At 54.4% G+C, this 230,686-nt stretch carries 221 protein-coding genes, 1 pseudogene and 2 riboswitches (2 of these 224 cut by a window edge); of the genes and pseudogenes, 49 read left to right on the forward strand and 173 right to left on the reverse strand.

Translation table 11 applies throughout. From position 1 onward, the window contains the following. The 8 genes from MHI24_RS01440 to MHI24_RS01475 form a co-directional block, all read right to left on the reverse strand. Positions 1-1,239 carry the 5' portion of a response regulator gene (locus MHI24_RS01440; RefSeq protein ID WP_340023785.1) on the reverse strand. The gene continues 381 nt to the left of window position 1, outside the view, so the window shows 1,239 of its 1,620 coding nt (coding positions 1-1,239); the start codon lies at positions 1,237-1,239; its stop codon lies beyond the left edge, outside the window. Beyond that, positions 1,236-2,132 carry a sensor histidine kinase gene (locus MHI24_RS01445; RefSeq protein ID WP_340023786.1) on the reverse strand — a complete coding sequence of 299 codons (897 nt, stop codon included), beginning with the start codon at positions 2,130-2,132 and terminating at the stop codon, positions 1,236-1,238. The genes MHI24_RS01440 and MHI24_RS01445 overlap by 4 nt, the downstream gene beginning before the upstream one ends. Before the next feature lie 120 nt (positions 2,133-2,252). Next, positions 2,253-3,050: a hypothetical protein gene (locus MHI24_RS01450; RefSeq protein WP_340023787.1), complete on the reverse strand. Its 798-nt coding sequence runs from the start codon at positions 3,048-3,050 to the stop codon at positions 2,253-2,255. 30 nt (positions 3,051-3,080) lie between these two features. Next, on the reverse strand, positions 3,081-3,929 hold the full coding sequence (locus MHI24_RS01455) for a carbohydrate ABC transporter permease (RefSeq protein WP_340023788.1): 849 nt from the start codon (positions 3,927-3,929) through the stop codon (positions 3,081-3,083). 3 nt (positions 3,930-3,932) lie between these two features. Then, a complete protein-coding gene (locus MHI24_RS01460) occupies positions 3,933-4,793 on the reverse strand; it encodes a sugar ABC transporter permease (protein ID WP_340026864.1) in 861 nt (286 codons plus the stop codon). Positions 4,794-4,899: 106 nt separating this feature from the next. Then, positions 4,900-6,243, reverse strand: coding sequence for a sugar ABC transporter substrate-binding protein (locus tag MHI24_RS01465; RefSeq protein ID WP_340023789.1), 1,344 nt, complete (start codon positions 6,241-6,243; stop codon positions 4,900-4,902). A gap of 227 nt (positions 6,244-6,470) precedes the next feature. Then, on the reverse strand, positions 6,471-7,688 hold the full coding sequence (locus tag MHI24_RS01470) for an MFS transporter (RefSeq protein WP_340023790.1): 1,218 nt from the start codon (positions 7,686-7,688) through the stop codon (positions 6,471-6,473). 79 nt (positions 7,689-7,767) lie between these two features. Continuing rightward, a complete protein-coding gene (locus tag MHI24_RS01475) occupies positions 7,768-8,541 on the reverse strand; it encodes a DUF1836 domain-containing protein (protein WP_340023791.1) in 774 nt (257 codons plus the stop codon). Between the two features lie 115 nt (positions 8,542-8,656). Between MHI24_RS01475 and MHI24_RS01480 the strand changes: the two genes are divergently transcribed. Then, a complete protein-coding gene (locus MHI24_RS01480; protein WP_340023792.1) occupies positions 8,657-9,979 on the forward strand; it encodes a hemolysin family protein in 1,323 nt (440 codons plus the stop codon). A gap of 370 nt (positions 9,980-10,349) precedes the next feature. Here MHI24_RS01480 and MHI24_RS01485 read toward each other — a convergent pair whose 3' ends face one another. After that, on the reverse strand, positions 10,350-10,856 hold the full coding sequence (locus tag MHI24_RS01485; RefSeq protein WP_340023793.1) for a GNAT family N-acetyltransferase: 507 nt from the start codon (positions 10,854-10,856) through the stop codon (positions 10,350-10,352). 70 nt (positions 10,857-10,926) lie between these two features. Next, positions 10,927-11,286: a VOC family protein gene (locus tag MHI24_RS01490; RefSeq protein ID WP_340023794.1), complete on the reverse strand. Its 360-nt coding sequence runs from the start codon at positions 11,284-11,286 to the stop codon at positions 10,927-10,929. Between the two features lie 149 nt (positions 11,287-11,435). Between MHI24_RS01490 and MHI24_RS01495 the strand changes: the two genes are divergently transcribed. After that, the gene (locus MHI24_RS01495; protein ID WP_340023795.1) at positions 11,436-12,788 is read left to right on the forward strand and encodes a TrkH family potassium uptake protein; all 1,353 of its coding nucleotides are present in this window, start codon (positions 11,436-11,438) and stop codon (positions 12,786-12,788) included. 70 nt (positions 12,789-12,858) lie between these two features. On the opposite strand, the gene MHI24_RS01500 is transcribed toward MHI24_RS01495, so the two are convergent. Then, on the reverse strand, positions 12,859-13,134 hold the full coding sequence (locus tag MHI24_RS01500) for a hypothetical protein (RefSeq protein WP_340023796.1): 276 nt from the start codon (positions 13,132-13,134) through the stop codon (positions 12,859-12,861). A 167-nt stretch (positions 13,135-13,301) separates the two neighbouring features. Between MHI24_RS01500 and MHI24_RS01505 the strand changes: the two genes are divergently transcribed. From MHI24_RS01505 to MHI24_RS01515, 3 genes are all read left to right on the forward strand, one after another. Next, positions 13,302-14,540 (forward strand): aminopeptidase, encoded by a 1,239-nt coding sequence (locus MHI24_RS01505; RefSeq protein WP_340023797.1) that lies wholly within the window; start codon positions 13,302-13,304, stop codon positions 14,538-14,540. Positions 14,541-14,593: 53 nt separating this feature from the next. After that, positions 14,594-15,823 carry an aminopeptidase gene (locus tag MHI24_RS01510; RefSeq protein ID WP_340023798.1) on the forward strand — a complete coding sequence of 410 codons (1,230 nt, stop codon included), beginning with the start codon at positions 14,594-14,596 and terminating at the stop codon, positions 15,821-15,823. A 189-nt stretch (positions 15,824-16,012) separates the two neighbouring features. Then, positions 16,013-16,189, forward strand: coding sequence for a hypothetical protein (locus MHI24_RS01515; protein ID WP_340023800.1), 177 nt, complete (start codon positions 16,013-16,015; stop codon positions 16,187-16,189). A 152-nt stretch (positions 16,190-16,341) separates the two neighbouring features. Here MHI24_RS01515 and MHI24_RS01520 read toward each other — a convergent pair whose 3' ends face one another. From MHI24_RS01520 to MHI24_RS01555, 8 genes are all read right to left on the reverse strand, one after another. Continuing rightward, positions 16,342-17,034, reverse strand: coding sequence for a hypothetical protein (locus tag MHI24_RS01520; RefSeq protein ID WP_340023801.1), 693 nt, complete (start codon positions 17,032-17,034; stop codon positions 16,342-16,344). A gap of 35 nt (positions 17,035-17,069) precedes the next feature. Beyond that, the gene (locus tag MHI24_RS01525; RefSeq protein ID WP_340023802.1) at positions 17,070-17,657 is read right to left on the reverse strand and encodes a WHG domain-containing protein; all 588 of its coding nucleotides are present in this window, start codon (positions 17,655-17,657) and stop codon (positions 17,070-17,072) included. Next, entirely contained in the window at positions 17,650-18,378 is a 729-nt protein-coding gene (locus MHI24_RS01530; protein ID WP_340023803.1) for an MBL fold metallo-hydrolase, read from the reverse strand. The genes MHI24_RS01525 and MHI24_RS01530 overlap by 8 nt, the downstream gene beginning before the upstream one ends. A gap of 115 nt (positions 18,379-18,493) precedes the next feature. Further along, on the reverse strand, positions 18,494-18,976 hold the full coding sequence (locus MHI24_RS01535; protein WP_340023804.1) for a hypothetical protein: 483 nt from the start codon (positions 18,974-18,976) through the stop codon (positions 18,494-18,496). Between the two features lie 31 nt (positions 18,977-19,007). After that, entirely contained in the window at positions 19,008-19,784 is a 777-nt protein-coding gene (gene pstB, locus MHI24_RS01540) for a phosphate ABC transporter ATP-binding protein PstB (RefSeq protein ID WP_340023805.1), read from the reverse strand. Between the two features lie 47 nt (positions 19,785-19,831). Further along, entirely contained in the window at positions 19,832-20,728 is an 897-nt protein-coding gene (gene pstA, locus MHI24_RS01545; protein ID WP_340023806.1) for a phosphate ABC transporter permease PstA, read from the reverse strand. Then, positions 20,725-21,627 (reverse strand): phosphate ABC transporter permease subunit PstC, encoded by a 903-nt coding sequence (pstC, locus tag MHI24_RS01550; RefSeq protein ID WP_340023807.1) that lies wholly within the window; start codon positions 21,625-21,627, stop codon positions 20,725-20,727. Before pstC ends, pstA begins: the two co-directional genes overlap by 4 nt. A gap of 89 nt (positions 21,628-21,716) precedes the next feature. Beyond that, positions 21,717-22,667, reverse strand: a complete 951-nt coding sequence (locus tag MHI24_RS01555) for a phosphate ABC transporter substrate-binding protein PstS family protein (protein ID WP_340023808.1) — start codon at positions 22,665-22,667, stop codon at positions 21,717-21,719. Positions 22,668-22,927: 260 nt separating this feature from the next. Here MHI24_RS01555 and MHI24_RS01560 point away from each other — a divergent pair, with 260 nt between their 5' ends. Continuing rightward, the gene (locus tag MHI24_RS01560) at positions 22,928-23,815 is read left to right on the forward strand and encodes a LysR family transcriptional regulator (RefSeq protein ID WP_340023809.1); all 888 of its coding nucleotides are present in this window, start codon (positions 22,928-22,930) and stop codon (positions 23,813-23,815) included. A 378-nt stretch (positions 23,816-24,193) separates the two neighbouring features. On the opposite strand, the gene MHI24_RS01565 is transcribed toward MHI24_RS01560, so the two are convergent. The 8 genes from MHI24_RS01565 to MHI24_RS01600 all read right to left on the reverse strand — a co-directional run bounded on the left by MHI24_RS01565 (position 24,194) and on the right by MHI24_RS01600 (position 30,467). Beyond that, positions 24,194-25,051 carry a class I SAM-dependent methyltransferase gene (locus tag MHI24_RS01565; protein WP_340023810.1) on the reverse strand — a complete coding sequence of 286 codons (858 nt, stop codon included), beginning with the start codon at positions 25,049-25,051 and terminating at the stop codon, positions 24,194-24,196. A 39-nt stretch (positions 25,052-25,090) separates the two neighbouring features. Then, a complete protein-coding gene (locus tag MHI24_RS01570) occupies positions 25,091-26,005 on the reverse strand; it encodes a DMT family transporter (RefSeq protein WP_340023811.1) in 915 nt (304 codons plus the stop codon). Between the two features lie 182 nt (positions 26,006-26,187). Continuing rightward, entirely contained in the window at positions 26,188-26,994 is an 807-nt protein-coding gene (locus tag MHI24_RS01575) for a VanW family protein (RefSeq protein ID WP_340026865.1), read from the reverse strand. 72 nt (positions 26,995-27,066) lie between these two features. Next, positions 27,067-27,789, reverse strand: a complete 723-nt coding sequence (gene queE / locus MHI24_RS01580; RefSeq protein WP_340023812.1) for a 7-carboxy-7-deazaguanine synthase QueE — start codon at positions 27,787-27,789, stop codon at positions 27,067-27,069. Then, positions 27,782-28,264: a 6-carboxytetrahydropterin synthase QueD gene (queD, locus tag MHI24_RS01585; RefSeq protein ID WP_340023813.1), complete on the reverse strand. Its 483-nt coding sequence runs from the start codon at positions 28,262-28,264 to the stop codon at positions 27,782-27,784. The genes queE and queD overlap by 8 nt, the downstream gene beginning before the upstream one ends. Further along, a complete protein-coding gene (gene queC / locus MHI24_RS01590) occupies positions 28,264-28,926 on the reverse strand; it encodes a 7-cyano-7-deazaguanine synthase QueC (protein ID WP_340023814.1) in 663 nt (220 codons plus the stop codon). Before queC ends, queD begins: the two co-directional genes overlap by 1 nt. 48 nt (positions 28,927-28,974) lie before the next feature. Further along, positions 28,975-29,475: a preQ(1) synthase gene (queF, locus tag MHI24_RS01595; RefSeq protein WP_340023815.1), complete on the reverse strand. Its 501-nt coding sequence runs from the start codon at positions 29,473-29,475 to the stop codon at positions 28,975-28,977. A gap of 159 nt (positions 29,476-29,634) precedes the next feature. Further along, a riboswitch (PreQ1 riboswitch) is annotated at positions 29,635-29,678 on the reverse strand. A gap of 96 nt (positions 29,679-29,774) precedes the next feature. Continuing rightward, a complete protein-coding gene (locus MHI24_RS01600) occupies positions 29,775-30,467 on the reverse strand; it encodes a ZIP family metal transporter (RefSeq protein WP_340023816.1) in 693 nt (230 codons plus the stop codon). A gap of 141 nt (positions 30,468-30,608) precedes the next feature. Between MHI24_RS01600 and MHI24_RS01605 the strand changes: the two genes are divergently transcribed. Next, positions 30,609-30,944 (forward strand): hypothetical protein, encoded by a 336-nt coding sequence (locus MHI24_RS01605; protein WP_340023817.1) that lies wholly within the window; start codon positions 30,609-30,611, stop codon positions 30,942-30,944. 16 nt (positions 30,945-30,960) lie between these two features. On the opposite strand, the gene murB is transcribed toward MHI24_RS01605, so the two are convergent. The 17 genes from murB to MHI24_RS01690 all read right to left on the reverse strand — a co-directional run bounded on the left by murB (position 30,961) and on the right by MHI24_RS01690 (position 50,002). Beyond that, on the reverse strand, positions 30,961-31,875 hold the full coding sequence (gene murB, locus MHI24_RS01610) for a UDP-N-acetylmuramate dehydrogenase (RefSeq protein WP_340023818.1): 915 nt from the start codon (positions 31,873-31,875) through the stop codon (positions 30,961-30,963). A gap of 180 nt (positions 31,876-32,055) precedes the next feature. Beyond that, positions 32,056-32,862, reverse strand: coding sequence for an ABC transporter ATP-binding protein (locus tag MHI24_RS01615; RefSeq protein ID WP_340023819.1), 807 nt, complete (start codon positions 32,860-32,862; stop codon positions 32,056-32,058). A gap of 42 nt (positions 32,863-32,904) precedes the next feature. Further along, positions 32,905-33,939, reverse strand: coding sequence for an iron ABC transporter permease (locus MHI24_RS01620; protein ID WP_340023820.1), 1,035 nt, complete (start codon positions 33,937-33,939; stop codon positions 32,905-32,907). Continuing rightward, positions 33,936-34,997 (reverse strand): iron ABC transporter permease, encoded by a 1,062-nt coding sequence (locus tag MHI24_RS01625; protein ID WP_340023821.1) that lies wholly within the window; start codon positions 34,995-34,997, stop codon positions 33,936-33,938. Before MHI24_RS01625 ends, MHI24_RS01620 begins: the two co-directional genes overlap by 4 nt. 134 nt (positions 34,998-35,131) lie before the next feature. Beyond that, entirely contained in the window at positions 35,132-36,169 is a 1,038-nt protein-coding gene (locus MHI24_RS01630) for an ABC transporter substrate-binding protein (RefSeq protein WP_340023823.1), read from the reverse strand. A 168-nt stretch (positions 36,170-36,337) separates the two neighbouring features. Next, a complete protein-coding gene (locus MHI24_RS01635) occupies positions 36,338-38,155 on the reverse strand; it encodes an APC family permease (protein ID WP_340023824.1) in 1,818 nt (605 codons plus the stop codon). A gap of 128 nt (positions 38,156-38,283) precedes the next feature. Next, positions 38,284-38,443, reverse strand: a riboswitch (cyclic di-AMP (ydaO/yuaA leader). A 184-nt stretch (positions 38,444-38,627) separates the two neighbouring features. Continuing rightward, complete coding sequence (locus MHI24_RS01640) at positions 38,628-39,062, reverse strand: disulfide oxidoreductase (protein ID WP_340023825.1); 435 nt, start codon at positions 39,060-39,062, stop codon at positions 38,628-38,630. Then, positions 39,059-39,811: a DsbA family protein gene (locus MHI24_RS01645; RefSeq protein WP_340023826.1), complete on the reverse strand. Its 753-nt coding sequence runs from the start codon at positions 39,809-39,811 to the stop codon at positions 39,059-39,061. The genes MHI24_RS01640 and MHI24_RS01645 overlap by 4 nt, the downstream gene beginning before the upstream one ends. Before the next feature lie 92 nt (positions 39,812-39,903). Beyond that, positions 39,904-41,829: an ATP-binding protein gene (locus MHI24_RS01650; protein WP_340023827.1), complete on the reverse strand. Its 1,926-nt coding sequence runs from the start codon at positions 41,827-41,829 to the stop codon at positions 39,904-39,906. Positions 41,830-42,001: 172 nt separating this feature from the next. Next, the gene (locus MHI24_RS01655) at positions 42,002-43,318 is read right to left on the reverse strand and encodes a hemolysin family protein (protein ID WP_340023828.1); all 1,317 of its coding nucleotides are present in this window, start codon (positions 43,316-43,318) and stop codon (positions 42,002-42,004) included. A 328-nt stretch (positions 43,319-43,646) separates the two neighbouring features. Continuing rightward, on the reverse strand, positions 43,647-44,057 hold the full coding sequence (gene gerQ, locus MHI24_RS01660; protein ID WP_340026580.1) for a spore coat protein GerQ: 411 nt from the start codon (positions 44,055-44,057) through the stop codon (positions 43,647-43,649). A 154-nt stretch (positions 44,058-44,211) separates the two neighbouring features. After that, complete coding sequence (locus tag MHI24_RS01665) at positions 44,212-44,634, reverse strand: cell wall hydrolase (RefSeq protein ID WP_340023829.1); 423 nt, start codon at positions 44,632-44,634, stop codon at positions 44,212-44,214. A 169-nt stretch (positions 44,635-44,803) separates the two neighbouring features. Beyond that, on the reverse strand, positions 44,804-46,171 hold the full coding sequence (locus MHI24_RS01670; RefSeq protein ID WP_340023830.1) for a serine hydrolase: 1,368 nt from the start codon (positions 46,169-46,171) through the stop codon (positions 44,804-44,806). Positions 46,172-46,350: 179 nt separating this feature from the next. Further along, positions 46,351-46,746 (reverse strand): DUF2500 domain-containing protein, encoded by a 396-nt coding sequence (locus MHI24_RS01675; RefSeq protein WP_340023831.1) that lies wholly within the window; start codon positions 46,744-46,746, stop codon positions 46,351-46,353. 166 nt (positions 46,747-46,912) lie between these two features. Beyond that, complete coding sequence (locus tag MHI24_RS01680) at positions 46,913-47,089, reverse strand: hypothetical protein (RefSeq protein ID WP_340023832.1); 177 nt, start codon at positions 47,087-47,089, stop codon at positions 46,913-46,915. 204 nt (positions 47,090-47,293) lie between these two features. After that, the gene (locus MHI24_RS01685) at positions 47,294-48,586 is read right to left on the reverse strand and encodes a YCF48-related protein (protein WP_340023833.1); all 1,293 of its coding nucleotides are present in this window, start codon (positions 48,584-48,586) and stop codon (positions 47,294-47,296) included. 30 nt (positions 48,587-48,616) lie between these two features. Next, positions 48,617-50,002, reverse strand: coding sequence for an amino acid permease (locus tag MHI24_RS01690; RefSeq protein WP_340023834.1), 1,386 nt, complete (start codon positions 50,000-50,002; stop codon positions 48,617-48,619). Between the two features lie 203 nt (positions 50,003-50,205). On the opposite strand from MHI24_RS01690, the gene MHI24_RS01695 reads away from it, so the two are divergent. After that, on the forward strand, positions 50,206-51,129 hold the full coding sequence (locus MHI24_RS01695) for an L-lactate dehydrogenase (RefSeq protein WP_340023835.1): 924 nt from the start codon (positions 50,206-50,208) through the stop codon (positions 51,127-51,129). Positions 51,130-51,437: 308 nt separating this feature from the next. On the opposite strand, the gene MHI24_RS01700 is transcribed toward MHI24_RS01695, so the two are convergent. After that, positions 51,438-52,367, reverse strand: coding sequence for a tyrosine-type recombinase/integrase (locus MHI24_RS01700; RefSeq protein WP_340023836.1), 930 nt, complete (start codon positions 52,365-52,367; stop codon positions 51,438-51,440). Further along, the gene (locus MHI24_RS01705) at positions 52,364-53,302 is read right to left on the reverse strand and encodes a LysR family transcriptional regulator (RefSeq protein ID WP_340023837.1); all 939 of its coding nucleotides are present in this window, start codon (positions 53,300-53,302) and stop codon (positions 52,364-52,366) included. The genes MHI24_RS01700 and MHI24_RS01705 overlap by 4 nt, the downstream gene beginning before the upstream one ends. A gap of 118 nt (positions 53,303-53,420) precedes the next feature. Here MHI24_RS01705 and MHI24_RS01710 point away from each other — a divergent pair, with 118 nt between their 5' ends. After that, positions 53,421-54,701, forward strand: coding sequence for an amino acid permease (locus MHI24_RS01710; protein WP_340023838.1), 1,281 nt, complete (start codon positions 53,421-53,423; stop codon positions 54,699-54,701). A 63-nt stretch (positions 54,702-54,764) separates the two neighbouring features. Here the strand turns inward: MHI24_RS01710 and MHI24_RS01715 are convergent, their stop codons facing one another. Continuing rightward, on the reverse strand, positions 54,765-56,138 hold the full coding sequence (locus tag MHI24_RS01715) for a DUF4179 domain-containing protein (RefSeq protein WP_340023839.1): 1,374 nt from the start codon (positions 56,136-56,138) through the stop codon (positions 54,765-54,767). Further along, on the reverse strand, positions 56,135-56,671 hold the full coding sequence (locus tag MHI24_RS01720; protein ID WP_340023840.1) for a sigma-70 family RNA polymerase sigma factor: 537 nt from the start codon (positions 56,669-56,671) through the stop codon (positions 56,135-56,137). The genes MHI24_RS01715 and MHI24_RS01720 overlap by 4 nt, the downstream gene beginning before the upstream one ends. 139 nt (positions 56,672-56,810) lie before the next feature. On the opposite strand from MHI24_RS01720, the gene MHI24_RS01725 reads away from it, so the two are divergent. After that, positions 56,811-57,761 (forward strand): alpha/beta hydrolase, encoded by a 951-nt coding sequence (locus tag MHI24_RS01725; protein WP_340023841.1) that lies wholly within the window; start codon positions 56,811-56,813, stop codon positions 57,759-57,761. A 74-nt stretch (positions 57,762-57,835) separates the two neighbouring features. Here the strand turns inward: MHI24_RS01725 and MHI24_RS01730 are convergent, their stop codons facing one another. The 7 genes from MHI24_RS01730 to MHI24_RS01760 form a co-directional block, all read right to left on the reverse strand. Continuing rightward, positions 57,836-58,192, reverse strand: a complete 357-nt coding sequence (locus MHI24_RS01730; protein ID WP_340023842.1) for a hypothetical protein — start codon at positions 58,190-58,192, stop codon at positions 57,836-57,838. A gap of 89 nt (positions 58,193-58,281) precedes the next feature. After that, positions 58,282-59,508 carry an aminotransferase class I/II-fold pyridoxal phosphate-dependent enzyme gene (locus MHI24_RS01735; RefSeq protein ID WP_340023843.1) on the reverse strand — a complete coding sequence of 409 codons (1,227 nt, stop codon included), beginning with the start codon at positions 59,506-59,508 and terminating at the stop codon, positions 58,282-58,284. A 483-nt stretch (positions 59,509-59,991) separates the two neighbouring features. Beyond that, positions 59,992-60,375: a RidA family protein gene (locus MHI24_RS01740; protein WP_340023844.1), complete on the reverse strand. Its 384-nt coding sequence runs from the start codon at positions 60,373-60,375 to the stop codon at positions 59,992-59,994. A gap of 76 nt (positions 60,376-60,451) precedes the next feature. Continuing rightward, positions 60,452-61,939, reverse strand: a complete 1,488-nt coding sequence (nhaC, locus tag MHI24_RS01745) for a Na+/H+ antiporter NhaC (protein ID WP_340023845.1) — start codon at positions 61,937-61,939, stop codon at positions 60,452-60,454. Positions 61,940-61,978: 39 nt separating this feature from the next. Further along, positions 61,979-63,148, reverse strand: coding sequence for a MalY/PatB family protein (locus MHI24_RS01750; protein ID WP_340023846.1), 1,170 nt, complete (start codon positions 63,146-63,148; stop codon positions 61,979-61,981). Between the two features lie 36 nt (positions 63,149-63,184). Continuing rightward, a complete protein-coding gene (locus MHI24_RS01755) occupies positions 63,185-63,868 on the reverse strand; it encodes a PAS domain-containing protein (RefSeq protein ID WP_340023847.1) in 684 nt (227 codons plus the stop codon). 1,049 nt (positions 63,869-64,917) lie between these two features. Further along, on the reverse strand, positions 64,918-66,102 hold the full coding sequence (locus tag MHI24_RS01760; RefSeq protein ID WP_340023848.1) for a collagen-like protein: 1,185 nt from the start codon (positions 66,100-66,102) through the stop codon (positions 64,918-64,920). Positions 66,103-66,470: 368 nt separating this feature from the next. On the opposite strand from MHI24_RS01760, the gene MHI24_RS01765 reads away from it, so the two are divergent. Next, positions 66,471-66,938, forward strand: coding sequence for a hypothetical protein (locus MHI24_RS01765; protein ID WP_340023849.1), 468 nt, complete (start codon positions 66,471-66,473; stop codon positions 66,936-66,938). Positions 66,939-67,656: 718 nt separating this feature from the next. Here MHI24_RS01765 and MHI24_RS01770 read toward each other — a convergent pair. Next, positions 67,657-68,157 (reverse strand): AAA family ATPase, encoded by a 501-nt coding sequence (locus tag MHI24_RS01770; RefSeq protein ID WP_340023850.1) that lies wholly within the window; start codon positions 68,155-68,157, stop codon positions 67,657-67,659. Between the two features lie 135 nt (positions 68,158-68,292). Here MHI24_RS01770 and MHI24_RS01775 point away from each other — a divergent pair, with 135 nt between their 5' ends. Further along, positions 68,293-68,466, forward strand: a complete 174-nt coding sequence (locus MHI24_RS01775) for a hypothetical protein (protein ID WP_340023851.1) — start codon at positions 68,293-68,295, stop codon at positions 68,464-68,466. Positions 68,467-68,546: 80 nt separating this feature from the next. Here the strand turns inward: MHI24_RS01775 and MHI24_RS01780 are convergent, their stop codons facing one another. After that, positions 68,547-70,337 carry an ABC transporter substrate-binding protein gene (locus MHI24_RS01780; RefSeq protein ID WP_340023852.1) on the reverse strand — a complete coding sequence of 597 codons (1,791 nt, stop codon included), beginning with the start codon at positions 70,335-70,337 and terminating at the stop codon, positions 68,547-68,549. A gap of 151 nt (positions 70,338-70,488) precedes the next feature. On the opposite strand from MHI24_RS01780, the gene MHI24_RS01785 reads away from it, so the two are divergent. Continuing rightward, on the forward strand, positions 70,489-71,730 hold the full coding sequence (locus MHI24_RS01785) for an MFS transporter (RefSeq protein ID WP_340023853.1): 1,242 nt from the start codon (positions 70,489-70,491) through the stop codon (positions 71,728-71,730). Between the two features lie 476 nt (positions 71,731-72,206). Here the strand turns inward: MHI24_RS01785 and MHI24_RS01790 are convergent, their stop codons facing one another. The 8 genes from MHI24_RS01790 to MHI24_RS01825 all read right to left on the reverse strand — a co-directional run bounded on the left by MHI24_RS01790 (position 72,207) and on the right by MHI24_RS01825 (position 81,262). Next, entirely contained in the window at positions 72,207-73,547 is a 1,341-nt protein-coding gene (locus MHI24_RS01790) for an FAD-dependent oxidoreductase (RefSeq protein WP_340023854.1), read from the reverse strand. A gap of 45 nt (positions 73,548-73,592) precedes the next feature. Further along, positions 73,593-74,441 carry a carbohydrate ABC transporter permease gene (locus MHI24_RS01795; RefSeq protein ID WP_340023856.1) on the reverse strand — a complete coding sequence of 283 codons (849 nt, stop codon included), beginning with the start codon at positions 74,439-74,441 and terminating at the stop codon, positions 73,593-73,595. Next, positions 74,425-75,339 (reverse strand): sugar ABC transporter permease, encoded by a 915-nt coding sequence (locus tag MHI24_RS01800; protein ID WP_340023857.1) that lies wholly within the window; start codon positions 75,337-75,339, stop codon positions 74,425-74,427. The genes MHI24_RS01795 and MHI24_RS01800 overlap by 17 nt, the downstream gene beginning before the upstream one ends. Before the next feature lie 17 nt (positions 75,340-75,356). Next, positions 75,357-76,049 carry a hypothetical protein gene (locus tag MHI24_RS01805; RefSeq protein ID WP_340023858.1) on the reverse strand — a complete coding sequence of 231 codons (693 nt, stop codon included), beginning with the start codon at positions 76,047-76,049 and terminating at the stop codon, positions 75,357-75,359. Positions 76,050-76,076: 27 nt separating this feature from the next. After that, complete coding sequence (locus MHI24_RS01810; protein WP_340023859.1) at positions 76,077-77,366, reverse strand: sugar ABC transporter substrate-binding protein; 1,290 nt, start codon at positions 77,364-77,366, stop codon at positions 76,077-76,079. Between the two features lie 129 nt (positions 77,367-77,495). Next, positions 77,496-78,263 carry a response regulator gene (locus MHI24_RS01815; protein WP_340023860.1) on the reverse strand — a complete coding sequence of 256 codons (768 nt, stop codon included), beginning with the start codon at positions 78,261-78,263 and terminating at the stop codon, positions 77,496-77,498. Next, entirely contained in the window at positions 78,256-80,088 is a 1,833-nt protein-coding gene (locus tag MHI24_RS01820; RefSeq protein WP_340023861.1) for a sensor histidine kinase, read from the reverse strand. The genes MHI24_RS01815 and MHI24_RS01820 overlap by 8 nt, the downstream gene beginning before the upstream one ends. A gap of 211 nt (positions 80,089-80,299) precedes the next feature. Continuing rightward, entirely contained in the window at positions 80,300-81,262 is a 963-nt protein-coding gene (locus MHI24_RS01825) for a YafY family protein (protein ID WP_340023862.1), read from the reverse strand. 102 nt (positions 81,263-81,364) lie between these two features. Between MHI24_RS01825 and MHI24_RS01830 the strand changes: the two genes are divergently transcribed. After that, on the forward strand, positions 81,365-82,327 hold the full coding sequence (locus MHI24_RS01830; protein WP_340023863.1) for a Gfo/Idh/MocA family oxidoreductase: 963 nt from the start codon (positions 81,365-81,367) through the stop codon (positions 82,325-82,327). Positions 82,328-82,906: 579 nt separating this feature from the next. Here the strand turns inward: MHI24_RS01830 and MHI24_RS01835 are convergent. From MHI24_RS01835 to MHI24_RS01870, 8 genes are all read right to left on the reverse strand, one after another. Continuing rightward, positions 82,907-83,395, reverse strand: coding sequence for a flavodoxin domain-containing protein (locus MHI24_RS01835; RefSeq protein WP_340023864.1), 489 nt, complete (start codon positions 83,393-83,395; stop codon positions 82,907-82,909). Between the two features lie 11 nt (positions 83,396-83,406). Further along, positions 83,407-84,306, reverse strand: coding sequence for a hypothetical protein (locus tag MHI24_RS01840; RefSeq protein WP_340023865.1), 900 nt, complete (start codon positions 84,304-84,306; stop codon positions 83,407-83,409). Further along, a complete protein-coding gene (locus MHI24_RS01845) occupies positions 84,296-84,940 on the reverse strand; it encodes a TetR/AcrR family transcriptional regulator (protein WP_340023866.1) in 645 nt (214 codons plus the stop codon). Before MHI24_RS01845 ends, MHI24_RS01840 begins: the two co-directional genes overlap by 11 nt. Before the next feature lie 107 nt (positions 84,941-85,047). Continuing rightward, a complete protein-coding gene (locus tag MHI24_RS01850) occupies positions 85,048-86,151 on the reverse strand; it encodes an AbrB family transcriptional regulator (protein WP_340023867.1) in 1,104 nt (367 codons plus the stop codon). A gap of 35 nt (positions 86,152-86,186) precedes the next feature. Next, positions 86,187-86,831 (reverse strand): MBL fold metallo-hydrolase, encoded by a 645-nt coding sequence (locus MHI24_RS01855; RefSeq protein ID WP_340023868.1) that lies wholly within the window; start codon positions 86,829-86,831, stop codon positions 86,187-86,189. Positions 86,832-86,929: 98 nt separating this feature from the next. Next, entirely contained in the window at positions 86,930-87,346 is a 417-nt protein-coding gene (locus MHI24_RS01860; RefSeq protein ID WP_340023869.1) for an Rrf2 family transcriptional regulator, read from the reverse strand. An 80-nt stretch (positions 87,347-87,426) separates the two neighbouring features. Beyond that, positions 87,427-88,458, reverse strand: a complete 1,032-nt coding sequence (locus tag MHI24_RS01865) for a hypothetical protein (protein WP_340023870.1) — start codon at positions 88,456-88,458, stop codon at positions 87,427-87,429. 82 nt (positions 88,459-88,540) lie between these two features. Then, positions 88,541-89,050 carry a GNAT family N-acetyltransferase gene (locus MHI24_RS01870; protein WP_340023871.1) on the reverse strand — a complete coding sequence of 170 codons (510 nt, stop codon included), beginning with the start codon at positions 89,048-89,050 and terminating at the stop codon, positions 88,541-88,543. Positions 89,051-89,182: 132 nt separating this feature from the next. Between MHI24_RS01870 and xerS the strand changes: the two genes are divergently transcribed. The 4 genes from xerS (at position 89,183) to map (ending at position 92,702) form a co-directional block, all read left to right on the forward strand. Beyond that, positions 89,183-90,277: a tyrosine recombinase XerS gene (gene xerS / locus MHI24_RS01875; protein WP_340026581.1), complete on the forward strand. Its 1,095-nt coding sequence runs from the start codon at positions 89,183-89,185 to the stop codon at positions 90,275-90,277. Positions 90,278-90,345: 68 nt separating this feature from the next. Beyond that, the gene (locus MHI24_RS01880; RefSeq protein WP_340026582.1) at positions 90,346-91,143 is read left to right on the forward strand and encodes a pentapeptide repeat-containing protein; all 798 of its coding nucleotides are present in this window, start codon (positions 90,346-90,348) and stop codon (positions 91,141-91,143) included. A 164-nt stretch (positions 91,144-91,307) separates the two neighbouring features. Beyond that, positions 91,308-91,928: a helix-turn-helix domain-containing protein gene (locus MHI24_RS01885; protein ID WP_340023872.1), complete on the forward strand. Its 621-nt coding sequence runs from the start codon at positions 91,308-91,310 to the stop codon at positions 91,926-91,928. A gap of 24 nt (positions 91,929-91,952) precedes the next feature. Beyond that, complete coding sequence (gene map / locus MHI24_RS01890) at positions 91,953-92,702, forward strand: type I methionyl aminopeptidase (protein WP_340023873.1); 750 nt, start codon at positions 91,953-91,955, stop codon at positions 92,700-92,702. Between the two features lie 741 nt (positions 92,703-93,443). On the opposite strand, the gene glp is transcribed toward map, so the two are convergent. The 8 genes from glp to MHI24_RS01930 form a co-directional block, all read right to left on the reverse strand. After that, positions 93,444-94,736: a gephyrin-like molybdotransferase Glp gene (gene glp, locus MHI24_RS01895; RefSeq protein WP_340023874.1), complete on the reverse strand. Its 1,293-nt coding sequence runs from the start codon at positions 94,734-94,736 to the stop codon at positions 93,444-93,446. A 115-nt stretch (positions 94,737-94,851) separates the two neighbouring features. Further along, positions 94,852-95,358, reverse strand: a complete 507-nt coding sequence (locus MHI24_RS01900; RefSeq protein ID WP_340023875.1) for a DUF4178 domain-containing protein — start codon at positions 95,356-95,358, stop codon at positions 94,852-94,854. A 25-nt stretch (positions 95,359-95,383) separates the two neighbouring features. Continuing rightward, entirely contained in the window at positions 95,384-95,794 is a 411-nt protein-coding gene (locus tag MHI24_RS01905; RefSeq protein WP_340023876.1) for a DUF350 domain-containing protein, read from the reverse strand. A gap of 125 nt (positions 95,795-95,919) precedes the next feature. After that, a complete protein-coding gene (locus tag MHI24_RS01910) occupies positions 95,920-96,588 on the reverse strand; it encodes a PspA/IM30 family protein (RefSeq protein WP_340023877.1) in 669 nt (222 codons plus the stop codon). Between the two features lie 69 nt (positions 96,589-96,657). Then, positions 96,658-97,008, reverse strand: coding sequence for a hypothetical protein (locus tag MHI24_RS01915; protein ID WP_340023878.1), 351 nt, complete (start codon positions 97,006-97,008; stop codon positions 96,658-96,660). Between the two features lie 36 nt (positions 97,009-97,044). Next, positions 97,045-97,977 carry a dihydroorotate dehydrogenase gene (locus MHI24_RS01920; RefSeq protein WP_340023879.1) on the reverse strand — a complete coding sequence of 311 codons (933 nt, stop codon included), beginning with the start codon at positions 97,975-97,977 and terminating at the stop codon, positions 97,045-97,047. Beyond that, positions 97,970-98,674: a dihydroorotate dehydrogenase electron transfer subunit gene (locus MHI24_RS01925; RefSeq protein ID WP_340023880.1), complete on the reverse strand. Its 705-nt coding sequence runs from the start codon at positions 98,672-98,674 to the stop codon at positions 97,970-97,972. The genes MHI24_RS01920 and MHI24_RS01925 overlap by 8 nt, the downstream gene beginning before the upstream one ends. 86 nt (positions 98,675-98,760) lie before the next feature. Next, positions 98,761-99,801, reverse strand: coding sequence for an NADH:flavin oxidoreductase/NADH oxidase (locus tag MHI24_RS01930; protein ID WP_340023881.1), 1,041 nt, complete (start codon positions 99,799-99,801; stop codon positions 98,761-98,763). A 195-nt stretch (positions 99,802-99,996) separates the two neighbouring features. Between MHI24_RS01930 and MHI24_RS01935 the strand changes: the two genes are divergently transcribed. Next, the gene (locus tag MHI24_RS01935; protein ID WP_340023882.1) at positions 99,997-100,878 is read left to right on the forward strand and encodes a polysaccharide deacetylase family protein; all 882 of its coding nucleotides are present in this window, start codon (positions 99,997-99,999) and stop codon (positions 100,876-100,878) included. A 190-nt stretch (positions 100,879-101,068) separates the two neighbouring features. Here MHI24_RS01935 and MHI24_RS01940 read toward each other — a convergent pair whose 3' ends face one another. Then, entirely contained in the window at positions 101,069-101,749 is a 681-nt protein-coding gene (locus MHI24_RS01940) for a 3D domain-containing protein (protein ID WP_340023883.1), read from the reverse strand. Positions 101,750-102,145: 396 nt separating this feature from the next. On the opposite strand from MHI24_RS01940, the gene ppk1 reads away from it, so the two are divergent. Further along, positions 102,146-104,263, forward strand: a complete 2,118-nt coding sequence (gene ppk1 / locus MHI24_RS01945; protein WP_340026583.1) for a polyphosphate kinase 1 — start codon at positions 102,146-102,148, stop codon at positions 104,261-104,263. Here the strand turns inward: ppk1 and MHI24_RS01950 are convergent. The 4 genes and pseudogenes from MHI24_RS01950 to MHI24_RS01965 all read right to left on the reverse strand — a co-directional run bounded on the left by MHI24_RS01950 (position 104,211) and on the right by MHI24_RS01965 (position 108,288). After that, positions 104,211-105,737: a Ppx/GppA phosphatase family protein gene (locus tag MHI24_RS01950; protein ID WP_340023884.1), complete on the reverse strand. Its 1,527-nt coding sequence runs from the start codon at positions 105,735-105,737 to the stop codon at positions 104,211-104,213. The two genes, ppk1 and MHI24_RS01950, sit on opposite strands and share 53 nt — an antisense overlap. A gap of 223 nt (positions 105,738-105,960) precedes the next feature. Continuing rightward, entirely contained in the window at positions 105,961-106,683 is a 723-nt protein-coding gene (locus MHI24_RS01955) for an amino acid ABC transporter ATP-binding protein (RefSeq protein WP_340023885.1), read from the reverse strand. Beyond that, a pseudogene (locus MHI24_RS01960) lies at positions 106,670-107,326 on the reverse strand (amino acid ABC transporter permease); the annotation flags it as partial. The pseudogene MHI24_RS01960 and the gene MHI24_RS01955, both read right to left, overlap by 14 nt. Before the next feature lie 140 nt (positions 107,327-107,466). Continuing rightward, positions 107,467-108,288: a transporter substrate-binding domain-containing protein gene (locus MHI24_RS01965; protein ID WP_340023886.1), complete on the reverse strand. Its 822-nt coding sequence runs from the start codon at positions 108,286-108,288 to the stop codon at positions 107,467-107,469. A 259-nt stretch (positions 108,289-108,547) separates the two neighbouring features. On the opposite strand from MHI24_RS01965, the gene MHI24_RS01970 reads away from it, so the two are divergent. Together MHI24_RS01970 and MHI24_RS01975 are read left to right on the forward strand one after the other, a co-directional pair. Further along, complete coding sequence (locus MHI24_RS01970) at positions 108,548-110,332, forward strand: alpha-glycosidase (RefSeq protein ID WP_340023888.1); 1,785 nt, start codon at positions 108,548-108,550, stop codon at positions 110,330-110,332. Next, entirely contained in the window at positions 110,307-110,678 is a 372-nt protein-coding gene (locus MHI24_RS01975) for a nuclear transport factor 2 family protein (protein ID WP_340023889.1), read from the forward strand. The genes MHI24_RS01970 and MHI24_RS01975 overlap by 26 nt, the downstream gene beginning before the upstream one ends. 76 nt (positions 110,679-110,754) lie before the next feature. Here MHI24_RS01975 and glgA read toward each other — a convergent pair whose 3' ends face one another. Together glgA and glgB are read right to left on the reverse strand one after the other, a co-directional pair. Continuing rightward, positions 110,755-112,191, reverse strand: coding sequence for a glycogen synthase GlgA (gene glgA, locus MHI24_RS01980; RefSeq protein WP_340023890.1), 1,437 nt, complete (start codon positions 112,189-112,191; stop codon positions 110,755-110,757). Positions 112,192-112,221: 30 nt separating this feature from the next. Continuing rightward, positions 112,222-114,141: a 1,4-alpha-glucan branching protein GlgB gene (glgB, locus tag MHI24_RS01985; protein ID WP_340023891.1), complete on the reverse strand. Its 1,920-nt coding sequence runs from the start codon at positions 114,139-114,141 to the stop codon at positions 112,222-112,224. Positions 114,142-114,357: 216 nt separating this feature from the next. Between glgB and MHI24_RS01990 the strand changes: the two genes are divergently transcribed. After that, positions 114,358-115,581, forward strand: coding sequence for a glucose-1-phosphate adenylyltransferase (locus MHI24_RS01990; protein ID WP_340023892.1), 1,224 nt, complete (start codon positions 114,358-114,360; stop codon positions 115,579-115,581). Positions 115,582-115,708: 127 nt separating this feature from the next. On the opposite strand, the gene MHI24_RS01995 is transcribed toward MHI24_RS01990, so the two are convergent. The 5 genes from MHI24_RS01995 to MHI24_RS02015 form a co-directional block, all read right to left on the reverse strand. After that, a complete protein-coding gene (locus MHI24_RS01995) occupies positions 115,709-117,109 on the reverse strand; it encodes a HAMP domain-containing sensor histidine kinase (RefSeq protein WP_340023893.1) in 1,401 nt (466 codons plus the stop codon). After that, positions 117,106-117,804 carry a response regulator transcription factor gene (locus MHI24_RS02000; RefSeq protein WP_238651621.1) on the reverse strand — a complete coding sequence of 233 codons (699 nt, stop codon included), beginning with the start codon at positions 117,802-117,804 and terminating at the stop codon, positions 117,106-117,108. Before MHI24_RS02000 ends, MHI24_RS01995 begins: the two co-directional genes overlap by 4 nt. Then, positions 117,797-119,089, reverse strand: coding sequence for a hypothetical protein (locus MHI24_RS02005; RefSeq protein ID WP_340023894.1), 1,293 nt, complete (start codon positions 119,087-119,089; stop codon positions 117,797-117,799). Before MHI24_RS02005 ends, MHI24_RS02000 begins: the two co-directional genes overlap by 8 nt. 31 nt (positions 119,090-119,120) lie before the next feature. Further along, positions 119,121-119,846 (reverse strand): ATP-binding cassette domain-containing protein, encoded by a 726-nt coding sequence (locus MHI24_RS02010; RefSeq protein ID WP_340023895.1) that lies wholly within the window; start codon positions 119,844-119,846, stop codon positions 119,121-119,123. 89 nt (positions 119,847-119,935) lie between these two features. Further along, positions 119,936-121,018, reverse strand: coding sequence for an MFS transporter (locus MHI24_RS02015; protein WP_340026584.1), 1,083 nt, complete (start codon positions 121,016-121,018; stop codon positions 119,936-119,938). A gap of 235 nt (positions 121,019-121,253) precedes the next feature. Here MHI24_RS02015 and MHI24_RS02020 point away from each other — a divergent pair, with 235 nt between their 5' ends. The 3 genes from MHI24_RS02020 to MHI24_RS02030 all read left to right on the forward strand — a co-directional run bounded on the left by MHI24_RS02020 (position 121,254) and on the right by MHI24_RS02030 (position 123,780). After that, a complete protein-coding gene (locus MHI24_RS02020) occupies positions 121,254-122,171 on the forward strand; it encodes an ArsR family transcriptional regulator (protein WP_340023896.1) in 918 nt (305 codons plus the stop codon). A gap of 24 nt (positions 122,172-122,195) precedes the next feature. Continuing rightward, positions 122,196-122,948: an HAD hydrolase-like protein gene (locus MHI24_RS02025; protein ID WP_340023897.1), complete on the forward strand. Its 753-nt coding sequence runs from the start codon at positions 122,196-122,198 to the stop codon at positions 122,946-122,948. A gap of 97 nt (positions 122,949-123,045) precedes the next feature. Continuing rightward, complete coding sequence (locus MHI24_RS02030; RefSeq protein WP_340023898.1) at positions 123,046-123,780, forward strand: thioredoxin domain-containing protein; 735 nt, start codon at positions 123,046-123,048, stop codon at positions 123,778-123,780. A gap of 49 nt (positions 123,781-123,829) precedes the next feature. Here MHI24_RS02030 and MHI24_RS02035 read toward each other — a convergent pair whose 3' ends face one another. From MHI24_RS02035 to pdhA, 10 genes are all read right to left on the reverse strand, one after another. Beyond that, positions 123,830-126,085, reverse strand: coding sequence for a DNA topoisomerase 3 (locus MHI24_RS02035; RefSeq protein WP_340023899.1), 2,256 nt, complete (start codon positions 126,083-126,085; stop codon positions 123,830-123,832). A gap of 101 nt (positions 126,086-126,186) precedes the next feature. Further along, the gene (locus MHI24_RS02040; RefSeq protein WP_340023900.1) at positions 126,187-126,606 is read right to left on the reverse strand and encodes a hypothetical protein; all 420 of its coding nucleotides are present in this window, start codon (positions 126,604-126,606) and stop codon (positions 126,187-126,189) included. 16 nt (positions 126,607-126,622) lie between these two features. After that, a complete protein-coding gene (gene proS, locus MHI24_RS02045; RefSeq protein ID WP_340023901.1) occupies positions 126,623-127,873 on the reverse strand; it encodes a proline--tRNA ligase in 1,251 nt (416 codons plus the stop codon). Positions 127,874-128,328: 455 nt separating this feature from the next. Next, positions 128,329-129,816 carry a glutamate synthase subunit beta gene (locus MHI24_RS02050; protein ID WP_340023902.1) on the reverse strand — a complete coding sequence of 496 codons (1,488 nt, stop codon included), beginning with the start codon at positions 129,814-129,816 and terminating at the stop codon, positions 128,329-128,331. A gap of 228 nt (positions 129,817-130,044) precedes the next feature. Continuing rightward, entirely contained in the window at positions 130,045-130,536 is a 492-nt protein-coding gene (locus tag MHI24_RS02055) for a dihydrofolate reductase (protein WP_340023903.1), read from the reverse strand. Between the two features lie 48 nt (positions 130,537-130,584). Then, the gene (gene thyA / locus MHI24_RS02060) at positions 130,585-131,379 is read right to left on the reverse strand and encodes a thymidylate synthase (RefSeq protein WP_340023904.1); all 795 of its coding nucleotides are present in this window, start codon (positions 131,377-131,379) and stop codon (positions 130,585-130,587) included. Positions 131,380-131,554: 175 nt separating this feature from the next. Further along, on the reverse strand, positions 131,555-132,967 hold the full coding sequence (gene lpdA / locus MHI24_RS02065; protein WP_340023905.1) for a dihydrolipoyl dehydrogenase: 1,413 nt from the start codon (positions 132,965-132,967) through the stop codon (positions 131,555-131,557). Positions 132,968-132,970: 3 nt separating this feature from the next. Continuing rightward, a complete protein-coding gene (locus tag MHI24_RS02070) occupies positions 132,971-134,626 on the reverse strand; it encodes a 2-oxo acid dehydrogenase subunit E2 (protein ID WP_340023906.1) in 1,656 nt (551 codons plus the stop codon). Between the two features lie 24 nt (positions 134,627-134,650). Then, a complete protein-coding gene (locus MHI24_RS02075; protein ID WP_238651606.1) occupies positions 134,651-135,628 on the reverse strand; it encodes an alpha-ketoacid dehydrogenase subunit beta in 978 nt (325 codons plus the stop codon). Between the two features lie 15 nt (positions 135,629-135,643). Further along, entirely contained in the window at positions 135,644-136,711 is a 1,068-nt protein-coding gene (pdhA, locus tag MHI24_RS02080) for a pyruvate dehydrogenase (acetyl-transferring) E1 component subunit alpha (RefSeq protein ID WP_340023907.1), read from the reverse strand. 267 nt (positions 136,712-136,978) lie between these two features. Here pdhA and MHI24_RS02085 point away from each other — a divergent pair, with 267 nt between their 5' ends. Next, positions 136,979-137,710 (forward strand): alpha/beta hydrolase-fold protein, encoded by a 732-nt coding sequence (locus MHI24_RS02085; RefSeq protein ID WP_340023908.1) that lies wholly within the window; start codon positions 136,979-136,981, stop codon positions 137,708-137,710. Positions 137,711-137,848: 138 nt separating this feature from the next. Here the strand turns inward: MHI24_RS02085 and MHI24_RS02090 are convergent, their stop codons facing one another. Next, positions 137,849-138,322: a low molecular weight protein-tyrosine-phosphatase gene (locus tag MHI24_RS02090; protein ID WP_340026585.1), complete on the reverse strand. Its 474-nt coding sequence runs from the start codon at positions 138,320-138,322 to the stop codon at positions 137,849-137,851. A 166-nt stretch (positions 138,323-138,488) separates the two neighbouring features. Between MHI24_RS02090 and MHI24_RS02095 the strand changes: the two genes are divergently transcribed. Next, the gene (locus MHI24_RS02095; RefSeq protein ID WP_340023909.1) at positions 138,489-139,130 is read left to right on the forward strand and encodes a thiamine diphosphokinase; all 642 of its coding nucleotides are present in this window, start codon (positions 138,489-138,491) and stop codon (positions 139,128-139,130) included. Positions 139,131-139,411: 281 nt separating this feature from the next. Next, the gene (locus MHI24_RS02100) at positions 139,412-139,936 is read left to right on the forward strand and encodes a C40 family peptidase (protein ID WP_340023910.1); all 525 of its coding nucleotides are present in this window, start codon (positions 139,412-139,414) and stop codon (positions 139,934-139,936) included. 41 nt (positions 139,937-139,977) lie between these two features. Here MHI24_RS02100 and MHI24_RS02105 read toward each other — a convergent pair whose 3' ends face one another. The 17 genes from MHI24_RS02105 to MHI24_RS02185 form a co-directional block, all read right to left on the reverse strand. After that, positions 139,978-140,703: a response regulator transcription factor gene (locus MHI24_RS02105; RefSeq protein WP_340023911.1), complete on the reverse strand. Its 726-nt coding sequence runs from the start codon at positions 140,701-140,703 to the stop codon at positions 139,978-139,980. Positions 140,704-140,841: 138 nt separating this feature from the next. Beyond that, complete coding sequence (locus MHI24_RS02110) at positions 140,842-141,153, reverse strand: Dabb family protein (protein ID WP_340023912.1); 312 nt, start codon at positions 141,151-141,153, stop codon at positions 140,842-140,844. Positions 141,154-141,168: 15 nt separating this feature from the next. Further along, a complete protein-coding gene (locus MHI24_RS02115) occupies positions 141,169-142,236 on the reverse strand; it encodes a ThiF family adenylyltransferase (RefSeq protein WP_340023913.1) in 1,068 nt (355 codons plus the stop codon). Positions 142,237-142,450: 214 nt separating this feature from the next. Then, complete coding sequence (locus tag MHI24_RS02120) at positions 142,451-143,959, reverse strand: serine/threonine-protein kinase (RefSeq protein WP_340023914.1); 1,509 nt, start codon at positions 143,957-143,959, stop codon at positions 142,451-142,453. Between the two features lie 368 nt (positions 143,960-144,327). After that, positions 144,328-145,395 carry an SAM-dependent methyltransferase gene (locus MHI24_RS02125; protein ID WP_340023915.1) on the reverse strand — a complete coding sequence of 356 codons (1,068 nt, stop codon included), beginning with the start codon at positions 145,393-145,395 and terminating at the stop codon, positions 144,328-144,330. After that, the gene (locus MHI24_RS02130) at positions 145,392-146,174 is read right to left on the reverse strand and encodes an ATP-binding cassette domain-containing protein (RefSeq protein WP_340023916.1); all 783 of its coding nucleotides are present in this window, start codon (positions 146,172-146,174) and stop codon (positions 145,392-145,394) included. Before MHI24_RS02130 ends, MHI24_RS02125 begins: the two co-directional genes overlap by 4 nt. Beyond that, positions 146,174-146,497, reverse strand: coding sequence for a thioredoxin family protein (locus MHI24_RS02135; protein WP_340023917.1), 324 nt, complete (start codon positions 146,495-146,497; stop codon positions 146,174-146,176). Before MHI24_RS02135 ends, MHI24_RS02130 begins: the two co-directional genes overlap by 1 nt. Beyond that, entirely contained in the window at positions 146,494-147,342 is an 849-nt protein-coding gene (locus MHI24_RS02140) for a deoxyribonuclease IV (protein ID WP_340023918.1), read from the reverse strand. Before MHI24_RS02140 ends, MHI24_RS02135 begins: the two co-directional genes overlap by 4 nt. Continuing rightward, complete coding sequence (locus tag MHI24_RS02145; protein ID WP_340023919.1) at positions 147,332-148,147, reverse strand: DNA-formamidopyrimidine glycosylase family protein; 816 nt, start codon at positions 148,145-148,147, stop codon at positions 147,332-147,334. The genes MHI24_RS02140 and MHI24_RS02145 overlap by 11 nt, the downstream gene beginning before the upstream one ends. Positions 148,148-148,195: 48 nt before the next feature. Beyond that, the gene (locus tag MHI24_RS02150; RefSeq protein ID WP_340023920.1) at positions 148,196-148,984 is read right to left on the reverse strand and encodes a TIGR01457 family HAD-type hydrolase; all 789 of its coding nucleotides are present in this window, start codon (positions 148,982-148,984) and stop codon (positions 148,196-148,198) included. A 293-nt stretch (positions 148,985-149,277) separates the two neighbouring features. After that, positions 149,278-150,228, reverse strand: coding sequence for a ribonuclease Z (gene rnz, locus MHI24_RS02155; protein ID WP_340023921.1), 951 nt, complete (start codon positions 150,226-150,228; stop codon positions 149,278-149,280). Between the two features lie 241 nt (positions 150,229-150,469). After that, positions 150,470-153,907, reverse strand: coding sequence for a methionine synthase (metH, locus tag MHI24_RS02160; RefSeq protein ID WP_340023923.1), 3,438 nt, complete (start codon positions 153,905-153,907; stop codon positions 150,470-150,472). A gap of 106 nt (positions 153,908-154,013) precedes the next feature. After that, the gene (locus tag MHI24_RS02165; protein WP_340023924.1) at positions 154,014-154,385 is read right to left on the reverse strand and encodes a FixH family protein; all 372 of its coding nucleotides are present in this window, start codon (positions 154,383-154,385) and stop codon (positions 154,014-154,016) included. A 251-nt stretch (positions 154,386-154,636) separates the two neighbouring features. After that, positions 154,637-155,422, reverse strand: coding sequence for an HAD-IA family hydrolase (locus MHI24_RS02170; protein WP_340023925.1), 786 nt, complete (start codon positions 155,420-155,422; stop codon positions 154,637-154,639). A 34-nt stretch (positions 155,423-155,456) separates the two neighbouring features. Continuing rightward, entirely contained in the window at positions 155,457-155,984 is a 528-nt protein-coding gene (locus tag MHI24_RS02175; RefSeq protein ID WP_340023926.1) for a hypothetical protein, read from the reverse strand. A gap of 48 nt (positions 155,985-156,032) precedes the next feature. Then, positions 156,033-156,242: a DUF896 domain-containing protein gene (locus MHI24_RS02180; protein WP_340023927.1), complete on the reverse strand. Its 210-nt coding sequence runs from the start codon at positions 156,240-156,242 to the stop codon at positions 156,033-156,035. Positions 156,243-156,351: 109 nt separating this feature from the next. After that, positions 156,352-156,762: a LysM peptidoglycan-binding domain-containing protein gene (locus MHI24_RS02185; protein WP_340023928.1), complete on the reverse strand. Its 411-nt coding sequence runs from the start codon at positions 156,760-156,762 to the stop codon at positions 156,352-156,354. A 196-nt stretch (positions 156,763-156,958) separates the two neighbouring features. Here MHI24_RS02185 and lexA point away from each other — a divergent pair, with 196 nt between their 5' ends. Continuing rightward, positions 156,959-157,585, forward strand: coding sequence for a transcriptional repressor LexA (lexA, locus tag MHI24_RS02190; RefSeq protein WP_238651585.1), 627 nt, complete (start codon positions 156,959-156,961; stop codon positions 157,583-157,585). 180 nt (positions 157,586-157,765) lie between these two features. Beyond that, positions 157,766-158,104 (forward strand): L,D-transpeptidase, encoded by a 339-nt coding sequence (locus tag MHI24_RS02195; RefSeq protein WP_340023929.1) that lies wholly within the window; start codon positions 157,766-157,768, stop codon positions 158,102-158,104. 150 nt (positions 158,105-158,254) lie between these two features. Here the strand turns inward: MHI24_RS02195 and MHI24_RS02200 are convergent, their stop codons facing one another. The 3 genes from MHI24_RS02200 to MHI24_RS02210 form a co-directional block, all read right to left on the reverse strand. Then, positions 158,255-158,461, reverse strand: a complete 207-nt coding sequence (locus MHI24_RS02200) for a hypothetical protein (RefSeq protein WP_340023930.1) — start codon at positions 158,459-158,461, stop codon at positions 158,255-158,257. A gap of 80 nt (positions 158,462-158,541) precedes the next feature. Next, the gene (locus MHI24_RS02205; protein WP_340023931.1) at positions 158,542-158,763 is read right to left on the reverse strand and encodes a hypothetical protein; all 222 of its coding nucleotides are present in this window, start codon (positions 158,761-158,763) and stop codon (positions 158,542-158,544) included. A gap of 91 nt (positions 158,764-158,854) precedes the next feature. Next, the gene (locus MHI24_RS02210; RefSeq protein WP_340023932.1) at positions 158,855-159,226 is read right to left on the reverse strand and encodes a hypothetical protein; all 372 of its coding nucleotides are present in this window, start codon (positions 159,224-159,226) and stop codon (positions 158,855-158,857) included. A gap of 205 nt (positions 159,227-159,431) precedes the next feature. Between MHI24_RS02210 and MHI24_RS02215 the strand changes: the two genes are divergently transcribed. From MHI24_RS02215 to MHI24_RS02230, 4 genes are all read left to right on the forward strand, one after another. Further along, complete coding sequence (locus MHI24_RS02215) at positions 159,432-160,238, forward strand: HipA family kinase (RefSeq protein ID WP_340023933.1); 807 nt, start codon at positions 159,432-159,434, stop codon at positions 160,236-160,238. Positions 160,239-160,241: 3 nt separating this feature from the next. Then, a complete protein-coding gene (locus MHI24_RS02220) occupies positions 160,242-160,820 on the forward strand; it encodes a serine/threonine protein kinase (RefSeq protein WP_340023934.1) in 579 nt (192 codons plus the stop codon). A gap of 170 nt (positions 160,821-160,990) precedes the next feature. Continuing rightward, positions 160,991-161,980 (forward strand): HD domain-containing protein, encoded by a 990-nt coding sequence (locus MHI24_RS02225; protein WP_340023935.1) that lies wholly within the window; start codon positions 160,991-160,993, stop codon positions 161,978-161,980. A 171-nt stretch (positions 161,981-162,151) separates the two neighbouring features. Continuing rightward, positions 162,152-162,739 (forward strand): GNAT family protein, encoded by a 588-nt coding sequence (locus MHI24_RS02230; RefSeq protein WP_340023936.1) that lies wholly within the window; start codon positions 162,152-162,154, stop codon positions 162,737-162,739. A 311-nt stretch (positions 162,740-163,050) separates the two neighbouring features. Here the strand turns inward: MHI24_RS02230 and glnA are convergent, their stop codons facing one another. The 3 genes from glnA to MHI24_RS02245 all read right to left on the reverse strand — a co-directional run bounded on the left by glnA (position 163,051) and on the right by MHI24_RS02245 (position 165,612). Next, on the reverse strand, positions 163,051-164,379 hold the full coding sequence (gene glnA, locus MHI24_RS02235) for a type I glutamate--ammonia ligase (protein WP_340023937.1): 1,329 nt from the start codon (positions 164,377-164,379) through the stop codon (positions 163,051-163,053). A 29-nt stretch (positions 164,380-164,408) separates the two neighbouring features. Further along, positions 164,409-164,819 (reverse strand): MerR family transcriptional regulator, encoded by a 411-nt coding sequence (locus MHI24_RS02240; RefSeq protein WP_019910684.1) that lies wholly within the window; start codon positions 164,817-164,819, stop codon positions 164,409-164,411. A gap of 259 nt (positions 164,820-165,078) precedes the next feature. Next, the gene (locus MHI24_RS02245) at positions 165,079-165,612 is read right to left on the reverse strand and encodes an ATP-binding protein (RefSeq protein ID WP_340023938.1); all 534 of its coding nucleotides are present in this window, start codon (positions 165,610-165,612) and stop codon (positions 165,079-165,081) included. Between the two features lie 92 nt (positions 165,613-165,704). On the opposite strand from MHI24_RS02245, the gene MHI24_RS02250 reads away from it, so the two are divergent. After that, positions 165,705-165,893, forward strand: a complete 189-nt coding sequence (locus MHI24_RS02250) for a hypothetical protein (RefSeq protein WP_340023939.1) — start codon at positions 165,705-165,707, stop codon at positions 165,891-165,893. 87 nt (positions 165,894-165,980) lie between these two features. Here MHI24_RS02250 and MHI24_RS02255 read toward each other — a convergent pair whose 3' ends face one another. The 20 genes from MHI24_RS02255 to MHI24_RS02350 all read right to left on the reverse strand — a co-directional run bounded on the left by MHI24_RS02255 (position 165,981) and on the right by MHI24_RS02350 (position 191,122). Beyond that, complete coding sequence (locus MHI24_RS02255) at positions 165,981-167,234, reverse strand: methionine gamma-lyase family protein (protein ID WP_340023940.1); 1,254 nt, start codon at positions 167,232-167,234, stop codon at positions 165,981-165,983. A 160-nt stretch (positions 167,235-167,394) separates the two neighbouring features. Next, positions 167,395-168,684 carry a GTPase HflX gene (hflX, locus tag MHI24_RS02260; RefSeq protein ID WP_340023941.1) on the reverse strand — a complete coding sequence of 430 codons (1,290 nt, stop codon included), beginning with the start codon at positions 168,682-168,684 and terminating at the stop codon, positions 167,395-167,397. Positions 168,685-168,725: 41 nt separating this feature from the next. Further along, the gene (locus MHI24_RS02265) at positions 168,726-169,700 is read right to left on the reverse strand and encodes an AAA family ATPase (RefSeq protein ID WP_340023942.1); all 975 of its coding nucleotides are present in this window, start codon (positions 169,698-169,700) and stop codon (positions 168,726-168,728) included. Positions 169,701-169,790: 90 nt separating this feature from the next. After that, entirely contained in the window at positions 169,791-170,447 is a 657-nt protein-coding gene (locus MHI24_RS02270; protein ID WP_340023943.1) for a YdcF family protein, read from the reverse strand. A gap of 2 nt (positions 170,448-170,449) precedes the next feature. Continuing rightward, the gene (locus MHI24_RS02275; protein ID WP_340023944.1) at positions 170,450-171,004 is read right to left on the reverse strand and encodes a DUF402 domain-containing protein; all 555 of its coding nucleotides are present in this window, start codon (positions 171,002-171,004) and stop codon (positions 170,450-170,452) included. 219 nt (positions 171,005-171,223) lie between these two features. Further along, the gene (locus MHI24_RS02280; RefSeq protein WP_340023945.1) at positions 171,224-173,914 is read right to left on the reverse strand and encodes a PBP1A family penicillin-binding protein; all 2,691 of its coding nucleotides are present in this window, start codon (positions 173,912-173,914) and stop codon (positions 171,224-171,226) included. A 139-nt stretch (positions 173,915-174,053) separates the two neighbouring features. Further along, positions 174,054-174,293 (reverse strand): RNA chaperone Hfq, encoded by a 240-nt coding sequence (hfq, locus tag MHI24_RS02285; RefSeq protein ID WP_340023946.1) that lies wholly within the window; start codon positions 174,291-174,293, stop codon positions 174,054-174,056. A gap of 19 nt (positions 174,294-174,312) precedes the next feature. After that, positions 174,313-175,293 (reverse strand): tRNA (adenosine(37)-N6)-dimethylallyltransferase MiaA, encoded by a 981-nt coding sequence (gene miaA, locus MHI24_RS02290; protein ID WP_340023947.1) that lies wholly within the window; start codon positions 175,291-175,293, stop codon positions 174,313-174,315. Continuing rightward, positions 175,277-176,062 carry a class I SAM-dependent methyltransferase gene (locus MHI24_RS02295; protein WP_340023948.1) on the reverse strand — a complete coding sequence of 262 codons (786 nt, stop codon included), beginning with the start codon at positions 176,060-176,062 and terminating at the stop codon, positions 175,277-175,279. The genes miaA and MHI24_RS02295 overlap by 17 nt, the downstream gene beginning before the upstream one ends. A 42-nt stretch (positions 176,063-176,104) precedes the next feature. Beyond that, a complete protein-coding gene (gene mutL / locus MHI24_RS02300) occupies positions 176,105-178,126 on the reverse strand; it encodes a DNA mismatch repair endonuclease MutL (RefSeq protein ID WP_340023949.1) in 2,022 nt (673 codons plus the stop codon). A 65-nt stretch (positions 178,127-178,191) separates the two neighbouring features. Then, entirely contained in the window at positions 178,192-180,984 is a 2,793-nt protein-coding gene (gene mutS, locus MHI24_RS02305) for a DNA mismatch repair protein MutS (RefSeq protein ID WP_340023950.1), read from the reverse strand. Between the two features lie 628 nt (positions 180,985-181,612). After that, on the reverse strand, positions 181,613-181,990 hold the full coding sequence (locus tag MHI24_RS02310) for an STAS/SEC14 domain-containing protein (RefSeq protein ID WP_340023951.1): 378 nt from the start codon (positions 181,988-181,990) through the stop codon (positions 181,613-181,615). A 176-nt stretch (positions 181,991-182,166) separates the two neighbouring features. Continuing rightward, positions 182,167-183,795, reverse strand: coding sequence for a hypothetical protein (locus tag MHI24_RS02315; protein WP_340023952.1), 1,629 nt, complete (start codon positions 183,793-183,795; stop codon positions 182,167-182,169). Between the two features lie 697 nt (positions 183,796-184,492). Beyond that, a complete protein-coding gene (locus tag MHI24_RS02320; protein WP_340023953.1) occupies positions 184,493-185,050 on the reverse strand; it encodes an outer spore coat protein CotE in 558 nt (185 codons plus the stop codon). A gap of 242 nt (positions 185,051-185,292) precedes the next feature. Next, positions 185,293-186,315, reverse strand: a complete 1,023-nt coding sequence (locus MHI24_RS02325; RefSeq protein WP_340023954.1) for an HD-GYP domain-containing protein — start codon at positions 186,313-186,315, stop codon at positions 185,293-185,295. A 221-nt stretch (positions 186,316-186,536) separates the two neighbouring features. After that, positions 186,537-187,529, reverse strand: a complete 993-nt coding sequence (locus MHI24_RS02330; protein ID WP_340023955.1) for an aromatic acid exporter family protein — start codon at positions 187,527-187,529, stop codon at positions 186,537-186,539. A gap of 88 nt (positions 187,530-187,617) precedes the next feature. Further along, positions 187,618-188,451 carry an ABC transporter permease gene (locus MHI24_RS02335; RefSeq protein WP_340023956.1) on the reverse strand — a complete coding sequence of 278 codons (834 nt, stop codon included), beginning with the start codon at positions 188,449-188,451 and terminating at the stop codon, positions 187,618-187,620. Continuing rightward, positions 188,448-189,227: an ABC transporter ATP-binding protein gene (locus MHI24_RS02340; RefSeq protein WP_340023957.1), complete on the reverse strand. Its 780-nt coding sequence runs from the start codon at positions 189,225-189,227 to the stop codon at positions 188,448-188,450. The genes MHI24_RS02335 and MHI24_RS02340 overlap by 4 nt, the downstream gene beginning before the upstream one ends. 61 nt (positions 189,228-189,288) lie before the next feature. Further along, complete coding sequence (locus tag MHI24_RS02345) at positions 189,289-190,296, reverse strand: ABC transporter substrate-binding protein (RefSeq protein WP_340023958.1); 1,008 nt, start codon at positions 190,294-190,296, stop codon at positions 189,289-189,291. 151 nt (positions 190,297-190,447) lie between these two features. Next, entirely contained in the window at positions 190,448-191,122 is a 675-nt protein-coding gene (locus tag MHI24_RS02350; RefSeq protein ID WP_340023959.1) for a hypothetical protein, read from the reverse strand. Positions 191,123-191,303: 181 nt separating this feature from the next. Between MHI24_RS02350 and MHI24_RS02355 the strand changes: the two genes are divergently transcribed. Then, positions 191,304-191,543 (forward strand): hypothetical protein, encoded by a 240-nt coding sequence (locus MHI24_RS02355; RefSeq protein WP_238651556.1) that lies wholly within the window; start codon positions 191,304-191,306, stop codon positions 191,541-191,543. 84 nt (positions 191,544-191,627) lie between these two features. On the opposite strand, the gene MHI24_RS02360 is transcribed toward MHI24_RS02355, so the two are convergent. Then, positions 191,628-191,765: a hypothetical protein gene (locus MHI24_RS02360; RefSeq protein WP_340023960.1), complete on the reverse strand. Its 138-nt coding sequence runs from the start codon at positions 191,763-191,765 to the stop codon at positions 191,628-191,630. A gap of 292 nt (positions 191,766-192,057) precedes the next feature. Between MHI24_RS02360 and MHI24_RS02365 the strand changes: the two genes are divergently transcribed. Then, positions 192,058-192,684 carry an FMN-dependent NADH-azoreductase gene (locus MHI24_RS02365; RefSeq protein ID WP_340023962.1) on the forward strand — a complete coding sequence of 209 codons (627 nt, stop codon included), beginning with the start codon at positions 192,058-192,060 and terminating at the stop codon, positions 192,682-192,684. 212 nt (positions 192,685-192,896) lie between these two features. Here MHI24_RS02365 and rsgA read toward each other — a convergent pair whose 3' ends face one another. The 4 genes from rsgA to MHI24_RS02385 all read right to left on the reverse strand — a co-directional run bounded on the left by rsgA (position 192,897) and on the right by MHI24_RS02385 (position 196,436). Continuing rightward, positions 192,897-193,991 (reverse strand): ribosome small subunit-dependent GTPase A, encoded by a 1,095-nt coding sequence (rsgA, locus tag MHI24_RS02370; protein WP_340023963.1) that lies wholly within the window; start codon positions 193,989-193,991, stop codon positions 192,897-192,899. A 441-nt stretch (positions 193,992-194,432) separates the two neighbouring features. Beyond that, positions 194,433-195,104, reverse strand: coding sequence for an HAD family hydrolase (locus MHI24_RS02375; RefSeq protein ID WP_340023964.1), 672 nt, complete (start codon positions 195,102-195,104; stop codon positions 194,433-194,435). A gap of 155 nt (positions 195,105-195,259) precedes the next feature. Next, positions 195,260-195,718: a DUF3939 domain-containing protein gene (locus MHI24_RS02380; RefSeq protein ID WP_340023965.1), complete on the reverse strand. Its 459-nt coding sequence runs from the start codon at positions 195,716-195,718 to the stop codon at positions 195,260-195,262. A 121-nt stretch (positions 195,719-195,839) separates the two neighbouring features. Continuing rightward, the gene (locus MHI24_RS02385; RefSeq protein ID WP_340023966.1) at positions 195,840-196,436 is read right to left on the reverse strand and encodes a metalloregulator ArsR/SmtB family transcription factor; all 597 of its coding nucleotides are present in this window, start codon (positions 196,434-196,436) and stop codon (positions 195,840-195,842) included. Positions 196,437-196,611: 175 nt separating this feature from the next. On the opposite strand from MHI24_RS02385, the gene MHI24_RS02390 reads away from it, so the two are divergent. Together MHI24_RS02390 and MHI24_RS02395 are read left to right on the forward strand one after the other, a co-directional pair. After that, the gene (locus tag MHI24_RS02390) at positions 196,612-197,595 is read left to right on the forward strand and encodes a YpdA family putative bacillithiol disulfide reductase (protein ID WP_340023967.1); all 984 of its coding nucleotides are present in this window, start codon (positions 196,612-196,614) and stop codon (positions 197,593-197,595) included. Positions 197,596-197,615: 20 nt separating this feature from the next. Beyond that, complete coding sequence (locus MHI24_RS02395; RefSeq protein ID WP_340023968.1) at positions 197,616-198,059, forward strand: DUF441 domain-containing protein; 444 nt, start codon at positions 197,616-197,618, stop codon at positions 198,057-198,059. A 110-nt stretch (positions 198,060-198,169) separates the two neighbouring features. On the opposite strand, the gene MHI24_RS02400 is transcribed toward MHI24_RS02395, so the two are convergent. Next, positions 198,170-199,918 carry an ABC transporter ATP-binding protein gene (locus MHI24_RS02400; protein WP_340023969.1) on the reverse strand — a complete coding sequence of 583 codons (1,749 nt, stop codon included), beginning with the start codon at positions 199,916-199,918 and terminating at the stop codon, positions 198,170-198,172. 118 nt (positions 199,919-200,036) lie between these two features. Here MHI24_RS02400 and MHI24_RS02405 point away from each other — a divergent pair, with 118 nt between their 5' ends. Then, positions 200,037-200,552, forward strand: coding sequence for an ADP-heptose synthase (locus tag MHI24_RS02405; protein ID WP_340023970.1), 516 nt, complete (start codon positions 200,037-200,039; stop codon positions 200,550-200,552). Positions 200,553-200,668: 116 nt separating this feature from the next. Here the strand turns inward: MHI24_RS02405 and MHI24_RS02410 are convergent, their stop codons facing one another. Beyond that, a complete protein-coding gene (locus tag MHI24_RS02410; RefSeq protein WP_340023971.1) occupies positions 200,669-200,971 on the reverse strand; it encodes a HesB/YadR/YfhF family protein in 303 nt (100 codons plus the stop codon). Between the two features lie 543 nt (positions 200,972-201,514). On the opposite strand from MHI24_RS02410, the gene MHI24_RS02415 reads away from it, so the two are divergent. The 3 genes from MHI24_RS02415 to MHI24_RS02425 all read left to right on the forward strand — a co-directional run bounded on the left by MHI24_RS02415 (position 201,515) and on the right by MHI24_RS02425 (position 206,809). Further along, positions 201,515-203,263 (forward strand): ABC transporter transmembrane domain-containing protein, encoded by a 1,749-nt coding sequence (locus tag MHI24_RS02415; RefSeq protein ID WP_340023972.1) that lies wholly within the window; start codon positions 201,515-201,517, stop codon positions 203,261-203,263. Positions 203,264-203,285: 22 nt separating this feature from the next. After that, positions 203,286-205,379 (forward strand): ABC transporter ATP-binding protein, encoded by a 2,094-nt coding sequence (locus MHI24_RS02420; RefSeq protein ID WP_340023973.1) that lies wholly within the window; start codon positions 203,286-203,288, stop codon positions 205,377-205,379. A gap of 137 nt (positions 205,380-205,516) precedes the next feature. Continuing rightward, complete coding sequence (locus MHI24_RS02425) at positions 205,517-206,809, forward strand: crosslink repair DNA glycosylase YcaQ family protein (protein WP_340023974.1); 1,293 nt, start codon at positions 205,517-205,519, stop codon at positions 206,807-206,809. Between the two features lie 78 nt (positions 206,810-206,887). Here the strand turns inward: MHI24_RS02425 and MHI24_RS02430 are convergent, their stop codons facing one another. From MHI24_RS02430 to MHI24_RS02450, 5 genes are all read right to left on the reverse strand, one after another. Then, positions 206,888-207,352: a hypothetical protein gene (locus tag MHI24_RS02430; RefSeq protein WP_340023975.1), complete on the reverse strand. Its 465-nt coding sequence runs from the start codon at positions 207,350-207,352 to the stop codon at positions 206,888-206,890. A 40-nt stretch (positions 207,353-207,392) separates the two neighbouring features. Beyond that, complete coding sequence (locus MHI24_RS02435) at positions 207,393-208,103, reverse strand: hypothetical protein (protein WP_340023976.1); 711 nt, start codon at positions 208,101-208,103, stop codon at positions 207,393-207,395. Beyond that, positions 208,100-209,032, reverse strand: a complete 933-nt coding sequence (locus tag MHI24_RS02440; RefSeq protein WP_340023977.1) for an ABC transporter ATP-binding protein — start codon at positions 209,030-209,032, stop codon at positions 208,100-208,102. Before MHI24_RS02440 ends, MHI24_RS02435 begins: the two co-directional genes overlap by 4 nt. Positions 209,033-209,200: 168 nt before the next feature. Continuing rightward, the gene (locus MHI24_RS02445) at positions 209,201-209,548 is read right to left on the reverse strand and encodes a four-helix bundle copper-binding protein (RefSeq protein ID WP_340023978.1); all 348 of its coding nucleotides are present in this window, start codon (positions 209,546-209,548) and stop codon (positions 209,201-209,203) included. Positions 209,549-209,643: 95 nt separating this feature from the next. After that, complete coding sequence (locus tag MHI24_RS02450; protein ID WP_340023979.1) at positions 209,644-210,651, reverse strand: GTP-binding protein; 1,008 nt, start codon at positions 210,649-210,651, stop codon at positions 209,644-209,646. 167 nt (positions 210,652-210,818) lie between these two features. On the opposite strand from MHI24_RS02450, the gene MHI24_RS02455 reads away from it, so the two are divergent. Both MHI24_RS02455 and MHI24_RS02460 read left to right on the forward strand, forming a co-directional pair. After that, positions 210,819-211,340 (forward strand): MogA/MoaB family molybdenum cofactor biosynthesis protein, encoded by a 522-nt coding sequence (locus tag MHI24_RS02455; RefSeq protein WP_340023980.1) that lies wholly within the window; start codon positions 210,819-210,821, stop codon positions 211,338-211,340. Between the two features lie 107 nt (positions 211,341-211,447). Beyond that, positions 211,448-211,666 carry a hypothetical protein gene (locus MHI24_RS02460; protein ID WP_340023981.1) on the forward strand — a complete coding sequence of 73 codons (219 nt, stop codon included), beginning with the start codon at positions 211,448-211,450 and terminating at the stop codon, positions 211,664-211,666. 87 nt (positions 211,667-211,753) lie between these two features. Here MHI24_RS02460 and MHI24_RS02465 read toward each other — a convergent pair whose 3' ends face one another. The 5 genes from MHI24_RS02465 to MHI24_RS02485 form a co-directional block, all read right to left on the reverse strand. Then, on the reverse strand, positions 211,754-212,353 hold the full coding sequence (locus tag MHI24_RS02465; RefSeq protein ID WP_340023982.1) for a DUF1349 domain-containing protein: 600 nt from the start codon (positions 212,351-212,353) through the stop codon (positions 211,754-211,756). Continuing rightward, entirely contained in the window at positions 212,353-213,564 is a 1,212-nt protein-coding gene (locus MHI24_RS02470; protein ID WP_340023983.1) for an MFS transporter, read from the reverse strand. Before MHI24_RS02470 ends, MHI24_RS02465 begins: the two co-directional genes overlap by 1 nt. Before the next feature lie 11 nt (positions 213,565-213,575). Continuing rightward, entirely contained in the window at positions 213,576-214,601 is a 1,026-nt protein-coding gene (locus MHI24_RS02475; protein ID WP_340023984.1) for an ROK family transcriptional regulator, read from the reverse strand. 381 nt (positions 214,602-214,982) lie between these two features. Continuing rightward, on the reverse strand, positions 214,983-217,289 hold the full coding sequence (locus tag MHI24_RS02480; RefSeq protein WP_340023985.1) for a thiamine pyrophosphate-dependent enzyme: 2,307 nt from the start codon (positions 217,287-217,289) through the stop codon (positions 214,983-214,985). Between the two features lie 23 nt (positions 217,290-217,312). Continuing rightward, complete coding sequence (locus tag MHI24_RS02485; RefSeq protein ID WP_340023986.1) at positions 217,313-218,323, reverse strand: 2-oxoacid:acceptor oxidoreductase family protein; 1,011 nt, start codon at positions 218,321-218,323, stop codon at positions 217,313-217,315. A 468-nt stretch (positions 218,324-218,791) separates the two neighbouring features. Here MHI24_RS02485 and MHI24_RS02490 point away from each other — a divergent pair, with 468 nt between their 5' ends. Then, on the forward strand, positions 218,792-219,181 hold the full coding sequence (locus MHI24_RS02490) for a hypothetical protein (protein WP_340023987.1): 390 nt from the start codon (positions 218,792-218,794) through the stop codon (positions 219,179-219,181). Positions 219,182-219,257: 76 nt separating this feature from the next. Here the strand turns inward: MHI24_RS02490 and MHI24_RS02495 are convergent, their stop codons facing one another. The 6 genes from MHI24_RS02495 to miaB all read right to left on the reverse strand — a co-directional run bounded on the left by MHI24_RS02495 (position 219,258) and on the right by miaB (position 225,889). Next, positions 219,258-220,487, reverse strand: coding sequence for a glycosyl hydrolase family 8 (locus MHI24_RS02495; RefSeq protein ID WP_340023988.1), 1,230 nt, complete (start codon positions 220,485-220,487; stop codon positions 219,258-219,260). Between the two features lie 392 nt (positions 220,488-220,879). Then, complete coding sequence (locus MHI24_RS02500; protein WP_340023989.1) at positions 220,880-222,355, reverse strand: nicotinate phosphoribosyltransferase; 1,476 nt, start codon at positions 222,353-222,355, stop codon at positions 220,880-220,882. A 67-nt stretch (positions 222,356-222,422) separates the two neighbouring features. Beyond that, positions 222,423-222,968, reverse strand: a complete 546-nt coding sequence (locus MHI24_RS02505; RefSeq protein ID WP_340023990.1) for an isochorismatase family cysteine hydrolase — start codon at positions 222,966-222,968, stop codon at positions 222,423-222,425. Between the two features lie 44 nt (positions 222,969-223,012). Beyond that, a complete protein-coding gene (locus tag MHI24_RS02510; RefSeq protein WP_340023991.1) occupies positions 223,013-223,783 on the reverse strand; it encodes an NUDIX domain-containing protein in 771 nt (256 codons plus the stop codon). A 78-nt stretch (positions 223,784-223,861) separates the two neighbouring features. Next, positions 223,862-224,314: a YlbF family regulator gene (locus MHI24_RS02515; RefSeq protein ID WP_340023992.1), complete on the reverse strand. Its 453-nt coding sequence runs from the start codon at positions 224,312-224,314 to the stop codon at positions 223,862-223,864. A gap of 24 nt (positions 224,315-224,338) precedes the next feature. Beyond that, positions 224,339-225,889 carry a tRNA (N6-isopentenyl adenosine(37)-C2)-methylthiotransferase MiaB gene (miaB, locus tag MHI24_RS02520; RefSeq protein WP_340023993.1) on the reverse strand — a complete coding sequence of 517 codons (1,551 nt, stop codon included), beginning with the start codon at positions 225,887-225,889 and terminating at the stop codon, positions 224,339-224,341. A gap of 176 nt (positions 225,890-226,065) precedes the next feature. Between miaB and MHI24_RS02525 the strand changes: the two genes are divergently transcribed. Next, complete coding sequence (locus tag MHI24_RS02525; RefSeq protein ID WP_340023994.1) at positions 226,066-226,848, forward strand: MerR family transcriptional regulator; 783 nt, start codon at positions 226,066-226,068, stop codon at positions 226,846-226,848. Then, positions 226,845-227,321, forward strand: a complete 477-nt coding sequence (locus tag MHI24_RS02530) for a hypothetical protein (protein WP_340023995.1) — start codon at positions 226,845-226,847, stop codon at positions 227,319-227,321. The genes MHI24_RS02525 and MHI24_RS02530 overlap by 4 nt, the downstream gene beginning before the upstream one ends. Before the next feature lie 154 nt (positions 227,322-227,475). On the opposite strand, the gene MHI24_RS02535 is transcribed toward MHI24_RS02530, so the two are convergent. From MHI24_RS02535 to rhaA, 3 genes are all read right to left on the reverse strand, one after another. Then, a complete protein-coding gene (locus tag MHI24_RS02535) occupies positions 227,476-228,570 on the reverse strand; it encodes an NADH:flavin oxidoreductase (RefSeq protein WP_340023996.1) in 1,095 nt (364 codons plus the stop codon). Between the two features lie 104 nt (positions 228,571-228,674). Next, positions 228,675-229,520 (reverse strand): rhamnulose-1-phosphate aldolase, encoded by an 846-nt coding sequence (gene rhaD, locus MHI24_RS02540; RefSeq protein ID WP_340023997.1) that lies wholly within the window; start codon positions 229,518-229,520, stop codon positions 228,675-228,677. Positions 229,521-229,533: 13 nt separating this feature from the next. Beyond that, positions 229,534-230,686, reverse strand: the 3' portion of a protein-coding gene (gene rhaA / locus MHI24_RS02545) for an L-rhamnose isomerase (RefSeq protein WP_340023998.1). Its footprint extends 104 nt past the window's final position; the window shows 1,153 of its 1,257 coding nt (coding positions 105-1,257); the start codon falls outside the window, past its right edge; its stop codon occupies positions 229,534-229,536.

A 230,686-nucleotide genomic window follows, 5' to 3' on the forward strand; every position in this document is an offset into this window, starting at 1 on the left:
CAGACTTCTGCCGTTGTAATAGCCCGACACCGCCTGAAGAAATTCGGCCATGCTCATCGGTGGAGTCCGGCCCGGGCAACAGGCATTCCAATAATACATCAGCGCAGTGAACAGCCCGACACATACCGTCTGTATATCCTGGAGATGCTGCAGCTCATCCTGCCGGAGCCTGCCGTAGATGATCTCCCAGGTCTCCCATATTTTTGGCGTCTCCTTGCGCAGCAGCACCTCATTCCACTCCTGAAGCAGCCGGGAATAATCCTCCAGAGTCCACAGGTTGTCAGCTCTGCACGGTTCATAAGCATAGATGGGGCTGGTCTCCTGAAATTCTGCAGCGGCCAGCGCCTCTCTGCTCTCCAGATAAGCATCGATCAGCTCATGGATGGCCGCTTTGACGGAACCGATGCCGGCATAGGCCTGAAGCTGAACGTAATTCCGAATTTTATCCATCATCTCCTGCACCGCCTCCTTCAGAACCGGGATCAGCTCTCCCGCTTCACGGTCCAGCAGCAGCACCACCAGCAGATCGTCGGAATAGTCCAGCACATGACCCTGCACCGAAGGATGTCCGGCCAGCTTGTGCTGGAGCGTCTCCCTGCAGATATTGCCGGCTCCGAAGCGCAGCAGCTGCCATTCGCGTTCCTTCAGCTTATGCAGCGGCAACGGGCGGTTAAGCTGGATGCTGGCTGCGGCCAGCCGCTGCGGATGTGTGATTTGAAGGTAACCGAGCCGTTCCTCGGAGCATTCATCCGCGCTGTAGCGTGTGGTCAGCAGCTCCAGCAGCAGACGTTCCCGCAGAAAAGGAAGCGTGCGGCCGATCTCCTGCTTGTAGCGCTCCTCCAGCTGTTTTTGCTGCTCGCCGGCTTCCAGCTCCAGCAGCACCGCACGGAGTACCGCTTCGATCTCCTGGACCCGGGCCGGCTTCAGCAGGAAATGGCTCACCCCCCAGCGCATCGCCTGGCGGGCATTCTCGAATTCCTCGTACCCGCTCAATATAATGATTGGCAGCTCCGGCGACAGCTCCCGCAGTGCCTCCGTAAGCTCCAATCCGCTCATCCCCGGCATATAGACATCGGTCATCACCAGATCGGGGGTACCCTTGCGGAACAGCTCCAGCGCCTCACTGCCGTTGACTGCCGCTCCGGCTATGGTCAGGCCAAGCTTCTCCCAGCCCACATGTCTCGTAAGGGCTTTCAGAATGTGCGGGTCGTCATCCACCAGCAGAATGGACCTGCTCATATCTGATCCCGCAGCAGCCGTTCCAGCTGCGCTTCCGTCTCGATGACCGGCAGCGTAATCATAGCAGCCACCCCTTTCTCCGGCCGGTTGGCCAGGTATAGTCCGTAAGGCTCCCCGCAATACAGCTGAATGCGGCTCATCACATTGCGGATGCCGATTCCGCCGGCCTGCTCTATCGACCAGTCCTCCGCCAAGCCACGGCCGTTATCCAGCACCCTGATCTGCAGGTAAGGCGGGCCGCCTTGAGGCTTGACCTCGCGGACCTCCAAATGAATCTCCAGGGGGCCGGAGCCAGTCTCGCAGCTGCCGTGAATAATGGAATTCTCAATCAGCGGCTGGAGAATCACCTTCGGAATGAAATAACTCCGTACCGCCGGGTCCGGGATGGACTCTGTATACGCTATGGCTATAGGCAGCCGTTCCCGCTGGATGCTGACATAACACCGGGCGTGCTCCAGCTCATCGCGCAGGCGGATCAGCATCCGGCCGCCGCTGAGGCCGATCCGCAGCATTTTGCCGAGCTGGGTAATCATGTAGCTGATATCCTCGGCGTCGTAATCCATCGCCTTCCAGTGAATCATATCCAGCGTGTTGTAGAGGAAATGCGGCTTGATCTGGGCCTCCAGCAGACCGGCCTGGGCCTCCCGCTTGGCCGCGCTCGCTTCGCGCTCACGCTGCATCAGCTCCTGCAGCCGGTGAACCATATGATTGAAGCCGTAAGACATCTGCGTGTATTCCTCTGTCAGCGATTCGCTCATATGGGCCCGGAAATCTCCGCGCTCCAGCTTCCGCATCTCCTGGATCAGCCTTCGCACCGGACGAATCATGCTCCGGATGAAGAAGTACGCAAGCAGCGCCGACAGGAGCAGGCTTAACAGGCCGATCCCGATCACCTGCCTTGTCCGCCTTGCGGACCTCCTGCAGCAGCGAGCGGGTCGGGATCACCTGGACCAGACGCCAAGAGATTGTGCTGGGCTTTGAGAACAGAACGAGATAGGTCTGCCCGTCCTTTTTCAGCAACTCGTGCCCTCATTGCCTTCGTACGTGTGCTGGTTCAGCCACTTTGCCTCCAGAACAGCCTTGTCCGCAGTGCTTTTCTCATTATTGACCAGCAGCAGGAGGTTGCCTGTGGTATCCACCAGATGAATCTGGCCGTCCAGTACGGCCGGAATATCCTTGAATTGCTTCAGGATATCGTCTGCGGTCAGCCGGATATAGAGATACCCGACCGTTTTGCCTTCATTACTGAACAAATGCTGGATATGCCCGATCAGGTAAGGCCCGTTGTCTGCGCCGCTGCTGTCCAGCGGAACCCAGAGCGCGTCCGCCTGCTTCAGCCGGGGATACCAGCTCTCGCTGCGGAGCGAGGTGACCGGAAAGACAAGATCTGTGGAGCTCAGCGGCACCTCATTGAACAGATCACTGTAAATCTCAATCGAGCTTACCCCTTCGTTCAGCACCAGCGAATGCTGGAGAATCTCTGTAATCTCCCGCTTTCTGGAGATCATCTCGTATTTGGAGGCAGGCACAGACTCCAGTCCCTCAATGACGTCCTTGTTGGCGGCAATGGAATAAGCGGTCCCCGACACATTGGTCATGAAATCGAAGCCGCGCTTCGTGCTTTCATTCAGCAGGGCCAGCCGGGTGCTGCTGATCTCGCTGAAGGTGACGGAAGAGAAGGTCCGGTAGGCCAGCAGCACAATGAAGCCGAGTAGCATCAGATTGAAGAAAATAATACTGGCCGCCATCAGCGTGGAGAGCTTACTCCTCCTGATCCGCAGCAGCCATCTGCCTAGCATCCTTTTTTGCATCTGCCTCATCCCTATGCTTTTCCACAGATTCTATCCCTTCAAGCCGGATGTCGCAATTCCCTCGACAAAATACTTCTGCAAAGTGATAAAGAGAATAAAGCACGGCACCAGCGACAATACCGACATGGCAAACATCGGTCCCCAATCCGACTGGGAGCTGGAATCAAGGAACAGGCGCAGCCCAAGCGGCACGGTATATTTACTGATATCGCTAAGGAAGATCAGCTGGCTGAAGAAATCATCCCACGTCCACATGAAGGTAAAAATCATCGTCGTGATCAGCGCAGGCAGCGCCAGAGGAACAATAATCCGGCTGAATATTTGCACCGGCCCGCAGCCGTCGATCGTTGCCGCTTCGTCCAGCTCCTTCGGCAAACCGCGGATGAACTGGACGGTCAGGAAGATGAAGAAACCATCCGTCGCCATCCACTTCGGCACAATCAGCGGCGCAAAGGTGTTCACCCAGCCGAGATGATTAAACAGGATGTACCGGGGAATCAGGGTCACATGCTGCGGCAGCATAATGGTCATCAGCATCAGCGCGAAGAAGACCGCCTTGAACCGGAAATGAAGCCGCGCGAACGCATAAGCCGCCATCGAACAGGTAATGACGTTGCCGAGCACCGCCCCCAGAGAGACCAGAGCGGAGTTCAGCAGGAAACGGGCGAAGGAGCTGCCCTGGAACCCGAACCAGCCGGTTACATAATTATGGAAATTCCACTGCCGCGGCCAGAACCAGATTTCCGAGAAAATCATATTTGCCGGCTTGAACGAGCTGCCAACCATCCACAGCACCGGGTACAGCATGACGAAGGCGATCAGACAGATGATGACATGCTTAAGCAAAAGGGTACTTCTGGATGAACTTCCAGTATCCATAGCTTACTTCCCCCCGTCTTCATAGTGAACCCATAGCTTGCTGCTGCCGAACAGCAGGAGGGTAAATATTCCGATCAGCAGCACCAGCACCCAGGCCATCGCCGAGGCATAGCCCATCTGAAAGAAGGAGAACCCTTTTTTATACAGATATAGAGAATACATCAGGGTGGAGTTCACCGGTCCCCCGCTGCCGTTGCTGACAATAAACGCCTGCGTGAATGACTGGAAGGCTGTAATCGTCTGCATAATCACATTGAAAAAGATGACCGGAGACAATACCGGCAGCGTAATATGCAGAAACTGGCCGATTTTACCTGCACCATCCACTGAAGACGCATCATAATACTCCGGCGGTACCTGCTTCAGCCCGGACAGAAAGATAATCATAGATGAACCGAATTGCCACACCGCCAGCAGGATTAACGAATACAGAGAGTATTTCGGGTTGGACACCCAATCGGGCGCTTGGATTCCCGCCATGGCCAGCAGCTGGTTCAGCAGTCCGTCGCCGCCCAGCATCTTACGCCACAGCATAGCAATAGCCACACTTCCGCCAAGCAGCGTCGGGATGTAATAGACCGTCCGGTAAATGCCAAGGCCGCGGATGCCTTTGTTGAGCAGCAGCGCGACCGCCAAGGCAAACATCAGCTTCAGCGGCACCGACACGAACACGAAGATAAAGGTCACCTTGAGCGATTGGATAAACAACGGATCGGCGGTAAGCATGACTCTGAAATTGTCCAGCCCGATCCACCGGGAGCTCTCCAGAATGCTGTAATCGGTAAAAGAAAAATAGAGTGAGGCGGCCATCGGCCCCAGTGTCAGACATATCAGCCCCAGCAGCCAGGGCGACAGAAACAGCATGGCGGTCGCGTTCTGATTGCGTAGCAGCCTTACGCCGCGCCGCTTCGTCCCTGCCGGGCTTTGTACCGTAACCAGATCTGAACTCAATAGTTTCCCCCCGCTCCCTTTATTTGGCTTTGTCCAGTATGGCATTAGAGCCTGAGATGAACTGCCCGCTGATCTGCTCGATACTGCCCTGGCCGAAAGCGATCTGTTCGCTCGCGCTCTTGAAGTTCTTATCGATCTCTGAGAAGCCCTGCGGGTACGGCGGGTCGATATCGCTGGAATGCTTGGAGACTACATCGATAAAATCAAACACCAACTTCTCCTCGGCGGTCAGCGACGGCTTCAGCTGCTCCCGGACGGCGGAATTGACCGGCACGCCCCGTTCAGCACCCAGGATTGCGGTGCCTTCCGGATCATTGACCATGAAATCGATCAGCTTCGCTACCTCCTTGGGATATTTGGTCTTGGCATTGCCGGAGATGAACTGGCCGGGCTTCAGATATTCGCCGATGGCCTGCTCCCCCTCCAGATGGGGAATGACCTGCATTTTCAGCTTCTGGCTCTGATCCTTCAGGACATTCTGGTAGGTCATCAGCTGGTTGGACCAGGTGAAGTCAAGTGCGGACTGGCCGACGGAGAGCGGCCGCGTCTCCAGGGCATTCGTCATGGCCGCCGTCATCTCTGCGGTTGTAGCGCCTCCGCTGTCGCGCAGCCCCTGCCAGTACTTGAACCATTCATGGAGAATCTCGCTCGTGACACCGAGCTTATCCCCTTCGAATAATCCGGTTCCGTGCTGGCGCACGAATACCTCGAAGATGTTGGTGGTTCCCGAGATATCCGGTGTCCCGTAGTAGCCGCCGCCTTTTTTATCGGCGATGGTATTGGCCATGTCTGCGAAGTCCATCCAGGTCCAGGACTCCTGCGGCTCAGCAATCCCCAGCTCCTGCAATACGGAAGCATTATAGATAACGCCGGGCGCATTCACTCCAAGGGTTATGGCATATAATTTGCCGTCAATGCTGCCGGCCGAGATCATGCTTTGGTCATGGTCCTCAGTACGCAGCGTTCCATCCTGGGTATAGGGCGTAAGGTCAAGCAATGTGCCGCGTTTGGCGTAATCGGACAGGAACGCATAATCCATCTGAATAATATCCGGCGCATTGGAGCCTGCCACCTGGGTGGACAGCTTATCGAAGTAGCCGTCCCAGCCGGAATATTCCGGCTTAATCGTAATCCCCGGGTTCTTCTCCTCAAAACGTTTAATCATCTTGGCGGTCAGATCATGGCGGGTCTGTGATCCCCACCAGGTCATGCGCAGCTCGATTGCAGGCGTCTCATTTGCTGTCCCGGAGGCAGCCTTGGCCCCCTCCCCCGCATTCGTTCCACTGGATGAGCATGCAGCCGTCGTCATCAGCAATGCTGCACTTAGCAGCAGCGTAACCCCTCGTCTTCCCTTGATTCTCATCTGTTGCCTCCTCGAATTTATTCCGGCATGTCCCTCGGCTCCAATTGCTACGGTACATGTCCGGGCAGTGTTCATTCCAATAAGTAAGCGGTTACATTAATGATTATACGGACCGCTCTGTGTAGGGTAAATCCAGAAAAGTAAGGGGTTATATCAAATAAGTAAGACAAAAAGCCAGCCGGAATTCTCCGGCTGGCCAGATTGTTGCAAGCTTCTTCGTTATGCCTCTACTCCAGCTCCAGCCCCTTCGTTTCCTTGCCCAGGAACAGCACCGCGAGCGCGCCGATCACAATCGTCACGAAGAATAGCATGAAGATCGTGCTGATTCCGACCGCTTTGCCGACCATCAGTCCGACCAGGGTTGGAGCGATAATGCCCCCGATCCGGCCAAATGAAGTCGCCAGCCCCGCTCCGGTAGACCGGATGGAGGTCGGATACAGCTCAGGCGTATAAGCGTACATGCCGCCCCAGGCGCCCAGATTGAAGAAGGACAGGCAGATCCCGGCGGCCATCAGCATCCCTTCGGTGGTGGCATTCCCGAACCAGGCCGCGCTGGCCGCAGTCAGCAGCAGATAGATGACCAGCACGAACTTGCGGCCGTATTTCTCGATGAAATAAGCGGCGGTGAAGTAACCGGGGAGCTGGGCGAGTGTCATGATCAGCACATACTCGAAGCTTTTGACCAGACTGAAGCCCTTCAGCACCATGACGGTCGGCAGCCACAGGAACATGCCATAATACGAGAACACCACGGTGAACCACAGCACCCACAGCATGATCGTGGAACGGCGGTGCTCTGCCGACCAGACTGCCGCCACACGCTTCTGTAGAGACACCGGAGGAGCCTTCTTGATCTCCGCGAACTTCGGCGAGTCATCAATCGCCCTGCGCAGATAGAGCGCATAGAGCGCCGGAACTGCACCGATGGCAAAGGCCACCCGCCAGCCGTAATCCGGAATTACGAAAAAAGCGATCAGCGCCGACAGAATCCAGCCCAGCGCCCAGAAGCTCTCCAGCAGCACAACTGCCCTGCCCCGCTCCTTGGCCGGCATACTCTCCGACACCAGCGTTGAGGCTACCGGCAGCTCCCCGCCCAGCCCAAAGCCGGCAATGAAGCGCAGCGCACATAATATGATATACCCTGTGGCGAAGGCCGACAGGCCGCTGGCAATGGAGAAGATGAGCAGCGTCCATAAGAGTACAGACTTACGGCCGAAGCGGTCGGCCAGAATACCGGCGCAAGCCGCGCCCACAGCCATCCCCACCGAATTAATACTGGTTAAATAACCGATCTTCTCCGGCCCGAGCGACCATTCCTTGGCCAGTGCCGCCACTACAAAAGAGATCATCCCTACATCCATCGCGTCGAACATCCAGCTGAGACCTGCACTGAAGAGCAGCTTCCTCTGCTTCCGGTTCTGCAGCAGCGACATTTGTTTAAACATTCCTAAGGCCCCTCTCCGATTCCCGCTGAATTCCTCATCTGAAGACTAGTTCTTCTTACACATTCTAGAATCGGACGGTTCAAAAATCAAGGAATAACACCGCATTGAAATATTGCCGGGCCATCGCCTGAAAATAACACGTCTGCACCGAGATCGCCGCGATCAGCAGCATATTCTGCACCGCATCCCGCTGCGGCCTGGTCAGGTGGCTAAGCCGCTTCATCATGCGTTCCATCGCCGCTCTGATCCCGCTGTCCGATTTCCACTGGAACTCCTTCGGATTCCCGGACGGGGGCTTTGCCGCTGCCTGGGCCGCCATCGGGGCCCGGGTCTTGATCTCCTCGAACAGCTCGGCATAACCGTGGTACAGCTGTGCAGGCTCAACCAGATCATCGTCATCCCGCTCAGGCACCAGGAACAGCACGCGGAAAAGCTGGCGGATGCTCTCGAAATCGAGGGCAGCCTTGAGATCGTCAATAATAAACAGCATCGCTGCCTGATTAATGGAGTACTTTTTGCCTTCGCGCGGCGAGCCGAGATACTCCTTGAAATCCCGTTTGACCCAATTCTGCATAGCCGTCACAGATAATGTGGAATACTCAATCAGACTGCCGAGGGAGGCAATCTCGCCTAGCGACAGGCCTTTGACGGCGCCGCCTTTGATCAGCTTCTGCAGAATCGGGGGAATGTCGGTTGACAGAAACGCCGGCAGGCTCGTCCCCTCCCGCACCTCGTCCCGGTGGAACTTGGTCCAGGCCTCCTGCAGAATATGGAGCGGCCTCTGCTCCGAGTGTGGGCTTAGAGACAGTAATAGTCCAGACATTTCTATCCGGCTTAGTGTAAAAGCTTCCATAGATGGCAACCCTCCACCATTTGATATTTCACTGAAAAGTTCGTACAATAGGTTCATATGAACTCATAATATGAGTATAACCTATTTTAGGGACGAAAGGGATGGTAAAGATTATATGGGTATAGGACTTAGTTTGACGCTCGTGGCAATTTTGATTATTTTAACGGCATTTTTTGTAGCGACGGAGTTTGCAGTAGTGAGATTGCGGGGCAGCCAGGTCAGCCAGATGGTGCTGGACGGCAAGAAGAATGCACTGGCGGTACAGCGGGTAGCCGCTAACCTGGACGGATATCTGTCCGCCTGCCAGCTCGGTATCACCATTACTGCACTCGGGATCGGGGCCTTGGCTGAGCCTGCCTTTGAGCAGCTCATCATCCCGCTGTTTGATCTCTTTGGTATTGCGCACAGCGTCAGCGAACCCATAGCATTCGGAGTGGCCTTCATCATTGCCACCTTCCTGCATGTCGTGGTGGGTGAGCTTGCACCGAAGACCGCCGCTATTAATATTCCGGAGAAAATTGGTCAATTTACCGCACCGCTGATTATTTGGTTCTACAGAATATTGTACCCTTTGATTTGGTTCATGAATGGTTCCGCCAACCTGCTCGTCCGTATGTTCGGCATGAAGCCTGCCAGTGAACACGGCGACGCCCACAGCGAAGACGAGATCCGCCTGATCCTGTCCGAGAGCTATGAGAGCGGCAAAATCAACAAAGCGGAGTATGGTTATGTTAACCGTATTTTCACCTTTGATGAGATGCTGGCCAAGGAAATTATGGTGCCCCGCACCGATATGGTCTGCCTGTTCACCGATCATTCGCTGCAGGAGAATATCGCAATCATCCGCAAGGAGCAGTATACGCGATTCCCTGTTGCAGACGGCAGCAAAGATAATATCGTTGGTATGATCAACACCAAGCAGCTCTACCTGCAATATGACAACAACCCGGATTTCGATTTCAAAAGCCTGATCCAGCCTCTGCTGACTGTATCGGAGGTCACACCGGTGAAGACTCTGCTGACCCGTATGCAGAAGGAAGGCGTGCATATCGCCCTGCTGCTCGATGAATACGGCGGCACCTCCGGCCTGATTACAATTGAGGACATTCTGGAAGAGATCGTCGGCGAGATCCGTGACGAATTCGACGAGGATGAACGCAAGAATGTAGAGAAGCTGAGCGAGAACCATTACCTGTTCGACGGCAATGTGTCTCTGCTGGAGGTCAAAGAGGTCACAGGCCTGGATCTCCACGATGAGGAAGTCACCACCATCGGCGGATGGCTCTACAGTCACTTGGAAGAACCGGCTGTCGGCAAAAGCATGCTCTACGAGCATACCACGCTCACAGTGCGTGAGATGAACCGCCACCGCATCCGCCGGGTCGAGATCAAGATTGATCTTCCGGCCTTAGAGGATACTGCAGTTCACAGCGAGTAAGGTGTGTAGATAAGCTGTAATAAATAAGGCGCTTCCCTGGAGGTAATGGGGAGCGCCTTACTTTGTTCTTGTATAGGAAATTATAGTTTCCTACTACAGTGGAAACCGAATAAAATTGGCTGGTACAGCGCCTATAGACCAAATGTATGTGAAAAACAATATACATTGTGCCGCAAACGGGCATATGGACTAAATGTATGTGAAAAACAGCATACATTGTGTTCGCAAACAGGAACACGGTCTGAATGTATGTAAAAAACAACATACATTGTGCTGCAAGCGGGCAATTGGACCACATGTATGTGAAAAACAGCATATATTGTGTTCGCGCGAATTCGTTAAAATGATTCTTCCCCTATATTTAATGCAATTAACTATATATTTTGCCCATATAGTATTCGTCCACCCATTCCCCATCCACCAGCAGCGACTTTGGCTTCGTGCCTTCAATAGCAAAGCCCTGCTTCGTATACAAAGAGACGGCTGCTTCATTATGCCGCATCACAGTAAGCTCCAGACGCACCATGCCGCATTGCCTCGCCCACTGATCCATCTCCCTGAACAACGCGCCTCCGATTCCCATGCCCTGATACCGCTTCAGAATGCCGGTCACGATATAAGCGCTGTGTCTGTTGCGGCTGAAGCTCCCTCCTTCGGCAGACAGGTATCCCACAAGCTCGCCGTCTGCTTCCGCTCCCAAAATAAGCGAGTTCTCCGCTTGGCCTAAGCCTCTAATCATGTCTTCCACCTGCAGAATACTGCTCTGTCTCTCGCCCGGGGACAGCAGCATATATGAGGTTTCCCGGTCAAGACGGTGCTGGAGATTCAATAGTGCAGCAGCATCCTCCTGAACCAGTTCCCTCAATGTAACGTTCATTTCAATTTCCTCCTGCAATTCATAGAAATATATAATTAATGCAATTAATTATAACAATTAACCTTATTAACTAGATGATGGCGCGGCAAATCATCAGCACATTCCCGTCCGGGTCTTTGAAGTTGAACCAGTGGTCATGCTCAATATCGGTCAGAATCTCAGCACCGCTGGCTTTGACATAGTCGTAGGCAGCATCGATATCCTCTGTGAGCAGATGAAAAGATGGCACCTTCAGCACGGCCTCGGCTGTGAATATTTTGCTGTCCAGCACAATGCCCGGTCCCTGCATCGGCACCTCATACAGATGCCCGAACAATACTTCACCGTCATTCGGCAGTCCAAGCAGGCTGCAATACCAGCTTCTGGACCTCTCAATATCACTGACCGGAATGAAGACAGCGCCAACCTGATTGCGTATCGGACTTGTCACAGCTAAGATAGCCTCCTCTATATAGATGCAAGTATGGGATAAGGTCTGTAACCATTTCGATACAATCTGCCAATTTCCTGCCTGTTTGGTGACGGGATTATAAGATATGCTATAATCTTGTCAGATCCTATCCCATTGTCAGGAGAAGAATGAACTTGGCTAACCTATTCTTTGGGCATCTCCGGCTGACGCCGCCCAAAATCCTATCACTCGGCTTCATCCTGCTGATCGCGACCGGAACCCTGCTCTTGTCCTTGCCTGCCGCTTCCACCGGCGCAAGCATCTCGTTCATTGATGCGCTGTTCATGGCAACCTCAGCGACCTGTGTGACCGGCCTTGCGGTCATCGACACGGGCACCCAGCTCTCCACCTTCGGGCAGATAGTGCTGCTGGTGCTGTTCCAGTTCGGGGGCCTCGGCTTTGTTACGATGGCCACACTGATTACGCTGGTGCTGAACAAGCGGATCTCCCTGAAGGAACGCCTGCTGATGCAGGAGTCGATGAACCAGAACTCCATGCAGGGGATCGTGAAGCTGATCCGCCGTGTTCTGATCTATTCACTCGTGATCCAGCTTAGCGGGGCTCTGCTGCTGGCTGCGAGATTCTTGGCGGATATGCCTGCCGGCAAAGCCATATATTACGGACTGTTCCATAGTATATCCATCTTCAATAATGCGGGCTTCGACCTGTTCGGCGATGTGCACGGGCCGTTCAGCGGTCTGACCCGATATGTCGAAGACCCCATCGTGAATATTACCTCGATGCTGCTGATTTTTCTCGGCGGGATCGGCTTCATCGTATTGTCAGATGTCATCGACTACCCGAAGCGCAAGCGGCTGACGCTCCACTCTAAGGTCGTGCTGTCCACTTCAGCTGCACTGATCCTGATCGGGGCTGCCGTCTTCTTCTGGCTGGAGCTGAACTCTACCCTGAAGCCGCTTCATGCCGGAGGCAAGATCATGGCCTCCTTCCTGCAGGCCATTACGCCCCGCTCCGGCGGCGTGACGACTATTGAGATTCCGCTGCTGCGGGAATCCACCCAATTCCTGATGATCCTGCTGATGTTCATCGGGGCCGCTCCCGGCTCCACCGGCGGCGGAATCAAGATTACCACCTTCGCGATTCTGGTCAGCACCGCCTACGCCAAGCTCCGGGGCAAGGAGGATATCGTCATGTTCCGCCACCGTATCTCGAAGGAGAATGTCTACAGGGCAATTACGATGACCCTGCTGTCGCTGATGCTGGTCGTCATCTCTACTATGCTGCTGTCCGTGACGGAGAGCGCTGACTTCCTCAGCGTACTGTTCGAGGCGGTCTCGGCCTTCGGCACCTCCGGGATCACCATGGGCCTGACCACCGAGCTGACAACCATCGGCAAGGTGCTGGTCATCATTCTGATGTTCGTAGGCCGGACAGGCCCGCTTACCCTGGCCTATGCCCTCAAGCCGAAGAACAGCAAGGAGCTGTACCGTTATCCTGAAGGCAACATCACCATCGGCTAAGGATATCACAGCAAAAAAGCGATCCCGCACTGCCAGCAGCCTGGCGTTACGGGGTCGCTTTTAATTTCAATTACTCTTCGGGTAACTCTTGAGTATCCAGTGCCGCATCGAGCAGCTGATTGTACAGCTCATCATCCTGCTCCAGCAGCGCATCGATCTCCAGGAACTGCTCCTCACTCCCCGGCTCGCCGGCGAAGCTCAGGCTGTAATCCCATTCGGTGCCGCGGGTGCTGAAGAACGTGATCTCGTAAGGGGAACGGTGCTTGTCCACTGTAAACACGGTTCTTCCCACGTAACTTTGATCCTCCGCACGCTTTAATTCGGCTTTGATGATTTCTAGATTCATCCTCTTTCCTTCCTTTCATCGGATCATGCCCACACCATCCAGTATAACATTGATATGTAAGCAATTCCTTTACTTTAGCGCTTTAATTGACTTTTTTCATCCGGCGGTTAATAATTTAGTACAATGCTTATATAGAGCTAAAATTATGGTACTGGAGGAATTTGCAAATGACGGAAACAGAGTATCAATCCAAGCTGGACAAATACGCGGATTTGGCTGTTCAAATCGGTGTAAATGTTCAGCCTGGCCAAATTCTGGTCGTGAACGCCCCAATCACTGCGGCTGAATTCGTCCATCTGATTACAGCCAAAGCTTATGCCATCGGCGCCAGCCAGGTCAAGGTGAACTGGAGTGACGAATTCGTGACCCGCCAGCAGTTTGAACATGCTGCGCCGGAAGTATTCACCAAGCCACCAACCTGGTTTGCAGGCGAAATGACCGAGCTGGCCGAGAACGGCGCTGCCTTCCTGTCGGTCATCGCCGAGAATCCCGATGCACTCAAAGGCATCGATCCTGAGCGGATTGCTAACTTCCAGAAGACCCGGGGCGCTGCACTGACGAAATACCGCGAATTGCAAATGTCCGACAAGGTAAGCTGGAGCATTGTAGCCATCCCCTCCCAGCCATGGGCGGACAAGGTCTTTCCTGAGCTGCCTGCCGATGAGCGCGTCGACAAGCTGTGGGAAGCTATTTTCCATACCGTCCGGCTGGACCGCGAAGATCCTGTAGCTGCCTGGCAGGAGCATCTGGACACGCTTGAACAGAAAGCCGATGTTCTGAATTCCAAGAAATACCACAGCCTGCATTACATAGCACCCGGAACCGACCTGACCATTGAGCTGCCTGAAGGTCATGTCTGGGCACAGGGCGACAGCATCAATGCGCAAGGCCACTCTTTTGTCGCCAATATGCCTACCGAGGAAGTGTTCACCGCTCCGAAGAAGACCGGCGTGAACGGAACGGTAAGAAGCACGAAGCCGCTCAGCTACGGCGGGAATATTATTGACGGCTTCTCTATTACCTTTGAACAGGGCAAGATTACCAGTGTAACTGCCGAACAGGGCCAGGAAGCACTCGAATATCTGATCAGCCTGGATGAAGGCGCCAAGTACCTGGGCGAAGTCGCCCTTGTACCGCATCAATCCCCAATTTCCGAATCGGGTATCCTCTATTTCAACACCCTGTTTGACGAGAATGCCTCCAACCATCTGGCGATTGGTACAGCCTATGCCTTCTGCCTGGAAGGCGGCAAGGAGATGAATCAGGAGGAGCTGACCGCCCGCGGCCTCAATAACAGTGTAACCCATGTCGACTTCATGATCGGCTCCGGGGAGATGGATATTTACGGTATCACGGCTGACGGTACACGTGAGCCCGTATTCCTGAAGGGCAACTGGGCATTCTGAGGCCCTTGTGGACCTATTCTGCCTTTCAATAGATAATGAATGGAGCTGAACTCATGTTGGATTTCACACAAAAGCTGGAGAATTACGCGCTGCTCGCTGTTAAGATCGGCGTAAATATTCAACCCGGACAGACCCTCGTGGTCAACGCGGACATCGTCGCAGCAGAACTGGTACGCCTGATTGTACGCCAGGCCTATGAAGCAGGAGCCAAGCTCGTCAAGGTGAACTATTCCGATGAATTCGTCACCCGGACCCGTTATGATCTCGCGCCTTCCGAGAGCTTCTTGGAGCCGCCGAAGTGGCAGGCGGATGAGCTGGAGGATCTTGCCCGCAGCGGCGCGGCATTCCTGACGATTATCTCGGCCGATCCCGACCTTCTGAACGGCGTCGATCCCACCCGGATCACCAACCATCAGAAAACAGCCGGCCAGGCCATGGCCCCATACCGCGAGATGCTGATGTCCAACCATGTCAGCTGGAGCGGCCTGGCCTTCCCTTCCCCTTCCTGGGCCGCCAAAGTGTTCCCGGATGCCGCACCCGAACAGCAGATTGACCTGCTGTGGGACGCCATCTTCAAGGCTGTCCGCGCGGATCAGGAGAATCCTGTGGAAGCCTGGAGCAACCATCTGGCCGGCCTGAAATCGCGCTGCGAGCAGCTCAATGCGAAGAAATACCGCAAGCTGCATTACACGGCTCCGGGCACCGATCTGACGCTCGAACTGCCGGAAGGCCATATCTGGTGTCAGGCTGGCGCAGTCAACAGCCGCGGCATGTCCTTCCTGGCGAACATTCCGACCGAGGAAGTGTTCACCGCTCCGCTGAAGACCGGTGCAAACGGTACGGTCCGCAGCACGAAACCGCTCAGCTATGGCGGCAACATTATTGACCGCTTCACGCTGACCTTGGAGAACGGTAAAGTCACGGACTTTACCGCAGAAGTCGGCCAGGAAGCGCTGGCCTCCCTGCTGGCTATGGACGAAGGGGCTGCCTACTTCGGCGAAGTGGCGCTGGTGCCGTATCACTCTCCAATCTCGGAGAGCGGCATTCTCTATTACACCACACTTTATGATGAGAATGCTTCGTGCCACCTTGCTCTTGGCGCTGCCTATGCCTTCACCCTGGAGGACGGCATCAATATGACCAAGGAGCAGCTGGCCGAGCGCGGCATGAACCAGAGTCTCACTCATGTAGACTTCATGATGGGCTCCCCGGAGATGAATATCGACGGAATTACCGACGACGGCTCCATTGACCCGATCTTCCGGAATGGAGATTGGGCGTAGACTGCGTTTCATTTGGATAAAAGGCCCCGCGATGCTCAGCTATGAGCGCGCGGGGTCTTTTTGTTGTCTATGAAGTGCTTTTCGCCCAAATTGCAAGTTTGTTCAAAGTTAATTCACAATATTGTTGAAATTAGTTCACAAATATGTCACAATACAATTAAGGATAGCATTTACAAGGAGGGAATTCAGATGAGAGATTCTTTGAATCATGAAGAGACAGAGCAGACTGAACAAGAACGTCTGGACGTCCAGGCCCCCAAAGACTTAAGTATCGTTGCTTCCGACGCCATCAAATACACGGCTTATATTATGCTTCTGTTCGGGTTCTTGTATTTCCTGATTGCCTACCTCGGCCCCATGCTATAATGCAATACATTAATAGTATCCGCTTCTGCGTAAGCGCTTACGGCTGATCTGCTCCTGCGGGAAGATGGATGAGCCGTTTTTGTATTGCCATAACCGGTCACCAAAACGGCAGCCCCCGTTAAGCTTGAGGACTGCCGTTCTTCGTTTATTTTTTATTTCCAGCCAAGGACCTTGCTGATCCAGGCAGTGGCCTCCGGTGTCCAGGCCTCTTCCATCCTCGCGCGCAACCAGGCGGTCGCCTCATCCCGCGTTCCTTCGAAGGGCGGAATTCCCGCCTCCCGCATCCAGTGCTCTATCGTTTCATAGGAGGTGCTATTCCAGCCGTTTGGCTCCCCGTCGGCATTCAGCCGCTGCTTGACTCCCGAGATCACAATGTCGAGTGATCCTTGCAGCTCCGTTAGAGCATTGTCAAAAGCAGTCTTCTTCTCCTTCGCCTTCATCTCTGCCACCGTGCGCAGCTTACGCGTCTCGATGCCTTCCTCCGCCCGGATAATCTCCAGCAGGGTCAGCGCTTCTCTTGAAGCCAGACCGCTGGCATACCGTTCCTCCAGGGACCGCCGGTGTCCGGCCGCCGCCACATAGGCCGGTAGCCATTCGCGTGATACGAGTACGGCTTTTTTCTTAATAAATTTACCGTATCCGGCTAAGCCTTCCCCGGGAAATCTGACCCGCCATCCCCAAGGGTCGAGCTCTGTATCAGTATGCCAGTTCTCCTTCAGAGTTAGTCCGTTCACCGAAGGATGCCCGGGTATCAGGTCCGCCAGCGGAACGATGCCCAGTCTCTCCACCACCTCTGCCATCTGCTCAAAGGTAGTCACGCTCTCTAGTTTATCTGCTCTGCCCACTTGGCCTAGCCTCCTCATCACTCTGGCTTGTACACTTAGTTAAGCTTATCATAAGTGTCTGATCCCATACAGCGGATTCCCGCAATATAGGTGTTAATCAGCCGGGTAAGCGTGACATTCAGGTCCAGCGGCATTCCAAATCCGCCTTGATGATCCAGGGTGGACAATCCGTGCAAGATACTCCGTAATCCACGGACAGCATGAAGATTTCCTTCCTCGTCCAATCCGAAACCGGATATCACATGGATGACCAGCGACAGAATCTTGTCGCTGGCTGCTTCCAGAGCGGTGTTGCCTTGTTCCGGAGCTTTTAGCGTGGTTTGATATAGCCCCGGGTGGGCTCTGGTAAATCCGATGTAAGCCTTACTCATGGCATGGACCGCTGCCGCTCCGCTCAGCCCCTTCGTCGCCTCCGATATGACCTTATACAACTGCTCCTGGCCATAAATAGCGAGCAGGGTACGCAGCCCCGAGAGTCCGTTAATATGATTATAGAGCGACGGAGAACGGACACCCAGCTTCGCAGCTAATGCAGCCAGCGTCACTTCTTCAATCCCGTATTCGTCCGCCAGCTCTGCCGCAGCCAGCACCAGCGTGTGTGTATCCAGCCCTGCTCTAGCCATGCACCGTCCCTCCTCCCTTGACCAGCACTTCCGCCTCAGCAGCCGCGCGCTTCATAGCTGCTACCGGGTCCCGCAGCAGATCCCCGTGTCCTACCCCCAGCAAGGTTGGGTCAAGCTCAATCAGCTTATACGCGCTGGCCAGCGCCTGCTCCACATTCCAGGTAGCCATCGCCGGAAAAGGGAACCAGGGCACCTTCTTGCCGGACACCGCTGTAGCCCGGAACGTCTGGAAGGCATCCCCCGCAACTACAGCTCCGCTGCGTTGATCCCGGAACGACATCGAACCCGGCGTATGCCCGGGCGTACTAACAGCAACAAGTGATCCGATACGGTCACCTTCATGCAGCAGTACATCGGGTCTCGTTAAGATCTTAGACGGCACACTGCCCTTAACCGGAGCCTGCGGCTCACCGGGTCTTAGCGAACGGTCACCGGCAAGCAGCGAAGCATCCCGCTCCGAGATGTAGACCTTCGCCTGTGGAAGATGCTGCTTCAAGGCATCCAGCGCCCCGACATGATCCATATGACCATGCGTCAGCACGATCCGGGTAAGCGGCTTCTGAAGCTTGGCCGCCTGGCGCAGAATTCCTTTCGTACTATAGGACATTCCCGCATCTATAAGTGTAAGCTCCTGCTCTTCTTCGATTAAATAACAATTCACCGGAAACACACTCGGCAGCCACGTCAGCTGAAACAAATTGCCTTCCTGAGTCACTCTCATTCGTTCTCCCCCTAAAAACTAACCTTATTAGTTTAAATATAAACTAATAAGGTTAGTTTTGCAAGAGGTATTAAAAAAGACCCAGGGCAACATCTGCCCGGGTCTGTATTCACATTCACATCAGTTTCTTAATCTCATCAAGTGGCAGTTCAACGGCTTTGGATACCGCCTCGGGAGAAAATCCGTGGAGCAACAATTTACGGATAATCTCCACCTGGCCTTCTTCTTTGCCTTTCTCAATACCCTCTTCATAACCCCAACGCTTCCAAGCTGGCATAAGCTCCATAATTGCTTCTCCCTCCTCCGGATAGTGATCGATTAATTCTCTTAAAATTTCTTCATCCTGTGCCCGGTCCGGCTTGAAGTACAGGTCCGCTACTGACATAATCAATGCCAACCTGCCTTGATCCAGCCGCGTCCTCAGCTTCATGAACATCCGCAGGAATTCCCGGCGCACCTCTCTCGCTTCTCTTGTAGTATACCCCTTCTTCGCCAATAACGCAGCAGCCACCGCATTATCCGAATCGATGAACCGACGACAATTCTGCTTGCGCAGCTCCACCTTAAGAAACTGGAACCAAAAAAACACCACCCGCAATGGGTGGTGCCTCTCCTCTAATATATATGCGTCACCCAAACCGGCCCATAATGTATTCCTGGGTCATTTGGTTCTCCGGGTTGCTGAAGACCTTCTCGGTCTTGTCGTATTCCACCAGCGAGCCTAAGTAGAAATACGCTGTGTAATCCGAGATACGCGCTGCCTGCTGCATGTTGTGGGTGACGATGACGATGCGCAGCTCCTCCTTCAGCTCCTTAATCAGCTCCTCTACCTTGCCGGTCGATACCGGGTCCAGGGCTGAGGCCGGCTCATCCAGCAGCAGAATCTGCGGATTGACCGAGAGCGCCCGGGCGATGCACAGCCGCTGCTGCTGTCCGCCGGACAGGGCCAGTGCCGAGTCCTTCAGACGGTCTTTGACCTCATCCCACAGGGCGGCGCGGCGCAGGCTGCTCTCTACAATCTCATCCAGCGCCTGCTTGCCCTTGATGCCATGGTACTTGGGACCGAAGGCGATATTGTCATAGATCGATTTATAAAAAGGGTTCGGCTTCTGCCAGACCATGCCGATTTTCTGGCGCAGCTTAATCACATCGGTTCCGGGCGCATTGATGTCCACTCCGTCAATCCAGATGCTCCCTTTGGTGGTCGAGCCGGAAATATCATCATTCATCCGGTTAAGTGACCGGAGGAAGGTGGACTTCCCGCAGCCCGAGGGCCCGATCAGCGCGGTTACCGTATTCTGGGCGAACGGCAGGCTAATCCCCTTCACCGCCTCATAGGTTCCATAGAATATACTCAGGTCCTCCGTTTGAAACGACTCACGTACTGCTGGCTCCGCGATTCCCATCTTAATTCCTCCTACAGGCTCTTTTTGTAATGCGGCTTGTCAAATCCTTAGCTCATCCGCTTGGAGGCGGTCAGCTTCTTGTAGATGAATCTGCCGAAGTAACGGGCAGCCAGATTGAAGATCAGCACTGTCAGTACCAGTACGGCCGAAGCTCCGGCAGCAATCTGTACCGCATCCGGCGCCAGGCCTTCACTGTTAACCTTCCAGATATGCACCGCCAGTGTCTCTGCCGGACGGAACGGGTTGAGCGGCGATGAAGGGCTCAGCGGGTTCCAGTTGCTGAAGTCCAGCCGCGGGCTGCTCATCCCCGCAGTGAACATCAGCGCGGCGGCTTCCCCGAAGACGCGTCCGGCCGACAGGATCGTACCCGTGATAATAGTCGGAAGCGCGACCGGGAATAGTACACTGGTTACGATTTTCCATTTGGACAAGCCAAGGGCGAACCCTGCTTCCTTCTGCTGCTTGGGCACCGTGCGGAAAGCCTGCTCCGTGATACGCACCATCAGCGGCAAATTGAACACCGTCAGCGCCAGTGCGCCGGAGATCAGGGAGAAGCCGAGATTGAAGGTGTTGACGATCAGCAGGAGGCCGAACAGACCGACAATAATCGACGGGAAGGACGACAGCACCTCCACGATCAGCCGGATGAAATTGGTCAGCTTGCCGGGACGGGCATATTCCGCCATGAATATCCCTGCGCCCAGACCGAGCGGCACTGTAATGATCAAGGTCAGCACCAGCAGGAACAGCGAGTTGAACAGCTGCGGCCCCACGCCCCCGCCTGCGCGGATCTTCTGCGGCGCTGAGGTCAGGAAGTCCCAGCTGATATGGTTAAAGCCGCGGATCAGAATATACCCCAAGAGGCCTATAAGCACAGCTACAATCAGTAATGCGAAGGTTACAATAACAACAGTGGCTATTTTGTCAGCAGTTCTCGGCTTCAAATTTTATTTCTCCTTTCGAGCATTCTGACCAGCAGGACGAAGATAAAGGTCATCAGCATCAGAACCAGCGCCATACTCCACAGCGCATTGTTCTGCGGTGAACCCATCGTTGTATTCCCCATGCCCAGCGTAATTACACTGGTAAGTGTAGACGCGGACTCGAACAGGGAATGAGGCACAAACGGTGCGTTACCGATAACCATCTGTACTGCCAATGCTTCACCGAATGCACGGGCCATGCCAAGGACCACCCCGGTCATAATCGCCGGAAAGGTAGTCGGGAGAATCACCCGGGAGATCGTCTGCCAGCGGGTGGCACCGAGCGCGAAGGAGGATTCCTTCAGGTTCTGCGGCAGCGATGCAAGCGCGTCTGCAGCCACGCTGGTGATCGTCGGAAGAATCATGACCGACAGCACTAGCGCGCCTGCAGCCACCCCGATGCCCTGGCCGGGCAGCGTATCCCGCAGGAATGGAACAATGACGCTTAAGCCTACGAATCCGTAGACAACGGACGGGATGCCTGACAGCAGCTCGATGACCGGCTGCAGCAGCTTTTTACCCCAGCCTGGGACAATCTCTGTCATGAACAGTGCCGCGCAAATGCTCAGCGGGCTGGCGATAAGCGCTGCGAGCAGGGTGACCAGGAAGGACCCCGAGATGAACGGTAAGGCTCCATAGGACGGCGTCTCCGCTTCGGGTGACCACCTTGTGCCCAACAGGAATTCAGATATTTTCACTTCACCGCTCACGAAGTTGGCAATGCCTTTGGAGGCTACGAAATAAACCATGGAAATAATGATGACAATGAGCAGCAGCACGCAAAAGGACATATAAATACGTCCGATTAAATTTTCTATATGATGTTTTTCCAGCCGCTTGTTTGTTGGTTGTCCCCTCAAGAATGCTCCCTCTTTCTAAAGTGAAAAGAGAGGCAGAAGGTATCCGCCTCTAATCACATTAAAGTTCTGATTCATCAACCCTGTGTGAATTATTTAGGAGTTACAGTGCCTGCAACATCGCGCGATACCTGCATTTTGGAAGCCGGGATGTAGCCAAGCTCCACAACGTCGCCGGTCTGTACTTCATCGGTCATGAAGTAGTCCAGGAAGGCTTTTACCGTCCCATTCGGTTCACCGTTTGTGTACATGTGCTCGTAAGCCCATACCGGATACTTACCGGCGACTACGTTGTCAACAGAAGGCTCTACGCCGTCATAGTTGAGGGTCTTTACAGTATCATCCAGGTAAGACAGCGCCAGATAACCGATGGCTCCCGGAGTTTCGCCGATCATTTTCTTAACCGTACCGGAGGAATCCTCCTGGATTGAGCCCTTCAGGTCCTCAGTCTTGGTGCCCAGAGCGAAGCTCTCGAAGGTAGCGCGTGTTCCGGAGCTTGCCGGACGGTTGATGATCTGGATGGCCTGGTCAGCGCCGCCAACGTCTTTCCAGTTCGTGATTTTACCGGTGAAAATATCAACCAGCTGCTGCTTCGTCAGACTGTCCACGCCTGCTGCCGGGTTGCTTACTGCTGCAATCGCAACAACCGCCACCTGATGATCCTTCAGCTCAGCCGCTTTTGCTGCATCCTTCAGCTTCTCTTCGGCGAATACGTCGGAGTTCCCGATGTCAACCTGCTTCTCCGAGACCTGAGTCAGCCCGGTTCCGCTGCCGCCGCCTTGGACCTGAATGTCCACGCCGCTGTTGGTTTCCATGAATTTCTCGGCGACCTGCTCAACGAGCGGCTGAAGTGCTGTGGAGCCCGATGCCAGGATCGATCCGCTTAAGTTAGCACCGCTGCTGGCTTCTGTGTTTGTTGCAGCCGGTGTGTTTCCTCCGTTATTGGATGCTGCCTTGTTTCCCCCGTTGTTACCGCCACATGCTGAAAGTGCTACTACGCCCGTAAGCGCCAAAGCCATGAGCCACGTTTTTCTGAATTGCATTGTTTGTTTTCCTCCTAAAGGTTTTGTGAGTGTGTGCCATGTTCCATCTGCTTCGTACAAAACGCACTCGGGAAGCATTATTGCTTATCTATCAGCGTCTCTTCTGACTCTTCTTATTCTAGGACCCGTTCGTTAGATAAAAGTACAGAGTTTGTAAAACGAAAGATAAAAGTTATAATATAAATTGTATGGAGGTATAGATAATTTCTATATTCAAACAACAATCGCCAGCAAATCGCCGCGCACCCGGAGGAATTTTCATGAACCTTGTAAAGCTGCAAATCCTGGTCCTGATCGAAAAATATAAAAAAGTAACGGATGTCGCCGCAGAGATGGGCCTGAAGCAGCCCACGGTATCCTTTCATATGAAAAGCCTGGAAAGCGAGCTGGGCGCTTCCCTGTTCCAGTACCGGAGCGGCCGTGTGCTGCTGACGGATGCCGGACGCGCCTTGCACCAGTATGCTGTCCGCATGGTATCCCTGGCTGCCGAAGCAGAGCGTGCGGTCAAGCAGTTTACTTCCCTGGCTTCGGGCAATCTGGAGCTTGCTGCCAGCAGCATACCCGGTAATTATCTTGTGCCCAAACTGCTGTCCCGATTCATGCAGCAGCATGAAGGGATCAATGTCTACTTATCCGTGCTGCCGGATGAGACCATTCGCGAGCGCCTGCGCAGCCGGGAGATTCAACTGGCGGTACTGCATAGCGCAGAGGGCCAGGACGATTCCTTCCAGACACAGGTGATCTCGGCGGATGAGATGGTGCTGGCTTTTACGCCTGACCACCCGTTTGCCGGTATGGAGCAGCTTACGGTGGAAGCGGTAGCGCGGGAGCCTTGGGTGCAGCATGAGGCCGCCTCCTTCCTACGGGGGGCCGCAGATCAGTGGGCACAGCTCAATAACGTGAGGGTATGGAACCATGCGGTGCTGGGCTCACCCGAGGCCGTCAAAAGCATGCTGTGTGCAGGCGGTGCAGTCGGAGTATACTCTATGGCAGGGATTGCAGCCGAGGCCGCGACAGGTCGTCTAGCCTATGCGAAGCTGCCGGGAATTCAACCCGGGGATGGGGCATTCGTGCTGGCCTGGCGGAAGGATTACACGCTGTCCCCGTTGCAGAAGGCGTTTGCTCAGATGGCGGGGACGTCCGGGTGAAGAACTCCCCCCTAACAGGTGGCTGATGCTGGTGCTAATGCTCATATAACCTGCCCGCCTACCTCCGCCGTCGCCCAATGTAATCGGTTTTTCGATTACATTCGGCCCACGCACCCTCACGCAGCCAATTGTGATCGGTTTTTCGTTTTCATTTGACCCACGCGCCCATGCAACGCCAAATGTGATCGGTTTTTCGATTACATTGGGCTCACACGCCCATACAGCGCCGAATGTGATCGGTTTTTCGACTATATCCGGCCCCCCACTCCTGTTCAATATGTTCGGTTTCTCGCATACGTTTGCTCCAATTTCCTAAAAAAACGGTATCCCCAGGCGCACTGGCTGCGCTCTTTGGAGATACCGTTTATATGTTTAAGTCTATTCCGGTGAGACAGCGACCAATGTGAAGGTCTTGGGGATGCCCTTATCGTATACGTCGGACGACAGGTTCGGCTCCTCAACGAGCTGCTGAATGACCAGCCCGCTGGCCGCAGCAGCGGTAACGATCTCGCCGAGTGTCCAGCGCCGCCAATAGACAGCATTCGGTTTGGCAGCTTCTGCGGTTGAGCCTCCGTCCGGCATGTACTTGGAATAAGATACCTGCTTCTCTTCAAGCGCGGTATCGAAATAATCTCCGCTTACCTTGTGCTTGCGCACCTTGGCCGTGGAGCCTTTGGAGGAGATCAGCTTGGTCGTCACCGGATGGAAATCGCGCAGGACGAACGTCCCGCCCGGTGCCAGCAGACGCCGGGCCACAGCCATGAACCTGCTCAGGTCCGTGAAGTAATGGACGATCCCCATCTCCGCAAAAACCAGCTCATAGGTGCTGTCCGGGAGCACCTCCGGCAATGCCAGCACATCCGATACGATATATTCCAGCGGCACACCGGCAGCCTGTGCCAGCTCGCGGGCATACCGGGCATTGGCCTCCGAGAAATCCGCTACGGTGACTTCCGCCCCAAGCAGGGCGAGCGCCACGGCCTTCATGCCGTTAGAGCCCATCAGATTGATAATCCGGCGTCCCTTCACTTCCCCGAAATAGGCATTCAGCGGGAACAGCTTCCCGGCGGGGTCTTTAGCCAGCTTCCCGGCTGCTTCGGCAGGCGTGCCGAACCGGCGGGTCCAGGCTGCATAGGTATCCTCGTTCCACAGCTCTTCACTGATCGGAGCCCCCTGACGGTCCGGATAGCCAGGTTGTTCCCCGCCTTCCGGCTGATTGTAATCATGCTCATTCATTGCTGTTGTTCTCCCTTTACTTTATATATGGTAGTCATACTATGACGCACTGGGCAGCGCTTCCTCCAGCTCCAGCGTCTTCTTGCGCCCTGAATACAGATACACGCCAAGTCCGGCCAGGACAAGCACGCCGCCCGCCCACTGTAACCCGCTGAGATGCTCGCCCAGCAGAAGGAAAGCGAGAATACTTGCGCCCACCGGCTCACCCAGAATATTCATGGACACGGTAGTCGCGGATACATATTGCAGCAGCCAGTTAAACAGAATGTGGCCGAAGACCGTCGGCACTACCGCCAGCAGGACGAAGATGCCCCATTCGCGGGCCGGATAGGCGAAGAACGCTGTCCCAGTGATCAGATTGTACACGGCGAAGACAAGGGCGGCAGAGACAAAAACAATCAGGCTGTACAGATAAGAAGGCATACGTACCACCAGCCGCTGGCCCAGCAGGAGATGTCCGGCCACCGCTATGGTCCCGCCGACCGACAGCAGGTCTCCCTTCAGATTATCGGCCGACAGCCCGATGTCCCCCCAGCCGATAAAGACCACGCCGAAGATGGCAACCGCCATCCCGAGCATCGCAAGAAAACTGTTGCGCTCTTTAAACAGGATGTACGCACCGATCATAATGAATAACGGCTCCAGCGCCATAATCATCGTTGAGCTGGCTACTGAGGTGTAGCGAAGCGAGCCCATCCAGAGCAGAAAATGCAGAGCCAGCAGCGCACCCGAGGCTACCAGCAGCAGCCAGTCCTTCAGCCGGAGCTGCGCGGCTGCGCCGGTGTATGGCCGGGCGAACGGCAGCATCAGCAGCGAGGTGAACAGCAGCCGGTACATGCCCTGCACCGATACGGGGGCGGCGGACCACTTAATGAAGATCGAGGAGAACGAGATTGCCACAATGCCGATGACCATCAGCAGAGGAACGGGAACAGGCGGTTTACTGGTACTCATAATAAGAATGCCCCTTCGTATGTTGTAAGACTCATTATGTTAATTTAACGCAAATTGCCGAAAAAAGCAGCCCTTTTCATAATATTCTCCTCCCGCAGCAAAAAGGCATAGAATCCGTCCCCAGACGGGTCCTATGCCCTTACATGAACTTGTATGTCCGCCGCAGAAGTCAGCAGCCGGAATTACCCATGCAGCAGCGGAGAATACATCATCAGCGCGTGATTCTCTGCCACCGCCTCATCTCCCGCCAGCTCCCCGGTATGGGTCAGCACCCTGCGGCGGATCGCATTGCGGCGGATGTACCCGCCCCACGGCTCCAGACTGATACGGTGTCCATCCTCATAGACCTCATACTGATAGAGCTGCTGACCGTCACAGCGCCATTCTCCGTGCAGATGAGTCTCGTCCAGTGACAGCTTAAGCTGGTAGACTTGCTCCGTATCATTTCGGATCTGCAGATCCAGATAGTTATACGCGCAGGTGGCACCACTGCCGAACGGCTGGGTCCGCTGCTCATCGGGGAACACATCATAGCTGTGCCGGTGCCGTTCAGTTACGGTCAGCGGGGTATGCAGCGTCATCCAGTAGATCAGATTGGATAACTGGCATAATCCGCCGCCGGTTCCCGAGCGGAACCCGCCGTAATGCAGAACCATCCCGTCCAGATACCCCTTCCGGCGGGTCGGCTTGCCGATTGTGCGCCAATAGGAGAAAGTCTCACCCGGCCGGATGAGCAGTCCGTCAAGCTTCGCTACGGCCAGCTTCAGATTTGTGATTTTGTTATATTGAAGCTGCATATCGACATTGCGCAATTTGCGCAGAAGCGGGGTCGCGTGACTGGCGGCCTCATAGGACAACGGCTGGGACAGATGCTCCCGGGCGAGCTTTTCCCGTGACATCATCCATTTCCAGTATCTTCTCCAGGTAAAATAACGCTTGCCGGCAAACAGCCTCAGCCTGGAGCGGCGGATCGGCTTCATGGCATTCATCGTCTGATTCATTGCAAGATGTCCTCCTGTATCAGAATCTATTAATGACGATTATACCAGATTGGCAGAAAATTACTTCCCCCGCTTGTTATGCCAGACCAAGGCGTGAAGCTGCGGCAGCACCCGGGCCCGGTTCATCTGCGGGTCAGCAATCACCAGTTGGAACAGCCACTCCAGCCTGCTTAACAGCCGGCCCGAGATGTCGCCCTCCTCGGTCACGTTGTCATTCCCCGGCTGCAGGAACAGCGGAACCCCGGGATACCTGAAATGCACCTTGCGGGCATACTCATAATCCGCCTGATCGAAGACGACCACCTTCAAGCTATGGTTAGCCCTGCCATTCATATGCACTCTATCTATAATCTCATCCAGCTTGCCCCAGTCGGTATTCATCCCGGAGCTGGGCGGCTTGGGGCTAATCGTCAGCACATCCACCTCGCCCAACCACTCCTGCCAGCGGCTGCCCTGCGTCTCAATAGCCGCCTGGATACCGCGTTCGTGCAGCAGGCGGATGAATTCACCCATCGCTTCCCCGATCAGTGCCGGGTTCCCGCCGGAAATCGTAACACAATCGAAATTCTCCCCAGCCAGTTCAAGCAATCCGGAGAGCACCTCCTGCGGCGTAAGCATCGTCACCTTATCCTTGGCCGAGCCGTCCCAGGTGAAGGCAGAATCACACCAGGAACAGCGGTAATCACAGCCGTAGGTGCGGACGAACATTGTTTTGACGCCGATGACTGCCCCTTCGCCCTGGATCGTCGGTCCGAACATTTCGATAACCGGAATTCTACTCATAGTCGCAGCCTCCGTACAGGCGGTAGGCCGGCCCCTCCTGCGGGATATCCGCAGCCAGCACCTCAGCCCACGAGGTCGGCGTTTCCCACAGCTTCACGGAATACACCGGCAGCGAAGCCTGCTTCAGCTCATAGGCAATGTAAGCTGACATATTCTCTGCGGTTGTGCGGAAGGACAGCATCGCCACCTTGGAGCGGGTCGCCAGCAGCGTCTCCAGCACAGGCTCATTGCCCATCGCCAGGAAGGCGTGATCCAGACGGTCCACCACCGCCTCCTGCACCGCCTGCTTGATATCGCTGAAATCTATCACGAACCCCTCATCCGACTCGCCTTCTGCGGCGGACGGAATACCCTTCAGCACCACTTCAAGCTTATAGGTGTGCCCGTGCAGATTACTGCACTTGCCTTTGTGCCCGATCAGCTGGTGGGCGGCGTCGAAGGTGAAGATTTTGCAGACAGTCACTTCGCCCTGCATTACACCCCCGCCTTTCGCCGCTCCGCCTCATACTGCTCCAGCCCCCGCTGACGAAGGAGACAGGCCGGGCAGGTTCCGCAGCCGCTGCCGGTAATCCCGTTGTAGCAGGTTAAGGTCCGCTCCCGGACATAGTCGAACTGGCCCAGCTCATCGGCGAGCTTCCAGGTTTCCTTCTTATCCAGCCACATCAGCGGGGTATGAATCACGAATTCATAGTCCATCGACAGATTAAGCGTGACATTCAGGGACTTGATGAAGACATCCCGGCAGTCCGGGTATCCGCTGAAGTCCGTCTGGCAGACCCCCGTAATGATGTTGGCGTATCCGAGCTGCTTGGCCAGAATGGCTGCGAACGACAGGAACAGCAGGTTCCGCCCGTCCACGAACGTGCTCGGCAGCTCCTCCCCTTCCCCTGGAGTAATCGCAATATCCTCGCGCGTCAAGGCGTTCGGAGCCAGCTGGTTCAGCAGGCCCAGATCGAGAATATGCTGCTTCACGCCGAAGTCGGCAGCAATTTCCTTGGCTACCTCAATCTCTGCCGCATGGCGCTGGTTATAATTGAAGGTCACGGCCTGAACCTCCTCGAACTGCTGCAATGCCCAGGCCAGGCAGGTTGTGCTGTCTTGGCCGCCGCTGAAGACGACCAGTGCTTGTCTATTCATCTATAATCTCCTCCTTATACTCTGTGAGCGTGTCTTGCCGGATTCCGATTAACGGTTATCCACTTTCTCGGGATACAGGTCATGATTCATCAGCCGGTGTTCGGCCATAGCCTCATACTTGGTTCCCGGACGCCCCCAGTTGCAGTAAGGATCAATCGAGATGCCGCCGCGCGGCGTGAACTTGCCCCAGACCTCAATATAACGGGGCTCCATCAATGCGATCAGATCATTCATAATAATGTTGACACAGTCCTCATGGAAATCTCCATGATTGCGGAAGCTGAACAGATAGAGCTTCAGTGACTTGGATTCTACCATCTTGATATCAGGAATATACGAGATGTACATCACCCCGAAATCCGGCTGGCCGGTCACAGGACACAGGCTGGTGAACTCCGGGCAATTGAACTTGACGAAGTAATCACGCCCGGGATGCTTGTTATCGAACGCCTCCAGAATCTGCGGATCATAACCGAACTTGTACTGTGTGCCTTGGTTGCCCAGCAGGGTAACCTCCTGCATTTCCTCTTTCAATCTGCCTTCTGACATGACAAAAAACCCCTCTCTTTTCCCTAGGCCCCTGGCCTGAATTGGAAAGAAGAACGAGATTCCCGTAAACCTGGCTCTACGAAGTTGAGACACGCCGGGCACGCCAAAACAGAGGTACAGGCTGCTGCCGTACGTCTCCGTTATATGGAATTACCTGAAGCGGTCTTAGTTTTTTATAGAGGGAGTTTGCGAACCTCTCCTGCGCGCGGCGCAGATTCCTTCTTTGTGCTTATAATGATGCTTAGGATGCTAATGGTGCGTCTTGAACTATATCATGATTGCAGCAGCCTTGACAACCCTCACAGCTGATCCAGAATTAGCGAGCACATCAGCCCCATGGCTGCGATGAAGCCGGTGAGCGGCCCGCTGTCCTTATAAGCCTCCGGCATCATGCTGGAGGAGACCATGGCAATAATCCCGCCTCCGGCAAAAGAAGCGATCAACGCCTTGGTGAATCCGCCCGCGTGATCCATGAACAGATAGCCTGATCCTGAAGCGATGGTGGAGATCACCAGTACCCCCAGCCACAGCAGCATAATTTTACTTTTGCCATAGCCGTCCTCCTTCAGTCCGGCCGTACTTGACAGCCCTTCGGGAATATTGCTGATGAAGATCGCAATCACCAGCAGCACGCTGACACCTTGTCCGGCAATCAGGCTCGCGCCAATCATAATGGACTCAGGAATAGCATCCAGAACGGTTCCGGCAAAAATAGCCAGCCCGCCGCCCTTCTCCTCTTTGCGTGAAATCAGCCAGTCGAACACCGTGAACACCAGCGCGCCGGCAGTAAAGCCGATGATCGTCGGGATCAGCCCGCCGTCCGTTGCCGAGTCCTCCAAGAGTTCATAAGCCGCCGCACCGATCAGCACCCCGGTCCCGAAAGCCATGACGAAGCCGGTCAGCTTGGCCGGAATCCGCAGGAATAAGGCCAGCAGGGCACCGATCAGAACGGCAGACCCGGACACTGCCCCCCATAACAATGCGTTCCACATTTCATTCACCTTCTCAGCGGATGTTGACGTACAGAAGTAGTTTACACAGGAATCATCAGACGCAAACACTTGGATTCATTTGCACAGAAAGGGGTAACTTAAAATTAACAATCATACCTTAACTGAAGGATGGGATCATCAATGGAACCAAATGTAGAGAAGCTTATGGAATGGCTGAATGCGCACAAGGAAGCGACCCTTGTTATTCAGAAGCAAGAGCTGGAGGATCTGGATACAGTACATTTCACGGTAGAGACTGTAGACTACCGCAATGCTGAGGATGTCATCGATGATTATCTGGACAGCGCCGTAATTCTGCGCGGCTCGGGCAGCACAATGAACGATGACGCTGAACTGGTACCCCTGCCGCAGCCGGGATATGAGATTGCCGTAGCCGGACTGAAGCTCCATAACGTGGCTGAAGACCAGGTAGACCTGCAGACCGACCGGGCAAAATATACGCTGTCCTTATCCTGACTATAGCGGGAATTAACTATAATTCTTCCCCGAGGATCTCGACTTCCGTCTCCAGCTCCACATCGAATTGTTGCTTCACAGCCGAGCGCACATGCTGAATCAGTCCGATATAATCGCTGGCGGTCGCATTGTCGGCGTTGATAATGAACCCGGCGTGCTTGCGGGACACCTCTGCTCCGCCGATGCGGGTTCCCTGAAGTCCGCTCTCCTGAATCAGCTGGCCGGCATACCGGCCTGGAGGCCGCTTGAATACACTTCCGCAGGAAGGATACTCCAGCGGCTGCTTCGATTCGCGCAGGTAGGTCAGCTCATCCATCTTCGCTCTTATAGCCGCCGGATCGCCCGGGAGCAGCGCGAATCGGGCTTCCAGGACAATATAATGTCCGCTGGCAAAGACACTTTTGCGGTAACCCCATTCAAACTGGTCGCCCTGAAGGGTAAGGAGCTGCCCGTCCGGATCGATGACCAGCGCACTGTGCAGCACGTCCTTTACTTCTCCGCCATACGCCCCGGCATTCATATAGAGTGCTCCGCCTACCGTTCCCGGAATGCCGCAGGCGAATTCAAGGCCCGTCAGCCCCTGCTCCAGCGCATAGCCGGAGACCTCGATAATCTTCGCCCCGCACTGTGCATACAGCAATCCGTCCCGGATGCCCATTCCGGTAAGGTCTGAGGTCTGCAATACAATCCCGCGGATGCCGCCGTCGCGGATAATCACATTCGAGCCGTTGCCAAGCACCGTCAGCGGAATCTGATGCTTGTGGGCATAAGCAGAGATGCTCTGAATTTCTTCATATGTAACAGGAGCCGCCCAAATATCCGCTTCCCCGCCCATACGGGTATAGACCAGATCCTTAAGCGCCTCATGGCGTTTCAATGAGCCGGCAGTGATGAGCGGCTGCAGCTCTTCATATATGTGATCAATATTCATTGTTCATGCTCCTAACTTCATATGGATGAGGATTGCGGGCCTCTACAGGCCGTAAGCTTACGCTTGCGCAACCACAACTTTAACAACGAACAGGCTCCGTTGTCAATGACAATGACAGGAGCCGATGGTTTACATCCATATTATTCCACGATGCTTCTGATTATACCCATACCGGCGGGACTAGAGCCCGGCTGCCTTGTAGGCCGCAAGCTCATAGGGCAGACACAGCGGCACCCCTGTCCGCGGATCGGGTACAATGTCCGCCTCAATGCCGAACACCTCACGCAGCACGATGGGAGTCATAACCTCCTGCGGGGAGCCCTCACTAATGACCTTACCGGACTTAATGGCTACCATGTGATGCGCATAGCGTGAGGCATGGTTCAGGTCGTGGACCACCATGATTACGGTCCGTCCTTCTGAGGCATTCAGCTGCTGCAGCAGTTGAAGCACCTCCAGCTGATGGGCCATATCGAGGAAGGTCGTCGGTTCATCGAGGAACAGAATATCCGTCTGCTGGGCCAGCGCCATTGCAATCCAGGCCCGCTGCCGCTGTCCGCCGGAGAGCCGGTCAATCGGCCGGTCGCGGAATTCGTTCATCCCCGTTAAGGTGATCGCCTCTGCGATAATGCTGCGGTCCTCCGGTGTCAGGCTCCCGAATCCCTTCTGATGCGGATACCGGCCATAGCTTACCAGCTCGGAGACGGTCAAGCCGTCCGGTGCAGTAGGGTTCTGCGGCAGAATCGCCAGTTGGCGGGCCACCTCTTTGGTGGACAGCTGGTGAATGGACTTCCCGTCCAGCATGACGCTTCCGCTCTTCGGCTTCATAATCCGCGCCATCGTCTTGAGAATCGTTGATTTTCCCGAACCATTCGCCCCGACAAGGGCGGTGATTTTACCGGTGGGCAGTGCCAGATTCAATTCCTTCACAATCATGGCCTCCGCATATCCAATGCTTAGCTGGTCTGTATTTAAACGTTCTGACATGGTGTACACTCCTTAGTATTTTGATTTTATAAATAACTGTTGTCAGGCCTTCGATTTTGCCAAAAGAAATAAAAAGTACGGGGCTCCGATGATCGCTACCACGATACCTGTTGGTACTTCAGCAGGCTGCAATACCGAGCGCCCGATAGTGTCTGCCGCAAGCAGCAGTAAGGCTCCAATCAGGGCAGCAGCCGGAAGCATGATCTGATGGCGCGGGCCGACCAGCCTGCGGGCCAGATGCGGTGCGATCAGTCCGACAAAGCCAATGCTTCCGCTTACCGACACGCAGGCTCCCGCAAGCGCAACAGCTGCCGCCAGCAGCCACCGCCGTTCCTGTTCGAGCGGCAAGCCCAGTCCTTTGGAGATCTCATCCCCCAGGTTCAGCACATTGAGCACCCGGGCTTTGTAGAACGCGAAGGGCAGCAGAATCAAGATCCAGGGAAGCAAAGCCAGTACAAACCGCCAGTCTCCGCCCCAGATTTTGCCGGCCAGCCAGATGGCTACGAACTGATAATTCTGCGGGTCCAGTCTTAACGACAAAATAAGCTGAAAAGCATTAATTCCGGCGCTCACGACAATCCCGATCAGAATCATCCGCGTCGGCGAGAGCCCTTCCTCACTCCTGTAAGACAGGAAATAGATCAGTGTTGCGGTAAGCGAAGCCCCGGCCAGCGCCAGCAGCGGCAGCACGAAGATGGGGGCTGCTGTAGTAGCCGGCACGAAGGAGATAAAGATCAGTACGGCGAATCCGGCTCCGGCATTGATCCCCAGGGTGGAAGGCTCGGCAAGCGCATTCCGCGACAAGCCTTGCAGAATAGACCCGGATACCGCAAAGCCTGCACCGATCAGCAGGGAGATCACAATCCGCGGCAGCCGGAAATCAAACAGGATCAGCTGCTGCTGCTTGGTGCCGTTGCCGGACAGAGTATGTAGAACTTCGAGCGGTGATAACCGCATAAATCCGGTATTCATACTGACCAGGAACAGAATGAAGATAAGTACGGCAAGTAAGGTTAGAATACTGATATCTCTGGAACGGCGTTGTTTTGCCGGGAGGATTGACAGGGTCCTGTTCATTGCAGCTCCCCCTTGCGTTTGCTGGCCAGATAGATGAAGAACGGTACACCGAATACGGCAATCAAGGCACCTATCGGTGTTTCATAAGGCGCATTAATCATTCTGGCCGCAATGTCGGCAACCAGGACCAGAATACTGCCAAGGACCGCGGAGCAGGGAATAATCCAGCGGTAATCTACCCCGACGAGATAACGCGTAATATGAGGAACCATTAATCCGACAAAAGCGATCGGACCGACCGTGGACACCGCCGCTCCTGCGAGGATGACCACGATAATCATCCCTGCAGCCTGTACTAGACGGGTGCGCTGGCCGAGGCCTGCGGCGACATCCCGCCCCAGACTCAATAGCGTAATCGAGCGCGATAGCATCAGCGAACCGATGAGGGCTGCCGCGACCCAAGGAAATATAATCTGCAGTTGCTTCCAGCTCGCTCCGCCAACCCCGCCGGCCATCCAGAATGCGATATCCTGGGAGAGGCTGAACAGAATGGCGATGCCCTGGCTGACCGCCAGCAGCAAGGCGCTTACTGCCGCACCGGCCAGAGTAAGCCGGAGCGGAGTCAGACCGCTGTGAGAGAGTGAACCGATTCCGAACACCAGCAGCGAGGCCACAGCCGCTCCAATGAAGCAGTACATCATGATGTACGTGAAGGATAACGAAGGTGCGAAGGCAAAGGCCAGGGCCAAGCCGACGCCCGCCCCGGCATTAAGCCCGAGCAGTCCGGAATCCGCCAGCGGATTGCGGGTCATACCCTGCATAATTGCCCCGGCCACAGCAAAGCATGCGCCCACCAGTGCTCCAGCGGCAGCCCGGGGAATACGCAGCTCCCGGATGACCTGATGCTGCGGCAGCTCCGGATTGAACCGGAAGACTGCCTCCCATACGGTAGCCAGCCGGATATCCGCTGCGCCAACCGATACAGATATCATCAGTCCGAAGAGAATCGCCGCTATTCCCAGCACGAGAATCGCTGCTGCGGCAGCCGGCCGCGAGCGGACACGTGTGTTTCCTTCATCAGAAGGAGCTTTCAGAGCAGAATCTGTGGATGAAGCCATTACCCGTCTCCTTATTATAGATGATTATGATTCTCATTATCGCAAAGATATGGATATTGTTCAACATTTAAAAGAGGCAGGCTCCTATATCCTGAGGATATAAAAGCCTGCACAATGCTCCGCAGATAAAGAACTTATTTTACAAAGCTGCTCAGAATATCATCGATGGTCTTGGAATTGGCTATAGGACCGCTGTACAGCCAGCTGGTATCTTTGCCGAACTCGTGAACATTCCCTGCCTTGACGGCCGGAATCCCCTTCCAGACAGCCCCCTCCGTAATCTCAGCTCCGTCTGCCTTGTCACTGTTCACCAGAATGATATGCTCAGCAGTCAGCTCAGACAATTTCTCAAGTGAAATCGGGTTCCACGGTGCTCTGGACTCCTCAGGAATCTCAGTCACCAGATTCGGAAGCTTCACTCCAAGATCGCCATACAATACCGCACCGCTGCTGCGGGTCTCATCTACGATGAAGAAGTTCTTTGACACCAACCATAGAACAGCTACTGAATCATCACCGATAGCAGCAGAGACGGCAGCTTTGGCGGAAGCAGCTTTCTGATCATAGTCTGCAATGACCTTCTCAGCTTCCGGAGTCTTGTTCAGCAGCTCACCGATCTTGAGCAAGGCTGCTCGCCAGTCACCGCTGACTTCATCGCCAAGTACATAGGTTGGTGCGATTTTGTTCAACTGGTCATAGAGACCGTTCTGAACTGTGCCTTCCGACTGGACGATGTGGAAATCCGGCGTGAAGCTGGTGACTGCTTCCAGCGGCAGATCATAGCTGATCGGCGGAACATCCTTAAGCTCAGCAGCGAGGTATTTCTGAGTACCATTCTTAGTAGACCATTGGGCAACCGGAGTCACGCCAAGCGCTACAAGATAATCCTCCAGATAAGAAGCAATGACGCGCTGAGGATTAGCGGGAACAGTCACCTGATGACCCATGGCATCCGTTACGGTCTTCTCCACAGCGGGTGCGGCAGTTGCTGCAGGTGCCGCTGAAGCCTCCGCAGCAGCTTCCATTGTTGCCGCAGGTGCGGTGGCTGCTGCATCGTTACTGCCTGCATTGCCATTATTATTTCCGCAAGCGGACAGCAGCAGTGTTGTGGTCATCAGTCCGGCCACCGCCAGCTTCACACTTCCTGATCCTTGCAGGTTGAACGAAAACATTGAGTACCCCTCCTGTTGTATGTTCCCCTCATGAATGGCAAAAGTCCTGTTACCTTTACCTTGTCTATACTGATGATATTGATTCTCATTCTCTCTGTCAACTATAAAAACGAAAAACAGCCGCCTCCGCACCACGCAGAGACAGCCGTCTTCATCGAATCTTCTATATTATTTGTGCAAATGGAAAGGTACAGTCGCAATAACTATATCCTTCTGATTCATCAGATAAGAGCGGATGAACAAGCTGGTCTGATTATGCAGCACCGCCTGCCACCAGTGCTTGGTCACGAATTGCGGAATGAGAACGGTAATATGGTCTGTAGCAGCGGTCTTCCACTCCACGGTATCGATAAACTTCACCAGCGGGCGGATGATGCTGCGGTACCGGGAGCGCAGCACGATCAGGCGCACGCCCGGGTTCCACTCCTCCCACTTCTGCTCCATCTTATGAATCTCTTCCTCATCGAAGCCTACATATACTGCAACCACATTATCCGTCAGCGACTTGGCATAACTGATCGAATGCAGTACGGCCCGGGTAACCCCGGCCACCGGCACGACCACAGTACTTCCCTTAATGCAGGGCTTGTCGGTAGCCGGACAGATCCGCAGCTGGTCGGCAATGTTCATATAATGGCGGTGAATCCGGTGGAACACGAAGATCACGACCGGCAGGAAGATGAAGGCCATCCAGACGCTGGAGAACTTGGTGATGATGAAGATCAGCGTAATCGTTAACGTGGTCAGCATCCCGACCGTATTCACGGCGAACTTGCTCTGCCAGCCTTGCGGCTTCGTCCGGTACCACTGGACCATCATCCCCAGCTGTGACAGGGTGAACGGAATGAATACCCCGACCGCATATAACGGAATCAGGCCTTCTGTATTCCCGTGAAACGCAGCTACCAGCAACGCGGACATAATGCCGAGGAAAATAATCCCGTTGGAGAAGCCCAGCCGGTCGCCGCGCACCATGAAGGCATGAGGCAGATATTTGTCTTTGGCGAACATGAATGCCAGCAGCGGAAAGGCGGAATAGGCTGTATTGGCCGCCAGGAACAGGATCACCGCCGTAATTCCCTGAATGAAGAAGTATAACCCGCCGCGGCCGAACGTGGACTCGGCAATCTGCGAGACCACTGTCGCCTTCTCATCCGGTACAATCCCGTACCAGTAGGCCAGCAGCGTAATTCCGGTGAACATAATGCCGAGAATCAGGCCCATCAGCATCAGCGTTTTTGCTGCATTTTTCTCCGCAGGGGCCTTGAAGTTAGGAATGGCATTGGAGACCGCCTCCACCCCGGTGAGCGCAGAACAGCCGGAGCTGAACGCCTTCAGCAGCAGGAACATGCTCACGTTCGAGACGGCCGAGCCAATCTCGGGAACGCTGGCATGGGTGCCGCCGGTCATGTATTTGAAGACCCCTGAGATAATCAGGACAAAGATCGAGACTACGAACAGATAGACCGGGATGGCGATGAAGGACGCCGATTCGGTTACCCCGCGCAGGTTGATAATCGTTAAGAGCAGAATAACGGATACCGCAATAAGTACACTATGACCATGCAGGCTCGGAAAAGCGGAGGTAATCGCATCCGTACCCGCCGAGGCACTTACCGCCACCGTCAGGATGTAATCGACCAGCAGCGAGCCTCCGGCCAGGAGGCCGGTATGAACCCCGAGGTTGCTTTTGGCGACAATATAGGCCCCCCCGCCCTGTGGATAAGCGAAGATCGTCTGCCGGTAAGACAGAATCAGAATGGCCAGCAGGCCCAATACGGCTAATGCAATTGGCAGGGAATACCAGATCGCGGTAAATCCGGCGGCGACCAGTACGATTAAGATTTGTTCTGTTCCGTAGGCTACCGACGAGAGCGCATCAGAAGACAGGACAGCCAGTGCTTTCACCTTGGATAACTTTTCATGATCGAGTTCGTTCGACTTCATCGGACGCCCGATCAATAGTCGTTTTACCTTGCTTACCATTGTAGTAACAGTTCCTCTCTTGGTTGAGTTGAATCGGGGTTCCGTGCGCTGTTTTCATAAGTGGATTTCATAAATGCAGGCACCAAAATAAGCATACGGAAATGATCCGCATGCCTAAGAGTGCATGGTCATTATCCCACTGTTGCTTACGAGGTTAGCTGGCGGATTCGGGCTGTGGCAGCCCTACGGTTACAGGTCCTGAAACCCGCTCCCGATTCACCCCTTTTGGCCAAGGCCAAAGTGTGGTTCCCCCGTTCTTCCTTCCGGAAAATTCAGCGCGTATTCAACTTCTCACAAGGACTAATATTAAGCTACAATGCCCCTTCCGTAAAGCGGTGAAACAAATGAAAAAAGAATGAAAAGCATCCAAAACCACCAAATCAATGATCCGGTAAGTCTAGATCTTTCATTCTCTTTCATTATCCCTTTAAGACGTGATTTTACAGGGTTTGTGAAGATATTTGTGCAGCACTTATTCTGCCGTTTCCTCTTCGCGGCCAGTCCATAGCAGAACAGCAATTAATGCAAATGCGATGAGGGCCAGCAGAGGGACGGTGATGAACCCGAACCAGTTCAGATAATCCTTGTTGCACGGGACGCCGATGGTGCAGGGAATCACCTTGCTGAGTGCAGGAATCTTCTGCTCGGCGTAATGATAGATGGAAATACTGCCGCCGATCAGACTGAGGGGAAGCACGTACGGAATGATCCGCTTGTCCGCCCGGTAGGTCGCGATCCCCAGCAGGAACAGCTGCGGGTACATGAAGATCCGCTGGAACCAGCAGAGCTTGCAGGGCTCATAGTGCAGCACCTCACTGAGATACAGGCTTCCCGCTACAGCCACTACACAGACGAACCAGGCCAGATAGAGACAATTGCGGCGGCAGAAGGCGGAGAAGCCGGTCATGGGGTTGCCGCAGCTCCCGCTGCTTCCTGAATCCGTGCATCAATCTCTTCCATATTAAACGGCTCCTTCACCTTGACTCCATTCACGAACAATGAAGGTGTATTCGTTACCCCGGAATCCGTTCCTAACTGAATATCCCGGTCGAGCTCCTTCTCATAGGTGCGTTCGTCAATATCCTTGCGGAGGACATCGTAATCTACCGGCAGCTCCAGCTGCTTGGCAAGACTCACCATGTAGTCAGGAGTGGCCCATTCCTTATCCTCGGCACCCTGATTCGCGTAGATGGCATCGAAGTATTTCCAGAAGGCCTCCTGGTTCTGGTGATAGACCGACAGCGCAGCGAGTGAGGCGGTACGGGAGTCAGGGCCGATAAAGGCCAGATTCACGAAGTAAAAGGACGCCTTATTCTGCTCCACATACTGCTGAACGATCTGCGGCTTAATCACTCCAGTGAACTGGGCACATGCCGGACACTTATAATCGCCGAACTCCACGATCTTCACCGGAGCATCCTCCTTGCCGAGCCGCATCATCTCGCTGTAATTAAACGAAATCGGAGCAGCATTGGAATCTGAGTCCGTGTCTTTGGAGGCGAGCAGATATAATCCGACAAAAATAATGATGACAATAGCTATCGTGCTCACGATCACAATTCTCGTCTTCTGCTTCTGCTGCTCCAGCTCTGCCCTGCGCTTGTCCTGCTTGCTCATTTGGGGAACCGTGACTTTATTCTTTTTCGTTTTGCTCAAAGAGAGTTCCTTTCCGTCCTCTGGACTAAGGTGATTAAAGTTCAGTTACTTTTCATTAGTATATAATTAAACCTCTGCTGTTGGCAAACCCATTATCCGGCTTCTGTGGCCCCGGACGAGGAGGCTCCGTCATCCCCTCTGTGGCTTCCAAAGAACACTTCTGGGGAATGCTCCAGCGACTGCAGTACAATCCGGACGATGAACCGGGTGCCGCCGCCTTCTGCCGGCTCCGCCCAGATCTCACCCTGCATCAGATCGACCAGCTTCTTGCAAATTGCCAGCCCCAGGCCTGTGCCGGGGTATTTGCGGTTGTGCGAGCCGTCCACCTGAGTGAACGATTGAAAGAGCAGCTTCAGCTTATCCGGCGCAATGCCGATCCCGGTATCACGCACCGTGAACTGGAGCGCCTGCGCACTCCCGCGGATGCCGTAGGATTCCGCTTTGACCGTAACAGAGCCGGAGGGAGTGAATTTCACGGCATTGCCGACCAGATTAATCAGAATCTGGCGGATTCTTGCCTTGTCTCCGGCATAATGGTCAGGCAGCCCCTCTTCAATCTCCAGATGAAGCGATACCGGCTTGTCTTTGGTACTGACCACGAACAGATCTACACATTCCTGCAGCAGTACCTTCAGCTGGAAGGGCTCCTTCGCAAGCGTCAGCCCCTCCGCCTCCAGGCGGGAGATATCCAGAATGTCGCTCATCACATGCAGCAGCGCATGGCTGCTTGTACTCTGCAGCTGCAGCAGCTCCAGCAGCCCCGGGTCCGTCAGCTCATCGGACAGCAGCTGGTTGATGCCGATAATTCCGTTCAGCGGGGTACGGATTTCGTGGCTCATGGTGGCCAGAAACTCGCTTTTCATCGTAACCGCACTCTCTGCGGCATCCCGGGCCTGAATCAGCTCCTGCTGATACTTCATCAGGGCGGTGATATCCTCGGCTACGATATAGACCAGCTGATCGGCATGATGCTGCAAGGGAAAGACGGTCACGCTGCAGACCATCTGCTCGCCGCCCTTGGTACGGATCTTCAGCTCCAGCTTGGACGACTGGCCGCGCGATGCACGAAGCACAGCCTCCCTGACTGCGTTCTCGTCCCGGTCACTGTATAAGATGTGTTTATAATCCCCCAGTTCCTCTCTTCCATACCCTGTCAAGCTGCGCAAGGAAGGATTGGCACTGATGATCTTCTTGCGGGCCGGGTCGATACACATCACCATATCCGGGCTATGCTCGAACAAGGCGGTATACCGCTGCTCATGAAATGCTGCCGACTGGATGATCCGCTGGCGGTCTCTATATAGAAGTCCGAGGACCACCGACACAATGAACAGAAAGGCTCCTCCCAGGATCAAGCCTAATACTGAATCCTTCAGCAGCGGAGTCTGCCCGGTGTAGAGAAGCGATTCATCAGCCTTGAAGACGAACCCGGCCATGGCTACATAATGGATGCCGGCGAACGAACCGGTCAGCGTGAACACCAGCAGCAGCTTTTTGACACTGAACATGTTATAGGAATTCTCCAGCCATTTAGGATCATAAGACGCAGTAACGACCGGAATAATCAGGGCGAACAGCACCGCCAGAATGAGCGAGAACGCTCCCTGCTCATAGCTGGCAGCCATCCGCATCGACCAGATGCCGCTGAAATGCATGATCAGAATGCCGCTGCTGAACAGAAGACCGCCCAGCCCCAGATAAGTCCGGCTGCGGGTCCGGGGATTATTAAGCATCACCAGCAGCATATAAGAAGCGGCCACAGGAATAATCAGGGAGAACGCCAGCAGGAGCAGATCATAAGACACTGCAACGTCCATATGCATGGCGCGCATTCCGAGAAAATGCATACTCCACAAGCCTGTGCCGAGCACTGCGGATATCAGTAGAATATAACGGGACCCCCGCCGGCCGCGGAGCATCCGTTCTGTCAGGTCCAGAGCGGTGAAGCAGGTCAAGAATGCAACGACCACGGAACAAAGGACAAGCAGATCATTGTACGTATTCAGTGTATGCTCCAAGCGCTCCCGCCCCTTTCCGTAGTCTGATGTAAGGTTCTCTTTTACACTTCCTTACCCGCCGCTTATCCTCCCGAATCGCTAAATCCCGCTTTTAGGCAGGAAGATTCTGTAAGAAACAGGGGCAGCAAAAAAGCACAGCGCCAACCTGGCGCCATGCTTGCAAAATGTAGTGTTATGCTCCGGCTTCCTCGGTCAGAAACTGCACCTTCAGCAGCTTGATCCGCGAAATCCGCTTATTGTCTGTTTCTTCTACAACAAACAGATGATTGTCGAACTCGACCGTCTGCCCCTTCTGCGGGGGATTGACCTCCAGCTTGGAATACAGCCAGCCGCCTATCGTATCGTAGTCATCGGTCTCCATATGAATGCCAAGCTTGTCGTTGATCTCCTCAATCAGCATCAGGCCGTCTACGGAGTACTCATCCTCCCCCAGCTGCTCGATTCCGGGGCGCTCTTCGTCGAACTCATCCTGAATCTCGCCGACGATCTCTTCCATAATGTCCTCCAGCGTTACCATCCCTGAAGTGCCGCCATATTCGTCAATGAGAATGGCAATCTGGGTCTTGGCACGCTGCATCACCTTAAGCAGACTGCTGATCTGAATGGATTCCGGTACGGTCAGGATAGGACGGATCAGCTCGTTATACCTCGGCGCCTGGTCACGGATCATATCCTTGATGTGGATGAAGCCGAGAATATGATCCTTGTCGCCGTCGCAGACAGGATAACGTGTTCTCATGCCGTCAAAGGCAATCTCCAGGTTCTCCTCCGTCGTCAGATGCGTGTTCAGACAGATCATTTCGGTACGCGGAATCATTATCTCCCTGGCCATGGTATCAGCAAATTCAAAGATATTGTCCACCAGGGCCATCTCCGTATTATCAATGAGGCCGCTCTTGTTGCTCTCCTGCATCAGAATGCGGATCTCTTCCTCAGTATGGGCCGTTGCCAGTTCCGAAGCCGGCGTCAGACGGAAGATCCGCAGCAGGCCGCGCGCTAATCCGTTAACTACCCAGATGAAGGGATACATGATACGGTAGAACACATTCATCGGTCCGGCCGTCAGCAGGAGCACTGCCTCCGCCTTATTCACGGCAATCGTCTTCGGAGCAAGCTCACCAAGCACGATGTGAAGAACGGTGATGAACATGAAGGCAATAATCAGGGAGATGACGAACACTGTGGTCTCGCCAAAGCCCAGGCCGGTAATCAGCGGTCCGACAATCGTGGCCACGGCCGGTTCTCCCAGCCAGCCCAGCGCCAGGGAAGCCAGTGTGATTCCCAGCTGGCACGCCGACAGGAAGCCATCCAGATTATGCACGATATAACCTGCCGCCGGTGCTCTCTTGCTGCCTTCCTCGATCAGCGACTCAATGCGCCCGATGCGCACCTTCACCATCGCATACTCAACCGAAACAAAAAAACCGTTAAGCAGCACAAGCAAAATAATAAGTCCTACATGTAATATACCGGGTAAAGGGTCGCTCAAATTATACTCCTATCCGCCGCAGTCTGTGCGGACGGATAGGCCCACCTCCTTCGTTTACACAAAATGTTAGACTGGATCTTACCGCCAGCTATTCCTTTCCGGATCAATTTCCCAAGTTCCTCAGCTCCTGACTGAATCACGAATTATAAATAATACTTTCATTATATAAATATATTAGGTGAAACAGCAACCATGCGTGTCCCCTCGAAAAATACAGCATATGTAAGTACGCAAGCATAAGAAACGGCTGACCGCCTTAAACAAAGGGGGACAGCCGTTTTTGGGCGATTCCATGGATAAACGGCGAAATATGCAGGATATGGGGCGTTTAGCCCTTTCGTCCGCCTACCGGATTTCCGATAACTCCGGGATACTGATACACCAGCGGCTCATCAAAGGTGGCATAGTCGAAGTTCACCATCAAGAGTACAATCCGCTGTCCGGTTGCGCGGTCGCTGATGATGATGTGGTCGCGTCCGGCCGCTTCCAGCACGCCTGTATAGACTTTGGCATTCCAGTCCTTGTTGTTCTCATAGGTGAAGTAGAAGGTGCCTACTTTGCCGAGATTGAGGCGGAAAATGTTCTCGACGTATGACTGTTCGTATGCCGGAGCGGCTGTAGAGACTACCATGCCACCTGGCGTCATCGGGCTGCCGCTGCTCACCTGCGGCGGTACCGCGCTCATTGAGCCCATAGTACCCATGGTGCCCATGCCTGGCATCATGCCCATTTTACCCATATTTCCGATATGTCCCATGTTATTCATGTTATTCATATTATTCATGTTGTTCATGGTGTCAGCAGGGTTGCTCCCCATCATATACGCTGCGGGGCGGTACGGTTGAGTGATCATGATCCAATTTCCCTCCTAATTGTAAGTAAAGGTGTTTCTTCTAATATACTGCCGGACAATCTCCCTGTGTCGGGGTGAAGAAGCAATGCGCCTTGAAGCGGCCGGTGTTCTGCTGATTGTACCAGGTCGCCGGGCAATCCCCGACCGGCCGGAAGAACCACAGCGCATTCGAGGCCGGCCAAGTCCGTTCCCCGTTAATCGCACGTCTGGCCAGCCGGATATCGGCTTCCCGGGCCCGCTGATAGAAGTAGCTCTTCTGCGGCGCCTCGAATCCCCCAGGGCTCTGATACACCATGTCATTCACACTGCGGATGTTGTTGAAATCCAGACAGTTGCCCAGAATCCGGTTCACACCGACATTTCCCACCATGAGCATCCCCAGATCCCCATCCTCTTCAGCCTCTGCCCGCATCAGCCTGGCAAGCACCCTTACATCCTCCGAGTTTGCTTTGATGACGGCCACGCGTTCTCCTCCTTACCTTTTTTTCATTGGCAGTCATGGAACCTAGCCAACTTCGCAAGCCTGCGCCCTGTTTCCTGCACGCTGTATTGTATGTGCATCCGCCCAAGTGGTGACAGTCCCCGCCCAAATTTATCCATGGTGTTATTCGTCAGCAGCACTCCATTAGGGTTCAGGTCTCACGATCGGCCCGTTCCATCTCACCATTGCTGCCAAAGTATAAAGACTGAACTCTTCCGTTCTCTTCCCTCACAAATTCCACTTCTACTAAGTCCTCACTAAAGAAAAAACGGGTGTCGGTCATGGGATACATTGTGAGAGTCATACCGTTATTGAATCGCATATAAAGCCGTTCGTGTTCCACAAATACATCAGCGATTATAACTTGCCCCCCCAATTCATTGTTAAACCGGTACCTCCCAGTATAATGCTTGTACACAGAGGGATCGATTTCAGCGATAATTCTCTCTGCCGAGGGCAGCGGAGGCTCGTAATCCTCACCGCACAGGATATGCTCCATCGCACCAACTACTTGCTGGATATACTGAAGGTCTTTGTCGGTGTTTAACAAAACAATGAGCGTCATGTCTTGATCAATATAACGTTTCATGAGGGTAGCATAGCCTGGCCATCCTCCATTATGGCTTACGACGCGCCCCATTCCCTCTTTTGTCTCAATAATCCATCCCAATCCATACTCGCAGGGTTCATCGCTGTCCAACCGTACTGGTGTAAACAACTCATCACGTAATGAAGCAACCAGGAAATCATCCCTGTACAGAGCCCGGTCTAATTTCAGAAGATCATCCAGAGTACTATTGACTGTGCCGTCCCCCTGAATTCCGTCTAAATACCTTACATAATCCAGTTCCTTCAGAGTATCAGGTAGTACAAAAGCCGCATCGTCAAAGGAATAAACAAAACCATAGGCGTAGCCGGGAATCTCCTCTTCTTCAATGCGCCGGTTGTATACTCTCGTATGGTTCATTTCTAAGGGTATGAAGAGTTGCTCCTTTAAAAAAACAGCAAAGGTCTGTCCGGAAATTAGTTCAATTAATAGAGCCAGGATTACATACCCTGTATTGCAGTACATCCATCTAGTGTTAGACGGGAATAATAACTTAGGCTTATACTGAATCAACATGTTTAACACGTCTTGATTCGTGGCGATGGCAGAACGGTCCCAATGCTTAGCAAACAATTCCATGTAATCCGGCAGCCCGGATGTATGCCCCAGCAAATGCCGTATTGTAATATCCGAATAAGGAAAATCGGGAATCCAGGCCGTCACCAAATCATCAAGTTCAACCTTACCGCTCTGATGCAGGAATACAATCCCTAAGGCTGTTATAGGCTTCGAAAGTGAAGCCAGCTCAAATACAGAGTCCACAGTAAGCTTTCGGCCGTTTCGAAAGTCCGCCAGTCCGATACTCTCCTTCAGCAACACTTCTCCTTGATCTGCGATTAAAAATGCACCGTTAATAGCATTCTGCTCACGAATAGATGTCAAAAAAGCCTCCAAATGCTCGCGCTTATTCATTATCAAGTTCCCCCTACATTGAGAATCATTATTATACGAGTCAACGAATTAATAAGTTTCATTAAACTGCTTGTTCGCTTGTCTGAGCGTTATCAGTTTAATTTGACAGCTATAAAAATACCCCACCTCCATAATGGAGCCGGGGTACATGCAACTTAATCAGGATGCCGATGATCTGGCTACTCCGCCGTAGAATAATGATGAGGGCGCCGCTGGAAGCCGCGGTACCGCGTGCCCTGGTAGGTCAGCAGCCCCCGGTCGCCCTCTGCACTGAGGCCATATTCCTGGCCGTCTACCTTGAACTCCCTCCGCACCCCATCCTCTGCCTCATACGTCAGATAATAGGTCGTGCTGGTCCGGCTGGAGAGATTGTCTTCCTGCGACTGCTGCTGGCGCACCTCGGTCCGCTTGCTTACAATGCGGGCGGGAATGGACTGCAGGGGGGCGTTATTGTTACGGCTCCACTGCAGCAGTCCCTTGCCAGCCGACACAGCAATGATCCCCAGGACCAGCACAAGAAAGACCGGCAGCACCGTTCCGGTAAAATCGAACATCCAGGACGGATCACTTCCCATAGGTCTCTTCCCCCTTTTTCCCAAGTATTGACTTCCCTGCCTCGGCAGGTGTCACTAATGTATATGCCTCTTGACTGCGAGACAGTATACATACTAAAAAGACCATTCAGGTTCCGGTTGTACGGAGGCCTAAATGGTCTTCTCTGCTGCCTGCGGAGCGGTTAGATTACGCATGTACAAGGTCTAACAATTGTTTGGTTTCATTAGCTTCTTCCGGCAGCATACCGTTGTCTGCCCAGCAGGCTCTGCATTGCTCTTCAGTCTGGCACAGGTGGGCGTCTTCGCAGTTATAGCACAATTGCAGCAGGTTTCTGGTCATATAATCCGTTTCAAAAGTTGTCATTTTAATCTCTCCTATTCGGGATGAAAGTTTGTGAAAAAATGAACTTGTTTTCTATGTGTTAAATATATCACAGGATTCAAAGTTTGTCATGTGATTTTTTTCACATTTTTAAAGAAAATTTTAAATAAGATTTTTTCTTATTAAAAAGAGACTGCCTGCATAAACAGACAGCCTCCCTTGGCTATATTACTACATTAACTGCAACTACATGACCCGCCAGCTTTCCCCGCCGCTGGTGGTCTGCAGCAGGATCGACTTGCGCTCCTCTTCCTTGGCAATCAGCAGCCAGCCCACATCCTTGGTGATGAACTGAAGCTTCACAATCTCAGGGTATTCCAGAAGCTTGGACTGCAGCACGCTGCTTGGAGGAAGCGCCGTCCAGCTCTGCCCCTGATTCACCGTCTTATACAGTATGTTGCCTTCGAGCGACCAGCCGACCTGGGAGTTCAGAAAGTCCGGGGTCATATGCCGGTTCACGCCGGATTGGGCCGGCCGTCCGAACTGGACGAACTTCCAGTTCTCTCCCCCGTTGGCGGTAAAATAACCGTTGTAGGTCATGCTGCCTTCCTTATCCTTCTGGCACCCGACCGGCATCCATCCCCCGGTGGCATCCCCCCCGAAGAATTCGGGAACCCCGGTAACCACCCGGTCACAACCGGCAAAGCTGTCATTGACGAGAAACTCGGGTCCGGCTACCCAGCTTGCGCCGCCGTCCCGGGTCATGAAGATCTTGGGCAAGGCTCCGGTCTGCAGAGTTACAAAACCGCGCTCCGCATTATTGAAGATCATACCGGTTGTCACACCGGCAAGCGGAATCGAGGTGTTCGGCAGATTCGGATTATACTGCTCGTTCTGCATGACCTGATTCCAGGTTGCTCCGCCATCCTTGGTTGCGTACAGCGCTTTGTTCTCTTTGGTGCCGCTGCCCCCCCATCGGGTCATCAGCCAGCCGTCCGAGCGTGAGCTGAAATAGATGGAGGCCAGCTGATTGGAATCCGGGAATGCAGAGATCTGCCAGGTATGGCCCCCGTCCCTGGTGCGCAGCACCACAGTTTCGGTGCTCCCGAACGAGCTTCTGATAATCCAGCCGTTGCCGGGATCGGTGAAGAAGATCTCTTTGCCGTACACCGGATTGGTCAGAAACTGCACATTGGTGGCCGGGGATATATTCGCCCAGGTCTTGCCGTTGTCCAGCGTCATATACATGCGCAGCTCGTTCCGGGTAACCCCCCAGGCCAGCCCTGCAGAAGAATTGAGCAGTCTGAAATCGGTAAGCCGGGTCTGAATCTGGTATTTCGGCGCAACCTCGTTCGTTACATTCTTGTTGTCAGGGGTGATGACTGTGATCATCTGCCCTTCCTCCGGTGTCTCAGTCGGCTGCGGAGGAAGCGTAGCTTCCGGCGGAGGGGACGATGAACATGCTGAGAGAACAAACAGCGCCATAAGCAGCATCAACACCGTCCACAATACCTTGGATCCTGTTGCTTTGAATGACAATGCTTTTCTCTCCTCTTCTTCGTTAATTCCTTATTTCTTCGTATTCAGATTGCTTCGCTTATACCCGTATAACGAATAGATGAACAGCCCGATGGCCACCCAGATCACGAAGCCGATCCAGGTCTCCCGTCCCAGGCTGTACATCAGGTAGCCGCAGATTGCGGCACTGAGGAGCGGAATGAGCGGAACCCAAGGAACCTGGAAGCCTCTTCTGAGATCAGTTTTCGTCCGGCGGAGCGTAATGACGCCAAGCGAGACGACCAGGAAGGCAAACAACGTTCCGATGCTGGTCAGGTTCGCCAGCCGGTCCAGCGGGACGAAGCCGGTCAGCACAGCAATAATGCTGCCTACCATCCAGGTGCTGCGCACCGGGGTATGCGTCTTGGGGCTGACCTTGGACAAGCTCTGCGGCAGAAGACCGTCACGCGAGATGGCGAACAGCAGCCGGGTCTGACCGAACAGCATGACCAGCAGAACCGTAGTCATCCCTGCGATCGCTCCAACCGAGATTAAACCCGCGATCATATTCTGGTCTACGAACCGCAGCGCGTACGAGACTGGATCACTGACGTTCAGGCTCTGATACGGCACAATTCCCGTCAGCACCAGGGAGACGGCTATATACAGCACGGTACATATGGCAAGCGATGAGATGATCCCGATCGGCAGGTCGCGCTGCGGGCGCTTCACTTCCTCGGCGGCCGTCGAGAGAGCATCGAATCCGATATAAGCAAAGAACACGGTGGCCGCTCCGTTCATGACACCATGAAATCCAAACGGCAGAAAAGGCGTCCAGTTCTCCGGCTTCACATAGAAAATCCCGGTGAAGATAAACAGCAGCACCACGGAAATCTTGATCGCTACCATCACTGTGTTGAAGCGGGCGGTCTCCTTGACTCCCCGTGTCAGCAGGTAGGAGATCAGCAGAATAATGATGACGGCCGGTAAGTTAATAAAGGTTCCCTTCTCCGCATTATACGCTCCAGACAAAGCTGTGGGCAAATGGATGCCGAAGCCTTCCAGCAAGCCCTGGAAATAACCGGACCAGCCGCTGCTGACTGCGGCAGCCGCAACCCCGTATTCCAGCACAAGATCCCAGCCCAGCACCCAGGCCAGCAATTCACCGAAAGCCACATAGCTGTAAGCATAAGCGCTGCCGGATACAGGCAGGGTGGACGCAAATTCAGAATAACACAGTGCGGAGAGCACACAGGCAATGCCGGCAATGATAAAGGACAGAATAAGTCCGGGACCGGCATGCTCCGCAGCCGCCACACCTGTCATAACAAAGATCCCGGTGCCGATAATGGCCCCGACTCCGAGCATGGTCAAATCAAGTGCGCCGAGGGTCTTGCTAAGCTTCTCCGCTCCTGCATTCTGGGGAATGGCCAGCGGTTTTTTGCGGAATAAATCCATACTTCAGTTCGCTCCTGTCAAATGGTTGAGTAGACAACATAAATACCTTTGTTAGCTTGTCCATTTTGGGGTAATGGATTAAATGCGGACAGCTTGAAAACACTATCCCTAGAGATTATGATGGATAAGATTGGACCGCAAGTGGAACGGCTCTGCCTTCCTGATCACCCAAATAAATTACAAATGCTGGAGGAGATTCAACCATGGCCCCATTTAAGCCCAATCGTGTCGTAGTGATCGGCACCGGCGCAGTCGGAACGACAACCGCCTACACACTGCTGCTGCGCAAACGGATGCCCGAGCTTGTACTGATCGATGTCAATCATCAGAAGGCGCTTGGCGAAGCGCTGGATATGAATCATGGCTTGCCCTTTGTGGGAGGCGTCAAGCTGTGGGCAGGTACCTATGAGGATTGCCGCGAAGCCGACATCATTATCGTCACAGCCGGAGCCTCACAGAAGCCCGGTGAGACCCGTATCGACCTGCTCCGCAAGAACATCTCGATCTTCAAAGACATTATCCAGAAAATTACGAAATTCAATCATCATGCCATCCTGCTGATTGCTACCAACCCGGTCGATATTCTGGCCTATGCCACCCTGAAGATCAGCGGCTTCGACCGCAGACGGGTCATCGGGTCCGGGACGGTGCTCGACAGCGCCCGCTTCCGTTATCTGATCGGTAAGCATAAGGAGATCGACCCCCGCAGCATCCATGGACAGATCATCGGGGAGCACGGCGATTCCGAGCTGCCGGTCTGGAGCCTGGCCAATGTCGCAGGCATTGATCTCGGCTTCGATGAAGCCGAGCGCAAGGAGATCTTCGAGGACACGAAGAATGCAGCATACGAGATCATCGATGCCAAAGGTTCTACCTCCTACGCCATCGCCCTGGCCCTGGACCGGATTGTAGCCTCCATCCTGAACAATGAAGGCTCTGTGCTGAATGTATCCACACTCCTGAACAACTATAACGGCGTATCCGATGTATTCCTCGGCGCACCGTGTGTCGTTGACCGCACCGGCGTCCGCGAGGTGCTGGATCTTCCGCTCAGTCCGGAAGAGCAGAGCCTCTTCCAGCAGTCAGCTGACAAGCTCAAGAGCGAGATTGCCAAGCTGGAGCTCTAGGAGCTCTAATTGCCCGGCATGGACAGACCAGCCGCCAATCTATTCAGATTGGCGGCTACCAGTGCTGCTCACGAACATGCTCCCTTCAATCAGCCGCGAAGACGCGTTAACCGATTGAAGCAAAAATCGGCAAATCCCCCACATGGTTCCTGCATTTATCCTGCATTTTTCGTCGTGATTTTGGCCCTTACCCATGTTAGCAATTCATAAGGTGGTTGTCATCATCAAAATGCACACACGGCACAATTTATGTAGAGGTTATGAACAAAAGTTCATAGTTGAAAAGGGGGGCGGACAGACAAAACCTGTTATACGTTGCCGCCGCCCTGGTCCGTGAAGCTAATCTGCAATCTCGACATCGCTTCTTCCTTCTCCCGGCTGGTTATATGTGTGTAGACAGTAGTCGTCTGTATAGATGAGTGGCCCAGCAGCTCCTGAACGGTCCGCAGGTCCGCTCCCTTGCGCAGCAGCATGGTGGCGAAGGAATGCCGCAGCTTATGGCTCGAATAGGCACGCTGCTGGGACGGCGGGACCTCACGCTGGAAGCGGCTGAAGGTATCCGCAGCGATGCCCTGGATTCCGCGGATTGACAGCCTGCGGCCTTTCTGTGAGATGAACATCGCTTCCTCCTTACTGCGCCAAGGCGTCAGCCGGTCGGCCAGCGCCTGGTCCAGATAAGGGGCAATATCCTCCGGGACCGGAACATTCCGCCATTTCCGCCCTTTACCGAAGACCCGCAGGGTGCGTCTGTCTATATTATAATCACTCAGATTCAGGGTATGGACCTCCCCCACCCGCAGTCCCATATAAGACATCAGCAGGAAGACCGCCAGGTTGCGGCTCCGGTATTTGCCGTCCACTGCTGACAGGAAGCGCTGCAGCTCCGCCTCCTCCAGATAGACCGGCTCCCGGTTCTTCTCGGTCCGGGACTTCTTGATTCCGGCGGCCGGATTATGGGCGAGCAGCTCCAGCTCGGTTAATGCCTTGAACAGGCAGCTTACCGAAGCATGCTTGCGGTTACGGGTGGCATCGCTTACCCCGCGTTCGCGGACCGAGGTCAGGTAAGATACCACATGCAGCTTCTTGACACTCGCCAGCTCTTTTCCGTTCAGGCTCGCCAGGAACTCCCGGGCATCCGCGAGGTAAGATTTCCGGGTATACGCAGTATATCCGGCGTCCTTCATCCAGATGACAAAAGCCTCCAGCTCTTCTTCATAATTCTGCTCCAGCTCATTCATCCCTGTATAACCCCCTCTCCCTCAGCCCCTCTTAAGTCCGCCGATCTCCATAGCGCTGCGTGTTGCTCTATGGTTCTGAGAAACTCGCTGAGCGCAGGTGACTGCCACTTCTTGTTGTGATAGACGACCTGGGTCGCCACCCGCTGTGACTGGTCATCCCAGTTCAGAAGCGCCAGCTTGCCTTCCGCCAGCTCCCGCTGCGCCGTAATCAGCGGAAGGAAGGAGATGCCAAGCCCGGCAATGACGCACTGCTTAATGGCCTCGATGCTCCAGAACTCCAGATTGGGATCAGGAAATACACCATGGCTGTTCAGATGTCGTTCAAACAAGGTGCGGTAGGTGCAGCCGCTCTCCGTATGCAGGATCGTTACATTCTTAAGATCAGGCGGGGTTACCTCTGCCAGCTCCCGCAGCGGGTGATCCAGCGGTGCCACCAGCGCCATCGCTTCATGGATCAGTGTGGTTGAGTACAGATCCTTATACTCTGTCTCCGGCTGCAGCAGAAAAGCGAGGTCCAGCTCCCCGGAGCGTACGAACTCCGTCAGCTCCCAGCAGGCGCCCGGCTTCAGCATAATCTGCACCTGCGGATAGCGGCTGCGGAAGTCTTTGATAATTCCGGGAAGCCGGAAGGCGGCCAGCGACTCTGGCGCGCCAATCCGCAGCGAGCCGGCAATCTCCGTCTCTGACCGGAGCGCTTTCTCCGCCATGGTGTGGATGCTTTGAATTTCCTGGGCGTACGGCAGCAGACGGCGGCCGGCATCGGTCAGGATGATTTTTTTGCCGATCCGGTCGAACAGCGGCTGCTTAAGCTCTGCTTCAAGCGCCTGGATCTGGGCTGTAATGCTGGACTGGGCGTAATCGAGCTTCTGGGCCGCGCGGGTGAAGCTGCCGGTCTCCACGACTACCAGAAAGGTGAACAGATGCTTGGACTCCATAGCGCTCTCCTTCCATCCATCGGAATAGCAGATGGATATTATAGAATAATTCCGTTTTTCCAATGGATCTATTATCTGATACTCTAGGATCAAATACAAGGAAAGCAGGATTATTCTTATGAAAGACAAACTATCATTACAGCGCAATATCGGGATGCCTCAGGCCATTGCCCTTTATATCGGTGCTGTATTGGGTTCAGGAGTATTGATCGTTCCCGGTCTGGCAGCCGAAATGGCCGGCCCGGCCTCCCTGCTGGCCTGGGGCTTCATGTCACTGCTGATTCTCCCGCTGGCCCTGTCGATGGGGCTGCTCTCTGCGAAGTTTCCGAATGCCGGAGGGGTCTCGCATTTCGTAACCCTGGCCTTCGGCCCGAGGGCCGGGGCACTGGTCGGCTGGTTCTTTCTGATGTCCGTTCCGATTGGCGCTCCTGTGGCCGCCCTGACCGGAGCCGGATACATGACCGCGGCCATGGGCTGGGGCAACCCGGCAAGAATCGCCCTCGCCGCAGGCATGCTGGTCACCGGACTGGTCACCAACTGGCTGGGCATGAAGGTTGCCGGCAAGGTGCAGATCGCCGTAGTTATAGCTATTGTTGCGGTTCTGGTCTTCTCGTTTGCCGCTGCACTGCCTGGGATGGAACGCGCTCACTTTACCCCCTTTGCCCCTCATGGCTGGATCAGTGTCGGTCAGGCCGCCGCGATTCTCTTCTGGTGCTTCATCGGCTGGGAGGCTGTGTCGCATCTGTCTGAAGAATTCAAGGACCCGCAGCGTGCTGCGGTCAAGGGTGTGAGTATTGCCGCCGTCATTGTCGGCGTTCTCTATTTCCTGTCGGCGCTGGCCACAGTCGGCACGCAGAGCTATCTGCACGGCGGGGCGGACGCTTCCCTGCTCTGGATCATCAGCCAGCCGCTGGGTGCATGGGGCGGCTTCATCGCCGGACTGACCGGGCTGTTCATCTGTACGGCCACGATTATTGCCTATGCCGGCGCTGCCTCTAGGGTAGCCTATGCCCTGGCCCGGCAGGGAAATGCGCCAAAATGGATGGGCCGCCTGTCCCGGCGTTATCAGACTCCCGTTGGGGCAATCAGCTTCCTGACCGGATGCTTCACCCTGGTGTTATCGCTCTATGGAAGCGGTCTGGTCTCCATCACCACGCTGATCACCTTTCCCAACGCCACCTTCATTCTCACTTATATCGGGGGCTGCGCTGCCGGTATCCGCCTGCTGCGCGGCAGCCGCCGGGGAGTCACGATCAGCTGGATTTCTTTTGCCGCCACGGTATGCGTATTTCCGTTCACCGGCTGGGCGATTCTGTACCCGCTGGTAATTACGGTAATCTTTGCCGGAGTGGTCTATCTGAGGGATGGAGCGAAAAGCCGGGGAATAATAGAACAGTAACTTCACTGCTATCGATAAATAGGCCGAACCCGTCTATACTGGAGAGTTCGGCCTATTTAACAGTTATTTGTTCCACTGAAGAGGGATACGAAGACGGAACTGCTGTGTATCCTTCGTATAAGAGAAGGAATTAGCCACAATTTCGAGCTGATCGGATGGCTGTACCGGCGGAAAAATCAGCTTAAAGGCTAATTTATCCCGGCTAATGCGCACCGGCTGTCCTTTGGGGAAGATCGCTTGCCCCTCTTTTTCCTTCAATCTTACCGGAGTATTCTGGCTCATGAACTGACTGGCCTCATAGTACACCACGGTCTGTTTCTCCTCATAATCAACAGAAGTAACCTTTACCGTTCCTCCTTCATCTCCCTGCAATATTATAGGGAAAGATCCATTCAGGCGCTGACGGTCCTCCGATTGCTTCGCTTCTCCATTTTTCGGGGGTTCGGTAACGATCAGGGTCATATATGCCGGCTTAGGATTGAACGCTGTCAGCGGTGAGAAGTTGAAATAATAGTAGTCATTAGTTGCTCCTCCACCCTGTTCCGAATACAAGGTTCCAATATCATCTTCAAGCATCACGTTCAGCATCTCACGGGGATACTGATTCCGCACAATCACCTGTGTATTAACCGGACCAAGAATCAGCTTCTCCAGCGTATATAATGAATTCTTGTAGGTAAAATTCAGATCCTTCGGATACACCGTAGAGGTCAGTGCCTCACTCTTACTTGCATCCAGCGGGATAGTGAGATCCCAATTTCCTTTGGTAACACCGATTGCACTAATGGTCATATCCAGCGTTAACTGACCGGGCAGGTCCTTATCTCCAAAAGATTGCCTGGTGGTCCCTATAAAAGTGTGGTCTCCTGTAATCGTGAAATCGTGTGTGGAAATAGACTGCGGTTCATGTCCCCTCAGATTGAGGCTATAGTAGACTTCCGCGTCCTGGTCTGTAATCGGCGGTGACGATTCCGGATAAGTCACCTCGTAATTAAGCACCAGTTGAATACCGTCATAATACACCTCTGCCATCTCAAAAGTAATTCCTTGATCCGAAGCCTTTATACCAACAGGACTGCTAAGCTGCTTCTGCTCAATGACTTTGAAATTCGCCGTGTACACATCTTTCGCGTACAAATAATCGAAGAACGGAATGACACGCAGTGCTTCAGCAACCGGGGGCGAGATGAATCCAATCCCCGTGATTGATCCGGCAGTAACAGCCAGCGCAGCTGTGGCACCGATGATCCACTTTTTAAACAGTGAGAACTGGCGGTTATCTCTTCTCCCTTCCGCAATCCCTTCAGTATGTAGTCTCCATAATTCATCAAAATGAACAGAAGAAGGCATACTGTGTATCATATGTTCAGCTTCCTTCTGTAATTGTGCGGATAATCCGCCCGATTCTGCATCCAGTCTGTCCTTAGATGTTGTCACTTGATTCCCTCCTTCATCATCACCAAAGCCGGGTCAAGCTCGCCGCAGTCTCTCAGCTTGTTCAGCGCCGCATGTAATCTGGACTTGCAGGTCCCCAGCGGAATGCCAAGCACCTCGGCGGTCTCGGGCAGCGACAGTCCGGCATAGTAGTGTAGAGTGACCACTTCCCGCAGCTTCGCTGACAGGTTGCTGACGGCACTCCATAGTTCCAGCTGATTCTCGCTGTGCAGGGCAAAGCTCTCTGCCGAATGCTCCGCGCCCTTCTCCGGGACCCCGGCAACCAATCTCATCCAGGTGAATCGGCGCAGATGATTGCGGGCCATATTGATGGCAATCCGGTACAGCCATGGCCTCAGCGGCCTGGAGGAATCATACAAATGGTATTTGGCAAAAGCACGCAGAAACGTCTCCTGGGTAATATCGTCGGCCAGCGCCCGCTGCTTGGTCATCATAAGGGCAATACCATAAATGTAGGAGGAGTGGGCTTCAAACATATCTTTGGCTTGCTGCTCTGTGATGGGATAATCCTTCACGCTCTCTTCCTCCCCTTTCTTACTGGATATACGCTTTGACCCGGGCGATCCGTTCGATTTACGTTTCAGACAAGTGTATGGCGGTTATGGATGAAGGAGAGCTTGACCTCAATCAGATCGAAGAAGGAGCGTGTGATTCATGCCAGAACATAAGAAAATTGTTCTTGAACCAGCAGCACAGAAATTCGCCGACGACAACGCTAAGCCTCCCTTTCTGCCCGATCTGGGTCCGGAAAAAGGCCGTGAAACGGTGAATACCGTCCAGTCCGGCGACATTACGAAGCCCGAAGCGGAGCTTCAGGATCTGACCGTCTCAGGCGGCCCCGGCGGCGAAGTGAAGATCCGCATTGTCCGTCCGCCCGGCACCTCCGGTACTCCCCTGCCGGTCATTCTCTATATTCATGGAGCAGGCTGGGTCTTCGGCAACAGCCACACCCATGACCGACTGATCCGTGAGCTGGCAGTTGGCGCTGGAGCGGCGGCGGTATTCCCTGAATACAGCCTGTCCCCCGAAGCCAAATACCCTACAGCCATTGAAGAAATCTATGCCGTGCTGGAATGGATTGCTGCAGAAGGCTCCGTCCATCGTCTGGATGCCTCCAGACTGAGTGTAGCCGGAGACAGCGTCGGCGGCAACATGACCGCTGCCATCACCCTGATGGCCAAAGAACGCAGCGGTCCGGCCATCTCCAAGCAGTTGCTTTTCTATCCGGTAACAGACGCTTCCTTCGACACAGAATCCTATCATCAGTTCGCGGAAGGCTATTTCCTCCAGCGCGAGGGAATGAAATGGTTCTGGGATCAATATACCACCGATCCTGACGAGCGGGCCCAGATTACGGCCTCTCCGCTGCGGGCCAGTCTGGACCAGCTTAGCGGTCTGCCGGAGGCCCTGATTATTACCGGGGAAGCCGATGTTCTTCGGGATGAAGGCGAGGCCTATGCGAACAAGCTACGCGAAGCCGGAGTCCCTGTCACAGCTGTGCGGTTCCAGGGCATCATCCACGACTTCGTGATGCTGAATGCCCTGGCAGATACTAACGCCAACAAAGGAGCTTTACTGCTGGCCACCGCCTGGCTGAAGCAATAATCTCCTGCGGCATAATAAGGAAGCCCGTAACGGAGCATCACTCCGCTGCGGGCTTCTTTTCGTGGATAACCTTTTTATTTACGCTGGGAGTAGAACTCCACCGCCTTAAGCAGCATATCCTTGAGTGAACCGAAGGAGGTCGTCTTCGATACATGCTCATCGAGCTGATCCGTCGGGAGCGACTTCATTTCCTCTGCCGAGCCGGCAGTGAAGCCTCCTTGTTGCAGCAGGTCCTTCAAGGATTCGAACGGAGTGAACTTTTGCAGAAAGGGACTCGACAGCAATTGATCCAGCGGCAGCTTCTCCAGCAGTTGATCAAGAGGCAGCTTGTCCAGCGGTAATTTCTGCAGCAGCTCTCCTACTCCGCCTTCTTTGAGGGAGCCGACTAATCCTTGCAATTTATCGCCCAATCCTCCAATGTTAAATCCCATAAGGTCAACCTCCTGAATAGCTGTAGTTGTTCCTTATTACCCCGAATTCCGTTAAACGAATTATATTAGTTAACATAATATTGATTATGTTAACTTATCGTACCTGAACGCAGGAACTCTCCGATTCTCCGGGCAGCTTCCAGGAGCTGCTCTTCCTCCTCTACCAGCGCAATCCGCACATACCCTTCCCCCTGGCTGCCAAAAGCATCTCCCGGAATGACCGCCACCCCGGCGCTCAGCAGCAGATCATGCGCGAAACGGCGCGATCTTCCAGCTTCTCTCTTAGCACCGTAGGCTTCCGGCAGTTTTGCCCAAATAAACATAGTGGCTTCCGGCGCGGGCACCGTCCACCCTTCCCGCTTAAGGGCCTCCACCAAAAGATTCCGCCGCCGCTCATACAGCTTAGCAACGCCGTGGTCTGGCCCGGAGACTATAGCCTGCTCCAGCGCCACAACCGCCGCTTCCTGAACCGGCTCAAAGACGCCGTAATCCACATTGCTCTTCAGTTCCCGCAGCGCTCCAACCGCCTGGGCATTGCCGGTCAGGAAGCCGATGCGGCAGCCGGCCATGTTAAAGCTTTTGGAGAAGGAATGAAATTCAACGGCAGTATCCCGCGCGCCCGGTATCTGAAGAATGCTGATCGGCCGGTACCCATCGAAGCCCATCTCGGAATAAGCCAGATCATGGACAACCAGCACCTCCCATTTGCGGGCAAGCTCCACAAGCCGCTCCATGTAAGCCAGATCGACCGTAACCGAAACCGGATTCCCGGGAAAACTGAGCAGAATGAAAGAAGCTTCGCGCCAGACCTCATCGGGAATACTCTCCAGATCAGGCCGGAACGCATTCTCCTCCAAAAGCGGCAGCGGCCAGCCCCTGACGCCTGCCAGTGCCAACGCCCCTGAATAGATGGGATAACCGGGGTCCGGCACAATCGCCAGATCGCCCGGATTGCAGACCGCAAGCGCCAGATGCGCCAGCCCGTCCTGCGAGCCCATTAGTGACACGATTTCCTCTTCGGGATCTACTTCTGCACCGAAACGCCACTGCATCCATTTAGCCGCCTGATTCCGAAACGCTGCACTGCCCTTGGATGACGGATAAGCGTAGCTGTCTTCCCGCAGCACTGCATCACTTAATGCCTGACGAATCTCGGGCAGAGGCGCCCGGTCGGGACTCCCGATTCCAAGATCGATAACTTCCAGTCCCGATTGCCGGGCCTCGGCCTTCCACGCGGCCACCTCCGCGAAGATCGATGATCCGAGATGAGACAGCTTATCTGATCTCCATTTATGCTGCTTGCTGCTATGTATCAATTGGACTCCCTCCAGCATATCTTTTTTCAATAGTATAGCATGGGCTCCGGTGTCTGAAGTGAAGAAAGAACAGGTTCATCCTGGTGATGGATATTAGTTCCATTAATCTTATATTATTCTACCAAATAGCCCCTATTTAAGATGGCAAACTGTACGAGAAGTCATATAAAAATCGGTCTGAAGTGAAACCGCGTATAATTTATGTTATACGCTGTTTTTATTTGCCTTCTTATTAAAAAAGGTCTCCGAAATAACGCTTGCCTTAAAGAGCTCTTTAAGGTACAGGATAAGGAAGAAGCCGCCTATTCCGTCTGAAAATAACCCATAAGGAGTGATCCGGCCAGTGACATTCACAATCAAAGAAATAGCTGGAGGAAAATGCTGCCGCGGCGGATATCCCTCTCCTAAAGGAAGACCTCGACCTCAACTGGCTAAAGCCATAATAAAAAAGCCCCCGGTTTCCCGGAGGCTCATCGGTATTGGTTATTTTACCGCGATCACTTCAATCTCCACAAGTCCGCCTTTCGGCAGCTTCGCAACCTCAACTGCGCTACGTGCCGGATAAGGGTCCGCAAAGAAAGTGGCATAGACTTCATTAACCATTTGGAAATCACCCATGTCCTTTAGAAATACCGTCGTTTTCACTACATGCTCCATGGCATAATCTGCCGCTTCCAAAATTGCCTTCACATTAGTTAGCGATTGCTTCGCCTGCTCCGATACAGAATCCGGAAACTCTCCTGCAGCATTCATTCCAAGCTGCCCGGAAGTAATAATCATATTCCCAAATTGTACAGCCTGTGAGTAAGGACCGATAGCACCTGGAGCGTTTGAAGTTGCAATTGTTTTTCTCTCTTGTTTTACCATAAAAATTCTCTCCCTTTATCCACGCATTAATATGCTTTTTTTCTGTTTTCACAAGCGAGGGGTGTGATCCTCCCTCTTATAATGTTTTAGCTGCTTTTGCATCATCATATTCCTCGAGCATTTCCTGCTGCTGCTCCGGAGTCAGCTTGGTGATACCAAAGCCTGTAAAACCCCATATGATCGCAAAGATAATACCTGTCCAGCAGAGAACTGCCCAAGGCAAATATGACAGAGTTGCGACGCCAAGCGTACCAGCCATATAAGCCCCTGCTGCGGTCCACGGCAAGATCGGTTCAATAATGGTAGCGGAGTCCTCAATGGTTCTACCCAGGTTCTTCGGATGCAGTCCGCGGCGAATGTAAGCCTCTCGCAGCATTTCACCAGGCATCAGGATCGATACCTGCCCATTACTCGTTACCCCGATCATAGTCAGACCGGTAGCAATTGTTACCAAAATCAGCGATCCTGTCGAATGTACAAATTTAAGAATATTACCTACAATCAATTCCAGAGACTTCGTCAGCGATATTACACCAGCAAATGTAATGGCACAGAAACAGATCAACAATGTACCCATCATTGAGTTCATACCACCGCGATTCAGAAGGCGAGGAATATCCGGAATCACAGCAGCTGCATCGAAGCCTTGAATGTGAACCATAGCTACATCGAAGCCGTTAATGACGGAAGCAATTACATCATACAGTGCAAACCCTTGAAAGATCATACCGTTCGCCATCGCTACAAAAGAGGAGATTAACATAACCGGGATTGTAGGCTTCTTGCGAATCGACCCATACAATACGATCAGTACCGGAAGCAGTAATAGTAAATTCCAGTTGAACACTGAACTTAAAGTATCCATAATCATAACAACCTTCTCAGGAATAGCCACATCCGAGCCACCGCTATTAAAACCAGTGATCAAGAAGACCGCTCCAGCCACGATAAATGATGGGACCGTGGTATATAGCAAATGACCTATATGTTCATACAAGTTAACTCCTGTTGATAGCGCGGCTAAGTTTGTTGTATCTGATAAAGGGGACAGTTTGTCTCCAAAATATGCCCCTGCTACGACTGCACCTGCAACAGCAGCTAGATTCGCATCAAGGCCAGCTCCTACCCCCATAAATGCTATGCCGATCGTACCTGCTGATCCCCAGGAGGTTCCTGTACATAAGGAGACAATGGAAGTGACAATGAATGCCGTAATCAGCAAAAATTGCGGATTAATAATATCAAGTCCGTAATAGATCATCATCGGTATCGTACCGCCGATCATCCAGGCGCCAATCATAAAACCGACAGTAATCAGGATCAAGATAGCCGGCATGGTCTTAGCGATCTTTTGTGCGATTGAATTCATAATGTCGTCATAGTTGTGACCAAGCTTAATAGCGATGATTCCGGCAACCACTGTGGATATAATGATTAGCGGCTCAGGTGGCAATTCGAATAGAACATATCCTATACATAACATTAAAACCATAGTAACAATCGGCAATAAAGCTAAAAACAGAGTAGGTTGCTTAACCGTCTTTTCCTTATTTGGCACAGCCATTGTAAGGTTCCCCCTATCGATGATGTAAGAAGTTATCCGCTACTTTAAAGGGTAATTGCTGGCCATTCGCTCAAAAGCCTCTTGCAATAGTGCCCTGGGAGCACCGAGATTCAGGCGAATAAATCCTTCGCCATCCACGCCAAAGGACGAACCAAAACTGACGCTAACCCGGCTCTTTTTTTGAATCCATTCCAATAAATCGCTTTCATTCCTGCTAAGAGCCGTACAATCTACCCACATAAGGTAGGTTCCTTCTGCTTTCACGATTTTCAGTTCAGGCATATGCTCAGCAAAAAAATCTTCCGTAAATGAAATATTGTCCGTAATATAAGATCGAAGCTTGTTGAGCCAATCATCACACTCCGTATAAGCCTCTTCCAAAGCAGGGATGGAAAAAAAAGTAGGATTATGAATACCAGCTTGTCGTAACCCAAGTTTAAATCGCTCTCTTAACTGCATATTGGGGATCACAATATTAGCGATTTCAAGACTTGCTAAGTTAAAGGTTTTACCTGGCGAAGTGCAAATAATGGAACGCTCCGCAATCTGCTCTGATAATTTCGCGATAATTGTATGCTCATGTCCTTCATGAATAAAATCAGCATGAATATCATCCGATACGAGCAGTGCATCATAACGAATACAGAGCTCGGCTATACGTTCCAATTCCGCTTTTGTCCATACACGCCCTGTCGGATTATGTGGAGAGATTAACAGAACAATCTTGACCCCTGCACTCATTTGGCGCTCCATATCATCAAAGTCGATTTGATATCGTCCATCTCTAAGCAGCAGTCGGCTTTCCACTAGTTTTCTGTGATTAATCTCAACAGCATTGGCGATAGGTTGATATGCCGGAGTATGTATCAAAATCCGGTCACCAGGTTCTGTGAATCTTTCGATTATAATCGATACGGCCTGTACAATACGCGGGCAGAACACAATCCATTCTTGAGGCACATCCCATCTGTAAGCTTTATCAAGCCAATGCTGTACGACCTTATAATACGGAGGGAACGCATCTGTATATCCGTAGATTCCGTGCCGCGCCATCTCGCTCACCTTATTCACGACTTGAGGAGGCGCTTGGATATCCATATCCGCAACAGAGAGAACGATCATATCGTCCCCCAAACTGTTCACAACCCCGTCCCACTTCGCGCTATTGGTACCTACTCTGCTAATCACTTGATCAAAGTTATAGCTCATGTATCTCACCTTCTTGTTTTCCATCTGGATTTCTGTTTATTTCAGCTTTTGTAAATAGCGATATACCGTAGGTTCAGATATTGATAAAGAAGTTGCAACCTGGGAAACGCCGCCTTTCAGTAAGAAAACTCCAAGCTCGTTTAATTCGCGGACAACTTCAATCTTCTCCTGCGATGACAAACGTTCCGGCGAAATTTTTAATTTGCCAATAACCGAAGTTATCATATGCTGCAGCAGATCATCTGCATTTCCCTGCAGATACTCCGTTGTTTGCTTTTCTTCCTTCGACTTTTCAACAGCAGCAACAGGCATTACATACGGGTTAGTTCCTCCTTGTAAAATATGTTGAACCCATTCAGCCGCTACTTCCATATGAGTAACGTCTATATTCAGGCAGAGCAGACCAACCAGCTTATTCTGATCATTCTTTATATAGTAGGTAGACGATCGGAAACTCTGATCGAATTTGCCTGACGCTTTATAGTTGGCTATATACTGTTCCTCATGATAAGCTTCCGATTTGAGAATTTTCAAAACAAGGTCAGTGGATGCATCACCTACTTCACGTCCGCTAATATAACCGTTCTCAATAAAAACAATTGAGTGCTCCGGATCACTGATATCATGTACAACAACTTCACATTTAGGTCCTATAATTGCCGCAATAAATGAAGCGATCGGAAAAAATCTCTCAAGATACTGCCAATTCTCACTCCTCATCAATTTGAATCCCCCTCTCTCATTCAACAATGTTTTTTTATTTTTTAAATAATAAATTATTATCTTGATAAGAGATTATCACAACTATAAAACGATTTCAACTTTTTTTGTAAATGATCTTCGTTTAAATAAAAAAGCCGCTAAAATAGCGACTTCAATGGGAATATGTTCTTCTCCCTCGACAGCGGGCTTGGGGATATCAACTCGATAGCACCGCACATGCTGGCTGCCACAGTAACTCCCTTCCATGGACGAGCTCATCGAATTAATGGATCATTGCGCTGGCCCAAGACAAAGATAGCTAAAAGCATAACCCCCGAACATATCCATTCGAAAATTATGCTTCTTTCCATATGGCTAAGCATCATCTTAATATAATCAATCCAAGATAAATTTGCGGTCATGTCCTTACCATAGCTTAATGTTTAATTTCAATATGTCAAAAAAGTAACGTCTAACATGTTTAAACTCCATATCAACTGAAACGAGTACCACTCATGTTTCTTACTCCTGCCGTTGCGCTCGTAAGGTTTGTAGTTGTTGTAAATTGCAAGAGCTAGGAATGAAACCTTATTGTAGCTCCAGCATCACCCCATTTGGTGTACTTCAACTGGCTAATACCCCCATTTTCCGTCGTGAACAGGATAATATCACAATCGAAGCTCCAGTCATCTTCCACAACCACTAAGATCTGCATAACATAATCAATTTTCACCATCTGACCTTCTATAATAGGGGTCCTACATTGGACTTAATCGAGTTCGTTGCTGTCAATGCAAGATTCTGAAACGTTGGCCGACTGTCAACAAACAGCGATGAAACTGCCGGAGCTGCTGTCGCTCCGGTTGCCTGTGGCTCCTAACGGACATCCACAGCCTTCATATTACGTATACTATTTATTCGATTTCCCTTATACTCTTTAAGCTGTAATGAGGTACGCCTGCTTATTTTCTATTTAGTTTCCAGGTTTATTACTTACTTTATCGAGCTATACCGAATTGTGACAGTAAGGATACTTTTTCCCTTGTTGAAACTACTAAAGGCTCATACTATTCAACAATTCTGGTTAAGCGTAATTCTGTATTGACGGATATTGCCTGAATAATTTGACTCATATCCACTTCCACATTAGCATTAAACGGAACTAATCTTATTTGATCACCAGCACTCAATTGACTGAACGCGAATATGACAGCGGTTTGATCAGGAATTACTGCCGTTGTGGAGATAGTAATCCAGGTCCTAGGAGGAGGAATATTGGGTAGGTTTTGGATTCGAAAGTTGCTGCTAGAGCTGCCAGCGGCCACTCTTAACCTTGCATCAATCAAGTAATATCCCGCTTGATTAACGGTTACAACATTATCTGTCAAAGTAAAAGAACCAGGAATGTTTTGTGATATATTAATGAGCGGTATTGGCGTATTCATTGTAATCACTGAAGGAGGATCTGTGTCTGCTGATGTTCTTGTGAACAAGCCAACAAGCATACTTTGCGTCGGTCCGGTGGCCCCCGTTGGACCAGTCGGGCCCGCATCCCCCGTGGCTCCTGTCGCCCCCGTTTCGCCTGTAGCTCCTGTCACTCCGGTTTCGCCTGTGGCTCCTGTTGCCCCGGTCTCGCCTGTAGCTCCTGTCGCTCCCGTTCCGCCTGTGGCTCCTGTTGCTCCCGTTTCGCCTGTGGCTCCTGTCGCTCCGGTTTCGCCTGTGGCTCCTGTTGCCCCGGTCTCGCCTGCGGGTCCTGTTGTTCCGGTTATACCTGTGGGTCCTGTTGCTCCGGTTTCGCCTGCGGGTCCTGTTGTTCCGGTTATACCTGTGGGTCCTGTTGCTCCGGTTTCGCCTGTGGCTCCTGTTGCTCCCATTTCGCCTGGAGTATTATTTCCAGCTCCTATAAGTTCACTCGACACCAGACGATGTGCAGTCACCAGCTCTCCATTCTGATCTCTTCCCCATACCGAAATTTTGGCGTCTGCCACAGCAGCATCACCCAATAAAAAATTAAACTCAACTGCATCAAAATTCGCATCATAATCTTTCGTTATCATTTGATTAGGCAAAACACTAAATAACTCTTCAACATATAATGTGCGGACGTCCGATAAATGATATCCTTGAACCCAAATATGATATACATCGGTTAAATTATGATTGACCATTCTTACGGTGATTCTCTGGGTAGACCGCAAACCACTTTCTGCAACAATAGAATTTTCGATTGGCCCCGTTGATAAAACTGCCATACTAGATGCCTCCTTTCCTCAGCTCCTGTCGGTGAATTGAGCTCATCTAATATGAATATGCATCATACTAGAAATCGTGAAATACAAGTTGCCCGTTTAAGTTCAAGAATGGGTTGAATGACCGTGTCCTGACTTCTCCTACACAAGACCATGTTGATAAAACATCTGAAGTCGAGAGCCAGATCATGGTTCTGCTCCCTGTAAAATAAAAAAGCCGCTAAAATAGCGACCTCAATGGGATTATGTTCTTGTCCCATGACCCCGTACCATCCGTGTAAAGCTGCGGTGGAAACTGGTTAAGTCCGTTCGTCTGTGATGCCATCATAATCATTGAAACACCAATCATCATTAGAATATGAACACTGATTATGAAGATAACTGTCGAACTCAGACTTACCGTTGAGAACATCCATAGTGCAATAGAAACCAAAACAAAACCTGGTAGGACGATCCATTTCGGTCCGAATTTATCAAACAATTTCCCAACAACCGGAGCTAGAACACCGTTTAATGCACTCGCTGGTAATAGAATTAAACCTGTCCTAAGCGTTGAAAAAGCCAAGGCTGTTTGCAAATACATCGGAAGAACAGGCATTGTAGATAGAATGATCATAAAGCACAGACCGACCAATAGTGATCCAATGGCAAACATTGGGTGCTTAAAAACACGCAAATCAAGTAGCGGTTTTGTCATTTTCAACTGGCGAATAGGTCCAACATTAGAAATGTTTTGTAATCCTTCTTGGTTGTTTCAAAATCCGTACCTGTTAATGCTGAAGCTTGAAAAGTTCCACTCCTCTATTTCTCTCATGTTTTTATATAGACCTCCTATATAATTTAGACAGACAATGATTAATAATCATTGTCTTGGATCTATCCATTTATGATTGGAAAATCGCAGGAACATGACTGGCTGCTCGGCGAATTGCTCTTGAACTGCCCTCGACTACCGACATAATAGCCCCTTCAATTATTCGGAGATACCAAGATCATCAAATCAGAGAGAACGATTAAAATATCCCAATCATTAGCTAATGATTTAAAGTATCACCTAGATTGGAAAAAACAGAATAAAGGGGGTTTTAGGGAAACGATATCATCTCGACCTTGATCTAGTGTTATGCAGAGAAGACGGTAAATATATGCCGAAATCATCCTTGTTCAATGCTATCTCTCGGATACTAGACCGAAGCGACCTCCCCTCCCTCCCCATTCATTCACTCCGACATACCTGTGCTGTTACTTGAGGCTGGAGCAAATATGAAATTCGTACAAGAGCAATTAGGCCACGGCAGCATTCAAATTACGTCGGATGTATATGCTCACATTTCTTCTAAAATCCAGAAAAACAACATGGGCAAGTTTGAAGTATTCACTAAAGGTATTCTTCAAAATTAAAATTTTTATGGGCATTTTGTGGGAACTCTCGTATTATTTGAATTTATAATGCTTTGCCTACAAAAAGAAAAACCCTCACGCCAGGTGGCGCAGGGGATTCGGGGATTAGTACAACGTGATATATTGTTCGCGTTCCCATTGGTGGACTTGTGTGCGTTACAAGTTCCCCTCAACAATCATATGGAGGAACTCTTTTATGATGAGATCGATCTCCTTGCCGTTCGTATTCAGTTTTTTCGTATTCATTTCTTTGTAATTCTCTAACCGTTTGATGCTATTTTCAATTTGACTCTCGCTTCTCGCATCCTGACGCATACGCTTTACCAAATTTTCTTCAGAACACATTAACGTAACTTTTATTAGTTGATATTCCTTTCCTATTAACCCTGCAAGAATTTCATCTAATATACTTTCCTTATGAATCACCCAAGAGAAGAAGACATACTCAAACATCGAATTTTCAAGGTACTGATTTAGTATATAATGGATGTTATTCATTACCATCAATTTGTTTTCTTCCGTAACATTCCACGGGTTCATTTGCCAGCACCAATCACCATCAAGCCATACTGAATTTTGTAATTCTTTGTATACCTCACTGACAATTGTACTTTTTCCGACTCCCATAGTCCCATTTACGATCACGAGCTTTTTCATAATACCCTCCCCTGAATGATTATTTGGCTGTCTAAAATAGAATACCTAAAACAAATTCTCTAGACTACATTACTTCGAATCCCCGCTGCCACCCGGGCATAGGATAGATTATTACAGACGAAAGTGGGAATACACATGTCCAAAAACAAACGCGGTAAAGCCCTCTGGCGCATGCCTTCCAGGGCAAGAGGCACCTGTCCGGTCTGCGGCAGTACCCGGATTAAACTGCTTTATTTGGGTAAGGATCCGGCGGGAAAGCAGCTTGCCGTCTGCAAGAAATGTGACGGCAAGCAGCAAAAAGCGGTATGAGTCAGGCTTAGGCGCCAACTGTACAACATGCAAAGAAACGGCTTGCCCTTCCTCTTAGGAGAGCAGCCGTTTCTTTGTACCTACTGAAATTCCGGTTTCACCCACAGCTTGGAGATATCCAGGAATCCGAAGGCTCCGACCTCAAGCCCGAACAGGCTCTGGCTAAATTGCGCCTGCTTGTTCATATGACAGCCGTATAGCACCCAACAGTTCGCGCGCAGCTTGTCTTCTGCCAGATTCAGCAGCTCTGCTCTCTCCCCCTCCGTTAGCCGGCTGAAAGGCGCCAATATCTCAGCTAATGCTAACTTCTGGCTGTCCAGCAGCAGATCATGCAGATAATTGGATTCGTTGTGGAAGTAATTAATCATTCCCCATTGCCAGTCGTCCTCAAGCACTTCTTCGCAGATGAAGAGATCCGCATGGTCAATCAGCTCTGGCAGATCATATTCGGTTACCGGATACAGCTCAAGCTTCAGTCCAATCTTCCTGCTGCGTTCCAGCAGCCATAGAGCCTCATCTTGCTCCTCTTTGCGGGTGCGGTAAGCCAGCTTCACCTCTTCCCCCCGGTATCCGCCTGCCTGCAGCAGCGCCTTGGCCTCCTCCAAAAGAGGTTCTGTGAACAGATGCCCGCTGCTCCGCCAGGGAAGGAAGCTGTCTGCCGGCAGACTCCGGCTCCCTCCCAGCTCCCGGATCAGGGCAAGCGGGCTATAGAGGATTCTCAGCGCCTGACGGATAGCCAGCTGATGATGCACCCCTGCTCTTCTGAAGTTGAACAAAATGTAGCGGCAGCCGAGCGAAGGATATTCAATGCTGTGGCCTTGAACCTCCTCCGCAGCGGTAAGCCCCCCTTGCCCTTGGCCAGTGCTGGCATCCTTAAGCTGGTACTGGCGGACGCTTGAGGCTAAGTGCGGCAAATACCAGATCTCGACCCGGTCCAGCAACGGACGGATTCCATAGTAGAAATCAAATGCGCCAAGCACCAGCACATCTGAGCTCAGATCGAGCACTTGATAAGGCCCTGTTCCGACCGGATGCTGTGAGAAATCGGCATCATAAGGCAGAATAGACATATAGATCGAGCTGAACAGATGGAGGAAGAATAGATTAGGCTGCCGGAGATCGAAGCGGATGCGGTAATCACTTTCCAGCTCCACATGTGCAATGTCCTTGAAGTGACAGGCCGCAGGACTCCCAAAGTTAATTAGACGCTGCAAGGTCTCTTTAACATCCCGTGAGGTCATCATCCGGCCATGGTGGAATCTTACGCCTTTGCGCAGATAGAACAGATAACTGGTGCGGCTCTCGTTGTACTCCCACGTATGGGCAAGCCCCGGCTGAAATACTCTGCTCTGCGCATCATAGGTAATTAATGTGCTGCAAATGTGTCCAAGCAGATACGTCTCGAATGCCGTATACACGGTCGCCGGGTCCAGCTTCTCCATTGAGCGGTTACGGGAGATGCGCAGTACCTCCTGGCCGGATGCCGAGTCCGGCTCACTCCGCAGGCCCATCTGCTTATCAAGCACCGCCAGCAGGCGATCCTTCAGCGGCTCACTCACTGGATATTCAGCCATCAGTTGGGTGGCGCTTTTCATATTACCTTTGCTGACCATATCCTGAAACAGCTCCTCCAGCACCTCATCCCGTCCGCGCAGTAAAGTTAGCTGTGAATAGTTACCTCTTCCTCTGCCGGGAACCCATTCGATCAGGGCTTGTTCCTCCAGCCTGCGCAGGATGAACTTCACATTGCGCGGAGTGCAGCATAGGATGCCGGTCAATTGCTCAATCGTTACCGGAATCGGCTGCTGGATTGAATAACTCTGGGCCAGCGCCGCAGCCAGACAGAGATAATGTGTGCTGCTGGTGTCCATATCTCGTTGCTCCTTTGTAAAGGTGAAAAGTCTCGGGTGAATCTTACACTTTTATTTCCCCCTTTGATCTATACAATTATACCTAATAGTCCGGCAACAAGCATTAACGCCGTTAACCAAATTCAACATCTGCTAGGAGACTCTGACGACTATGAAACAACATCTGCGGCACATTCATCCACTGGCCTGGACCATCATCATCGGGACGATGTTCGGGCGGCTCGTAACTTCGATGAGCATTCCTTTTCTATCCATTTATCTGACTCAGGTACTTGGCGCTTCCGCCACTCAGACCGGATTCACGGTAGCTGTCAGCTCGCTGGCCGGGGTGCTAATCAGCTTCTACGGCGGTTATATCTCTGATATCATTGGGCGCAGAATTGTGATGCTGGTGTCGGTCTTCGGCTGGGCATGCGTATTCTTCGGCTTCTCGGCAGCGCAGCATATCTGGGTCTTCTTCCTGGTGAACACGCTGAACGGGCTGTGCCGGGCTGTATTTGAACCGACCTCGCGGGCGCTGCTATCGGATATTACGCCTCCAGATCAGAAGCTGCTGGTCTTCAATCTGCGGTATGCAGCGGTGAACCTGGGTGTAGTGTTCGGCCCGATTATCGGCCTCCAGCTCGGCTCTGCCAAGTCCACCTTCCCGTTCCTGATCGCAGGAGTGGTCTATGTGGCCTATGGTATTGTATTGTTCCTGCAATTCTCGGTTCACCGTGCCAGCCTGCCGGTCCATGGAGAGGCCCGGACGCCAAAGCTGCTTGAAGCGCTCGCTACGACCGGCCGGGACAAAGTCTTTCTGCCCGTGCTGCTGGGAACGATCTTCTGCGTACTGGGCTACGGCCACTTCAGTTCTACCCTGGCGCAGTATCTGGCGATGAATACGCATTTCAGTAATGGAGGCAAGGTCTTCTCCTACATGCTGTCGCTCAATGCTGTGACAGTGCTGGTTGTGCAATACCCGCTTGTGCGTATATTCAGCCGCTTTCAGCCGCTCGTTCCGCTGATTCTAGGCAACGCCTGTGTCGCGCTTAGTCTGCTATTGTTCGGCCTGCCCGGCGGAGTCCCGCTGCTGATGTTCGGCGTCGTGCTCTTCACTGTCGGAGAGGTCCTGCTCTTCACTATGATGGATATGCTGATCGACCGGATTGCCAAGCCGGAATGGAAAGGTACCTATTTCGGCACGATCGGCTTCAACAACCTCGGCAACGTCATGGCGCCGATCCTGGGCGGGCTGCTGCTCGACCAGTTCGGGGCCGGAAATGGCCCTGCTGTGTTCGTACCGCTGGCGTTGACCACGGCGTTTGGTCTGCCATTCCTGATTACTGCGCATAAAAGACTCCGCATCCGCGAGGCCGCTGAAGCCAATGTGACCCGGCAGGTTGGCGCTTGAGACGTTAAAACACATGAATACCCCCAGACCTGCTGTAAGCTGGTTTGGGGTATTTTATTTGCGCTTATAATTGTCTTCAATTTATATAATCGTGATTTGTTAACATAATATTTTTTATGTCACCGAAGAAACGAATAATACATTCCACTAGCAGCACCTACTATCACACCAATATATTGTATTCACTTTTTCGCATACATTCGGCCAACCAACCCTCACCCAGCGCATTGTATTCGGTTTTTCACATACATTCGGACCATGCGCCATCACAGAGCCTAATGTGTTCGGTTTTCCGAATACATTCAGACCATTCCCCTTCACAGAGACCAATCTGTTCGGTTTTTCGCATACCTTCGGTCTGTGTCCCGGGAAACGGGGGATACTCCTGCTCCTCGTGGTTCACCTACCACCCCGTTCAGCAAAAAACAGGCAACACACACCATAACTAACGATACGTGTTGCCCGCCTTCACTTCTCTATAACACAACCCCATCCCGCTTCAGCTGCTTTTGCAGCTGCGGGATATCGAGCGCCTGCGGCTTCACTCCTGCCGCCGCTGCGAGTGCAGCCGCCGTTCCGGCCGCCTGGCCCGTGGCCATGCAGCTTGGCGTCAGCCGGGTCGTGGCCAGCGCTTCGTGCGAGGTCGAGATACATCTGCCTGCTGCCAGCAGATTCGGCACATTGGCGGAGAGCAAGCAGCCGTACGGGATGTCGTAAGCGCCGTCTCCGGCGATGAAGGAGGCTGTGACCCCCTTGCCGGACGGATCATGAATGTCGATCGGGTAGCCGCTGCGGGCAATGACATCACTGAACCTCCGGCCTTCCACAACATCCTCCTTAGTCAGCAGGTAATAGCCTTTAATCCGCCGCGATTCGCGGATGCCGATCTGTGGCGCAACCGCTGAGATCGAGGCCCGTTCAAAGCCCGGAACGTCGCGTTTCAGGAACTCGGCCATGAGCAACACCTGCTTGCGGCCCTCCTGCTCCGCCAAGGTCAGATCCTCTGCACTCGTTGCGTCCAGCCCCTGGACGCGGGTGCAGTTGATCAGTGCCTCATCGTCTGCCGGTCCGGCAAAGAACAAAACCTGATCGCGGTTAATCGGCACCTCCGCCCGCTTCCATTGCGAGTAGAATCCGCTTACCCCTGTAAGCGGCAGGTCGGGCAGCTCGGCGATCGGCGTTTTGCTGTAGAACTCTTCGGGATGGCTGATCATATAAGCTTTGACCTTGTGCAAATCGACGCCGCGCATTCTGAACTTCATCGTCATCGGCTGGGAACGGTTATCCCCCTCCCGCCCTTGCAGCGTTTCAGCCCCGGACAGCTTGGCTACATCGGCGTCTCCGCTGCAATCCACGAAGATGCGCCCCGTTACAGGCGTACGCCCCGATTTGTTAGTCACCACTACATGTTCAATCACGCCATCACTCGTCTTCACCTCGTCCACAAAGCTGTGCAGCAGCAGCTTCACCCCGGCTTCGCGCAGCATATCTGCCGCCACTACTTGATAAATCTCAGGATGGTAAGGCGTCAGTGTATGCACAAATCCGACCGTATCCCGCAGGTGGCCCGGCGAACCGCCGCTGGCCTGCAGCCGGTCTACGATTTCTTGGGCGATCCCTTTAATCACCTGCTCCCCGCTATCCGTATGAAAGGTCATCCACGGATAGACCATCGCTGCGGTGGACATCCCGCCCACGAACCCGTACCGCTCGATGAGCACCGTCTGTGCCCCCAGCCGTCCGGCAGCAATGGCCGCCGTGATGCCCGCGGGTCCGCCGCCCACGACAACTACATCCGCCTGAATTGCAGGATTCATATCATCTACTCCCTTTCGATATGTGCTACTCCTTCTCGGTGTGTTCTATTCCTTCAGACCCGTCATTGCCACGCCCTCAATGAACCGCTTCTGCGCCAGGAAGAAGACAATCAGCAGCGGCACGGTTGCCATGACGGTGGCACTCATCAGGTAATGCCAAGCCGTACCCACTTCATCTGTAAACAGCGATAATCCAAGCGGTAAGGTCATCAGCTCCCGTGTATTAATGAAAATAAGCGGGTCGAAGAACTCATTCCAGATGGTTACGAACGTGAAAATCGTCAGTGTCGCCATGCCGGGACGGGCAATCGGCAGCATAATCCGCCAGTAGATGCGGAACCGGTTGCAGCCGTCGATCATCGCCGCCTCCTCAAGCTCGGTGGGTACGGTAATGAAGAATTGCCGCATTACGAAGATGCCGAACACCCCGCTTGCACCGAAGATCGGCAGCAAAATCAGCGGCAAATGCGTGTCAATCCAGCCCAGATCGCGCATGAACAGGAACATCGGGATAGCCGTTACTTCATGCGGGATCATCATGGCGCTGAGCAGCACCAGGAACACGGCATTTCTGCCTGTAAAGGGGATTTTGGCAAACGCATAACCGGCCAGCGAAGCGAAAAACACCGTTCCCGCCACGACGATAAACGAGATATAGACGCTGTTGAAATAGAAGCGGTGAAACGGGATCAGCGTAAATACATCCACATAGTTCTGAAACCGGAACACCGGCGGAATCAGCTGCGGCGGGTAGGTGAAAATATCCTGCGGCTGTTTGAAGGATGTGGACAGCATCCACAGGAACGGAACGAGCATAATCAGCGATATCACTGTTAACGCGGCATACACTCCTGCTGCTGACCACTTTCGGCTGGGCTTAAGCGTCGCTTTCATTGAATACCCACCTCTTTCGCAGCTGCCACTGCAGCAGAGTCAAGATCAACACGACAAAGAACAACACAAATGCCAGCGCCGAAGCGTAGCCCATCTGAAACAGCTTGAACGCTTTCTCCCAAATGTAATAGACCAGCACCTTGGTGCTGTTGCTCGGCCCGCCCTGGGTCATGACATAGATCTGCCCGAACACCTTCAGCGAGCCGATCACGGTCATCACAACGGTCAGAAATACGGTGGGCGTAATCATTGGCAGAGTCACGTTGAAAAAGGTTTTGGTCTTCCCCGCACCATCCAGCTCAGCCGCCTCGTAAAGCGAACGCGAGACCTGCTGGATGGCAGCGATGAACAATACCATGTTCAGCCCCACGTTCTTCAGCACGCTCGTCACAATGACGGCCGGCATCGCCAGCCTCTCGTCATACAGCCAGGCAGCCCCTTTAATGTTGAACATCATCAAGAGCTGATTGATCAGCCCGGAATCGGTGGCGAACATGTACTTCCAGACGATGGACCATACAATCAGCGAAGTCATCACGGGAACGAAAATAGCGGTACGGAAGATGCCGATGCCCTTCAGGCTTCTCGATAACAGCAGCGCCAGCATCAGAGCCAGCACAATGTTAAACGGCACCAGCCCCAGCGTGAAATACGCCGTGTTGCCGAAGACCTTCCAGAACAGCGGATCTCCCGCAATTGCTTTATAATTATCCAGACCGACAAACCGGTGCCCGCCAAGCAGCGGCCAGTCATTTAAGCTCATATAGAGCGCTTTGCCCATCGGAAATAGCAATAACAACGTGAATCCGAGCAGCATGGGCGATATAAAAAGCCATCCGGTTACCTGTGCCTCACGGGCAAGCGGACCTCTCCTATGTGTATTAACCTTTCTGTTCATGCCGGAATTCACCGCCTCTAGCTCAATCTGTCTATCGCACCACGGAACGCGCTAACCGCGCGCCGCAGCTCATCTTCTGTCTTGCCCGTCACCACTGCCCCAAGCATGATCGCTTTCACTCCGGCACGCTGCAAGGAAGGGACATCTCCCGCCACCAGCTTGCGCTGGGACGGTACCAGCACGGGAAGACCGGAATAGTCGGCCAGATACCGGTATTTCAGCAGGTCCGCGAGGCTTAGGCCCGTACCGTATTCACTGCCAGGCACAATGGACGCTTCAAGCGCCGTAATTCCGAATTGCGCCCCTGCCTGAACCTGACTGAGATCATAGCTCTCGTTAATGGCAAAGGTCCGGTCTAGTCCGTGATCCTCCAGCATAAACGGCGGCAGATGATGGGCATATATCGAATAAAAGTCGAACCCGAGCGGACCAAGCTGCCGAATGTCTTCTTCCGCTACCCCCTCCAGACTGCCGGAGGGGACTACGCCAAACGGACCGTCAAAGGCAGCACGGATCTGTCCGAAAACATCTGCATAGCTGCCGAGCGGACCAAATTGATTGCCGCTGGCCCGGTGGCCGACATTAAAGTGAACCTTTAACGCATCTGCGCCTTCCTCAAGTGCCGCCTTAGCGAGTCTCACATCATTGGCAGGCAGACTCACGAACAAGGACAAGCCGTTTTGCGCCAGTGTCTGTTTCAATTTCCCCATATCATTTGCTCCTCCCAGCCCGGAATCTTATTTCAGAATCGCCTCGACATCGCTCTGCATTTGCGCCAGGTTGTCCTTGGCGGACGCTGATTGGCCGAACAGGCGGTCAAAGCCTTGCAGCACCGCATTGTCGATATCCTGCCAGCGGATGTGACCCGGAATGATGCGCGCCTTCGGCATTTCATCGATAACGGCTTGCACGATATGCTCGGCCGGCGGGTTGTTCGGCTGATTCAGGAACGCATCGGAATTCAGCACTGATGTACGCGGCGGTACGAAATAAGTAGAAGTTGCCTCAATGCCCTCCTGGCTGGCGAACAGCTTCAGCAGCTTTTTGGCTTCCTCCGGGTGCTTGCTGTCCTTGAACAGCGTATAGCCCGCCTGGCCCAGCATCGGAACACTGCCTGCGGAGCCGGACGGCATCGGCGCAATACTCCATTCAAATCCCTTGATTTCACGCGCTTTGGAGACATAGCTGTAGTTATCAAAGAACATGCCCAGATTCCCGGCATCGAAGCTGATCTGCTCGCCTGCCTTGGGGTGGGATTCGTCCTCGAACATCATCCGCTCCAGCAGCTCCATCGTTTCCACGCCATATTGGTCATTCCAGGTAAATGCAGTCAGATCCTCATTAAACGGGCCGCTGCCATACGACCAGGAGTAAGAGGACAGTATGGCCCAGGTCTTCCAGTCACGGAAGAAATTCGCGCCGTACACCCGGCCCCCGGCATCTTTGACCGAGATCGCTTTGGCGGAATCCTCAAAGGCCTTCCAGGTCCATTTTCCTTGAGCGGCCAGCGTATTGGGGTCTGACAGACCGGCCTTGTCGAACAGCGTCTTGTTGTAGAACATGACCACCGGCGGAGTCGAGAACGGCAGGCCCAGCAATTGATCCCCGTCCCGGAACAAATCAAGCGTGCTCGGAATGTAATCGTCCAGCTTGAAGGAGGCATCGTCCTGGAAGGAGGAGACGTCCGCCAGAATGCCGTTGGCCTTGAACTGCGGAATCATCCGCTCCGAGACCCAGGCGATATCGGGAAGTGATTTCCCGGCAGCCAGTACCGATATTTTCTGCTGATAGTCAGTAAAGGGAACGGAATCCATAGTCACCTTAATCCCCGGGTTATCTGCTTCAAATTGCTCGATCAGCTTGTTGTACACATCCATATGCCCTTGATTGCCCCACATCAGAAACTTCAATTCGACCTCTTCCTGCTTCCCGGAACTCTCTGCATTTCCGCTGGCTTCGGGCTTGGCACAGCCTGCCGTCAAGCCCAGCAGCAAGGCGGAGAGAAGCACTGCTCCTGCTTTTTTCATGAATATCCCCCTTTGACATGTTAGTTTTAATGACTCTTCAAGTATACAGGAGACAAATCTGACGGATAAATCACCCAGAATACAGGAAAGGTTCGTTTTGTTTATGATTTATGTTAGATTAATTAACGTTTATTCCTGAGGATTGAATTGATTGCGGTATTCCCCCGCCGTCATCCCGGTCTGCTGCTTGAACACCAGCATGAAGTGCTTCGGGCTCTGATGGCCGGATAGCCGGGCGACATCATAAATCTTCAGCTGTGTATGGCTGAGCAGCCATTTCGCGCGTTCCATCCGGGAATCCGTCACATAGTCCGAATAATTACAGCCCGCCTCCCCCTTAAAAAGCTGGCTTAGATACGTAGCGTTCAGATTGACATGTGAAGCTACCGTCTGCAGACGCAAATCTCCGTCAATATGCAGTCTGACATATTCTTTAACATCCCGTATGATCTTGCGTGTATCGCCTCCGCCTTCAAGCTGAAGCGGTTCGGGCGTCTGTTCCAGGGAAGACAGGCCATGGCGCTTATCAAGCAGCAGCCGTGCTTTTTCCAGTACACTTACCAGTTCATGACGTTCCACCGGCTTCAGCAGATAATGGAGAACGCCGTATTCAATGGCTTTTTGCGCATATTCAAATTCGCCGTATCCGCTCACAATAATGACCAGCAGCCCGGGATACATCGACTTCACCTTCCCGGCGAGCATCAGTCCGTCCATTTCCTTCATCCGGATATCGGTAATCATCACGTCCGGCAGCTCGGACTTTAAGTACAGGAGCGCTTCCCGTCCGCCCGGCATTTCTGCCGTCACCTCAAAAAAAGGTGCCGACCGGCTAATCAGCTCACGCATCCCCTGTCTGATCACGATTTCATCCTCTACCAGCAGCACCTTATACATCCTCTTCTCCCCCTGATTCCGGTATCGTTATCATAATGGTCACGGCGAGCCCTTGCCCCGGACTTCCGTCAACCGTGAGGCTCCCGCCTTCCCCGTACAGCAGCTTGATCCGCTGGCCGATATTCCGCAGCCCGAGACTGTCTTCGTCACTGCGTCTGAGCGATTCCATGGAGGGGTCTTGTTCAATCTCCCGGTTCAGCGCCGCAAGCTCCTTTTCCTCCAATCCATTTCCGTCATCGCGAACCGTAATCAATAGCTCATTGTCAAAACGCAGCGCCGACACCCAGATCGTACCGCCTTCCTCGCGCCCGGCCAGGCCGTGGTCGATGGCATTCTCCACCAGCGGCTGAATGGTAAGCTTCGGAATATGCAAATGCAGTACTTCCTCTTCAATCTCGTTATGAACGGTAAGCTTGCCGCCATAGCGGATCTGCTGGATTCGGATATAGGAGTCCACGAACGCGATTTCCTCCCCCAGCGAGACGAGCCGGCCGGCCTTGTCAATTGTATAGCGAAGCAGCTTGCCCAGTGCGGATACCATATCGGATACCTCATCATGCCTGCGCTGGACGGCCATCATATTGATCGATTCCAGCGTGTTGTAGATGAAATGCGGGTTGATCTGGCTCTGCAGGGCAGACAGCTCAGCCTCCTTTTCCCGGAGACGGGTAACCAGCACCTCATGAAACAGACGGTTGATTTCGTCCATCATCTTGTTGAATCCGCGCCCGAGCTGCCCGAATTCATCTCCTCCCAGCGGACTGATCCGCTTGTTGAAATCGCCCCGCTCCACCCTCAGCATATTGCTCTTCAGCTCCACCAGCGGAAGGGTGATCCGGTACGATACCATATAAGCCAATAGCAGCACCGTTACTAGACAAAAGAGGGCCAGCCATAACGTAAAAATCATCAACGCACGCGACTCCTTCTGAATGACTCCAATCGGGGTCAAACCGATGACCGACAAGCCCGAATACGGCGACTTATGGCTGACAAACAGATAATCCGTCCCTCCCAGCCTTTCCCGCTCCCCGCTATGCAGCTCCTTGATCCGCCCGGAGTCAATCAGCCCGCCGTAAGCCGAAGGCCCGTCATCCGCCTTCCGCTCATACAGCAGCCGCTGCTCTCCATCGATAATAATCAGGCTCGTGGATTGCTCAATCTTCAGCTTGGAGAAAACAGAGCCGAAGGCCTCCTGCTTGACATCGATAAGCATATATCCCAAGCGCCTCAGTGTTATCGGTTCTTTGATCACCCTGGCTATCGAGATATACAAGGAAGGATCGGTCCCGGCATAATAAGACGGATGATGGGGAGGAAGAATGATCCATTCGCCGTCCGAGCCCTCCAGGTTGCTGAACCATTCATCGCCTCTGGCATCCCATGATGTGTTGACGGCCAGCGGTTCCACGTTAGAGAACAGAGTGCCGCTGTTGCTCAGCAGATGAATGCCCCGGATTTCCGGGCGGTCGTACGCCTGTGCCGAGGTGTATAGCTTCATTTTCTGATAATCGTCGGACAGCGCCCATCTTCCTGAGCCCATCGAACCATCGTACTTCGCCAGAATGGACAACACCTGCTCATCATACAGAGGCATCAGCGACAACCGCTCCATATCCTTCAGCAGCCGGTCCAGATTGGCATTGACCTGTCCGGCGATATCCACCGTGAATTGCCTGGTCTTAACGTTCAGGGTGGATGAGAAATGACGGTACGTCACCATCCCCTGCACACTTAACGGAAGCAGCGTCAGCATAGTGAACAGGAGCAGCAGCCTGGTGCGCATTTTACTGCTTCTCAAACGGACGGTCAGCCGCTTCAGCATCTCAAGTCCTCCTTTTGTTATGTAAGCTGACATCAAACCTGTGTACAGTTTATCGTATAACGGTCTGCGAATGAATTCTATCCTCTCTTTTTTGGAAAAGGTACGGAACCACAAAGTCAATAAACCCCAGACCTGCCGGAAAGCCGGGGTTGGGGTTTAGCCTCTTCACTCTTTGAGCCTTGATTAGTTAACATAATATTAATTATGTCACTCATTTACTGTTATACAATTGATTCCACATCTGTACCTGTTTGCTGACGTACTCTCTCAGCTCCGGCGGCCCCACAATTTCAGCTTGAACCAATAGCGGCAGCACCTTCGCACAGGCCGAGCTATAATCATACATATTCACAGTAACCAGCCGGGAGACTCCCTCCGGTTCGATGTTCATTACCTCCAGCCTCTGCAGCATCTCCTCGTTCGCAATGTGCATACGGAGAATCACAGGGTAGAACTCCCGCACCCTGCTGGTATGAACGAAGGCTTGCTCCGCTTGACTCCAGTAGGCCTGGAGGGAGAACTGCTCAGGAATTACACAAGTCTCGTCCAACACCGTTACAGCGGTAAACCGCTCACACTTGAATGTACGGACCTCCTCTGCCCGCTCACAATAGGCCGCCAGATACCACTCGCCCTGCTTTATGATCAGCCCATAAGGATGCAGCTTCCGTAGCGAGGTCTCCCCGTTTACCTTGCGGTACTCCGCCATCAGCATTTTCCCCCTCCATACCGCCGTGCGAAGCGCCTCAAGATACGGCACCACCGGCTGTGTGTTCCACCAAGGGGCAGCATCGAACAGGAAACGGCTTAACGCCGTGCGGATGTCCTCCTGATAGGGAGCGGGCAAGCTGGCCTCCAGCTTCAATAGTGCATTTTGCAGAAGCAGACTTGTCCCTTCTGATCCGCCCGCAGGCATTCCTCTTCCCGTCAAAAAAAGCTGCACCACCTCTTCCCCATGCAGCCGCCGCAGATTCACCGTGTACCCTTCCATCAGCGCAATCCCGCCGTTTGGCCCGGTGGTGGCAACCAGTGGAATGCCTGATTCCGCCAGAACATCAATGTCCCTGTAGATCGAACGGACGGAGGTTTCCAGCGCTTCGGCCAGCTCTTTGGCCTTTATTTTGCCCCGGGATTCAACCAGTAACAGGATCGCAATCAATCGGTGCAGCCTCATCACATGCCTCCTAACCTTTTTACCAGACCAAATATTCTTGCCACTCTGTTGTCAACAATGACGCATTATGATGAATGTATCAAATCTAAGGAGCTGCTGTAAATGAATATTGGCGTATTGGGAACAAGGTTTGGGGCGTATCACGCCTCGCTTTTGAAGCAGATGGAGTTTGTTGACCGGATTGTGGTGTTCGGGAGGAATGAAGCCAAGCTGCGGAAGCTGAGGGAAGAGCTGGGGGTTGAGGTGACAACGGTGGTACAGGACATCATGTCTGACCCCGGGATTGACGTAGTGGATATCTGTCTGCCGTCTGCGCTTCATACCGCTTATGCACTGGAAGCCCTGGACCGGGGAAAAGATGTCTTCTGCGAGACCCCGGCTGTACTGGGACCGGAGGATGGACATAGACTGCTTCAGGCGGAACAGCGGACCGGCCGCAGAATTCTCGTCAACCAATTCATCAAGTTCGATTATGCCTATGAATACCTGGAGCAGGCGGTACGCGAGGAGACCTGCGGGAAGCTGCTGCATCTGAATATGCGCCGGGAGACCGCTCCGCTGTGGGGAGATCTCGGCCTTACGGCCATCGCCGCCAATCTGATGATTCATGAGCTGGATGTCATCGCCTGGCTGATGGATTCACCTGTACCTGCTTCGGTCTGGGGAACCTCCGGGAGCAAGGAGGGGCAGGCGCTGGTCCTGGCCTCCTTCCTCCAGCCTGAGTGGAGCGCACAGCTCACCGTATCTTCGCAGATGCCGGGGAGTTATCCTTTTACTATCGGGTATGAAGCCTACTTCGAGCAGGGGAAGCTGGAGTTTCGCGAGTGCAGTGGTGCAAATGGGGAGATCCAGGCCAGTCTTACCGGTTATACCTCCGAGGGACAGATGGCGATTCCACTGATTCCGAGTGATCCCTATGCCAAAAGCCTGCGCCATGCTCTCCTGAGTCTGCGGGACGGGACGGATTCCAGTTTGTCGCTGCGACAGGCGCTGAAGTCTCTAAACATGGCCTTTCAGTTAACGGATATGCTCACAGCGGGCACGGCCACCGGGGGCGAGAAATAGTTGGATTTACTCCACCTACTGATGTAATAACCGCTCCTTATGGGGCAACAGTTGGAAAAATGGCACTTCTTCAGGCGCATTCCCGGCAAATTCGTAATATCGCCTTCAGTAGATGCTGTTTTTCCAATTACTTCAGTAAATCCATCGAAAACCGGTAAAACAAGATACAATTTTCCACGTATTTCTATCACCAAAACCGCTTCGTACGCATTCCTCATGCCTGGTGCGTAGCCTGCCCGGCAGGTTGACATCGATGATTTGTTTTGGCAAGGGTTTGCCTCTCTTTTTCCGTTTGTTAGTTACAAAGTTCAGGTGAAGGTTTGCAGTTAGTAGTAGTGATTAGGGTGAGAGTTTTTTTGTTTTTACTATTATGAATTTTTCATATGTTGAAATATTGTAATTAAAGATTTGAGATTGGTGTATTTTCGTTTTTGGTACGCTTTCGTTATCGACTATTAGTTAACATAATATATATTATGTCTCTAATTATTTAATCTTCCCTTTGGCTTAACGTTGTCGCTTCAAAGCACTGCTGCTACACTTCGTTCCATCTCCGCTAACCTTCGTCCCCCCTTCACCTCACTCTCCTGCCGACATCGCGAACGCGAAGCGCTCCAGCTTATCCTGGGACAGGCCGCTTCCCGTCTTGTGCCCTTTGCCTTTGACCATCCGCAGCACCCATTTGTCGAGCAGAGAGATCCGGTCCGGGTAGATCTCATCCCCCATCACTTCCTTGGCCAGCGCTTTATTGTAGATGATCTCGGGATAAGCCTGCTTCAGCTCCTGCTCCCCCTTCTCCCCTGACATTCCTGCGCAGATGAACAGTCCCAGCCTTTTTTTGAGGAGCTCCTGTTTGTGCTTGGCCGTAAAAACGGCCATCTCCTTGCGGATTCTGCCATAGTAGATGGAACCGCCCAGAATTACAGTATCATAGGCAGCAAGCTCCGGTACCTTGGCGTACCGCAGATTCACCACCTCCGCCCCATCGAGCCTGGATTGCAGCTGCATCGCTGCTTTTTCGGTACATCCATATTTGCCGGCATAGAGAATCAATATCCGATTACTCATTAGCTCCGCCTCTATTCTATAGGTAATGGGCCACCAGGCCGTCCGGATTCCTGCGTGTTACGCAGTACAAGGATGAGACAACCGATGACCAGCAGATTGAACACCGGGAACAAGATCAGCTCAGCCATGGAGACATGGACTCCCGCTCTCAGCATTCCAATAATCATGGAGGAGATGGAGGTCAGCAGGGTTGCGGTTTTCACCAGGACAACAGCAGCCAGAAGATACCCGAAGGACTGTCTGCGGATAAGCAATACCCCGGTAAGGACCATGACCGGTAGCAAAACGGCTAAGTCCATGGCCTGAATCACCAATGTGCTGTAATGCTCAAGCCCTTCAGGCATAGCTCCCTGCTGCCAGGCTCCGGCAATCCGGCCCAGCCATAACATAATAATCAGGAAGGCAATCAGCAGCAGAATGAAACCGATGCTTCTGGCCGGAAGCTGCGTGCTGAACGATACCCCGTCCCGCTCCAGTGAGCGAAAAACAAGGATAAAAGCAAACAACCCTGCCGAGAACAACATCACATAAACTAGGAACAGATTATTATACATAGCCATGAAAGAGTAAGATCCGTACGTATACGTGAAGTATCCGAGCATCCCGGCAAGCAGCAGACGCCCTCTGCTCCGTCCCCTGAGGCTCATAAGCAGTGATATAAGCAGCAAAGGAACGCCAACGAACAGCGTAACACCATCCTGGGCAATCGCCTGCGAAGCCGCTGACAAAGAGTCATCCTTATAGATTCCGCTGCCGTACAATTCAATCTGTTCCCCCCGGATGGAGGTATAGACTGGAGCCTTCCCTTCAATTTCAGCCCTGCTGCCGGAGAACAGCCCGGCTGCGGAAGCAACAATGCTGAGAGCTATGACAATCAACGTTAAAAAGCTTATGGATCGTCTATGCTTCATTCTGATCCTCCTGTCCCCGGGCAATATGCACCATAGCTTCAATATGCCGGGCAATCAGCGCTTCCCTCTGCGCCTCCGGGAGATCCTTCTCCACTGTCAGCCTCAGAATCAGCCCAAAGGCCGCGCTCCAGATGACTTGGGCAGTCAGCTCAATCTCCTGCTCACTGCGGGACTCCATTGCTTTGAACTCCCTGAGGGTGCTGCATAGCATACTGATTGCATTGCGTTCCATTGCCGCGCCTTGGTGCAATACCGCCGTGTGACTCAGTACAGCCGGTGAATCGTTCAGCATCACAGTCCGGTAGGGAGAACCTTCCGCAGTGGTCATCCGGAAATACTGGGCCAGCGAGCGTCTCAAACGGTCTTCGGCAGATTCTTCCTCCGGCAGCGGCTCCGGTCCGGTAACCAGCCCGACCATGAACTCGGCGTAGCCCTGCTGGAGGAGCTGCTCTACAATATCGTCCTTCCCCTCAAAATAGTGATAAACACTTCCCGCTGAGTAATCCATACGTTCGGCTATTTTGCGGATCGACAGCTGCTGAATGCCTTTCTCCTTGACGATTTCTGCAGCTGTGGCCAGAATCAGATTCCGCATCGCTTCACGTTCCTGCGCTTTTCGCTGTTCCTTGCTCATAATTTCCAGGCACCTCCAATGGTGTAACGGCCGTTCATTGAACACTGTATTATTTTTGAACACTGTTCAATGAAAATTATAAGGGTCTGGAGGGGTTTGGGGTGTGATTATTGATACATTCTAGCCCCTTTTTTCCTGCGGAATATCATCTTAAACAATGGCGGAACGGCAAAGAAGATGAAAAATGTCCGAAACAGCTGATATCCCGCTACGGTCGGCAGGTCCGCACCTGTCTCATGGGCAATCAGGCTCATCTGGTCCATCCCTCCGGGTGCAAGACTAAGCAGCGCCGTTGCGGCTGTCACATGCTCCAGAGCTGTGAATAGCAGACTGAAGCCGTAGGCTCCGGCGATCAGAATCACCCCGCTGCCTACAGCCAGCGACAGGGTCAGCAGCTTATGCTCCAGCTTGCGCGGGTCAAGCAGCAGTCCGACATAAACTCCGATCATCAGCTGCGCAGCATTAATCAGGGTACCTGGAAGCACCGGTCCTTGAAGGCCGCTTAGCTGCAGAATGGCGGTAATGATAGCGGGGCCGAGAAGATAGGCGGTGGGAAAATTGATTTTCTGCCCGGCGATTGCGCAAGAGATACAAGCTGCACCGTAATAAAGGATATTGGGGAACAGCCCACCCCATCCGGCGGAAGCTCCCTGCGGCAATGGCATTGCCCCGCCCCCGTCCAGGTGGCTTGCAAATAGCGGGCTGTAGATCAGCAGCGGAATACAGATAATGATCATCATCAGCCGGATCACCTGAATGACCGTTACCACCGTAAGATTCACATCCTCCGACTCCTCCGCCAGCAGAAGCATTTGCGTCAATCCGCCGGGAATGCTCCCGAGCAGTATAGTCTTATAATTGGTTCCGGATAATCTGGATACTGCAAATGCCACACCAGCGCAAAATAGCAGCAGCAGCATCGTCATAAGCAGCATATAAGGGAGTTGGCCGGCGATTTGGCTTAGTGCGGACGCCGTCAGAGACAGGCCGATGGTATAGCCTACAATAATCATTCCGGTATTCCGAATCTGCGGAGGCCAGCTATACAATGGTTTCCACAGGTTTGAACCGATCAGGACTGCAATCATCGGACCAAGCAGCCAGGGCAGCGGCAGATGCAGTAATGTGAACATTCCCCCGCCAGCAAGTGCCGTAATCAGGGTGCAGAGCATCGTTTTTGCCTGATGAGAATTTTCTGTAAGTAATGACATTTTAACTTCCCCTTTTCCAGCCCGTCTCAGCTTCGTTAGTATTGCAGTGTGTACACGCCCTGCCGGCCGTCAAGTGTCTCACGGGTGATCACCAGATCATCCACTGCCCGAACAGGCTGACCCGCAGTCTTCAAGAAGGATGATACTCCCGCAAAAAAGAAAAGGCCAGCCACCCCCAGCGCCTTCGTCCGGTAATGCATGGGAATCGCAATGGCCGGCTGAAGCTGCTTCATTACAGCCGCTGCTCCGGCGCCGTCCAGAGTTACCCTGCCGCCGACCGGAATCATCAGCACATCAATCTTTCCGATCTGCTCCAATTGTTCTTTCGAGAGGGTGTGACCGAGATCCCCGGCATGACAGATCCGCAGTCCGTCCACAGTGAAGACGAAGACGGTATTTGTTCCTTTTTTGGCGCCTTGGACGTTATCGTGGTAGGTGGAGATCCCCTCAATCTCAATGCCTTTCACATGGAAGTGCCCGGGCGTATCAATCAATTCGTAGCTCCCTTCCGCGACGTGAATCTGACTGTGATCCTTATGGTTGTGGGTAACTGCCACGATATCCGCTCTGATACTCGGCATCCGGTACCCAAGGAACCGCCCGTAAGGATCAATCAGGATAACCGTCCCCTGCTCCGTCACAAGCTGAAAAGCTGAATGTCCGAACCAGTGAATTCTCATATACATTCCTCCAAAGTATAATGTTTTATTTAACTGTGCAAAAATATGCACATTTAAAATCAAAAAAATGCAAATAAACGGCCACTTGCACGTTGCCGTTATTCTGTCTGCCGCTGCTCTACTAAATCAGCAAGGGTATAGGATTTCAGTACATGCTCGACTTGAGCACGGATATCCGTCATGATCCGGTCAAAGGACTGCCGCACCTTATGCCCGAACAGATGATTGCCGGTCGTATCCAGCATTCCGTCAAGCATGGGAATATCATCGTGCAGGGACAGATAGACCTCTGCCAGAGTAATCTCACCAGGATAACAGGCCAGGCTATAGCCCCCTCCCCGCCCCTGGCGGACTTTAATATAACCGGCTTCTGTCAGCCGTGATAGGATCTTGCGCAGCGCCGTCGGCTCACAGTGAATCTGTTCGGCGATCTCCGCACTGGAGTATTGACCGGGTACTGTAGCGAGCACGACCAGCGCCTGCAATCCATAACCAAACCGTTTGAGCTCTGCCATGAGATCTAGTGGCTCCTTCGCTGCTATTAATGTGCAAATCATAGCACAATTATCAGGAGACCGCCATCTTTTTCGCCCGGTTAATCGATATTGGCAATTTTCCATTCTCCCTGCTTGTTCTTCAGCAAGGAAATTTCGTAGGTTCCATCTGTAATATAGCCCTCCGAAGTCATGCGGGTGAAGCTGATGTAGAAGCCTGCCCGCTGGGTTCCTTCGATGGGAATTCCAGCCAGGGTCAACTCATCGAACCGGTAGCTGTTCTTCTCATCCAGCAGGAATTGCAACGCATCGTCAAGCATCGGAGTTATCATCGTGGCTGCGAACTTCTCCTTATCGCGCGCGGACCAGGCTTCAATACAGGCCAATGTCTCCCGCAGCGCCTGCTTGTTACCCGGGTTATTCCCCACATCCGGGGCCTTAAAGAATATTCCCGGCTGGATCGGCGGCGGCTTCACGAAGGATTCAACATTACTAACCATGGATATGAACAGCGGCAGCAATGCTTCCGCTTGCTGTTCCAGCATATGAATCTCGGCCCGGTAAGTATCTTTCTTGGCTTTGAAGATAAACACTTCTATCCGCTGGTCATCTTCACGCTTGCTCCCGGCGTACTCCTTGTACTTCAGCAGCTCCGGGTCCGAGCCGGGTTGAAGCTCATTCTTTCCTGCTGCACCCTTGGCGGGGTCAAGCTTAACGAAAGTAATATAATTCCGCTTGTCCGCTGTCCCCCAGGCGGTTCTTCCATCCTGTTCGTAGCGGACCATGGATTCTGGCAGAAACACTCCTAGCGGTAAGTTCTGATCTGCCGAGAAGGCCGTGTGGATATAGACTCCATCCACCTCATATTCTATCCCGCTCTCCGAATAGTCCCGGAGCTCGGGAATCAGCTTGACCGACCTCGCTGCCGGACTTGCTGTTGCAGTTGGCGGGAGAGCCGCCGTTGCAGGAGCTGTAGTTGAATCTGCGGCGGCCGTAGCCGCTATGGACGGCTGACCTGCGGTTCGCTCGGGCAGACTGGCTGCGCCCTGCCTCGCCTCATCGCTGCAGCCTGTGCTCAGCGTCAATGTAAGAACGATCCAGGCCGCTCCCCATAAGCTTGTATGCTTGGACACAATCATCACCTCAGTTACCAGACGCTGGTAACAGGCGAAAGTTGCGCTGAAGACTGGCCGGAATTGGCTAATTGGAGCGGGATTATTTTTTAACCCTATTAGTATTTAATGTGCTGAAGTATTGGCTGGGATTGCCTTGCCGGGCGTTGAACCGCTCCTGGAAATCACCGCCGGTATAGGCTCCGATGACCCGGTGCCAGAAGTCCCGCGCAGGGGTATTCGCCCGGATCTGCGACACCTTCCAGTTGCCGGGGAACATGTCGAACAGCCGGTGGGCCGCCCAGGTTCCTACGCCGCTGCGGCGGTATTTTTGCAGCACAAAAAACTCCGTCATATAGAACTCCCCCTCCGGGTCGCGCAGCAGACGGTCCACCAGGGCAAAGCCGGCAATATTATCGTCAACAGTGAACAGGTAGGGGAACTTATTCTTGCCGCTGTTCCAGTAAGCCTCCAAGCCGGGATAGGACGGGAACAGCCCGTTACGGCCCACCTCCAGCTCAAGGTATCGGGTGAAGTCATACAAATAGAACTGCATCAAACTGCTAATCACTTGCTTCTGCTCTTTAGGAACCAGCTCGATTCCAAGTTCCATCAAGGTTCACCTCTGCCGTTTTCGTTTACTTCACATCATATAACTTTGTCACATCAGGAGCAAGGTCTGCCCAAAACATGATAAAATAGAAAGACAGCCCTCTGCCGGCAAACTACAAAGAAGGTGAGAACGATCAGTATTCAAAAAGCTGCGGACCGCAAGCACCTGGATCAGCGGCTGCCGCAGATGCCGTGGTTCGTGCAGCAGTTCATTGATTATAAACGCCCGGACCTGTCTCCTTCCACCCTGCTGGAGTATATCCGCGATTATGAGTCTTTTTTCGGCTGGCTACGGGGTGAAGGTCTGTCCGCAGCAGCCAGCAACGCTGAGATTACCCTGCTGGAGCTGGAGACGCTGCATATGGACAGCATTGTCGGCTACCGCCTGTATCTGACCACCCGGGCCGAGAATGCCAATTCACGCGTGACGGTCTCCCGGAAGCTGTCTGCGCTGCGCTCGCTGTTCCATTACTTAAGCCAGATCGCCGAGGACGAGAATTTCTACCCGCTGCTGAAGCGCAATATTATGGCCAAGGTGGAGATCAAACGGATTCATAAGCCGAAGGACACCGCCGCCAAGCTCAAGGGCAAAATTCTGGAGGATGAGGAGCTGCTGGAATTCGTGGGCTACATCTATGAAGGATATGGCACCGATGTGGAGGCTAACAAGCAGGCTCATTACTCCTGGCAGCTCAACCGGGAACGGGATGCCTGCATCGCCAGTCTGATCCTGAACTCCGGCCTGCGCGTATCTGAAGTGGTCAACCTCAACGTGGATGATCTGGACCTGAACAACAAGCTGCTCTATGTCTTCCGCAAGGGGCATAACGACGAGACCTTCAAGACCCCCGTGTATTTCCGCGAGCAATCGAAGGATGATCTCAGCCTGTATCTCAGCCTCCGCCAGAGCAGGTACAAGACACCGAAACGGGAAAAAGCGCTCTTCATCGCCCTGCGCAACGGCAGCAACGAAGGCAAACGGATGACCAAACGGGCGATCCAGGAGATGATCATCAAATATGCCAAACGGTTCGGCAAGCCGTACCTGACGGTGCATAAGCTGCGGCATTCTTTTGCCACTGACTATTATCTGCAGAATGATATTTACCGCACCAAGGAGCAGCTGGGCCATGCCTCAACTGAAACAACCGAAATTTATGCCCATCTTACCGATAAAACGATGTCTGAGGCGATCGAACGGCGGCTGGAGAATGAATCTTCGACCTGAATTAGAACTGAATAATGTTATGGAGGTATTTTGCTTTGATCCAGCATCAAGAGCTTCATTCCGATTGTATGAGCTGCTTTGGCCTGTGCTGCGCCGCTCTCCCTTTCGCGGCTTCCTCCGACTTCGCGATCGATAAAAATGCCGGACAGCCCTGCCCTAATCTGCGTGCGGATTTCCGCTGCGGCATTCACACCGGGCTGAGGGAACGCGGCTTCCGCGGCTGCACGGTGTACGACTGCTTCGGGGCCGGCCAGAAGGTCTCCAGGCTGACCTATAACGGGCGGGACTGGCGGCAGGCCCCCGAAACCGCCGGGCAGATGTTTGAGGTCTTCCTGGTCATGCGCCAGCTTCATGAGCTGCTGTGGTATCTGCTGGAGGCCCTCTCCTTCCCGGGCACTGAGGAGTTGCAGGAGCCGCTAATGCGCATGGTGGAGCAGACGCAGGAGCTGACCTTTCTCCGCCCTGAGCAACTGCTCCAGCTTGAGGTGCATGTTCACCGGGCGGAGGTCAATGAGCTGCTGCTGCGGGCCAGTGAACAGACCCGTGAGGCTCGCCGCGCACAGCTGCGGCCTGCGCCCAAGCGCCAGAAGAACTACGGCCGGGGCGCAGACCTAATAGGCGCCAAGCTGCGCGGCGCGGATCTCCGTTGCCTCAGCCTGCGCGGGGCGTATCTGATCGCCGCCGATCTCAGCGGTGCGGACCTGCGCCATGCCGATCTGATCGGCGCAGACTTCCGCGACACGAATCTGAGCGGTGCGGATCTGCGGGGCAGCCTCTTCCTTACCCAGGCGCAGCTCCAGGCCGCCAAGGGCAATTCGGCCACCCGGCTGCCGGAGGGTCTTACACATCCTGAACATTGGCTATAGCGGCAAGCCGCTATTAGACAAGCCACCCGGGGAGAGTCATCTCCCAGGTGGCTTTGTTTGTGCTGGGCATCTTATGCGTTCTGGACAAATTCCTTGTTATTTAACAGCCAATGTTTTATATTGACATTACAGCAGGTCAAAAATAAATGAGGTGAACGGACGGAATGACTCCCCGCACGAAGGAACAAAACGAGGAAATCCGGCTGCGGCGTCTGGCGCAAATCCGGATGGCTGCGGCCGATGTATTCTTAACAAAAGGCCCGCTGCTGGAGATCCGGGATGTGGCTGTTGAGGCCGGTCTCGGCTATGGCACGGTGTATCATTATTACAGCAATAAAGGGGATTTGCTGCATGATCTGTTATGGGACGCGCTGGGCCGGGCCGGGGTATGGCTGAAAAACGGGCCGGGACAGGCGATCCGCCCGGGGCCGCCGGATGGTGCGTCTCTAGGGATTCTGCTGCTGCAACTCTGGGCAGAGGATCACGCCGTGTATCTGCTCTATAAGCAGGCCGCCGAGGGCTTCCCGACGCTGCCTGAAGCGCGGTCCTCCCCGCTCTCGGCTGCGTATCGCCAGGAGCTGCTCACTCCGCTGACTGCGGTACTGGGCAGGAGTGCTGCGGCAGATGAAGCGGTTGAGGCTCGCGCAGATGCAACTCCATCGCCGGCCCGGCTCCAGCAGACGGAATGGCTGCTGGCCGCCCTTGCCGGCTGCGCTTCACTGCCCTTGCACCGCGGACAGCTGGCTGAAGAAGCCCTGGAGATTGTCCGGGTCCTGAATCTGTAGAAACTATAAGGAGCGTTTACATCCATGATTATTCTGAAATCAGCCAGAGAAATTGAAGAGATGCGGCTGGCAGGGCAGATTGTTGCCGACTGCTACCGGGAGGTATCCAGGCTGATTCAGCCGGGAATTAGCACCATGGAGATCAATGATTTCGTGGCCAGACATATTACCAAGCTGGGCGGCAAGCAGTTTACCAAAGGCTACAACGGGTTCCCTGCCGAGACCTGCATCTCGATTAACGATGTGGTGGCCCATGGCATCCCATCGAAGAGCAGGATTGTGATGGACGGCGATCTGCTGAAGCTGGATATCGTTGCCGAATACGGCGGCTGGTTCGGGGATTCGTGCGTGAGCTATGCGGTCGGCCGGATCACGCCGGAGGCGCAGCGGTTAATGCAGGTGACCAAGGAGTGCCTGGACCTCGGAATCGCTAAGGCCGTTCCCGGAGCCCGGCTGGGCGATGTCACCTCAGCCATCCAGCAACATGCGGAAGCTCACGGCTATTCGGTCGTGCGCGATTTGCTTGGGCATGGCATCGGCCGCAGCCTACATGAGGAGCCCAGCTACGAGCATGTCGGCACCGCCGGCAAAGGCGTCCGCCTCAAAGAAGGCATGGTCTTCACCATCGAGCCGATGATCAATGAAGGCACTTACCGGATCACGATAGACGATGACGAATGGACGGCCAGAACGGCAGACGGTAAGCTCTCAGCGCAATACGAGCATACGATTGCGGTCACCGCTGACGGTCCGCTGATTTTAACGGCACAATAACAATAGCCCCCTCCTGTCTCTTATTGAGAGCACTGGAGGGGGTTGCTTTGTAACCGGGTGTTGTGCTGCTAAGTCGAGCTGATGCGCTGCCGGGTGGTCATTTGGTGCTGTTGCTGGAGGCGGCAGGGTAACTTTGTGCTTCATTATTGTGAATTTTTCATATGATGAAATTACAGAATGATGGCGTTGTGGTTGAAGGTTGCTGGTGCTTCGTGCCGCGCCATTCGACTTTCGCGCCTCAGCCGCACCCGATGTGGTCGGTTTTTCGATTACGTTTGGCCCGCGCGCCTCCGCCATGCCTAATGTGGTCGGTTTTTCGATTACGTTTGGCCCACGCGCCTCCGCCATGCCTAATGTGGTCGGTTTTTCGATTACATTTGGCCCGCGCGCCTCCGCCAGGCCTAATGTAGTCGGTTTTTCGATTACATTAGGCCTACGCGCCTCCGCCATGCCTAATGTGGTCGGTTTTTCGATTACAATTTGGCCCGCGCGCCTTCAGCGAGCCAATTGTATGCTGTTTTCCGCATACGTTTGGCTCCCGCACCTCGTGCCCGACCATTGTGTCCGGTTTTTAGCATACATCCCGCTCACGCGCCCCATTCCTGCTCATTGTGTGCGGTTTTTAGTATACATTCCGTCCACGCGCCTCGCCCCAACCCAATGTATTCGCTTTTTCGCATATATCCCGCCTATAAGCAGCAATGAGCCTCAAGAATCTGCCGGAGGCGGGCTACTGCTCTGTCACCCCCTAAGCTCCCCGGGAAGCTTAAGCACCTGGACCATGTCCCCTGCCCGGAAGGGTTCGCTGTCCGGCGGAATTACGATCAGGGCATCGCTGTCTTTGATCGTCACCGTCACGGAGGACTCGTCAACAGTGGCAGGATGAGCAAAGAGCCGTCCTTCCCTGATCTCCAGCCGGGCCCGAACATAGCGGGTGAAGCTGTTCGTGCGAGTATAATCTGCCCCTAAGTGAGCGGTCCATTCCGGTAATTCCGGCTGGTCCGTGCCCTGCATCATGCCGATCACCGGACGGGCGAACAGCTGAAATCCGACGAAGCACGCTCCCGGATTACCGGACAGGGCCAGCAGAATCGTCCCGCCGCGCACCGCTGCCGAGGTAACGCTGCCGGGGCGCATGGCGATTTTGTTGAACAGCATCTCTCCGCTCCGCTCGCGGATGAGGTCGCCCATAATGTCATAATCTCCGACAGAGACGCCCCCTGTTGTAATTACCAGATCGCAGCTCTCCAGCGCCATCTGCACCTTGCTGCGGGCCAGCTCCAGATCATCAACGATCGCACCCAGCATCACCGGCTCTCCGCCTGCCTCGCGGATGAGCGCCTCCAGCATGGGAGAATTACTGTTGCGGATTCTCCCCGGCACCAGCGGCTCGTCCACCTCCAGCAGCTCCGAGCCGGTCGCGAACACCGCGACCTTTGGTCTACGCCGCACAGGCACCTCCGCCACCCCAAGCGCAGCCAGTACCGCAATGTCGCCGGGCCCAATGATTCGGCCTTCAGGAAGAACAGGATCACCTGTGCTTAACTCTAACCCGCGGGGGGTAATATGCTGTCCCGGTGCTGCCGGTTTGCGTATCCCCACATATTGGATCCCCTCCCTGGTCCGGCTCTCCGTGGCCTCCAGCATAACTACCGTGTCGGCTCCTTCCGGCAACTGTGCACCCGTCATAATCCGCGCAGCCGTTCCTGATGTAACCGCTCTGGAGGCCACAGCCCCGCAAGGGATCACATCGGCAACCTCCAGCCACACCGGGCTATGGTCATCAGCCTCAGACAGATCGGCCGCGATCACGGCATAACCGTCCATCGCCGAACGGTCGAACGCCGGAAAAGGATGCGGCGCCTGAACAGCACAGGCCAGAATCCGTCCGCTGCTGGCATTCAACGGCACCTCTTCGGTCGCAAGCAGCTTCGCGTAGGGCTTAAGCAGCGCCTGTGCCTCTGCCACCTGAAGCACTGTGCGTTGAAATTTGCCGCCGGTATATTCCTTGTTCTCATTCTCCTGGTTAGCCATTTGTCTGATTCCTCCTTCGGTAAGGTATAACAAAAGAGATGCACGGGCCTGAACCCAGGACCATGCATCCCTTCCTTACTCAACCTTCAATTGTCTGCAAACATATTCCTTCTGCTTAAGACGCACGGATGACCCGGACATCCGCTGAAATGACAGCTTCTCCTTCATAGAGCATGAACCGGCCGTTCTGCCATTCCACCCGGAGCAGTCGGGAGTCATCCGACTGGTATTGCCAGACATGCTGCTCCCCGCCGTTCATGTAAGGCGTCTGGCCGGTGACCGCCGCATATCCTTCATATTCTTCCTCCAGATAGAACATCCGGTCATCCAGCTCCAGCGTTGCCGGTACCTCGGAAGGACTGTCCAGCCGCCCGTCGATCGGATGGTACAGCCTGTATTGCAGCTCCTCACGCTCTTCGATATACAGATAGGCGATCCGGCTGCCGTCCCGCAGAGTCAGCACAGCGGCATTTCGGCCGCTGGTTTTGGTCCGTCCGGTCACCTCATAGGTGACCAGCGATACCTCACAGATGTCTCCGGGAGCCAGATCTAACATGCTCTTAGGCGCCGCCGGTGCTGCCGGCTTCGAGAAGAGACTGCCGATTCTTTTGAACAGACCCAAGTGCCACCACTCCTCCTTAACTCTCTTATCCACGTATAAATGCAGCGATTATTAATGCTCCTGTCACATGCAGTGAGCCTGCCATCAGGCCGTAGCCCACCTTGCCCAGCTGTGTGCCATGGTCCAGTTCAAGCTTGCCCCACTTGGCCATCAGCTGCTCCACACTCTTCTCCAGCACAAATAACAGGATAAAAGATACAACAGAGACGATCAATGCGGTCCCGAGCCGGTTCGCCGCCGCTATGGATGCCGACAGGATATAAGCCTGTGACAGCAGCTTCATGACCAGCCGGGTCGTCACGGCCATATTGCCTGCCTTCAGCTCCTCCATATCATTATAACGGGTAAACTGTGAATCCACGAGCATCAGCACACACAGCAGCACCGCGCCGCTGACCGTCCACACTACCATGGACACCAGGGTATCGAAATCCATTGCTTCAGCCCCCGCGTTCATATTTCCTTAATCAGGATGACAAACATAAAGCGAAGGGGAAACTGTTCGTTCTGTCTCCCCTTCGCCTGTGGACAACCACCAGAAGTCCGGCTTATGCCAATATGTTATTGTTTCTCGTATTGCTTCATCAGGGCTGCCAGTTCATCCTCTACCGCCTGGTCCTTGCCCAGCTTCTCAAACTCATCGTCCAGTGAACGGTTGCCCGAGCTCATCTCGTTGCTGGCCTCAGCTTGGGCTTCGGCCTGGAGCATCTTGTCCTCCATCCGCTTCAGACCAGCGGTAGCCGAATCGGTGCTGAATCCGCTCATCGCCTTGTTGATTTCGGTCTGGGCCTTCGCCGCATTGTAACGGGCCACGAGCGTCTCCCGCTTGTTCTTCATCTGGTTCAGCTGCTTACGCATCTCTTCCAGCTTGCCGCGGAGATTATCGGCCGAAGCCTTGTTCTGGTCGAAGCTGGCTTTGTATTCTACAAGCTTAGCCTCAGCCGACTTCTTCTCTTCCAGTGCGCGGCGCGCCAGATCGGCGTTACCGGCCTGTGCGGCAGCATGGGCCTGCTGGTTACGCTTGTTCACCAGAGCTTCCTGTTCTTCGTATAGCTGCTTGAACTTCTTCTCAATGGCGATCTGCGCGGCTACCGCTTTCTCGGCGTCCTCCAGATCCTCTGTCATATCACGGATGTACTGGTCGGTCATCTTGACCGGATCCTCCGCTTTATCGATAATCGCATTAATATTTGACATGGTCAGGTCACGCAATCTTTTGAAGATAGACATGGTTCATTCCTCCAAAATAAAAGTTAGTTGCTCATTTGGTATCTTTTACGCAGAGAGAAGAAATTCGTTTCAAAAAAATGTTCGCGTCTTCTGCAATAAATATTGCTCCACTTTGCGGTCCACAATATTTACGGCTTCTCTGATGCCCTCGCGGCTCAGGTTGTCGTAATGAATGCCCATTACTACCGTGACGGTCCGGTTCAGCGCAGCCGCAGCCTTCAACGCAATGGCTTCACTGATCGTATGCTCCTTATGATGGGGGACGGCGGAGGTCATGACCCGGGCTGTATCCCCGTCCATGTAAGCCGTGCTTGCCGCACCGATGTGGCGGACTCCTCCGGTAATCAGCAGCAGCAGGTCCCGGCCCACCTCCACCTCGGTCAGCTTAATGTCATCAGGATGCGGCTGATCCATTGTCATGATAGAATTCCCCCTCCCCCATATATTAACCATTATCTACACAATACCACGGATTTCATCCAGTGAGGAGATATTCTCTTCCGCCATCAGCTGCTGCAGCTCTTCGACCAGCGTGTGGCCCGCCCGCAGATTCATGAAGTTGTAGGTTCCCACCTGAATTACAGTAGCTCCGGCCATAATGAATTCTATGATATCCGTCGCGGAAGTGATTCCGCCCATCCCGATAACCGGAATGGTAACCCGTTTGGACACCTGATGCACCATGCGCAGGGCTACCGGCTTGATGGCCGGTCCCGACAAACCGGCGTAGAGATTGTTGAACACGCTGCTGCGGCGGCGGATATCGATCTTCATGCCTGAGATGGTGTTGATCAGCGAGACGGCATCTGCGCCCTCAGCCTCACACATGACAGCCATCTCCGCGATATCCTCCGCATTCGGCGACAGCTTGACGGCCAGCGGCAGGGAGGTCGCCGCCCGGACTGCCCGGACCACCTCCTGCGCAGCCGGTGTCTTCACGCCGAAGGCGATGCCGCCCTCCTTCACATTCGGGCAGGAGATGTTCAGCTCGATCATGTCCACCGCAGGCTTGCCCGCAAGCCCGCGGGTATCCGCATCGCGCTGGATCAGCTCCGCTCCCAGTACATAATCCGCCAGTGTGTTGCCGCCCAGGTTCACGATCCGCGCGGTGTCCAGTGTCTCCCAGTAAGGCAGCTCCTTGGCCAGGAAGGCCTCGACCCCCGGATTCTCCAGCCCTACACTGTTCAGCATACCGGAAGCTGTCTCATAGACGCGAATACCGGGGTTCCCGGCTTTGGCGTGGAGGGTCAGGCCCTTGCCGGAGATTCCGCCAAGAGCCGATACATCATAGAGTCTGCCGTACTCACGGCCGAAGCCGAACGTCCCCGAAGCCATCACAATCGGATTCTTGAAGGATACACTGGCGATTACAGCTGAGGTATTAATCATGGAACAGCACCTCCTCTGCCAGGAAGACTGGACCATCTGCGCAAGCTTTGCGCTGTCCGTCCTTGCAGGATACACTGCAGACCAGACAGGCGCCGATTCCGCAGGCCATGCGGTTCTCCAGCGACAAATACACGTCAGGACGCTTGCCCGAAGCAGCGGCGGCAATCCCTTTGAGCTGTGCAGCCTTCAGCATCGGATGCGGGCCGCACACAAAGATATGATCATAAGCGGTGAAATCGACACTGTCCAGAATCAGCCCGCCTACATCAACGGTCAGTCCGGCAGCATAGGGGCGGAAGGCTTCGGTGCGGTAAGACTCCCGGCTGAAGCCGAGATAAATATCGCTGTCCGGAAGCTCCTGAGCGCAGTAATAGAGCGGAGCAATACCGATTCCGCCGCCTACCAGCGCCACCCGGCCCTCCACCTTCGGGAAGCCGGAGCCGAATGGCCCTTCCAGCTCCAGACTGTCGCCCGGGTTCAGCCCGGCCAGAATCTCCGTGCCTTCCCCTACTACGTGATACAAGAAATCCACACCGCTGTCATTCACCTGATGGATGCTGAGCGGTCTGGACAGCAGCGGATAGGCTCCCCATGCCCGCAGCATGTAGAACTGCCCCATCTCCCCGCCGTTACCGCCTTCCACTACAAGGTGGTAGACTCCATCCGCCAGCCGCTCATTACTAATCACCGTCGCCACGTTATCAAGCTCCTTCAAATTTTATCTTATTAACCATGCCTTAGAAGGAGCTTAAAATCTGTGACATTCTTCACAATTAGGGCCTTCTATTTCTTGTTCCAGACTCCGCGCTCGTAAGGCTTCGGTATATCAGCCGGATCAATTCCGCCTAGCGCCTCCGCCGCATGAAGCACCCAGTACGGATCACTGAGCATGCCTCTGCCTACAGCCACAAGCTCAGCCTTCGCTTCCGTAATAACTGCCTGCGCGTCCTCATACGATTCCAAACGCCCTACTGCAATAACAGGAACCTGCAGTCCGCTGCGTATGTACTCCGCAAGCTCCACCTGATACCCCGGTCCGGCTCCCGGCCCGCCATTTGATCCGATCGGGCCCTCTCCGCCGGACGAGACATGGAACATATCTACGCCAGCCGCCTGGTAGCGGCGGCAGAATTCAAGCGCATACGCTTCATCATATCCGCCATCCACATATTCACGGGCGGAGACTCTCATCAGCAGCGGCATTTCAGCCGGCAGCACCTCCCGCACCGCCTTCACCACCTGCTCGCCGAACAGAATAGGATCACGGCCGTACTCATCATCCCTCACATTAGAGAGAGGCGAATGGAACTGGTGGATCAGGTAGCCATGCGCCCCGTGAAGTTCGACGGTATCGAAACCGGCTTCTACCGCACGGCGGGCTGCCTCCCTGTAGGACGTCACCAGTCCGGCGATCTCCTCCCGGGTCAGCGCCCTGGGCGTGGCGTAAGTCTCATCGAACGGGATGGCCGAAGGGGCCACCGGGGGCTTGGCATCAACAGCCTTACGGCCGGCGTGTCCGAGCTGGATGGCAATTGCGGCACCATAGGCATGAACGGCGTCGGTGATCCGCTTGAACGGGGTGATTTGTGCGTCATCCCAGATTCCGGTGTCCCTGTCCGTAATCCGACCCTCCGGGTGGACTCCGCTCATCTCTACAATAATGAAGCCAGTACCGCCGACAGCCCGGCTGACATAATGCACGTGATGCCAGTCGGTTGGAATACCGTCCTGCTTCTCCACCGCATACTGGCACATGGGCGGCATGACCACACGGTTCTTCAGCGTAAGAGCCTTCAACTCATAAGGGGTAAACAAATCGGTCATTCTGGTCTCCATCCTTTCCGTTATTTTGATTGGCGGGTAGTTGCCCGTACGGTTAAGTATACAACGATTTATAGGTGTGAGACATCTCCGAATCGCCGGGCTGACCGGCAAACAGCATAAATTTACAGTGCCTTGGAAATAACAACCCTTATCATGCAAAATAACCGGAATCGCGGATACAGGAGGCGTACCTTAATGAAGCAATTAACCTTCCGCCGAATCTTACTCTTAATCACCCTCATCTCCCTGGCCCTGCCCTGCTCCCCGCCCGCTGCCGGATTAGTCTACGCTTCTGCAGCACCGGCCGTGACGCCGTTGTCACCTCCAGGGGAATCCCCCGCAGAAGAACAGGCGGTTCCTGCCGGCTCCTCGGCGGCCCAATCTTCTGCGGCCAAGCATAAACGTCATCCAGGCAGCAAAGGGCTCTCCCTCAGCCAGCTGCTGCACAAATACCCGGACACAATCAAGACGCAGGGGCCCCGGAGGAAAATGGTCGCACTGACCTTCGATGATGTGCCTGATCCGCGCTTTACGCCGCAGCTTCTGGATGTCCTGCGCAAATATAAGGTCAAAGCCACCTTCTTCGTGGTCGGCAGCCGTGCGGAGAAGCACCCGGCGCTGGTCGCCCGGATGATCCGGGAAGGCCATGCCGTCGGCAATCACTCTTATAATCATCCACAGTTCACCAAGCTGAGTGTAAATCAGTTCCGCACCCAGATTATCCGGACAGAGAATATAATTCAGCTTCTGGCCGGATACAAGCCAAGATTGATCCGCCCGCCTTACGGCGACATCAATGAGCAGCAGCTGAAGTGGGCGAAAGCGCACGGCTACAAGCTGGTGAACTGGAATGTGGATTCCCTGGACTGGAGAGGACTGTCCAAAGCCCAGGTGAAGCATAATATCCTCTCCAGGGCGGGCAGAGGAGCCATCATCCTCCAGCATGGCGGCGGCGGCCGGGGCAGCAATCTTCAGGGCACCCTGCAGGCGCTCCCGGACATCATCCGCACGATCCGCAGCAAGGGCTATAGCTTCGTTACCGTCCCGCAGATGCTCCAGGTCAGCAAGGGCAAATGATTGTGTAGCTAATTCTACAAGTGGAAACGACTTTGCCGTCCTTTTAAAGGACGGTTCCGTTTCAGCGAGAAATAGAAGGATAGGTTATCGTGTGAAACATATAAATTCATATATTTCAAAAAAAGAAACAAAATCCGGCGTTCTGCCGGTTTTGTTTCCTGAAGGAATGGTGCAATATGCGGTTATTGGTTTATTGAATAATATACAATTGTACATACTGGTAGCCGAAATCGGCTACAAAGCTCTGGCTGCCCGGAATAAAGATATCGATCCGGTTGCCCTTGATGGCACTGCCCATATCCGATGCTGTCGCCAGGAAGGCCTGCTTCGGCAGTCCGGGATGGGTGTAGCCGGTAACAAGCACCTTCGTACCAAGCGGAATGACACTAGGATCAACAGCGATAGTCCCCAATTTAAGCGCATTGCCGAAATAATCGACGGCCCCCCATTTCCCATTCTCACTCGCTGCCGAGGAATAGGCGGATGCCTTCACCTGCAGCACCTTGGCATAATTGAATTCCTTGCCCCAGGCTTGAACGGTATTGGTAGCAGATTGTACGCTGAAGGCCGGGAGGTCCTGCGCCTCTGCGGCAGCGGGAGCAGCCTCGGCATTTGCCACTGCGACCGTCTTGGCCTGAACATCGCCGGGGATTGTGAACTTCAGTCCCGGATAGATGTTATTGGCCGGAATTTGCGGATTCGCATTCATAAGCTCTTCTACGCTGATGCCATAATGATTGGATAGAGTATAATAAGTAGTAGTCTCTCCAGCGATATGTACGCTGTCAGCTTGAACGGGAGCGGCCTGGAGCATGGCGCCGAGTCCCAGTGCAGCCGCCAGGGCTGTAATGGCTCTGAATCTGATGGTCATGAATAGCCTCCTTCATTAGTGGGCGCCGGGATCAGCTCAAGCATCCCTTCGGCGGCGCCAAGATAACGCTGGACCTATCATTGCTTGGGTTTCAGGTCTCTGTAACGCTAAATGCTGCGGTCTGTAAACTAACAGTTATGAATATATCACAAGTTTGTAACCTTTGGCTATGCTTTTGTTACCACTTGGAAATATTTTATGCATTTTCGGCTGTTTTTCCGACCATAAATATTACATAATGTTAATCATTCGGGAAGTCCCGAATGCGGGCAGACAGTTTTTTTGTGTTCAGCGCGAAAATTTAACACAGATTTAACATTTCTCCCCCGGGCAAATAGTAGAATAATAGAATATGAACACCACAACAGACATTGAAGCAAATTTGGAGGGTCCACGATCGTGAATGCAGATGAGAAAAAAAACAATCATATCAGTCCTGCAACAGCCTATCTTAACCGCGACCTGAGCTGGATTGAGTTCAACCGCCGGGTGCTTGGCGAGGCCCAGGACCCCGAGAACCCGCTGATGGAGCGGGCCAAATTCCTGGCTATCGTCTCCAGCAACCTGGATGAGTTCATCAGCGTCCGGGTTGCCGGCATTCAGGATCAGATCCGGGCAGGCTATACCAAAAAGGATTTCACCGGCTACACCCCCTCCGGCCTGTACAAGCGCCTGATCAAGCGTGTAGGCAAAATTGTCACCGACCAGTACCGCACTTTTAAGGATATTCAACGTAATCTCCACAAAGAGGGCATCGTGTTCGTCGATTATGAGGATCTGACCCCGGCCCAGGAGCAATCCATTGAAGAATATTACCGTGATATTATCTTTCCGGTTCTTACTCCGATGGCTGTTGACCAGAGCCGTCCGTTCCCGCTGGTGCACAGCCAATTCATCTACCTGGCGGTTGTACTGACGCGCAAGAACAGCCAGGAGGAGGAGCCTTATTTCGCCATTCTGCAGATTCCGTCCAATCTGCCGCGCTGCATTCCGCTGCCGCACCGGTCGAACAGCAAGAAGCGGCAGTTCGTCTTCATTGAAGATGTGATCCGCCATCATATCCGCACCCTGTTCAGCGGTTATGACCCTGTAGCGGTCAACGAATTCCGGCTGACGCGCAATTCCGACCTGACGATTGATGAAGAAGGCGCGGAGGATCTGCTGGAGGAGATTGAGAAGGAGCTGCGCAAGCGGCGGCGCGGAGTGCCTGCCCGGCTGGAGGTGCAGAAGGGCATTCACCCTTATGCGCTGGAGCAGCTTCAGGCTGAATTCGAGCTGGAGGATTTCGTATTTGAGATCGAGGGCCCGCTGGATCTCGGCTTCCTGCGGGGCTTTGTCGGCAGCCTGAAGGGCTTCAGCTATCTGCATTACGTTCCGGTTGAACCGATGTATCCGGCAGAGTTCGAGGAGAATGAGGATTTCTTCGAGGTGCTGAGCGAGCGTGATGTGCTGGTCTATCACCCTTATGAATCCTTTGATGCTATGACCGACTTCATTATCCAGGCCTCTGAGGATGAACAGGTCATGGCGATTAAGATGACCCTGTACCGGGTCAGCGGCAATTCCCCGCTGATCACCGCGCTCGCCCACGCTGCCGAATCCGGCAAGCAGGTTACGGTTGTCGTGGAGCTGAAGGCCCGCTTCGATGAAGAACGCAATATTGCCTGGGCGCGCAAGCTGGAGCAGGCGGGCTGCCATGTCGTCTATGGCCTGGTCGGCCTCAAAACCCATGCCAAGGTCACGCTGATTGTGCGCCAGGAAGGCCCGGAGCTGCGCCGGTATGTGCATGTGGGCACAGGGAATTACAATGACAGCACAGCCAAGGCTTACACGGACCTCAGCCTGTTCACGGCCAACCACGACATCGGCCTGGACGCCTCGGAGCTGTTCAACCAGATGACAGGCTATTCAGCCAATCACAACTGGAATTCCTTCATCGTAGCGCCGACCAATATGAGCCTCTCTCTGCAGAAGCTGATTCTCCGTGAAGCGGAGCATGCCGCTGCCGGAAGACCTGCGCGGATTATTGCTAAGATGAACTCGCTGTCCAACCAGGAGGTCATTGACTATCTGTACAGCGCAGCCCAGACCGGGGTATCCATAGACCTTATCGTCAGAGGCGTCTGCTGCCTGCGTCCCGGAATTGAAGGCCTCAGCGAGCGGATTACCGTCCGCAGCATTGTGGACCGCTTCCTGGAGCATTCGCGCATCTATTACTTCGAGAACGGCGGGAACCCGGAGGTCTACCTGTCGAGCGCCGACTGGATGACCCGCAACCTGACCCGGCGGATTGAGCTGATGTGCCCGGTGAAGGACAACGTGATCCGGGGGCAGATCGTCAAGATTCTGGAGCTGTCCCTGATGGACAATGTGAAGTCCAGCTTCCTGCAGCCCAACGGATATTATGAACGCGCAGACGACAAAAAGGCCCCGCTAAGGAGCCAGTTCGCCGCTATGGAGGTTACCCGCTGGAAGGGTAGCCGAGCTTTACCTTCACCGACCAAGCATTCCTGAACGCTTTGAGTGCATTCTCAATGTCCTCCAGGCCGATCAGCACCGCTCCGCCCTGCAGCTCCAGATCAAGCGTATGATTGTGCAGACGGGCCTTCAGACCGCTGACCACACCGATCTCGGTGCTGTCCAGGGCGATGCTTAACTGCACCAGTGTGCCCAGCTTATGAACCCACTCCTCGTCGGAAGCCAGCAAAATGTCCTTATGAATCTGGGACAATTTCTGCTTCCGGCTTTTGGTGCTGTACGAGGCAATGAAGGCGCTAAGAATAAGCTGCCGGTGCGTCAGCCCGCGGATCGGGGAATTCATCAGCCAGTAATGCGTATGCCGCTTGGACTGGTAATAGTTAATATTGGAGCCGGTCCGGTGCAGCATCACGGCGACATAGATCAGCTTCTCCTGCTCCGCCCGGTCCCCCTCCGGCCCGAATGCGCCCAGCAGGCTCCGCGCCAGCTTATGGATATGCTCCAGATGGCGCTTCGATGTGCGGATGTCAAAGCGGATAATGGTGTCCAGACTGTACTCCAGCGCACTGTCCCGCACCGGCTGCTCCGGGTTGAGCAGATCATGCAGCATCCCCTCACGCAGGCCCTCTCCGCTGATCAGTGCCTGGCTGGCCCCGATGTAATGGTAGACCGTATGAAAAATAATCAGCCCGGATACGATGATATCCGCCCGGCTCTTCGACAGTCCGTCCAGATCCTTGCGCTTCTCATACGGGGTCGCAGGTAGAACCTCCATAAACCGCTCGATGGTCTCCCCCTCCAGCACGTACCCATGAGAATTAGGCAGGGAATAATCCCGGCTCTTCTGGTCGAGCTTGCCCAGTGAACGCAGCGTACCGCCAAGCCCGTAGAGCGGCAGGCCTGTCCCCGTTGTCAGCCAGTCATGCTCCACCAGCCTGCCGGTTACGTACAGCTGCAGCTTGCGGATCTGCTCCGCGTTCCAGTTGCCGCTCTGGCTGAACATCAGATTGGTGTTGACCGCCCCGAACGGAAAGGAGATGCTGTGCTGATGCCGCCGCCCGCGGAACAGGGTAATCTCCGTACTGCCGCCCCCGATGTCAATGACGAAGCCATCCTGAACGTCGAACGCATTGATCACCCCGAGGAAGCCGAAATAAGCCTCCTGATGCCCGCTGACCACTTCGATCCGGACAGACGAAGCCTCGGACAGGTAGCTGATAATCTCCGCCGAGTTCGCGGCATTGCGGATGGCCGCGGTGGCCCCGGCGCGGATCTGCTCCACCCCGAATTCATCACATATCTGCTTGAACTGGCGGAGGACAGGGACTACCGTGTCCATATCCTTTTGTTCGAGTCTGCCTTCTTTCGTAATCTTCTCGCTCAGACGGGCAGAGTATTTGCATTCCTTGATGATTTTGTAGCCGCCGGCAGGTGTCGTATCATAGATTACCAGCCGGATGGAGTTGGAGCCAATATCGATAATGCCGATCCGGCGCAGATCCTCTCTCATCTCTGTGCACTCCTTTTCTAGTAGACTGATCATTTGTATACTATATCACCCATTCTGGGCTCAGCCAAAATAAAATAACCCCATAATGTGGGATTATGGAGCCAGAAAAGCAAAACACCCCCACAAAGTGAAGCTTTAGCGTAGGCGATGACTCAGGTACTTTGCGGGGACCCCAAAACAAACAGCCGCTGAAGCAGGCTTCAGCGGCTATTGCAGCGCAATCTTACAGCACCTTGCTCAGGAAATCACGGGTACGGGCATGCTTCGGATTGCCGAAAACCTCGGCAGGCGAGCCCTGCTCCACAATGACTCCGCCGTCCATGAACAGAATACGGTCGCCGACTTCACGGGCGAAGCCCATCTCGTGCGTCACAATGACCATGGTCATGCCGCCCAAGGCCAGCTGCTTCATGACCTCCAGCACCTCCCCGACCATCTCGGGATCGAGCGCCGAGGTCGGCTCATCGAACAGCATCACATGCGGCTGCATGGCCAGCGCCCGGGCAATCGCGATCCGCTGCTTCTGGCCGCCGGAGAGCTGAGCCGGATAGGCATCCCGCTTATCCTCCAGACCAACCGTACGCAGCAGCTCCAGCGCAATCTTCTCTGCTTCCGAGGACTGCTGCTTGCGTACCTTAATTGGAGCGAGCATGATGTTCTGCAGCACGGATTTGTGCGGGAACAGGTTGAACTGCTGGAATACCATACCCATTTTCTCACGGGTCACGTTAATATCATGCTTCTTCGCGGTAATGGATGCTCCCTCGAACTTGATCTCGCCGCCGGTGGGCTGCTCCAGCAGATTCAGGCAGCGCAGCAGGGTGCTTTTGCCCGATCCGCTGGGACCGATGACAACCACAACCTCGCCCTTGTGAATGTTCAGATCAATGCCCTTCAGAATCTCCAGCTTGCCGAAGCTCTTGCGCAGGTTCTTAACCTCGATCATCGGTATTCAGCCTCCGTTCCAATATGCCCAGCAGCTTCGATAAGGTGAAGGTCAGTACGAAATACATGACAGCAATCACCACCAGCGGACTGAGTCCTTCATAAGTAATCGTGGTGATCGTTCTGGCCTCAAACAGCAGATCGGCAACACCGATCATCGAAACGATGGACGACTCCTTGATAATCGTAATGAATTCGTTCCCGATTGCCGGGAGTACGTTCTTCAGCGCCTGCGGCAGAATGATGTAGCGCATGGTCATCCCCTGCTTCATGCCAAGCGAACGCGCCGCCTCCATCTGTCCGCGGTCCACCCCTTGAATCCCGGCGCGGAAGATCTCCGCCAGATAGGCCGAGCTGTTAATCGTAAGCGTGATTGCACCCGACTGGATCGGGGTCAGGGAGATGCCGAACTCCGGCAAGCCGTAATGGATCAGGAACAGCTGCACCAGCATCGGCGTCCCGCGTAAGAATTCCACCCAGGCGGTGGCGATGAAGCGCAGAATTCTCCACTTCGACATCCGCAGCAGCGAGATCACAATCCCCAGCACGAAGCCGAAGAATACCCCCATCACGGCAAGCAGCAGGGTATACTGCAGACCGGATAAGAAGAAATTACGGTATTCATAAGCGATATCAAATACACTCATTAACTACTACCCTCCTCTACTCAAAAAAATAGAAAACAGCGGATCACCGCCATTTTCCCAAAAAAGAAACCAGCTCCCGCAGTTGCCTGCGGGCCTGTGTCCATTCTGCTAACCGGTTGGTTCTGTGATGCCGCGTCTTATTTGCTCTCGGCCAGCTCGCTGGCTGCCGTTACGAACTCATCGATCTTGCCTTCGCTGTTCAGGCGGCTAAGCGTCTTATTCACTTGATCCAGCAGCTCGTTATTGCCCTTCTTCACGCCGATAACATAGCCGTCATCTTCCACTTCAGGCTTGGCATCGGTAATGACCAGGCCTTTGACGTTCTTGACGAAGGACTTGGCAACCGGCCCTTCCATAATAGAAGCGTCAACGCGGTTGGACTGCAGCTGCAGGACGATCTCGGAGATTTTGCTGAGGGAAGTGAGCTTTGCGCCTTCAATGCCCTTGGCGATATCTTCCTGGATCGAACCGGTCTGAATGCCGATCTTGGCCCCCTTCAGCGAGTCCATCGTTGCGAATTTGTCTTTGTCCGCTTCACGGACCACTACGGCCTGCTCAGCCTTGTAGTAAATCTCGGACAACCCGACGGCTTCCGCACGTTCCGGTGTCGGGCTAAGGCCCGAGATCACCATGTCAATCCGTCCGCTGGACAGCTCATTCAGCAGAGAGTCGAACGGAAGATCCTTGATCTCCAGCTCCTGGCCCAGATCAGCGGCGATCTCCTTGGCAATCTCAATGTCGAAGCCGACAATCGTATCCTGGCCGTCCACCATCTTGTGGAATTCATATGGCGGGAAATCCGCGCTTGTGCCCATGATCAGCTTCTTAGCTGCTGGCGCATTGGTGGCCGCGGCATCGCCGCTGGCAGCTGTGTTGTTCTTATCGTTATTGGAGCCGCATCCGGCCAGTAGTCCCGCTGCCAGCAGCAGCCCCATCGAAAGTTTAGCCCATTTGTTCATTAGTTTCTTTCTCTCCTGTTCATATTATGTTCTGTTTCTGTTCGTCCCTTTGACCGACTTATTATAAATCACATCGTATGAATATGCAAAGACGAATTTGTGACAAATCCTGTTAATGCCAAACCTCCTTTTGCACATCCTATGAAAAGAGGTATATAATACTATCTACTATAGATTATCCCCATATCCCGCCGGAACCATCCACAGATTGCCTATAGCGGAATTCCGCAAAATCACCCAACTTACAGGAGGTGCTGTCATGCTGCTGGAAGCGATGTACCATGTTCCCCGTGACAAATGGGCTTACGCCTACGATGCCCAGACGATCCATCTGCGGGTGCGCACCAAGCGTGATGATGTGGACTATGTTGTTGCCCTCACCGGCGACAAATATGATTGGCAGCATACCGCTTATGACATTGTTATGGAAAAGGCTGCCTCCGACGATAAATTCGACTACTGGGAAGCGGCAGTCCGGCCGAAATACAAGCGCCTCAGCTATACTTTCCGGGTCAGCAAGGGAATGGAAACCGTGTATCTGCTGGATAACGGCATCCGCTCCGAGTGTCCGCTCCCGCCCAATCATTACTACGAATTCCCTTACATCCACGGAATTGACCTGTTCAAGGTCCCGGCCTGGGCCAAGGAAGCGGTATTCTACCAGATTATGACCGAGCGGTTCGCGAATGGCGACTCCTCGCTCAACCCTGAAGGTACTGAGCCCTGGGGCGGAGTGCCGAAGCTGGATAATTTCTTCGGAGGCGATCTTCAGGGGGTGCTGGACCATCTGGAGGATCTGCAAGACCTCGGCATCAACGCGATCTACTTCACTCCCCTGTTCGTCTCCCCCTCCAACCATAAATATGACATCGTGGATTACAAAAGAGTCGACCCGCATTTCGGCGATAATGATCTGCTCAAAAAGGTCGTCGAGGAATGCCACAGACGCGGTATCCGCGTCATGCTGGACGCCGTTTTCAACCATTGCAGCGATCAATTCCCTCCGTTTCAGGATGTGCTGGAGAAGGGCGAATACTCGGTCTACCGCGACTGGTTCCACATGAATTCGTCATATCCGGCCGGGGTGGTTGACGGCATTCCCACTTATGATACGTTCGGCTTCTATGGAAATATGCCAAAATTTAACACTGCCAACCATGAAGTCAAGTCCTATTTGCTGGAGGTGGCCGAATACTGGATTAAGGAGATCAAGGTGGACGGCTGGCGGCTGGATGTGGCCAATGAGGTGGATCATCACTTCTGGCGCGATTTCCGCAAGGTGGTCAAGGCGGCGAACCCGGATGCGTACATCGTCGGAGAGGTGTGGAGCGACTCCCTGACCTGGCTGCTCGGCGATCAGTTCGATTCGGTGATGAACTACCCGTTCTCGGGAACGGTGCTGGAATTCTTCAACGGCGGAATGGACGGCATCACCTTCGGCCAGCGGATCGGCGGCCTGCTTATGCGGTATCCGCAGCAGACAAATGAGGTGGTCTTCAATCTGCTCGGCAGCCACGACACACCGCGCCTGCTGACCGTACTGGGGGAAGACAAGCGAAAATTGAAGCTGGCCGTAGTCTTCCTGTTCACCTTCATGGGCACCCCCTGCATCTATTACGGGGATGAGATCGGCCTGACCGGCCATGAGGACCCGGACTGCCGCAAATGCATGGAATGGGATGAAGCGAAGCAGGACCGCGAGCTGTATGACTTTTACCGGATGATGATTGCGCTGCGTAAGGATCATAATGCGCTGCGGGAAGGCCGCTTCCGCATTCTCCGGGCCTGTGAGAACGACCCTTGCATCGTATATGAACGTGCGGATGAGCGGATTCACTTCACCGTCTGGATGAATAATTCGCCGCAACCCTGCACGCTCAGCCACCCGATGGAGACCAGCGACTGGCTGGATGCGCTGACCGGTGAAGCGGTCATCCCTGAACAGGGAATGATGAACGTTGCGCTGGAGCCTTACGGTTACCGGATTCTATACCGTCATATTGTAGAGGAGAGAGCTTATGAAGGAACGGGAACAGAGAATTGAACAATACTTCAACTCCTGGATTAACAAGGAAATTTCCACTCTAAGAACCATCTTCGCCCCAGACATTCTATACTCCGAAAGCTATGGACCTGAATATCACGGCATAGCCATCGTGGAGCAGTGGTTTAAGGATTGGACTTCACGGGGTACGGTACTGCAATGGACGATCAAGCAATTCATCCATCAGGGCAATATGACAGTGGTCGAATGGTACTTCAAGTACGAGCATGATGGGACGGCCGATGCTTTTGACGGTGTATCCCTGATCGAATTCAATGCGGAGAACCTGATTGTTAGTCTAAAAGAATTTCAGTCGAAGCTCCCGCATTACTATCCCTATACTTGACGTTACTTTCACAATATACAGCAAACAGGCATTCCACCCATCATCAGATCGGGGAATGCCTGTTTCGTATGCAGCGTTACTCTGCGGCGTTAGCTGTAATTTTGTTGTAAATGTCGATATACTGCTGTGCGGATACATTCCAGCTGTAGTCGCCGGAGAAAGCGTTTTTGGTTACTTTTTTCCAGTGCTCCGGCTTGTGGTAGAACGATACGGCGCGGCGGAGCGTATGCATCATATCATGGGCGTTGTAGTCCTTGAACGTGAAGCCGTTGCCCTCGCCGGTAAATTCGTTATAGGCCTTAACGGTATCGTTCAGCCCGCCGGTCTCCCGGACCACCGGAATGCTGCCGTAACGCAGCGCCAATAGCTGGCTGATGCCGCAGGGCTCGAACTTGGACGGCATCAGGAAGATGTCGCTTGCGGCGTAGATTTTGCGGGATAAGGCATCATTGAACAGAATCTGCGAGCTCAGCTTAGTCGGGTAACGCCATTGCGCCTCACGGAACCAGCGCTCGTAAGTCTCATCCCCGGTGCCGAGCAGGACAAACTGAATGTCATCGTAATACAGGATTTCGTCCAACACGCGGGTGAGCAGATCCAGCCCTTTGGAGTCGACCAGCCGTGTAACCATAGCTACCATTGGAACGTAAGGTGCCACCGGCAGACCAAGCTCCTGCTGAAGACCCAGCTTGTTCTCGGCTTTTTTGGCCAGATTGGAGCGGTACTTGGTGAAAATAGACGGGTCATTCGACGGATTATAGCTCTTGGTGTCAATTCCGTTCACAATGCCGCTCAGCGACTCTGAGCGTGAAGCCAGCAGCCCATCCAGGCCATAGCCGTAATACGGGGTGCGGATCTCGTCGGCATAGGTCGGGCTGACGGTTGTCACATGGTCACTGTAGACAATCCCGCCCTTCATGTAATTGATGTTGCCATAATACTCGACGCCAAGGAAATAGCTGTCGTCCAGACCGAGCAGCTCACCAAGCACCTCATACGGGAAGACGCCCTGATACAGGAGATTATGTATCGTGAACACCGTACGCATCTCACTGTAGAACGGATTATGGCGGTAATGCGCCTGCAGCAGGAGCGGAATGACCGCCGCGTGCCAGTCATGGCAATGCACCACATCCGGCTGGAACGAAATCGCCGGCAGGCATTCCAGTACCGCCCGGTTGAAGAAGGCGAACCGTTCGCCGTCATCCATATAGCCGTAAATGCCGTCACGCCCGAAGTAATATTCATTATCGATGAAGTATACCGGTATGCCGTCGAGTACGATGCGTTCAATTCCGCAATACTGGTTGCGCCAGCCTACCGGCACCTCCGTCACAGCGATATGCTCCATCTGGGATACATACTTTTCTTTGATTCCCTTGTACTTGGGCAGAATGACCCGGACATCGACTCCGGCGGCTTTGAGCGCCTTCGGCAGTGCGCCGATGACATCCGCCAGCCCGCCTGTTTTGATGAACGGATCGCCCTCCGCTGCGGCAAACAAGACTTTCATACCGTTGTCCCCCTTCAATAAATAATTGATTTATTTCACGGACTTGCGTCCCGACTTCTTAAGCACTATGAAGCCAAGCGGCGGCAGGGTGAGCTCCACGCTGTTCTCCTGGTTATGCCACGGTGTCTTTGTGCTCTTAACCGGTCCGTTATGGATACCTGAGCCGCCGTACTCCACGCTCTCTGAGCTGAACAGCTCCTCGTATGTGCCCGGGCGCGGCACACCGATCCGGTAGTCCCGGCGCTCCACCGGCTGGAAGTTAATTAGGATGAGCAGCGTATCGACCGGCCGCTTCCCGCGGCGGATATAGGATACCACACTCTGGCCGCTGTCATCGGCATCAATCCACTGGTAGCCCTCCATGTCATGATCCAGCTCCCACAGGGCTTTCTCACTGAGGTACAGCTTGTTGAGCGCAGCCGTATAGGCCAGCATCCGCCGGTGGCTCTCATAATCCAGCAGCAGCCAGTCCAGCTGCTCCTGATCCTTCCACTCGATGAATTGCCCGAACTCTCCTCCCATGAACAGCAGCTTTTTACCCGGATGACTGATCTGGTACCCGAGCAGCACCCGCAGACCGGCAAATTTCTGCTCGTAGGACCCCGGCATTTTGTCAAGCAGGGACTTCTTACCGTGAACGACCTCATCATGGGACAGCGGCAGCGTATAATTCTCGGAATAGGCATAGCAGATCGGGAAGGTCAACAGATTATGATGGTAAGGGCGTGCCCCGAAATCATGTTCTATGTAGCCCAAGGTGTCATTCATCCAGCCCATATTCCATTTGTAATTGAAGCCCAGGCCCCCTTCATGCACCGGTGCGGTTACGCCCGGCCAGGCGCTGGATTCCTCAGCCATCATCAGCGCTCTAGGATAATACTGGAAGACTGTCTGGTTGAGCTGCTGAATGAAGCGGATGGCTTCCAGATTCTCCAGCCCGCCGTTCTTATTGGTTCTGAACTGGTGATGCTCCTTCTCGAAATCCAGCCGCAGCATACTGGTCACCGCATCGACCCTCATGCCGTCGATATGGAATTTCTCGAACCAGAACAGAGCGTTGGAGATCAGAAACGATGAAATCTCCGGCTTACTGAAATCGAACGACAACGTGCCCCAGCCCGGCTTCTCGGCCAGCATCGGGTCGGCATACTCATACAGCGGCGAGCCGTCGAACATTCGGAGGCCGTGGGCATCCTTGGCGAAATGGGCCGGTACCCAATCAAGAATCACACCGATGCCGGCCTGATGAAGCTGGTCGATCAGGTACATCAGCTCCTTCGGCTCCCCGAAGCGGCTGGTTGCCGCATAATAGCCTGTTCCCTGGTATCCCCAGGACAGATCGTAAGGATGCTCCGCGAGCGGCATGAACTCCACATGGGTATAGTTCATTTCAGTCAGATAAGGGATCAGCAGGCTGCTTATTTCTCTATAGGTATAGAGTTCGCCGTCTTCCTTCTGCCGCCAGGTGCCCAGGTGCATCTCATAGATGTTAACCGGGGACTGGTACGGCCCTCTGCTCTTGCGGCGCCACGCCGCGTCTCCCCACCGGTATCCATCGAGATCCGCTACAACGGATGCGGTGGCCGGACGTACTTCTGCCTGAAAGGCATAGGGGTCTGCTTTGAGGAAGCTTGTACCATCTGCCCCTATAATCCTGTATTTGTAAAAAGTTCCCGGCTGAATGCCCGGAAAAAAACGACTCCAAATTCCCGAATCGGGTATCTTATATAACGTGTCAAGATCCGTTGTTCCATCCCAGCTGTTATGATCACCAGCCAGTCCTACATATGCCGCATGAGGAGCCCACACGGTAAAGCGAACGCCCTCCTGCCCTTCCTGGACGGCAATATGCGCGCCAAGCATCGTATAGCTGCGATAATTCGTGCCCTCATGGAACAGATAAATATCTTCAGCGGACGGGAGGTTAATTGTTTTTGCAGATTCGGCCAAATCATCACCACCTTAGGATATAGGATGCACCTATTACATTACCCGAATCCGGGGCGTTTGAAAATGATTTTGAGAACAAAATGGGCAGTTTCAAAATAAAGAAAATGATTATGTAATTTTTTCAGATATACAGCAATATAATTCCCCTATGTCGTTTCAAGCGCCCGCCTAGCGTGTATATTACAAGCATTGACAAAAAAATGGGAGGGATAACAAATGAGTAAGAAAGAATGTATTGCTATGCTCCTGGCAGGAGGCGAAGGCCGCAGACTGGCCCCCCTCACTTCCAGCATGGCTAAGCCTGCAGTCCCTTTCGGCGGACAGTACAGAATTATTGATTTTCCCCTGAGCAATTGTGTGAATTCCAAGATCGATACGATCGGTGTATTGACCCAGTATGAAGCAGAATCCCTGCATCAGCATATCGGTGAAGGCGAGCCGTGGGGCCTGCATAGCCGCAGTGATCGGGGTGTGAAGCTGCTTCCTTCAGGAGTGGACGGCAGAGACAGTTATACAGGAACCGCAGATGCGATCTATAAGAATATTGAATATATTGACAGTCAGAATCCGGAGCATGTGCTCATTCTCTCCGGCGATCATATTTATCATATGGACTACCGCAAAATGCTCGATTACCACATCGGCAAATCAGCGAAAGCCACGATCTCCGTCATGGAGGTCCCTTGGGACGAAGCGAGCCGCTTCGGCGTGATGAACGTGGATGCTGATTTCAAAATTTCCGAATTCGCCGAGAAGCCTAAGGTACCGCAAAGCAACCTGGCTTCCATGGGCATCTATCTGTTCGAGTGGGCGTACCTCAAAGACCATTTGCTGCGCGATGCTGCGAACCCCGAGTCCGCTCATGACTTCGGCAAGGATGTTATTCCTTCCATGCTGGATGCGAATGACGAGCTGTTCGCTTACCGCTTCGAAGGCTACTGGAGAGATGTCGGCACCGTTGACAGCTTATGGGAAGCCCATATGGATCTGCTGCAGGTCGAAGACGGCTTCAAGCTCGACAACTCCCGCTGGCCGATGTACAGCCGGGCTCCGCGCACGAAGCTGGCTGCCATCCGGCCCCGGGTTCAGACCCCTCCGGATGATTGCCTGATCCATGAGACCTGCGCACTTGAAGGCAGCCTGCAGCGCTCCGTCATCTTCGGCAGCGTTGAGGTCGGCAGACAGAGCCGGATCAAGCAGAGCGTGGTAATGCCGGGTGCGCGCATCGGGCGCGGCGTGCTGATTGAGAATGCGATTATCGGTGAAGGTGCGGTCATCAAGGACGGCGCGGTCATTAAAGGCAGTGCAGACAACATCGTAGTTGTCGGCCCGCATGAGATCGTAGCTGCCAAGCCGCTGATCCGTACCCAGCCTTCCCGGCTGCTTCAGGAGGTCTATGAGAAGACCGGCCGCCTGCGGGCAGAAGGAATGCCTTCCTGACCGAACGGACTATAGCGTTAAAGGATAAGTTATCGTGTGCAACATATAAATTCTATATTTTAAAAAAGGGATACAGCCTCGTCCATCCGGACTGTGCTGTATCCCTTTTGTCTATTTCGGAAGCTGGTTAAGCCTTCGTCTCCGGCGAATCGTCCAGCGGAAGAATGACCGTAACCTGCGTCCCTTTGCCCAGCTCACTGTCCAACTCCAGCTTGCCGTGATGCAGCTCGACAATCTGCTGGGAGATAGCCAGTCCCAGCCCGGTACCGCCATTAAGCGAATCCACCTGGAAGAAGCGGTCCCGTACTCTGGAGAGATGGTCTGGACTAATCCCGATGCCGCTGTCACGGACAACCACCGCCATCTCGGTATCCGACAGGCGCTCTGCGAGCAGAACAATACTGGAATCCTCCGGCGAGAACTTCACAGCATTATCCACCAGGTTGAGGAATACCTGCTTCAGGCGGTTCGCATCTCCCTTAGTGAATAGGGTCTCCTCACATTCCAGCAGCAGACGAATCCGCTTCTTCTCGGCCTTGGCCCAGATATTCAGCAGGGTCTCCTGGAGCAGCACCTTAATATCTACGCGCCCCAAGGAGAGCTTCATTTCGTTCTGCTGCAGCTTGGAGAAGTCGAGAATCTCCTCCACCAGTCCGATCAGCCGGTCGCTCTCCCTCGAGATAATGCCCACACCGAGCTTCGTCTCCTCAGGATCATAGCCCCCGGAGACCAGCGTCTCACTCCATCCCTTAATGCTGGTCAGCGGGGTGCGCAGCTCATGGGAGATTGAGGAGATGAAATCATCCTTGATCTGGTTGCTGCGGACAATCTCCTCTGCCATATAGTTCAGCGTAGAGGCCAGCTCCCCGATCTCGTATTTGTAATTCCCTTTGATACGGGTCGTGAACTTGCCCCTGGCCATCTGGGCCGATACTGCCGTAATAATGTTCAGCGGCCGCACAATAGAATTGGCAAGCCCGAAGCTGAGCACGAGCACAATGGACAATACCGCCACCATGATGCCGATGGATACCAGTGTCAGATTAACCAGATCGGCATTAATTCCCTCCATGGAGGTCACATACCGCAGAATATACGTATCATGAGCGTTAATCTGCACCATTTTGGAGACGGCCATCACGCTCTCATTGGTGCCGGCCTGGCGGCCAACCCAGCGCCCGATACTGCCGCCGACAGCCTCGGGAACATCACTTGTCGTAATCGTCCGGTCCGGCTGGAAGCCGGTGGAACTGGTTAGAATGTCTCCCTTGAGGGTCAGAATCTCAAGCTCGGTATTTTCCAGATTGAAGTACTTCAGCATTCCCTGCAGTTGGTTCCCCGACGGCTCATTCGAGAACTTCGCAAAGTTCTCGGCCACACTGATATAGGTTGTTATCTTGCTGTAGATGCTGTCATAATAATACGTGCGGATCGCCAGCAAAATAATCGTCTCAACGAGGAGAAGCGCCACAAAGACTACGAGAATATAGTGCAGTACAATCTGTCTGCGCATCCCCTTCTTGATCATTGGGCTTGGCCCTTCCATTTATATCCGTGACCCCATACGGTCTGCAGGTATTCCGGCTCGGACGGATTATTCTCGATCTTCTGGCGCAGGCGGCGGATATTCACATCAACAATCTTGGGATCGCCCATATATTCCTTGCCCCACACATGGTCGAGCAGCGAGTCACGGCTGAGCGGCGTATTCTCCTTCTCCAGGAAGAACTGCACCAGCGAGAACTCCGTGGGCGTCAGCTCAATCGCCTCCCCGCTCCGCTTGAATTGCTTGGAGATCAGATCCAGCGTGAACGGTCCCGAATGGAAGGATACCTTGGCCGCCTGCTCGCGGTGAACATTCACCCGGCGCAGCAGCGACTGGATCCGGGCAATCAGCTCGGTTGGGCTGAACGGCTTGCTGACATGATCATCCGCTCCTACCGACAGGGCATAGACCTTATCCTGCTCCTGAACCTTGGCCGTGAGGAAAATAATCCCCAGCCGCTCATTGGTCTCGCGGATGCGTCTGCACACTTCAAAGCCGTCGATGCCGGGAACCATGACGTCCAGCAGGGCGATATCAATATCATGGATGGTTGTCAGCTTATGCAGCGCCTCATTGCCGTCTGCCGCCTCCAGCACTTCAAAACCGTTGCGTTTGAGATTAATGACAATAAAACTGCGGATGGATTCTTCATCCTCCAGTATCAGTACCTTACTCATCGATTCCCTTCCTTTCAATAGAGGATTTGATTCGTCCATCCTCTTCTGCGATGGTATTCTGTTCCAGTTCCCCCCGGTATCCGATCATCTTGTCCAAATCACGGCCGAGCAGCTTCCAGCCGGAATTCTTCACCCGGTCCCACTCCGCTGCTGAGAAGAACGAGACCTCGGCAACGGTCTCCCCGGTATCCGACATAATAAACTTGAGCGATTTATTCAGCACGGACTTGGTGTCTACAGTTACGCGCTGCTGCCATTCGGGAGCAAAATTAATGGTGAACCGGTCCAGCGGATCATTATACAGTTGGGTGCTGAAGGTCAGCCCCTCTTTGCCGTCCCATTTATAATAAGAGTTGAAGTAAGGAATCGTCTCAGGGTCGAAATACTCCCAGCCTTTGGGCGGAACCAGCAGGCCAATCTCGATAATGCCGTCCTGATCGATATCCTCGCTGACAATTTTCCGGTCTTTGAACGTCCGGTCATTCCCCGAAACGGCAACGCGCAGCTTGTTATTCTCCATTACCACAAGGGTAGTATAGGCGGAATGGGAGTCAACTGCAGAATCCAAGACTATACCTTCTTTGTTCGCAGCTACTTTTCCTGAGACAATATTGTAATAACTGCTGAAATACGGGTCCAGATTATCAAGCTCATCCAGCACCTTGAAGCTGTCCTTATACTGGTAAGTAGTTAAGGTTGCGAATTCATTGCGTCTAAAGTAAACAAGGGTTATATCCGGAATCCCGTCCTCGTTTAGATCATCGATGATGTATTCTGTGTACGGCTTGGTCAGAATCTCCTCCAGTGCCCCGCCGGAATAGCTGTAGACCACCATGCCCTTCTCTTCGCCGCGGGAGTAACCGGCCACAATATTCAGCTTGCCGTCGCCTGTCACATCCTTCAGCTCGACAGAATCCAGATTCATGCCGTCACCGTCGAAGACGAGCTTCTTCACCCAGGCATCCTTCTGCTTCTCCAGGATCATGCCGTGGATAACCACAGCCTCGTTCTCCGTCCTATAGAAGACCAGAGTCTCCATGATGCCGTCCTTGTCCAGATCCTCTGTAAAAATCGAGCTGTCATCATCATTGGTCGGACGGATCAGCGTGCCATCCATCGCCTTCAGCGAGGAATTGATCGCTGCCATCAGCGATGCCTTGTCGGCGGGCAGCTGCGGCACCCTCATCTGGGAGACCGGATCACTGAGGAAGGTACAGCCCGACAGGGCCAGCAGCGACAGAACGGCAACAGCCAATCCTCCGAGTAACCGTATATTAAGCTTCATGAACCTCTCCTTACTGAACGCCCGGCCCGGTTCACAGGTGCAGCCGCTCCTGCGAGGTCAGGCGGCGTCCCTTGACATCATGCTTGATTCTTCCATCCTCCAGTACCCACAGCCTAGTGGCGAACCGTTCGGCCAGCTCGATCGGCAGCACGGTCAGAACGATCAGGCCGGTCTCCTTGCATAATCCACGCAGGGTCTCCAGCACGTTCTCCGCACTCTTCGGGTCCAGGCCGGTGACCGGCTCATCGGCGAGAATGACCTTCGCGCCGTGAACGAGCGCGCGGGCAATCGCCACCCGCTGGCGCTCGCCGCCGCTGAGCTGGCCGGCCTTCAGCTTCGCCTTGTCCAGCAGGCCGAGCAGCTCCAGCTGGTCCATGGCGCCCATATAATCATCGGAGCGGACCATGCCCGTAACCATCCGCCACAGCGGTGTCTGTGCCGCTTGTCCGATCAGCACATTCTTCAGTGCGGTCCGGTTCGGATTCAGCTCCGCGTTCTGCTCCAGATAGGCCCATTCCCGGCTGATCTTGCGTTTGCCGGTGAAGGGGCTCTTCATAATATCGCTGCCGTCTACCCGGAAGTTCCCCCGGTCCCACTTCTCCCGCAGGGCCAGGCACTTCAGAAGTGTCGATTTGCCGCTTCCGCTCGCTCCGAGCAGGGCCACAAATTCCCCGGGCTCCAATTGAAAACTGATATCCTGTAATACCGGTGCTTTATCTTCCCCGACCGCTTTGGCCAAATGTTCAACTGTAATCATAGGTCAGCCTCTCCTGTCTTCGACTATACTCTATAGTGTACTCTGAAAGCGGGATCAAATTCCATGCGAGCACTCGTTCTTATCTTACCTCAAATCGTCTTCCGTGGCGAGAATAATAACCCGGCCAGTCCGAACAGAATATACAGACCGCCCATTACGGCAAAGACACTTCCGCCCCAGCCGAACTGCAGCAGCAGGCCGCCGATGCCAGGGCCCGCAATACTGCCAAGGCTATAATGGAAAGAAGACACAACATTGGCTGCGGGCAGCAGGTTGCGCGGCAGGATATCAGCGGCATAGCTCAGGCCAAGCGAGAAAAACGAGCCGACCAGTCCCCCGGACACCATCAGCAGCACCAGCGTCAGCCAGAAATGGCCGCCCGCCAGCGGCAGCAGCACGAAGGCCAGGCCGCCGCCTGTCCCAGCGCTGATCAGGATGGCCTTGCGGCCGTAGCGGTCGCTCCAGATGCCGAGCGGCAGCTGGAGCAATAGACCCCCGATGCCCGCGAACGGCAGCAGCGCGGCAATCTGGTCGGCGCTGAAGCCGGTGCGCAGACCATACACCGGGAAGCTGCTGTTGAGGCTGGCTTCCATATAGCCGTACAGCAGCGCCGGAATCAGCGCATACCAGGCAAGCCGGTAGCTGCGGGCGAACCGGCTCGCCTGCCCTTCGCTGTGGTCCATCGCTTCCGGGCGGGAATCCGGCAGCTTCCAGCCGACCAGGAGCAGCGCCAGCACGAACAGCAGCGCGGTGATCAGGAACGGGGCGGCCTGTCCGAACCGCAGCAGGCTGATGCCCAGCGGCCCCAGGCTGAAGCCGAGGCCATAGGACATCCCGTAGAGCGAGAGATTCCGCCCCCGGTGCTCCGCCGGTGTCATCAGCAGCACCCAGAGCTGGGCGGCGTAGTTCACGGCAGAGTCGCCGATGCCGACCAAGAGGCGCAGCACGAACCAGATTTTGACGCCGGGCAGCAGCGGGAACAGCACCAGAGAGGCCAGCACCAGCGCGAGGCCTGCGGCCATCAGCTTCTTGAAGCCGATAGCGCCCAGCACCCGTTCGGCAACCAGGGTCATGGCGAAGGAGCCTACATAGAGCGCGGCTGCATTCAGCCCGTTCAGCGAAGAGGAGATTCCCTGCTGCTCCAGCAGAATCGACAGGACCGGCAGCAGCATTCCCTGGCTCAGTCCGGCGAGAATAATGACAGTAATTAAGATTAGATAGTTCGTTCTGCCGCTGTCCTTCAGCGGCCTAGTACTTGTAAGTGGCACGAATACATCCTCCTGTGTACAGCTGCGGTGAACAGAATCCTTACGTCCATAGGCAAACACGGAACATTATAGTGGACAACCTTCTTCAAAACAAGAGATAATATATAGAAGTGACTGATTGATGGAGGTGACCGGCCTGATGAAATATGAACTCGAAATTGATGTTTCCCCTGTATATGAACTGCTCGACAGCTTCATGTTATATGTGACCAAGAAATGGACCTCCAACCTGGAGATCGGCACCGACTGGATCCGGGAGGTGGACGGCCGCTTCACCCCGCAGCAGCTGGCTGCATTAAGGCAGGCGGCCGAATGGCCTTTTGACGATTACGATGTGCTCTATGCCTGGGCCTACAGCCGGGGGGAAGCGTCCAAGGTGACACAGTTCCTGAATGAGCTGGAAGTCTCCTCCCTGGAGGAATGCCTGGCGCGGACCGAGCCTTTTTTCCATAACTTCTCTGCTGAAGAATGCGCCCGGATTAAGCACGGATATACACCGCTGCTGCGGTTATGGTATGAGCACTATTTCCGCCATGTGGAGCATACTATTCTGCCGCTACTGATCGAAGACGCCTCGGAGAAAAAGATACTGGAGAGCAAAATGGACATGGTCCCGCTGATTGAATATGCCTCTGGAGGCATTGTCATCGAGGACATTCCGGAACTTAAAACCATTGTCCTGCTGCCGACGGTCCATAACCGTCCGATCAATACCTACTGCTTCTACAAGCATATGATGCTGGTACAATATCCGGTGGATGTCCCCTCAGAGAATGAGGAAGAGCCGCCGATGGTACTGCTCCGCCTGACCCAGGCGCTCTCTGACCCGACCCGGCTGAAGCTGCTGCGCTTCGTGGCGGGCGAGCCGAAGTCGCTGTGGGACATGCAGTCTGAGCTGAACCAGTCCCGGGAGATGCTGATGCACCATCTGCTCAGTCTGCGCGTCGCAGGGCTGCTGCGGGTGCATCTGCGCGGTGAAGGCACCGAACGCTACAGCATCCGGCCGGACGGGGCCTCCGAGCTCCAGATGTTCCTGGAGTCCTACATCCGCATCTAACGACTAACTATAGGAGTGAGCCTCATGAAATACTTGCCGCAACAAATCATCTTCGATCTGGACGACACACTGGTGCACTGCAATAAATATTTCGATCTCATTCTGGGGCGCTATTTCGAGCTTATGAACGGCTGGTTCAGCGCTTACGGCCCCTCGATGAGTGAATTCCGCAGCAAGCAGGTTGAAATCGACGTGGAGACCGTCAGCACCAGCGGGCTGGCCAGTGATAATTTCCCGAAATCCCTGATTGCTACCTACCGCTACTTCTGCGGCAAATATAACCGTAAGCCTGACGCTCTTGAAGAGCAGCAGCTGATGAAGCTGGGCATGAGCGTGTATGACCAGGAGGTCGAAGCCTATCCCGGGATGGTCGAGACGCTCGATACACTGAAGCAGGACGGGCATTCCCTCTACCTGTATACCGGCGGCGATGACGCCATCCAGCAGCGCAAAATCGCCCAGATGAAGCTGGACGAATACTTCGATGACCGGATCTATATCCGCCAGCACAAAAATGTGGAATCTCTGGAGCAGATTCTGAATACTTACCATTTCGACCGGAGCATCACCTGGATGATCGGCAACTCCCTGCGGACCGATGTGCTTCCCGCCCTGACGGCCGGCATCAACAGCATCTATCTGAAGCAGCAGAACGAATGGCTCTACAATCTGGTTGAGCTTCAGCGCGAAATGCAGCAGTCGGTCATGACCATCTCCGCCATTAACGAGGTTCCTCCGGTCATCCGCATGGCCGCCCTGCGCGAGCATCACGGCTGAGCAGCCGGAGCAGTGTTGTTACAAATGGCATAGGCAGCCTGCCGCGGTATGTTTATACTATTGGAGTAGATTTCCATATCGCGCAGGAGGCTCCTTCATGAACAAACCCAAGCAATCCGGAAATACCAAGGGGAACGGGCGGCTGCTCCCTATGCTGCTTGCCGTCATTGTTGTACTGCTGACCCTGATTCTGGTCTTCGTTCTGACCGGCAGCAAGTCCTCAGGCACGGCTGAGCTGGACAACCTTCCGAATTACACCGATGTGAAAGGCAAGATTGTAGTGGACGGGCTGAAATACGAGAAGCAGCCGCGTCTGGGCAGCGATGAGGCCAAGGTGAAGGTGATTGAATTCGCCGATTTCAAATGCCCGGCCTGCAAAAACTGGACAGACACCTATCTGGATACCTTCATTAAGGATTATGTAGACACCGGCAGAGCCCAGCTCTATTTCATGAATTTCGCCTTCATTGACCGGGATTCCTATCTCGCGGCCAGTGCCGGAGAAGCTATCTACAGACAGAGCAACGAGAAGTTCTGGGAATACCTGCACAAGCTCTACGCCAATCAGGGCGATGAGAGCAAGATCTGGGCCACCCAGAAGTTCATCCTCGGATTCGTGAAGGACAATATTGACGGCATTGACTACGAACAATTCAAGCAGGATCTGAAGAATCACACATATATGTACGATGTTAAGGAAGACTTCAAGATCGCCGGCGCCTACGGCGTGAACGGTACACCGAAGTTCATGGTGAACGGCGTGCTGCTGCCGGATTCCTCATATGAGGGACTAAGCGCCGCAATTGAAGCAGCCTTAAGCGCTGCACCATGATTGGACGAAGCGCCCCGCCGGGAAGAACCTGGCGGGGCGCTTCGTTATGTTACTCCACTGCGAGCTGGCCGGTGTCCGGGTTCTCCAGCACCAGCTTGCCTTCATACGGCTCGCCGTCCGCCCCGGTCAGCTTCAGCTTGCCGGTCCGGCCCTTCTCAATCAGGGCCTTCACCTGGGAATCGGTAAGCGTCCGGCCGTGGTTCTCCTTCCAGATAACGAAGGCGCAACCCTCCTTATAATGGGAGCAGCCGTAGCCCTTGCGGCCCATGAAGATCATGCCGCCGCAGCCCGGGCGCGGGCAGCTGCCGATGATCTTCGGCCCATCCGATGCGGCCGGTGCACTGCGCTTGCGTGAAGCTGCCCGCTTATCGGCGGCGGCCTGGCGCTCGCCCGTCTTGCGCGGTGCAGCCGCCGCGCTCCGTCCCTTGCCCCCGCTGCCCTTCGCCGGGGTGTCCCCCTCGAAGGAGGTTTTGGCTGCCCGTGACTGGACGCGGACCTTATCCACAATCATGGAGGCGAACCGCTTCACGTTCTCCATGAACTGGCCGTCCGCTGCAGTGCCGCGCGCGATTTCGTTCAGGCGGCGCTCCCACTGCCCGGTCATCTCCGGGGAGGTCAGCAGCTCCACACCGGCTCCGCGGATCAGCTCAATCGCCGTCCGGCCCTTTTGGGTGATGGCGATTTTTTTACCCTGCATCTCCACATAGCCGACATTCTTCAGCCGCTCAATCGTGGCCGCACGTGTCGCCGGAGTGCCCAGCCCCGAGTCCTTCATGGCATCGCGCAGCTCCTCATCCTCAATCTGCTTGCCCGCGCTCTCCATCGCCTTCAGCAGGGTTCCTTCCGTATAATGCTTAGGAGGCTGGGTATCCTTCTCCTTCACGACGGCATCGCTGCAGAGAACATCACCGCCGGCATCAATCGAGAACGGCTCATTGACCTCCAGCTCCTCTTCTTCCTCGTCCTCCTTGCCCTTGCCTTTGGCCTTGGGCTTGTCCTTCTTCTGGTCCGCGTAGATTACCTTCCAGCCGAGGCTGAGCAGCTCCTTGACGGTTGTCTTGAACTTCTCCTCCTCCACCTCGGTAATTACCGTATGTACCTTGTATTCGGCAGCTGGATAGAACTGGGCGAGGAAGCGGCGGACGATCAGGTCAAACAGCTTGGCTTCGTCTGTGCTCAGCCCGTTCGCTTTGCGCCCTGTCGGCAGAATGGCATGGTGATCCTCTACCTTGGACGGATTGCAGATGAACTTATTGCCGGTATGAACCAGGCTGCGGTTCGCCCCCTTGACCCATTCGTCATACTGCGTCCCCTGCAGGGACGACAGCGTCTTGTGCATCTGGGGAATGTTCTGCTCCGTGACATAGTTGGAGTTGGTACGCGGGTATGAGATCACCTTATGCTTCTCGTAGAGCGCCTGGGCGAGATCGAGCGTTTTTTTGGCCGAGAAGGCGTATTTCCCGTTCGCTTCACGCTGCAGCAGCGTCAAATCGTACAGCTTGTTCGGATATTCCTTAGTCTCTTTCACCTCATAGCTGCCAATTCTCGCCGGCTTGCCCTTGACCTTATTCGCAAGCGCCTCAGCCTTGGCAGAATCCGTTAACCGGTCCCCCTGCCACATGCCCTTGTAGGTCAGCTCTTTCTGGGTGAAATGGCCCTCCACCTCAAAGAACTTCAGCGATGAGAACGCCTCAATCGTCTTCTGCCGGTCATAGATCAGCGCAAGAACCGGGGTCTGAACCCGGCCTACAGAGAGCAGAACATTATGTCTGGTGGTAAAAGCGCGCGACCCGTTCATCCCGATCAGCCAGTCGGCTTCACTGCGGGCTCTGGCCGCTTTGGTCAGATTCTCGTATTCCGAGCCGTCCTTCAGCTCCTGGAAGCCCTTGCGGATCGTCTCCGGCGTCAGGTCGGAGATCCACAGCCGCTTCACCGGCTGGCTCAGCTTCAAATGGCGCTGGATCAGCGAGAAAATATGCTGGCCCTCCCGCCCGGCATCGCAGGAATTGACCAGCAGATCGCTGCGCTTCGCCAGCTCGCCGATCACCTTGAGCTGATCCAGCGTACGTGCATTCGGCACCAGCTTGAACTGCTCCGGGATAATCGGCAGATCGTTGATGTTCCATTTCTTGTATTTGGCATCATAGGCTTCCGGCTCGGCCAGGCCGATCAGATGGCCGATGGCCCAGGTGATGATGTACTGCTCCCCTTCCAGATAGGATCGGTAATTTTTGGCCTTCGGTTCTATTGCGGCGGCGATATTCCGCCCCATGTCCGGTTTCTCCGCAATAATGAGTGTCTTCAAAAATAATCGCTCCTTACCCTTGGTTACATGAAAAATATGTCCAGTATTCTATTATACCATTTTCCCGGCCGGAAGAGGACTTTGCATATGAACCCGGGGATCTACGGGCGGAAAATTACCATCAGCACAATCAGCACCAGCGTCAGCAGGCCGAACAGCTCCAGCACATCTTCCCGGGACCAATGTCTGCGGAAGAAGACGATTGCCGGCTGGGCCAGCGCCGCCCCCATATACAGGATGTTCAGCAGCAGGCCAAAGGCCAGTACCGAGAACACCGGGGTATCAGACTGCGTCGCTCCGGTAATGGTAACAAGTATTATGACCGCTGTCACCAGATAGAGCAGACACCGGAAAAAGATAATCCACGGCCCGGTCTTCGCCGGGCGGGGCTCTGGCGGAGCCTCCTTCTCCCTCTCCCTCCTCTGTTCCTCCAGCAGACGCCGGATTTCATCGGGATGCTCCTTCCTCATCTGCTGCATCCGCCTGAAGTTCTCCACCCGGCGGCTTAAGCGTCGCAACATGCTGTTTCCTCCTCTCTTAAGCTCTAAATCGGCTCACCCGCCGTACAGCCTCTTCCAGCTCAATCACTTCCTTGCTGCCCGACCGGCGGTCCAGGTATTCCAGCTTCTGCTCAGCAGCCTGCTTGCCAGCCACTAGAACAACCGGAATGCCAAGCAGGCCGGCATCCTTGAATTTCACTCCCGCACGCTCATCGCGGTCATCCAGCAGGGTATCGATGCCTAGAGCGCTCAGCTGTGTGTATAAAGCCTCGGCCAGCTCCCGCTGAGCTTCTTCCTTGACCGACATCACCAGGATATGCACGTTGTACGGAGCAATCGCCTCCGGCCAGATCAGGCCCTGCTCATCCTGGTTCTGCTCGGCCACCGCAGACAGCAGCCGGGAAATGCCGATTCCATAGCAGCCCATGACCACCGGCTGGCTGCGTCCGGCGGCATCGAGATAGCTCGCGCCCAGCTTCTCGCTGTACACCGTGCCAAGCTCGAAGACATGGCCCACCTCAATGCCCTGGCAGCGTTCAAGGGAGCCTGCTCCGCACTGCGGGCAGGCCTCTGCTTCAGCCACCTCCAGGTTCGCAGCATATCCGCAGTGCGGGCAGATTAGCAGCGTATCTTCACCAGCCTCACACAGCGCCATGAACTCATGATTGCGCCCTTTGCCGCCGATCGCTCCCGCATCGGCCAGCACAGCCTTATACGTCAGGCCGCAACGGCTGAAGATCCGCTCATAAGCCTGGTACATCCGTTCATAAGCCTGGCCGAGCCCCTCCCAGCCTGTGTCGAACGAATACGCATCCTTCATCAGGAACTCCCTGCCCCGCAGCAGCCCTGAACGCGGCCGGCGTTCATCGCGGAATTTCGTCTGAATCTGGAACACGGTGACCGGAAGTCTGCGGTAGGTGCTGATCTCGCCCCGTACGAGCGCCGTCACCACCTCTTCATGTGTCGGCCCCAGCACGAACTCCCGTTCATGACGGTCCTTAAGCTTCATCAGCTCTTTGCCGTAGACGTCATAACGTGCGGACTCTTGCCAGAGCTCGGCAGGCTGCAGCGAAGGCATCAGCACCTCCTGGGCACCGGAGCCTTCCATTTCCTGGCGGACCATCATCTCCAGCTTGCGCAGGACCCGCCGCCCGAGGGGCATATAAGTATATACCCCGGCAGCCACCTGACGGATATATCCGGCGCGGAGCAACAGCTGGTGACTCCTTGTTTCAGCTTCCGCAGGAGCTTCGCGGAGCGTGGTGACGAACAGTTGACTTTGGCGCATACCGATCGACCTCTTTCTTCAGACTAAGTGTATTCAGCTTCATGATTCCGCAATGCATACAACGCCAAAAAGACACATCCGTCAGGGACGAATGTGCCGTGTTACCACCCTGTTTCAACCGCCCGGCCCTAAGGCCTTGCAGTTCTCTAATCCGAAATAACGGCCGGAGCCGGCAAGCTTAGAATAATGGCATACTGCTTACTAAGCTGCAGCTTTCAAGGCAGGGTATGCTCCATCCGCACTTGAGGGACCTTTCAGCCGGTGAATCCCCTCTCTGTTCCGGCAGTTACAGGAAACATAGATCCTTGGTCAACACTATTGACGTTATAAATATTGATTCCTAATCTATCCGATATTTGGGCGTTCGTCAAGTAGCTTCCACACAAAAAGCCGCTACACCAGCAATTGCCGGGTAACGGCTTCCTTGATACTGATGCAGAAGTTCCTTATGCTTCTTAAGGCAGCACAGTGGTTCCCATCAGGTATTTGTCTACTTCACGCGCGGCTTCACGGCCCTCGTTAATGGCCCAGACAACCAGGCTCTGTCCGCGGCGCATATCGCCGGCGGCGAATACTTTATCCACATTCGTATTGTATTTGCCGTAACGGGCTTTCACATTGGTGCGGCGGTCCGTCTCCAGCTTCAGCTCCTGAATGAGGTCCTGTTCCGGCCCGTCGAAGCCGATGGCAATCAGCGCAAGCTGGGCCGGGAATACTGCTTCGGTTCCCGGAACCGGCTGGTAGATCTTCCGCCCGGTCTCATCGACCATGCGGCGGATCTGCACCGTGTGCACTTCCTTAAGGTTGCCTGCTTCATCGCCGACGAACTTCGTGGTCATAATCGAGAACTCCCGCGGATCTTCACCGAATACAGCCTTCGCCTCCTGCTGGGCATAATCAAGCGTATAGACATTCGGGAATTGCGGCCACGGGTTGGCAATCGGATCACGCGTCAGCGGCGCTTTGTCATGTGTGCCGAACTGCGTGATGCTGCTGCATCCGTGGCGCAGTGCGGTCGCCACACAGTCGGAGCCGGTGTCGCCCCCGCCCAGCACGACAACATCCTTGCCTGCTGCTGACACATATTTGCCGTCCTCAAGCCCGGAATTCAGATAGCTGGAGATCGTTCCGGTCAGGTAATCCATAGCGTACATGACCCCGTTCAGGTCACTGCCTTCCACATTGAAGCGCCGGGCTTTGGTCGCTCCGCCGCACAGGACAACGGCATCGTATTCATCTACGAGCTGCTGGGCCGGAATGTCTTTGCCGATCTCGGTATTCACCACGAACTCGACGCCTTCTGCCGCCAGCAGATCCACCCGGCGCTGTACCACACGTTTGTCCAGCTTCATGGTCGGAATGCCGTACATCAGCAGTCCGCCGATGCGGTCGCTGCGCTCGAATACCGTTACAGTGTGCCCTGCCTTGTTGAGCTGCGCTGCCGCAGCCAGGCCTGCCGGACCTGACCCAACAATAGCCACCCGCTTGCCGGTACGCTTCTCAGGCGGGCTCGGAACAACCCAGCCCTCTTCAAAGCCCTTGTCCACAATCGCCAGCTCAATCGTCTTAATCGTCACAGGCTGTCCAATCAGACCGACGGTACAGGAGCCTTCGCATGGCGCCGGACAGATACTGCCGGTGAATTCCGGGAAATTGTTGGTCTTGTGCAGCCGTTCCAGTGCTTCCCGCCACAACCCGCGGTAGACCAGATTGTTCCACTCGGGAATCAGGTTATGCACAGGGCAGCCGGACGTACCTCCGCTCATATCCACGCCTGTGTGGCAATAAGGTGTGCCGCAATCCATGCAGCGGGCACCCTGGGTGCGAAGCTCCTCTTCAGACAGATGCTCGTGGAATTCTTCCCAGTCCTTTACGCGCTGCTCGGGTGCCCGGTCTCCTGGGAGCTGGCGCTTATACTCCATAAATCCAGTAGGTGTAGACATATTTACGTTTCCCCCATCCGTTCTCTTCGTGTTGATGTATAGTACACTATTGCATACCCGCGGCATAATTCAATAAGGATACAGCGCGATGAAGGTTCTGCATATTTTATACTAACTAACATTTCTAATTTTAATTATAGTAGCATTCAATACTTTTGCACGGTAATGGATTAATCTGCTGATTATTTGTACTATTTCACATCTGATGTCAGAGAAAACGCTTCATTGTCAGCCCTTACGTTCATATACATAGAAACGGTAATCATAAGGATTCTGCTCATTCTTCAGCCCCGGCGTATTGGAAACTTCCTTCCACTGGCTCCAGTCCACCTCCGGGAAAATGGTATCCCCCTCGACCTCAGCTTCGATCCGCGTAACACGCAGCTTATCCGCATAGGGCAGCATGAGACTGTAGATCTCAGCGCCGCCGATCACCATCAGCTCATCCTCCTTGCGGCCTTCTGCGAGCGCCTCTTCCAGCGTATGCACCACCTCAGCGCCTTCAGGCGCGAAGCTGCGGTCCCGGGTCAGAATCAGGCTGGTACGGCCCTTCAGCGGCTTGCTGCCGAGGGATTCCCAGGTTTTGCGCCCCATCAGCATTCTTTTGCCCAGCGTCTCCGCCTTGAAATAGGCAAAATCCAGCGGCAAATGCCAAGGGATATCATTATTGTTGCCGATGACCCTGTTCGAGGACATGGCCCAGATCATGGTTATGCTCATCTACCCGCCTCCTTCTTCAAGCTGTCATACATCCGCATTAAGAATGCTCTATATCGCTACCGGTGCCTTGATCCCCGGATGATGTACGTAATCAGTGAATTCGAAATCCTCAAAGGTGTAATCAAAGATGCTGTCAGGCTTGCGGCGGATGACCAGCTTCGGCAGCGCATACGGCTCCCTGGCCAGCTGTGTAGCCACCTGCTCCAGATGATTGGTGTAGATATGCACATCTCCGCCCGACCAGATGAATTCTCCTACCTCCAGGCCCGTCTGCTGGGCGACCATATGGGTGAGCAGCGCATAGCTGGCAATGTTAAAAGGAAGCCCCAGGAACGTGTCCACAGAACGCATCGTCAGCATACAGGACAGCTTGCCGTCCGCCACATAGAACTGGAATACAAAATGGCAAGGCGGAAGCTTCATCTCCTCAATCTCGCCTACATTCCACGCACTGACGATATGACGGCGGGAATCCGGGTTGTTCCGGATCGAGTCGATCACATTCGCAATCTGGTCAATATGACGTCCGTCCTTGGCCTCCCAGGCCCGCCACTGCGAACCGTAGACAGGTCCCAGCTCACCGTTCTCATCCGCCCATTCGTCCCAGATTGAGACCCCGTTCTCCTTCAGATAGGAGGTGTTGGTATCCCCCTTGAGGAACCATAACAGCTCATGCACCACCGACTTCAGATGAATGCGCTTGGTGGTTACCAGCGGGAAGCCCTTCGTGAGATCGAAGCGAAGCTGCCGTCCGAATACCGATATGGTGCCCGTGCCGGTCCGGTCGCTCTTCGCTGTGCCGTTATCCAATATATCCTGTAATAGATCCAAGTAATTACGCAAGTTGTATCGCACCCCACTCTCTTTTTCTTATACCAGTTTACCATGAGCTGACCACGCTTGTAATTCCCTTTGTATAAATTCAGATTCCTTGCGGCTAAAAAAAGGATGTTCCCCGCCATTCTACATGGCTCAGGAAACATCCTCTTGAATTATTGCGGAAATAGCTTCGCAGCTATTATCTGATTACATGAATCGGGTGGCCTTCTACCAGCTCAGCCGCTTCCATAACGATCTCACCGAGAGTCGGGTGTGCATGGATGGTCAGAGCGATATCCTCAAGGGTTGCACCCATCTCAATTGCCAGCCCCAGCTCAGCAATCAGGTTAGAAGCCTCGATGCCGACGATTTGCGCGCCCAGCACCTGATTGTTGTCGCTCTTCGCTACAATCTTGATGAAGCCTTCAGGCGCATTCAGGGAGACGGCACGGCCGTTGCCTGCGAACGGGAATTTACCGGCTTTCACGGCATAGCCCTTCTCTTTGGCTTCTTTCTCAGTCAGGCCTACGCTGGAGCATTCAGGATCAGTGAATACGACAGCCGGCATAACTTTGTAATCAACGACCGACTTGTGTCCGGCGATAGCTTCGGCAGCAATCTTGCCTTCATACGAAGCTTTGTGCGCCAGAGCCAGGCCAGGCACGATGTCGCCGATCGCGTAGATGTTAGGAATGTTGGTGCGTCCCTGATGGTCAACCTTGACCAGACCGCGTTCGTCCAGCTCAACGCCGATCAGATCCAGGCCAAGCTCACCGTCAGTGTTCGGACGGCGGCCTACGGTTACCAGCAGGTATTCCGCAGTTATTTCCTTGGATTCGCCGCCAACGGAGTACTTCACAGTAACTTCCTTGTCGTTCTGCACAGCGGATTCCGCTTTGGCATTCGTTACAATCTCAATGCCGGTCTTCGCCATGTTCTTGGCTACCAGACGGGTCATATCCTTGTCGAAGCCAGGCAGAACAGTGTCCAGACCTTCAATGATCGTAACTTTGGTGCCGAATTTGGAGTACATCTGGCCCAGCTCGGCGCCGATGTAGCCGCCGCCGATAACGATCATGCTCTTCGGAATTTCAGGCAGATCCAGCGCTTCGGTGGAGGACAGAATACGTCCGCCGAACGGGAACGGCTTCAGCTCAATCGGGCGGGAGCCTGTCGCGATGATGCAGTTGTTGAACTTGTAGCGCGGGGATTCATGGTCATTGAACAGACGGGCTTCGTTTGCACTAATGAACATCGCTTCACCGCTGAATACTTCAATCTTGTTGCCCTTCATCAGGCTGGTTACGCCGGAAGTCATCTTCTTGACTACGCCGTTCTTGAAGGCCTGGGTCTTGGCCCAGTCCACCTTCACGTTCTCGGCAGTTACGCCGAATACCTCGCCGTGCTGGGCAGCCTCATATTGATGAGCTGCGGAGATCAGCGCCTTGGAAGGGATACAGCCGCGGTTCAGACACACGCCGCCGAGTTCCGATTTATCTACAATGATGACCTTTTGGCCGAGCTGGGCGGCACGGATTGCCGCCACATACCCGCCGGGACCTGCACCAATTACCAATGTGTCGATTTCAATTGAAGCGTCTCCGACTACCATTAATTACACCTCCATAACTAACATATCAGGATTTGCAAGCAGGGTCTTAATGTAATTCATGAAGTTCTGTGCTGTTGCTCCGTCGATAATACGGTGGTCAAAGCTCAGAGACAGGGCCATTACAGGCGCAGACACGATTTCACCGTTCTTAACTACCGGCTTCTCAGTGATCCGTCCGGTTCCCAGAATCGCAACCTCAGGGAAGTTGATAATCGGGGTGAAGAACATGCCGCCGGCCGAACCGATGTTGCTGATCGAGATGGTGCTGCCTTTCATTTCATGCGGTGCCAGCTTGCCGTCACGTCCGCGCACAGCCAGATCCGAGATCGCGCTGGCGATCATCCAGATGCTCTTGCGGTCGGCATCTTTGATCACAGGAACGATCAGACCGTTGTCTGTATCAGTAGCGATACCGATGTTGTAGTACTTCTTGTAGACAATCTCATTCGCAGCTTCGTCAATCATGGCGTTAAGCGCCGGGAACTGGCGGGAAGCGGCAACGAGTGCCTTCACGATGAACGGAAGGTAAGTGACCTTCACGCCTTTCTTCTCGGCTACAGGCTTCATCCGGGCGCGGAAGGCTACCAGCTCGGTAACATCCACTTCGTCCATGATGGTAACATGCGGCGCGGTGTAAGCCGATTTCACCATTGCATTGGCGATGGCCTTGCGGATACCCTTGAACGGTACACGCTCTTCTTCCAGGTTCGCATTGCCGGAAGCTGCCGGTGCTGCGGCTTCTTTGGCCTTCGCTTGCGGTGCAGCTGCTGCCGCCGGTGCCGCTGCTGCAGGAGCTGCCGCTGCCGGTGCTGCTGATCCGCCCTTCAGGAAGGCTTCCACATCTTCAAGGGTAATCTTGCCGTTCTTGCCGGAGCCGTTCACCTTGGAGATGTCTACGCCCTTATCACGGGCGAACTTGCGGACGCTTGGCGTAGCCAGCACTTCGCGGTCAGGAGCCGGAACAGCTGCTGCGGCCGGTGCTGCGGCCTGGGAAGGAGCTGCGCCCTGCGCGCCGGAGGCTTCAGCATGGCCGCCTTCCTGATGCGGAACATCGCCTTCAGCGGCAATAACTGCTACAACCTCGCCCACGCGGCAGACCTGGCCATCTTTGGCGAACACTTCAACTACTGTACCATTGACCGGGGAAGGAACTTCCACTACAGCCTTATCGTTCTGAACTTCCATGATGATATCATCGTCAGTGATCTTGTCGCCGACCTTGATGTGCATCTTGATGATTTCCCCTTCGTGCAGGCCTTCGCCCAGCTCAGGGAATTTGTATTCAAAGTTCGATGCTCCGCCGCTGGCCGGTGCGCTGGTTGCCGGTGAAGAGGTTGTCTCTGCTCCGCCCTTGGCTGCGTCAGCTTCCTGGGAAGCATGCTCTGCCGGATGGCCGCCCTCCTGCTCAGGAATATCGCCTTCTGCATCAATAATAGCTACCACTTCGCCTACGCGGCAGACCTGGCCGTCCTTGGTGAAGACTTCAAGCACAGTGCCGTTGACCGGACAAGGCACTTCCACTACAGCCTTGTCGTTCTGAACTTCCATTACGATATCGTCATCGGTTACCTTGTCGCCGGCTTTGATATGCATTTTGATAATTTCGCCTTCATGCAGACCTTCGCCCAGCTCAGGGAACCGGTACTCAAATTTTGCCACCTTGATAACCTCCCGAGTGTAAGTTTAGAATTCCATAACTTTCTTAACAGCTGCAATAACACGTGCTGGTGTAGGAATCCAGGTATCTTCGATTTGTGCAAACGGATATACAGTATCAGGACCGGCTACACGGAGCACAGGCGCCTCCAGGTGCAGCAGTGCTTTTTCGTTAATCTGGGCAATAACCTCAGCGGCTACGCCGGAGCTCTTCTGTGCTTCCTGAACCACGATGGCACGGTTGGTCTTCTTAATTGAAGCTACAATTGTGTCGATATCGATCGGGCTTACGGTGCGCAGGTCAATAATTTCAGCCTTGATGCCTTCTTTTTCGAGCTGTTCAGCGGCTTTGGTGGCAGTATGTACCATCAGGCCGTAAGCGATGATCGATACATCGGAACCTTCGCGCACTACATTCGCTTTACCCAGCTCAACGGTATATTCACCTTCAGGAACCTCTGCACGGAAAGCATGATACAGGTTGAGGTGCTCCATGAAGAATACAGGGTCATTATCGCGGATCGAGGCGATCAGCAGTCCCTTGGCATCGTATGGATTGGAAGGAATAACAACCTTGATCCCCGGGCTCTGGGCAATCAAACCTTCCAGAGAGTCGGTATGCAGTTCAGCAGCCTTAACGCCGCCGCCGAATGGTGTACGGAATACTACAGGAGCGTTATATTTGCCCCCGGAACGCCAGCGCAGACGCGCTGCCTGGATAACAATCTGATCAAGTGCTTCAAAGATGAAGCCGACAAACTGGATTTCGGCAATCGGGCGGAAGCCTTGTACACCCAGACCGAAGGCCAGACCGCCGATTGCGGATTCTGCCAGCGGGGTATCGAAGACACGCTCTTCGCCAAATTCCTTCTGCAGGCCTTCCGTTACACGGAAGACACCGCCAACATTACCAACATCCTCCCCGAAGATAAGGACATTAGGGTCACGAGTCAGTTCAACGCGCATCGCGTCACGAATTGCTTCTTTCATATTCATCTGTGCCATTGCCTGATATCCCCCTTATTCAAAATCGGCTTTTTGCTCTTCAAGATGTTTCGGAGTTACCTCGAACATGCTGTCGATCAAGCCGGGAATGGTCATTTTTTCGGTCTGTTCTGCCTTCTTAATCTGCTCGTTGACAGTAGCCTTCGCTTCTTCTCTCACGCGCAGAGTGTCCTCTTCGGTCCAGAGGCCTTTCTTCTCCAGGTACTTGGCAAGACGGGCAATAGGGTCCTTCTCGTTCCATTGTCCTTCTTCTTCCTTCGTACGGTACTTGCTGGCGTCATCGGAGAGGGAGTGCGGACGGAAACGGTAGGTTACCGCTTCGATCAGCGTTGCACCTTCGCCTTTGCGTGCCCGTTCAGCAGCCTGCTGAACCGCGGAGATTACAGCGAACACGTCCATACCGTCAACCTTGATCCCAGGGATGCCTGCGGCAACTGCCTTGTGGGCGATGGACTTGGCAGCAGTCTGCTTGGCGAACGGAGTCGTGATCGCATAGCCGTTATTCTGAACGAAGAAAATCACCGGCAGCTTGTATACTCCCGCATAGTTCAAGCCTTCGTAGAAGTCGCCTTCCGAGGAACCGCCGTCACCGGTATAGGTGATAGCAACGTTCGGCTGCTTCTTCAATTTGAAGCCCATAGCAATACCGGTTGCGTGGAGGATCTGCGCACCGATGATAATCTGAGGCATCAGCACATTGACGCCGTCAGGAATCTGTCCGCCATGCTGATGTCCGCGGGAATACAGAAATGCCTGATATAATGGAAGTCCGTGCCAGACGAGCTGCGGAATATCGCGGTAGCCCGGGCATACGAAATCTTCTTTTTGCAGAGCGAACTCACTGCCGATCATTGTTGCTTCCTGCCCGGATACCGGAGCATAGAAACCGAGACGGCCCTGGCGGCCAAGGTTAACTGCGCGGTCATCCCAAGTACGGGTAAATACCATACGGTACATGATTTCTTTCAGTTGGTCATCAGACAGCTTAGGCATCATATCCTTATTGATAATTTCTCCATCCGGGGAAAGTACCGAAAGGGCCTCAACGTCCTCTGTATACACTTCATAAGGAACTCTGGTCATTATCTTCACCTCAATAAAAAAATTTGAATATCAGTGGTCTCTGTTATAGAATTATTATACACCTGTTGTATCTGTTTCGTCAAAGAAATACGCATAAAATTTATGCTTCCATAAATTTTGTATGTATAACAGGGTATTATAAATTATATAACAGATTGCAGGAAATTGATCAAGTAAATGATATTTCCCACATTTACCGCTTGGGTAATATTAACGCAACACTACGTCTTATGCAAAAAATCCGACATGAAAGGTGACGATCCGACAATGAATGAGCCTGTTTTTCTGAAACGAACAATCGTGAAACAAACCCTCTGGAGCGAGCATCTGCAGGAAGAGCGCAAGCTGCGCATCTATCTCCCGCCCGGCTATAATGAAGTTCTCAGCTATCCGGTCGTCTACTGCCAGGACGGTGAAGAATTCTTCAACTTCGGACGGATTGCCACACTGGCCGGCCAGCTGATTCTGGAGCAGGATGTGGAGCCTTTCATTATAGTAGGCGTTGAAGTGAACGTTGCTGTCCGCACCGCAGAATATGCTCCATTTGGCAGCCGCTTCCGGCAGTACCTGTCATGCTTCGCCGAAGAGATTATTCCCTTCATTGAACATAATTATCCGGTTCGGCGCACTCCCGGGGAGCGGATTATTGCCGGAGACTCCCTCGGCGGCAGTGTCTCCCTTCATCTCGCCCTGGCCTATCCCGGATTATTCAGCCGGGTGCTCAGCCTGTCGGGCGCTTACTATCCCGAGACCCGCGAGCTGCTGGCCAAGGAAGACGATCTCTCCTGGCTGCAGATCAACATGGTAGTCGGCCTGCAGGAGAGAGAATACAAGACGGACACCGGCGTCTACGATTTCGTAGAGATGAACCGGCTTACCAGAGATATGCTGGAATCCCGGGGAGCTACCGTCTCCTACCGTGAGAAGGACGGACAGCATCTTTGGGGATTTTGGCAAAAAGAGCTCCCGGAATCATTACTCTATTTCTTCAACTCTTGAAACAGCGAATACCCCCTCAAAAGTGAACATCTTACGAACTTATGTATGTCCCCGGAGTGTGCGCGCTTTCATTAGCGTATGGCTCAGCGGTGCCGGTCCTTAAGAGCTAAGGACGGCAACCGTTGCGGGCGGGCAATTCTAGGCCTGCTGGAGCTTGTCCTTAATGATCTGCTCCAGCAGCACATCACAACCGGCATCGATCAGCTCATAGACCTGTTCAAAGTTTCCGGTGAAATACGGGTCCGGCACCTCGCGGAGCTCCGCCTCCGGCAGCAGATCCATGAAGAACAGCAGCTCGGAGTGCTCGCCTCCGGGAATCTTGCGGACATTATCGCCGTTGGACTTGTCCATGCAGATAATATATTGGAATTTCTCAAAATCATCACCGCTCACCAGACGGGCTTTCATGTTCTCATAGCTGATTCCGTGCAGATCGAGAATCCGTCTGGTTCCTTCATGCGGCGGATTGCCGATATGCCAGTCTCCGGTTCCGGCAGAATCCACGCTAATCTGATCCGCCAACTGGCGCTCAGACACCTTATGGCGCAGTACCGCCTCCGCCATCGGCGAACGGCAGATATTCCCCAGACACACAAATAACACGTTTACGATCTCTCTCACCCCCTGATCTGGTACAATAATCACTGCACCGGGTTTGTGCGGCGATGCGCACTGTCTTTATTTTAGCGTCCGTGGGGCAATTGTACAACTTCAGAAACTGCTATATACTGTTCAGGGTGATAACACTTCATTGCAATGAACAAGGAGGGAGAATATCTTGCCAGCAGGGCGTGTCGTTATTGTAGCGGGCGGTAAGGTGACAGCGGAATGCCTGCGTTATTTAGATGAAAAAGATTATATTATCGGCGCTGACCGGGGAGCGCTGTTCCTGATTGAGCACGGCTTCAGGCCCGCTCTGGCTGTAGGCGATTTCGATTCCGTCCCTGAGGAAGCCTTAGAGCGGATTCAGGCCGGAAGCAACGAGACCATCAGCTGTGATCCGGTGAACAAAGACCTGACCGACAGTGAGCTGGCGCTTGATTACGCGCTGGGCCTCCAGCCGCAGTCTATTGTAATGATAGGTGTGACCGGCACCCGTATGGACCAGACTCTGGCCAGCATCCAGATGATGACCCGGGCGCTGCAGCGGCAGGTGGCCTGCTCGATCATCGATCCCAACAATTATATTACGCTTACCGGCTCACAGGCTGTGGTCGAGCAGCGCGGCTACACCTATGTCTCTCTGCTGCCCCTCACTCCCGAGGTTACCGGCATCACACTTAAGGGCTTCCAGTATCCCCTGGATCACGCCACCCTGAAGCTGGGCCAGTCGCTGGCCGTGAGCAATGTGCTTATAGAGAGCAGCGGAACCGTCACGATTGAGAGCGGACTGCTGTTAATTATTCAGAGCAAGGACTAAGTACATAGAGTTTTGGAGACAGCGCTGTAACTTTTGATTCAAATCGAATAAACCGGGAATCCCTTAGAGCAGCAAGGGTTTTCCGGTTTTTTTCATTTCGCTGGAGTGATAAATATTAATTTTTTGTAACTTTTAATGAGATTTTAATAAAACGCTTACAATGTAGTCCCTGCCTGCATTTGAGAGGTCTGTTCCATATTTTAGGGATGTTGTAACCTGCTATACTACGAATCAGAGAACGAAACTACTAAACTAGTAATTACAACTTTGGAGGTAACAACATGAATAAGCATCCTTGGGTTAAACGGGCCCTTACTATCGGTTTGTGCACATCAATCGGCTTCGGCGCACTTCTGGCCACCGGAGCAGGAACCGCTCCAGCGGCTGCCGCAGCGGTATCGGCCGACTCGGTCTCCGCTTCAGCGAAAGGATCGAGCATCATCAGCTTCGGCAAAAAGTACCTGGGCACACGTTACAAGTTCGGCGCTTCGACTTCAACTACACGTTATTTCGACTGCTCGTCGTTTACACAATATATCTTCAAAAAATACGGCGTAGATCTGCCACGCACCTCTGTCGCCCAATCCAAAGTCGGTTCCTACGTCAGCAAAGCGAACCTGCGGGTCGGTGATTTGTTGTTCTTCTCCAGCGGCAGCCGGGCGAACGGCAAGAACGTAACCCATGTCGCAGTGTATGCCGGAAATGGCAAAATTCTTCACACCTACGGATCACCTGGTGTTACGATTTCGGATCTGAATTCCGGCAACTGGAAAAGAACTTACCTGAAGGCAAGACGCGTACTCTAGTCAAGCCTATCAGCCGGGGAGCAGCATTATAGCGGCCTTCTTTATGAAGACCCGCTCTCCGGTACCCGTAGTACATACCCTGCCCCACGTACGGTATGAATCAGCTTCGTCCGGCGGCCCTTGTCCACCTTCGAGCGGATGTGGCGGATATATACATCCACCACATTGGTATCCGGATGAAAATGATAGCCCCAGACCTGCCGCAGAATCTCGTCCCGGGGGCAGACTTCACCCTGATTCACCACGAGATAATGCAGCAGGTCGAACTCCTTCGGGGTCATCCTCACCTCTGCTCCGTCGCGGCTGACCTGCCGGCGGCCGGGATCAAGGACCAGTCCGTCCACTTTGAGCAGAGTGGCCGTATCCCGCCTGCGGCCCGTAAGCTTCAGCAGATTCACGACCCGGCAACTGAATTCACCGGTATGTACCGGCCGCTCCATGCACTCATTGCCCCCCGATTCAAAAGCCGTAACCGCTGCTTCCCCCCGCGCCTCGGATGGTCCGGTTATAACCATCACCGGCAGCCTCATCCCACCCTTCCGGGCAGCTGCGACTTCCTCCCAGCCCGCCCACCCTCCGGGATCATCCAGCTCCGCAACCAGCAGCACAGGTTCACCGCTTGACAGCACGAAGCGAAGACTCTCCGGGTCTTCGCTTCGTGCTGTTGTCATGCCGAGACTGCGGAGCGCCTCCTCCAGCCCGGCACGGCTAGCTTCCCGGTCCTCTGTATCCGGGACCGGCGCGTACCATGCAATCAATTCATTCACAAGCCCTGTCTCCCTCGATCAGCCTTGCACCGGCTGTGCCGCCGCAGATACAGGATAGAATTCCCCCACAGCAAAGAGACCATTCGGAGGAACGGTCTCTTTGCTGAACCTATTCTTGTGAATTAAGCATTCCGGAGCTTATACAGCAGCATTCACGAAATCGATCTCCTGGAAGGCCGCCACCTCGGTCTCCCAGCGCTCAGCCACAAATGCCTGATGATCAGGGTGAGCATTATATGCATCATAAGCGGCCTGATCTGCGAATTCCATCGAGAAAGCGTACCGGAAATCACATTTGCTGCTGACCTGATCCAGCACCTCAAAGTTGTCCACACCCGGAATAACGCTTAGAATTCTGGCCCCGTCCCGCAGAAAGCTCTGGGTCTCCTCTGAATCCGGTGCCGATTTCAGCGTGAACACCGCCATATGCCTGATGGTTCCATTATTCATTCGTATCTCCTCCATTTATCCGAAATACCGGTGATAGAAGCTGCGGGCAGCCGCTACATCACTGGTTCCATGTATCAATGCCCTGCCATCCGCAAATACGACCATACGGTACGGCTCTTCGGTATAGGACACCAGATAAGGGTTGCTCTCCACCTTGCCGCTGTTCAGTCCCGCTAGCCGTGCGGCGGTCTCCGGCAGATTAAGGTTCCGCTTGCCGGCCGGGCGGATTTGCACCGTATCCCTGCCGCACAGCACATCGCTGCGTTCCGTATTCGCCGCTGTCAGATAAGGATAGAGCGGATGATCTCCGCAGGAAGGGCAATCTATTCTTTTCGCTGACTTCACCCCGATCTCCTGCTGCTCGTTGCGCCAGACATCGAAGGTCAGCAGCCGGCCCCGCAGGTTCTCCCTGTATCCGCCGAGCAGCTTAAGCGCCTCAGCCGTAGCGTTGGCTGTGACCAGCTGCACTGCCTGCGGCAGAATACCGGCGATATCACAGGTGTCCCCGCCCATAGGTACCGTACCAAGCAAGCAGTTCAGACAAGGAGTCTCGCCGGGCAGGATCGTATATGTAAGCCCGTAGCTGCCGACACAGGCGCCGTAGATCCATGGGATTCCGTGCTTCTGGGCCAGATCATTCATAATGAGCCGGGTATCGAAATTATCCGTTCCGTCCATGATGAGATCCACCCCCGGCAGCAGGCTCTCCAGCTCCTCCGCCCGCCCATCCAGCACATGGGCTTCAATCTCAATCTCCGAATTAACCTCTGCCAGTCTGATGCGGGCCGCAGCTGCCTTCGGCATCCGCTGGAGGGCATCCGCTTCCGTATATAACTGCTGCCGCTGCAGATTGCTCCACTCCACATAATCGCGGTCCACCAGAATCAGCCGCCCTACCCCGCAGCGGGCCAGGGTCTCAGCGATTCCTGTTCCCAGCGCGCCCATGCCCACGATCAGCACACATGACTTAGCCAGCCCCTGCTGCCCTGCGGCTCCAAACGGCGTGAAGCGCACTTGTCTTGAATATCTGCCATCTCTTCCGGCGGACGAAGCCGGCGCCGGCATACGATTGTCAGGACCCATCTCTGACCAGCCCTCCTATATAAGTCTATTACCCCAATGTTGTGTCCGGCCGTAACCGATCCTCCCCATCCCGGCTCCTGAAGCTGCGCCCGATATGGGATTTCGCTCCATTGTAGCATACCTGCAGCAGACACAGGAAGTCCATAAGCCAGCCCTTTCCAGTAAAACAGCCGATTAAACGGGTCTATCAGGTCTGTCATAGAGTTGGACCATGCTACCTGCGCTTCACAGTAAGCCGCAGGCCGGTTTCCAGGCCCAGCAGACTGCAAAGCGTATGAGCCAGCTTCCCTTTGCGCACGCAAGGGTCCGGCTGATACGGCAGGCAGTACACGCCGGCTACTCCCAGTGCCGATGCCAGCAGTCCGGCGGCCTGCTCTCCGGCCAGCGGCAGGCCAACCCGCCACTGCGGCCCGGGAACAAGCTGCCTGCGGCGCAGCCAGTGCAGCGTTTCTTCCAGCCGCCAGTCCGCGCCTGAGGCAACGAGCAGCGGTACATCGCTGCCCGTGAATAGAGGCAGCGCCCCTTCGAAGCTGCCTGTTCCCAGATCCAGGACGACGAAGGCATAGTTCTGATCCGGCCGCAGCGGAAGCCCATCAGCGGATGAAAGCTTCCAGAAGTCCACCTCATTCCAGGTAAACGGAAGGTACGGTGTTCCCAGCCTGCCCCCCGGTTCAGCAGCATCCGCCATTCCCTTCATGCGGTTAAATACCTCCGAGTCCGGGTTGCAGTCCACCCAAGCAGTCAATCCTGCCCGGGACAGGCAGCTGGCGGCCGCCAGCGAAGTATGCGTAACCCCAAGTCCGGGGGATACGCCAAGCACAGCAATTACCGTTGGGGCGGGCAGACTCTTAGAGTGCACCGGCTGCCCGCCAGGACGCCGACGTGCTTGATACGGGGCGGCAACTCCTGCAGCACGGTGCGGTTCCAGTAGCCGGAGGGCTTCTCTCACCTCCTCCGCGCTGGCGTACCGCTCCTCCGGATGCTGCCGCAGCAGCCGCCGGATAACGGGAATCAGCCGGTCTGGAAGCTGCCCCCGCAGCTTGTTCTCCAGCCCCGGCTGCCAGGCGCTGAATTGGCCGCCCGAGGCCATATACAGCAGCAGTGCGCCCAGACCGTACAAATCGGACTGCGGGCTGCTCTGCCCGCCTCCATATTGCTCGGGCGCGGCGAAGCCGGCTGTTCCCAGCTTCTCTGTATCCGCGACGCTTCCGCTTCTCAGCCGCCGCGCGATGCCGAAGTCAATCACCTTCAATTCATGCTCCCCGGTCAGCATGATGTTGGACGGCTTCAGGTCCCGGTAGATAATCGGCGGCTGATGGCTGTGCAAGTATTCCAGCACCTCCAGCAGCTGCCGGGCATAACTGACCATTCTCCCGCCGGGCATGGCGTATGGCTGCTCGGCCATGTATTGTTGTAGCGTGATTCCTTCGATATATTCCATCACCAGGTAGCTGTAGCCGTCCGGGTCCGACGGAAAGAAATCCGCGATCTGCGGCAGCAGAGAGTGCCGCAGCGTGCTTAACAGCTCCGCTTCCGCCAGGATGGCTCCTGCCCCCGCCTGCCCTTCGAGGATTACGCTCTCTTTTACCGCCCGCAAGACCCCCGGAAGCCGCAAGTCCTCCGCCAGGTAGACCCGGCTCATTCCGCCTCTTCCGAGCAATCCCCTGATGGCATAGCGCCCTCCAAGGACTTGTCCTACCTCTAATTTTGCTGCAAATTCCATTTCGTTGTCCTCCTCATAAATGCCCTGTATTGTTGTAAGTACGCCCTAAACAACCCCCCCATAGCCTCGTACCTGCCCAGTATGTTCGGTTTTTCGATTACATTTGGCCCGCACGCCGCATTCAATCCAATTGTGTTCGGTTTTCCGATTACATTCGGCCCCCCACGCGGCACCCAGTCCAATTGTGGTCGGTTTTTCGATTACATTCGGCCCCCGCGCCACACCCAGTCCAATTGTGTTTGGTTTTTCGCCTACATTTGCTCATCGCCCCCTCGTACCTGCCAACAAAAAAAAGCACACCATAACCCGCCCTGTACCGGCCTTAAGCCGGCGGTGCAGATTATGGGATGCTTTCCCTTGGATTGATATTAATATTTAATCATATAAAGTGTGATTTCATCACGGTTGTGGAACAGCTGCTTCGCGCGCTGAATCTGCATCCGCTCTCCCTCGAACATAGCGATAATCTCCTTGATCACCGCCATCGGCTTCTTGTGCATCAGCTTGACCGTCACCACCGCCGTCCCGCCCGGAGACAGGCTGTACAGCAGCCCTGTGACCAGCTTGGCCATCAGCTTGGGGCTCCAGCTCATATCGCAGACCAGCAGATCGAATTCATTCTCGCGGAATTTGACCTCACCCGCATTCTTACGCAGAATCTTGAGCCCCGGATGGCTGCGCAGCGATTCATGCATCAGCGCAGGATCAACGGCGGTAACCTTCAGGCCCCGTTCCAGCAGGAACGAGGTCCAGCCGCCGGGCGAGGCGCCGATATCCAGCGCATTCCTGAAGCTGCTGAACGGAATGCCGAACTCCTTCTCCGCCTCCATCAGCTTGAACTTAGCCCGCGAGATCTGCCCGTCCTCCTTACGGAAGCGGATCATCCCGCCGTTCCAGCTGGACAGATTGTCCTCCGGCCGGGAGATGCCGGCATAGAGGGCTTCACCGTCAGCATAGACGGAGATGACCCGGGCCGGGTCCTGGACAGTGAACTCGGCGTCCAGGCTCTCCAGCCGGGCCTGCAGCCACTCGCGCAGCTCTCCGGGGCTGTCCTCCCAGAAGGAGCTTGTCCCTTTGCGGACCTGCAGTGACACCCTCTCCCCTTCCAGCTCCGGGCGGCGGCTCAGGTAGACCGCCAGCCGCTCCAGCGCAGGAAGACCGCCTGTATCCTGGAAGTCCACCGGCTGAATATGGCGCAGGAAGACCGGCGGATGCAGCCCCAGCTTACGCGAGACCTCCTGCGGCTCCGCCTCAAGGGTAGCCAGGAAGACCTCACCCGGCAGCAGGAGGGTGCTCTTCACCGCTCCGAACAGGCGGCGCAGCTCCTCCTGGGCATAAGGGGCGAAGCCGTGATTCGCCGTGCAGATGTATCTTGAGGTGATTCTGTCTTGCGAAGGAGCGTCCTGCTCCGGTATTGCTTCTGTGAAATCGTTCAAATCGATGAGCCTCCAGGTCTTATTTTAATCCAGGGACGTCCATGCTCCCATTCAACAGCTACAGGAACCCCGAAGGTGTCCATCAGCCCCTCCTGTGTCAGCACCGCTTCCTTGGGGCCGGCTCCCGCCAGCTTCCCGCCGCGGATCAGCGCCACATGGGTGAAGAGCGGGACGATTTCCTCTACGTGATGCGTGACATACACCACCGCCACCTTCTGCTCTCCCAGCTTGTTGATCTCGTGCAGCATCTTCTCCCGCTCATAGAGATCAAGACCGGCACAAGGCTCGTCCATAATCAGCAGCTTAGGTGAGGCGATCAGGCAGCGGGCAAGCATTGCTTTTTTGCGTTCCCCCTGGGAGAGCGACCCGAACGGATGATACGCCTGCCCGCCGAGATTCATTCCCTCCAGCAGCTCCAGCGCCCGCTCCTTCACGCTTTCCGGAATCGTCTGATAGAATCGCAGGAACGCATAAGCGCCTGTCGCCACAACCTCCCATACCGGATCGTTCAGCGAGAGCTTCTCCATCAGGGACGGCCCGATATAACCAATCTCCTTGCGCACCTCACGCAGATCACACTGACCGTATTTGTAGCCCAGCACCTCAACCGAACCCTTGCTCGGAAAAAGATAGCCGGTCATCATCTCCAGCAATGTCGTTTTGCCGGAGCCGTTGCGTCCGAGAATCACCCAGTTCTCCCCCGGCTTCATCTCAAGCGAGACATCGTCAAGAATCTGGGTCTGCTCCCTGCGGAGCGACAGATGTTGTAAAGATATCATTATGAGTTCACTCCTCTTATAAAAGCCAGCACACGTTCCACCGAGCCGATAGAATACAGGATGTTCGGTTCGGCGCTGCGGTCCGAAGGCACGGCCAGCAGAGCCGGGACACTGGAGATCTTCAAGCTCTGCACCAGCTGCGGCAGCAGATTCACATTGCCTTCGGCAATTCGCAGGTCTGGCGGCAAAAGATGCTCCGCCACCTCCAGCATCCTCCGCGCAGCCTTGCAGGTTCCGCACAGCGGCGTATACAGAAACACGACGAGCGGCTCTCCCGGCTGCGCCAGCAGCGCGAGCAGCTCAGTCTGGTTCATCTCTTTCATTCGTCACCCCCGAACCAGCCGCGTACAGCAGTAATCTCGTCCCTATGTATGCCGTCCGGGCCTTTCTCTGTTTCCATGACAACCACCTTGTGCCGCAGGGGCCCCTGGGTCAGAAGCTCCCTGAGCGCCGGTGCCCCGATGCATCCATGACCTATCCCGGCATGACGGTCCCGCCGCGAGCCGTACGGGTACAAGGAATCATTCAAATGCACAGCCGTCAGTTCAGTCCAATATCCCAGCCGCTCTCCGCGCTCCAGCAGCTCCCCCGTCCGCTCCGGATTCCAGGTCCCGGATGCGAAGGCGTGGCAGGTATCGAAGCAGAAGCCGATTTTCCCGGGGTAACGGCTGAGTTCACGGACCTTGACCAGCTCCTCCAGCGTCATCCCCTCCTGCCCGTGGTTGCCCGCCATATTCTCGATCAGCAGCTTACAGCGGCCTTCCCAGCCGGTAAGCGTGTCGTTGATACATTGTATAATATTTTGATACCCCTGCAGGGGCTCCATTCCGGCAAAATGCCCGAAATGCACCACAATACCCGCCGATCCGCAGGCTTCGGCAATCTCCAGATCATTGCGCAGCGAGGCAACCATCCCTTCCCGCTCCCCGGGGCCGGCCGCCAAGTTCGTCGGATACGGGGTGTGGGCGATGGAAGCCATCCCTTGTTCACGGCAATAATCCGCACAGCTCTGCGCATCGCGGTAGTCTACCGGCTTCAGCTTCAGACTGCGCGGATTCTTCGGGAAATACTGAAAGCATGCCGCCCCGCTCTCCCTGGCAGACCGGGCGGCCTGCCCGTATCCGCCGCGAATGCTGACATGCGCCCCTATGAAGGGGCTATGCGTCATGCTGGCAATCCGGGCAATAGAACACCTTGCGCCCGGACAGCTCCGTTTTCACGATGGTTCCCCCGCCGCGCAGGCAAGGCTCGCCCTCACGGTCATATACCTTGCACGCATCGTTATAAGCCCCGGTTACCGTATCGCCTGTCATGAACGGCATTTCCATGTAACCGCCGATGTCGGTCGCCTCCGTCAGCACCTTGCGCACACTGTCATAGAGCCTGGACACCGCCTCCGGTGTCAGGTTCTGCACCGGTGTTGACGGAAGCAATCTTGCCTCATAGGCGATCTCGTCAGCGTAGCAATTGCCGATGCCGGCCATCACATGCTGATTGACCAGCAGGCTCTTCAGCGCTCCGCGCCGTCCCTTCAGCAGTCCGGCGAACCGTTCTGCGGTCATCCGCCGGTCCAGCAGCTCCGGCCCAAGCTTGCCCATGGCCGCCTCGCTCTCCTTAACCGACAAGAGATGCAGATATCCCAGACGCAGCCCCATGAAGTAGAGGATATGCTCACCGAAGGCCAGCTCTACCTGGGTGGTCCGGTCCGGACGCTCCGCTTCCGTACCGTAGAACAGAAGTCCGCCCAGCATCAGATGCAGCAGCAGCCGTCTGCCGTCATGAAGATGGAAGAGGATATGCTTGGCGCGACGCTCCACGAACACGATCCGTGCGCCAACCAGAGCGTTTACGAAATCTGCAGCTTCCATATTGATAGTCTTAGCCCGGTTCACGGTTACTCCCGTAATCGGTACATTTATAATGTGCTGGCTCAGCAGCTTCCTGTAATTCTCCATTTCCGGCAATTCCGGCATAGTGTCATCGTCCCTTCAAGATTCATAAAAATGCTCATACCTCTGTCATTATACACCGAGCAGTGTCATTAGTTCAGCTAAATCAGCACAAATCTCATCAGGCTTGACCCCGGTCAGCTCCTGATAGTGCTCCAGGTTCTCCCGGGTGGTGAGTCCCGTCAGCACCAGCACCGTCTTACAGCCGGCATTGGCCCCTGCCGCAATGTCTGTGCGCATGTTGTCGCCGACCATCACCGCCTCCTCCGGCTTAATGCCCAGCAGAGAGGCGGCATAGGTGACCAGATGAGTCTCCGGCTTCCCGATGACAACGGGCTGGACGCCGCTGGCTGCTTCAATGGCAGCACCGATCGTTCCGGCACCGGGCATCACCCCGTCATCCGAAGGCAGCATCAGATCGGGATTGGTCAATACGAACCCCGCCCCCTCCCTGATCCAGCGGGAAGCACGGGCAAGCGCTTCATATGTAAAAGAGCGGTCAATTCCCTGCACAACATATTGCGGATTCTCCGTAACCACCTTTAATCCTGCCTCTGTGCAGGCCTGCACCAGACCCTCTTCTCCAAGTATCGCCACAGATGCCCCCGGAGATTCCCCGGCAATATAACGGGCGGCTGCCAGCGATGAGGTACAGACCTCCTCCGCTCTCGCTTCGATGCCCATAGCACGCAAATGCGCGGCAACCCCCTCCGGCGTCCGCGAGGAGTTATTCGTAACGAACAGGAACGGGAGCTCCGCCTGGCGAAGTGCCTCTATCAGCTTCTCGGCTCCTTCAATCTTATGCCGTCCATGGTACAGCGTTCCATCCAGATCGATTAACAAGCCCTTGATATTCTCCATAACTCCCCCTTGCAGATCAGCAAATATTATTTTATGTCATTTATCATTAATGCTATGAATCAAATTCCGAAGCTCTGGAACGTTTCCCGGGAAAGCGCGCTGCTGCAAGCTTCACGCCCCTCCAGCGCCGTTCCAAGACGCTTCCATTCGGCATTTTCTCCAGCCCTTCGTTCCTGTAACCCTTCGGTTTTAATTAAAATTTAACATTCTTCGTCGAACGGTAGCGAACCGGTGCAGGGGCAGGCTTTTTTTGGCACAGCCCTGTCATTTCCTGCGCTTTCCCGGAAAATAATTTATTGCCCCGGGGAATTTCCCGGGCTTCTCCGGTAGACCGGGAAGGTACAGAATTCCTCTGCCAGCAGCGTGTCCGGGAAGATTGCCTGCGCCTCCTGAAGGAGCGGAGCCAGTTCTTCCATAGAGGTGTAACGGGAGCTGAAGTGGGTCAGCAGCAGCTCACGCGCCCCTGCGTCCCTTGCCAGCTCGGCTGCCTGCCGCGCGGTGCTGTGATGATATTGATACGCCATATCCGCCAGATCATGAGCGAACGTGGCCTCATGAATGATCAGATCCGCGTCCTGTGACAGCGGCAGCGCCCCCGGCGTAGGCCTCGTATCCCCGAGAATCACCACCACGCGTCCGCGTTTGGGTGCATGAACGACCTCTGCCGCCCGGATCACAATGCCGTCGTCGGTGGTGATATCCTCACCCTTTTTCAATCTGCCGTACAGCGGTCCGGGCTTCAGCCCGTAGCTTTTCAGCAGCTCAGCATTCAGATTGCCCGGGCTGTCCTTCTCCGTAATCCGGTAGCCGTAGCTGTGGATCCGGTGCTCCAGCAGCCCCGCCTCCACCTTGAAGGTCTCATCTTCGTAGATCAGCCCGCCGCTGTGCTCCACAATCTCCAGCTTATAGGGAATCCGGGACTGGCTGACGGACAGGGAGATTTCCAGATACGCCTTAAGCCCAGGCGGCCCGTATACCGTAAGCGGTGCAGTCCCGCCCTGATAGCCCCGGCTGGAGATCAGCCCCGGCAGGCCGAACAGGTGGTCACCGTGCAGATGCGTAATGAACAGCTTCTCCAGCTTGCCCAGCCGCAGCGGTGAACGGAGAACCTGGTGCTGCGTGCCTTCCCCGCAATCGAACATCCAGAAGGTGCGCCGTTCTTCAAGCAGCCTCAGCGCAACCGAGGTGACATTACGCTGCAGCGTAGGCACCCCGGCATTTGTTCCCAAGAAATAGATTTCCATTGATGTCCCCCTCCTCTCTTCGATTCTTAGCCGCATCATATCACTTCATGTTATCTTGCCATTTCTTATGAAAAGAATTCTACTCTGTTTTGGCTGCAAAAGCATCTTTTTGTCCAAATGGAAACGGATTTGCCGCGAAACAGGTTCATTCTTATATTTCCAGCAAAAAACCTCCCGCTGCCGGGAGGTTCCGAAAAGACGAGGCACAGCCCCTTCTGGCCGGTGCAGACTTGCAGAGTGCTTAAGCCTTCTCCACGTTGAAATACTGGGCTTCCGGGTGGGCGAAGACCATCGCCGATACCGAAGCCTCCGGCTCCATCATGAAGCCGTCCGTCAGGTGAACGCCGATATCTTCCGGCGACATGAGCTTGAACAGTGGACCCTGGTCCTCCAGGTCCGGGCAGGCCGGATAGCCGAAGGATACCCGGATGCCCTGATAACGCGCTCCGTGCCGCTGCTTCATCGTCATCTCGGCCGGGTCAGGGAAGCCCCAGGTATCACGCATCATATGATGGACACGTTCAGCCAGGCCTTCCGCGACCTCCAGCGCCACCGCCTGCACAGCGTGGGAACGGAGATAATCGCCTTTATCCTTAAGCTCGGACGACAATTCACGAACCCCGTGGCCTGCGGTCACCACCAGGAACCCGACATAATCCATAATTCCGCTGTCGACCGGCTTCAGGAAGTCAGCCAGGCAGAGATAAGGCTCGACATTCTGCCGCGGGAAGGTGAAGGTATGCAGCACCTGAGTGTGATCCTGCGGATCATAGATCAGGATGTCATTCCCTCTCGACTGCGCCGGGAAGAAACGGTACATGGCATGCGGAGTAATCGTGCCCTCCAGCATCGCCTGGTGCAGGATATCATCCACCGTCTCCTTCAGCTCAAGCGTACGCGGGTCACCCGCTGCGAGCTGTGCCTCTACGGAGCCGCGCAGCCCCAGATGATGGCCGAGCAGCATCTGCATGTTCACGTACGGAATGATATGGCCGAGCGGATAATTGCGCAGGACATGACGCTCCGTATCCGGCGGAATAAACACTGGCGCATCTGCGGAGATCTTGGAGCGGACCGCGCGGGTCAGTTCGGGAAGCGGCTGCTGGGGAGCGACAGCGACCGCAGCTTCAGCCTCCTGGCGGACCTCCTCCTCGATCTTCACCCGCTCCAGCGGATTCATCAGCCGGTTGGCAATATCCAGGCCGTCCATCGCATCCTTGGCGTATAATACAAGTCCGTCATATTCCGGGCGGATCCGGGTCTTGGTGAACTTACGCGTCAATGCCGCACCGCCGACCAGAATCGGCACATCAATGCCCGCAGAGCGCAGATCCTGCGCCGTCAGTACCATCTGCTGGGCGGACTTCACCAGCAGGCCGGACAAGCCAATCGCATCGGCCTTCTCTTGGCGGAAGGCCTCGATAATGCTCTCCGGGGGAACCTTGATCCCGAGATTAATGATCTCATAACCGTTGTTGGAGAGAATGATCTCCACCAGGTTTTTGCCGATATCATGCACATCGCCCTTAACGGTTGCGAGCATAATCCGCCCCTTCACCGAGGTCTCATCCTTCTGCATGAACTGCTCCAGGTGGCTGACAGAGGCCTTCATCACTTCAGCGCTTTGCAGCACCTCAGCGACAATCAGCTCATTATTATTGAACAGCCTGCCCACCTCGGACATGCCGGCCATCAGCGGCCCGTTGATGATGTCCAGCGGAGCCGCTGATTTCAGCGCTTCATCCAGATCCGGAATCAGCCCTTCCTTGGTTCCTTCCACCACATAGGAGGCAAGGCGCTCATCCAGCGACAGATTAGAGATCTTCTCCTTCTTCTCAACCTTCTTGCCGCGGAAGGCCGCAACGAACGCAGACAACGTATCATCATTGGTGTTGTAGATCAGCTGTTCCGCCAGCTTGCGTTCTTCTTCAGGAATCGAGGCATACCGCTCCACCTTCTCGGTATTCACAATCGCATAGTCCAGCCCCGCCTTCGTACACTCATAGAGGAACACGGAGTTCAGCACCTCACGGCCGGCTTCCGGCAGCCCGAAGGAGACATTGCTGATCCCCAGAATCGTATGCACAGCAGGCATAGCTTCCTTGATCAGACGGATGCCATCGATCGTCTCCTTGGCGGAGCCGATATACTGTTCATCCCCTGTTCCTACCGGGAAGACAAGGGTATCGAAGATCAGGTCTTCCGGTGCCAGGCCATACTTGTTAACCAGCAGGTCATACGAACGCTTGGCGACCTCCAGCTTATCCTTGGCCAGAATGGCTTGGCCGGTCTCGTCAATCGTACCGACGACAATCGCCGCGCCGTATTTGTGAATCAGCGGGGTGACATGCTCGAATTTCTCCTCGCCGTCTTCAAGATTAATGGAGTTAATAATCGCTTTGCCCTGGCAATACTGCAAGGCAAGGTCAATGACCTTCGGATCGGTAGTATCAATCATCAAAGGGACCTTGACCTTCTTCACCACCAGCTCCAGGAAGCGCTTCATGTCCTCCGTCTCATCGCGGTCCGGGTCCTGTACGCAGACGTCGATGACCTGCGCCCCGCTCTTCACCTGGGCACGGGCAATCTCCGAGGCTTCCTCATATTTCCCTTCAACGATCAGCCGCTTGAACTTCCGGGAGCCAAGCACATTGGTCCGCTCACCGACCATGTACGGACGGTTCTCGCTCTCCACATACACTGGCTCAATCCCGGAGAGCGCCGGCGGATGCTGGCCGGTAAGCTTACGCGGCGGATAAGCCGCCATCACCTCAGCCATCGCCCGGATATGCTCCGGCGTAGTTCCGCAGCAGCCCCCGGCAATATTCAGCCAGCCCTTCTCGGCGAAGCCGCCCAGCTTGCGGGCCAGCGAATCCGGGGATTCGTGATAATGCCCGTTCTCATCGGGTAGCCCGGCATTCGGATAACAGCTGACCGCAGACGAAGAGATCGCTGCCAGTGAGCGGATATGGTCACGCATGAACTCCGGACCGGTCGCACAATTAAGGCCGACAGAGATCGGCTTCAGATGCTCCAGTGAGATATAGAAGGCCTCAATGTTCTGTCCGGCCAGCGTGGTTCCCATTGGCTCAATGGTTCCCGAGATCATTACCGGCAGGGTAATCCCGCTCTTCTCAAAAGCCTTGCGGATACCGATGCTGCCGGCCTTCACGTTCAGTGTGTCCTGGGAGGTCTCCAGCAGCAGCGCATCGACCTTGCCGTCAATCAGCGCCACTGCCTGCTCCTCATAGCTGTCAACAAGCTCCTGGAACGTAACCCCTCCGGTAACGGATAGCGTTTTGGTGGTCGGACCCATAGCGCCAACCACATAACGCGGACGCTCCGGCGTATCGTACTTGTCCGCCGCATTGCGGGCCAGCCTGGCCGCCTCCAGGTTAATCTCCCGGGCACGCTCAGGAATATCATATTCGGCAAGCACCACAGAGGTAGCGCCGAAGGTATTGGTCTCAATCAGGTCAGCCCCGGCTTCCAGATATTTCTCATGAATATCCTGAATGACATCCGGCCGGGTAAGCACCAGCATTTCATTACATCCGTCCAGCGCTTCTCCGCCGAAGTCAGCACCGGTAAGCGGCACCTGCTGAATCATGGTTCCCATAGCTCCATCCAGAATCAATATGCGCTGCTGCAAGCTCTCAGCAAGTGTTTGTTTGGCCACGTTCAATCCCCCTAGTGAAACATTAGAGTTAGTTTAGCAGAATAAAGGGATTTGCGAAAGCCTTCCTTTCCACCCTGCATTATCTGTATTGCATACTTGCCTGCGGTTAGGGCTGGACCACCAGTTCCTTGCTGGGCATGGAATGCTGCGTCCTGGCTGTCACGTGGGAGGTCACCGTGAATGTGCCGGCCTCTTCAAAAGTATTCTCCCCGACATAGGCTCCCTCTCCAGCGCTTGTCCCTTCAATTTCAATCTTCTTGCTCTTGTCCGCCGCATCTGTAATTTCAAACATGACTTCCTTCGCGTCATCCACCGGCTTCCCTTCTTGGGTCACAACCGCCTTGAAGCTAACCTTGCTGCCCGCGGCAACCTCTTCCGGGCTCCAGCTAAGCTCCACCTTGATCGGCTGCATCGAGGACCCCGCAGCAGACATATTCATGTCACCATGTTCATCCTTCGAGCATCCTGTCAGTGTCATTCCCATTATCAATCCTATAAGTCCTCTGCGTAACCATAGCTTCCTCATCTGAAGTCCTCCCGGCTCATCAATAGATTCTTCCCCATGCTTACAATGAAAGTCAGATTGCTTTGTTCCTATTATACACATTATATTCATTTTGTCAGAAAGAAGCTTGATAAACTCTGATTTCCCATGAGAATAATCATATACAAGAGGAATACAACAAAAAAACCGATATCCTCGCGGGACACCGGCTCTCTCTGTTTCTATTATAGGGAGTGTACAAGCGGCAAAAGCTCTGTCAGATGGCTAATCTGGTAATCCGGAGTAATCTCCGGGTCAGCAGCCTTGCCGTTCCGGTTAATCCAGACCGTAGTCAGCCCCGCGCCAAGCCCGCCGAGAATATCCGTGGTCAGCTTGTCTCCAACCATGATTCCTTCTTCAGGGGCGATATCCAGGAGCCCAAGCGCATGCTCGAAGATTCCCTTGTCCGGCTTCCCTCTGCCGAAGCTTCCCGAAATGACAATGTGGTCAAAATAGGGAGTCAGCTCAGGCACACCGTCAAGCTTCTCCTGCTGGAGTGCCGGGCAGCCGTTCGTCAGCAGCAGCAGCTTCACCTTGCCGCGCAGCTCGTCCAGCACCTTAAGCGTCTCTTCATATATATAAGGACGGCTGCGGCGCTCAGCAGCGAACTTGTCCGCCAGGCGGGAAGCCAGCGCTTCATCCTCCACCCCGAGCGCGGCCAGTCCCCGGCGCCAGGATTCGGTACGGTAGACCGGGGCCAGCTGTTCAAGCTGGCGGAATTCCGGCTGCTCTCCGGCAGTGAAGTTAGCCCACAGTGCCTCATACGGATTAATGCCGATCAGCTTCGTGAACGGATAGGTCTCATACGATTCATAGAGCTCACGCGCTTCCCTGCGGACAGCAGCCTCCAGCGCCTGCGGATCAACAGCATCTCCGGCAGCCTCGCAAGTGTAGCGGAAGGCTTCCTCCACACTCCGGTCATCCCACAGCAGTGTATCGTCAAGGTCAAATAGTACGGCGGTAATCGGCATTTCGTTCTCCCACTCCCTATGCTGGTCTGTTATCCTATTCGTGCACTACTTCAATATTGTTGTTCTTAGCGAACTGCTCCAGATGTTCTCCCATTGCAGCGGTGTCATAACGGTTGATCAGTCTGGAGAAAATCCACTGCTTGCGCTTCCCCTTATATTTGATGGCAACCATACCACGGGACAGCGTAATCTTCTCGATCTCTGCCGCAGACAGGAAGCGTTCACGGTTGAACTTGATGGTAGACAGGCGGGCGCGTTCAATCTTAAGGAACGGACGGCGGAAGAAGAGCAGCGCGGCAAGCAGGAAATACAGCACTACCCCCAGCCAATTGGCCAGAATTCCGCTGCCTTGGGCCTCATCTATCGAGCCTACTACCCAGAACATTATGCCGAGCAGAACAAGCACGAACGGAAATACGATATTGCGCCCTTTGAATAGCTCGAAGCTCTTGGCCGCAGCCTTAGAGCCTGTAGCATAGATGGACTCTTTCCCTTGCTTCTTTCGTTGCTGGTTAACCTGTTTCGTGTTGCGTTGAACCATTCTTTCCCAAGAACGGGACATGTCAGTTCCCCCTAGTCATCCTGTATTCATCTATGAAAAGACACCGGACTAATGCTTCAGCCCGTAATTGCCTTCTTCATCCTCCGGTTTATCGACAATCTCAATTGTCTCAAGCTGGGCGCGGAAGTTCTTCCGGATGTTGCCCAGATAGATCTCGCGGAGCTTGGCGCGTTCCGCCAGTTCTTCCTCATTCAGGCCGCCGTTCTTCGCCTTGCGTGCTAATTCATTGATGCGTGCGACCACTTCGTCAATATTCAATACGAACCCCTCCCTTTAAATTCATTCTAACTTTGCCATGAGAAAAAGAGCTTGTCAAGGTCTTCCCCCTGAAAGCTCTTAAGGTCTGTCACAAGTCTTCTTCATTCTGTCAGTATTCCGGCACAGTCAGTACATCTCCGGCCTTAATTCTGCTGCCCTCCAGGCCGTTGCTCTTCATAATTCCTTCTATATATACAGCGGTTCTCATATCCTCGGGCTTATTCTTCAACGCAATACTCCATAAGGTATCGCCCGGTTCCACCACAACCCGCTTCTCCTGCTTCAGCACCGGAACAGAACCGGCGAAGACATTACCCACTACCGTAAATCCGGAGATAACGAGCAGCAGCACCAGCGCAACCTTCATGAAGCCGATCTGGCGGAACAGGGATGAGAACATAGCCAGCCTCTGAAGTCTCCGCTTCTCAATCATCATCTGAATACGGGCAGAATTACGCTCTGGAGCCGCTACCTTGTTATCATCTTTATATATGCTTTGGTATGTACTGTATTTTAGCATTGAAATCATCCTCCAAACACTTGTTCTTACTTTCGCCAATAATATAACACGAACATGTGTTTTGATCAATACTTTTCTCGAACATTCGTTCTGTTTATTTTCGGAGATATATTTTCCTCTTTTTAGAACTTATGTTTGTACGAACGGCAGTTCTATGTTATAATTTTCCCAAACATACTATATGGGGTTGATTCCGATGTCCAAGATTTCAAGTCGTCAGCTGGCGATCCTGGAATTTATACGTAACGAAGTCCGCAGCAAAGGTTATCCTCCGTCTGTCCGTGAGATTGGCGAAGCTGTCGGACTGGCCTCCAGTTCTACAGTACACGGTCATCTGGACCGGCTGGAGAAGAAAGGCCTGATCCGGCGCGACCCTACGAAGCCCCGTGCGATTGAATTGCTGGGCCAGGAGGATTCAGAGAATGTGCACCAATTCGTCCAGACCGTTACACGCATCCCGGTTGTAGGCAAGGTTACCGCCGGTGTTCCTATTACCGCTACAGAGAATATTGAAGACTACTTCCCGCTGCCGACTCATTATGTAGGCGATAACAAGGTATTCATGCTGTCCGTATTCGGCGACAGTATGGTGGATGCCGGGATTATGAACGGCGATTACGTTATCGTCCGCCAGCAGCAGACTGCCGACAACGGCGACATCGTTGTTGCCATGACTGAAGAAGATGAAGCTACGGTCAAGACCTTCTATAAGGAACGCGACCACATCCGGCTGCAGCCGGAGAACCCGGCTTACGAGCCTCTCCGCCTTAACCGCGTGACCATACTGGGCAGAGTCATCGGATTGTTCCGCGATATTCATTAATCTCCCCCTCCAAGAACAGGCTGCTTTCGCATCATGCGGAAGCAGCCTGTTCTCTGTTTATGAATATGCCAAAAACACCAATAGCGAACATTTGTTCTGTTACGGCGTTTTTGGCATATTTTCTGTGAACCTCTCTATTCCTCCGCACATATCCTGATTACAAAAGGAGTGCTGATCCCTATGCCCAATTACCGTATCATTGTAGACCTCTCGCAGCGGATGCTCTATCTGCTCGACAATGATGTTGTCACCCGGGGCTTCCCGGTCGGCATCGGCAAGATGCTGACGGTCTCGCCGGTCGGCGAATACACTATTATTAACAAGCAGCCTAATCCGGGCGGACCCTTCGGCGCGTTCTGGATGGGACTGTCCAAGCCGCATTATGGCATTCACGGCACCAATGACCCGGCTTCGATCGGACATATGGTCTCCCATGGCTGTATCCGCATGTATAACGCAGATGTCCTGGCTCTGGCTGCGCTAGTCCCGGTCGGCACCCGGGTCACCATCAGGGAGTAAGCCCCCGGCAGATTACCTGCGCCGAATTTGGCCGGTATGAGTCCAGCCGCCGCCGACACAAAAACCCTTCTGACGCCGGATACGCCACAAGGGTTCTTTGTCTCGGTATACATTAGACTGGAATGGATGCTATGGACTAAAGCACGCTTCTCAACAGACGGAGCGCCTTGTATTTAAGCGAATGGCTTCACGGATAGACGCTCTGGCAGCCAGCAGCTCTCTTCTGGCCCGAGAACCTCTGGGGACTCTGCGCAGATTCTCGTTGATTTCTTCCAGTCTCTCCAGCAGGATGGCCCGCTGTGCAATCAGGACATTAATGGCTCTGCGAATCCGGTTACATTCTCTTTGGGTTATCATTACACCTCTTCTACGTTTCATAGTATAAGAGATACGATAAGCCGCTCCGAAAACTGTGTGACCCGGCATTAACTTTACACTTACTTGTTATTCAGCTGCACCCGGAACTCGTATTCGTCCCGTCTATAGGTCATGCCAGCCAGCAGAATATACTCCGGCGTCCATTTCTGCACAGGTCCGGCATAATCAGCGATGACATGCGGTTTGCCGTCCTCCAGCTGAATCACATAGACTTGAACCTGAGCCAGCGCAGCAGCGAATAAGTCAGCATCACTGGACAGTACTTTATAAGCCGTATCCAACTTCGTTCCTCCTTGTTCCACACCCGTAATTAAAGATTCCGCTAGAATCTATTCAATTATACCGGGTTCTGGAACAATATGTAAACCATATTTACAGCTTGACAAAGATGATTTTGAACAACCCAATATACTTCTTGGCCGCCTCGCCATCCCCGGTAAAAAATCTCGTATTCTTAAGGTCCGGCACGCTGAAAACAGAGAAGAAGATGTAGTTATCCCTCTTCGTCAACGACTCAACGACAGGCTGGGCCACCAGCTTGGTGATTCCGTCGCCGATCTCCTGGCCAATCGTATTCTCCAGATTTTTCACCGCATATTCACTGAACTCTTCCTTCCCCGGATTGGTAACCGCCAACACCACCAGAATAAGTATCAGTATCAGTATCAGGACCAGAAACGATTTACCGCCCGATCTCCTGCGGACTCTCCGAGCCGGACCGGACGCATCATAACGCGGATTCATTCTTTTCCCCCTCGGCTAAATAATATAAGTCATCTCTTGAAGCATGCCCCCAGCGGATTCATTCAGGACAAGCATTAGCACTATGACAACCTTCTTATAATCCCCTCCTATGCCTGCCGCGAGGATTCTTCCGCTTAATGATATTATCCCTCTACCCATACCAATAATTTTACATTGAATACTTTATTTTGTAGAGGTGATTCCAGTGATCCGTGGAGAGAAGTATTTTAAGCCTATTCAATCAGGATTCAGCCGCCCACACTTAATCTTATGCACAGACGGGCAGTTTTACATTCTAAAATTAAGATCTAATCCTCAAGGAAATATGGTTTTGGTCAATGAGATTATTAGTTACCGGTTAGCCTTATTGCTGGATCTCCCAGTACCTAAAGGAGAAGTAATTCTCTTGGAAGAGCACTTCATCTCACAAACTCCACAGCTCCAAACGGCGAATGCTCAAGCAGGCCTGCATTTCGGAAGTTTATTTATTCCGGATTCAGTCAATTTAACACATGGAACTGATCTTTCCCGGGTTGATAATATTGTGAAAGCAGCTGATATAATCTTATTTGATTATTGGGTGAACAATAATGACCGGCATTTATTCAACGGTGCAAGTACCAACCTTTTAGTGACTAACTCTGGAACACCGCATTTATGGATGATCGACCAGGCCAACATCTTGAACGGCCCGCATTGGGATGAGCATTCCATCATAGCTCATCAGCCTTATATTTCTACATATTGGGGTGAAGTCTACCAGAAATTTGTACCTTATCTTGATCAAGAATTTCCCTTTAAGAACTCGCTACCTAACTATGAGAATCTGAATAGCTCTGTCTTAACGGAGGTTGTATCCGATTTACCGCAAGAATGGGGATTCCCGGCACAATCGGGTCATGCGCTTGTCAATTATCTGTTATCCAGATTAACTCTGTTACCTCGCGCAATTGAAGCGGTTCATATTCATTTTCCGGTTTGGAACTATTATTTCCGTCAAACGGAGGTGTAACTGATGGATGACTTCACCGCTATCCAAGTTTATCCTGGAATTCAACAGGCAGGCGTAAATTATCAGGTAGCTTTTTACAATCCTACTTCCCTCCCTTTCATTGGCGCGGGTGCGCAAGGAGCTGTTTTTCTATTAGATCCCAGCAAATGCATAAAAATCTATGCTCTGCCTGATGATGCAAAAAAGGAGGCCGATGTACTTAGACACGTTGGCTCCTCGACATTCTTTCCAAAATTATATGGTTCCGGCTTCAATTATAATGTGATGCAATTCATACAGGGCTTGGGATTAGATGGGTATTTACATCACTATTGCTTTGACGATACTCTTGCTAACAAAATAATTGCTTTGCTTGACGAGATGAAACGCTTGGGTTTGACACGGATTGACGCCGCATTGAGACACATTATTGTTACTCCTTCACAGTCACTGATAGTCATCGATCATGTGCACTCGCTGCATACGCACTCCCCTAAACCTCATCTCCTTCTTGCTGAACTCAAGAATCTAAACTTAATGTCATGTTTCATGGAGTACGTTAGGGTTCATAGACCTGATCTTTATGAGTATTGGAGCGTATAGCATTCAACTTCCTGCAAAAAGAATCATCCCGGGAGATAAAACTTAACAAATTTGGGAATTTCCCTTATATTATTACGTGAGGGCTTTGCCCAATCTTTCCCTTCAGCTTTAGAAGTGAATTTATAAGCGGTAAGAATAATAATCTATGAAATCCCAGGAGGTAACATTGCATGGATTTTCGCTTAAGACTTGATGGTGCTTTGAACGAAATTTACGAACCTCTGTGGAAGCTACGGATTCCGCTCTCTGATGCTGAAAAAGCATTGCTCAGAAGCAAGAAGGTGCGGCGGCTTCATTTTATCCGGCATGGCGGAGCTTCTTTCATTAATACCCACCATACCTATAGCCGCTTGCAACATACGTTAGGTGTATTTGCGCTTACGGCCCATTTTGAGCCGGACAACCGTACGTTGCGGGCAGCAGCATTGCTGCATGATATCGGACATGCGCCTTTTAGTCATACACTAGAATCCCTTCCAGAAGTGGATCATCACGAATGGACCAGGGAAGCTTTATTTTCTGAGGAGATTGTTGACATCCTGTCTCATTCGGATATTTGCGCTACAGATGTCATGGACTATATAGATGGTTCAAAGCGGAGCATCTTGAGGAACAAGGACGGGGTTCTTCATGCAGATCATTTGGACTCCTTGGTCAGAAGTGCATTTATCGGTGGTTATCTGACTATTACTACTGATGAACTTTTTGAAGCGATGAGCTATAGTAATGGAAGTCTTCAGTTCACATTGGAAGCTGGCAAGCGTGTCACCGGGCTCATATGGGAAGAGGCCCACATGCAAGCTTCCCTGGCTAACATCGGCGTAAACGCGATCATGAGGAAACTGGCTGGCCGCTTAGTACATAAAAATGAGCTTGAAACAGCTAAGCTGCCGCTCATGACGGATACGCATATCGAGCAGTTACTTCTTAATAATCCGGACACACAGGTTGAGTATGAAAAGCTGCTTATGGAATCATGGCGGATTCGCGTGTCCCGGAATAAGCCTGCTTTTCCAGCGGAAACAGCCGTTTTGAACAAACTCTATCTCGCGATGCCGCTCGTCCAAGGCGTTATGATTACTGAATATTCACCAGACTATCTAGCTACGATTGACCAACTAAAACAGCTTCTAGGCACGTATTACGTTTGGTGGGAGTAGACGCCTTAAAATAAACATACTTCGGAATAACTTATATAATTAATTGTCTTAGATCTACACCATCTAAGTATTGTCATCATGTTAAGATTACTTAGAATCAAAAAGTACCCCCAAAATATATATTTCATACGATAAACTTATAGAGTCGCGATATTATTTGGAGGTGTACTTATGCGAAATATAGATTATACAAACTATTATTGGCAAGATGATGAAATTAGATTGCGCTCAATAGAGGCCGAGGATTGGGAAAGTATATATTTAACTGCATTTGATACCCCTGCCCGTCGTTTTCTGGAATGTACCATTGAATTGCCGCCTACTATCTCGGGTGCGAAGAAATTCATCGAAGAGAATGTTGAATTTAAATCCACTAATGGCCGAATCATGTTTACTATTGAAAATATAAACGGTGAAACGGTAGGTGGTATTAATTTAAACAGCATTGACGAGAGGAATGGTACTTTCAGCATAGGTATTGTAATTGATCACCCCTATCGAGGTAAGGGCTACGGCACCAGGGCAGTGCATTTGCTCTTAAAATATGCATTTTTCGAGCGTAGACTTAATAAATTCAATGACTATGTTCTGGACGGAAACGAGGCATCGGCTGCTATGCTAAGAAAAGTAGGGTGCGTTCAAGAAGGAGTCCGACGTCAAATCTTCTATATCAATGGTAGTTATCATGATTGTATGTTGTTTGGTTTAACAAAGGATGAATATAGGGATCTTCTTCATAAGGGCCACCAAAATAACTAATCATGCATTAACCTATCAGAGACATTCAGTTCAATTTTTTCTTGTATGTCTTCACCACAATCTGACTTAACTCTTCGCGGCCGCCAAATGTATTCGGTATTCCGCATACATTCCACCCACACACACATAAAGAGCACTTATCCACGGTCAGCAGATATCAATCATCATACAAGTGGAAACGGCTTTGCTGTCCTTTTAAAGGACGGTTCCGTTTCAGCGAGAAATAGAAGGATAAGTTATCGTGTGAAACAAATAAATTCTTATATTTCAAAAAAGCCCCCAGCGCTCAAAGCGCCAGGGGCTGCTGTATCCTAGTAAAGCGTCATGTACTGATCTCTCTCCCACTCGTGAACCTGGGTGCGGTAGATGTCCCATTCGATCTCTTTCAGCTCGTAGAAGTGGGCCAGGGCGTGTTCGCCAAGGGCTTCGGTGATGACATGGCTGCGGATCATTTCGTTCAGGGCTTCCTTCAGATCGGCCGGCAGGCTCGGGATGCCTTCTTCGATGCGCTCTTCCTCAGACATCACATAGATGTTGCGGTCGATTGGAGCCGGAAGCTCCAGCTGGCGCTTGATGCCGTCCAGACCTGCCTTCAACATTACAGCCAGTGCCAGGTAAGGGTTAGCTGCAGGGTCCGGGTTACGAACCTCTACGCGGGTGCTGAGCCCTCTGGAAGCCGGAATGCGGATCATCGGGCTGCGGTTGCTTGCAGACCAGGCTACATAGCAAGGTGCTTCATAACCAGGAACCAGACGCTTGTAGGAGTTAACGGTCGGGTTCGTGATCGCTGCAAAAGCACGTGCGTGCTTCAGAATTCCAGCCATGTAATAACGGGCGGTCTTGCTGAGACCCAGGGTATCGCTCTCATCATAGAACACGTTCTCATTGCCCTTGAACAGGGATTGGTGAGCGTGCATCCCGGAGCCGTTCATACCAAATAGAGGCTTAGGCATGAAGGTAGCATGCAGGCCATGATGGCGGGCAACCGTCTTCACGACCAGCTTGAAGGTCTGAATCTGATCCGCTGCCTTGATGGCATCGGCATATTTGAAGTCGATCTCATGCTGGCCGGAAGCCACTTCATGGTGGGAGGCTTCAATTTCAAAGCCCATTTCCTCCAGTGTCAGCACGATCTCACGGCGGCAGTTCTCACCAAGGTCCATAGGGGCAAGGTCAAAGTATCCGCCCTGGTCATTCAGTTCTGTTGTCGGATTGCCCTTCTCGTCAGTTCTGAACAGGAAGAATTCCGGCTCCGGTCCAACGTTCATAGCAGTGAAGCCCATTTCTTCCGCTTCCTGCAGACAGCGCTTCAGGATGCCGCGCGGGTCTCCGGCAAACGGCGTGCCGTCCGGCATGTATACATCACAGATCAGGCGCGCTACACGGCTGTCTGTTACCCAAGGGAAGATCACCCAGGTGCTCAGGTCCGGGTACAGATACATGTCGGATTCTTCGATACGGACATAACCTTCGATGGAAGATCCGTCGAACATCATTTTGTTATCAAGCGCCTTCTCCAGCTGGCTTACAGGAATCTCAACGTTCTTGATCGTTCCAAGCAAATCGGTAAATTGCAGGCGAATAAACCGGACGTTCTCATCCTTGGCAATACGCAGAATATCCTCTTTCGAATAGCTCACTTTACCCTCTCCCTTTCAAAAGCTCTATATTATTTATTAAAAAACCGGGATAGCTCACCTTGAATTAGAGACACTTGTCCCGGTCTTTTACCGGAAACCAGCTCCTGCTTCAGCAGACGGTGAAGCTGTGAATCAGACAATTCCCTACGGCGCACCTCAGTGTCAGGGGTAATGACCGTAGCTTCCTCCGATTCCTTCGAGACAGGATTCATCACCTGCTTGATGCCGGCAATATTGACGCCCTTCTCAATCAGCGCCTTAATCTCAAGCAACCGTTCGACATCATTAAAGGAGAACAAACGCTGGTTACCGGATGTACGTGCGGGTACGATCAGGCTGTGCTGCTCATAATAACGAATTTGTCTGGCCGATAGATCAGTTAACTTCATTACGATTCCAATAGGGAATAATGCCATATTTCTGCGGATTTCATCACCCATGACTCATCCAACCTTCCAATGATCTTTTTCTCATCTCATTGTACATTTCCTTATATGGCGTGTCAATGGTGTGTAAGTTTTTCTTACAAGATTTATTTACGCCACCGGAAATTAAGAGAATTAAGGGCCAGATTCATAGGCTTCAGCTTCCCGCAGTATATCACACAGACCATTCCTCACGCAAAAATACAGGCAGTTGCAAAACCAGCGGCAAGCCACTATTCCGCAACACAGCCGCAATATCCCGCTTTATGTCATATTATGCTTCAATAAGCCATTCTCCTTCTCCATCCGGCGTCTCAAACCCGTTCAGGAAACGGGTCAGAATCTCTTCGGTAATGGTGAATGCCGCATTAGCATCAAACCGTTCGCTGCGGATGCGAAGCCTCCGGCGCAGCTCTTCCGGCTCTACCTTCAGGTGGACCAGGACCCACTGTCCGCCATGCTGCTCAATCAGCTGTTTGTATTCGTCACGCCGGCGAAGCTGCCAGAAGCTGAAATCCACCACGACATGACGCTTCGCTGCAAGCAGCTCCATAAGCTCCTTCCGCAGCTTGCGTTCCGACTGCTCTTTGAAGGATTCATAAGCCTCTTCCGGGTAATCCAGGCCATACCGGCCATGTGTACTCCAGATGTCCTCATCGATGGACAGCCGGACGAATCCTTCCCGCTCCAGCTTGAGTGCAAAGGTCGTCTTGCCCGATCCCGCTACACCGCACATCATGACAACCAGCGGTGCTTGCTCCGAACGCTTGATCTCTATCAATGCTTCAACAGCTTCTGCTTCGTGCATGGAAGTCTCCTCCTATAAGCTCCGAATACCGAAACGCTTCCACCGGTAATTTCGTATTGGTGATTATAACAATAACGAACGGGGTGAGTCTTATGGATAATAATAATCTGGTATGCAAGACATGCGGACACAGTCATTTTGCCAAAGGAAAGCTGGAAGGCTACGCCGCAGTAAGACCCGTAGACAAATTCTTCTCTTTCGGCTCGGCTCTCACCTTAACCTTCTGCAAACGCTGCGGCGAAGTGGCTTCCATGAAGGTCACAGATCCACAGAAATTCTGATACGGTACCAAGCCGGGCGAGGAGCTGATATTCAAAAAAACAACCGTACAATCATCAGCATGTTGTACGGTTATATTACGTGATAGCCTACAGCAGCTTACGCTCCCTCATGCTCTGCAGAGCCATTAGCACGCCGTATTTCACATGGGAGTAGGTTAACCCTCCCTGCATGTAACCGATGTAAGGCGCGCGGATAGGCGCGTCTGCAGATAGCTCCAGGCTGCCTCCCTGGATGAATGTTCCGGCTGCCATGATGACCGGATGCTCATACCCCGGCATGTCCCACGGCTCCGGCACAACATGGCTGTCTACAGCCGCTGCGCGCTGAATGCCCTGTACGAAGGCGATCAGATGCTCAGCACTGTCAAAAGCCACCGCCTGGATCAGATCCGTCCGCGGCTCATTCCAGGCAGGCTTGGTGGTGAAGCCGCAGCGCTGGAATACAGCTGAAGCGAAGATGCTGCCCTTCACAGCTTGTCCAACCGTATGCGGGGCCATGAACAGCCCCTGATACAGGCCGCGTGTCGTGCCCAGCATGGCGCCCACCTCGCCGCCGATCCCCGGCGCGGTCAGGCGGTAAGCGGCCAGCTCCACCAGATCTGCCCGGCCGCAGATATAGCCCCCGGTCTCGGCGATGCCGCCGCCCGGATTCTTGATCAGCGAACCGGCGATCAGGTCAGCGCCTACCTGAGGCGGCTCCAGCGTCTCGGTGAACTCCCCGTAACAGTTATCTACGAATACGATGACATCCGCCTTGATGGCTTTTACTCTCGCCACCATCTCCCCGATCTCTGCCACCGTAAAAGAAGAACGCCAGTCATAGCCCCTTGACCGCTGAATGCCGATCACCTTGGTCTTGTCATTAATCGCTGCTGCGACCGCATCCCAGTCGATCTTGCCGTCAGCGGTCAATGCAGTCTCGCGGTAGCCGATTCCGTAATCCGCCAGGGAGCCTGTCCTGTCCCCCGGCTTGCCGATGACCTTGTGCAGCGTATCGTAGGGACGCCCTGTTATGTACAGCAGCTCATCTCCGGGTCTCAGTACTCCGAAGAGCGCTGTGGATATCGTATGTGTGCCTGAAGCGAAATGCGGGCGCACCAGCGCAGCTTCGCCGCCGAACACCTCGGCATAGACCAGATCCAGCACCTCACGCCCTCTATCGTTATAGGCATAGCCCGTGGACCCGGCAAAATGAAAATCGCTGACATGCTGGCGCTGAAACGCCTCTATGACCTTCCACTGGTTATGATCCACGATCCGGTCCAGCGCCTTCACGGCCGCTTCGATTTCATGCTCTGCAGCTTCCGCCGCCTGTAATAAATCCTCTGCAAATCCTGCCATGTCCCCTTGATCTCTCCTACTCTTCTTTATAATCTGAGCCTGCCACTTGCCTCAGGGCTATCTGACCCGCCGCCGCAACAAACCCCGCAGCGCAGATGCGGTGCGGGGGACGCAGAACACAGATCTTCAATCCATCCTGCTCAAGCGGCAACAGACAGTCTTACTTCTGTTCCGCGAATTCAGCCAGCTTGTAGCTCCATTTGGCATAATCTTCTTTGTTCACACGGACGGTATAGAGCACATCGTTCTCCTCATAATCCTGCTCCATGACATCGCCGACACGGTAGAGCAGCGAAGTCAGGTCTCCGCGGTCTGCCGGAATGCGGAATACCAGCGTGTCCCCGGCCAGCCCGTCTTCAATCGTGCTGGTAATCCGCGACAGGTCATCCTCATTGAATGCGCTGATCTTCAGGAAGCCATCTCCTGCAGGCAGCATCTCCAGCTGCTCCGGCTGGCACAGATCCTTCTTGTTGAACAAGACGATCTGCGGCTTGCCGGCCGCGCCCAGGTCCTGGAGAATCGCCTGGACGACCTCCATCTGCTCCTCCCGCATCGGGGAGGAGGCATCCACCACATGCAGCACCAGATTGGCTTCATTCACTTCCTCCAGCGTAGCGCGGAAGGAGGCAACCAGATCATGGGGCAGGTTCTGGATGAATCCGACCGTGTCGGTGAGAACCACATCTTTGCCCCCAGGCAGCTGCAGCACCCGCGAAGTCGGGTCGAGTGTAGCGAATAGCTGATTCTCAATATATACATCGGCATCGGTTAGCTGCTTCAGCAGCGTGGACTTGCCTGCATTGGTGTAGCCGACCAGGGCAACCTGGACCGCGCCGCTCTTACGGCGGCGTTCCCGGTGCAGCTCCCGGGTCTTGACGACCTCATCCAGCTGGCGCTTCAGCTCGGAGATACGGTCACGGATATGCCGGCGGTCCGTCTCCAGCTTGCTCTCCCCCGGGCCTCTGGTACCGATCCCCCCGCCGAGCCGGGACAGGTTCTTACCGTGCCCGGACAGACGCGGAAGCAGATAAGAGAGCTGGGCCAGCTCCACCTGGATGATCCCCTCGCGTGTCTTGGCCCGTCCGGCAAAAATATCCAGGATCAGCTGGGTACGGTCAATAATCTTCAGATCCAGCGCCTCTTCCAGGTTGCGCACCTGCGCCCCGGACAGCTCCTGGTCGAAGATCGCAGTGTTCGCGCCAAGACCGTCCGCGGCCATTCTCAGCTCCTCGACCTTGCCTTTCCCGATGAACCATTTGGAATCCGGGGTTTCTTTATTCTGCCTGAGCACATCAAGCACCTCGACCCCGGCCGTCTCCGCGAGCTGCACCAGCTCCTGCAGTGACAGCTCGGGATCGATGCCCGTGCGTTTGATTTTGTCCGTAACCAGACTGACAAGAATCGCCCGGTCCTTAGCTTCTGTCTCTGTGTCATGTGTTGTGCTTGCCATTCACTCTATGCTCCTTGTCTCTGTTCTTCATCTCATGCCGGCTACCCCTTGAAATCCTCCGTCCGCAGCGTCATCAGCTCCTGCTTGCCGGGACTTGAGCTCTCATACTGGTTCAGCAGGCGCACAGCCTGGGCACGTACAGCCTTCTCAATGCTGTTGCGTACAAACCTGGCGTTGCTGAAGGCGTGAAGACTCTCTGTTTTTTCGTTAAGCAATTGCTGCTTGAGTCTGAGTATGGCCTGCGGCATCAGAATATAATCACGGTCCTTGGCCATCAGCTCGGCAATCTGCAGCAGCTGGTCTATCGTATAATCGGGGAATTCAACCTGAATCGGGAACCGCGAAGGCAGACCGGGATTGCTCATCAGAAAATAATCAATCTCGCCGGAATACCCGGCAAGAATCAGGACAAACTGGCTGCGGTGGTCCTCCATAGACTTCACCAGCGTATCGATGGCTTCCTTGCCGAAGTCCTTGTCTCCGCCGCGGGCCAGGCTGTAAGCCTCGTCGATGAACAGAATGCCGCCGAGCGCTTTTTTGACGAGATCCCGTGTCTTCTGGGCGGTATGTCCAATATATTCCCCTACCAGGTCGGCGCGCTCGACTTCAATAAGATGTCCTTTGCTGAGGACGCCCATGCGCTGGAACAGCTTCGCCACTATGCGTGCAACGGTGGTTTTGCCTGTGCCCGGATTGCCCTTGAACACCATATGGTAGGCCTGGCCTCCGCTGGCAAGTCCCGCTTCACTGCGCATCTGGGCCACCTGCAGCAGGGCATAGATCTCGAATACCAGCTCCTTGATGTTATCCAGACCTACGAGTGCATCCAGCTCCCGGCTCAGCTCCTGAAACAGGCCGCTGTGGGTGCCGGCTCTCGGGGGGGCCGCACTGCCTGCGTTCTCTGCCGGCAAGCCTGACACCGGCGCCGGAGCCGGATGGTTCAGCACAATATTAATCTGTCTGGACGGTCTGCGTTCCTCACGTCCGCTGCTTGCCGCCGCTACATGTCCGTTCACCTAGTTCACCTCATTATACAGGTCTGACTTGCTCTAACCAGTCTATTCCGGTATATAAGGGGTTATTAGCAGTTTCGGAAATTAGCAGAATTATAAGCTCAGCTGCTGGAATTTCCATTTGGTGTAGGCCAGAATCTCGCGGCTCTTATACTTCAGCATCGACATGACCTTGGACTCCGTAACGCCGAGCTGCGGGCTGCTGTACCCAAGCTCACGCGCAATCTCCAGGGCACGGCGGCCGTGGAAGTCATGCGTTATAATCACTGCGGTGGACCAGCCGTTCTGCTGCATCACGGACTTGCTGAACAGCAGATTCTCATAGGTGCTGGTAGATTGGTCTTCAAGCGCGATCACATTCTCCGGCACTCCCTTGGCTACCAGATACCGCTTCATGCCTTCAGCTTCCGTGTACTTATAATCCGGCTGGTCCAGCCCTCCGGAGACAACGAAATGGCTGAACGCACCCGAATGGTACAGCTCCAGCCCGTAATCCAGCCGCTCCTTCAGTCCGGGACTCGGTTCATCTCCCCACATCGACATGCCGAGAATGACACCTGCGTCCGCCTTCACCATCGGTGCAGTGGTTTCAGCGCTGTTAATCCGGTTAAAGACGACTGCACACCAGAGGAGTCCGGCTGCAATTAATACTGCAAGACCCGCCAGCAGTACCCGCTTGCGGCGGTGCCCCCGCTTCCGGGAGACTTTGCGGATCGGGGAAGATCCCCGGTGATACACATACCATTCCATGATTATTTCCTCCTGAATTCTCCGTGATGAAACAATTCGGCACGATGCTTCAGCGAGAGGGCGAAATAGGGAAAGGCATGGGCGTCTATCGTTCGCAGAATTGCACTTGCTGTGGACCAGGCCAGATTATAATCACCATCGGTGATATCCTCCCGCTCCCGCGCTTCCTCCAGTTCATCCTCGTCCAGCAGAAACACTTCACCGTTCCACAGGACTACTACATCGAGATACAGGTCATCGAACCAGGGAACGCCCTGATCGGTCACGCCCTGCACCTTGCAGGTGTCAATGTACCACTGCACGATGTTCTGCCGTTCATCAAACATGGCCGTAACAATATAGTGGCTGTCCTTGGGAAAATACTGCAGCCATGAATAGCCTTTGTCCGCAATGCGGTATGTATGCCTGCCGTAGCTCTTCCACAGCGGCTCCTTCAGCCCGTATATCGTGTAGAGCGTGATATACCCGCTGAATTCCCGGGTCTCCACATAGCGGCAGGCAAAGTGGCGGCGCGTAATCCGGCGCCAGTTGGCCCGGTCTCCGAATTTACGTTTCATATGATTAACCCTCTTCTGATAATAGTGCCTTCAGCTTAACACATTTCGCAGACACACTCAAAAAGAACTATAGCGGAATATTCCGCAAGGCCGCAGGCAAAGAACGTCCAGGCCAGCCGCAACAGGAAAAAACCCGCCAGCCGGGAGCTCTGCTCATCGCAGAATTCTACAGGCTGGCGGGGTTATCATTGCAAGCAGCAGACTTCAGAAGACTGCACCTTACTGCGGTGTGCCAACGCCTTCGACGAAGCCGCTGCTTGGATCACCGGCCGGGTCTGTGACAGCGCCCGGATCAGGGTTCGTTCCGGGATCAGCGGTCGCTTCCGGCGGCGGTGTGGACTGTGGCGGCGGTGTCACCTCAGGCTGCGCTGTTGCTGGACCTCCGCCATTACCGTTCCCGTTACCGTTGCCATTGCCATTACCGTTGCCATTACCGTTGCCGTTACCATTACCGTGGTTGCCCGGACCGTTATTGCCCGGACCATTATTACCCGGCCCGTTGTTCCCTGGTCCGTTGCCTTGGCCGTTATTGCCCGGACCGTTATCCCCGGGATTCTCCCCGTTATCTCCGTTGCCGGGATTGTCAATGTTCCCAGGATCATCGGTCGGCAGGTTCGGATCGATCGTCGGCTCCGGCTCCGGTGTCTGGAGTTCATCCTGTACGGACACCGTGACGGTCTCCGAAGGCTCGCTCTCCTGGCCCAGCTCCTGGTAATAGGCGGTCACATAATATTCATAGGACAGTCCCGGCATCGCACTGATGTCGCCAATGGTGGACGCCATCGTGCTCAATAGCTGGGTGAAGTCCGCTTCCGAGGATTCCCGGCGGTATATGCGGTATTCTACACCGCTGTCCGCAGCAGGAGTCCAGCTCATGTTGACCGTCATGGTGTTCGGATCGTAAGCGGCCTGGAAGCCTGCTACCGCAGACACCGCTTCAGGAGTCGGGGTAGCCTCCGGTTCTTCTGCTCCTTTCGGAACAGGGAACTGCTTGGCAGGAACGCCTTCCAGCGCCTTCTCCATCACCTTGCCCCAGAAGGCCGCGGCCAGCGGGCTGCTGTTCTTCAGCAGATGGGTCTTGCTCGGCTTGTCATAGCCCATCCAGACCGCCGCCGTCCATTCCGGCGTATAGCCGACGAACCAGACGTCACGGTTGGAGCTGATGCCCTTGTATCCACTCTGTGTCGTACCGGTCTTGCCGGCAACCGGACGGTTGATTTTGGCCCGCTTCCCTGTGCCGTCCTGTACGACACGCTGCATCATCTCGGTCATCTGATACGCTGTCTGCTCGCTCATCACGCGTTCCGGCTTGGTGTTCGCCTTGTAGACGGTCTTGTCGTCGCTGTCGGCAATTGACTTGATGGAATACGCCTGGCGCAGCTCGCCGCCATTGGCGAACGCGCTGTAGGCCTGGGCCATCTCCATCGTATTAGTCCCCTTGCTCATACCGCCAAGGGCCAGCGACAGATTCTTGTCTTCATCCTTCAGATCAATCCCCAGCTTCTTGGCGAACTGGAAGCCGGTATTTACGCCAATCTCATTCAGCAGCCAGACCGCCGGAATATTCTCCGACTTCGTCAGCGCATCGCTCATGCTGATTGATCGCGAATATCCGTGCAGGTTGTTCGGACAGTAGGTGCCGAAGCACTGCTTCTCATTGCTCAGCGTGGAATCCATCGTGAACTTGCCGGATTCCAGCGCCGGCGCATAGGATACCAGCGGCTTGAAGGCGGAACCCGGGGAGCGGCGGCTGCCTTCGATGCGGCTGTAGCCTTTTTTCTCATAATTGCGTCCGCCGAGCAGCGCCACGATGCTGCCGTTCTCCTGGTTGATAATCGTCATGGAGCCCTGCACCAGCTCATCGTCTACGCTTTTCTCGAAGTTATCGCTGTCGGCAAAAGCATCTTCAACGGTCTCCTGGGCATGCTTATCCATTGTAGTGTAAATCTTGTATCCGCCGATGTTCAGATCGTCCTCGGTCAGTCCGAATCTGTCTTCGGCTTCGTCAATCGCATAATCAATGAACGCCTGGTAACGCTGCTTCTTCTCCGGCGGCTTGTAGTTGTAATCTACCGCCTTCGCCTCGTCCATCTGCTCCTTGGTAATCAGCTTCTGATCATACATGAGCTGAAGCACTACGCCGCGGCGTTCCTTGGACAGCTCGGGATTGCGCAGCGGATTATAGCGGGACGGCCCCTTTGGCATTGCAGCCAGGGTCGCCATTTCCCACAGCTTAAGGTCATTTAGATTACTTTTGCCAAAATAACGGATTGATGCCGCCTTGATCCCATAGATTGTACCCCCGAACGGAATCCGGTTCAGGTACATCGTGATAATCTGCTCTTTGGATTCTGTCTTCTCCAACGCCACTGCAATCGATACCTCGGTTGCTTTACGGAAGAACGTCTTGTCACGGTTCAGGAAGATATTCTTTGCCAGCTGCTGGGTAATCGTACTGCCGCCTTCTACCATACTCCGGGCCGCAATATCCTTGACCGCCGCGCGTCCGATGGACCAGAGGTCCACCCCGTTATGCTCGAAGAACCGTTTATCCTCGGTGGCTACGAATGCTTTAATCAGCATCTGGGGAATATCCTCGTATTCCACCGGATCGCTTTTCTCCAAGGCCAGCTCGCCGATCAGGTTCCGGTTCCGGTCAAATATCTGCGTCGGCGGATTCACCGTCAGCTTATCCCTGTTCTCCTCCAGCAGCTTCTGGCCGTTCAGCATAATGAACAGATAGCCGCCCAGCGCACAGAAAATAGCCAGGGCCACGGAGAAAAACAGGCTCCACAGCACACGCTTTTTGGTTAAGAATCTCTTCTTCTTCTTGGGCTTTGGTTTGGACGGCGGCTGGCTGCCTCTGTTTCTGTTGCCTCCGCCGCTCCTGGTTAGTTGGTCTCTCGACATGCTGCCTCCTGACTCCCTTAACGGAAAAAACATGAATGATGTTCACGAATGAAAAGAACAACCCTCGCAGGTTGCTCTCTCGCACTCTCTATTCAAACGATTTATAAGCAAAAAGGTTTCGCTTCAAGACTGGAAAATCTTAAACCTCGTTCGTGTTGTCCTGCATCAGCGACACACTGCGCTGCGGGGTAAAGGTGGAAATCGCGTGCTTGTACACCATCTGCTGGCGCCCGTCACTGTCGATGACAATGGTAAAGTTGTCAAAGGCCTTGATGATGCCCCGGATCTGAAAGCCGTTGGTCAAATATACTGTAGCAGGGATATTCTCTTTGCGCAGCTGGTTCAAGAACGTATCTTGAATGTTAATGGACTTGTTCATATGACGTACCCCCAATGGTTCAATTAGATTGTTCAGAAGTATATTCAAGACCTGAGAGAAACTTTCCTGCTATTATAGCACGTATTTTTTCAAAATTCTCAGAAAAGTTTCCGCTCTCCAGTACGTCAACCCACTGAATCTCCTTCATGTGTCGAAACCATGACAACTGCCGCTTGGCGAAACGGCGGGTATCGCGCTTCAGCAGCACCACAGCTTCGGCAAGCGTAGTCTCTCCTTCCAGATAGGCGGCAATCTCCTTATAGCCCAGGCCCTGCATCGAGACCAGGCTCCTGCCGTAGCCCTTCTCCAGCAGCCCCTGCACCTCGGCGACAAGCCCCTCCGCCAGCATCTGGTCGATTCGGTCTTCAATACGTTTATATAGTATTTGCCGGTCCATTGTCAAACCGATGAGGCATAAATCATATGGCGACTCCTTCTTCTGGACGGCCAGCGAGTCGGATAACGGAACATTCGTCTGGTGGTGAATCTCCAGCGCGCGGATGATTCTTCGCCGGTCATTGGGGTGCAGCCGCTCTGCGCTGACCGGGTCCACTGCCGCGAGGCGGGCATGCAGGGCTTCTGCCCCATGCGCTTCGGCGTATGCCTCCTGCTCGCTGCGGAATGCCTCATCAGCGACGGCCTCCGAGAAGCGGAAGCCGTAGCACAGGGATTCAATATAGAGGCCCGTTCCGCCCACAATAAAAGGCAGCTTGCCCCTGCCGCTGATCTCTTCGATCAGCCGGGCGCCCTGCTCCTGGAATTCGGCTACGGAATACGCCTCGTGCGGATTATGAATATCAATCAGATGATGCGGAATGCCGTTCATCTCTGCCGGAGGGATCTTCGCCGTCCCGATATCCATCCCCCGGTAGACCTGCATGGAATCCCCGGAGATAATCTCCGCCCCCAGGGCTTCGGCCAGCTCCAGGCTGAGTCGGGTCTTGCCGACCGCTGTCGGACCCAGCAGCACCAGCACCTTGCGTCTAGTCTCTGTTGTCAATGGTAATCACCCCGTACGATGTTTTGGCGCTGGATCTCAGCAGCTCTGTGAAGCCCAGGCGGGCGAATTCTCCGCTCAGCGCCTTCTCCTTCAGCAGCACGGTTTTGCGCGCCACCCGGCAAGCTTCAGCTACGCTGGCGGCCGAGAGCGCGGCGGGATTGGCGAATTGCCGCAGCGGCGAGATCGCCGCCGAGCCGGTCAGCGGTACCCGGAACATCGGGTCGAAATAGACGATATCGACACTGTTATCCGGCTGCGCCCGCAGGTAATCCAGATGGTCGCCATGCTGCACATCAATGCGGCGCAGCGCCTCATTCACCTTCGTCTGGCCGGAGACATAGGTCGCCATTCCCTCCAGCAGCAGCGCGTACAGCGGGAGGGAACTCTCCAGCGCCGTCACCCGGGAATGCTCACCGCCGGCGACGGCAAACAGCAGCGCGTCTCCCCCCAGGCCTGCCGTGCAGTCCAGCACACTGTCTCCGCGCTGCATTCCGGCTGCCTCAATCATCGGGTCGGCTTCTCCGCGAATGATCCGCTTCGCCCGCACGAAGCCCATGCTGGGATGAAACTCCATGTCAGGCATCCCTGGCGTCATGAGCCGGACCGCCTCCTGCAGCACAACCAGAATCTCTCCGTCTCCGGCATGCTCCGCAAGCTTCGTGATGGAGAATCTGGCCCGCGGGATATAAGCGCAGCCGGTGCGCTCGGCCAGCCGCTTCGCCCGGCCTGTCACTTCAGGTATCGGGTCAAAGCCCGTTGTTATAATCATGTTGCCTCCGATCTTGCTCTTGTCAAATATACAATATAACCTCTACATCACGCGCTTAAACAGCTTCTCCAGATCATACGCCGAGAAGGAGACGACGATTGGACGGCCGTGCGGACAGGTATAAGGCTGACGGCAGGCAGCGAGCCTGCTGAGCAGCGACTCTACCTCCAGCTCCGTCAGCTTCTGGTTCGCCTTGATCGAAGCCTTGCAGGAGCAGAGGATGGAGGATTTCTCGCGCAGCTTGGCCAGGTCAATGGACCGTTCGCTTAAGACCCACTCGGCCATCTCCTCGACAACCGCCTTCTCATCGCCTTCCGGGAACCAGTACGGCAGCGAACGGACCAGGAAGGTCTGACCGCCGAAATGCTCCAGAACAACCCCGGCCTGCTCGAACCAGTGCAGCCGCTCGCTGAGCTGTTTGCTCTCCGAAGGGGTGAACTCCAGCGTAATCGGGATCAGCAGCTCCTGCGAGGCATCCTCAGGCTTGCCGAACTTCTCATAATAGAATTCGTAATTCACCCGCTCATGCGCAGCATGCTGGTCGATCAGATACAGACCGCTGTCGTTCTGGGCGATAATATACGTTCCGTGATGCTGCCCGATATAATTCAGCTCCGGGAACTGCGGCAATCCGGATTCGGTATGCTCCGCCGGAGCATACAGCTCCCCGGCACCCGGCTGCGGACGGTAGCTCCCCTGCGGGCGGACGGGCGGCGGACCTTGAGTCCCGCTCCGGTATGGAGCCGGGGGAGCATTCCCGCCGCTATAGGCTGCCGCCGACTCTCTGGCCTGCGGCTGCGCCGGGGAATAGCTGCCGGCCGAAGCAGAAGCGGCCGGGCTTGTGCTGCCCGGGAACGGAGCCTGGCTCCAATCCCCCCTGCCGGGCGGGTTCAGACGACTGGCAGCAGATTGGCCGGGCGCTCCCGGGCCGGAGCTGAGCTGGCCCGGCAATTCTGCTCTTGTATCCTGCTGCCCCGCACCCGGAGCAGTGCCTCTAGGGAAGGCGAACTGCTCCTGTATGAAGGAGCTGCTGTTCTTGCCGCCAATGATCTCCTTGGTCGGACGCGGAATCAGGGTCTGCCCCATCAGCAGCGCACGGAGCTGCTGCTCAACGAAGGCATACAGCTCTGCTTCCTTGCTGAAGCGGACCTCCAGCTTGGCCGGATGCACGTTAACATCGACCAGCGACGGATGCATGTCCAGCTCCAGAACCAGCAGCGGATAGCGGTTAATCGGCAGCAGGGTATGGTACGCGCGCATGATCGCTGCGTTCAGACCGTTGCTGCGGATATACCGTCCGCCGACAATCGTTGTCACCGCATTGCGGTTCGAGCGGGTCCATTCCGGACGGCTGATATAGCCGGACAGCTTGTAATCCGGGTCCTCTGCGGCAACCGGCAGCATCGCCTTGGCGGCAGAGGTGCCGTACACGGCGGCAATAACCTGCAGCAGATCACCGTTGCCCAGCGTGCGCAGCAGCTGGTTGCTGTTATGATGCAGGGTGAAGGAGATATCCGGGTGGGCCAGCGCCATCCGGTACATCGCGTCCGAGATATGGCCCAGCTCGGTCTGGATGCTCTTCATATACTTCAGCCTTGCCGGTGTATTGTAGAATAATTCCGAGACGGTAACATCGCTCCCCCGGCCGGAGGGCGAATCCTCATTCTGAATAAGCTTGCCGCCTTCGATGACAAGCCGCCTGCCCTTGCCGTCCTCCCCGCTTGCGGTCAGCAGCGCCAGCTTGGAGACCGCCGCGATACTGGGCAGCGCCTCGCCACGGAAGCCGAGGCTGGTGATCTGGAACAGATCGCGGCCGTTCATAATTTTGCTGGTGGCGTGGCGGTAGAAGGCCGTCTCGCAATCCTCCGGCTCGATGCCGGAGCCGTTATCCTTCACGCGGATGCTCTGGAGGCCGCCCTCTTCCGCGGACACCTCAATGCGCGTGCTTCCGGCATCAATCGCATTCTCCACCAGCTCCTTCACAACGGAAGCCGGGCGCTCCACCACCTCACCGGCAGCAATCTGGTTGGCAATATGCTCGTCCAGCACATGGATTCTGGCCATATTCGTTCACCTCGCCTGATATAGAATGGAATAATGGAAAATTTCAAAACATTACCGGCTGTGGCCTACAGGTCCCGTGCCTTCAGCTTCAGCTCGTTCAGCAGGCCCATCGCCTGCAGCGGCGTCATGTTCATCAGATCCGCGTCCTGAACGGCTGCAACCAGTTCCTTGAGCAGCGGATTCTCCCGGGCCGGAGCTGATGCCGCCCCGCCCTTGCCCTTCTTACGCGGCTCTTCCTCGCCAAAAATAGAAAGCTGCACAACCTCATTGTCCTCTTCCTCGGCCAAAGTTGCAAGGGAAGCGGCTGCCTCCTGCTGGCCGGCAGTCAATGAAACGGCTGCGGAGCCATTAAGAGGAAGCGCTGAAGCATCCGAAGATACACCACTGGCTGCCGGAATTTCCCGGAGGACCGGACCGGAAGCCTCTCTTCCCCCCGTGCCGTAGTTCAGCTGTGCGCTGCCCGGAGGGACGGCCTGTTCAATGCTCTGCAGCAGGCCGTAAGCCCGGTCAATAATGCCTTCCGGCAGCCCGGCCAGCCGCGCACAGTAGATGCCGTAGCTGCTGTCCGCAGCACCCGGCACCAGCTTGCGCAGGAAGTTGACCTTATCCCCGCTCTCCTGAACCGCCATCGAATAGTTCCGCAGGCCCTTAAGGCTCTGCTCCAGATGAGCCAGCTCATGAAAATGCGTCGAGACCAGTGCCTTACAGGCAATGGTATCATGCACATATTCGATCACCGCCTGCGCGATAGCCATCCCCTCGCTGGTCGAGGTTCCCCGGCCCAGCTCGTCGATGATGATCAGGCTGCGGGCGGTGGCTTTCTCCGTCATGACCTGGATGTCGGCCATCTCCACCATGAACGTGCTCTGACCGCCGATCAGGTCATCCGCCGCGCCGATCCGCGTGAAGATGCGGTCGATCAGCGGAACCTCGGCGCTGTCCGCCGGGACGAAGCAGCCGATCTGGGCCATGATGCAGATGAGCGCCACCTGGCGCATATAGGTGCTTTTACCGGCCATATTCGGTCCTGTAATCAGGAGGATATTGCCTTCATCCCTGCTCAGCGTGCTGCCGTTGGCAATGAAAGCGGAGTCCTTCAGCACGGCCTCCACAACCGGATGGCGTCCGCCTTCAAGCCGCAGGTCATAGCTGTCAGACAGCTTCGGCTTGACGAAGCGCTGCTCGGCGCTCACGGCGGCCAGCCCTTGATACACATCGATCTCCGCCACCTTCTCAGCCAGCGCCTGCAGACGCGGAACCTGGCTGCTGATCTGCTCGCGAAGCTCGATAAACAAGCTGTATTCCAGATCGGTCATTTTGTCCTGGGCCTCCAGGATCAGCGCTTCCTTCTCCTTCAGCTCCGGGGTCACATAACGCTCGGCGTTCGCCAGCGTCTGCTTGCGCTCGTACCGTCCTTCCGGCAGTGACGACAGGTTGGAGCGGGTTACTTCTATATAATATCCGAAGATTTTGTTGTACCCGATCTTCAGCGACTTGATTCCGGTCACCTGGCGCTCCTTCGCTTCCAGCTCGGCAATCCAGCGCTTGCCGCTGCTGCTCGCCTCCCGCAGCTCATCGAGCCGCTTATGGAAGCCTGCGCGGATAATCCCCCCGTCACGGACAGACACCGGCGGATCTTCAACGATCGCCGCCTCGATGTCCTCCCGCAGCTCTGCGCATTCATCCATTGACGCGCCGATCTCCCTTAACGTAGCGGATCCAGAGGACAGGCACATCTCCTTCAGCACAGGGATCTGGGCCAGCGACAGCTTCAGCGCATTCATATCCCGGCCGTTCGCGCTGCCGAAGGCAATGCGTCCGACCAGACGCTCCAGGTCGTAGATTTCCTTCAGCGCCCCGCGCAGATCCTCGCGGACAATGAACTGGTTATACAGATAATCGACCGCCTCCAGGCGGCGCTCAATCGGCGCGCGCTGCAAAAGCGGCTTATCGATCCGGCGGCGCAGCAGGCGTCCGCCCATCGAGGTCTCGGTGCGGTCGAGCAGCCAGAGCAGTGAGCCTTTCTTAGAACGTTCCCGTACAGTCTCGGTCAGCTCCAGATTCCGCCGGGTGAACGGATCAAGAATCATGTAGTTGCCCGGCTCATAAGGAGAGATCTGCGTGAGCTGCCCGAGTGACCGGCGCTGGGTCTCGCTGAGATAGGAGATCAGCAGCGCCAGAGCGCGGCCGCGCTCCTTCTCCAGCCGGACCCAGGCCGCTTCGCCGAACTGGCGGCGGGCCAGCCCTTCCTCCAGCTTGTCCCACGGCGTGTAGACCACCGGCTTGGCCAGTATGGAAGCTTCGCTGCGCAGCAGCTCCAGCAGGCCCGGGTCGCCCATAATCTCGGCAGGCTCATAGACCCCGATCTCATCGCGCAGCCACTCTTCATTGCCCGGCACAGAGGTGACATACAGCTCCCCTGTCGTCAAATCGCAGGCGGCCAGCGCCATCATCCCGTCCTCTTCGGTGACGCAGACGAGATAGTTGTTGCTTTTGTCCGTAATGCTCTTGCCATCCATGACTGTACCGGGGGTTATCACCCGGACAATATCGCGGCGGACCATCCCTTTGGTGACTGCGGGATCATCAAGCTGCTCGCAGATGGCGACCTTGTAGCCTTTTTCAATCAGGCGCTGTATGTATCCTTCCGCGGCATGATAAGGCACCCCGCACATCGGAATCTTCTCTCCTACACCGCCGTCGCGGCCCGTTAACGTAATCTCCAGCTCTTTGGACGCCAGCAGCGCATCCTCAAAGAACATCTCATAGAAATCGCCCAGCCGAAAGAAAAGGAAAGCGTCCTTGGCCCCTTCCTTCACTTTCAGATACTGCTGAATCATCGGCGTATAATTTGCCATCGTCTACCTCCATGCCTACTTCATACTGTTCTCTATTATAGCAGAAACTTCACCGGTAACGTTACCCGCTAGACTCAGGGGCTTCTGCTAAAAGCTGGTGCGGGCGGGAAAGAGGGGGTGCTGGGTGAGTGCTGGGTGAGTGCTGGGTGAGTGCTGGGTGAGTGCTGGGTGAGTGCTGGGTGAGTGCTGGGTGAGTGCTGGGTGAGCGCTGGGAGGACGGTTGGAGGGGATTTGCCGGTAAAAAAGCATTTTATCTGGGAGGTACAGGAAATAAATTGTTGATGGGGTGACTAAGCTCAGGGGAGCACATGGGGTGTGGTGGTGGAGGCGCGTGGGGTGAGATTGTGTTCGGTTTTTCGATTACATTTGGTCCACACGCCGCCGTTGAGCCGAATGGATACTGTTTTTAGCATACATCTGGTCCGCTCGCCCACACACAGGCCCATTGTATACTGTTTTCCGCATACATTTGGTCCACGTGCCTCTGCAGCGCCGAATGTGTTCGGTTTTTCGATTATATTTTGGTCCACGCGCCTCCGCAGCGCCGAATGTGATCGGTTTTTCAATTACATTTTGGGCACGTGCCTCGCACAGCAGTTGATTGTGTGCACACGATTCAATCAAAGTGTTAAATCGGATAATCACTTAGCCAGGTCAACGCCTGTTCATAATCATCGAAAAATTTCACAGATTCCTTGGTATTTGTCTGCTGTAGATGCTTCAGGATCTCCCCTTCTTCCAGAAGAAACGCAATGGCCTTGCTGTAATTCAGAATGGACTCATTGAAGAACTTATCTTTCCATGCTTTTTGCACCGAAAAATGATCCGGCACGTATCCTTGGCGGTCCACCAGCAGCTTGAACTTCCGGCCCCCGGATATAAATTGCTCACATACCTGCCCGAAGCCGTCAAACCATTCATTTACTTCCTCTAATCCAATCCTGCCAGTTAAACGGGTTACAATTACATCGCCTGCAACGGTTGTGCTGATATTCGGATTAGTCAATTCATAATCATTCCTCTCAATGACAATTATGTAAGTTACAGTCCCATGAAATCAATAAGAAATATATTTCGAGGGTGTCAGAGAGGATAATTCATTATGGCATTCAGCTAAAAAACAGCCGCCTGCACAGGCTCCTCCGCTTAAGCGGCAGCGGAGCGTGAGCGGCGGCGGTCTGGTTAAGAAGGGGGCAGCGCCCCGGAGACGGACGGGGCGCTGCCCAGCCAAGAGCCGCGGATATCCCGCGACTCATCCCAGGTCCGCTGTGCGGCGATGGCACGCAGCAGCGGACCGATCCAACGGGCGGCCTCCGCGTAGCCGCCCAGCCCGCGCAGCTGCGCCTCCAGGGGAGGCCAGGCTGCGCGCAGCGGGGTTTTGTCGCCGTTGTAATAGGCGGCATGAAGATCCTCCCGGTCGAGCGGGCGCAGCGGCAGGTCTTCATAATGGCTCACGATCAGGTGAGCCAGGGCGACCGCGCCTTTGGCGATGACCGGGGAGACCAGGAAGCTCGGCAGGGTCCGGTACTCGAAGCCGCCATGCGGCTGGAGGCGGAAATCGCCGAGCACGCCATAGCGGGGACGGCGGGCCGCAGCCCGGACGTCCTCCAGCAAAAACATCGGCAGCGCGAGATAATTGTCGAGCGCGCGCAGGAGCGGCGCACACAGCGTCACGCCGCTGAAGTGCAGGTGGCCGCCGAGGGCCCAGCCCCGCAGCGGCATGCCTCCCGCCCGCCAGCCCAGCGAGCGGTCGGCAATGAGCCGGTCCGCCTCGCGCGCGGCGGACATCAGCTGCGCCAGCAGCGCCCGCGGGTTCCCGCGCGGCGCGGGGCGCAGCTCCGCTACCGGGAACACGCCGCGCGTTCCCGGGGGTCCGGCATCGCAGCCCGCGATGCCGTCCGTGGGCAGGTGCCGCGACGCCGGCACGACGCGGCCCGTGGATTCCCGGAGCAGCAGGAACTCCGGGTCCATCCCCATCAGCAGCCCGGGACGTCCGGGCTGCTCAAGGCCCAGCCGCCGGTCCAGCTCAGCGGAAGCGGAACGGTACGGCTCAGGCAGCGGCGCGCCAGGTTCGGGCATCAGCGGAGTGATGCCCGTCACCGCATACCGCCGCCCGCCCATGGCCCGCAGCTCCACCTCGCCGCTGTCCAGCCCCAGGCTGTAGAGCGCCCGCACCGCCGTTGTCTGGAGCACTCCAGCCGCCCCCCGCACCTCTCTCCTGGACTCACCTACCTCCTCATTTTCATGCCCACCGTGCCTGTCTGCACTTCTCTCCTCACGCTCATTTCCATCCCCACTATGCCCGCCGGCACTTCTTACCTCGCGTCCATTTCCATCCCCACTGTGCCCGCCGGCACTTCTTTCCTCTTGCTCATTTCCATCCCCACTATGCCTGCCAGCACTTCTTTCCTCGCGCTCATATTCATACCCACCGTGCCCGTTGCCACTTCTTTCTTCACGTCCATTTCCCGCCTGCTCTCCAGTATGCTCATGGCTAGTCCCATACTCTATCCTTCCATTTGCGTCTGCACCATTCCATAACCTTCCAGCACCCCGGAGCACACTCCCCATAGCGGCACCTGCGCCGAGAGGGTGGCATTCCAGCACTGCCAAGTTGAAGATAATGACCCGGTAATGCTGTTTGTAGCTTACGGGGTCTTGTCCATGAATATATGTACGGCTCTCTCCAGTTTCCTTACGTTTGGCCTGCCGGGTTAGTGCACCGGGGTCAACCTCAATCCCGCAGCGCCGGAGCCTGCCTTCTACCTGAACCGGTGCCAGCCCCCGGAATATATGAAGCCCCTCGTTCATGCCTTGGCCTCCGTCCATCAATATATGTTCAAGCCGCGTCCAGTGCCAACTACCTTTCCGAACGCACCTAAGCAGTCACCATACAATCCTCCCAGAGCAAGCCGATTACCCACACCCGCTATACCTCTTCTTGCCCATAATTTCCTTGGCTCATATCCGTCGCGTTCAAATCTACAACGTCCCTTTCTTCACCTCTTACCCATACTACCCGGCACATTATAGTACACAACTAACCCTCATACTCTCCTCCAGCCCTTATCCGTCACATTCAAGTGCATAAATACCCCTCATTCCCGCTCAAACCCACATTTCGCACAATAGCATTAATACCCTTCATTCCCTCTTTTCATCTACATCCGCCACGTTCAAGTGCACGATTACACCTCATTCTCTTCCATCCACGCCCGCCGGGGAGTGAGAGAAACGGGTGACCGCGGCCGCGGGCTGGTTAATAATTGGAAATCCGGCAGCGGAGTGCAGCACAATGGCTGATAGCTGCGGGGAGACCCATTGTTCTCCCGTCAGCCCCAGTTACACACATCCTTTATTGAGCCTGCCAGCCTCCCCATCCCATCACTGAATAAATATTTCCCCCTTTTTCAAAAAAAAGAGGGCATTCGCCCTCTTCGCCGCTGCCCTCTCTACATATAATGGATCATAACCCGCACAGTGACAGCGGCAAGCGGCGCTTTGCATCCTACAACTCATCATCCAGGGCGTCAGGGTCCAGATCATCGTAATCAAAGCTTTCACCTTCGAAATCATAATCCTTGTCTTCCGGATCATCGCTCTGATCGCTGACATACACGCGGACCTTGGTCTCAGCCACCAGCTCCGCCTCGAACTCGCGTTCCACCCGCAGCGTCACGCTGCCGCCGCCCGGCGATACCCCGGCTTCCACGCAATTAGGTTCCTGCGTTGCCTCCGCAGAGACCTGCGCAGTGGAAGCGCGGTGTCTCGGATCGAGATACGACAATGGAATCAGCTCCACATAGGAGACAGTTTCCTTGGCGACCTCGGTCTGTTTGTTTTTGTCGTAAGAGTACCAGATGTTCACATCGTAGGTACCGATTACTTCGATTCCGTTCCCGGCGGCAACCGCTTCGTACTGGTGGTTAATAATCCATGCCCCCAGAATACTCGTCGGATGATGTGGCGGAGTCACGGTATGAGTTGCTGTAGAGAACTTACGACCTTTGCCGCAAACTGCCTTCGTAATGATCTCCCTTGTTTGACGTTTATGGCTTAATGACATCTTTGAACCTCCTCCATACAATCATTCACTATCAAGTGTATGCACGTTCTGGGCATTTGTTGATTGTTAGAGTAGAAATAAATTTGGGTAAGCCCCCGGAGGCCGTTTATTCATTCCTCTGGTTCATTTTATTGCCGGAATCCCCTTGTTATGAGTGCCCCGCCCGGAAAATAAAAGCAGCGGCCCCGCCCAAGGGAACCGCTGCTTTCCTGTTATATAAGGCCTCCATCATATTAAAGCGCCTACTGCGGCAGCACCCGGACCACTCCGAGCTGGCGGTTGCGGCTCAGGTCAATGAAGTCTTCTCCGATGTTCACCAGCGGCCGCAGCGGATCATGGGCCAGAATCATGATGATCTTGCCGATCCGTCCGTCCGTGAGCAATACATCGTTGCCGATCATCGATTGCATCAGCTTGTGGATGAACACGCTGCAAATATACGGGTCCAGCTTGCCGTAGACATTGTCATCCATCTGTCTCAGCACCTCATAGAGTGGTGCGGCGGTGCGGTAGAAGCGGTCAGAGGTCATCGCATGGAACACATCCGCGACCGCGACGATTTTGCTGAAGTCGGTAATCCGGTGCCCCATCACGCCAAAAGGATATCCGCTGCCGTCCATCCGCTCATGATGCTGCAGAGCCACCAGCGCCTGCATATGTGTCGTGCCCGGCGTGTCCCGGATCATCTCATAGCCGAGCGTGGTATGCTTCTTCATCATTTCATATTCTTCATCGTCCAGCGGGCCGGGCTTGGTCAGAATCTCATCGGGGATCATCACCTTGCCGATGTCGTGAAGCGTGGCTGCGGTTGTCAGCATGCTCAGCTCCTCCGGCTTCAGCTTCAGCCATTTGCCCAGCAGGGTAGAGATAATCCCCACCGCGACATTGTGCCGGTATGTATAATCATCCTTCGTTTGCAATGCTGCCAGTATGCCATAGAAATCATTCTTCTCGCTGACCTGCTGGATGAACGGAATCACTTCATTGCGGATTTCCAGCATCGGCAGCCTCTTGGTCTTGGTGTAACGCAGCTGCTCGAAAATGCTCTCCATCGCCGCCGTACACTCATCCACTGCCAGCTGATAGAAGGCGGCGCTGTCCAGCTGCAGCACATCCTGGGGGGTAAGAACGATCTTGTGCTGGGTGATGAGGCGGATATGCTCGCTGCTCAGCAGCGTCAGCGCCGGGAGCACAAATACGCCGCTGTGATTGAAGAGGTTGGCTGCAAGCTGTTTTCCGATATATTGTTCATTGCTGTGGTTCATATTTCTTCACCTGCCAGTGCAGTGGCCCACCGGAGTGAACCCCGCTGTAATGGAAAGCTTCGCGGCATGAGCTGCGCCGTCTAATAGAACTATGAAATAAGTGCTGGAGCACGGAGCACCCGGGCATAACGGAACAGGCACGCTCACTTTTTGTGCTTATATTTCTTATCGTTATTTTACACCGGAATGTGAATACCTACCGGATAGGCTATCCGACCTTTTCACACTTCATTGCCTTTGGCAGGCAGCTTGTCCTTGACCGGACGCCCTTCCACCGGACTCTTGTAGCGCTTCGCAATCTTAAGATACAGCGCCAGCTCCCGGCACAGCTGAAGTATCGCCGAGCGGATCTCGAATTCCTCGCGTGAATCCGGCAGCTCCATCTCCTGGAATTCCTGCTCCAGGCTCTGCAGCAGCCGCTCAGTCCGGCCGGTATACTCCTCTGCCAGCACATCCCCGCTAAGCTGGTCGAACAGCTCAGCCACCATATCCCCGTGCGGAAGCTGGCGGTAGACCTGGGAGAGGAGCTGCATCATGTTCTGGATCGACTCCAGTTGCTCCTTACGCATATAGAAGTAGACGTTCCAGGCTTCATCCGGGTGAATCACATGGTTCTCCATTTCCCGCGCTGCGGCATTCAGCCCCTTCTGCACCGCCTCCCCCGCGCCGATCAGCTCCTTCCCGTCCCACAGGTAACCCGGATCACGCAGCGTGCGCGCCATTTGCCTGAAGATGACCGAAAAGTAGCCGTCCACCTCCTTGCGGATGCCGGCCATCTTGTCGCCCGCGGGCGGCATATAGATGAAGTTCACGAGACCGGCCGAGCCGAGTCCGACCGCCAGCAGCTCAACCTGCTGCAGTATAATATGTACCGTGAGTTCAGCTTGTCCGAATACGCGGAATACAATAACCGAGCTGGTAACGATTCCTTCCTTGAAGCCGGAGCGGACGATCAGCGGGAAGCCGAACAGTACATACAGTCCGAGCACCCAATAATGAAAACCCAGAAGGTAGAACAGAATACAACCCAAAAAGAGCCCTACCAAAGAGGCAAAAAAGCGTGCCGTAATGGTACGTAGACTCCTTTTGCGGGTGGTTTCCACCCCGAGAATAGCCAGCAGTCCCGCGCTTTGCGCATTCGGAATGCCTGCGGCGGCTGCCAGCAGAATGGACAGCAGAGTTGCAGCCGCCGTTTTGATAATACGAAATCCCATGTGAATACCTCTCCTACAGCTTCATAATTCAGATAAAGATATAGTCATGGTACAAGATTTTGCCAATAGACACAATATTACATGATTCTTACCGTCTCGACAGCAGCACCTTCTCCACATACACTACGAGCTGATACATTGCGGTTGCCACCGCAGCGATGATAAGCAGACTGGACATCACCAGGGTGAAGTTGAATACCTGAAAGCCGTAGATAATCAAATACCCAAGCCCCGATTTGGCCACCAGAAACTCCCCGACAATGACCCCGACCCAGGACATCCCGACATTCACCTTCAGGGTGGAGACTACTGTGGGGAAGGAAGCGGGGAGGATGACCTTGCTGAATTCCTGGCTTTTGGATGCGCCGAAGGACCGGACCACCTTCACCAGATTAGGGTCCACGCTGCAAAAGCTGTTATATACGACCAGCGTCGTAATAATCACTGTGATCGATAACGTAGTGACGACAATCGCGGTGAAGCCTGCTCCGAACATCACAATGAAGATCGGTCCCAGGGCGACCTTGGGCATGCTGTTGAAGACGACCATATAAGGATCAAGGACTGCGGACAGAAAAGGCGACCACCAGATGATGACCGCAAGCAGCGTGCCGAGCAAGGTGCCCAGAACGAATCCTACCGCCGTCTCCCCCACAGTGATGCCCAGATGGGGCCACAGACTGCCGCTGGCCATGTCCTCCCAGATTTGCCGGAAGACCTTCGTCGGATAGCTGAACAGCAGCTCGTCGATCCAGCCGAGTCTGGCGCCCGCTTCCCAGAGCACAAAGAACAGCACCAGCAGGCTGCTTCGGACAATCAGGACCTGGCTCCGGCGGCGGCGCTTCTGCTTCCGGTAGTCGTCATGCTTCTGCTTCAGCCAATGGGCACGGGAGTCCGCTTGCGCAGGCGCTTCTGTACTCACATCTCATCCCTCCCCGCCAGCTCCATTTCCTTCCATATCTCATGAAAAAGCTCCGCGAATCCCGGCAGATCACGCGCATACAGCGGCGGGGTGCTCCGGATCGCTTCCGGCACCTCAAACACCTTGCGGATTCTGCCGGGATTCCGCTGCAGCAGAATGACCCGGCTGCTGACGGCAATCGCCTCAGACAGGTCATGGGTCACCAGAATCGCCGTTGTTCCCCTGCGCAGCAAGGTCTCGGAGACGAGATCCTCCAGCTGAAGCTTGATCTGGTAATCCAACGCGGAGAACGGTTCATCCAGCAGCAGCAGCCCGGGATCAGTCGCCAGGGTCCGGACCAGGGCCACACGCTGGCGCATGCCTCCCGAGAACTGGGCCGGATATGCCTGCTCTTTGCCTTCAAGCCCCATATCGGCGAGCAGCTGCAGCGTCTGGGCGCGTGAGCTCCCGGTCAGCCTGCCGGTCAGCTCCAGCCCGAGCAGCACATTATCCTGGATGGTCCTCCAGGGAAACAGATAGTCCTGCTGGAGCATATAGCCTACCTCCGGTGAAGGTCCCGTGACCGGACGGCCGCTGAGCAGCACTTCGCCGCGTGACGGCTGCAGCAGCCCTGCGATGATCGACAGTATCGTCGTTTTGCCGCAGCCGCTCGGACCAACCAGGCTGATGAATTCGCCCGCTCCGACAGTGAGATTCAGATCCTCAATCGCAAGATTAGCCTCGCCGTCTCCCAGATAGGCGTGTGTGATTTCCTTCAACTCCACTACTGGAAGCATATTGGCCCTCCTATAAGTTCTTTGTTGACGGATTGTGTAGTATAGCTGACGCCGGACTTGCCTACTTCACGCTGCTCTCTGCCTGCTGCGCAAAGCTGTTATCAACGATGGTGCCTGCCGGAATCCGTTCCTTGAGTTCACCCGCGTAGTCGATTACATCCAGCAGATTGTTCCATTCCTTGTCATCGATTACCGGGTTCACCGCATAGGTATCCTGTTCCTTGTAGCGGCTGATGGCAGAGACCACAATGCTCCGGTCCGTCTTGTCAAAATACGGCATCACCGCATCAGCAATCTCCTCGGCGCTATGAGCCTTCACCCAGAGCTGGGCCCGCTGGATTGCATTCGTGAATTTCTGTACCGTCTCTTTGTTCTTGCCGATATAGCTCTGCTTCGCCATAAATACGGTATACGGCAGATAACCGCTCTCCACCCCGAAGGAAGCCACCACCTGACCCCGGCCTTCCTTCTCGAAGATTGAAGCCTGCGGCTCAAAAAGCTGCACATAGTCCCCGGTTCCGGAAGCAAAAGCGCCGGCAATGTTTGCAAAGTCAATATTCTGGATCAGCTTGATATCCTTCGCGGTGTCGATCCCCTTATTCTTCAGGGTAAAAGCGCCGGCCATTTGCGGCATTCCCCCTTGTCTCTGTCCGAGGAAGGTTGACCCTTTGACTTTGTCCCATGTGAAGTGGTTATCCGGCGTACGTGCGAACAGGAAGGTTCCGTCCCGCTGGGTAAGCTGGGCGAAATTGATGACCGGATCATCCGCCCCCTGCTGGTACACGTAAATCGAGGTTTCCGAGCCGACCAGAGCTACATCGATGGCACCGGAGAGCAGTGCAGTCATCGTTTTGTCCCCGCCGGGTATCGTCTGCAGCTCCACATCCAGCCCTTCGTCCTTGAAGAAGCCCTGCGACAAGGCCACATACTCGGGCGCATAGAACACGGAACGGGTTACTTCGCCGATCTTCACCTTGACGGCAGCCGAGCTCCCGCCGCAACCGGCAATGACCGACAGACTCAAAAGTATGATCAGGAACGGCAATAACAGCTTAAGCTTGTATTTCATGCGATCTTCTCCTTTCTTTCCGGGTCTTCCGCCCTTGCTCTAAGCATATGCGGGAGCCTATAGAAAGGTTAAAGAGCCGTATCGCATCCTAAATCCATAAAAAAAGCCAGTCTTCTCAAAGGAAGGCTGACATAGTCTGTCTGGCCGGGAGCTAATCTCCCATATTAAACGGTGAGTCATGAAGCAGCCATTCGCCAAAGGCATGGCACAGCTCCGCCCGGGTGAGCGGGAAGGCAATGATATAATCGTCTCCGGGTTCACAGCTGCTGCGCAGCAGCCAGCCGCCGGTCTCCGCTTCGATGTACGAGGCCTGCTGAAGATTCCAGTCTCCGCCTTCCCGTGAACATAAACGCAGCTCTCCTGAAGCCGTCTGCGCCTTCAGCGTTCCGGCCAGCCGGGCAGCGCTGTCAGGATCGCCGGTCTCCGCGCCCAGGCATTCGGCCAGCACACATAAGGTCCAGCCTTCCGCCCGTTCCCGGATCTCCTCGAACCGCCGTCTGGACAGAAAGAGTGCCGGAACAGACAACGTCCGGGCCTGCGGCTGGCCCAGGCAGTTGAACAGATATTCGCAGGCCCCCTTCGTCTCCTCAGACAGTTTCAGTTCATAGCCGAAGGCGTCCTCAGCCTGCACTCCCGTAATGATCGTCCGGTCCTCCAGAACCTGCATACAGACATCCTGAAGGACATCGCCCTCATCGAACCTCAGCCTGCAGATCCGCAAGGCGCCGGGGGCTGCCCGAATCAGACTGTCAATCTTGTGCCGCCCGGCTGCGCCCGGGAACAGAAAAGCCGCCAAACAGGCCACATCCTGATTATTCACATTCATAATCCCTTCCTTTATCGCTGAATCCATGTTTTTATATATTTTATATAAATAAGCAGCTGCAGGTAAGTAGTGAACCTATGAAAGTTACAATCTTTATGTTATCATAAGCTAATTTTAAGGTAAAATTAAGAAAGAGAGGGTAAGATCATTAGCATGAAATACTTTTAGCGAGGTGATTTCGATGACAATGCTTATCACATTTCAAAACAAGCGTGTACCTGTATATTTCACAACCGAAAACAAACAGCCGACCCAAAAAGTACTTCGACTGCTAAACAGCACACTGGAGCTTAAAATCCAAAAGGGAAAAAACGCCCTGCAGAAATGTCTGAATTCTCTAATCAGTATTGAAATCAAAGGCTCAGAAGCTATATTGCACAGTTACAGTGAAAATGATACATTGGCATTATCCCTCTACTAAACAGAGGGATTTTTTTTGAGCTTAAAAAAGCACACACCTGCCGGGCAGGGAGTGCTTTGTTTATAAGGGCTAAGGCAGGCGCCGTCAGCCGATCCGCAGATTCTGTTTCTCTTGCTTTTCCGCCTTCTGAATTCGCAATTTGAACAACTTCACCAGGTTAAGCCGGGTATGCTCTTCGTGACAGTTGTCCAGTTTCTTGATGATGAACCGGTCAATGGACATGTCAATCGCTCCTTTGAATGGGGGCTCTATCCTTATATTTCCTATATAACCGGGGTGCAGATTCCCTAAACCCGTCCCTTCAGCAGCCAAAATCCCATGTCGAAATAAGCCGACTACATATAGACAGCGAATCTGCAAATGAAACGGAGCAACCGAAGATATAGTAGGAATGCAAAAACAAGGCTTTTTCTGTCGCAAAAAAATTTTTATCCGCCGGGATATTTACAAACAAAAAACTAAATGCTATATTATCGATAGTTAATATTAAATATATACCTAAGGAGAAATCATAATGTCGAATGTACTGTTTATCAAAGCAAATAACCGCCCTGCCGAGCAGGCTGTAAGTGTTCAGCTCTACAACGAATTCCTGGCAAGCTACAAGGAGACTCATCCGCAGGATCAGATTACCGAGCTTGATCTGTTCGCTGAACAATTGCCTTACTACGATAACACACTGATTACCGGTGTTTACAAGGCTGCTCAGGGCTTCGAAGCCACTCCTGAAGAAGCTGCAGGCGCCGCACTGGTGAAGAAATACCTCGACCAGTTCCTGGCTGCTGACAAGGTTGTATTTGCCTTCCCGCTGTGGAACATGACCGTTCCGGCTGTACTGCACACTTACATCGACTACCTGAACCAGGCCGGTACTACCTTCAAGTATACCGCTGAAGGTCCGGTAGGACTGCTGACCGGCAAGAAGGCAGCTGTGCTGAATGCAAGAGGCGGCGTATACTCCGAAGGCCCGGCAGCAAGCGCTGAGATGGCTGTTAACTTCATCCTGGGCAACCTGAACTTCTGGGGCTTCAAAGAGATCACACAGGTCATCATCGAAGGACACAACCAGAACCCTGATAAATCCGCTGACATTATCGCATCCGGCCTGCAGCTGGCGAAGACAGCAGCAGCATCGTTCTAAGACAGGCGCGTTAAACGTCCGGTTCTTCCCTTACAGACCGTACCTTTATCAGCTATCCGTCATGACTTGAACCGGACTTTTATTCACATATAGCTTCCCGCAGAAGTTCCCTCCGGGCACCTGCCTGGAAGCAGCACGTTAAGGCCCCGCAGCTATCATAGCTGCGGGGCCTTAACTTTATAGTCAGAATGATGCGGATATTTCCTCTCCGCTCAATACTCCTCCAGCACCCGCTGCCAGCTGCTCCCCTTAGCCCGGGGCGGCTTAGCCTTGGTTGCTGCGGCCATCGTCTTGCGCTTCTGCTTCGCTTCCTTGCTGTTCTGGTATTGCAGCTCCTTCTGCGTCTTGCGGTAGCTCAGCAGCCGCTTCTCCTCCAGCTCTCCGCTGGCCAAGGCGGCCAGCACGGCACAGCCCTCCTCACGGGTATGGCTGCAATCGCTGAAGCGGCAGTCTGCGGCAAGCGTGCTGATCTCTCCGAATGCGAGCTCCAGCCCGCCGTCATCCTCCCACAGCTGCAGCTCGCGCATCCCCGGCGTATCGATGATGATGCCGCCGTCCGGGAGGGCGAACAGCTCACGGTGTGTCGTCGTATGACGTCCGCGGCTGTCCCCTTCCCGGACCTCCTGGGTCAATTGCAGCTCCCGGCCGCTGAGCCAGTTGACCATCGTCGATTTGCCGCACCCGGACGAGCCGGTCAGGGCTACCGTCTGGCCGCTGCCGAGATAAGGCAGCAGCGCTTCCCGGCCTTCTCCTTGCACAGCGCTGACCGCATGGACAGGAACTCCGGGCGCGGTCCGCTCCATCTCGGCGATTTTCACATCGGCATCTGTGCAGAGATCTGCCTTGGTCAGCAGGATTACCGGGTTCGCCCCGCTGTTCCAGGCCATGATGAGATACCGCTCCATCCGCCGCACATTGAAATCGTCATTCAGTGCGCTGACCAGAAACAGAGTGTCCACATTGGACGCTACGAGCTGCTCCTCCTGGTTCGGACCCGGCACCTTGCGCGAGATGACGCTGCGGCGGGGCAGCACGGCATGAATCACGCCATGGGCTCCGCCGTCCTGCACAGCCAGGACCACCCAGTCCCCTACCGCCGGATATTCGCCGGACCCGGTCAGCGAGTGGCGCAGCTTGCCTGACAGCTCACTCCACATCTCTCCGCTTCCGCTGATCACCCGGTATTTGCTGCCGAAATCACCTGAGATTCTGCCGGGCACCAGCTCCCGGCCGGCATCCAGCTGCTTCAGCTTCTCTGTCCATTTACTCTTCCATTCTTCGTTCCAGCCATATTGTTCAATAATCATCCAATTCCTCCTGAATCGTTATTATCCGTCTAATTTTCATGACTCCTACTGTATCTCCCCGGGCAGTTATCGCTCTAACTCCACACAAAAACGCCGGAAACCAATGGTTCCGGCGGCAGTCTCAGCAAGCCCAGGCACGCGCTCCAACCGGAGAACGCAGCCTGTAGCCTGCCTGGTGCGGTGCTATTCTGCACACACCAAAAAAGCCGCCGGAACCGATACGGTTCCCGGCGGCTCTAGATCGCTAATCAGAGCTTACCTGCGGTGCTGGACAAGCTTACTCCACAGCACCCGTTCCCGGAAGACACGTATCCACAACAGTTGCAACCACCACAACAAAGCTTGTATGAACTGTCATATTACATCGTCTCCTTCCGAGTAGAATATGCTGTAATAATAATCATAGCTGCGGCTGTTTGTCAACAGCCCGCCTCAAATTCATTAAATCATCCGCTGCAGCTCATCCAGCTCATCAATGGCTGCAACCGGCTCAGCCTTAAGCGAAGCATCCCAGGCATGGTTGCGCTTCAGCCAGATGGTTCTCATACCAGCCCGGGCCGCCCCCTCGATATCATTCACCGGATGGTCGCCGATGAACAAGGTCTTGTCTGCAGGCGTCCCGAGGCGTTCCAGGGCTAACTGGTAGATGCCGGGGGCCGGCTTCCAGATGCCCACTTCGCCGGAGATCACTATGGTGCGGAAGTAGCCGCGCAGCCCGAGCAGGTCGATTTTGCCATATTGGATGTCCCTGCTGCCGTTAGTGACCAGCCCGAGCGGATACCCGCGTTGCTTACAGTACTCCAGTGTCTCCACCGCATGCTTCATGATCGCCCCGTGACGGATATATGTCTCATCGTAATACTCGCGGATCTCTGCCGCTGACAACGCCTTCTCCCAGGGAAGCACCCCGCTCAGCTCGGCGAAGAAACCGTCCTTATCGCGATAACCGTCCGCATCCCGGACGATCATATCCTCCACTACCTGTGCGGCCTGCTCCTCACTCAGATGGCTTAAGAACTCCCCGACAAACGCCCTGCTGAAGCTGCGGAAGGTCTGGTCCCGGTCCATCAGTGTGTTGTCCAGATCAAACAGCAAGCCTTGTACCTCTCTCATGCTTACATCCCCCTATGTAATCAACTCTGCCAGTCTAGCATCAGAGATTCATTGTACTACGTCCGGGGGAACGAAGAAAAGGCTATTCCGCTTCAGAGACATAACCGCCTCCTTGTACAGAATAGCCTGTATATTCAGAATAAGCTCAGCGCACATTAGGATTCAAAATGCTCCGGGCGATGCGTCAGCATCATTTCCTCGTCGGTAATATAGAGCGGAAACGGCGGGGTCTCCTTCAGATAACGCTCCGTGGCCAGCAGGCGGTAATGCACCTCCGGCAGCCAGGCATCCTCAAGCAGCGGCAGCTTGCCGGTGTCACTGATATAATGATCTACCGCCGACTGGACCATATCCAGATAATACGGAACCAGCTTGTCAGCCTCTTCAAAAATCTCAAATGTCTCGCTCGACATATAGAACTTCTGCTCCGGAACGCCGCCCAGATACCGCTTGAGCCGGCTCAGATCAATGCTTTTATCTTCCTGAATCAGAACTGTGCGGTTAATTGGAGCGGGCATATCTTCTTCAAATTGCCTCACAGCCTGCTTGATCTGCGGCAATGTAACGACAGGGGCTACGGGTGATTTATTTTTTTTGGCACGTTTGAATAGCATACTGAAAAACTCCTTTCCTAAGGATCTGTCAGATAACGCTTACAATTACATTTTATTCGTTATTCTAACAATTAATCAGCAGTTTCATACTTGTCACAAAAAATCCCCATTAATTAGATCATTATTTGACATTTTCCCAGTGAGTCCACAACTCTGGCGGGTTCAGCTCATAGCGGTCGTTCTCGCGGTACATGAACTGATGCATGATGAACTCACGGCGGATCGTAGCGTAGTCCTCGTGAAACGGCTTGATGAATTCGTTGATTTCTTTCTCGGAATAGACAACCCCGGGCTCCAGCTTCTCCACCATGTATTGCAGGGCAATCAGCTTCTTCTTGTATTGTGAGGGAATCTGCCGCAGGCGGCCGTCTTTGGCAAAAAAATTGCGGAGCACGGATTCCTTCAGACTGTGTTCAGGCGACTGCTCTTCCATCTCTTCCACCCCCTTGGCAAAAATAAATTTCAGTGAGGCCTCTGAGCCTGCCTGAATAAACTCGGGATTCAGCTTGAAATATACAATGTTCTTGTCCCGGCGCTCTGAAATCAGTGCGGCCTCGCGCAGCTTGGCAGCATGATGGGTCACCGTGGGCTGGGACAGATTCAGCTTCTCGGCCAGTGCATGGCCGTGCAGCTCGCCTCTGGACAAGAGGAGCAGCATCTTCATCCGGGTCGGATCGGACAAGGCCTTGTGATAGGCGACGATTTTGTCTAATTGCAAACGGACCACACTCCAGTAAATAATCCAAAACATTAATGTTAGATATATATCTAATTATATACCCATATCAGGCATTCTGCAACCGTCATTTGCCGGTATCCGCCGGGCAATGGCAAAAAAATAAAATATAATGTACCATTTACTGAATAGACTACTAACCTGGGAGGACATAGTGATGAAAGACGTTATTATTATCGGCGCCGGCCCCTGCGGGCTGTCGGCCGCCATTGAATGCCAGCGCCAGGGGCTGTCCAGCCTGATTATCGAGAAGAACTTCATTGTGCACTCCATTTATCTGTATCCGACGAATATGCAGTTTTTCAGCACCGCCCCGCTGCTTGAGATCGGGGATGTGCCCTTTACCTCCCCGAACGATAAGCCATACCGTCATGAAGCGCTTGTCTATTACCGCCGGGCCGCCGCGCAGCATCAGCTGGATATCGCTTCATATGAAGAGGCGTTGTCCGTAGAGCCTCAGGAGGATGGAACCTTCCTGATACATACGGTCAATAAGCGCGGCGAGGAGCAGACCCGCAGCGCCAGGAATGTGGTCATCTCGACCGGCTACTTCGACCAGCCGAATCTGATCGGCATTCCCGGCGAGGAGCTGCCCAAGGTGACCCATTATTTTGGCGAGGCCCATCCTTATACCGGAATGAAGGTCACCGTCATAGGCGGCAGCAATTCAGCGGTGGATGCTGCTCTAGAGCTGATCAGGGTTGGCGCGAAGGTGGATATGGTCTACCGGGGCAGCAGCATCTCGGACAATATCAAGCCCTGGGTGCGTCCGGTCTTCGAGAGTATGGTGCAGAAGGGCAGCATCACCCTGCATCTGGAATCCCGCGTGACCGGGATCACCCCGGCCTCTGTGACCGTTACTGCCGGCAGCGGGGAGACCCGCGAGCTTGACAATGACTTCGTCCTCGCCATGACCGGCTTCCGTCCCAGCAGAGCCTTGCTGTCCTCCGCCGGTGTACTCATGGATGACTCGCTGGATAAGCCGGCCTTCAATCCCTCGACGATGGAGAGCAATATTCCCGGCATCTATGTGGCAGGGGTTATCGCTTCGGGCCGCAATGCCAACGAGGTATTCATCGAGAGCGGACGCGGGCACGGCAAGCTGATTGCTGACCATATTGTAGGCAGACAGCTGAAATAGAGAAGGAGAGTCCCTCACTTATGGATATGACCTCATTACTGCTGCTCGGTCTGGCGGCACTCGGAATTATCAGCAGCAATTCACCGGTCACCATCGCGATGGTGGTGCTGCTGCTGATCCGGGTGCTGGGGCTGCAGCAGGCTTTTCCGTGGCTGGAGAAATACGGGCTGACCGCCGGTGTGATCATCCTGACCATCGGGGTCATGACGCCGCTTGCCAGCGGCAAAATCTCCCTGCAGACGATAGGCCAATCGTTCCTGCACTGGAAGTCGCTGGCCGCCATCGGCGTCGGTATGCTTGTCGCTTACCTGGGCGGACGCGGGGCCGCCCTGATGGGCAGCCAGCCGACCATTGTCGCCGGACTGCTCATCGGAACCGTCCTGGGGGTCGCCCTGTTCAAGGGCGTACCGGTCGGCCCGCTGATTGCCGCCGGCATTCTGTCGCTGCTGATCGGCCGGATGTAGGCAGATGCCTCCTACTAGCCAGACCAAACAGGCTGCAAGCCACCTCCGGGTGAGCTTTGCAGCCTGTTTTATTTTGCCTATACGGGTTCTGACCAGGGGCCGTTCGGTTCCTAAGCATTCAGATGCTGCACATTGAACAGCCGTGCATAGCTTCCGGCAAGCGCCATCAGCTCCTCATGGGTTCCGCGCTCGGTGATCTCCCCGTTCTCCATTACAATAATCTGGTCCGCATGGGTGATCGTGGACAGCCGGTGGGCCACAATTAATGTGGTCCGCTCACTGGAGAGCGCCTGCAGTGCCTGCTGGATCAGATGCTCGGACTCCAGGTCGAGCGCTGAAGTCGCCTCGTCCAGAATCAGCACCTTGGGGTCCTTCAGGAAGACGCGGGCGATCGCCACTCTCTGCTTCTGTCCCCCGGACAGCTTCACCCCGCGTTCCCCGACCTCGGTATCATAGCCCTCCGGCAGCTGCATGATGAAGTCATGCGCGTTCGCGGACTTCGCTGCCGCTATGATCTCTTCTTCCCCGGCACCGGGATTACCGAACAGAATGTTGTCGCGGACCGAGCCGCTGAACAGGAAGTTATCCTGCAGCACCATCCCCACGGTCTGCCGCAGGCTCTCCTGAGTCAGCTCCCGCACATCCCGGCCGTCCAGACGCAGGCTGCCTTCGCTGATGTCATAGAAGCGCGGGATCAGGCTGATCAGCGAGGACTTCCCGCCTCCGCTCATTCCGACCAGCGCCACCGTCTGTCCCGGAGCAATGCTGAGGTCAATATTACGCAGCACCCATTCGTGCTCCTCCCCGTATTTGAACCACACCTTACGGAATTCAATCTCCCCGGCAGCATCCCGCAGCGGCTCCGCTCCAGGCGCATCAACAATATCATACGGCTCGTTCAGCAGCTCCAGGACACGTTCAAGCGAAGCGGAGGCCTGGGTCAGCACGGTCGAGGAATTGATCAGACGGCGCAGCGGTGCATACATGCGGTCCAGGTAGCCGAAGAAGGCTACGAAGGTCCCGAGGGTCAGATGGCCCTGGATGACCTGATAGCCCCCGTAACCGATAACAAGCAGCGGCGCAATATCGGTCAAGGTATTGATAATCGCGAAGGTGAAGGCGTTCCAGCGGGTCTGAGCCATCGCTTTTTGCAGGAATCTGCCGTTGATGTCCTCGAACTGCCGCTGGTCTACACGCTCCATCGTGAAGCTGCGGATCACCGCAATCCCCTGAATCCGCTCATGCAGATAGCCTTGAATGACGGCAAGCGCCTGGGACCGGTCCTTGGTCAGCACCTTAAGCCGTTTGTAGAGCGTGTTCACAGCGATGCCGTAGAGCGGCAGAACCGCAACTGCTACCAGCGTCAGCATGGGATTGAGATAGAGCATGAACCCCAGCGCGAACAGCAGCGTGAACATATCCAGCCAGACGTTCATCATGCCCACTTCCACCAGGTTCTTCGACTGCTCCACATCGTTAATGAACCGGGAGATGGCCTCGCCCACCTTCGTATTCTGGTAATAGCGCAGGGAGAGCCGCTGCAGATGGGCGTAGAGCCGGTTGCGCATATCGAATAACACCTTGCTGGTAATCAGCTGGGCGAAGTATTGGCGGTAATATTCCACGGGGCCGCGGATCAGCACGAACAGCACGAGTGAGCCGCCCAGTACCATCATCAGCTTCGATATCCGCTCTGCGACCGGCAATGCGGGATTGCCCAGCAGCTCATCGACCACGTACTTCAGAATCATCGGCAGCGTCAGCGGAATGCTGAACTTGACCATCCCGATGATCAGGGTAAGGATAATCCACTTCAGGTAGGGCCTTACGAAAGTAAAATATGATTTCCATGACTTCACAGCTCTTCAGGTCCTTTCCAATTCGTTCTTTAACAGGGCACAGTTGACATTTGCGCGCTGCAATGTTTTGATATTTTTATTAGCAAGGAGTGCAGTACCGAAATTCAGGAGGATAATGATGCCCAGACAATTTGTGACGGAAGCCGTCATGATGGCGATTTACGGCCAGCTTCTTAACCCGCGAAGCCCTGTAGAATATATAGTGCCTTACACCACGATCATGGAGCTGTACGAGCTGCGGGACAGCAATGAGCCGGTGATGAGCCAGGCGGATGATGATAAGCATGTCAGACTCAGAATCCGTGAGCTGATTGACTATTTCGAGGAACCGCTGAATGCCAAGAAGATCAACCGCTGCCTGAATATTCCCTGGGCCAAGAGCTCCGGCATTCTGCTGGGCAGCCAGGCGCAGCTAACAATTATCAACAGCGTGGATAACGCCTCCTACGGGGAAGCCTTCGATCCGATTGAGACCGAGCTGCTGCTTGCATCCCAGCGCGAGAAGGTGCCGATTCTGACCGACCAGTTCGAGCTGATTCAGCGCATTATCGAAGGCGGCGTCCCCGTCCAGGTGTATGACATTGACGATTTCGAGTTCGCGATGGAGGAAGAGACCTTCCGCAGCTCACCCTGATGCCCCGGCCCGCCCGGTGATTCTCTCTGATCTCATGCAGAAGCCCTTGCCGTCCGGCAAGGGCTTCCTTGGCTTCCCGGTCCGTACCGGAGCTGCCGCGTTTCTATTGGCTGCTCTCAGGTTACCGGAACCGGCTCATACCGGTATTCGATATCATCCTCAGCTTCCGAATAGACAATGGCCAGGTTGTACCCCTCCAGATACCACAGGTCCTGCTCTTCCATATAGAAAATAAGGCTGTCCTGCTCGAACGCTGCGGCGGGACGTCCAGGCTGCTCTGTTGCAATGCCCAGCGAGAAGCCGGGATGCAGGCCGCCGCCGGAGCTGTACCGGGGAAATAAACGGATATGGGCCCCGTCCCCGAGGCTAAGCTCCCTCTTGAACCAGGCTGCCGCCTGCGGACTAATCAATATGTTCATCTCTATACCCTCCTCCCCTATCTCTCCATCATACCCAAAAAACATCAGTTTACCAAATCCCCTGATTCAGAACGGCATCCGGTTTGTATATCATAAGCGATATTCGCCGTTTGTTCAAAAATACATTTGACATTTCTCAAACGGTGATGATAAACTCTAGAACATAACGAAACGTCTTCAATTAATTACCAAAATCAAGAAAGGGTGATCTCGGTGTTTAACATTGAATTGGTGCATTTCCCCATGGATACTGACAGCAAGTTTCAATTGAATACCGAAGCAGCCCGAGCAGTGGAGAATTGCTGAGAATCATGCGTGTTCCGCGTACCGTATGAGTCCCAGTCCGGATTTATCTCTTCCATGTCTCTGTGCTGCCTACAGCACCGTGGACATGATCGTCGCAATTACAGGCGTATCATCCGTTTATGGATGGTACGCTTTTTTGTGTGCTGTATTAGAGTAACCCGCTCCTGTAACCATTGAATCTGTTCCGTTAATCAAGCCGGCCAACATTATTCCACACACGAAAGGAAGGGATTTCCCTTGTTCTCTGTACTCCGCGATCTCGGCTGGTTCTTCCGCCGGGAAAAAAGGCGCTACACCATAGGCCTTATTCTGCTAATTGTAGTAGGCGTGCTGGAGCTTCTGCCTCCGCGCCTGCTGGGCAACGCCATTGACGACATCGTCAGCGGCTCCATCACCACAGGTTCCCTTATGAAGTACATCGGTATGATCGTGATATTTCTGCTGACGATTTACTGGATCACCTACATATGGATGCACAAGCTGTTTGGAGGCTCCAACCTGGTCGAGCGCCTGCTGCGCTCGCGCTTCATGAATCACCTGATGACCATGACTCCCGCCTTCTTCGAGCGCAACCGGACGGGCGATCTGATGGCCCGGGCCACGAATGATATCCGTGCGGTCGCGGTCACTGTAGGCTTCGGGATGCTGACCCTGGTTGATTCGACCGTCTATCTCACCGTCGTGCTGTTCGCCATGGGCTTCCTGGTCAGCTGGAAGCTGACGCTGGCTGCCGTTATCCCGCTTCCGCTGATTGCGATAGCGATGGTGTTCTACGGCAAAGCTATTCATGACCGGTACAGCCTGGCCCAGGATGCCTTCGGCGACATGAACGACCAGGTGCTGGAATCGGTCTCCGGTATCCGGGTCATCCGGGCGTATGTGCAGGAACGTCTCGATGAGAAGCGCTTCTCTGACATTACTGAGGATGTATACCGCAAGAATATGGCGGTAGCGCGGGTCGATGCCTTCTTCGAGCCGACCATCCGCTTCTGCGTAGGTCTCAGCTATATCATTGCGCTGACCTACGGCATCTATCTGGTGTTCCGCAACCAGATCACACTGGGAGACCTGGTCTCCTTCAATATGTATCTCGGCATGATCGTCTGGCCGATGTTCGCCATCGGCGAGCTGATCAATATCATGCAGCGCGGCGGCGCTTCGCTGGAGCGGATCGACGAGACGCTGAATGCCAAGCCGGATGTCAAGGATGTGCCTCATCCGGTGAAGGTCGCTAATCCGGCTTCGATCGAACTGAAGGATGTGACCTTCCGGTATCCAACCTCAACCGTCGACAATCTGAGCGGTGTCAGCTTCTCCCTCTCCCAGGGCCAGACGCTGGGCGTGGTCGGACGGACCGGCAGCGGCAAATCAACGCTGCTGAAGCAATTGCTTCATGAATACCCTACGGGCACCGGCGAGATCCTGATCTCAGGTGTGCCGATTACCCAGATTGCCCTGGATCAGCTGCACAGCTGGATGGGCTATGTGCCGCAGGAGCAGATTCTGTTCTCCAAGTCGGTGCGCGAGAATATCCAGTTCGGCCGCTCCGGGGCCAGCGATGAGCGGATCATGCAGGCGATTACTGCTGCCGCCTTCCAGAATGACCTTGGCACCCTGTCTGACGGGCTCGATACGATGGTCGGCGAACGCGGCGTCTCCCTCTCCGGGGGGCAGAAGCAGCGGGTATCGATCTCCAGAGCCTTCATTGCCGATCCTGATATCCTGATTCTGGATGATGCGCTGTCCGCCGTGGATGCACGGACGGAAGCGAAGATCATCGAGAATATCCGCGAAGAGCGCAGCGGCAAAACCACGCTCATCTCCACCCACCGCCTCTCGGCAATTGAACACGCGGATCTGATCGTCGTGCTCGACGGCGGACATATTACCGAGCGGGGTACCCACCAGGAGCTGCTGGAGCTAAACGGCTGGTACCGCGAGCAGTTCGACCGCCAGCAGGTGGAGAATAACCTGACGAATGAATAACAACCAACAGGAGGTGTCACCGTTGACACAGAGCACCGGCAAACGTCTGCTGCAATATGCACTGACCGCCAAAAAGACCTTCATCGCAGCCCTGCTGCTCCTCACGATCGGGGTAGCGGCCGAGCTGGCCGGGCCGTTCATCGCCAAGAGCATGATTGACAACCATCTGCTGGCGATTGAGAAGCCCTACTTCCAGACGGCTTCGCCCAAGGATGCTGCTGAATATAATAACACTTACTACAAGCGCGGTGACCGGTTCGCCGCTGATGAAGCCAAGGGACAGGAGGTCCGCCTTCTCCAGGTGGGCCGGAGCTTCTACTTCATCAATGAGGCCGTAACGCAGGCCGAAGGCGAGCGAAGCTTCGCGGACGGGAGCGTCCAGGTCAAATACGGCGACCAGATTGCCGTCTATCCGGCGGTGAAGTTGTCGGCGGGCGAGCTGTTTGCTTTTTACCAGCCGGAGCTTCCCGGAATCTATGAACTGGTGGGCCTGTATGCCCTGTTCCTGGTCATCTCGATCATTGCCGAGTTCGGCAAAACCTACTGGCTCCAGTCCTCTGCCAACCAGGTTATCCGCAAGCTGAGAACCGATGTATACGCTCATATCCAGCGTCTGCCGGTGCATTTCTTCGATAATCTGCCGGCGGGCAAGGTCGTCTCCCGGGTCACCAACGATACGGAAGCGGTCAAGGATCTGTTCATTGCGGTGTTGTCCAACTTCGCTACTGGGATTATCAACATCACCGGTGTCTATGTCGCCCTGTTCCTGCTTGATGTGAAGCTGGGGCTGGTGAGCTTGTTCATCGTGCCGGTCATTATAATCTGGATTGTGCTGTACCGCAAAATCGCGACCAAATACAACACGATTATCCGCTCGCGGCTAAGTGAGATTAATGCGATTATCAATGAATCCATTCAGGGGATGTCCATTATCCGCATCTTCCGCCGCCAGAAGCAGAGCAGTGCCGAGTTTGAACAGCTGAATGACGATTATCTGAAATACCAGAACAAAATGCTGAATCTGAACGCCTTCACCTCGCACAATCTGGTGAACTCGCTGCGTAACCTCTCCTTCGTGCTGGTGCTGTGGTATTTCGGCTTCGGCAGCATGAACGGCTCCACCTTCGTTTCTCTGGGTGTCCTGTACGCCTTCGTCGATGTGCTGGGCCGGATGTTCCAGCCGATTACAGGTATGGTTAACCAACTGGCGAATCTGGACAGCTCCATGGTCTCAGCCGGCCGGGTATTCACGCTGATGGATGAGCCGGGCGAGCCGGTCACTGACGGCTCCATGCCGCGCTATAAGGGCAATGTCGTATTTAAGGATGTCTCCTTCGCTTACAAAAAGGACTTCGTCCTGCGCGACATCTCCTTCGAGGCGCGTCCGGGCGAGACGGTGGCCCTGGTCGGTCATACCGGCTCCGGCAAAAGCTCGATCATCAACCTGCTGTTCCGGTTCTATGATCCGCAAAAAGGAAGCATTACGATCGACGGCCAGGAGGTTACCGGCCTGCCCAAGCAGTGGCTGCGCAGCCATATGGGCATCGTGCTCCAGGACCCTTATCTCTTCACCGGAACGATTGCTTCCAATGTCAGCCTCGGTGACGAGCGGATCTCCCGCGAACGGGTAGAACGGGCGCTGCGCGAGGTAGGGGCCGACAAATTACTGTCCCATCTGCCGCAGGGCTTCGATGAGCCGGTGATTGAGAAGGGCAGCACCCTGTCCGCCGGACAGCGGCAGCTGATCTCCTTCGCCAGAGCACTCGCCTTCGATCCGGCGATCCTGATTCTGGATGAGGCGACCTCCAACATCGATACCGAGACGGAGAGCGTTATCCAGCAGGCACTGGAGGTGCTGAAGAAGGGCCGGACCACCTTCATCATTGCCCACCGTCTGTCGACGATCCGCAGCGCCGACCAGATCCTGGTCCTCCATCGCGGCCAGATTGTTGAACGCGGCAGCCATGATGAGCTGATGGCGCTAGGCGGAAGATACTTCCGTATGTACCAGCTCCAGCTTGGTGCAGGCGCCGGTGAACCGGCTGCAGAACCGGCAGCAGGTAATTCCTCTGCTGATACTGCCGCAGCCGGACTGCGCCCTTCCCTGGAGGTATAATTCCAGGCTAACCGTAAAGCCGCTGATGCTCTGCCCCCTGAAGCTGCTTAAGCCTCAGGGGGTTTCTTGTGCTTGAACTCAGAACATTTGTTCTGTATAATGGTAGGCAATACATAATATTGGATGAGGTGATAGCGGTGATAACCTACAAGCTCAGCAAGCGGCAGGCGCGGCTCTTCCTGCTGCGCCATCAGCGGCTGGTGGCGGACGGAGGAACCGGAGGCAAGCAGGGCATTTATGATTATGTGCGCCATGTGGGCTGCATACAGTACGACCCGCTCAGCATTGCCGGTCATAATCATGAGCTTGTATTGCAGGCCCGCATCCCGGACTTTGTGCCGGCGATGGCGAATGAGCTGCTCTACCAGGACCGGCTGCTGCTTGACGGCTGGGACAAGAATATGTCCATCTACTGTACAGAGGACTGGCCATACTTCCAGCGGCGCCGGGAAGCGGCAGCCAGACACCGCCACAACGAGGCCATGGCAGCCATGGTTGCCCATGTCCGCGAGGAGCTGGAAGCGCGCGGGCCGCTCTCTTCGCTGGACCTGGAGAGCCGGGAGAAGATCGACTGGGCCTGGGCTCCGGCCCGGCTCTCCCGGGCGGCTATGGAGAGCATGTACTTCTGGGGGGAGCTGTCCATCCATCACCGGGTGCATACGCGGCGGTATTATGACTATACCGCGAAGCTGCTTCCCGCTGAGCTCCTCAGCGCAAGCGATCCCAATGCGACCCTGGAGGAGCATTATGACTGGTATGTGCTGCGCCGGGTCGGCAGCATCGGCCTGCAATGGAACCGGGCCGGCGACGGCTGGCTCGGCATCGCCGGGCTGAAGAGCAAGGAGCGGACAGCCTCCATCCAGCGCCTGCTGCAGGACGATCTGCTCCGGGAGGTGCAGGTCGAAGGAATCAAGCTCCCGCTCTATGTCCGTACAGCGGATACCCCCGTGCTGGAGGCGGTGCTGCAGGAGGATTACGGCCATTTACCGGAATCTGCTGCTGATGTGCAGCCTCAGTCGGCATCTGGCGTTACCCCCTTCGCCGCGCTGCTGGCTCCGCTTGACAACCTGCTGTGGGACCGGGAGCTGATCCGCCAGTTGTTCGGCTTCCACTACCGCTGGGAGGTCTACAAGCCGGTGCTGGAACGGGAATACGGCTATTATGTGCTTCCTCTGCTCTACGGTGACCGCTTCATCGCCCGGCTGGAGCCGGTGATGAATAAGAAGACCGGTATTCTCGACATCATCCGCTGGTGGTGGGAGCCGGGGGAAGCCCTGGACCGGGGAATGCTTCCTGCACTTCTGCAAGCCTTCACGGCGCTGATGCGCTCCACCGGCGCTACCGGCATCCGCTTCGCCCCTGATCTTGTCCGGGACTGCGGATTGCAGGAGCTTGAGGCTGGACTGCCTGCGCCGCTGCCTGTGCAATAACATGAAGAGACCCGCTCGAACGCAGCCTTGTTGGTGCGTAAGAGCGGGTCTCTTTTGCAGATAAGGAGATAAGGCCGTTTAACGAAGCTGCTCTTCTTCCAGTCCCAGCTTACTGTACATTTCGGTGCAGTAGCCTTGCAGCTTAATCTCCAGCCGGCTGGCCTTGTTCTTGAAGCGTTTCAATTCACGGATCATATGAGCCCTTCCGGCCGGTGTGAAGGTCTCCTGAATCCGCTCCTTGAAGTAATCATGAACAATATGGTTGCGCTCCTTCCACACGGCCTGCAGCTGGACCGTCTCTTCCTCAGAGAATGGGAAGTGATGCTGGATTTCTTTGATGAGCTGGCCGAGTGAATTGCTAAGCTTGCGTTGATACAACTCTGCGATTTCGGCGTCTGTCGGCGTTCTGCCCTGCGACAGCTTCGTCAGCAGCAGCAGATTCGTCAATTGCTGCTCCAGCGCCTGGCAATAATAGACGGCCAGCCCGAAATAAGCAAATAGCTCTTTGGATTGTTCACTCTCCGGTATTTGTGTATCCTTCATCGTTCCTCCCCGTTCTTGATCTGGTTATTTGTCGTAGAGCTTAATTGGTTTTGTTATAATCCATTCGGCCGCAGCGGTACAGATAGTAAGCGGCCAGCAGGCATATGTACGCGAGCGCGTGGCTATAAGCAGCAAGCACCGGCCACACCGTCAGTGCATCGGCATTCATCAGCTTATCCATGACCGGATATACGGGCGGCAGGAGCACTTGAACCAGCGGTTCTGGAACAATCTCCGCCACTTTGCCGGCGCTTACCGACAAGATGAGGACAATTAGCAGCAATCCGGCAGCATAGCTCCTTCTCGGCACCCAGGAGGATTGCAGGTACAGGGAGATGGTGATCCCTAATATCCCCAGAAGAACATGGCCTGTGTAAGCAAGCAATATCCGCTGAAGCCCTGCGGATTCATTGAAGCTTCCGGTCACAACCGGATACAGGACAATGGCCAGAGCCAGCAGCAGGACTAGCAGAATTAGGGTAAGAATAGCACCAAGGCTGTACCGCCGGGCACTGCGCAGCTGAACGATGGCCACCTGCTTCTGCACGGCATGTTCATGGTTCAGGAAGCTGAGGCCCAGCCAGGCAGAACCTATGTATACAATGACAGCCGTGGCGGAGTAGCTGCTCATCACCGGATTAGGCTTGTAGGAATAGAGAATGAGGACCGCAATAATCATCCCGGCGACCGGGCCGAAGTACCGCTGGGAGACACTGTAACTCCTTAAAAAGTAACCAATTAGCCCTCTCATCTGCTCTCACTTCCGTTCCGCTTCTTCGGGTCCATCCACTCTGTAAGATCACTCAGACCTCCGAGCGGCTTCACCTCAGCTATGGAACCGCCTGCGGCAAGAATCTGCTGCAGGCAGATATCTGACATCTGCTGATCTACGGTCAGCCCTATACTGGCGGTCCCTGCGCGGTCCGGCGCAGGTTGCATTGTTAACACTCCGGGCAACACCTTGACCGCCTGCTGTGCTTCTTCCGGCAGCCCGGTGCAGACGATATGCATCACAGGAGCACTCCGCAGATTCTCCGGTCCGCGAATTGTACGGATGACCTGCCCCTCCTGCAGCACCAGCACCTCATCACCCAGCGCCTCAATGATCTGCGGCTCGTGAACGGAGAAGACCAGTGCCGTACCCTCCTGCTTCAGCTCCTGCAGGAGTGTGATAAGTGTATCCTGTGCCGGCAGATCCAGGCCGGACATCGGTTCGTCCAGCAGCAGAAGCTGCGGCCGGATCAGCACGCCCTGAATCAGATTGACCTTCTGCAGCATTCCCTTAGAGTAGCCCTCCATCGGGCGGCTGCGGAAGGCCTCCAGACCGAAGCGCTGCAGCAGCCCGCTTACCCTGGACCGGACCTCCCCCTCCGGGAGTCCGGCGATGCGGCCCATGGCGTGCAGATAATCCTCTGCCGTCAGCTTCAGGCCGGGAAAAGCTTCCGGCGCATAACCGGCGGTGATCCCCTTACTATGCCAATTAAGCTCTCCGGAGGACAGCTTCAGCAGTCCGGCGAGTATGGAGAGCAGTGTGCTTTTGCCGGAGCCGTTGCGGCCGATCAGGGCTGTTGCCGAGCCGGGGTGAACCGTCATAGAGACGTCATTCAGAACCGGGCGGCCTCCATACCTCTTGCTGCCCCTGATTATTGTGAGTAATGGTGATGTGTTCGTAACTTCCAAGCCCCCTTCAACTCCTATTGGTAAGATTCGCCGGAACGCCCCTGTTCTCCTTTTTGCAGATGACGATTCTTTCCTTACATACCAAAAAACCAGAAGCGTGCGAGATTCCGCAGCCGCTCTGGTTCATGTACATATCGTATTCAGAAGATGGAAGTGCTTCAGCCCGGATCAGGCATACACTTCAACGGCTTCGCTGACTAATCTGCAGGCCATCGCCGCATTGCGGCAGGCATCAATACAATCCTGGCAGTGGGTATGTTCATGTCTGCTGCTCGCATCCGCACAGCGGTCGCAGATTTCAGCGCATAAGCGGAGGATTTCCGCCACGAACGGGCTTCTGCGGGTCATGGCCTGGACTGCGAAGGAGCAGATGTCTGCACATTCCCGGTCCAGCTGGATGCTCTCCCTCAGATCGGCAAGATTATATTCTTTCAGGCTTGAGACATAGCTATAGTTACAGGCATCCATACATTTGAGACAAGCATCAATGCATTCCTGATATTGAATTCGGGTCATAGCCTTACTACCTCCTGCAATTATTATAGGGTATGCCTATGTATTAACCTGCAAGATTAGGAGCGAACCAGCCGTGAGAAGCAGGCGTAATCCGGTTAAAGCTTTCTCCGCACGACGGCCGGTCTTGCCGGAAGCCGCCCTTCCAGCCGCAGCAGTCCTGTACGCAGGTTGCTGGCGGAGAAATGCTCCCCGATAAATACAGCGACATCCGGCACTTCCCCCTGGGGCGTAATCTTCATGAAATCCGCCTCCCGGTAGGCATACTGGAACAGGAAGCGGCTGGACGTATCATTGAAGGTCACAATCCCCTTAGCCCGGTATACATCACGCGGCAGCTCCTTGACGAACGTCTCGAATTCCTCGCTGTTCACCGGCTGCTCGAAATAGTGGGTATATGCCATCACATGATCATGGGAAGCGTGCACCGCCCCTTCCGCGCTACCGCTTCCACTGTCCGCAGCCTCACCGTCCGTCCGCTCTTCCCGGTGGACGCTTCCGAGGTTGCCCAGCAGCAGGCCAGGCTCCAGTTCACAGCGAACCGCCGGCAGAATCTCTGCATAAGTGTTCCACTTGCGCAGCACCTCTGCAATCTCGGTGCTCTCCTCTGCACTAATCCGGTCCGTCTTGTTCAGGATCAGCACCGAAGCGCAGCGGATCTGCTCCTGCATCAGCCGGTAGGTTGCTCCCTGCTGGGAACGGTACAGCTCCAGGAGATGGGCGCCATCAACGACGGTAATCAGCCCTTTGAGCTCCACCTGTAAGTACAGCGAGGCCTCTGTAACCGCATCGACAATCTCCAGCGGATTGGCTGCGCCGGTGGCTTCAATGACGATCACATCCGGCGATTCCTTCTTGACCAGTGTCATCAGTTCAGTGCTGAGATCCCCGCGGCTGGTGCAGCAGATACAGCCGCCCAGCATCTCGGCCATCGGTACAGACTGCTCCACCAGCAGACCGTCCAGATTCACCTCGCCCAGCTCATTCATAATGACAGCCGGCCGGAGGCCCTGCCCGTTCCAATGATCCAGCAGACGCTGCAGTAAGGTGGTCTTGCCGCTGCCGAGGAAGCCTGACAAAATATAGACGGGTAATGACTGTTTCAAATACTCTCTCTCCCTGTGTCAATCGTGTATGGTAGCGAGTGTACTACAACGGCCGTCTCTGTGCAAGGTGCAGCTGCCGGCGGATGCTTAAATGCGCGGTGTCCCCCAGCTTGTCTTCGCCCTCTTCTTCCCCTATCATGGGGATAGAATCTATCCAGAAGGAGCTGGTGCGTATGTCATCCGTTGAAGAACACAGGAGCGGGGCCCCGGAGTCCGTTGCTTGTTATGTTATAACCGTGTCTGATACCCGGACCGAAGATACGGATACCGGAGGACCGCTGATCCAGAAGCTGCTGGAGGCCGCTGGATATACAGTTATAGGCCGTACTATTGTCAAAGACGATTATGATGATATCCGTGAGCTGATCTACCAGAACTCGGTCAACCCCGGCATCGAAGCTGTATTGCTGACCGGAGGAACCGGAATTTCCCCGCGTGACACCACCTATGAGGCCGTCGCCTCCCTGCTCGACAAGTCGCTGCCGGGCTTCGGGGAGATCTTCCGGCTGCTCAGCTTCCAGGAGGATATCGGCTCTGCCGCCATGCTCAGCCGGGCGATTGCCGGTACGATCGGCAGCACGGCTGTCTTCTCCATGCCCGGCTCGACCGGCGCGATCAGGCTGGCCATGGACCGGCTGATTCTGCCCGAGCTGCGCCATGTGATGCGGGAGATTTATAAACGGTCCTAGAGCAGGGCGGCAGATACCCATTTATTCCACCGGATAGACGAATGTACAAACAGGCTACCGGAACATGCGTATACTGGCATAAGTCCAATACGAAGGAGCTGAGTGTCATGAGAAACTGTCCGCAATGCCCTGCTCAAACGGTTACAGATCCCACCCAGGTCGTCTATGAAGACCATTATCATCCCCAGGTGGTCCAGGTGGTCCACCATGTTGAGGTAGTGAGACGCCATCACTGTGTTCCGGTCCCCCATCATATCTACACTTATTCCGTCCGGGATGAGATGTGCGGAACCGCAGACATTATGCGCAGCAGCAGAAGAAGATAAGCTGACAGCTGCAAAAGGCAAACCTGCTGCCCGCGCCTGAACGAAGCGCGGGGCGGCGGTTTGCCTTTTTGGACTGTAAGCAGCCTTTTAGCGGACCGGCGGGTCTGTATGGACGTCGGCATCGGGGGCGGTTGCCGCCCAGCGCGTGAAGGTCACCCGGAAGCCCGCGCGCGTCGGAGCGCAGAGGAATGGTCCGGCCTGCTTCCCGCTCTCATAGGGGAACCGGGCGACCCGGATGGTCCGCCAGGGATGGTTCTCCGTTCTCGCTCTGAGGATCACGGCATCCTTCATCTGTGAGGCCCGGAGCGTGATCACCTCTCCCGTCCATTCCGGGACCGGGGACAGCGACCAGTCGGAATAGGTGTCTGTCACAACTGCTCCGATATGGGGAACCCCGTCGTTCAGCTCAATGCCGGCCTTGATCCACTGCTGCTCACCGTGCCACAGCATAATGCCTGCCTGGTCGTACAGCTCGGTGAATCCGTCCAGTGCGAAGCTGACCTCAATGGCCTCATTATCATCCCATGGCGCCAGCAGCGCATGGCCGTTATCATGCTGGAAGCCGTACATCGTCTTCTGCCAATAATCGCTGCCCTCGGCTGCCTCTACAGTAAGCTGCTCCGGCTCCAGTCCGCTGGATACCGGTTCATTGCTCCAGGCTCCTGCCTCCCACGCTATTCTTCTCATCAAAGACTCACCTTTCCTTTATGTTTATTCATTATGCCGTTAATTCGCTCAGAGCTGAATATCATCAATATGATATACCCGATCAGGACCGGCGGAAGGATCATGAACGTACTGCGGGCCGCCACCCAGCCGAGCAGCGGAGGCAGAAACGCCCCGCCGGTGTAGGCCAGAGCCATCTGATACCCCATAATCCGCTGGGAGTGCTCCTGTCCGAACCGGGCCGGCGTCTCATGCAGCATACAGGGGAAGATCGGTGCCGAGCCCAGTCCAACCAGAATAAAGGCAATCAGTGAAAATACATCCGGCAGCGGCAACGCCAGCAAAACAGCTCCCAGCAGGGATATCACCAGCCCGCCGCGGATCAGCGTCCGGTTGCTGAAGCGGAAGGTGATGAAGCCGGTAATCAGCCGCCCGGCCGTTATGCCGCCATAATACAGCGAGACCCAGCCGGCGGCTGTGGCCGCAGGGACGCCTTTGGCGTTGACCAGGTAACTGCTGCCCCATAGCCCTACCGTGGCTTCAACGCCGCAGTAGAACAGGAAGGTCAGCATCGCAAGCTTCACTCCCGGGATGCGCAGCACCTTGCTGCCCGCTGAGGCAGGTGTACTGGTGGGAGTTTCCGCCGGTTCCAGTGTCTCCTGAGGCTGCGGGCTGCTGCCCTTGCCCGCCCGCTTCCACAGCGGGAGACTGAAGAACAGCACCACCACAAGAACGAACTGAATGATGCTGACGGCCAGGAAGCCCATTCTCCAGGATTCCCCGCCGGCGATATAACGCGACATAAGAATCGGCCCCAGCATCGCCCCAATGCCCCAAAAGCAGTGCAGCCAGCTCATATGATGCGCTTTGTAATGAGTCGCCACGAAATTGTTAAGACCGGTATCGATCGAACCCGCCCCGAGACCGAGCGGCAAGGCCAGCACTGCCACCCACAGCACGGAGGAGGAATAGGCGAAGCCCAGCAGGGCCAGCGCCGTTACCAGCACGCTGATGAACGTCACCATCCCCGTACCCAGCCGCTTCAGCACGGCGCTGCTGGCGAGGCTGGAGATGATGGTCCCGGCCACTACAATCATGGACAGCAGCCCCGCCGCGTCAACCGGCGCTCCGAAGTCCAGCCGGATAATCGGCCAGGCCGCCCCCAGCATGGAATCCGGAAGCCCCAGGCTGATGAATGCCAAATAAATAATAATCAGAAATACCGTTGCCATCTAAACCCCGCCTAACCTTTTATTTTCGTTAAATACAGCCGTTGCTCTAATGTCCCCAGCGTCTGGACGATCATGCCCTGGATGTAGTCAGCGGCGAAATCGTCCGAGAGGGCTACCTGCGGGAATGCGGGTTCAGGCAGCCTGATGCTGCACAGATGCCTCACCGCTTCAAGATGCTTGCTGCCAAGAAAACTGCCGTAGAGCACAACTATATCCGGGTTCAGCACACTGCTTACCGCAACCGTAAGCCGGGCAATCGCATCGGTCAGCGCATCGAAGGAAGCCATGAGCCCGCCATCCCCCCAAGGAATTCCCAGCGGAAGGCCCGCCACCTCTCCAGCGAAGCCGCGGGTGCCCTTATACAGCTTGCCGTCTATGAAAATACCGGCCCCCGGAGGAAAACGGTCCGGGAAATAGAGATAGACCACCGAAGCGTCCTCCTCCTGCATCCGGCGGCAATAGCCGATAACGGCCGCATTCACATCGTTCTCGATCACAACCGGCTTGCCGTAACGCAGCCGGAAATGCTCCGCCACCTTCACCCCGCGCAGCGCTTCATAGTCGGATGCCGTCAGCGTACCGTCTGTCTCAGCGCCCGGCAGGCCCAGCCCGATGGCCTGGATGGACGGGTAGCTCGCCAGCGAAGAGTCAATTACCGTCTCCAGCGCCTCCAGCTCCACCCGCGGGATCTCCACGCTGTCCGCCAGCAGCTTGCGGCCGGTAAGCGTGACGACCGTCCGGTGAATATAGATCATCTCCCGCTCCTCATGCGTAAACAGAATCAGGGCCAGCGCATACTCGTCATTGTATATGTACTGCTGCGCCGGCCTCCCGCCGCTGGATGAGAGCAGCTCTCCCGGCAGCACCTCGTTCTGTTCCTCCAGCGCCTGCAGCACCGTCCCCACCGTAACCACGCTTAGGCCGCAGCTCTCGGCAATCTCCCGTTTCGTTGCCTGCCCCCGCTCCTTCAGCACCTGCCGCACCAGATTGCTGTTCACCTCGCGGATGACCAGCGCGTTTCCGCCAATCTTTTTCATTTGCCTTCACCACCTGGATATTATAATACTTTATAAAAGTATTTTAATAAATAGGTGGCGGTGAATTATTTATTTAGGAGTTTAAGAGGAGCTGGGGCTAGGTGGGCGAATGTATTCGGTTTTCCACATACATTTGGCCCACGCGCCTTGTGCCTGTCTGTTGTAATCGGTTTTCCGATTACATTCGGCCCTCACGCCTCCGCCCCTGCCATTGTAATCGGTTTTCCGATTACATTCGCCCTCGTGACCCGCGCCAGTCCTATTGTAATCGGTTTTCCGATTATATTCGCCACAGCCCCGTGATCCGCACCAGCCCTCCATTGGCCCAGTTAACATAAATAGCCCGGCAGAGGATCTCTGCCGGGCGGGATGGTGCTTGACTTACAAGTCCGGGTGCTCGTGCTTGGCCTTGAGGCGGCTCCAGCGGCGCTGGACCTCGCTCTCGAAGCTGCGCAGGGCCGGTTCGTTCTCCGGCTTGAGCAGATGGCGGGTTTTGCCCATCGTCTTCAGCCAGGCGGATACCTCTACCCGCTTGTCTTTGTCTTCCGGATTATACGTGATGCTCGTAATCCCCTGCTCCACTTCATACAGCGGGAAGAAGCAGGATTCCACGGCCAGGGATACGATATCCGTTCCGTCCTTGTCCTCGCTCATCCAGTTCAGCGGGCAGGCGATCAGAATTTTGCCATAGACGAGGCCTTCATTCTGCGCATACCACTGAGCCTTCGCTGCTTTCTTCAGCAGGTCCTGCGGATAAGCTTCACAGCCGGTGAACACATAAGGAATGTTGGTGGCTGCCATAATCTGCGCTGTATCCTTATGCTGGGTCACCTTGCCCTGCTGGGTTTTGCCGATGCTGGATGTCGATGTCCGGTGTCCGAGCGGTGTGGAGTAGGACTGCTGAGCACCAGTGTTCATGTACCCTTCATTATCGTATTCCACAATAATCATCTTGTGGCCGCGCAGCGCTGCCCCGATGGCCGGTCCCATACCGATGTCCATCCCGCCGTCGCCGGTCACCATGACGAACGTGAAGTCATCCTTCAGCCCCAGACCGTCCAGCTCGCCGCGGCGTTTGCGTTCCCAGAACATCTCTACTACACCGGACAAGGTGGCTGCCCCGTTCTGGAAGAGGTTATGGATGAAGGTCGATTTATGCGAGGAATACGGATAACCTGTCGTAGTTACCATCGCGCAGCCTGTGTGGTACAGAGCTACGATATCGCCTTCGATCCCTTTGAAGAACAGCTCCAGACCGGAGAAAATCCCGCAGCCCGGACATGCGCCATGTCCCGGAGACAGGCGTCTCGGCTTCCTCATCAGGGAGCGTACCGGCGGAACCTTGACGCTCAGCTTGCCGGTCTCTTCATTCCGGGTTACCGTGATCAGGCCGGTCTTCAGCTTATCGAAGTCCATCGGCTTCAGCAGGCGCTTCGGTGCATTCTCCGGCGCTCCCGGGTTATGGCCATAGTAATCGAACGGCACTTCAACGCGGTCGGCAACCACAGCATCCATCGCGAGCTGGAAGAAATGATGTCCGTCTTCAGCGTAGAAGTCTTTGCCGCCCAGACCATAGATCCGGCTGATGACCTTCGTAGTCGTGTTGCTGTAAGTGAACAGCGCAGCCTTAATCTCGTTCACCATGTTGCCGCCGTGTCCGCCGACAGAATCTGCGCGGTCGCCTACGGTAATGGCCTTGACATTCTTCAGTGCTTCGGCGATCTGCTTCTGCGGGAACGGGCGGATCATGTTCGGGGAGATGGCCCCTGCCTTGATGCCCTGCTCACGGAGCTGATCGACTACATCCTTAATAATCTCCGAAGCGGAATTCATCAGGAACACCGCAACATCCGCATCCTCCATCCGGTACTGCTCGATCATCTCATAATGGCGTCCGGTCAGCTCGGCGAATTCCTGGGCGATCTCTTCGAAGACTTCACCTGCATTGTACATCGCCACGGATTGCTGATACCGGTTGTTGATGTAATCCGGTTCATTCATGTAAGGTCCTACGGTTACGGGATTATTGCGGTCAAGCGTATCAGTGAAGCCGGCCGGCGGCTGCTCGCCAATGAACTTGTGAACATCCTCGCGGTGGGCAAAAGCCTGCACCCGGCGTTTCTGGTGAGAGGTAAAATAACCGTCTGAGGCGACCATAACCGGCAGCCGGACTTTGGCGTGCTCCGCCAGCTTCAGTGCCATCAGGTTCATGTCGTAGACAGACTGCGGATCACGGCACATCAGAATCGGCCAGCCCGTATTCAGCGCGAAGTACAGGTCCGAATGGTCCCCGTGAATATTCAGCGGTCCCGAAATCGACCGGCAGACCAGGTTCATAACCATCGGCATCCGCGTACCTGCTTGTACAGGCAATTGCTCAAGCATGAACATATAACCCTGGGCGCTGGTCGCATTGAACACACGGCCGCCCGCAGTTGAAGCCCCGTAACAGATCCCTGCGGAGCTGTGCTCCCCGTCGGAAGGCACCAGCATAATGTCGTGCTGGCCGCTGGCTTTCATCGTATCAAGGAACTGGGCTACCTCGGTCGACGGGGAGATCGGGAAATACCCCATGACATGATAGTTAATCTGATGGGCAGCATATGCAGCCATCTCATTGCCGGACTCGTATAGGAATTTCTGCTCTACCTTGGCAGAGCCTAGTTCTTTCTCATAATCAATTGCCACAATTCATTCCACCCTTCCGGTATTTAGACTTGAGTGACCAGATCGAACTGATGCTTCACAGTATGGCTGTCCGCGTAGCCTTCCTTCTCCCTCATGCTGGACAACGCCGAGGTCGGGCAGGCTCCGACGCATTTCAGGCAGCCTTTACAGTATTGATAGTCAATGCCAAGCAGGAACATCTGCGAGCGGCCCTTGCGGTCGAGGCGCTCTTCCCATACGAAGCATTGGTCGGGACATACCGTGTCACACTGTGCACAGTTGATACAGGACTCATTCTCATAGGCCGGAAGCATACCGGAACGGGAGATACTGAGGTTCTTCAGGAAGCTGTTGCCCGGAGCCGTGATCGTTCCGCCCATCGGCTGGGTCTCATAGCCCAGTGCCGAGATGTCAGAACGGACATATTCCGGCATACTGTCGCCCGGTGCCAGCTCGAACTCCATGAATTGCACTTCATTGTAGCCGCGCTCGAAGGTCGTGATGGCCGATTGGACGGCCTGCGGGTATTTTTTGCCGAGAGATTTCTCGATAACGCCCTTCATGGTTTCGGTATCGAGGAACGGACAGAGCCGGAACAGCGCGCCGAGCATCGCCATATTCACCCGGTTCTTCTCCTTCAGCGCAATGCTGGTCGCATCGATTACCGCAATGGTGCCGGCCTTCATCTTCAGCAGCTCTCTGAGTTCTTCCGGCGTCTTGGCCGAGTTCACGAGAACGGTGCTGTGTTCTTGAATTCCGCTGGTTACATTGACGGTCTTGGCCAGTGCTTCATGAAAAACGCCAACGACATGCGGACGCTCGACCGGGGAGGTATCACGGATATGGGTATCCAGGTCGCAGAACCGGATATGCGCTTTAACCGCAGACCCCTTCTTCTCGGACCCGTACGATGAGAAGCTGACGCCGTTCAGTCCTGCGCCGACCACTCCCGCTTCCGCCAGCATTTTCCCTGCGAGGTTCGCGCCCAGGCCACCAATCGATTCGAGACGAATCTCAAAGAAGCCGAGCTCATTTACTTTTGGCAATTGTACCACCGACATAACCCCTTTCTTAGTGCATCATTTTGACTTTTAGAGCGATTGTAACTTGATTTTGCCAGCCGCGAAGTGACATATCTTGCATTATCCACACTTGGGGAATCACAATAATTTATTGAATTGGACCGGTTTCTTTATACGCGACAACGCGGTGTTATTTCAATAGAAGGTAACCTTCCACGAAAACGACAAATTGTGAAAATCCTGTGAAATTCCGCGTTTTCCCCAGAATGCTGTGGAATCAATGTCATCCTTAATTTAGCAATAAAATTAAAAATTAAGATGTTAAAAATATCACAGAAATTTGGGGCAAAGAAGAGTATTAATGGCCTCCACTACGGAGATTGTGCACAAGCATTCTACCTTTCCTCTCATAAAATGTAGTATTTAATTAAGAGAGGTTGGGTGAGCAGATTGAGCATTCAGTTTCTGGATATGCGCATTTCACAGGGTAGTACCTCGGATATGTCAGTGATAAACTTGGTCCGTTCAGGTGCGGTCTTCGGTGATATTGGACTGCAAACGGTAAATGTTACACCTGCCAATGTCGGCCTGGTCAGAGTCACATTAAATGCTTACGTTAAGCTTAGCGTTGATGTTAGCGCTATCGTCCAGAATGATGTTACTTTTATTGTCTACCGCAATAGCACTCTAATCTTCAGTACCACCTACCCGGGGAACATTAATAACACGGTGCCTCAGTACGAAATGGTAGGAATAACCGCTGTTGACTTTCCTCCGGCCGGTGATGTGCTTGCAGGGCAGATTCAGTATACGATTGTTGCATCAGCCATTCGAACCGCCACTTTAGGTGCGCGAAGCTTCAGTGGAATTGCCGTAGCCGGTAATGGATAACGATTGTTCAGTATATTTCCGGAAAAGAAAACTCCTGTCCATCCGGACAGGAGTTTCGTGTTCAATATTGATCTGCTCAATAGGTCCACCAGTTACCTGACATCACAATCAGCGAGAACAGCTTGAGGCTGTCTTCATAGTAATCCTCTGCTGCGCTGCCTGCCGTATGGCTCCAGAGGGAGTTCAGCCAGCTCTGATTGGCGGATGAGATCATGGCGCTTACGCCGAAGGGGGCATAGAACGCGCCGCTGTTATAGCTGCCGAAGGTGGTTCCGTTCAGCTTGTAGCCATCTTTGATGTTCCCCGGTGTACTGCTTACTTTGGTCTTGATCCAGCTGTTCAGCTGATTCAGCTGGGCTAAGGCCCGGTTATCGCCTGTCAGCAGATAATCGGTGGCGATCCGCCACGGTGTACGGCATGAATTATAATTATAGTTGCCGTCGTTGGCATCCTCCAGGAAATTCGCGGCGGCTGGCTTATAGGTATTGCTGGAGTAGACTACGAAATCCGGCAGCAGGCCGGTGGTTGAGCTATAGCCGGTATAGAGACTATTGATAATCGTATAGGTCTTGTTCGTTACATTCTGCCAGCGGGCATCCCCGGTTGCGGTCTGAAAAGCCTTCAAGTGATTCAGCATGAAGTCTGAAGGCCGGGTAGCCGTATTGTATGAACCGCTATTCGCCCAGTCTCCGAGACGGATCGTCCACTGAGTCTGATTAATTTCCTTATCCATGATGGCGTTAATCATATTTGTCGCTGCCTGCAAATAGTTGACGGTTCCGCTGCTTCCCCATTGCTTGTGGGCCAGCAGCAGCGAGAAGGCAATATCCATATCGCCGTCGGTTGCGGAGTCTTGTCCTTCTATATTCTGAAAGCTGCTGTTCTGTTTCCATGACATCAGATAGGGACTGATGGCGCTTGGATGTGCTGTGTAATAATTATAGAGTCCGTTGTAATACGTCTGCGCATTGGAGTCATAGCCGGCCATCAGCACGGTGAACAACATGCCATAGCCATGCGCTTCAGAGACTGTCTCCCCCGCCGAATTATATTTGACATAATACTTACCGGTACCAGCTGGCTTGAGATAAGCGCCCTTCCAGGCATCCCATTTGCTCTTCACCACATTATCCATGGCGGTTTGGGTGACGTTATTCGGCTTGATCGTTCCGCTGGTATAGGTGGTATGCTGCGGAAAAGGCTTGTTCACGGCAGCAAAGGCAGATCCGGCAGGCACGATAAAAATAGCCAGACAGAGAAGCATCAGACTGGTCCATTGCAGCTTGCGTGCGGCTTGCTTATTCATAACATTCTCACTCCTCACAGGTTAGTGGGTATGGCTTGGCATTGCCTGTATTTACTAACGGAGAACTGTAAGCAAAGTCACCTCCTTGTTCGAGAGTGGCGGCTACAGTACAAAGCGTAGCGGTTATCATGAGCTCGGACCAAAATTAAAGCGCTTAAACTTTCATTGCAAAATAAATCTCTTTCTTCCAATTTTGTCAATTGGAATATTTTTAATATATGATTTCTGGGACTTGCTGTCAATGAGCAGATGGTCCTGCCGCTGGAAAAAGAAGCTGGTACAGGACCACTCGCTCAACAGCAAAGGCATGAAACCCAACTATACGCAAATAGCCCTCTCACACCGCAGAATTCCTGCGGCCTGAGAGGGCTTATATATGCTTACCGCCCGAACTACTCTATATCCGTAATCATATGCTCGGCGATCAGCTGCTGCTTGCGGTTCCATAGCTGCTCGCTGAGATTCACGCGGAAGACCTCCGGGTTCAGCTTACGCAGGTACTCCGGCCAGAACAAATCCAGCTGCTCCTGATGATAACGGCGGATCTCATCCAGATCCGGCAGGGTGTAGACCTGGAAGCCGTTCACCACAATCGGCTCCAGCATCCGCAGCGCTTCGTAGCGCTCTACATGCTTGCGCAAATAGGGATGCAGCGGGTTGAACAGCTTCAGCCGGACTCCGCTGCGGGGAGCTGGCTCATCCGCGAAGCTGATATAGTCGGCCAACGCCTTGCCGTTCTGCCCGATGATGCGGTAGACCTCTTTTTTGCCGGGAGTGGAGACCTTCTCAGGATTGGAGGAGATCTTGATGGTAGGAATCATCTCCCCGTTCGGCGCCTCAATCTCTACCAGCTTGTAGACCCCGCCCAGTGAAGGCTGATCCGCCGCGGTGATTAACTGGGTTCCGACTCCCCAGGTATCGATGGCGGCCCCCTGCGACTTCAAGTTCATGATCGTGTTCTCGTCCAGGTCATTGGAGGCGACAATCTTCACATAGTCCAGCCCGGCTTCGTCCAGCATCTCGCGGGCCTTGCGCGACAGGTACGCCAAGTCGCCGCTGTCCAGCCGGATGGCGTTCATCCGCTTGCCCTGCGCCTCCAGCATCTTCGCCGTCTGGATCGCATGGGGCACCCCGCTGCGCAGCGTATCGAAAGTATCGACCAGCAGCGTAACGTTATCCGGCATCACTCTGGCATAAGCATCGAAGGCTTCCTGCTCGCTGGGGAAGCTCTGCACCCAGGAGTGGGCGTGGGTGCCCTTCGTAGGAATGCCGAACCTCTTGCCGGCCAGCATATTGGAGGTCGCATGGAACCCGCCGACATAGGCCGCACGCGCGCCCCATACAGCAGCATCCGCTTCCTGCGCCCGCCGCGTGCCGAATTCAAGCAGCGTGTCCTCCGGGGCCACCTGCTTGATCCGCGAGGCCTTGGTGGCAATCAGCGTCTGGTAGTTCATGAAGTTCAGGATGGCCGTCTCCACGAGCTGGGCCTCCATAATTGTGCCCTCGACCCGGATCAGCGGCTCATCCGGGAAGACCAGCGCCCCTTCCTTCATGGAATGAAGGCTGCCCTGGAAATGGAACTGCAGCAGCTCCTCCAGGAAGGCTGGATCATAATTCTCCTCCTGCTCCGACAGATAGCGGATATCCTCTTCCGTGAACCGCAGGTCCGCAATGTACTGGGTGATCCGCTCCAGCCCGGCGAACACGGCGAACCCGTTGCCGAACGGCAGCTTGCGGAAGTAGGCTTCGAATACCGCCCGGCGCTTGTGTGTGCCGTTCACCCAATGGGCATACATCATATTGATCTGATATTTGTCTGTATGTAGAGCAAGTTCTCTCCTCAAGTCCTCATCTCCTAATCGCTGCATGGCTGTATCTGACTCTGTAGTTGCTGCTGTATAGAATATTCAATCGAACGGACTAGACCCTAACCCCCTACTTGGAGGCAGTGACGACGTTAGCACCCAGGCTGCCGCGGAAATGTCCCAGCGCCCACACATGACCGTCGGGATTGAAGCTGGCCACGGCGTCCTCATGGACGGTTATGCTGAATCCGAGGTTGTACGCATCCACTGCGGTATGCAGCACACAGATGTCTGTACATACCCCGATCAGATGCAGGTCGGTAATGCCGCGTTCGCGCAGCTTCAGGGCCAGATCTGTGCCGCAGAAGGCGCTGTAGCGCGTTTTGTCCATCCAATAGATGGCCTCACGGTTCTGTTCGTAGACGTCCTTCAGGCTGCCGTACAGCTCACGCCCCTGGCTTCCCCGCAGATTATGCGGCGGAAACAGCCGGGTCTCCGGGTGATACGCATCGTCTGCCTCATGCAGATCTACAGCCATCACAACATAATCGCCGCTCTGCACGAACTCCTCCGTAAGCGCGCTTACTCTCGGGGCAATGTCAATGCCGGGCTGGCCCACAGGCAGATTGCCGTCCACAAAGTCATTGGTGAAGTCAATAACGATCAATGCTCTCATCACAGTAGCCTCCTATTAAAGAAATGGCCAAGCCCCCCGGCAGCCTAAGTATAGATCGACAGCAGCGGCTCATGGTCCGTGAACATATAGAGCTGCGCCGGGCGCTGGGAGTACTGGTTCGAGCTGAGCGGGTTGCCCGCTTCATCGCTCACTTCTTTTAATATACCCTGTCTGCTGCGGGTTGACGTAATTTTGCGGATAAAATTCGGTTCCTTGAATTCCGGCACCACCGTCTGAATCACCTGGTACAGCTCGCTCAGCGTGAAGTGGGGCGGCAGGAACTGCCGGGCAATCGTAGTCTGCAGCATCTGCTGCTGAATCCGCAGGTAGGCATCGGTAATAATGTCATGATGGTCAAAAGCCAGCTCCAGTTCCTCCAGCGCCTCCTGCAGCGTGAACAGGCCGACCTCGCCGGCATCGTCCGACGCCTGACGCTCCTCCAGCATCCACTCCTCCACCAACGCAAAAAAAGCATGGCTGATAATCCAGCCGCGCGGGTCACGGCCCGGCTGGCTGTAGACGCCGAGGTACTCCAGATGTCCGCCGTCCACGCCGGTCTCTTCCTTCAGCTCGCGTGTGGCCGCATCATAGATCGACTCGTCCTCCTGGCAGAAGCCGCCCGGCAGGGCCCACATGCCGGCACACGGCCACTTTTTGCGGCGGACCAGCATGACCTTCAGCTCCCGCAGGGGCAGGGTCTTCGTCACTGTCTTGCGCTCGCGCTTGGTCAGCGTGAACATGACAATGTCGGCCGGAACGCCATCCGGCGTACGGTATTTCTTGGCGTTATAGGTTTGTTCCGCGTTATCACTCACTATAGATCATCCTTTGCCGCAACTATTGTTGGTTGTTCATAAAGGGACGGATGGACATCCGCCCCCCGGGTCCGTCACTTAATCGCCGCAAGTGGACGGAGGCGCTTCTGTGCCTGCTTCCACATTGATTTTGTCCGAGACGGTGTCCCGAATCACAGAAATGACCAGCTGCAGCAGATAATTAATATCGCTCTGGCTCTGCTGGAACTCGTTCACCAGCGGGATGCTGTCGATTTCATCCTGAAGGGCGGCAATCTCTCCCTCAATCTTCGCAACCATCGCCTGGTTCTTGAAGCTCTCGAAGGCGACAATCTCCTTCTGCTTCTTCTTAATGGCAGCGATCAGCCCCTGCACACGCTCATGCTGCTGAATCTTCTGCTCAGCCTGCTGGAACTGGCGGACCTCCTCGCTGGTGGAGATGAGCGCAGCCAATTCCTTGGCCTTGCCCATAATATCTTCACGTACAATTAAATCACGGGTGTTGTGGGTCACCATCCCATATGCATTCAATCGCGCCTCTTCCTGGCTCAAGCTTCTCGCCCCATTTCTATAAGTTTAACGGACTGCAGCGGCTTCCGCCTGATAGTCCCCCTGGATGTACCAAGTCTTCGCTCCGGTAATTCTAACCTGCACCATCGTGCCGACCAGTGAAGCCGGGCCTGCAAAATGCACCAGCTTCCCGTCACGCGTCCGTCCGGCGAGAATCTGCTGGTTGTTCTTGCTCTCGCCTTCCACCAGCACCTCAGCCAGCTTGCCCAGCATCCGCTCGTTGCCCTGCCGGCTCTGCTCTTTGATCAGATCGTTAAGGCGCTGGAGACGTCCGCTCTTGACCTCAGCCGGAACATTATCCTCCATCCCGGCGGCCGGTGTCCCTTCACGCGGAGAATAAATGAAGGTATACGCCATATCATACCCTACTTCGCGCACCAGCGACAATGTCTCCTCGAACTGTTCTTCCGTTTCACCGGGGAAACCGACAATAATATCGGTCGTCAGCACCGCATCCGGCACACCTGCCCTGATCTTGTGCACCAGCTCCAGATACGCTTCCCGCGTATATTTGCGGCTCATCCGCTTCAGCACCGCCGTGCTTCCCGACTGCACCGGCAGATGGATATGCTCGACCAGATTGCCGCCTTTGCCCAGCACATGAATCAGTTTATCGTCAAAATCGCGCGGATGCGAGGTCATGAAGCGCACTCGCGGAATATCGATCTTCCGCATATCGTCCATCAGGTCGCCGAAGGTATAATCGATGTCCGTGAAGTCCTTGCCGTAGGCGTTGACATTCTGCCCCAGCAGCGTCACCTCCTTGAACCCCTGGCGGGCCAGCTCCCGCACCTCAGCCAGCACATCCTCGGGCCGTCTGCTCCGCTCCTTGCCCCGTGTGAACGGCACAATGCAGTACGTGCAGAACTTGTCGCAGCCGTACATGATATTCACCCAGGCACGCAGCCCCTCCCGCTTCTTCGGCAGGTTCTCGATGATGTCGCCTTCCTTGGACCACACCTCGATGACCATCTCCCGGCTGAATACCGCTTCCTTGATCAGCTCCGGCAGACGGTGAATATTATGGGTGCCAAAAATCATATCGACGAAGCTGTGCCGCGCCATGATCCGGTTGACCACGCCTTCCTCCTGGGACATGCAGCCGCAGACCCCGAGCAGCAGGCCCGGCTTCTCCAGCTTCAGGGTCTTGAGATGACCCAGCTCGCCGAACACCTTATCCTCCGCATTCTCGCGGATCGCACAGGTATTCAGCAGGATGATATCCGCCTCGCTGCGGTCAGCCGCCGCCCGGTAGCCGAGCTGCTCCAGCATCCCTTTTATCGTCTCTGTATCATGTTCATTCATCTGGCAGCCGTAGGTGGTAATATGATAGCTTTTGCCGCGCCCGAAATCCTCCATCTCCGGCGGAATCTCGAAATGATAGTGGACCTCGATCTCTTCCTTGCCCCGGCGCTTGCCTTCTCTATAATCGGGCTGGCTGTTGATCTGCACGTTTCTGCCTTTGATCCGGTAGGTGGTTTTCCCGTCGGATTCGCTGATGATTCTGGCATCTGAGAAATCAAAATATTGCCCGTAATCCTTGCTCCCCTTCGCCACGCTTAAGTCACATCCTCTGCTGATGTCCCCGTATTTTCAGAGCTTTTCTAAGGTAAAATTATATCATAAGACTCCCAATAGATACCATTCTATGTCTGAGGCTAAATTGAATTTAAAAGCTTTACTGTAACGTATACGTTATCGTTTATAGTGTTGTTGAGGAGGGAAGCGTAACGATGATCCGCATCGGAGAGTTAGCGAAGACAGCAAATATCAGCAAAAGAACCCTGTATCACTATGAGCAAATTGCGCTGTTACAGCCCACACTTATTACAGAGAACGGGTATCGCTATTATGATGCCCAGGCCATCCTCCGGCTGCAGCAAATTCTTTTATTGAAATCGATTGGCTATACCTTAGAGCAGATTAAAGAGCTGTTAGCGAATAAGCATGCTGCCCAAGAAAATGATCACTGGATCGCTTCATTAAACGAACAGATCGAGCTGATTGAACAGAAAAAGGAAGAGCTGAGCCGTAAGCAATATTATCTCCGATCAACCATTCATGCCATCCGGCTCAAGGGAACGGAGCAATTGCAGGATCTGACACGCATCATTCATGCCATGAATGACCGCCCTTTGACTGAAGGAATCATACCGGCCGAATTCACGGAGGATTCCCCTTTTACCCATAAGGAAACCGCGGTTCTTCAGCATCTCCCTGTGCTTGGCAGCGGCAGCCGGCGGATGGAGGAGCTTGTAGACATTCTGGAGCAGGCAGTACGGTTGAAGTCCTCCTCTCCCTATTCTCCAGAAGCACAGACGCTGGCAGGCAGGTTGTACGGCAAGGCCTTGGAGCTATTCGATGGGGATGCCGGGCTGCTGGATAAGTATTGGGAGCAGATCAGACCCGCTGACGGGGCAGAGCCTGTCGTGATGGGCATGGACCAGGCCTTCATGGCCTTCGTAGATGAGATGATCCGCTATTATCTGCAAACGAAGAAAGGAGAGCAGACATGAGCAAGGCACGACAAACAGGAATTAGAATTAGGAAAAAAGGAATGACAGCGCTGCTGGCCGGTGTATTGCTTCTAGTAACGGCTTGCGGAATAACACCAGAATCCAAGGAAGGAATGAACGCTGAGCCCTCCCCTATACAGGCTGAACCGGAGGCTGAGGCCATACGGGTCGAGGTGCTAATTGAAAGCGACAGCGATTCGGCCGTAAATTATGAGGTGGACATCGATGCCCGGAAGCACCCGCAAAGTGTGTATCTGGATACGATTGAACTTCCGTATCGAGAGGAATTTACTGTCCCCAAGGACACCTTCATTCCGCTGAATTCCACCAAGGTGCAGGCAGAAAAAGATGAAGCGGCCACTTGGATAAGCTGCACCATTCTGTATGACGGAGAGGTGGTCGCCACTCACAAATCCAGAGGGGATACGGCGAAGGCCGTATGCGAGAAGACCTTCCAATTGGGGCCGGGATAAGGGACAAGGCCTCAGTCATCGGATCTCCAGCTTCACGGACAAAAGAAAACACCCCATGCCCACGGTCATCAGCGGATAAACACAAGTTTATGTTTAGGCTGATGCTGTTGAGCACAGGGTGATTTTCTTTGACCACTATCTAGTTTAGTACAAATTAGTACAAGGTCTTGGTCGCCTCGGAGGTGAACGGAATAATCTCATCCGTCTTGCCCGCCTGCACTTTGGCAGGCCATGCCGGATCGCTGATCAGCGCCCGTCCAACTGCAACCAGATCGAATTCGGCCTGCTCGAGGCGTTCCAGCAGACGGTCGATATTATCCTCCTGATTCTTCTCCGTGACCGCACTGGTGAATGCACTGTCCAGCCCTACAGAACCTACCGTAATGGTCGGCTTGCCTGTGATTTTCTTCGTCCAGCCCGCCAGATTAAGCGGCGAGCCTTCGAATTCAGGCTCCCAGAAGCGCCGGGTCGAGCAATGGAAGATATCCACGCCCGCATTGCTGAGCGGGGTCAGGAAGCGGGTCAGCTCATCGGGAGTCTCCGCCAGCTTAGCGTCATAGGCTCCGGCTTTCCATTGGGAGAAGCGCAGTACAATCGGGAAGTCCGGTCCAACAGCGCGGCGGCAGGCATCGATAATCTCCACGGCGAAGGTGGTCCGCGCCTCCAGGTCGCCGCCGTATTCATCGGTCCGGCGGTTGGTCTTCTCCCAGAAGAACTGGTCGATCAGATACCCGTGGGCTCCGTGCAGCTCAATCCCATCGAAGCCGATATCCTTGGCTGCCTTAGCCGCCTTGGCGAAGGCGCTGACAATGCCCTGAATCTGGCTCTTGGTCATCGGCTCCGTAATCTGCTCTCCGGCCAGGTTAAGCCCGGACGGGCCGATAGGCAGCGCTGAGGCATTCGGCAGCTCACCGATGGTGCGGGCCATACCTACATGCCATAGCTGAGGTATGATTTTGCCTCCGGCTGCGTGCACCTCACGCACGACCTGCGCCCACCCCGCGAGAGCCGCTTCGCCGTGGAAGCTCGGAATATTCTGATGGCTGACTGCCGCCGGATGGTCAATGGCGGTGCCTTCGGTAATGATCAGCCCCACCCCGCCTTCCGCGCGTCGGCGGTAATATGCCGCAACCTCAGGCCCCGGCACACCCTCCGGCGAATGCACCCGGGTCATCGGCGCCATGACTACGCGGTTAGCCAGTGACAGGCCCCCGCCTTCAAACGGTTCAAACAATGCTGCAGCGTTCATAATCAGCCTCCATTTCATATGATGATTACTTTTAGTAAGCAATATTATGACGCTTCCCGGCATCAAATGCAAATGGGCTGCTGAGCAGAACAGCAATTATATATTTATAAGTCCAGAATGCCGGCTCTTGGCGTCACGCGGAAGGCAGCGGCCAGATCAGCCAATTGCTGATCGGTAATCTTCTGCTTCACTTCTCTTCCGCCGATCAGATTATAGACAATAGCGGCCTTCTCAATCGTCTCTACCAGACCGAACGTCGCATCCATAGTCTGGCCGGTCACGAAGATGCCGTGCTGCGGCCAGATGACTACGCGGTAATCCTTCATTTTGTCCGCGGTGGCCCGCCCGATCTCACTGCTGCCGGGAACCATCCAGGGAATGACGCCGACGCCATCCGGGAAGACCACCAGACATTCCGTGCACATCTCCCACAGGGTCTTGGTGAATTTCAGCTCATCCAGATCGTGGGTAAAGGTCATAGCTATGACATTCGTTGCATGGGTATGCAGCACAATCCGGTGCGCCGGGTCTGCCTTCAGCCGCTCGATATGGCTCATGAAATGCGACGCCAGCTCACTGGTCGGTACAGCACCGTTACGCAGGCCCCACAGCACTTCAACGCTCCCGCCGTCGGCGCTTACCCGCAGCACCCCCAGATTGGCCTCCGGGTCCTTGATGACATTGCGGAAATACTTGCCCGATCCGGTAACGATGAAGTATTTGCCCGCCAGCTCAGCCACCGGGAAGGTGAGGCTGATTGTACGCAGCGGCTCGCGGATATTGATATACTTAGCTACCTCAGCTTCATCCAGAAGGTAACTGACGTTCCCCCCGTTCAGCTCATCCCAGCCCAGGGACCACATGTGATGGGTGATTTCAGCCATTTCCCCGATGAACGGCGCAGTGACGCCGGAAATATAACCTTTGGATTCGATTACGGAAATACTCATATGCTCTCTCTCCTTATCTGTTAGCCAGAACATCCTGCTCATAGCGCTTCACTTCAGCCAGCCATTGCTCCCGCACCGGGGTCCCCTGCGAAGCACAGTAGTAATCCCAGACTGCACCGAACGGATAGGACTTGAATTCCTCTACCAAGGCCAGCCGTGAAGTGTAATCACCGGCCAGCTCAATGGCCCGCAGCTCCTCTACCGGCTCCAGCATGGCGCGAAGCAGAGCCTTAATCGTATTGCGTGTGCCGATGACCCAGGCGGCCAGGTGGTTGATGCTGCCGTCGAAGAAATCGAGGCCGATATGCGTGCGCGGCAGTAAATCTCCGCGAACCAGCTCGCGGGCAATCTCCAGCAGCTCATCATCCATCGTAACGACATGATCGCTGTCCCAGCGGACCGGCCGGCTGACATGCAGCAGCAGCTGGTCGCTGAACATCAGGATGGAGCTGAGTTTGTTAGAAATCACTTCCGTTGGATGGAAATGTCCGGCATCCAGGCAGATGGCCTTGCCGCGTGTCAGGGCATATCCCATATAGAATTCATGGGAGCCGACGACATAGCTCTCGGAGCCGATGCCGAACAGCTTGCTCTCCACCGCATCGATATTGTACTGCGGGTCGATTTCCTCACTGAAGATGTCATCCAGCGATTCCTTCAGGCGGTTACGCGGTGCCAGCCGGTCCACCGGCGTGTCCTTGTAGCCGTCCGGCACCCAGAAATTGGTGACACACGGCTGGCCCAGCTCGCGGCCGAAATGCTCGGCTATCCGGCGGGCAGCCTTGCAATGCTTAATCCAGAAGCTGCGGACGGCTTCATCCGCATGGCTGAGGGTGAAGCCGTCGGCCGCCTGCGGATGCGAGAAGCAGGTCGGGTTGAAGTCAAGGCCCAGGCCCTGCTCCTTCGCCCACTCCACCCAGCCTGCAAAGTGACGCGGCTCAAGCTCATCCAGATCGACCTGCTCGTCGGTATCGGCATAGATGGCGTGAAGATTGACCTTGTGCCTGCCGGGAATCAGCGAGAGCGCCTTCTCCAGATCCCGGCGCAGCTCCTCCGGCGTTCCAGCGCGGCCGGGATAGCTTCCGGTGACGGCAATGCCGCCGCTGAGCGCTTTGTCCTTGAACAGAAAGCCTTGCACATCATCGCCTTGCCAGCAGTGCAGAGAG

Source organism: Paenibacillus sp. FSL K6-1096 (assembly GCF_037977055.1).
In the GTDB taxonomy this organism is placed as follows: domain Bacteria; phylum Bacillota; class Bacilli; order Paenibacillales; family Paenibacillaceae; genus Paenibacillus_AQ.

Coding starts and splice junctions, on each gene's coding strand:
- MHI24_RS02470 (WP_340023983.1), bottom strand. CDS start 213,564: ATGGCAACGGTATTTCTGATTATTATTTATTTGGCATTCATCAGCCTG.
- MHI24_RS01770 (WP_340023850.1), bottom strand. CDS start 68,157: ATGAAAAAGCTCGTGATCGTAAATGGGACTATGGGAGTCGGAAAAAGT.
- MHI24_RS01800 (WP_340023857.1), bottom strand. CDS start 75,339: ATGAACAGAAAGGTTAATACACATAGGAGAGGTCCGCTTGCCCGTGAG.
- MHI24_RS02140 (WP_340023918.1), bottom strand. CDS start 147,342: ATGACGCATAGCCCCTTCATAGGGGCGCATGTCAGCATTCGCGGCGGA.
- MHI24_RS01635 (WP_340023824.1), bottom strand. CDS start 38,155: ATGGTAAGCAAGGTAAAACGACTATTGATCGGGCGTCCGATGAAGTCG.
- MHI24_RS02010 (WP_340023895.1), bottom strand. CDS start 119,846: ATGATTACAGTTGAACATTTGGCCAAAGCGGTCGGGGAAGATAAAGCA.
- MHI24_RS02460 (WP_340023981.1), top strand. CDS start 211,448: ATGAGAAACTGTCCGCAATGCCCTGCTCAAACGGTTACAGATCCCACC.
- MHI24_RS01505 (WP_340023797.1), top strand. CDS start 13,302: ATGACGGAAACAGAGTATCAATCCAAGCTGGACAAATACGCGGATTTG.
- mutS (WP_340023950.1), bottom strand. CDS start 180,984: ATGGCAAATTATACGCCGATGATTCAGCAGTATCTGAAAGTGAAGGAA.
- queD (WP_340023813.1), bottom strand. CDS start 28,264: ATGCAGGGCGAAGTGACTGTCTGCAAAATCTTCACCTTCGACGCCGCC.
- MHI24_RS01810 (WP_340023859.1), bottom strand. CDS start 77,366: ATGAAAAAAGCAGGAGCAGTGCTTCTCTCCGCCTTGCTGCTGGGCTTG.
- MHI24_RS02165 (WP_340023924.1), bottom strand. CDS start 154,385: ATGACACTGACAGGATGCTCGAAGGATGAACATGGTGACATGAATATG.
- MHI24_RS01955 (WP_340023885.1), bottom strand. CDS start 106,683: ATGATCGAGGTTAAGAACCTGCGCAAGAGCTTCGGCAAGCTGGAGATT.
- MHI24_RS01755 (WP_340023847.1), bottom strand. CDS start 63,868: ATGAGGAGTGAGAATTGGCAGTATCTTGAGAGATTTTTTCCGATCGCT.
- MHI24_RS02410 (WP_340023971.1), bottom strand. CDS start 200,971: ATGAACATATTGATTAGTCCGCAGGCGGCAGCCTGGTTCAAGAGGGAG.
- MHI24_RS01675 (WP_340023831.1), bottom strand. CDS start 46,746: ATGGGAAGTGATCCGTCCTGGATGTTCGATTTTACCGGAACGGTGCTG.
- MHI24_RS01880 (WP_340026582.1), top strand. CDS start 90,346: ATGAGCTGCTTTGGCCTGTGCTGCGCCGCTCTCCCTTTCGCGGCTTCC.
- MHI24_RS01815 (WP_340023860.1), bottom strand. CDS start 78,263: ATGTATAAGGTGCTGCTGGTAGAGGATGAAATCGTGATCAGACAGGGG.
- MHI24_RS02075 (WP_238651606.1), bottom strand. CDS start 135,628: ATGGCACAGATGAATATGAAAGAAGCAATTCGTGACGCGATGCGCGTT.
- MHI24_RS02535 (WP_340023996.1), bottom strand. CDS start 228,570: ATGAACGCTGCAGCATTGTTTGAACCGTTTGAAGGCGGGGGCCTGTCA.
- MHI24_RS01565 (WP_340023810.1), bottom strand. CDS start 25,051: ATGAATGAGCATGATTACAATCAGCCGGAAGGCGGGGAACAACCTGGC.
- MHI24_RS01935 (WP_340023882.1), top strand. CDS start 99,997: ATGAAGCAATTAACCTTCCGCCGAATCTTACTCTTAATCACCCTCATC.
- glp (WP_340023874.1), bottom strand. CDS start 94,736: ATGGCTAACCAGGAGAATGAGAACAAGGAATATACCGGCGGCAAATTT.
- MHI24_RS01625 (WP_340023821.1), bottom strand. CDS start 34,997: ATGGCTTCATCCACAGATTCTGCTCTGAAAGCTCCTTCTGATGAAGGA.
- MHI24_RS01885 (WP_340023872.1), top strand. CDS start 91,308: ATGACTCCCCGCACGAAGGAACAAAACGAGGAAATCCGGCTGCGGCGT.
- MHI24_RS01785 (WP_340023853.1), top strand. CDS start 70,489: ATGAAACAACATCTGCGGCACATTCATCCACTGGCCTGGACCATCATC.
- MHI24_RS01915 (WP_340023878.1), bottom strand. CDS start 97,008: ATGACAATGGATCAGCCGCATCCTGATGACATTAAGCTGACCGAGGTG.
- MHI24_RS01705 (WP_340023837.1), bottom strand. CDS start 53,302: ATGGAGTCCAAGCATCTGTTCACCTTTCTGGTAGTCGTGGAGACCGGC.
- MHI24_RS01570 (WP_340023811.1), bottom strand. CDS start 26,005: ATGAGTACCAGTAAACCGCCTGTTCCCGTTCCTCTGCTGATGGTCATC.
- MHI24_RS01555 (WP_340023808.1), bottom strand. CDS start 22,667: ATGCAATTCAGAAAAACGTGGCTCATGGCTTTGGCGCTTACGGGCGTA.
- MHI24_RS01790 (WP_340023854.1), bottom strand. CDS start 73,547: ATGAATCCTGCAATTCAGGCGGATGTAGTTGTCGTGGGCGGCGGACCC.
- MHI24_RS01840 (WP_340023865.1), bottom strand. CDS start 84,306: ATGAAGCATAGACGATCCATAAGCTTTTTAACGTTGATTGTCATAGCT.
- MHI24_RS02365 (WP_340023962.1), top strand. CDS start 192,058: ATGTCGAATGTACTGTTTATCAAAGCAAATAACCGCCCTGCCGAGCAG.
- MHI24_RS01630 (WP_340023823.1), bottom strand. CDS start 36,169: ATGTTTTCGTTCAACCTGCAAGGATCAGGAAGTGTGAAGCTGGCGGTG.
- MHI24_RS02500 (WP_340023989.1), bottom strand. CDS start 222,355: ATGCAGCGATTAGGAGATGAGGACTTGAGGAGAGAACTTGCTCTACAT.
- MHI24_RS02495 (WP_340023988.1), bottom strand. CDS start 220,487: ATGAATAAGCAAGCCGCACGCAAGCTGCAATGGACCAGTCTGATGCTT.
- MHI24_RS01830 (WP_340023863.1), top strand. CDS start 81,365: ATGAATATTGGCGTATTGGGAACAAGGTTTGGGGCGTATCACGCCTCG.
- MHI24_RS02390 (WP_340023967.1), top strand. CDS start 196,612: ATGAAAGACGTTATTATTATCGGCGCCGGCCCCTGCGGGCTGTCGGCC.
- MHI24_RS01500 (WP_340023796.1), bottom strand. CDS start 13,134: ATGAATCTAGAAATCATCAAAGCCGAATTAAAGCGTGCGGAGGATCAA.
- murB (WP_340023818.1), bottom strand. CDS start 31,875: ATGAATATTGATCACATATATGAAGAGCTGCAGCCGCTCATCACTGCC.
- MHI24_RS02325 (WP_340023954.1), bottom strand. CDS start 186,315: ATGAACCACAGCAATGAACAATATATCGGAAAACAGCTTGCAGCCAAC.
- MHI24_RS01845 (WP_340023866.1), bottom strand. CDS start 84,940: ATGAGCAAGGAACAGCGAAAAGCGCAGGAACGTGAAGCGATGCGGAAT.
- MHI24_RS02170 (WP_340023925.1), bottom strand. CDS start 155,422: ATGCCGATTACCGCCGTACTATTTGACCTTGACGATACACTGCTGTGG.
- hflX (WP_340023941.1), bottom strand. CDS start 168,684: ATGGCAAGCACAACACATGACACAGAGACAGAAGCTAAGGACCGGGCG.
- MHI24_RS02405 (WP_340023970.1), top strand. CDS start 200,037: ATGCCCAGACAATTTGTGACGGAAGCCGTCATGATGGCGATTTACGGC.
- MHI24_RS01940 (WP_340023883.1), bottom strand. CDS start 101,749: ATGACCATCAGATTCAGAGCCATTACAGCCCTGGCGGCTGCACTGGGA.
- MHI24_RS02275 (WP_340023944.1), bottom strand. CDS start 171,004: ATGAAACGTAAATTCGGAGACCGGGCCAACTGGCGCCGGATTACGCGC.
- MHI24_RS02210 (WP_340023932.1), bottom strand. CDS start 159,226: ATGAATCCGCGTTATGATGCGTCCGGTCCGGCTCGGAGAGTCCGCAGG.
- MHI24_RS02355 (WP_238651556.1), top strand. CDS start 191,304: ATGACAATGCTTATCACATTTCAAAACAAGCGTGTACCTGTATATTTC.
- MHI24_RS01710 (WP_340023838.1), top strand. CDS start 53,421: ATGAAAGACAAACTATCATTACAGCGCAATATCGGGATGCCTCAGGCC.
- MHI24_RS02340 (WP_340023957.1), bottom strand. CDS start 189,227: ATGCTTCCAGTAGTGGAGTTGAAGGAAATCACACACGCCTATCTGGGA.
- MHI24_RS02445 (WP_340023978.1), bottom strand. CDS start 209,548: ATGACCCGAATTCAATATCAGGAATGCATTGATGCTTGTCTCAAATGT.
- MHI24_RS01975 (WP_340023889.1), top strand. CDS start 110,307: ATGAAGGAACGGGAACAGAGAATTGAACAATACTTCAACTCCTGGATT.
- MHI24_RS02270 (WP_340023943.1), bottom strand. CDS start 170,447: ATGGAATGGTATGTGTATCACCGGGGATCTTCCCCGATCCGCAAAGTC.
- MHI24_RS02150 (WP_340023920.1), bottom strand. CDS start 148,984: ATGGAGAATATCAAGGGCTTGTTAATCGATCTGGATGGAACGCTGTAC.
- MHI24_RS02145 (WP_340023919.1), bottom strand. CDS start 148,147: ATGCCGGAATTGCCGGAAATGGAGAATTACAGGAAGCTGCTGAGCCAG.
- MHI24_RS01695 (WP_340023835.1), top strand. CDS start 50,206: ATGGCCCCATTTAAGCCCAATCGTGTCGTAGTGATCGGCACCGGCGCA.
- MHI24_RS02100 (WP_340023910.1), top strand. CDS start 139,412: ATGAATAAGCATCCTTGGGTTAAACGGGCCCTTACTATCGGTTTGTGC.
- MHI24_RS02320 (WP_340023953.1), bottom strand. CDS start 185,050: ATGTCATTAAGCCATAAACGTCAAACAAGGGAGATCATTACGAAGGCA.
- MHI24_RS02175 (WP_340023926.1), bottom strand. CDS start 155,984: ATGTCCCGTTCTTGGGAAAGAATGGTTCAACGCAACACGAAACAGGTT.
- map (WP_340023873.1), top strand. CDS start 91,953: ATGATTATTCTGAAATCAGCCAGAGAAATTGAAGAGATGCGGCTGGCA.
- MHI24_RS01855 (WP_340023868.1), bottom strand. CDS start 86,831: ATGAGAATTCACTGGTTCGGACATTCAGCTTTTCAGCTTGTGACGGAG.
- MHI24_RS01670 (WP_340023830.1), bottom strand. CDS start 46,171: ATGAATAAGCGCGAGCATTTGGAGGCTTTTTTGACATCTATTCGTGAG.
- MHI24_RS02050 (WP_340023902.1), bottom strand. CDS start 129,816: ATGTCTACACCTACTGGATTTATGGAGTATAAGCGCCAGCTCCCAGGA.
- gerQ (WP_340026580.1), bottom strand. CDS start 44,057: ATGGGTAAAATGGGCATGATGCCAGGCATGGGCACCATGGGTACTATG.
- lexA (WP_238651585.1), top strand. CDS start 156,959: ATGTCCAAGATTTCAAGTCGTCAGCTGGCGATCCTGGAATTTATACGT.
- MHI24_RS01460 (WP_340026864.1), bottom strand. CDS start 4,793: ATGCTGTTTCTGTCGCCCTGGCTGCTGGGGCTGATATGTCTGACACTG.
- MHI24_RS01530 (WP_340023803.1), bottom strand. CDS start 18,378: ATGAGAGTGACTCAGGAAGGCAATTTGTTTCAGCTGACGTGGCTGCCG.
- queF (WP_340023815.1), bottom strand. CDS start 29,475: ATGTCAGAAGGCAGATTGAAAGAGGAAATGCAGGAGGTTACCCTGCTG.
- MHI24_RS02135 (WP_340023917.1), bottom strand. CDS start 146,497: ATGAAAGAGATGAACCAGACTGAGCTGCTCGCGCTGCTGGCGCAGCCG.
- MHI24_RS02115 (WP_340023913.1), bottom strand. CDS start 142,236: ATGGGTCCTGACAATCGTATGCCGGCGCCGGCTTCGTCCGCCGGAAGA.
- MHI24_RS02025 (WP_340023897.1), top strand. CDS start 122,196: ATGAAATACTTGCCGCAACAAATCATCTTCGATCTGGACGACACACTG.
- nhaC (WP_340023845.1), bottom strand. CDS start 61,939: ATGGCTGTGCCAAATAAGGAAAAGACGGTTAAGCAACCTACTCTGTTT.
- MHI24_RS01820 (WP_340023861.1), bottom strand. CDS start 80,088: ATGCTGAAGCGGCTGACCGTCCGTTTGAGAAGCAGTAAAATGCGCACC.
- MHI24_RS02465 (WP_340023982.1), bottom strand. CDS start 212,353: ATGAGAAGAATAGCGTGGGAGGCAGGAGCCTGGAGCAATGAACCGGTA.
- MHI24_RS02130 (WP_340023916.1), bottom strand. CDS start 146,174: ATGATATCTTTACAACATCTGTCGCTCCGCAGGGAGCAGACCCAGATT.
- MHI24_RS02330 (WP_340023955.1), bottom strand. CDS start 187,529: ATGGGATTTCGTATTATCAAAACGGCGGCTGCAACTCTGCTGTCCATT.
- MHI24_RS02505 (WP_340023990.1), bottom strand. CDS start 222,968: ATGAGAGCATTGATCGTTATTGACTTCACCAATGACTTTGTGGACGGC.
- MHI24_RS01495 (WP_340023795.1), top strand. CDS start 11,436: ATGAACTTGGCTAACCTATTCTTTGGGCATCTCCGGCTGACGCCGCCC.
- MHI24_RS02350 (WP_340023959.1), bottom strand. CDS start 191,122: ATGAATGTGAATAATCAGGATGTGGCCTGTTTGGCGGCTTTTCTGTTC.
- MHI24_RS02240 (WP_019910684.1), bottom strand. CDS start 164,819: ATGGGTGATGAAATCCGCAGAAATATGGCATTATTCCCTATTGGAATC.
- MHI24_RS02525 (WP_340023994.1), top strand. CDS start 226,066: ATGATCCGCATCGGAGAGTTAGCGAAGACAGCAAATATCAGCAAAAGA.
- MHI24_RS01475 (WP_340023791.1), bottom strand. CDS start 8,541: ATGGAAGCTTTTACACTAAGCCGGATAGAAATGTCTGGACTATTACTG.
- MHI24_RS01480 (WP_340023792.1), top strand. CDS start 8,657: ATGGGTATAGGACTTAGTTTGACGCTCGTGGCAATTTTGATTATTTTA.
- MHI24_RS02195 (WP_340023929.1), top strand. CDS start 157,766: ATGCCCAATTACCGTATCATTGTAGACCTCTCGCAGCGGATGCTCTAT.
- MHI24_RS02255 (WP_340023940.1), bottom strand. CDS start 167,234: ATGGCAGGATTTGCAGAGGATTTATTACAGGCGGCGGAAGCTGCAGAG.
- MHI24_RS02225 (WP_340023935.1), top strand. CDS start 160,991: ATGGATTTTCGCTTAAGACTTGATGGTGCTTTGAACGAAATTTACGAA.
- MHI24_RS02295 (WP_340023948.1), bottom strand. CDS start 176,062: ATGATTATAACAACGGGCTTTGACCCGATACCTGAAGTGACAGGCCGG.
- MHI24_RS01860 (WP_340023869.1), bottom strand. CDS start 87,346: ATGGCAGAGCTCAAACGGTTTGGTTATGGATTGCAGGCGCTGGTCGTG.
- MHI24_RS01525 (WP_340023802.1), bottom strand. CDS start 17,657: ATGGCTAGAGCAGGGCTGGATACACACACGCTGGTGCTGGCTGCGGCA.
- lpdA (WP_340023905.1), bottom strand. CDS start 132,967: ATGGTAGTCGGAGACGCTTCAATTGAAATCGACACATTGGTAATTGGT.
- mutL (WP_340023949.1), bottom strand. CDS start 178,126: ATGGCCAGAATCCATGTGCTGGACGAGCATATTGCCAACCAGATTGCT.
- MHI24_RS01750 (WP_340023846.1), bottom strand. CDS start 63,148: ATGAGCTATAACTTTGATCAAGTGATTAGCAGAGTAGGTACCAATAGC.
- MHI24_RS02315 (WP_340023952.1), bottom strand. CDS start 183,795: ATGAACGAGGGGCTTCATATATTCCGGGGGCTGGCACCGGTTCAGGTA.
- MHI24_RS02380 (WP_340023965.1), bottom strand. CDS start 195,718: ATGCTATTCAAACGTGCCAAAAAAAATAAATCACCCGTAGCCCCTGTC.
- MHI24_RS01560 (WP_340023809.1), top strand. CDS start 22,928: ATGAACCTTGTAAAGCTGCAAATCCTGGTCCTGATCGAAAAATATAAA.
- MHI24_RS01640 (WP_340023825.1), bottom strand. CDS start 39,062: ATGACCGGCTTCTCCGCCTTCTGCCGCCGCAATTGTCTCTATCTGGCC.
- pstB (WP_340023805.1), bottom strand. CDS start 19,784: ATGGGAATCGCGGAGCCAGCAGTACGTGAGTCGTTTCAAACGGAGGAC.
- MHI24_RS02085 (WP_340023908.1), top strand. CDS start 136,979: ATGAATGAGCCTGTTTTTCTGAAACGAACAATCGTGAAACAAACCCTC.
- glgA (WP_340023890.1), bottom strand. CDS start 112,191: ATGAAAGTCTTGTTTGCCGCAGCGGAGGGCGATCCGTTCATCAAAACA.
- MHI24_RS01930 (WP_340023881.1), bottom strand. CDS start 99,801: ATGACCGATTTGTTTACCCCTTATGAGTTGAAGGCTCTTACGCTGAAG.
- MHI24_RS02360 (WP_340023960.1), bottom strand. CDS start 191,765: ATGTCCATTGACCGGTTCATCATCAAGAAACTGGACAACTGTCACGAA.
- MHI24_RS01780 (WP_340023852.1), bottom strand. CDS start 70,337: ATGGACACCAGCAGCACACATTATCTCTGTCTGGCTGCGGCGCTGGCC.
- rnz (WP_340023921.1), bottom strand. CDS start 150,228: ATGGAAATCTATTTCTTGGGAACAAATGCCGGGGTGCCTACGCTGCAG.
- MHI24_RS01620 (WP_340023820.1), bottom strand. CDS start 33,939: ATGAACAGGACCCTGTCAATCCTCCCGGCAAAACAACGCCGTTCCAGA.
- MHI24_RS01600 (WP_340023816.1), bottom strand. CDS start 30,467: ATGTGGAACGCATTGTTATGGGGGGCAGTGTCCGGGTCTGCCGTTCTG.
- MHI24_RS01870 (WP_340023871.1), bottom strand. CDS start 89,050: ATGGAACTTGGAATCGAGCTGGTTCCTAAAGAGCAGAAGCAAGTGATT.
- MHI24_RS02120 (WP_340023914.1), bottom strand. CDS start 143,959: ATGGAATTTGCAGCAAAATTAGAGGTAGGACAAGTCCTTGGAGGGCGC.
- MHI24_RS02015 (WP_340026584.1), bottom strand. CDS start 121,018: ATGCTGCTGCCGGTCCTGTCGATTCTGCTGGAGCAGCAGGGAATCTCC.
- MHI24_RS01690 (WP_340023834.1), bottom strand. CDS start 50,002: ATGGATTTATTCCGCAAAAAACCGCTGGCCATTCCCCAGAATGCAGGA.
- MHI24_RS02345 (WP_340023958.1), bottom strand. CDS start 190,296: ATGAAATACAAGCTTAAGCTGTTATTGCCGTTCCTGATCATACTTTTG.
- MHI24_RS01730 (WP_340023842.1), bottom strand. CDS start 58,192: ATGGGATTTAACATTGGAGGATTGGGCGATAAATTGCAAGGATTAGTC.
- MHI24_RS01450 (WP_340023787.1), bottom strand. CDS start 3,050: ATGCAAAAAAGGATGCTAGGCAGATGGCTGCTGCGGATCAGGAGGAGT.
- MHI24_RS01805 (WP_340023858.1), bottom strand. CDS start 76,049: ATGGGGAAATTGAAACAGACACTGGCGCAAAACGGCTTGTCCTTGTTC.
- MHI24_RS01950 (WP_340023884.1), bottom strand. CDS start 105,737: ATGAGAGAGGATCTGCGCCGGATCGGCATTATCGATATTGGCTCCAAC.
- MHI24_RS01910 (WP_340023877.1), bottom strand. CDS start 96,588: ATGTCTATCTTCAAAAGATTGCGTGACCTGACCATGTCAAATATTAAT.
- MHI24_RS02530 (WP_340023995.1), top strand. CDS start 226,845: ATGAGCAAGGCACGACAAACAGGAATTAGAATTAGGAAAAAAGGAATG.
- queE (WP_340023812.1), bottom strand. CDS start 27,789: ATGAGTAGAATTCCGGTTATCGAAATGTTCGGACCGACGATCCAGGGC.
- MHI24_RS01825 (WP_340023862.1), bottom strand. CDS start 81,262: ATGAGGCTGCACCGATTGATTGCGATCCTGTTACTGGTTGAATCCCGG.
- MHI24_RS01510 (WP_340023798.1), top strand. CDS start 14,594: ATGTTGGATTTCACACAAAAGCTGGAGAATTACGCGCTGCTCGCTGTT.
- hfq (WP_340023946.1), bottom strand. CDS start 174,293: ATGAACAAGTCCATTAACATTCAAGATACGTTCTTGAACCAGCTGCGC.
- MHI24_RS01835 (WP_340023864.1), bottom strand. CDS start 83,395: ATGAGTAATCGGATATTGATTCTCTATGCCGGCAAATATGGATGTACC.
- MHI24_RS01760 (WP_340023848.1), bottom strand. CDS start 66,102: ATGGCAGTTTTATCAACGGGGCCAATCGAAAATTCTATTGTTGCAGAA.
- MHI24_RS01680 (WP_340023832.1), bottom strand. CDS start 47,089: ATGACAACTTTTGAAACGGATTATATGACCAGAAACCTGCTGCAATTG.
- MHI24_RS02430 (WP_340023975.1), bottom strand. CDS start 207,352: ATGAAGGATACACAAATACCGGAGAGTGAACAATCCAAAGAGCTATTT.
- MHI24_RS01465 (WP_340023789.1), bottom strand. CDS start 6,243: ATGAGAATCAAGGGAAGACGAGGGGTTACGCTGCTGCTAAGTGCAGCA.
- MHI24_RS02245 (WP_340023938.1), bottom strand. CDS start 165,612: ATGCACGAAGCAGAAGCTGTTGAAGCATTGATAGAGATCAAGCGTTCG.
- MHI24_RS01775 (WP_340023851.1), top strand. CDS start 68,293: ATGTCCAAAAACAAACGCGGTAAAGCCCTCTGGCGCATGCCTTCCAGG.
- MHI24_RS01905 (WP_340023876.1), bottom strand. CDS start 95,794: ATGGATTTCGATACCCTGGTGTCCATGGTAGTGTGGACGGTCAGCGGC.
- MHI24_RS02395 (WP_340023968.1), top strand. CDS start 197,616: ATGGATATGACCTCATTACTGCTGCTCGGTCTGGCGGCACTCGGAATT.
- MHI24_RS02005 (WP_340023894.1), bottom strand. CDS start 119,089: ATGAAGCTTAATATACGGTTACTCGGAGGATTGGCTGTTGCCGTTCTG.
- MHI24_RS02475 (WP_340023984.1), bottom strand. CDS start 214,601: ATGAAAAAGATTGGCGGAAACGCGCTGGTCATCCGCGAGGTGAACAGC.
- MHI24_RS02055 (WP_340023903.1), bottom strand. CDS start 130,536: ATGAGCATAACCATGATCTGGGCCATGTCCTCGAACAGGGTCATCGGC.
- MHI24_RS02435 (WP_340023976.1), bottom strand. CDS start 208,103: ATGAGAGGGCTAATTGGTTACTTTTTAAGGAGTTACAGTGTCTCCCAG.
- MHI24_RS02280 (WP_340023945.1), bottom strand. CDS start 173,914: ATGTCGAGAGACCAACTAACCAGGAGCGGCGGAGGCAACAGAAACAGA.
- MHI24_RS01970 (WP_340023888.1), top strand. CDS start 108,548: ATGCTGCTGGAAGCGATGTACCATGTTCCCCGTGACAAATGGGCTTAC.
- MHI24_RS01920 (WP_340023879.1), bottom strand. CDS start 97,977: ATGATTAATACCTCAGCTGTAATCGCCAGTGTATCCTTCAAGAATCCG.
- MHI24_RS02220 (WP_340023934.1), top strand. CDS start 160,242: ATGGATGACTTCACCGCTATCCAAGTTTATCCTGGAATTCAACAGGCA.
- MHI24_RS01725 (WP_340023841.1), top strand. CDS start 56,811: ATGCCAGAACATAAGAAAATTGTTCTTGAACCAGCAGCACAGAAATTC.
- MHI24_RS01455 (WP_340023788.1), bottom strand. CDS start 3,929: ATGGATACTGGAAGTTCATCCAGAAGTACCCTTTTGCTTAAGCATGTC.
- rsgA (WP_340023963.1), bottom strand. CDS start 193,991: ATGATTATTGAACAATATGGCTGGAACGAAGAATGGAAGAGTAAATGG.
- MHI24_RS01740 (WP_340023844.1), bottom strand. CDS start 60,375: ATGGTAAAACAAGAGAGAAAAACAATTGCAACTTCAAACGCTCCAGGT.
- rhaD (WP_340023997.1), bottom strand. CDS start 229,520: ATGAGTATTTCCGTAATCGAATCCAAAGGTTATATTTCCGGCGTCACT.
- queC (WP_340023814.1), bottom strand. CDS start 28,926: ATGAATAGACAAGCACTGGTCGTCTTCAGCGGCGGCCAAGACAGCACA.
- MHI24_RS02230 (WP_340023936.1), top strand. CDS start 162,152: ATGCGAAATATAGATTATACAAACTATTATTGGCAAGATGATGAAATT.
- MHI24_RS01605 (WP_340023817.1), top strand. CDS start 30,609: ATGGAACCAAATGTAGAGAAGCTTATGGAATGGCTGAATGCGCACAAG.
- MHI24_RS01995 (WP_340023893.1), bottom strand. CDS start 117,109: ATGATCAAGAAGGGGATGCGCAGACAGATTGTACTGCACTATATTCTC.
- MHI24_RS02040 (WP_340023900.1), bottom strand. CDS start 126,606: ATGTTGCGACGCTTAAGCCGCCGGGTGGAGAACTTCAGGCGGATGCAG.
- MHI24_RS01765 (WP_340023849.1), top strand. CDS start 66,471: ATGAAGATAACTGTCGAACTCAGACTTACCGTTGAGAACATCCATAGT.
- proS (WP_340023901.1), bottom strand. CDS start 127,873: ATGCGCCAAAGTCAACTGTTCGTCACCACGCTCCGCGAAGCTCCTGCG.
- pdhA (WP_340023907.1), bottom strand. CDS start 136,711: ATGACCAGAGTTCCTTATGAAGTGTATACAGAGGACGTTGAGGCCCTT.
- MHI24_RS02490 (WP_340023987.1), top strand. CDS start 218,792: ATGTCAGTGATAAACTTGGTCCGTTCAGGTGCGGTCTTCGGTGATATT.
- MHI24_RS01485 (WP_340023793.1), bottom strand. CDS start 10,856: ATGAACGTTACATTGAGGGAACTGGTTCAGGAGGATGCTGCTGCACTA.
- MHI24_RS01515 (WP_340023800.1), top strand. CDS start 16,013: ATGAGAGATTCTTTGAATCATGAAGAGACAGAGCAGACTGAACAAGAA.
- MHI24_RS01615 (WP_340023819.1), bottom strand. CDS start 32,862: ATGTCAGAACGTTTAAATACAGACCAGCTAAGCATTGGATATGCGGAG.
- MHI24_RS02375 (WP_340023964.1), bottom strand. CDS start 195,104: ATGAGAGAGGTACAAGGCTTGCTGTTTGATCTGGACAACACACTGATG.
- MHI24_RS02030 (WP_340023898.1), top strand. CDS start 123,046: ATGAACAAACCCAAGCAATCCGGAAATACCAAGGGGAACGGGCGGCTG.
- MHI24_RS01470 (WP_340023790.1), bottom strand. CDS start 7,688: ATGTTTAAACAAATGTCGCTGCTGCAGAACCGGAAGCAGAGGAAGCTG.
- MHI24_RS02000 (WP_238651621.1), bottom strand. CDS start 117,804: ATGAGTAAGGTACTGATACTGGAGGATGAAGAATCCATCCGCAGTTTT.
- MHI24_RS01575 (WP_340026865.1), bottom strand. CDS start 26,994: ATGAATGCCATGAAGCCGATCCGCCGCTCCAGGCTGAGGCTGTTTGCC.
- MHI24_RS02250 (WP_340023939.1), top strand. CDS start 165,705: ATGGATAATAATAATCTGGTATGCAAGACATGCGGACACAGTCATTTT.
- MHI24_RS02110 (WP_340023912.1), bottom strand. CDS start 141,153: ATGAATAATGGAACCATCAGGCATATGGCGGTGTTCACGCTGAAATCG.
- MHI24_RS01965 (WP_340023886.1), bottom strand. CDS start 108,288: ATGAACAAATGGGCTAAACTTTCGATGGGGCTGCTGCTGGCAGCGGGA.
- MHI24_RS01795 (WP_340023856.1), bottom strand. CDS start 74,441: ATGAAAGCGACGCTTAAGCCCAGCCGAAAGTGGTCAGCAGCAGGAGTG.
- MHI24_RS02200 (WP_340023930.1), bottom strand. CDS start 158,461: ATGATAACCCAAAGAGAATGTAACCGGATTCGCAGAGCCATTAATGTC.
- MHI24_RS02020 (WP_340023896.1), top strand. CDS start 121,254: ATGAAATATGAACTCGAAATTGATGTTTCCCCTGTATATGAACTGCTC.
- MHI24_RS01700 (WP_340023836.1), bottom strand. CDS start 52,367: ATGAATGAGCTGGAGCAGAATTATGAAGAAGAGCTGGAGGCTTTTGTC.
- MHI24_RS01990 (WP_340023892.1), top strand. CDS start 114,358: ATGAGTAAGAAAGAATGTATTGCTATGCTCCTGGCAGGAGGCGAAGGC.
- MHI24_RS01850 (WP_340023867.1), bottom strand. CDS start 86,151: ATGTCATTACTTACAGAAAATTCTCATCAGGCAAAAACGATGCTCTGC.
- MHI24_RS02185 (WP_340023928.1), bottom strand. CDS start 156,762: ATGCTAAAATACAGTACATACCAAAGCATATATAAAGATGATAACAAG.